The 227477-nt window shown below is 64.2% G+C and carries 220 protein-coding genes, 1 tRNA gene, 1 pseudogene and 1 other annotated feature (1 of these 223 running past the window's edge); of the genes and pseudogenes, 119 read left to right on the top strand and 103 right to left on the bottom strand.

Annotation, left to right across the window (positions count from 1 at the left end):
• The 3 genes in view from ASD04_RS06370 to ASD04_RS06380 are tightly spaced (at most 7 nt apart) and all read left to right on the top strand, a layout consistent with a single transcriptional unit that may run on beyond the window.
• Positions 1-449: the 3' portion of a glycerophosphoryl diester phosphodiesterase gene (locus tag ASD04_RS06370; RefSeq protein WP_056254210.1), read on the top strand. Its footprint begins 298 nt before the window's first position; 449 of the gene's 747 nt are visible here — the last part of the coding sequence; its start codon lies beyond the left edge, outside the window; its stop codon occupies positions 447-449.
• 7 nt (positions 450-456) lie between these two features.
• A complete protein-coding gene (locus ASD04_RS06375) occupies positions 457-1242 on the top strand; it encodes a DeoR/GlpR family DNA-binding transcription regulator (RefSeq protein ID WP_056254213.1) in 786 nt (261 codons plus the stop codon).
• Entirely contained in the window at positions 1239-2024 is a 786-nt protein-coding gene (locus ASD04_RS06380; RefSeq protein WP_056254216.1) for an HAD-IIB family hydrolase, read from the top strand. Before ASD04_RS06375 ends, ASD04_RS06380 begins: the two co-directional genes overlap by 4 nt.
• A gap of 7 nt (positions 2025-2031) precedes the next feature.
• Here ASD04_RS06380 and ASD04_RS06385 read toward each other — a convergent pair whose 3' ends face one another.
• From ASD04_RS06385 to ASD04_RS06405, 5 genes are all read right to left on the bottom strand, one after another.
• Complete coding sequence (locus ASD04_RS06385) at positions 2032-2409, bottom strand: DUF1850 domain-containing protein (protein WP_200940239.1); 378 nt, start codon at positions 2407-2409, stop codon at positions 2032-2034.
• Complete coding sequence (locus ASD04_RS06390; protein WP_056254218.1) at positions 2409-4517, bottom strand: TRAP transporter permease; 2109 nt, start codon at positions 4515-4517, stop codon at positions 2409-2411. Before ASD04_RS06390 ends, ASD04_RS06385 begins: the two co-directional genes overlap by 1 nt.
• Before the next feature lie 66 nt (positions 4518-4583).
• Positions 4584-5543, bottom strand: coding sequence for a TAXI family TRAP transporter solute-binding subunit (locus ASD04_RS06395; RefSeq protein ID WP_056254222.1), 960 nt, complete (start codon positions 5541-5543; stop codon positions 4584-4586).
• A 194-nt stretch (positions 5544-5737) separates the two neighbouring features.
• Positions 5738-7072 carry a sigma-54 dependent transcriptional regulator gene (locus tag ASD04_RS06400; protein WP_056254223.1) on the bottom strand — a complete coding sequence of 445 codons (1335 nt, stop codon included), beginning with the start codon at positions 7070-7072 and terminating at the stop codon, positions 5738-5740.
• Complete coding sequence (locus tag ASD04_RS06405) at positions 7069-8880, bottom strand: ATP-binding protein (RefSeq protein WP_056254224.1); 1812 nt, start codon at positions 8878-8880, stop codon at positions 7069-7071. The genes ASD04_RS06400 and ASD04_RS06405 overlap by 4 nt, the downstream gene beginning before the upstream one ends.
• Before the next feature lie 195 nt (positions 8881-9075).
• On the opposite strand from ASD04_RS06405, the gene pyrF reads away from it, so the two are divergent.
• From pyrF to ASD04_RS06425, 4 genes are all read left to right on the top strand, one after another.
• Positions 9076-9966: an orotidine-5'-phosphate decarboxylase gene (gene pyrF, locus ASD04_RS06410; protein WP_082531098.1), complete on the top strand. Its 891-nt coding sequence runs from the start codon at positions 9076-9078 to the stop codon at positions 9964-9966.
• Between the two features lie 422 nt (positions 9967-10388).
• A complete protein-coding gene (locus ASD04_RS06415; protein WP_056254229.1) occupies positions 10389-11405 on the top strand; it encodes a TRAP transporter substrate-binding protein in 1017 nt (338 codons plus the stop codon).
• Between the two features lie 54 nt (positions 11406-11459).
• Positions 11460-11966: a TRAP transporter small permease gene (locus ASD04_RS06420; RefSeq protein WP_056254232.1), complete on the top strand. Its 507-nt coding sequence runs from the start codon at positions 11460-11462 to the stop codon at positions 11964-11966.
• A 3-nt stretch (positions 11967-11969) separates the two neighbouring features.
• The gene (locus ASD04_RS06425) at positions 11970-13253 is read left to right on the top strand and encodes a TRAP transporter large permease (protein ID WP_056254234.1); all 1284 of its coding nucleotides are present in this window, start codon (positions 11970-11972) and stop codon (positions 13251-13253) included.
• Positions 13254-13323: 70 nt separating this feature from the next.
• Here the strand turns inward: ASD04_RS06425 and ASD04_RS06430 are convergent, their stop codons facing one another.
• From ASD04_RS06430 to ASD04_RS06455, 6 genes are all read right to left on the bottom strand, one after another.
• Positions 13324-14031, bottom strand: a complete 708-nt coding sequence (locus tag ASD04_RS06430; protein ID WP_244488266.1) for an orotate phosphoribosyltransferase — start codon at positions 14029-14031, stop codon at positions 13324-13326.
• Between the two features lie 104 nt (positions 14032-14135).
• Entirely contained in the window at positions 14136-15176 is a 1041-nt protein-coding gene (pyrC, locus tag ASD04_RS06435; RefSeq protein ID WP_056254237.1) for a dihydroorotase, read from the bottom strand.
• 1 nt (position 15177) lies between these two features.
• Positions 15178-16443, bottom strand: a complete 1266-nt coding sequence (locus tag ASD04_RS06440; RefSeq protein ID WP_056254240.1) for a hydantoinase/carbamoylase family amidase — start codon at positions 16441-16443, stop codon at positions 15178-15180.
• Positions 16440-17378 (bottom strand): dihydroorotate dehydrogenase, encoded by a 939-nt coding sequence (locus ASD04_RS06445; RefSeq protein WP_056254242.1) that lies wholly within the window; start codon positions 17376-17378, stop codon positions 16440-16442. Before ASD04_RS06445 ends, ASD04_RS06440 begins: the two co-directional genes overlap by 4 nt.
• A complete protein-coding gene (locus ASD04_RS06450) occupies positions 17372-18244 on the bottom strand; it encodes a dihydroorotate dehydrogenase electron transfer subunit (RefSeq protein ID WP_244488267.1) in 873 nt (290 codons plus the stop codon). The genes ASD04_RS06445 and ASD04_RS06450 overlap by 7 nt, the downstream gene beginning before the upstream one ends.
• A gap of 50 nt (positions 18245-18294) precedes the next feature.
• Positions 18295-19185 carry a helix-turn-helix transcriptional regulator gene (locus tag ASD04_RS06455; protein ID WP_056254247.1) on the bottom strand — a complete coding sequence of 297 codons (891 nt, stop codon included), beginning with the start codon at positions 19183-19185 and terminating at the stop codon, positions 18295-18297.
• Between the two features lie 45 nt (positions 19186-19230).
• Between ASD04_RS06455 and ASD04_RS06460 the strand changes: the two genes are divergently transcribed.
• The 6 genes from ASD04_RS06460 (at position 19231) to ASD04_RS06485 (ending at position 23845) form a co-directional block, all read left to right on the top strand.
• Positions 19231-19587, top strand: a complete 357-nt coding sequence (locus ASD04_RS06460; RefSeq protein ID WP_156461138.1) for a hypothetical protein — start codon at positions 19231-19233, stop codon at positions 19585-19587.
• A gap of 178 nt (positions 19588-19765) precedes the next feature.
• On the top strand, positions 19766-20512 hold the full coding sequence (locus ASD04_RS06465; RefSeq protein ID WP_056254251.1) for an ABC transporter ATP-binding protein: 747 nt from the start codon (positions 19766-19768) through the stop codon (positions 20510-20512).
• Complete coding sequence (locus ASD04_RS06470; RefSeq protein WP_082531034.1) at positions 20509-21258, top strand: ABC transporter permease; 750 nt, start codon at positions 20509-20511, stop codon at positions 21256-21258. The genes ASD04_RS06465 and ASD04_RS06470 overlap by 4 nt, the downstream gene beginning before the upstream one ends.
• On the top strand, positions 21249-22028 hold the full coding sequence (locus ASD04_RS06475) for a nucleoside phosphorylase (RefSeq protein WP_056254254.1): 780 nt from the start codon (positions 21249-21251) through the stop codon (positions 22026-22028). Before ASD04_RS06470 ends, ASD04_RS06475 begins: the two co-directional genes overlap by 10 nt.
• Positions 22029-22051: 23 nt before the next feature.
• Complete coding sequence (locus ASD04_RS06480) at positions 22052-23056, top strand: ABC transporter substrate-binding protein (RefSeq protein WP_056254256.1); 1005 nt, start codon at positions 22052-22054, stop codon at positions 23054-23056.
• A gap of 45 nt (positions 23057-23101) precedes the next feature.
• Positions 23102-23845, top strand: coding sequence for an ABC transporter permease (locus tag ASD04_RS06485; protein WP_056254259.1), 744 nt, complete (start codon positions 23102-23104; stop codon positions 23843-23845).
• 9 nt (positions 23846-23854) lie between these two features.
• On the opposite strand, the gene argE is transcribed toward ASD04_RS06485, so the two are convergent.
• From argE to eutB, 4 genes are read right to left on the bottom strand one after another with little or no spacing between them, the layout of a single operon-like run.
• Positions 23855-25027, bottom strand: coding sequence for an acetylornithine deacetylase (gene argE / locus ASD04_RS06490; RefSeq protein WP_211198451.1), 1173 nt, complete (start codon positions 25025-25027; stop codon positions 23855-23857).
• Positions 25028-25042: 15 nt separating this feature from the next.
• Positions 25043-26227 (bottom strand): M24 family metallopeptidase, encoded by a 1185-nt coding sequence (locus tag ASD04_RS06495; RefSeq protein ID WP_056254263.1) that lies wholly within the window; start codon positions 26225-26227, stop codon positions 25043-25045.
• A gap of 23 nt (positions 26228-26250) precedes the next feature.
• Entirely contained in the window at positions 26251-27243 is a 993-nt protein-coding gene (eutC, locus tag ASD04_RS06500; RefSeq protein ID WP_056254268.1) for an ectoine utilization protein EutC, read from the bottom strand.
• Complete coding sequence (gene eutB, locus ASD04_RS06505; RefSeq protein ID WP_056254271.1) at positions 27236-28252, bottom strand: hydroxyectoine utilization dehydratase EutB; 1017 nt, start codon at positions 28250-28252, stop codon at positions 27236-27238. Before eutB ends, eutC begins: the two co-directional genes overlap by 8 nt.
• 358 nt (positions 28253-28610) lie before the next feature.
• Between eutB and ehuB the strand changes: the two genes are divergently transcribed.
• From ehuB to ASD04_RS06540, 7 genes are all read left to right on the top strand, one after another.
• Positions 28611-29480 (top strand): ectoine/hydroxyectoine ABC transporter substrate-binding protein EhuB, encoded by an 870-nt coding sequence (gene ehuB / locus ASD04_RS06510; protein WP_056254273.1) that lies wholly within the window; start codon positions 28611-28613, stop codon positions 29478-29480.
• A gap of 211 nt (positions 29481-29691) precedes the next feature.
• A complete protein-coding gene (gene ehuC, locus ASD04_RS06515; RefSeq protein ID WP_056254278.1) occupies positions 29692-30363 on the top strand; it encodes an ectoine/hydroxyectoine ABC transporter permease subunit EhuC in 672 nt (223 codons plus the stop codon).
• Positions 30364-30365: 2 nt separating this feature from the next.
• The gene (gene ehuD / locus ASD04_RS06520) at positions 30366-31061 is read left to right on the top strand and encodes an ectoine/hydroxyectoine ABC transporter permease subunit EhuD (protein ID WP_056254283.1); all 696 of its coding nucleotides are present in this window, start codon (positions 30366-30368) and stop codon (positions 31059-31061) included.
• Entirely contained in the window at positions 31058-31831 is a 774-nt protein-coding gene (ehuA, locus tag ASD04_RS06525; RefSeq protein WP_056254285.1) for an ectoine/hydroxyectoine ABC transporter ATP-binding protein EhuA, read from the top strand. The genes ehuD and ehuA overlap by 4 nt, the downstream gene beginning before the upstream one ends.
• 108 nt (positions 31832-31939) lie before the next feature.
• A complete protein-coding gene (locus ASD04_RS06530; RefSeq protein WP_056254288.1) occupies positions 31940-32443 on the top strand; it encodes an Lrp/AsnC family transcriptional regulator in 504 nt (167 codons plus the stop codon).
• Between the two features lie 115 nt (positions 32444-32558).
• A complete protein-coding gene (locus ASD04_RS06535) occupies positions 32559-34046 on the top strand; it encodes an NAD-dependent succinate-semialdehyde dehydrogenase (RefSeq protein ID WP_056254292.1) in 1488 nt (495 codons plus the stop codon).
• 25 nt (positions 34047-34071) lie between these two features.
• The gene (locus ASD04_RS06540; RefSeq protein WP_056254294.1) at positions 34072-35442 is read left to right on the top strand and encodes an aspartate aminotransferase family protein; all 1371 of its coding nucleotides are present in this window, start codon (positions 34072-34074) and stop codon (positions 35440-35442) included.
• Between the two features lie 176 nt (positions 35443-35618).
• Here ASD04_RS06540 and ASD04_RS06545 read toward each other — a convergent pair.
• Positions 35619-35694 (bottom strand) — tRNA-Ile (locus ASD04_RS06545).
• Between the two features lie 152 nt (positions 35695-35846).
• Between ASD04_RS06545 and ASD04_RS06550 the strand changes: the two genes are divergently transcribed.
• From ASD04_RS06550 to phoB, 8 genes are all read left to right on the top strand, one after another.
• Positions 35847-36602 (top strand): IclR family transcriptional regulator C-terminal domain-containing protein, encoded by a 756-nt coding sequence (locus ASD04_RS06550; protein ID WP_056254298.1) that lies wholly within the window; start codon positions 35847-35849, stop codon positions 36600-36602.
• A 121-nt stretch (positions 36603-36723) separates the two neighbouring features.
• A complete protein-coding gene (locus ASD04_RS06555) occupies positions 36724-37539 on the top strand; it encodes an aldo/keto reductase (protein WP_056254300.1) in 816 nt (271 codons plus the stop codon).
• A 294-nt stretch (positions 37540-37833) separates the two neighbouring features.
• Positions 37834-38844: a substrate-binding domain-containing protein gene (locus tag ASD04_RS06560; RefSeq protein ID WP_056254302.1), complete on the top strand. Its 1011-nt coding sequence runs from the start codon at positions 37834-37836 to the stop codon at positions 38842-38844.
• 60 nt (positions 38845-38904) lie between these two features.
• Positions 38905-40281, top strand: a complete 1377-nt coding sequence (gene pstC, locus ASD04_RS06565) for a phosphate ABC transporter permease subunit PstC (protein ID WP_056254306.1) — start codon at positions 38905-38907, stop codon at positions 40279-40281.
• A gap of 2 nt (positions 40282-40283) precedes the next feature.
• Positions 40284-41648 (top strand): phosphate ABC transporter permease PstA, encoded by a 1365-nt coding sequence (gene pstA, locus ASD04_RS06570; protein WP_056254310.1) that lies wholly within the window; start codon positions 40284-40286, stop codon positions 41646-41648.
• A gap of 68 nt (positions 41649-41716) precedes the next feature.
• The gene (gene pstB / locus ASD04_RS06575) at positions 41717-42499 is read left to right on the top strand and encodes a phosphate ABC transporter ATP-binding protein PstB (protein ID WP_244488280.1); all 783 of its coding nucleotides are present in this window, start codon (positions 41717-41719) and stop codon (positions 42497-42499) included.
• Between the two features lie 11 nt (positions 42500-42510).
• Positions 42511-43221 (top strand): phosphate signaling complex protein PhoU, encoded by a 711-nt coding sequence (phoU, locus tag ASD04_RS06580; protein ID WP_056254315.1) that lies wholly within the window; start codon positions 42511-42513, stop codon positions 43219-43221.
• A 148-nt stretch (positions 43222-43369) separates the two neighbouring features.
• Positions 43370-44071, top strand: a complete 702-nt coding sequence (gene phoB / locus ASD04_RS06585) for a phosphate regulon transcriptional regulator PhoB (RefSeq protein WP_056255459.1) — start codon at positions 43370-43372, stop codon at positions 44069-44071.
• A 194-nt stretch (positions 44072-44265) separates the two neighbouring features.
• Here the strand turns inward: phoB and ASD04_RS06590 are convergent, their stop codons facing one another.
• Both ASD04_RS06590 and ASD04_RS06595 read right to left on the bottom strand, forming a co-directional pair.
• Positions 44266-44661: a VOC family protein gene (locus tag ASD04_RS06590; protein WP_056254318.1), complete on the bottom strand. Its 396-nt coding sequence runs from the start codon at positions 44659-44661 to the stop codon at positions 44266-44268.
• A 141-nt stretch (positions 44662-44802) separates the two neighbouring features.
• Positions 44803-46428, bottom strand: a complete 1626-nt coding sequence (locus ASD04_RS06595; protein ID WP_056254320.1) for an MFS transporter — start codon at positions 46426-46428, stop codon at positions 44803-44805.
• A gap of 183 nt (positions 46429-46611) precedes the next feature.
• Positions 46612-46667, top strand: a sequence feature (sul1 is cis-regulatory element that is thought to sense ions involved in sulfur or methionine metabolism; They are found in Alphaproteobacteria).
• Between the two features lie 67 nt (positions 46668-46734).
• Here ASD04_RS06595 and ASD04_RS06600 point away from each other — a divergent pair.
• Positions 46735-48219, top strand: a complete 1485-nt coding sequence (locus ASD04_RS06600; RefSeq protein ID WP_056254323.1) for a SulP family inorganic anion transporter — start codon at positions 46735-46737, stop codon at positions 48217-48219.
• A gap of 121 nt (positions 48220-48340) precedes the next feature.
• Here the strand turns inward: ASD04_RS06600 and ASD04_RS06605 are convergent, their stop codons facing one another.
• Together ASD04_RS06605 and ASD04_RS06610 are read right to left on the bottom strand one after the other, a co-directional pair.
• Positions 48341-49690 (bottom strand): PLP-dependent aminotransferase family protein, encoded by a 1350-nt coding sequence (locus ASD04_RS06605; RefSeq protein ID WP_162245111.1) that lies wholly within the window; start codon positions 49688-49690, stop codon positions 48341-48343.
• Positions 49691-49798: 108 nt separating this feature from the next.
• A complete protein-coding gene (locus ASD04_RS06610; protein WP_056254329.1) occupies positions 49799-50215 on the bottom strand; it encodes a rhodanese-like domain-containing protein in 417 nt (138 codons plus the stop codon).
• 252 nt (positions 50216-50467) lie between these two features.
• On the opposite strand from ASD04_RS06610, the gene ASD04_RS06615 reads away from it, so the two are divergent.
• Positions 50468-51667 carry a PLP-dependent aminotransferase family protein gene (locus ASD04_RS06615; protein ID WP_056254331.1) on the top strand — a complete coding sequence of 400 codons (1200 nt, stop codon included), beginning with the start codon at positions 50468-50470 and terminating at the stop codon, positions 51665-51667.
• Positions 51668-51845: 178 nt separating this feature from the next.
• Here the strand turns inward: ASD04_RS06615 and ASD04_RS06620 are convergent, their stop codons facing one another.
• Together ASD04_RS06620 and ASD04_RS06625 are read right to left on the bottom strand one after the other, a co-directional pair.
• Positions 51846-53285 carry an aldehyde dehydrogenase family protein gene (locus tag ASD04_RS06620; protein ID WP_056254334.1) on the bottom strand — a complete coding sequence of 480 codons (1440 nt, stop codon included), beginning with the start codon at positions 53283-53285 and terminating at the stop codon, positions 51846-51848.
• Between the two features lie 90 nt (positions 53286-53375).
• Positions 53376-54527 (bottom strand): fumarylacetoacetate hydrolase family protein, encoded by a 1152-nt coding sequence (locus ASD04_RS06625; protein WP_056254336.1) that lies wholly within the window; start codon positions 54525-54527, stop codon positions 53376-53378.
• A gap of 183 nt (positions 54528-54710) precedes the next feature.
• On the opposite strand from ASD04_RS06625, the gene ASD04_RS06630 reads away from it, so the two are divergent.
• On the top strand, positions 54711-55427 hold the full coding sequence (locus ASD04_RS06630) for an SIMPL domain-containing protein (RefSeq protein WP_056254339.1): 717 nt from the start codon (positions 54711-54713) through the stop codon (positions 55425-55427).
• Positions 55428-55551: 124 nt separating this feature from the next.
• On the opposite strand, the gene ASD04_RS06635 is transcribed toward ASD04_RS06630, so the two are convergent.
• Together ASD04_RS06635 and ASD04_RS06640 are read right to left on the bottom strand one after the other, a co-directional pair.
• Positions 55552-56382, bottom strand: coding sequence for a sulfite exporter TauE/SafE family protein (locus ASD04_RS06635; protein ID WP_056254343.1), 831 nt, complete (start codon positions 56380-56382; stop codon positions 55552-55554).
• On the bottom strand, positions 56382-56804 hold the full coding sequence (locus tag ASD04_RS06640; protein WP_056254348.1) for a secondary thiamine-phosphate synthase enzyme YjbQ: 423 nt from the start codon (positions 56802-56804) through the stop codon (positions 56382-56384). Before ASD04_RS06640 ends, ASD04_RS06635 begins: the two co-directional genes overlap by 1 nt.
• Positions 56805-57058: 254 nt before the next feature.
• On the opposite strand from ASD04_RS06640, the gene ASD04_RS06645 reads away from it, so the two are divergent.
• From ASD04_RS06645 to ASD04_RS06665, 5 genes are all read left to right on the top strand, one after another.
• A complete protein-coding gene (locus ASD04_RS06645; RefSeq protein WP_056254350.1) occupies positions 57059-59287 on the top strand; it encodes an OmpA family protein in 2229 nt (742 codons plus the stop codon).
• Between the two features lie 120 nt (positions 59288-59407).
• Positions 59408-59923, top strand: a complete 516-nt coding sequence (locus tag ASD04_RS06650; protein WP_056254353.1) for a TIGR00645 family protein — start codon at positions 59408-59410, stop codon at positions 59921-59923.
• A gap of 180 nt (positions 59924-60103) precedes the next feature.
• Entirely contained in the window at positions 60104-60505 is a 402-nt protein-coding gene (locus ASD04_RS19700) for a hypothetical protein (protein ID WP_056254358.1), read from the top strand.
• A 162-nt stretch (positions 60506-60667) separates the two neighbouring features.
• On the top strand, positions 60668-61366 hold the full coding sequence (locus tag ASD04_RS06660; RefSeq protein WP_244488268.1) for a tellurite resistance TerB family protein: 699 nt from the start codon (positions 60668-60670) through the stop codon (positions 61364-61366).
• A gap of 99 nt (positions 61367-61465) precedes the next feature.
• Positions 61466-62521, top strand: coding sequence for an Atu2307/SP_0267 family LLM class monooxygenase (locus tag ASD04_RS06665; RefSeq protein WP_056254361.1), 1056 nt, complete (start codon positions 61466-61468; stop codon positions 62519-62521).
• On the opposite strand, the gene ASD04_RS06670 is transcribed toward ASD04_RS06665, so the two are convergent.
• The 7 genes from ASD04_RS06670 to dnaG form a co-directional block, all read right to left on the bottom strand.
• Positions 62502-62723: a hypothetical protein gene (locus ASD04_RS06670; RefSeq protein WP_056254364.1), complete on the bottom strand. Its 222-nt coding sequence runs from the start codon at positions 62721-62723 to the stop codon at positions 62502-62504. The two genes, ASD04_RS06665 and ASD04_RS06670, sit on opposite strands and share 20 nt — an antisense overlap.
• A gap of 82 nt (positions 62724-62805) precedes the next feature.
• Positions 62806-63099 (bottom strand): HlyU family transcriptional regulator, encoded by a 294-nt coding sequence (locus tag ASD04_RS06675; protein WP_056254368.1) that lies wholly within the window; start codon positions 63097-63099, stop codon positions 62806-62808.
• A 12-nt stretch (positions 63100-63111) separates the two neighbouring features.
• On the bottom strand, positions 63112-63462 hold the full coding sequence (locus ASD04_RS19595) for a DUF2442 domain-containing protein (protein WP_280137670.1): 351 nt from the start codon (positions 63460-63462) through the stop codon (positions 63112-63114).
• Positions 63423-64571: a hypothetical protein gene (locus ASD04_RS06685; RefSeq protein ID WP_056254374.1), complete on the bottom strand. Its 1149-nt coding sequence runs from the start codon at positions 64569-64571 to the stop codon at positions 63423-63425. The genes ASD04_RS19595 and ASD04_RS06685 overlap by 40 nt, the downstream gene beginning before the upstream one ends.
• Positions 64568-65872: an ARMT1-like domain-containing protein gene (locus ASD04_RS06690; RefSeq protein WP_056254376.1), complete on the bottom strand. Its 1305-nt coding sequence runs from the start codon at positions 65870-65872 to the stop codon at positions 64568-64570. The genes ASD04_RS06685 and ASD04_RS06690 overlap by 4 nt, the downstream gene beginning before the upstream one ends.
• Positions 65872-67941 carry an RNA polymerase sigma factor RpoD gene (gene rpoD, locus ASD04_RS06695; protein WP_056254379.1) on the bottom strand — a complete coding sequence of 690 codons (2070 nt, stop codon included), beginning with the start codon at positions 67939-67941 and terminating at the stop codon, positions 65872-65874. The genes ASD04_RS06690 and rpoD overlap by 1 nt, the downstream gene beginning before the upstream one ends.
• A gap of 188 nt (positions 67942-68129) precedes the next feature.
• Complete coding sequence (gene dnaG, locus ASD04_RS06700; protein WP_056254383.1) at positions 68130-70064, bottom strand: DNA primase; 1935 nt, start codon at positions 70062-70064, stop codon at positions 68130-68132.
• Between the two features lie 107 nt (positions 70065-70171).
• Between dnaG and ASD04_RS06705 the strand changes: the two genes are divergently transcribed.
• Together ASD04_RS06705 and ASD04_RS06710 are read left to right on the top strand one after the other, a co-directional pair.
• Positions 70172-70465 (top strand): hypothetical protein, encoded by a 294-nt coding sequence (locus ASD04_RS06705; protein ID WP_056254386.1) that lies wholly within the window; start codon positions 70172-70174, stop codon positions 70463-70465.
• On the top strand, positions 70462-70671 hold the full coding sequence (locus ASD04_RS06710; RefSeq protein ID WP_056254389.1) for a hypothetical protein: 210 nt from the start codon (positions 70462-70464) through the stop codon (positions 70669-70671). Before ASD04_RS06705 ends, ASD04_RS06710 begins: the two co-directional genes overlap by 4 nt.
• Positions 70672-70696: 25 nt before the next feature.
• On the opposite strand, the gene ASD04_RS06715 is transcribed toward ASD04_RS06710, so the two are convergent.
• Positions 70697-71260, bottom strand: a complete 564-nt coding sequence (locus tag ASD04_RS06715; protein ID WP_056254392.1) for a DUF308 domain-containing protein — start codon at positions 71258-71260, stop codon at positions 70697-70699.
• Between the two features lie 242 nt (positions 71261-71502).
• On the opposite strand from ASD04_RS06715, the gene ASD04_RS06720 reads away from it, so the two are divergent.
• Positions 71503-72648, top strand: a complete 1146-nt coding sequence (locus ASD04_RS06720) for a GGDEF domain-containing protein (protein WP_056254396.1) — start codon at positions 71503-71505, stop codon at positions 72646-72648.
• On the opposite strand, the gene ASD04_RS06725 is transcribed toward ASD04_RS06720, so the two are convergent.
• Positions 72645-73097: a GatB/YqeY domain-containing protein gene (locus tag ASD04_RS06725; RefSeq protein ID WP_056254397.1), complete on the bottom strand. Its 453-nt coding sequence runs from the start codon at positions 73095-73097 to the stop codon at positions 72645-72647. The two genes, ASD04_RS06720 and ASD04_RS06725, sit on opposite strands and share 4 nt — an antisense overlap.
• 136 nt (positions 73098-73233) lie before the next feature.
• Between ASD04_RS06725 and carA the strand changes: the two genes are divergently transcribed.
• Entirely contained in the window at positions 73234-74439 is a 1206-nt protein-coding gene (gene carA, locus ASD04_RS06730) for a glutamine-hydrolyzing carbamoyl-phosphate synthase small subunit (protein WP_056254400.1), read from the top strand.
• Positions 74440-74477: 38 nt separating this feature from the next.
• On the opposite strand, the gene ASD04_RS06735 is transcribed toward carA, so the two are convergent.
• On the bottom strand, positions 74478-75410 hold the full coding sequence (locus tag ASD04_RS06735) for a neutral zinc metallopeptidase (protein WP_056254406.1): 933 nt from the start codon (positions 75408-75410) through the stop codon (positions 74478-74480).
• Positions 75411-76081: 671 nt separating this feature from the next.
• Here ASD04_RS06735 and ASD04_RS06740 point away from each other — a divergent pair.
• The 4 genes from ASD04_RS06740 (at position 76082) to ASD04_RS06755 (ending at position 81455) form a co-directional block, all read left to right on the top strand.
• On the top strand, positions 76082-78058 hold the full coding sequence (locus tag ASD04_RS06740) for a bifunctional 2',3'-cyclic-nucleotide 2'-phosphodiesterase/3'-nucleotidase (protein ID WP_056254410.1): 1977 nt from the start codon (positions 76082-76084) through the stop codon (positions 78056-78058).
• 65 nt (positions 78059-78123) lie between these two features.
• Complete coding sequence (locus tag ASD04_RS06745; RefSeq protein WP_056255461.1) at positions 78124-79101, top strand: hypothetical protein; 978 nt, start codon at positions 78124-78126, stop codon at positions 79099-79101.
• Positions 79102-79191: 90 nt separating this feature from the next.
• Positions 79192-79926 (top strand): ABC transporter ATP-binding protein, encoded by a 735-nt coding sequence (locus tag ASD04_RS06750; protein ID WP_056254413.1) that lies wholly within the window; start codon positions 79192-79194, stop codon positions 79924-79926.
• The gene (locus tag ASD04_RS06755; protein WP_056254416.1) at positions 79923-81455 is read left to right on the top strand and encodes a hypothetical protein; all 1533 of its coding nucleotides are present in this window, start codon (positions 79923-79925) and stop codon (positions 81453-81455) included. Before ASD04_RS06750 ends, ASD04_RS06755 begins: the two co-directional genes overlap by 4 nt.
• Here the strand turns inward: ASD04_RS06755 and ASD04_RS06760 are convergent.
• Positions 81452-82633: an MFS transporter gene (locus ASD04_RS06760; protein ID WP_056254418.1), complete on the bottom strand. Its 1182-nt coding sequence runs from the start codon at positions 82631-82633 to the stop codon at positions 81452-81454. The two genes, ASD04_RS06755 and ASD04_RS06760, sit on opposite strands and share 4 nt — an antisense overlap.
• Positions 82634-82746: 113 nt before the next feature.
• Between ASD04_RS06760 and ASD04_RS06765 the strand changes: the two genes are divergently transcribed.
• Complete coding sequence (locus tag ASD04_RS06765) at positions 82747-83109, top strand: helix-turn-helix transcriptional regulator (protein ID WP_056254421.1); 363 nt, start codon at positions 82747-82749, stop codon at positions 83107-83109.
• Between the two features lie 14 nt (positions 83110-83123).
• On the top strand, positions 83124-83591 hold the full coding sequence (locus ASD04_RS06770; RefSeq protein ID WP_056254425.1) for a GNAT family N-acetyltransferase: 468 nt from the start codon (positions 83124-83126) through the stop codon (positions 83589-83591).
• A 3-nt stretch (positions 83592-83594) separates the two neighbouring features.
• Here ASD04_RS06770 and ASD04_RS06775 read toward each other — a convergent pair whose 3' ends face one another.
• Positions 83595-84431 carry an aldo/keto reductase gene (locus tag ASD04_RS06775; RefSeq protein ID WP_056254429.1) on the bottom strand — a complete coding sequence of 279 codons (837 nt, stop codon included), beginning with the start codon at positions 84429-84431 and terminating at the stop codon, positions 83595-83597.
• Positions 84432-84461: 30 nt separating this feature from the next.
• The gene (locus ASD04_RS19100) at positions 84462-84635 is read right to left on the bottom strand and encodes a DUF1328 family protein (RefSeq protein ID WP_082531041.1); all 174 of its coding nucleotides are present in this window, start codon (positions 84633-84635) and stop codon (positions 84462-84464) included.
• Positions 84636-84728: 93 nt separating this feature from the next.
• Between ASD04_RS19100 and clpS the strand changes: the two genes are divergently transcribed.
• Positions 84729-85034 (top strand): ATP-dependent Clp protease adapter ClpS, encoded by a 306-nt coding sequence (clpS, locus tag ASD04_RS06780; protein ID WP_056254432.1) that lies wholly within the window; start codon positions 84729-84731, stop codon positions 85032-85034.
• A gap of 2 nt (positions 85035-85036) precedes the next feature.
• Here the strand turns inward: clpS and ASD04_RS06785 are convergent, their stop codons facing one another.
• The 3 genes from ASD04_RS06785 to ASD04_RS06795 form a co-directional block, all read right to left on the bottom strand.
• Positions 85037-85309 (bottom strand): DUF2277 domain-containing protein, encoded by a 273-nt coding sequence (locus ASD04_RS06785; protein WP_056235970.1) that lies wholly within the window; start codon positions 85307-85309, stop codon positions 85037-85039.
• A 62-nt stretch (positions 85310-85371) separates the two neighbouring features.
• Positions 85372-85983 carry a glutathione S-transferase family protein gene (locus tag ASD04_RS06790; RefSeq protein ID WP_056254436.1) on the bottom strand — a complete coding sequence of 204 codons (612 nt, stop codon included), beginning with the start codon at positions 85981-85983 and terminating at the stop codon, positions 85372-85374.
• Entirely contained in the window at positions 85983-86366 is a 384-nt protein-coding gene (locus ASD04_RS06795) for a YciI family protein (RefSeq protein ID WP_056254438.1), read from the bottom strand. Before ASD04_RS06795 ends, ASD04_RS06790 begins: the two co-directional genes overlap by 1 nt.
• Positions 86367-86503: 137 nt before the next feature.
• On the opposite strand from ASD04_RS06795, the gene ASD04_RS06800 reads away from it, so the two are divergent.
• From ASD04_RS06800 to ASD04_RS06835, 7 genes are all read left to right on the top strand, one after another.
• Positions 86504-87433, top strand: coding sequence for an aminotransferase class IV (locus ASD04_RS06800; RefSeq protein ID WP_056254441.1), 930 nt, complete (start codon positions 86504-86506; stop codon positions 87431-87433).
• Positions 87430-88152, top strand: coding sequence for an HAD family hydrolase (locus tag ASD04_RS06805; RefSeq protein WP_156461141.1), 723 nt, complete (start codon positions 87430-87432; stop codon positions 88150-88152). Before ASD04_RS06800 ends, ASD04_RS06805 begins: the two co-directional genes overlap by 4 nt.
• Before the next feature lie 99 nt (positions 88153-88251).
• On the top strand, positions 88252-89355 hold the full coding sequence (locus ASD04_RS06810) for an RNA methyltransferase (protein WP_056254445.1): 1104 nt from the start codon (positions 88252-88254) through the stop codon (positions 89353-89355).
• A gap of 422 nt (positions 89356-89777) precedes the next feature.
• Positions 89778-90119 (top strand): hypothetical protein, encoded by a 342-nt coding sequence (locus ASD04_RS06820; protein WP_056254451.1) that lies wholly within the window; start codon positions 89778-89780, stop codon positions 90117-90119.
• A 324-nt stretch (positions 90120-90443) separates the two neighbouring features.
• Positions 90444-93755: a carbamoyl-phosphate synthase large subunit gene (carB, locus tag ASD04_RS06825; RefSeq protein ID WP_056254454.1), complete on the top strand. Its 3312-nt coding sequence runs from the start codon at positions 90444-90446 to the stop codon at positions 93753-93755.
• Positions 93756-94071: 316 nt separating this feature from the next.
• Positions 94072-94869 (top strand): hypothetical protein, encoded by a 798-nt coding sequence (locus ASD04_RS06830; RefSeq protein WP_056255464.1) that lies wholly within the window; start codon positions 94072-94074, stop codon positions 94867-94869.
• 92 nt (positions 94870-94961) lie between these two features.
• The gene (locus ASD04_RS06835) at positions 94962-95480 is read left to right on the top strand and encodes a hypothetical protein (RefSeq protein ID WP_056254457.1); all 519 of its coding nucleotides are present in this window, start codon (positions 94962-94964) and stop codon (positions 95478-95480) included.
• Here ASD04_RS06835 and ltaE read toward each other — a convergent pair.
• Both ltaE and ASD04_RS06845 read right to left on the bottom strand, forming a co-directional pair.
• Positions 95477-96499 carry a low-specificity L-threonine aldolase gene (gene ltaE / locus ASD04_RS06840; protein ID WP_056254460.1) on the bottom strand — a complete coding sequence of 341 codons (1023 nt, stop codon included), beginning with the start codon at positions 96497-96499 and terminating at the stop codon, positions 95477-95479. The genes ASD04_RS06835 and ltaE overlap by 4 nt on opposite strands.
• A 137-nt stretch (positions 96500-96636) precedes the next feature.
• Positions 96637-97614, bottom strand: coding sequence for a methyltransferase (locus tag ASD04_RS06845; RefSeq protein ID WP_056254462.1), 978 nt, complete (start codon positions 97612-97614; stop codon positions 96637-96639).
• 529 nt (positions 97615-98143) lie between these two features.
• Here ASD04_RS06845 and ASD04_RS06850 point away from each other — a divergent pair.
• Both ASD04_RS06850 and ASD04_RS06855 read left to right on the top strand, forming a co-directional pair.
• Positions 98144-98353 carry a cold-shock protein gene (locus ASD04_RS06850; protein ID WP_046105238.1) on the top strand — a complete coding sequence of 70 codons (210 nt, stop codon included), beginning with the start codon at positions 98144-98146 and terminating at the stop codon, positions 98351-98353.
• A 175-nt stretch (positions 98354-98528) separates the two neighbouring features.
• Positions 98529-99029 carry a hypothetical protein gene (locus tag ASD04_RS06855; RefSeq protein ID WP_056254467.1) on the top strand — a complete coding sequence of 167 codons (501 nt, stop codon included), beginning with the start codon at positions 98529-98531 and terminating at the stop codon, positions 99027-99029.
• Here ASD04_RS06855 and proC read toward each other — a convergent pair.
• The 4 genes from proC to ASD04_RS06875 all read right to left on the bottom strand — a co-directional run bounded on the left by proC (position 99026) and on the right by ASD04_RS06875 (position 101550).
• On the bottom strand, positions 99026-99850 hold the full coding sequence (gene proC, locus ASD04_RS06860; protein ID WP_056254471.1) for a pyrroline-5-carboxylate reductase: 825 nt from the start codon (positions 99848-99850) through the stop codon (positions 99026-99028). The two genes, ASD04_RS06855 and proC, sit on opposite strands and share 4 nt — an antisense overlap.
• Positions 99847-100347: a YbjN domain-containing protein gene (locus tag ASD04_RS06865; RefSeq protein ID WP_056254475.1), complete on the bottom strand. Its 501-nt coding sequence runs from the start codon at positions 100345-100347 to the stop codon at positions 99847-99849. The genes proC and ASD04_RS06865 overlap by 4 nt, the downstream gene beginning before the upstream one ends.
• Before the next feature lie 217 nt (positions 100348-100564).
• The gene (locus ASD04_RS06870) at positions 100565-101293 is read right to left on the bottom strand and encodes a metallophosphoesterase family protein (protein WP_056254478.1); all 729 of its coding nucleotides are present in this window, start codon (positions 101291-101293) and stop codon (positions 100565-100567) included.
• Positions 101294-101295: 2 nt separating this feature from the next.
• Complete coding sequence (locus ASD04_RS06875) at positions 101296-101550, bottom strand: accessory factor UbiK family protein (protein ID WP_056254480.1); 255 nt, start codon at positions 101548-101550, stop codon at positions 101296-101298.
• A 104-nt stretch (positions 101551-101654) separates the two neighbouring features.
• On the opposite strand from ASD04_RS06875, the gene lgt reads away from it, so the two are divergent.
• The 12 genes from lgt to ychF all read left to right on the top strand — a co-directional run bounded on the left by lgt (position 101655) and on the right by ychF (position 111647).
• Entirely contained in the window at positions 101655-102488 is an 834-nt protein-coding gene (gene lgt / locus ASD04_RS06880) for a prolipoprotein diacylglyceryl transferase (protein WP_244488281.1), read from the top strand.
• Positions 102489-102527: 39 nt separating this feature from the next.
• Positions 102528-103607 (top strand): SAM-dependent methyltransferase, encoded by a 1080-nt coding sequence (locus ASD04_RS06885; RefSeq protein ID WP_056254485.1) that lies wholly within the window; start codon positions 102528-102530, stop codon positions 103605-103607.
• Positions 103604-104374: a peptidoglycan editing factor PgeF gene (gene pgeF, locus ASD04_RS06890; protein WP_056254488.1), complete on the top strand. Its 771-nt coding sequence runs from the start codon at positions 103604-103606 to the stop codon at positions 104372-104374. The genes ASD04_RS06885 and pgeF overlap by 4 nt, the downstream gene beginning before the upstream one ends.
• Positions 104375-104604: 230 nt before the next feature.
• On the top strand, positions 104605-105537 hold the full coding sequence (locus ASD04_RS06895) for a ribose-phosphate pyrophosphokinase (RefSeq protein ID WP_056254491.1): 933 nt from the start codon (positions 104605-104607) through the stop codon (positions 105535-105537).
• Between the two features lie 102 nt (positions 105538-105639).
• Positions 105640-105999, top strand: a complete 360-nt coding sequence (locus ASD04_RS06900; protein ID WP_056254494.1) for a YciI family protein — start codon at positions 105640-105642, stop codon at positions 105997-105999.
• A gap of 169 nt (positions 106000-106168) precedes the next feature.
• Positions 106169-106519, top strand: a complete 351-nt coding sequence (locus tag ASD04_RS06905; RefSeq protein ID WP_056254496.1) for a YciI family protein — start codon at positions 106169-106171, stop codon at positions 106517-106519.
• Positions 106520-106530: 11 nt separating this feature from the next.
• Positions 106531-106881, top strand: a complete 351-nt coding sequence (locus ASD04_RS06910; RefSeq protein ID WP_056254499.1) for a YciI family protein — start codon at positions 106531-106533, stop codon at positions 106879-106881.
• Positions 106881-108116, top strand: a complete 1236-nt coding sequence (locus ASD04_RS06915) for a DUF6596 domain-containing protein (protein ID WP_056254501.1) — start codon at positions 106881-106883, stop codon at positions 108114-108116. Before ASD04_RS06910 ends, ASD04_RS06915 begins: the two co-directional genes overlap by 1 nt.
• Positions 108117-108378: 262 nt before the next feature.
• Positions 108379-109014: a 50S ribosomal protein L25/general stress protein Ctc gene (locus tag ASD04_RS06920; RefSeq protein WP_056255466.1), complete on the top strand. Its 636-nt coding sequence runs from the start codon at positions 108379-108381 to the stop codon at positions 109012-109014.
• Positions 109015-109084: 70 nt separating this feature from the next.
• Complete coding sequence (gene pth / locus ASD04_RS06925) at positions 109085-109783, top strand: aminoacyl-tRNA hydrolase (protein ID WP_056254504.1); 699 nt, start codon at positions 109085-109087, stop codon at positions 109781-109783.
• 1 nt (position 109784) lies between these two features.
• Positions 109785-110300, top strand: coding sequence for a dihydrofolate reductase family protein (locus ASD04_RS06930; protein ID WP_056254507.1), 516 nt, complete (start codon positions 109785-109787; stop codon positions 110298-110300).
• Between the two features lie 249 nt (positions 110301-110549).
• A complete protein-coding gene (ychF, locus tag ASD04_RS06935) occupies positions 110550-111647 on the top strand; it encodes a redox-regulated ATPase YchF (protein ID WP_056255468.1) in 1098 nt (365 codons plus the stop codon).
• A 78-nt stretch (positions 111648-111725) separates the two neighbouring features.
• Here ychF and ASD04_RS06940 read toward each other — a convergent pair whose 3' ends face one another.
• Together ASD04_RS06940 and ASD04_RS06945 are read right to left on the bottom strand one after the other, a co-directional pair.
• Positions 111726-112844 carry a helix-turn-helix transcriptional regulator gene (locus ASD04_RS06940; RefSeq protein WP_056254510.1) on the bottom strand — a complete coding sequence of 373 codons (1119 nt, stop codon included), beginning with the start codon at positions 112842-112844 and terminating at the stop codon, positions 111726-111728.
• A 75-nt stretch (positions 112845-112919) separates the two neighbouring features.
• The gene (locus tag ASD04_RS06945; RefSeq protein WP_056254513.1) at positions 112920-113840 is read right to left on the bottom strand and encodes a helix-turn-helix domain-containing protein; all 921 of its coding nucleotides are present in this window, start codon (positions 113838-113840) and stop codon (positions 112920-112922) included.
• 161 nt (positions 113841-114001) lie between these two features.
• On the opposite strand from ASD04_RS06945, the gene ASD04_RS06950 reads away from it, so the two are divergent.
• From ASD04_RS06950 to ASD04_RS06970, 5 genes are all read left to right on the top strand, one after another.
• Positions 114002-116071 carry an ABC transporter substrate-binding protein gene (locus ASD04_RS06950; protein WP_056254516.1) on the top strand — a complete coding sequence of 690 codons (2070 nt, stop codon included), beginning with the start codon at positions 114002-114004 and terminating at the stop codon, positions 116069-116071.
• 212 nt (positions 116072-116283) lie between these two features.
• Positions 116284-117294: an ABC transporter permease gene (locus tag ASD04_RS06955; RefSeq protein WP_056254519.1), complete on the top strand. Its 1011-nt coding sequence runs from the start codon at positions 116284-116286 to the stop codon at positions 117292-117294.
• A gap of 56 nt (positions 117295-117350) precedes the next feature.
• Entirely contained in the window at positions 117351-118472 is a 1122-nt protein-coding gene (locus ASD04_RS06960; RefSeq protein WP_056255470.1) for an ABC transporter permease, read from the top strand.
• A gap of 10 nt (positions 118473-118482) precedes the next feature.
• Positions 118483-120150, top strand: a complete 1668-nt coding sequence (locus ASD04_RS06965) for an ABC transporter ATP-binding protein (protein WP_082531046.1) — start codon at positions 118483-118485, stop codon at positions 120148-120150.
• A 12-nt stretch (positions 120151-120162) separates the two neighbouring features.
• The gene (locus ASD04_RS06970) at positions 120163-121530 is read left to right on the top strand and encodes an alpha-glucosidase/alpha-galactosidase (RefSeq protein ID WP_056254521.1); all 1368 of its coding nucleotides are present in this window, start codon (positions 120163-120165) and stop codon (positions 121528-121530) included.
• 104 nt (positions 121531-121634) lie between these two features.
• On the opposite strand, the gene ASD04_RS06975 is transcribed toward ASD04_RS06970, so the two are convergent.
• The gene (locus tag ASD04_RS06975) at positions 121635-123089 is read right to left on the bottom strand and encodes an alpha-glucosidase/alpha-galactosidase (protein ID WP_056254524.1); all 1455 of its coding nucleotides are present in this window, start codon (positions 123087-123089) and stop codon (positions 121635-121637) included.
• Between the two features lie 104 nt (positions 123090-123193).
• Here ASD04_RS06975 and ASD04_RS06980 point away from each other — a divergent pair, with 104 nt between their 5' ends.
• From ASD04_RS06980 to ASD04_RS07010, 7 genes are all read left to right on the top strand, one after another.
• Complete coding sequence (locus ASD04_RS06980) at positions 123194-124066, top strand: AraC family transcriptional regulator (protein ID WP_056254526.1); 873 nt, start codon at positions 123194-123196, stop codon at positions 124064-124066.
• A gap of 97 nt (positions 124067-124163) precedes the next feature.
• Entirely contained in the window at positions 124164-124643 is a 480-nt protein-coding gene (locus ASD04_RS06985; RefSeq protein ID WP_056254530.1) for a MaoC family dehydratase, read from the top strand.
• Entirely contained in the window at positions 124640-125197 is a 558-nt protein-coding gene (locus tag ASD04_RS06990) for a MaoC family dehydratase (protein WP_056254532.1), read from the top strand. The genes ASD04_RS06985 and ASD04_RS06990 overlap by 4 nt, the downstream gene beginning before the upstream one ends.
• Before the next feature lie 32 nt (positions 125198-125229).
• Positions 125230-125574 (top strand): hypothetical protein, encoded by a 345-nt coding sequence (locus ASD04_RS06995; protein ID WP_056254535.1) that lies wholly within the window; start codon positions 125230-125232, stop codon positions 125572-125574.
• 272 nt (positions 125575-125846) lie between these two features.
• Entirely contained in the window at positions 125847-126866 is a 1020-nt protein-coding gene (locus ASD04_RS07000; protein ID WP_056254538.1) for a TerC family protein, read from the top strand.
• Positions 126867-127002: 136 nt separating this feature from the next.
• Positions 127003-127395 (top strand): VOC family protein, encoded by a 393-nt coding sequence (locus ASD04_RS07005; RefSeq protein ID WP_056254541.1) that lies wholly within the window; start codon positions 127003-127005, stop codon positions 127393-127395.
• Positions 127396-127471: 76 nt separating this feature from the next.
• Complete coding sequence (locus ASD04_RS07010) at positions 127472-127876, top strand: aldehyde-activating protein (protein ID WP_056254544.1); 405 nt, start codon at positions 127472-127474, stop codon at positions 127874-127876.
• Positions 127877-128037: 161 nt separating this feature from the next.
• Here ASD04_RS07010 and apt read toward each other — a convergent pair whose 3' ends face one another.
• The 5 genes from apt to petA form a co-directional block, all read right to left on the bottom strand.
• Complete coding sequence (gene apt / locus ASD04_RS07015; protein WP_056254547.1) at positions 128038-128571, bottom strand: adenine phosphoribosyltransferase; 534 nt, start codon at positions 128569-128571, stop codon at positions 128038-128040.
• 33 nt (positions 128572-128604) lie between these two features.
• Entirely contained in the window at positions 128605-128799 is a 195-nt protein-coding gene (locus tag ASD04_RS07020) for a hypothetical protein (protein WP_056254558.1), read from the bottom strand.
• 290 nt (positions 128800-129089) lie between these two features.
• A complete protein-coding gene (locus ASD04_RS07025; protein WP_056254561.1) occupies positions 129090-129935 on the bottom strand; it encodes a cytochrome c1 in 846 nt (281 codons plus the stop codon).
• A 17-nt stretch (positions 129936-129952) separates the two neighbouring features.
• Positions 129953-131203, bottom strand: a complete 1251-nt coding sequence (locus ASD04_RS07030; RefSeq protein WP_056254563.1) for a cytochrome b N-terminal domain-containing protein — start codon at positions 131201-131203, stop codon at positions 129953-129955.
• Between the two features lie 14 nt (positions 131204-131217).
• Positions 131218-131742, bottom strand: a complete 525-nt coding sequence (gene petA, locus ASD04_RS07035) for a ubiquinol-cytochrome c reductase iron-sulfur subunit (RefSeq protein ID WP_056254566.1) — start codon at positions 131740-131742, stop codon at positions 131218-131220.
• Positions 131743-131988: 246 nt separating this feature from the next.
• Here petA and ASD04_RS07040 point away from each other — a divergent pair, with 246 nt between their 5' ends.
• The 3 genes from ASD04_RS07040 (at position 131989) to ASD04_RS07050 (ending at position 133772) form a co-directional block, all read left to right on the top strand.
• Positions 131989-132459 (top strand): tRNA (cytidine(34)-2'-O)-methyltransferase, encoded by a 471-nt coding sequence (locus ASD04_RS07040; protein ID WP_056255473.1) that lies wholly within the window; start codon positions 131989-131991, stop codon positions 132457-132459.
• Positions 132460-132479: 20 nt separating this feature from the next.
• Positions 132480-133352, top strand: coding sequence for an oxygen-dependent coproporphyrinogen oxidase (hemF, locus tag ASD04_RS07045; RefSeq protein ID WP_200940241.1), 873 nt, complete (start codon positions 132480-132482; stop codon positions 133350-133352).
• A 216-nt stretch (positions 133353-133568) separates the two neighbouring features.
• Positions 133569-133772, top strand: a complete 204-nt coding sequence (locus ASD04_RS07050; protein ID WP_056254571.1) for a DUF1059 domain-containing protein — start codon at positions 133569-133571, stop codon at positions 133770-133772.
• 42 nt (positions 133773-133814) lie between these two features.
• Here the strand turns inward: ASD04_RS07050 and ASD04_RS07055 are convergent, their stop codons facing one another.
• From ASD04_RS07055 to ASD04_RS07065, 3 genes are all read right to left on the bottom strand, one after another.
• Positions 133815-134984 carry a CCA tRNA nucleotidyltransferase gene (locus ASD04_RS07055; RefSeq protein ID WP_082531048.1) on the bottom strand — a complete coding sequence of 390 codons (1170 nt, stop codon included), beginning with the start codon at positions 134982-134984 and terminating at the stop codon, positions 133815-133817.
• A complete protein-coding gene (locus tag ASD04_RS07060) occupies positions 134981-135667 on the bottom strand; it encodes a CoA pyrophosphatase (RefSeq protein ID WP_056254575.1) in 687 nt (228 codons plus the stop codon). The genes ASD04_RS07055 and ASD04_RS07060 overlap by 4 nt, the downstream gene beginning before the upstream one ends.
• 140 nt (positions 135668-135807) lie before the next feature.
• Positions 135808-136314, bottom strand: a complete 507-nt coding sequence (locus tag ASD04_RS07065) for an N-acetyltransferase (protein WP_056254577.1) — start codon at positions 136312-136314, stop codon at positions 135808-135810.
• Between the two features lie 350 nt (positions 136315-136664).
• Here ASD04_RS07065 and ASD04_RS07075 point away from each other — a divergent pair, with 350 nt between their 5' ends.
• Positions 136665-137624: a glutathione S-transferase family protein gene (locus tag ASD04_RS07075; RefSeq protein ID WP_056254583.1), complete on the top strand. Its 960-nt coding sequence runs from the start codon at positions 136665-136667 to the stop codon at positions 137622-137624.
• A gap of 31 nt (positions 137625-137655) precedes the next feature.
• Here the strand turns inward: ASD04_RS07075 and ASD04_RS07080 are convergent, their stop codons facing one another.
• Entirely contained in the window at positions 137656-138132 is a 477-nt protein-coding gene (locus ASD04_RS07080; RefSeq protein ID WP_056254586.1) for an NUDIX domain-containing protein, read from the bottom strand.
• A gap of 110 nt (positions 138133-138242) precedes the next feature.
• On the opposite strand from ASD04_RS07080, the gene ASD04_RS07085 reads away from it, so the two are divergent.
• On the top strand, positions 138243-139136 hold the full coding sequence (locus ASD04_RS07085) for a metallophosphoesterase (RefSeq protein WP_056254589.1): 894 nt from the start codon (positions 138243-138245) through the stop codon (positions 139134-139136).
• 5 nt (positions 139137-139141) lie between these two features.
• On the opposite strand, the gene ASD04_RS07090 is transcribed toward ASD04_RS07085, so the two are convergent.
• The 5 genes from ASD04_RS07090 to ASD04_RS07110 all read right to left on the bottom strand — a co-directional run bounded on the left by ASD04_RS07090 (position 139142) and on the right by ASD04_RS07110 (position 144273).
• A complete protein-coding gene (locus tag ASD04_RS07090) occupies positions 139142-140335 on the bottom strand; it encodes an MFS transporter (RefSeq protein ID WP_056254592.1) in 1194 nt (397 codons plus the stop codon).
• 34 nt (positions 140336-140369) lie between these two features.
• Positions 140370-141227, bottom strand: coding sequence for a fumarylacetoacetate hydrolase family protein (locus tag ASD04_RS07095; RefSeq protein ID WP_056254594.1), 858 nt, complete (start codon positions 141225-141227; stop codon positions 140370-140372).
• A gap of 62 nt (positions 141228-141289) precedes the next feature.
• Positions 141290-142795 (bottom strand): tripartite tricarboxylate transporter permease, encoded by a 1506-nt coding sequence (locus ASD04_RS07100; RefSeq protein ID WP_056254597.1) that lies wholly within the window; start codon positions 142793-142795, stop codon positions 141290-141292.
• 3 nt (positions 142796-142798) lie between these two features.
• On the bottom strand, positions 142799-143248 hold the full coding sequence (locus ASD04_RS07105; protein ID WP_056254600.1) for a tripartite tricarboxylate transporter TctB family protein: 450 nt from the start codon (positions 143246-143248) through the stop codon (positions 142799-142801).
• A 74-nt stretch (positions 143249-143322) separates the two neighbouring features.
• Complete coding sequence (locus ASD04_RS07110) at positions 143323-144273, bottom strand: tripartite tricarboxylate transporter substrate binding protein (protein WP_162245113.1); 951 nt, start codon at positions 144271-144273, stop codon at positions 143323-143325.
• A 242-nt stretch (positions 144274-144515) separates the two neighbouring features.
• On the opposite strand from ASD04_RS07110, the gene ASD04_RS07115 reads away from it, so the two are divergent.
• The 5 genes from ASD04_RS07115 (at position 144516) to ASD04_RS07135 (ending at position 150199) form a co-directional block, all read left to right on the top strand.
• Entirely contained in the window at positions 144516-145604 is a 1089-nt protein-coding gene (locus tag ASD04_RS07115; protein ID WP_162245114.1) for a LacI family DNA-binding transcriptional regulator, read from the top strand.
• A gap of 76 nt (positions 145605-145680) precedes the next feature.
• On the top strand, positions 145681-147807 hold the full coding sequence (locus tag ASD04_RS07120; protein ID WP_056254607.1) for an acetate--CoA ligase: 2127 nt from the start codon (positions 145681-145683) through the stop codon (positions 147805-147807).
• Between the two features lie 127 nt (positions 147808-147934).
• Entirely contained in the window at positions 147935-148975 is a 1041-nt protein-coding gene (locus tag ASD04_RS07125) for a thiolase family protein (RefSeq protein WP_156461143.1), read from the top strand.
• Positions 148968-149402, top strand: a complete 435-nt coding sequence (locus ASD04_RS19105; protein ID WP_162245115.1) for an OB-fold domain-containing protein — start codon at positions 148968-148970, stop codon at positions 149400-149402. Before ASD04_RS07125 ends, ASD04_RS19105 begins: the two co-directional genes overlap by 8 nt.
• A gap of 17 nt (positions 149403-149419) precedes the next feature.
• On the top strand, positions 149420-150199 hold the full coding sequence (locus ASD04_RS07135; RefSeq protein WP_056254617.1) for an enoyl-CoA hydratase-related protein: 780 nt from the start codon (positions 149420-149422) through the stop codon (positions 150197-150199).
• A 166-nt stretch (positions 150200-150365) separates the two neighbouring features.
• Here the strand turns inward: ASD04_RS07135 and ASD04_RS07140 are convergent, their stop codons facing one another.
• On the bottom strand, positions 150366-150785 hold the full coding sequence (locus ASD04_RS07140; protein WP_056254620.1) for a YciI family protein: 420 nt from the start codon (positions 150783-150785) through the stop codon (positions 150366-150368).
• Between the two features lie 145 nt (positions 150786-150930).
• On the opposite strand from ASD04_RS07140, the gene ASD04_RS07145 reads away from it, so the two are divergent.
• The 3 genes from ASD04_RS07145 to ASD04_RS07155 are packed head-to-tail and all read left to right on the top strand — an operon-like array spanning position 150931 to position 153882.
• Positions 150931-152262, top strand: a complete 1332-nt coding sequence (locus ASD04_RS07145) for an endonuclease domain-containing protein (RefSeq protein ID WP_156461144.1) — start codon at positions 150931-150933, stop codon at positions 152260-152262.
• The gene (gene murD, locus ASD04_RS07150; protein WP_056254627.1) at positions 152252-153553 is read left to right on the top strand and encodes a UDP-N-acetylmuramoyl-L-alanine--D-glutamate ligase; all 1302 of its coding nucleotides are present in this window, start codon (positions 152252-152254) and stop codon (positions 153551-153553) included. The genes ASD04_RS07145 and murD overlap by 11 nt, the downstream gene beginning before the upstream one ends.
• Positions 153550-153882, top strand: a complete 333-nt coding sequence (locus tag ASD04_RS07155) for an SMR family transporter (protein ID WP_056254630.1) — start codon at positions 153550-153552, stop codon at positions 153880-153882. Before murD ends, ASD04_RS07155 begins: the two co-directional genes overlap by 4 nt.
• On the opposite strand, the gene ASD04_RS07160 is transcribed toward ASD04_RS07155, so the two are convergent.
• Positions 153879-155609 carry a tetratricopeptide repeat protein gene (locus ASD04_RS07160; protein WP_056254632.1) on the bottom strand — a complete coding sequence of 577 codons (1731 nt, stop codon included), beginning with the start codon at positions 155607-155609 and terminating at the stop codon, positions 153879-153881. The genes ASD04_RS07155 and ASD04_RS07160 overlap by 4 nt on opposite strands.
• Positions 155610-155890: 281 nt before the next feature.
• On the opposite strand from ASD04_RS07160, the gene ASD04_RS07165 reads away from it, so the two are divergent.
• On the top strand, positions 155891-156337 hold the full coding sequence (locus ASD04_RS07165; protein ID WP_156461145.1) for a hypothetical protein: 447 nt from the start codon (positions 155891-155893) through the stop codon (positions 156335-156337).
• A gap of 252 nt (positions 156338-156589) precedes the next feature.
• Here ASD04_RS07165 and ASD04_RS07170 read toward each other — a convergent pair whose 3' ends face one another.
• The 3 genes from ASD04_RS07170 to ASD04_RS07180 all read right to left on the bottom strand — a co-directional run bounded on the left by ASD04_RS07170 (position 156590) and on the right by ASD04_RS07180 (position 159280).
• On the bottom strand, positions 156590-157102 hold the full coding sequence (locus ASD04_RS07170) for an MgtC/SapB family protein (RefSeq protein ID WP_056254638.1): 513 nt from the start codon (positions 157100-157102) through the stop codon (positions 156590-156592).
• A gap of 198 nt (positions 157103-157300) precedes the next feature.
• Positions 157301-158086 carry an SDR family oxidoreductase gene (locus tag ASD04_RS07175; protein ID WP_056254647.1) on the bottom strand — a complete coding sequence of 262 codons (786 nt, stop codon included), beginning with the start codon at positions 158084-158086 and terminating at the stop codon, positions 157301-157303.
• A gap of 147 nt (positions 158087-158233) precedes the next feature.
• The gene (locus ASD04_RS07180; protein WP_056254648.1) at positions 158234-159280 is read right to left on the bottom strand and encodes an NAD(P)-dependent alcohol dehydrogenase; all 1047 of its coding nucleotides are present in this window, start codon (positions 159278-159280) and stop codon (positions 158234-158236) included.
• A gap of 148 nt (positions 159281-159428) precedes the next feature.
• Here ASD04_RS07180 and ASD04_RS07185 point away from each other — a divergent pair, with 148 nt between their 5' ends.
• Positions 159429-161660, top strand: a complete 2232-nt coding sequence (locus tag ASD04_RS07185) for an EAL domain-containing protein (protein ID WP_056254651.1) — start codon at positions 159429-159431, stop codon at positions 161658-161660.
• A gap of 96 nt (positions 161661-161756) precedes the next feature.
• Positions 161757-163247: a diguanylate cyclase gene (locus ASD04_RS07190; RefSeq protein ID WP_082531053.1), complete on the top strand. Its 1491-nt coding sequence runs from the start codon at positions 161757-161759 to the stop codon at positions 163245-163247.
• A 36-nt stretch (positions 163248-163283) separates the two neighbouring features.
• Here the strand turns inward: ASD04_RS07190 and ASD04_RS07195 are convergent, their stop codons facing one another.
• Together ASD04_RS07195 and ASD04_RS19350 are read right to left on the bottom strand one after the other, a co-directional pair.
• Positions 163284-164279, bottom strand: a complete 996-nt coding sequence (locus ASD04_RS07195) for a DNA topoisomerase IB (protein WP_056254655.1) — start codon at positions 164277-164279, stop codon at positions 163284-163286.
• Positions 164279-164437: a hypothetical protein gene (locus ASD04_RS19350; RefSeq protein ID WP_156461146.1), complete on the bottom strand. Its 159-nt coding sequence runs from the start codon at positions 164435-164437 to the stop codon at positions 164279-164281. Before ASD04_RS19350 ends, ASD04_RS07195 begins: the two co-directional genes overlap by 1 nt.
• A gap of 120 nt (positions 164438-164557) precedes the next feature.
• Here ASD04_RS19350 and ade point away from each other — a divergent pair, with 120 nt between their 5' ends.
• On the top strand, positions 164558-166267 hold the full coding sequence (ade, locus tag ASD04_RS07200; RefSeq protein ID WP_056255476.1) for an adenine deaminase: 1710 nt from the start codon (positions 164558-164560) through the stop codon (positions 166265-166267).
• Positions 166268-166270: 3 nt separating this feature from the next.
• Positions 166271-167893: a CocE/NonD family hydrolase gene (locus ASD04_RS07205; RefSeq protein ID WP_156461147.1), complete on the top strand. Its 1623-nt coding sequence runs from the start codon at positions 166271-166273 to the stop codon at positions 167891-167893.
• Between the two features lie 129 nt (positions 167894-168022).
• On the opposite strand, the gene ASD04_RS07210 is transcribed toward ASD04_RS07205, so the two are convergent.
• From ASD04_RS07210 to uraH, 11 genes are all read right to left on the bottom strand, one after another.
• Complete coding sequence (locus ASD04_RS07210; protein WP_056254661.1) at positions 168023-170182, bottom strand: malate synthase G; 2160 nt, start codon at positions 170180-170182, stop codon at positions 168023-168025.
• A gap of 180 nt (positions 170183-170362) precedes the next feature.
• Positions 170363-171664: a guanine deaminase gene (guaD, locus tag ASD04_RS07215; RefSeq protein ID WP_056254665.1), complete on the bottom strand. Its 1302-nt coding sequence runs from the start codon at positions 171662-171664 to the stop codon at positions 170363-170365.
• The gene (locus ASD04_RS07220) at positions 171661-172887 is read right to left on the bottom strand and encodes a urate hydroxylase PuuD (RefSeq protein ID WP_056254669.1); all 1227 of its coding nucleotides are present in this window, start codon (positions 172885-172887) and stop codon (positions 171661-171663) included. The genes guaD and ASD04_RS07220 overlap by 4 nt, the downstream gene beginning before the upstream one ends.
• A 192-nt stretch (positions 172888-173079) precedes the next feature.
• Positions 173080-174165 (bottom strand): BMP family ABC transporter substrate-binding protein, encoded by a 1086-nt coding sequence (locus ASD04_RS07225; protein WP_056254672.1) that lies wholly within the window; start codon positions 174163-174165, stop codon positions 173080-173082.
• 55 nt (positions 174166-174220) lie between these two features.
• Positions 174221-175144 (bottom strand): ABC transporter permease, encoded by a 924-nt coding sequence (locus ASD04_RS07230; RefSeq protein WP_056254676.1) that lies wholly within the window; start codon positions 175142-175144, stop codon positions 174221-174223.
• The gene (locus tag ASD04_RS07235) at positions 175145-176227 is read right to left on the bottom strand and encodes an ABC transporter permease (RefSeq protein ID WP_082531054.1); all 1083 of its coding nucleotides are present in this window, start codon (positions 176225-176227) and stop codon (positions 175145-175147) included.
• On the bottom strand, positions 176211-177740 hold the full coding sequence (locus ASD04_RS07240) for an ABC transporter ATP-binding protein (protein ID WP_056254682.1): 1530 nt from the start codon (positions 177738-177740) through the stop codon (positions 176211-176213). Before ASD04_RS07240 ends, ASD04_RS07235 begins: the two co-directional genes overlap by 17 nt.
• A 1-nt stretch (position 177741) precedes the next feature.
• Positions 177742-178602, bottom strand: a complete 861-nt coding sequence (gene xdhC, locus ASD04_RS07245; protein ID WP_056254683.1) for a xanthine dehydrogenase accessory protein XdhC — start codon at positions 178600-178602, stop codon at positions 177742-177744.
• A 265-nt stretch (positions 178603-178867) separates the two neighbouring features.
• Positions 178868-181198 (bottom strand): xanthine dehydrogenase molybdopterin binding subunit, encoded by a 2331-nt coding sequence (gene xdhB / locus ASD04_RS07250; RefSeq protein WP_056254685.1) that lies wholly within the window; start codon positions 181196-181198, stop codon positions 178868-178870.
• Between the two features lie 196 nt (positions 181199-181394).
• On the bottom strand, positions 181395-182858 hold the full coding sequence (xdhA, locus tag ASD04_RS07255) for a xanthine dehydrogenase small subunit (RefSeq protein ID WP_056254689.1): 1464 nt from the start codon (positions 182856-182858) through the stop codon (positions 181395-181397).
• A 1-nt stretch (position 182859) separates the two neighbouring features.
• Positions 182860-183216 carry a hydroxyisourate hydrolase gene (gene uraH, locus ASD04_RS07260; protein ID WP_056254692.1) on the bottom strand — a complete coding sequence of 119 codons (357 nt, stop codon included), beginning with the start codon at positions 183214-183216 and terminating at the stop codon, positions 182860-182862.
• A 202-nt stretch (positions 183217-183418) separates the two neighbouring features.
• Here uraH and puuE point away from each other — a divergent pair, with 202 nt between their 5' ends.
• Positions 183419-184834 (top strand): allantoinase PuuE, encoded by a 1416-nt coding sequence (gene puuE, locus ASD04_RS07265; protein ID WP_056254695.1) that lies wholly within the window; start codon positions 183419-183421, stop codon positions 184832-184834.
• Positions 184835-184874: 40 nt separating this feature from the next.
• Here the strand turns inward: puuE and ASD04_RS19355 are convergent, their stop codons facing one another.
• Positions 184875-185021, bottom strand: a complete 147-nt coding sequence (locus tag ASD04_RS19355) for a hypothetical protein (RefSeq protein WP_156461148.1) — start codon at positions 185019-185021, stop codon at positions 184875-184877.
• Positions 185022-185075: 54 nt separating this feature from the next.
• Positions 185076-185540: an SRPBCC family protein gene (locus ASD04_RS07270; RefSeq protein ID WP_056254698.1), complete on the bottom strand. Its 465-nt coding sequence runs from the start codon at positions 185538-185540 to the stop codon at positions 185076-185078.
• A 50-nt stretch (positions 185541-185590) separates the two neighbouring features.
• On the opposite strand from ASD04_RS07270, the gene ASD04_RS07275 reads away from it, so the two are divergent.
• The 7 genes from ASD04_RS07275 (at position 185591) to ASD04_RS07305 (ending at position 191415) form a co-directional block, all read left to right on the top strand.
• Positions 185591-185926: a helix-turn-helix transcriptional regulator gene (locus ASD04_RS07275; RefSeq protein ID WP_056254701.1), complete on the top strand. Its 336-nt coding sequence runs from the start codon at positions 185591-185593 to the stop codon at positions 185924-185926.
• 50 nt (positions 185927-185976) lie between these two features.
• Positions 185977-186660, top strand: a complete 684-nt coding sequence (locus ASD04_RS07280; protein WP_056254703.1) for a glutathione S-transferase family protein — start codon at positions 185977-185979, stop codon at positions 186658-186660.
• Positions 186661-186675: 15 nt separating this feature from the next.
• Positions 186676-187497, top strand: coding sequence for a bifunctional allantoicase/(S)-ureidoglycine aminohydrolase (locus ASD04_RS07285; RefSeq protein WP_056254706.1), 822 nt, complete (start codon positions 186676-186678; stop codon positions 187495-187497).
• 2 nt (positions 187498-187499) lie between these two features.
• Positions 187500-187988, top strand: a complete 489-nt coding sequence (locus ASD04_RS07290) for an ureidoglycolate lyase (RefSeq protein WP_056254709.1) — start codon at positions 187500-187502, stop codon at positions 187986-187988.
• 87 nt (positions 187989-188075) lie between these two features.
• Complete coding sequence (locus ASD04_RS07295) at positions 188076-188852, top strand: META domain-containing protein (RefSeq protein WP_056254712.1); 777 nt, start codon at positions 188076-188078, stop codon at positions 188850-188852.
• 351 nt (positions 188853-189203) lie between these two features.
• Positions 189204-189980, top strand: coding sequence for a trehalose-phosphatase (gene otsB / locus ASD04_RS07300; protein WP_082531057.1), 777 nt, complete (start codon positions 189204-189206; stop codon positions 189978-189980).
• 22 nt (positions 189981-190002) lie between these two features.
• A complete protein-coding gene (locus ASD04_RS07305) occupies positions 190003-191415 on the top strand; it encodes a trehalose-6-phosphate synthase (RefSeq protein WP_056254713.1) in 1413 nt (470 codons plus the stop codon).
• A gap of 21 nt (positions 191416-191436) precedes the next feature.
• On the opposite strand, the gene ASD04_RS07310 is transcribed toward ASD04_RS07305, so the two are convergent.
• Together ASD04_RS07310 and ASD04_RS07315 are read right to left on the bottom strand one after the other, a co-directional pair.
• Positions 191437-192327, bottom strand: coding sequence for a 2-dehydropantoate 2-reductase (locus tag ASD04_RS07310; RefSeq protein ID WP_056254716.1), 891 nt, complete (start codon positions 192325-192327; stop codon positions 191437-191439).
• A gap of 167 nt (positions 192328-192494) precedes the next feature.
• Positions 192495-194033, bottom strand: a complete 1539-nt coding sequence (locus ASD04_RS07315; protein WP_244488269.1) for a DEAD/DEAH box helicase — start codon at positions 194031-194033, stop codon at positions 192495-192497.
• A 472-nt stretch (positions 194034-194505) separates the two neighbouring features.
• Here ASD04_RS07315 and ASD04_RS07320 point away from each other — a divergent pair, with 472 nt between their 5' ends.
• The gene (locus tag ASD04_RS07320; protein WP_056254719.1) at positions 194506-195456 is read left to right on the top strand and encodes an ABC transporter substrate-binding protein; all 951 of its coding nucleotides are present in this window, start codon (positions 194506-194508) and stop codon (positions 195454-195456) included.
• 134 nt (positions 195457-195590) lie between these two features.
• Here ASD04_RS07320 and ASD04_RS07325 read toward each other — a convergent pair whose 3' ends face one another.
• The 3 genes from ASD04_RS07325 to ASD04_RS07335 form a co-directional block, all read right to left on the bottom strand.
• Positions 195591-196379, bottom strand: a complete 789-nt coding sequence (locus ASD04_RS07325) for a molybdopterin-dependent oxidoreductase (protein WP_056254723.1) — start codon at positions 196377-196379, stop codon at positions 195591-195593.
• Positions 196376-197224, bottom strand: a complete 849-nt coding sequence (locus tag ASD04_RS07330) for a cytochrome b/b6 domain-containing protein (protein ID WP_056254729.1) — start codon at positions 197222-197224, stop codon at positions 196376-196378. The genes ASD04_RS07325 and ASD04_RS07330 overlap by 4 nt, the downstream gene beginning before the upstream one ends.
• Positions 197225-197310: 86 nt before the next feature.
• Positions 197311-197664, bottom strand: coding sequence for a hypothetical protein (locus tag ASD04_RS07335; protein ID WP_056254731.1), 354 nt, complete (start codon positions 197662-197664; stop codon positions 197311-197313).
• Positions 197665-197829: 165 nt separating this feature from the next.
• On the opposite strand from ASD04_RS07335, the gene ASD04_RS07340 reads away from it, so the two are divergent.
• Positions 197830-198381 (top strand): sigma-70 family RNA polymerase sigma factor, encoded by a 552-nt coding sequence (locus ASD04_RS07340; protein ID WP_244488270.1) that lies wholly within the window; start codon positions 197830-197832, stop codon positions 198379-198381.
• Positions 198378-199010, top strand: coding sequence for a DUF1109 domain-containing protein (locus tag ASD04_RS07345; RefSeq protein ID WP_056254733.1), 633 nt, complete (start codon positions 198378-198380; stop codon positions 199008-199010). Before ASD04_RS07340 ends, ASD04_RS07345 begins: the two co-directional genes overlap by 4 nt.
• 173 nt (positions 199011-199183) lie before the next feature.
• Here the strand turns inward: ASD04_RS07345 and ASD04_RS07350 are convergent, their stop codons facing one another.
• Entirely contained in the window at positions 199184-199831 is a 648-nt protein-coding gene (locus tag ASD04_RS07350; protein ID WP_056254737.1) for a ThuA domain-containing protein, read from the bottom strand.
• A gap of 65 nt (positions 199832-199896) precedes the next feature.
• Positions 199897-200358 carry a GtrA family protein gene (locus ASD04_RS07355; RefSeq protein WP_156461149.1) on the bottom strand — a complete coding sequence of 154 codons (462 nt, stop codon included), beginning with the start codon at positions 200356-200358 and terminating at the stop codon, positions 199897-199899.
• Positions 200359-200666: 308 nt separating this feature from the next.
• Between ASD04_RS07355 and ASD04_RS07360 the strand changes: the two genes are divergently transcribed.
• Positions 200667-202274 carry a bifunctional metallophosphatase/5'-nucleotidase gene (locus ASD04_RS07360; RefSeq protein ID WP_056254745.1) on the top strand — a complete coding sequence of 536 codons (1608 nt, stop codon included), beginning with the start codon at positions 200667-200669 and terminating at the stop codon, positions 202272-202274.
• Positions 202275-202481: 207 nt separating this feature from the next.
• Here the strand turns inward: ASD04_RS07360 and ASD04_RS07365 are convergent, their stop codons facing one another.
• Positions 202482-202733: a GlsB/YeaQ/YmgE family stress response membrane protein gene (locus ASD04_RS07365; RefSeq protein WP_056254747.1), complete on the bottom strand. Its 252-nt coding sequence runs from the start codon at positions 202731-202733 to the stop codon at positions 202482-202484.
• A 187-nt stretch (positions 202734-202920) separates the two neighbouring features.
• On the opposite strand from ASD04_RS07365, the gene ASD04_RS07370 reads away from it, so the two are divergent.
• Positions 202921-203418 (top strand): hypothetical protein, encoded by a 498-nt coding sequence (locus ASD04_RS07370; RefSeq protein WP_056254750.1) that lies wholly within the window; start codon positions 202921-202923, stop codon positions 203416-203418.
• Between the two features lie 63 nt (positions 203419-203481).
• Here ASD04_RS07370 and ASD04_RS07375 read toward each other — a convergent pair whose 3' ends face one another.
• The 6 genes from ASD04_RS07375 to ASD04_RS07400 form a co-directional block, all read right to left on the bottom strand.
• Positions 203482-204525: a Gfo/Idh/MocA family oxidoreductase gene (locus ASD04_RS07375; RefSeq protein ID WP_056254753.1), complete on the bottom strand. Its 1044-nt coding sequence runs from the start codon at positions 204523-204525 to the stop codon at positions 203482-203484.
• Between the two features lie 167 nt (positions 204526-204692).
• On the bottom strand, positions 204693-205475 hold the full coding sequence (locus tag ASD04_RS07380; RefSeq protein ID WP_056254755.1) for a ThuA domain-containing protein: 783 nt from the start codon (positions 205473-205475) through the stop codon (positions 204693-204695).
• A gap of 178 nt (positions 205476-205653) precedes the next feature.
• Positions 205654-206661 (bottom strand): ABC transporter ATP-binding protein, encoded by a 1008-nt coding sequence (locus ASD04_RS07385; RefSeq protein WP_056254758.1) that lies wholly within the window; start codon positions 206659-206661, stop codon positions 205654-205656.
• 12 nt (positions 206662-206673) lie between these two features.
• A complete protein-coding gene (locus ASD04_RS07390; RefSeq protein WP_056254761.1) occupies positions 206674-207519 on the bottom strand; it encodes a carbohydrate ABC transporter permease in 846 nt (281 codons plus the stop codon).
• Positions 207519-208499 (bottom strand): sugar ABC transporter permease, encoded by a 981-nt coding sequence (locus ASD04_RS07395; protein WP_056254764.1) that lies wholly within the window; start codon positions 208497-208499, stop codon positions 207519-207521. The genes ASD04_RS07390 and ASD04_RS07395 overlap by 1 nt, the downstream gene beginning before the upstream one ends.
• 86 nt (positions 208500-208585) lie before the next feature.
• Entirely contained in the window at positions 208586-209854 is a 1269-nt protein-coding gene (locus tag ASD04_RS07400; RefSeq protein WP_056254768.1) for an ABC transporter substrate-binding protein, read from the bottom strand.
• A 495-nt stretch (positions 209855-210349) separates the two neighbouring features.
• Here ASD04_RS07400 and ASD04_RS07405 point away from each other — a divergent pair, with 495 nt between their 5' ends.
• From ASD04_RS07405 to ASD04_RS19840, 3 genes and pseudogenes are all read left to right on the top strand, one after another.
• Positions 210350-211369: a substrate-binding domain-containing protein gene (locus ASD04_RS07405; RefSeq protein WP_056254771.1), complete on the top strand. Its 1020-nt coding sequence runs from the start codon at positions 210350-210352 to the stop codon at positions 211367-211369.
• 165 nt (positions 211370-211534) lie between these two features.
• Positions 211535-212983: an FAD-dependent monooxygenase gene (locus ASD04_RS07410; RefSeq protein ID WP_056254773.1), complete on the top strand. Its 1449-nt coding sequence runs from the start codon at positions 211535-211537 to the stop codon at positions 212981-212983.
• A gap of 146 nt (positions 212984-213129) precedes the next feature.
• Positions 213130-213279: pseudogene (locus ASD04_RS19840) on the top strand (LysR family transcriptional regulator); the annotation flags it as partial.
• A gap of 36 nt (positions 213280-213315) precedes the next feature.
• On the opposite strand, the gene ASD04_RS07420 reads toward ASD04_RS19840, so the two are convergent.
• From ASD04_RS07420 to ASD04_RS07435, 4 genes are all read right to left on the bottom strand, one after another.
• The gene (locus ASD04_RS07420) at positions 213316-214407 is read right to left on the bottom strand and encodes a DUF1513 domain-containing protein (protein WP_056254778.1); all 1092 of its coding nucleotides are present in this window, start codon (positions 214405-214407) and stop codon (positions 213316-213318) included.
• Positions 214408-214409: 2 nt separating this feature from the next.
• The gene (locus ASD04_RS07425) at positions 214410-215477 is read right to left on the bottom strand and encodes an imelysin family protein (RefSeq protein WP_056254782.1); all 1068 of its coding nucleotides are present in this window, start codon (positions 215475-215477) and stop codon (positions 214410-214412) included.
• On the bottom strand, positions 215477-216988 hold the full coding sequence (locus ASD04_RS07430) for a di-heme oxidoredictase family protein (protein ID WP_056255480.1): 1512 nt from the start codon (positions 216986-216988) through the stop codon (positions 215477-215479). Before ASD04_RS07430 ends, ASD04_RS07425 begins: the two co-directional genes overlap by 1 nt.
• 195 nt (positions 216989-217183) lie before the next feature.
• Positions 217184-218446, bottom strand: coding sequence for an imelysin family protein (locus tag ASD04_RS07435; protein ID WP_056254785.1), 1263 nt, complete (start codon positions 218444-218446; stop codon positions 217184-217186).
• 618 nt (positions 218447-219064) lie between these two features.
• Here ASD04_RS07435 and ASD04_RS07440 point away from each other — a divergent pair.
• The 5 genes from ASD04_RS07440 (at position 219065) to sseA (ending at position 224418) form a co-directional block, all read left to right on the top strand.
• On the top strand, positions 219065-220138 hold the full coding sequence (locus tag ASD04_RS07440) for an ABC transporter substrate-binding protein (protein ID WP_244488282.1): 1074 nt from the start codon (positions 219065-219067) through the stop codon (positions 220136-220138).
• Positions 220139-220513: 375 nt separating this feature from the next.
• Positions 220514-221383, top strand: coding sequence for an ABC transporter permease subunit (locus ASD04_RS07445; RefSeq protein WP_056254790.1), 870 nt, complete (start codon positions 220514-220516; stop codon positions 221381-221383).
• Positions 221380-222171 (top strand): ABC transporter permease subunit, encoded by a 792-nt coding sequence (locus ASD04_RS07450; RefSeq protein WP_056254792.1) that lies wholly within the window; start codon positions 221380-221382, stop codon positions 222169-222171. Before ASD04_RS07445 ends, ASD04_RS07450 begins: the two co-directional genes overlap by 4 nt.
• Positions 222172-222183: 12 nt before the next feature.
• Positions 222184-223239, top strand: coding sequence for an ABC transporter ATP-binding protein (locus tag ASD04_RS07455; protein ID WP_056255481.1), 1056 nt, complete (start codon positions 222184-222186; stop codon positions 223237-223239).
• Between the two features lie 345 nt (positions 223240-223584).
• Positions 223585-224418, top strand: coding sequence for a 3-mercaptopyruvate sulfurtransferase (sseA, locus tag ASD04_RS07460; protein WP_156461150.1), 834 nt, complete (start codon positions 223585-223587; stop codon positions 224416-224418).
• A 74-nt stretch (positions 224419-224492) separates the two neighbouring features.
• Here sseA and mmsB read toward each other — a convergent pair whose 3' ends face one another.
• Both mmsB and mmsA read right to left on the bottom strand, forming a co-directional pair.
• Positions 224493-225722: a multiple monosaccharide ABC transporter permease gene (mmsB, locus tag ASD04_RS07465; protein ID WP_244488283.1), complete on the bottom strand. Its 1230-nt coding sequence runs from the start codon at positions 225720-225722 to the stop codon at positions 224493-224495.
• A gap of 50 nt (positions 225723-225772) precedes the next feature.
• Positions 225773-227305, bottom strand: a complete 1533-nt coding sequence (gene mmsA, locus ASD04_RS07470) for a multiple monosaccharide ABC transporter ATP-binding protein (RefSeq protein ID WP_056254800.1) — start codon at positions 227303-227305, stop codon at positions 225773-225775.
• Between the last annotated feature and the right edge of the window lie 172 nt (positions 227306-227477).

Here is a 227477-nt window from a genome sequence, read left to right on the forward strand (position 1 = left end):
CCACCTTGGCGGAGACCATTGCCGCCTTGGGCGATTTGGGCATGGGCGCCAATATCGAGATCAAACAACACCCCCATCACAAGTCGCTGGACCAGTTGATACGGGCCGTCCAGCACGATCTGCGCCAGCGCAAACCGGGCATGCCGATCATGATCTCGAGCTTCGATCCCGAGGCGTTGCGGGCCATGCACCTGCTGGAGCCGGACCTCGAAATGGCGATGCTCTGGTCGGACCTGCCTGACGACTGGGAAGCCCGGCTGGCCGCCATTCCCGCCACCACCATCCATCTCAACTACAAGTCGCTGAGCATCGGCATGCTGGAGCGGGCGCGACAGCGCGGCATCAAGGTGCGTGCCTGGACCAGCAACGACCCGATCGAGCTCAAATCGTTCTGGCCTGCAGGGCTGACCGGTGTGATCACCGACAACCCGAAGGTCTATCTGGGGTAGCGAGGCAATGGGGCAGGACAGGCTTTCGAGCCGCCAACGCGACATTCTTGCTTTGATCGAGGCCGAGGGCGCTCAATATATCGAGCACCTGGCGGCCCGCTACGGCATGACGACGCAAACCCTGCGGCGCGACATCAACGCGCTTTGCGACCTTGGCTATACGCGGCGGTTTCACGGCGGCGTCGACCTGCCGGTCGAGGGCCGCAACATCTCGGTCAACGTCCGCGCCGCCTTGAACAGCGGTGCCAAGCAACGCATCGCCCGGCGCATCGCCGCCGTCATCGAGCCGAATTCGACCGTGTTCATGGGCATAGGCAGCACGGTCCAGTTCGTGGCGGCGGCATTGCGCGAACATGAAGGACTGCGTGTCGTCACCAACAATATCGATGTGGCGCTGACACTGTCGGAGGCCCCACAGGTGGAAGTTCATATGACGGGCGGCTTGCTGCGCCATAACGACCGTGACGTGGTGGGCGCCGATGCACTGCGCTTCTTCGAGAAATTCTATGCCTCCTACGCCGTGATCGGCGCGGGCGCGCTCGACCCGACCAAGGGCGTGCTCGATTTCAGCTACAGCGAAGCGCAGACCACCACGACGCTGATCGAGAATTCGCGCACCCAGTTGCTGGCCGCCGATGTCAGCAAATGGACGCGGGACGCTTCCGTGCGCGTCGTGCCCTTCAAAAGTATCGACACCTTCTTCACCGATCGTCTGCCCGAGGATGGCGCCGCCATGCAGGCTCTTGCGGATGCCGGAACCGAAGTCGTTCTCTGCGGCGAGGATCCGGCATGATTTTTCGTGGCCTGGCGCCCCTGCCCGAACAATTGCAGGGGGTCCGCTATCTCTTCACCGATATCGACGACACCCTGACCACCGGTGGCCGGTTGCTTCCCGAAACCTATCAGGCGCTTTGGGATCTTCATGCTGCCGGCATTGCCGTGATCCCGGTCACCGGCGGGTCGGCGGGATGGTGCGAGCACATCGTCCGCGCCTGGCCCGTTGCCGCCGCCATCGGTGAGAGCGGAGCCCTGGCAATGACCCTGGAAAACGGGCAGGTAGAAATGGACTTCTGGGACGGCGAGGCCGTGCAGGCAGAGCGACAGGCCCAGCACCTGCATATGGTCGAACCGCTGCTGCAAGATTTCGTGCTGGCGCGCGACCAGCGTTTCCGCCTCGCCGACCTGGCGATCGATATCACCGGACGGTCGCGGCACGACGTCGATGCCCTGGCCGACCGTATCCGCGCCCTGGGCGCCAGGGTCGCCATTAGCTCGATCCACATCAACTCCTGGATCGGCAACTACGACAAGCAGACCATGAGCGAGCGCCTGCTGCGCCGGCTCGATATCGCCCAGGATGAAATCGGGGAACGGACCGCCTTTGTCGGCGACTCGCGCAATGACGCCCCCATGTTCGGCTATTTCAGGAACGCCTTCGGCGTCGCCAATATCCTTCCGGTGCTCGATGACATCGCCACCAAGCCCCGATGGATATCCAGCCGTCCCGCCGGCCTCGGTTTCGTCGATATCGCCCGCACCATGATTGCCGCCAGAGGTGCGGCGCCGACTGCCTGATCCGTCGCTACTGCGACTGGTCACAATCCGCGCCGGCCCATAGGCGCACAGCCTCGCCCGCCCCGGCCCCCAGGGTCAGGCACTGTCCATCCGGGGGGCAAAGCGTCCAGGGGCTGGGCGTCATGCCCGAAGCGGCGAGGTTAAGGCTGGGTACCGGCCCCAATGCCGGCCGGTAGCTCCAGCGCCCATCGGCCCAGACGGCATCGGGGGGGACAGCGATGCCCGCCCCCGACCCTTCCACGCTGGCCTCCACCACCTGCAGCCTGTCGCCCTGGACCACCCAGCTTTCGCGCCACTGGGTGTGTTCCACCGAGTGGGTCCAGCTCAGGGTGAAGCTCGAAGCCACCAGGGCCGCGACAGTGCCTGCCGTGGCGATGCACAGCATCAGGCCGCCGCCCCCTGCTCGGGCCGCTTCCGCAGGCGCCACCAATGCTGGCCAATCAGCAGCACCGCCAGTGCAAAGCCGAACTCGTCGGTCAGAGGCAAAGCCAGCATCAGCAGGATCGCGGCGGCAAAGGTCGCGATCCGTTCCAGCACATTGGCCGGACCGAAGAGATAGCCGACCACCGACACGCCCAGCAGGCCGATCGCCAGCACGGTCTTGAACACGATATACGTCACCTCCACCGGATAGCCGAACTGGGCCGCGATCGCCCCGCCATCCTGCAACATCAGGGACGGTGTATAGACCGCCATGAACGGCACGATGAAGCCGGCCGCCGCCAGCTTGGTGGCCTGGATCGAGATTTTGAGGCCCGAGGTCTTGGCCATCGGCGCGGCTGCAAAGCAGGCCAGCGCCACTGGTGGCGTCAGGTCCGCCATGATGCCGAAGTAGAAGACGAACATGTGGCTGACCAGCAGCGGCACCCCCAGTTCAAGCAGAGCGGGCCCCGCCAGCGAGGAGGTGATGATGTAGTTGGGAATGGTCGGAATCCCCATGCCCAGCACCAGGCAGGTGAGCATGGTCAAGACCAGCGAGAGGAACAGGTTGTCCTCGCCGATGGCGATGACGGCGCCGATGAAGGTCGAGGCGATGCCGGTCAGCGTCAGCGTGCCGATCACGATGCCGACGATGGCGCAGGCGATGCCGACCGGCAGCGCGTTGCGGGCGCCCTCGGCCAGTGAATCGCGTACGATGGCCAGGGTTTCCCGCCCGCCATTGACGAAGATGCAGGCCAGCACCAACGCGCCGATGACGAGTATCAGCAGGTTGACGCCAAAGCGCAGGAAAGCCGCCGAGGCCAGTCCCAGCGCCAGCCAGAACACATAACGGAAGACCTTGGGCCCGATGGCGGCGGCAAGCGGCGTGCCCAGGATGAGCACGACGACCAGCGCCAGGCCCATCGTCCCGGCAAAGATCGGCGTATAGCCGGCAAACAGCAGATAGACCAGCGCCGCCAGCGGCAGCACCAGCGGCCAGTTTTCCTTCACCGCCGTCCACGGATTGGGCAGGTCGGCCTTGTCCATCCCGCGCAACCCGGCCTTGCCGGCCTCCAGATGCACGACCCAGAAGCAGGTGGCGAAATAGAGAATAGCCGGAATGATCGCGGCCAGGACGATGGAGCTGTAGGGAACATCGAGCGTCTCGGCCATGATGAAGGCCACGGCCCCCATGATCGGCGGCATGATCTGTCCGCCCATGGACGAGGTCGCTTCCACCCCGCCCGCAAAGGCCGAACGGAACCCGAAGCGCTTCATCAGCGGAATGGTGAACTGGCCGCTGGCCACCACATTGGCCACGCCGGAGCCGGAAATGGTGCCCATCAAGGCCGAGGACAGGGTGCAGACCTGTGCCGGTCCGCCGCGCCAGCCGCCGACCAGCCCGAGCGCGAAATCGTTGAACAGCCGGATCATGCCGGCCCGTTCGAGAAAGGCCGCGAAGACCACGAAGATGAAGATATAGGCCGAAGACACATAGATCGGCGTGCCGTAGATGCCTTCGGTGCCGAAGCCGAAATGCTCGACGATCTGCGCGAAGTCATAGCCCCGATGCACGAAGGCGCCGGGCAGGTATTGGCCGAAGAAGCAGTAGGCGAGGAAAATGCTGGCGATGATGGCCAGCGGCAGGCCCATCAGCCGCCGCGCCGCTTCGAATACCAGGACGATCATCACTGTACCGACCGTCATGTCGAACGGGTTGAGAAAGCTGCTGCGCTTCAGCAGGTCCGCATAAAAGACCCAGTTGTAGACGCCGGTCAGGAAGCCGAGCACCGCCAGCGTCCAGAGGAAAATCCGCCCCGCCATGGTCTTGGCGACAAGGTTGCCGACCAGGCCGAAGCCGAGCAGCAGCAGGAAGCCGACATGCATGGCGCGCACCACCTGGCTGGGCAGCGTGCCATAGGCCGCCGTCCACAGCTGGAACAGCGCAAAGGCAATGGCGATGCCGAAGGCGATGCGGCCCATCAGGCCCGTGCCGAAGCCGGGCGGCAGGCCCTCCACCGCCTCCTCGACGCTGGTAGTTTCAGGCGTAATCGCCGCTGATGCGGAAGTCATCGAGTTTCCTCCCCAGGACTCGCAGGAATGGACGTCCGGGAGCACCCGCTCCCGGACGCGGATGGATCAGAGCAGGCCCATTTCCCTGTAGTAGCGCTCGGCGCCCGGATGCAGCGGGATCGAGAGCCCCTCGGTAGCCTTGGCGGGATCGATGGCGCCGGCAGCCGAATGTGACGCCTTGAGCCGCTCGAGATTCTCGAACAGCAGTTTGGTCATCTGGTAGGCGGTCTCGTCGCTGACGCCAGCGCGCGTCACCAGGATATTGCCGATGGCGGCCGTGGGAACGTCCTCGTCCTGTCCGTCATAGGTGCCAGCCGGAATAACGGCGGGAATGTACGGCGCGCCGATTTTTTCCACGACATCGGCGGGGATGGCGACGATGTTGATGTCCATCGTGGCCGACAGATCCTTGATGAAGGCAACGCCGAGACCGGACGATTGCAGCGTCGAGTCGAGCTGGCGATTCTTCATCAATTCGGCCGATTCCGCATAGGGCAGGTATTCGAGCTTGCCCAGGTCGTCATAGCTCATGCCCGAGGCGGCAAAGATCGCCCGGGCATTGAGTTCGGTGCCGGAGGCCGGTGCGCCGACCGACATCGATTTGCCCTTGAGGTCGGCGAAGGACGTGATGCCGCTTTCGGCGCTGGACACCACCTGCACATAATTGGGGTAGATCGCTGCGATGGCGCGCAGATCGGTCAGCGGCTGCGGGAACCCGGCTTCTTCCACGCCATCCCAGCCTGCCTTGACCGAGTCGCCCAGCGCAAAGGCGAGTTCGCCCTTGCCCTGTTGCAGCAGGTTGAGGTTTTCGACCGACGCCTTGGTGGCCTGCACCTGGGTACGGGCACCCTCGATTTCCTCGGCATAGATTTCCGAGAGGGCCACCCCGAGCGGGTAGTACACACCGGACGTACCGCCGGTGAGGATGTTGATGAATTCCTGGGCGTTGACGGCAGCGCCGCCGCTTATGGCCAGGACGGCGCCGGCAACCAGGCCCGCTACGCGACGGACGGGAACGAAAGACATGCGATAATCCTCCCTACATGTTTTTGTTTATGCCCCGGCACCTCTAAGCGACGGGACCGCCCGCTTCCTTGCAACGGGCGTGCCAACCACACAACGCCCATAGAACGGGCCTTTTTTGACGATGGTACAGGCCAATTCGAGCGGCAATCCGCCAGGCTCGCCCCCGCCTTGGCGGAAATCCGCCAGCTTGGACGCTAGCGGCTGATCTCGGCCGGCACTCTCAGGCCATAGCGGGCGATCTTTTCGTTGAGCGTGCGGCGGGCCAGGCCAAGCCGCTCGGCAGCATCGGCCGTGGAGCCGCCGGCATCGCGCAGCGCCTGTTCGATGACGACAGCCTCGAAACGCGCGACCCGGTCGGCAAGGCTTTCGCCTGCCCCGCCTTCGCCGGGAACCACGCCGCGCTGCATCACGCCCAGCACGGTCCGCTCGGCCAGCGCCTTGAGTTCGCGCACATTGCCCGGCCATTCCGAAGATTCGAGCCCCGGCGGCACGCGATGGGTGCCCGTCTCGGGCAGGCGGAACCGCCGTTCCGCATTGGCGGCGAACAGGTTGAACAGCAGCGGCACGTCTTCGCGGCGCTGGCGCAGCGGCGGCACCGCCAGTTCCACCGTGGCGAGCCTGAAATAGAGGTCCGGCCGGAACCGGCCCGCCGCGCTCTCGGCCCTGAGGTCGGTCTTGCTGGCGGCAATGAAGCGCACATCGATGGGCCGTGACACATTGGTCCCCAGCGGCTCGACGCTCCGCTCCTGGATGGCGCGCAGCACCTTGGCCTGCAGCGCCAGCGGCATGGACTCGATCTCGTCGAGAAATACCGTGCCGCCCCTGGCATATTCGAGCTTGCCGACGCGCTCGCCCGCCGCCCCGGTAAAGGCCCCCCGGGCATGGCCGAACATCTCGCTCTCGAACACCGTCTCGGGAATGGCGGCGCAATTGATGGCCACGAACTGGCCCTGGGCCCGGCTGCCGAAATCGTGCAAAGCCCGGGCAATGACTTCCTTGCCGGTGCCGGTCTCTCCGGTCACCAGCACGTCCACGTCGATATCGGCCAGTTGCAGGATGGATTGGCGCAAAGTCGCCATGGCCGGCGCCAGGCCGACCAGCCGGTCCTCGAGTTCGGTGCCCCCTGCCACCCGGCGCAGCCGGGCGAGTTCGCGCCCGAGCCTCCGGCGCTCGGTAGCCCGATCGAGGATCGCCACCAGATGCTCGGCATCATAGGGCTTTTCGATGAAATCATGCGCGCCGCGACGCATCGCATCGACGGCCAGGGCCACATCGCCATGGCCGGTGAGCAGCACTACCGGCAGGTCCGGCGCCGCGGCGCGATAGTGGTTCAGCACTGCGATCCCATCCAGCCCCGGCATGCGGACATCGGTGACCACGCAGTCGACACCGGCCGGGTCCACCCGCTCCAGCGCCCGTTGCGCGGCGGTGTAGCTGGTGACGCTGAACCCCGAAACGCCCAGCCATTCCTCTGCTGCGGCACACAATTCGGCCTCGTCGTCGATGAATACGATGCTGCCCCTGCTCATGCCGATGCCAGCCTCTTATGCGCCGCTTCCGCCCGGTAGAGCGGCAGCACGACGCTGACCAGCGTGCCGCCCTCGGGCCGGACATCGAAACGCAGCGCCCCGCCGAATTCCTCGACTAGCGTGCGGGATATGGAGAGGCCCAGCCCCAGGCTTTCCCCGGTGCTCTTGGTGGTAAAGAACGGCTCGAACAGACGCTCCCGAACCGTCTGCGGAATGCCGGGCCCCGTATCGGCAATCTCCACCGACACGCCTCGTTCGTCGCTCAGGGCCGTGACCCGCACTTCCCGCTTATCGGCCTCGGCAGTCGCCTCGATGGCATTGAGCACGAGGTTGATGAACACCTGCTCCAGCCGCACCGCATTGCCCGCCACGCGCGGCAGGTCCGGCCCCACCGCCTTTTCCACGCGCACCGCCCCGTCCCGCGCCTGTGGCGCCACAATATCCAGCGCCGCGTCAAGCACCGTGGCGATATTGACCGCCTCGGGCGGCCCCGGATCGCGACGCGACGAGAAAGTGCGCAGATGCTTGACCGTGCGCTGCATGCGGCGCAGCAGGTTGCGGGCATTGCCGAGAGTGCGGTGGACTTCATCGGGAGCGTCGCGCTGGGCATGCAGGTCCGCCGCCGCCAGCGTGTTATCGAGCGCCGAGAGCGGCTGGCTCACTTCATGCACGATGGCAGCCGACATGCGGCCGAGCGCCGCCAGCTTGGCGGCATGGATGAGATTTTCCTGGGTCGCGCGAAGCTCGGCCTCGGTGCGCCGCCGCTCCTCCACCTCATGGGCCAGGGCCTGGGTGCGCTCGGCGACCCGCCGCTCCAGGATGACATTCTGCTCCAGCTTCAATCGGACGATCTGCCGGCGCTGGTTGGCAAAGACCAGCGCACCCAGCCCCAGTATGGCGATCAGTGCCGCAAGCCCGCCCATCAGCCGGGCCTCGCGCTCCACCGGCTCCAGCGGCAGTGCCGACAGCAATTGCCAGCCATCCGGCTCTATGGCGCGCCGGCCTAATAGATAAGTATCGTCGGGCAGATTGATGAGCAGGCTCCCCGCCACCGCGTCCTCAGGCGGGGCCAGCGGCGCCGCGGCAGCTATATCGACGCCGTCATAGCGCCGTTCCGCCTGCAGCAATTCGATCGTATCGCCCGTCAGCGCCTGCAATGGCCGGTAGTTCCAGCGCGGGTCGCCGGAGAGAAACACGATCCCGTCGCGATCGGCGACCGCGCTCATTTCGCCCGCGGCCGCCCAGGTCAGGGCCAGCGGTCCCATATCGACCTTGGCGACCACGACGCCAACGGGCTGCCCCTCGACATCGACCCGGCTGGACAGGAAATATCCCGGCTTGCCCGTCGTCACGCCCACTGCATAAAAGCGCCCGCTGCCCATCGCCATGGCATCGAGAAAATACGGCCGGAACGCATAATTGTGGCCCACGAAGCTGCCCGGCTCGTTCCAGTTGCTCGCCGCAATCGTCTCGCCGGACAGGTTGAGAACGTAAAGCTCGTCGGCCCCCGACATGTCCCTGACGGCCTGAAGATAGAGGTTGGCGGCCTCTGCCGGCGTCGTCGATCCCCGCTGCTGCAGTGTCGCCACCACGCGCCCGTCCTGTCCGATGACGCCCGGCAGGTAGCGGAAGCGTTCGATCTCGCTCTCGACCGATCGCAGGTTGATGGTCAGGCGGTCCTGCACCTGCCGTTCCACCTCGCCGAACTGCCGCAGATAGGCCAGCCGCCAGCAGCCCAGCGCGACGCCGAGGACCACGAAAACGGCCACCAGCCCCAGCCAGACGCGATGGCGTTGGATCGATTGCAATCCGGCACTTCCTCCCGGCCCGCCGGTTTGTCCGGCGATGCTCGCCCGCCAAGTTGAGCCCAGTTCTGCCCGCCATGCAATGGCAAGGGACGGTGCGGTCATATTCCTGAAAAACATTTCGCGGATAGACAGACCCTCCAACGCAGTATAATTTTTTGGACAAATGCCCGATTTGTTCCAATTTTGATCCTGGTCATGAACGAGACAAACGTAAGCGCTTCCGTTTCCTCTTCCTTATCCAGGCCGTTCTGGACGCGTTTCGCGGCGGCGGCGCGCGACCTGTCGCCCTTCTGCCTGGGTGTGGATCCGTCGCGCGAAGTGCTCGCCGACTGGGGTCTCGAGGCCGATATCGATGGGCTGCGCCGGTTCTGCGCCGGCGTCCTCGAATCCGCCAGTGAGCATGTTGCCGTCGTCAAGCCTCAGGTCGCCTTCTTCGAGGCGTTCGGCCCCGCCGGCATGGAAATCCTGCAGTCCTTCATGCGCGATGCGCGCGCCGCGGGCCTGCTGGTCATCGCCGATGCCAAGCGCGGCGATGTCGGCTCCACCATGGATGCCTATGGACAGGCCTGGCTCGGCGACGATGCCCCCTTTGCCTGCGACGCCGTCACCATCAGCCCCTATCTGGGCCTGGGCGCCTACAAGAACTTCCTCGAACGCGCCGCCGATACCGGCACCGGCGTCTTTGTCGTGGTGCGCTCCTCCAATCCTGAAGCGGCGGAGCTGCAGGACGCGCTGGTGAATGGCAAAACTATTGCCGACCATCTGGCCGATCAGATTTCCGCCTTCAACCAGGACCGGCTCGACCGCTTCGGCAATGGTCCGGTCGGTGCCGTGGTGGGGGCTACGCTTGGCGCTGCTGCCGCGCAGACCATCGCCGCTCTGCCGACCTCGCTCTTCCTCGTTCCCGGTCTGGGGGCGCAGGGTGCCACTTTCGCCGATGTCGCCAACCAGTTTGGTGACGCGGTCGATCGTGCTGTTCCGTCCGCCTCCCGTTCGGTTCTGTCGTTTGGCAGGAACCCGCAAGCCTTTCGCGGCGCACTGCAACGCCACGTCGAGGATGCACGCCGGATAATGCGGCTCGCCTGACCAGCCCGATCACACTCCGCACGCCACGGACGCCTGTCCAAAAATTGATACGGCACCGATATGGCCGTGGAGCGTGGTAGCCCAGGCCGACGAACACCGGTCAGTAGGCCGCTGAGAACCCGTCGGCGCCGTCAGCGGCAAGTCTCGATTAATACAGGCATCACCATGATTCTTCGGCCGGTTCCGGCCTCAAAATGCGCTTGCCCCCCGCGACCACGCGCATTTTGAGGCGTTCGTGCTAACGTCGTCGCAGCACGAATGCCTTTTTCGCGGGCGAACTGCTGCCCTGTCACGCGCTCAATCGCCTAAACCTTAGCCAGTTTTGCGTTCTGTCTATTTTTTTAGATTACTTCTTGACTCCATCCCGACAGGACACGTTTACTCGGCATCGGTTCGCATGAAGGTACCCCTCGGAGGAAGAGATGACTGTTAACAGACTTGCCCTGGCCATTTTTGGCGCTGCCATTGCCCTGGGCACGACGCCGCTTGCTGCCCAGGAATTTACCGCCCGCATCGGGCATCTGGAATCCGACCAGCAGCCGCGCCATGCCGGCCTCGTCATGGTCGCCGACCTGGTCAAGGAGCGCACCGGTGGGGCCGTGGAGTTCGAACTCTTCCCCGCCGGCCAGTTGGGTCAGGCCCGCGAAATGAACGAGGGCGTCCAGCTCGGCCTCATCGAAGGCACGGTCTCGCCTGCTGCATTCCTCGCCGGTTTCAACCCCGCCGTTTCCATTCTCGACGTTCCCTTCCTTTACCCATCGGATCGTGAAAAAGCCGCGGCCCTGCGCGGCGGCGCCTTTGGTGATGCCGTGTTGGCCAGCTTCGAGCCGCTCGGCTTCCACGCTGTGGCCCTCTGGCCCAACGGCCGCAAGGCCATGACCTCCAACAACGAGATCGCCAATGTCGAGGATTTCGCCGGACAGCGCTTCCGCGTCATGGACTCAGCAGTATTGATCGAGCAGTTCAACGCCGTGGGCGCCTCGGCCATTGCCCTGCCCTTCGGTGAACTCTACACCGCCCTGCAGACCGGCGTTGTCGATGGTCAGGAAAACGCCCTCGATACCATCGCCACCATGAAGTACCAGGAAGTGCAGCAGCACCTGCTCATTTCCGAGCACGGCGCCAATGAGGACGTGATCCTGTTCAACCCCGCCTGGTGGAATTCCCTGCCGGCCGAATACCAGACCATCATCGTCGACGCTTTTGCCGAGGTTCGCCCTCAGGTCGAACAGATCAAGGAGGCCGCGCAGGCCACCGCGCTCGAAACCATCAAGCAGAGCGGCATCGACATCGTCGAACTCGACGACGCGCAGCGTGCCGCCTTCCGCGAAGTCATGTATGGTCCGGCGCGTGATGCCTACCTTGCCGGTGCCGGCGACGCAGGCAAGACCATCGTGGACGTCTACGAAGCTCAATACGCCGAAATCGTCGGCCAGTAATCGCCTTCTGCCGGTGCCTTTCGCGAGGCACCGGCCCATCGGATTGGATTGTGAATGGCTGCCTTCCTGCGCTTCCTCCGCTCGCTTGAACATACGCTGCTGGCCAGTGTGATGTTGATCATGGTGCTGATGTATAGCGGGTCCATCGCCGTCCGCGAGCTGGTTCCGTCCTATGCGCGCTATGTCGTCTGGGTCGATGAAGCCACCCGCTATATGATGGTATGGCTGGTTTTCCTGGCCCTCGGCATAGCTCTGGAGCGCGGTCGGCAGATCGCCATGACCAGCTATCTCGAAATGATGCCACCGCGCGTCCAGTTCGCACTCCGCAAGATCATCGACCTGACAGGGCTGCTCTTCAGCCTTTACATTACCTGGGTGGGCGTCGAGATGACCATGGTCATCGCCGGGACCGGGCAACGCAGCCCGACGCTGGGCATTTCCACCGCCTATCTCTATCTGGCGCTGCCCGCCGGCTTCGCCCTTCTGGCGCTCCGCTATGGCCTGAGCCTCGCCGGCATCATCGACCGCTGGTCCAACAGCACTCACGAAGGGGCCGTCTGAGCCATGATCGTCATTGCTTTGTTTATCGGCGCTTTGGCGCTGCTCTTCCTCGGCTTCGAAATGCTGCTGGTGCTCGGCCTGCCCGGCATCCTGACCAAGGAAATCTTCTATTCGGCCGTGCCGGAAGTCCTCTACGGCCAGAAGCTGGTGGGGGGCATCAATCACTCCACGCTCATGGCCATTCCATTTTTTATCCTGGCCGCCGAGATCATGGCGCGTGGCCACATCGCCCGACAGCTGACCAATGTTGTCAGGGCCTTTCTCGGCCATCATTCCGGCGGCCTGGGCCTCAGCATGGTGGCAGCCTCCGCCGCCTTCGGCTCGGTCTCCGGCTCCGCGCCCGCCACCGTGGCCGCACTGGGCCGCATCCTCTACCCGGAGATGAAGGCGGAGGGCTACAGCGACAAGTTCTCGCTGGGCCTCCTCATCTCCTCGGCCGAAGTTGCCCTGCTCATTCCCCCATCCATCACGCTGATCATCTACGCCTGGTTGACCGGCACATCGGTAGCGGCTTTGTTCGCCGCGGGCCTAGTCATTGGGCTCTTCCTGTCGGCTGCCTTCGCCGTCTACGTGCTGATTTACGCCCGCCGCAACGGCCTCACGGGCACCGCGCCGCTGCCATTCATCGACCGCTGGCGCGCAGTGCGCAAGGGACTGTGGGCGCTTGGCCTGCCAGTCGTGCTGCTGGGCGGCATCTATTCGGGCATTTTCACGCCCACCGAGGCGGCCGCTGCCAGCGTCGTCTACGCCCTGTTGATCGAACTGCTGGTCTATCGCCAGTTGAAATTGCCGGACGTCTCCCGCATCGCCACCAGCGCGGCGATCACCACCGCGTCCATCTTCGTGCTGCTCGCCGTGGGGAGCCTCGTAGCCTACTTCATCACCCTGGCGCAGGTGCCCAGCATGGTGATCGGCTTCATGGAGAGCATCGAGGCCAACTGGATCGTCTTCCTGCTGATCGTCAACCTGCTGTTCCTGGTGGCCGGTATGTTCATCGATCCCAATTCGACCCTGCTGATCCTGGTGCCGGCGCTCTATCCGGTTGCCGTCAGCTTCGGCATCGATCCGATCCACTTTGGCATCATCGTCTGCCTCAATACCTGTATCGGCATGATCACCCCGCCCTTCGGCCTCGATATCTTCGTGGCGTCCTCGACGCTGAACGAGTCCGTCGCCAAGATCATCAGTGGCGTCGGCCCATTCATCGTGGTCAATCTGCTGACCCTGGCCGTGGTGACGTATGTGCCCAACCTGTCGATGTTCCTGCCGCGCCTGCTGGCGCCATAGCCGAAACGTTACAGCCGGACAAAAAAGAGGCGGCCGCTTGGCCGCCTCTTTTGCTTAACTGTACCGCGTCTCAGGAGGCGGCCGGCGCGAATTCGGCGATCCCGCCATGCGCCGAGGACCAGGCGGCCGGGTTGTTGAGGAAGCTCTCGACTTCATCGAGCGTCGTCTTGTCGAAGTGCTGCATCTCGCGCGCCACTTCCAGCACGTCCCACCAGGTCGCCAGATAATGCAGCTCGACGCCGAGCTCCTTCATCAGCTCGGCGCTGTTGGGGAAGATGTCGTAGTAGAACACCACGAAGCAGTGATCGACCTTGGCGCCGGCCCGCCGCAACGCATCGGCAAACATCACCTTGGAGCGGCCATCCGTCGCCAGGTCTTCCACCAGCAGCGTACGGGCATCGGCCACCACTTCGCCTTCGATCTGGGCATTGCGGCCGAAGCCCTTGGCCTTCTTGCGCACATACTGCATCGGCAGCATCAGCTTGTCGGCGATCCAGGCGGCGAAGGGAATGCCGGCCGTTTCACCGCCGGTGATCACGTCGATCGATTCAAAGCCGATTTCCGCCGTGATGGTCTGGGCCGCCATGTCCATCAGGGCCGACCGCAGCCGGGGGTAGGAAATCAGCTTGCGGCAGTCGACATAGACCGGGCTCGCCCAGCCGGAGGTGAAAACGAATGGCTGGCTCGCGTTGAAATGAACCGCGTTGATTTCCAGCATCATGCGGGCGGTCTGGCGCGCGATTGCCTTCTTCTCTCCGCTCAGGCGTAATGTGCTCACTGTAGGTTTCCTCATATGGGGGCCACAACAGGTCGCGCCAAATACCAGCCGTCGGACGCAAACGCCGCGGTGCAACTGGTTCGAGTTTGAGTGCAACCGCCTCGCTATAGCTGCTGCTGTAAAGTCCAGTCAACGGAAGTGCCCCCGAAGAGAGGGATTATTTCGTCGTTTTCGACAGCAATGGACGCTTCGACCATATGCGGCGCCTTGCGATACGTAACGCGCGCCTCGCTCGGGGCAAAACCATAGAAGGCCGGACCGTTGAGCGACGCGAAAGCCTCGAAGCGGTCAAGCGCCCCGTCTTCGTCGAACACCTTGAGATAGGCCTCCACCGCCACCGGCGCGCTGAACACGCCGGCGCAGCCGCAATCGGCCTCCTTCAGCCGCCGCACATGCGGCGCCGTATCCGTGCCGAGGAAATAATGCGACGATCCGCTGGTCGCCGCCGCTCGCAGCGCCTCCTGGTGGCGCGCCCGCTTGAGCACAGGCAGGCAATAGAGATGCGGCCGCAGCCCACCCTCGAACAGCGCATTGCGATTGTAGAGCAGATGCTGCGGCGTGATCGTGGCGGCGACATTCGCCCCCCTGCTGGCAACGAATTCGGCGCCTTCCTGGGTCGTGATATGCTCCATCACCACCCGCAGCTTCGGAAACCGCTCCAGCACCGGGATCAGCACCTGGTCGATGAACAGCTTCTCCCGGTCGAAGATATCCACATGCGGCCCCACAAGCTCGCCATGCGTCAGCAGCGGTATGCCATGCTCGCTCATCGCCGCGAACACCGGGTCGAGCCTGTCGATCGTGCTGACGCCATGCTGCGCATTGGTCGTGGCATGCGCCGGATAGAGCTTGGCCGCCGCGAAGATACCGTCCCGATGGCCCGCCACAAGGTCATTGGCATCGGTATGGTCTGTCAGGTAGCAGGTCATCATCGGCGTGAAGTCGAGCCCTTCGGGCACCGCGGCCAGAACGCGCTCGCGATAGTCGGACGCCATTTTCGCGCTGGTCACCGGCGGTACCAGGTTGGGCATGACGATGGCCCTGGCGAACTGCCGCGCCGTATAGGGCACCACCCGGCGCAAGACCGCTCCGTCGCGAAAATGCACATGCAGGTCGACGGGGCGGCGAAGAGTGATCGAGGTCATGTCAGTTTCCAGCGGTAACCACGCCATGCAGGATATCGACTCCCCTCAGGAAGTCGGCGATTTCCATGGCCTCGTCAGGATTATGCGATCCGTTGCGATTACGCACGAAAATCATGCCCGAGGGCACGCCGGCATTGGCGAAAACCGCTGCATCGTGGCCCGCCCCGCTGGGCAACACCTCCAGCGGCAGCCCGCAACGCTCGGTCATTTCGCTCAGCCGGGCGATGATCCCGTCATCCATGCGCGCCGGCTCGGCAACCACCCGCTCGTCAAATTCGAACCGCACGCCCCGCTGGGCCGCCACGGCGCGGCATTCGCTGCGGAACAGCTCGTAGAACGCCTCCAGCGTGTCCCGGCTCTGGCTGCGGATTTCGAAGCTAAAGCCGATCTCGCCCGGAATCCGGCTGATGGCATGGTCGGCGGCGTCGGTGCTGACCACCCCGCTGGTGACCACCAGATCCAGTCCGCGCTCCAACAGCGTGCGCCAGTGTTCGTCGAGCCGGCCGATCAGCTCGGCAAAGGCGAAGACCGGGTCCTTGCGCAGCCAGCGCGGAATGGCGCCCGAATGGCCGGCCTCGCCCCGGCATGTCACCTTGCGATGCCGTATATTGCCGCGAATCCCGCTCACGACGCTGGTGGGCAGATCTCGCGCCACCATCACCGGCCCCTGCTCGATATGCAGTTCGAGATAGCTCAGCGCCCGGCTTGTATCGAACAGCACGGCCCCCTCGCGGATCGGCGCCAGGTCGATGCCCGTGGCTTCCATCGCCTCGCCCAGCGTGCGTCCCTTGCCGCGCGACCGCGCCTCCAGATCCGCCGCATCGAGTATGCCGAACAGCACGCGCGAACCGATATTGGCCCGCCCGTAAAACGCGCTTTCCTCGCCGCGCAGCATGATGACGCGCACCGGATGGGTCAGTTTCCGGCCCGACTGCCGGATGCGCCCGAGGCACAGCAGCCCGGCAATGATCCCGGCCGCCCCGTCGAAATTGCCCCCCTGCGGCACCGAGTCGGCATGGCTGCCGATATAGTTTGCGGGCGCCGTGCCGTCATCCTCGGGCAGCCGCACGATCAGGTTGGCGACACTGTCCGCCTCGACCACCAGCCCCAGGGCCTCGGCCGCCTCCCGGAAGATGGCCAGCGCCGCATCCTCGCCTTCGCCATAACACTCGCGAGTGATGCCGACACCGTCGCCCGTGGCGTCCGCCAGTCGGTCGAAAAGTTGGGTAGCCAGCAATTCGCTGTCGAAAACCGGTGCCGCTGTCATGGCAGGACTTCTGTGTCGCCGAGCCGCAGCCCCGCATCGCTGACGGCGCCGGTCAGATCGGCCACCCGGCCGACGCCCTTGCGCGCGCAATAGGCTGCCAGGCCATCGATCACCTGCGTCATCGCATGCGGCTCTACGAAGGTCGCCGTGCCCACTTGCACGGCCGCCGCGCCCGCCAGCATGAATTCCACCGCGTCATTCGCGTCCGCAATCCCGCCGCAACCAATGACCGGAATCGCCACGGCGCGAGCGCATTGATAGGTCATGCGGACGATGATCGGCTTGACCGCCGGCCCCGACAATCCGCCCATGATATTGCCCAGCGTCGGGCGCCGCGTCTCGGTATCGATCGACATGGCCAGGATCGTATTGGCCACCACCAGCGCATCGGCCCCCGCATCCTCGGCGGCGCGCGCCACCGCGACCACGTCGCCGGTATTGGGTGTCAGCTTGGCCCAGAGCGGCAGGCTGCTCGCTGCGCGCAGCTTGCGCATCACCTGGCTGGTCGAAGCGGCCGACATGGCAAAGGCATGCCCGTCTTCCTCGATATTGGGGCAGGAGATATTGGCCTCGATCGCCGCTATGCCGGGCAATTGCAGCCGGCCCGCCAGCACGGCAAAAGCGTCTGCCGTCGGCGCCGAGATCGACACCACCAGCGGGCTGGCGAACTGCCGGTAGAAAGGCAGCGTCTCGCTGAGGAAATAGTCCAGGCCCTTGGAGGGAATGCCGATGGAATTGAGCAGCCCATTGCTGATCTCGGCGACGCGCGGCACCCTGTTGCCGCTGCGCAGTTCGGCGGTAATGGTCTTGGTGACCATCGCCCCCAGCCGATTGAAATCGACAACATCCGCCAGGCCTTCGGCAAAGGTGCCGGAGGCGGGCATGACCGGGTTGGCCAGTGCCAGCCCGCCGATCTTTACGCCCATATCTACCATGACGTGGCCTCGGCCAGCGGGAACACCGGCCCGTCCCAGCACACGCGGCGGCTCACGGTCTCGCCCCCCACCCGGAAGTCGCGGACGCAGCAATGGCACATGCCCAGGCCGCAGGCCATCTGCTGCTCCATCGCCACCTGCCCGGCAATGCCCAGCTCGTCGCCCAGGCGCTGCATCAGCAGCATCAGCCGGTTGGAACCGCAGGTGAAGAACGCGTCGGCATGACCCTCGGTGTGAATGCGCCGCAGCAGGCGCTCGACATGATCGACGCTGCTGCTGCCATCGCTGTCGAGCACGATCTCGATCCGGGCGCCGATAGCCGCGAAACGCGGCACCGACAATACCTGGTCCTGGTCGCGCGCGCTGATCACGGCGGTCACGCCGATATTGCGGGCAGCCGCCATTTCGGCCAGCGGCGCCAGCGTCGCCAGGCCCACGCCGCGCCCCAGCACCACAATGTGGCGCCAGTCCGGCTCCAGCGCGAAGCCAACGCCAAGCGGCCCCAGCATCGACAGATAATCCCCAGCCACCAGGCTGGCGAGACCACGCGTACCGGCCCCGCTGACCTTGTAGAGGAATTCCACCACGCCACTCTGCGGGTCGGCGCGATAGGTGCTCATCGGGCGGCGCAGGTAGGGCGCGTCCTCGCCCGTCGTCGGGCATTGCAGATGAAAGAATTGTCCGGCCACGGCATTGCGGGCCGGCCCAGGCGCTTCGACCACCAGCAGGTTGTAGCTATCGTTGACCCTCTCGTTGGAGAGGACCAGCGCCCGGACATCGTCCACGCCGCTGCCGGGAAGCCTCAGGGCATTTCCGGCAGTATTGGCGGCCATTGTTCTGGCCGCAGTCATCGCAATCTGTCTCATTTTTGAGACGATCCCAGAAGGCAAGACTTTTGTCAATAAGCCTGGCGTCGTCAGTCCGCTTCAACCGCGCTGTCCAGAATATTGCGCAGTATCTGCGCCCCATCCGCCCCCTTATGCGCGGTCTCCCACTGCCGCGTCAGGGTGTCCTTGAAATAGCTCACCGCCTCGGGTGCCGAGGTCACCAGCGCGATGCCCGAGGAGACATTGGGCTGGTCGCCCAGGCGATAGGGGCTGAGCGTGACCGCCGAGGTATCCTGCCGGTCATACACCTGGAAGGTCTGCGTCGGCGGCTGCCCGTCGACAATACCCACCTGCACCCCAATGGGCTGGCGCAGCATGGTCTGGTATAGCAGTTCCAGTTCCCGCCGGGCGGCTGCCCGCCGCTCCCGCTGCACCTCCGCCGGCAGGTTGAACCGCCCGATCAGCCCGAGCCGCAGGAATCGCTCCAGGTCCTGCGACCCCACAATGCTCACCACCGGCACGCCACGGCGCGTCGCGGTGGAGCGCCGCTCTTCCAGCAGGGCGATGATCTTGCCGACGAAATCCACCTGCTTGGCCCGGTCCGGCGCCGCATCCGGGATCGCTTCCACCAGCATGGTCCGCAGGTGTGCCATATAGTCCTCGGACAGCAGAAGCGACGACATGGGCGAAAAATTGCCCAGCAGCTGCACCGAGTTTTCCTCGAGTTGGCGCATGCGCTCGAAGAAGGCGAGGGCGTTATTGTAATATTCGACGCCCACCCCCAGCAGCGACGGCAACGACACCCCCAGCAGCGTCGACAGCGCCCCCAGGATTTGGATTTTGACAATCTCGCCCTTTTCCAGCCGGTACACCGCGGCGCGCGAAATACCCAGGCGCTCGGCCACATCCTCCGCGCTCAATTCCTTGCCCAGCCGGTAGGCCCGCAGGCGCTGACCGACCTCCTCATACTGAATGTTCATTCCGCCACCCTTGGAATTCCGTCTAATTTTTGATATTGTCGACCTTTGATCATCTTGCGTCCGTTGCTGACGAAGCAGGGAGAGTGGTTCATGGAGCAGTTGTGTTCCTGGCTTGAAGGCCAAAGCGGTGGGGTTCGAACCTATATCGAATTTCAGAAGAAATCTGCCCATCTGGCGCAGAAAGATCAGGCCAATGGCTCGCTCTACATCCTGTTGGGCATGGTCGCGCAGCGCTTCAGCAATCGCTATGACGGCGAACCGCTTCCGGTCGATACGGCCACGGCTGCACTCAAGGAATTTGCCGCTCTGCTGCGGCGCGCCAGCGACCTGGCCGATAAGGATGCCGAACTGCAGCTGCGTTTTCTCAATGAAATCGCCACGCTCGACCTGACGACAGCCTAGCCAGGCTTGCCTGGTTTTTCATGCTCGCTGCGGTCTCATGCCTGCAGCGTCGGCCAACACGTGCTCAAATTTCGAGCAGAAAACCAGCATGATTAGAAAATACACATCTAGCGCTTGACATTCACCCGGACGTTCGTCTCACTATTGAGACGGATTGTCCGCAGGAGGCGTCTGCGCCGTGTTGATCGAAGTTCAGGGCGTAACCAAGACATTCGTTTCGCGTGGGGGTGAACAGGTCGTCGCCCTCGCCGAAACCACGCTGGATGTGCAGCAGGGCGAGTTCCTCACCCTGATCGGCCCATCCGGCTGCGGCAAGTCCACCTTGCTGCGCATGCTCGCCGGCCTGGTCGAGCCGACCAGCGGCCGCATCGTCTGGCAGGGCACCGCGCCGGCGCGCGGCAGCGAGGTCGGCTTCGTCTTCCAGGAGCCGGTGCTGCTGCCCTGGCTCAGCGTGCTCGACAATGTGCGTTTCCCCCTCGATACCTTCGGCGTCGATCGCCGCGCCGGCGATGAAGCCGCCCGGCAGACGCTCGAACTGGTGGGCCTCAAGGATTTTGCCCGCGCCCTGCCCAAGGAATTGTCGGGCGGCATGAAGCAGCGCGCCGCCATCGCCCGCGCCCTGGTCTACAAGCCCCGCCTGGTGCTGATGGACGAGCCGTTCAGCGCTCTCGACCTGCTGACCCGCGACCGCATGAACGACGAATTGCTGGCCATCCGCGCCGAAGTCGGCGCCACTATCGTCTTCGTCACCCATTCCGTCGAAGAAGCGGCCTATCTGTCCGATCGAGTCGCCGTCATGTCGGCCCGGCCGGGACAAATCCGCACCATCCACACCATCGACCTGCCCGCCCCGCGCGGTGAGGCGGTCAAGGATTTGCCGGCCTTCCACGCCTGGCTGTCGCAACTGCGGCGGGACCTGCGATGAGCCTGCACCCCCGCGCCATCATGATGCTGGTGACCCCCGCCGTACTGATCGGGCTCTGGTGGCTCTATACGGTCGCCTTCGCCATTCCGCCCTATCTGCTGCCGCCGCCCCAGGCCGTGGCCACCGAACTTTGGCGCCTGTTCGCCGGCGGCAGCATCTGGCCCCATCTCGGGCATACTCTGGGCATCATCGCCGCCGGCTTCGTGCTGGGCTCGGCTGGCGGGCTGGCGCTGGGCTTCGTCCTTGCCAAGCTGCCGGCGGTCGAACGGCTGGTCGCGCCCTATCTGCTGTTCCTGCAAACGGCGCCCAAGATCGCCCTGGCGCCGCTTTTCATCCTCTGGTTCGGGCTGGGCCTGACCTCCAAGATCGTGCTGACCGTCTCGCTGGTCTTCTTTCCGGTGATGGTCGGCACCATTCTGGGCCTGCGCTCGCTGCCCCCGATGATGTCCGAGCTCTGCAGCATCCTGCGGCTCACCCCGGCCCAGCGCTTCTTCCGCGTCGAACTGCCTTCGGCCGTGCCGGAGATTTTCTCCGGTCTCAAGGTGGGAGCGGTGCAGGCCACCATCGGCGCCATCCTCTCCGAATGGCTCTCGGGCGGCACGGGGCTTGGCTATCTCATGGTCTTTGCCGGCACCACCTACAAGGCGCCATTGCTGTTCGCCATGGTCGTGGTCACCGCGCTCCTCGGCATTGCCGTCTATCAGGTGCTGGTGCTGTCAGAGAAGTGGTTGCTGTCATGGCGCTGACCGATCGCTCCGCCACCTGGCCCTGGCAGGGCGATACGCCCCCTCACCTGCCGCGCCCCGCCACCATGCCCCAGGGTTTCCTGCTGCCCGGCGATCCGGCGCGGGTCGATCTGGCCGCCTCGGTGCTCGACGCCTTCGAGATCGTCGGCCAGAACCGCGAATTCCGCATGGGCATCGGCTACTGGCAGGGCGTCGCCATCGGCGTCTGCTCCACCGGCATTGGCGGCGCCTCCACCGAAATCACGGTAGTCGAACTCGCTGCCTCGGGCGCCACCCACCTGGTCCGCACCGGCGGCATGGGCGCCATGGCGGCCGATCTGCGCCTGGGTGATTTCGTCATCGCCGAGGCCGCCATCGCCAACAGCGCCTGCGCCCGCCCTTATGCCCCCGGCCAAGCCAATGTGGCGGCCAGCGCACCACTGACCACCCATGCCAACGCCGCCCGCCTGGCGCTCGGCCTGCCCGGCCGGCGCGGCATCACCGCCACTGCCGATGGCTATTATCGCGCACAGGGACGCCCCGATCATCCCGAAGGTCCAGCCAATCCTGCGATCCTCGACGATTTCGCCGCCCGCGGCGCCGACGGCATGGAAATGGAAGCCGAAATCGTCTTCGCCGTCGGTGCGGCCCTCGGGCTGCATTGCGCGGCGGTATTGGCCGTCCATGCCCATCGCGGCATCGATGGCTGGCTCGAAGACTACGAAGAAACCCAGCGCAATGTCATCCGCATCGGCGCCGATGCCCTCCTGCGCGCCACTCGTTCGCCGTGACGTCAACCAAAGGAAACACACACATGTCCCTGTTGTCGAAAATCGCTACCGTAGCCGCCACGCTGGCGGCGCTCGCCCTGGGTGCCACCGGCTCGATGGCCCAGGATACCCAGAAGGTTACCATCCAGATCGATGGTGCCGCCGTACCCTATTACCTGCCGCTCTACGTGGCCGATAAATACGGCTACTTCGCCGATGAAGGCCTCGAGGTCGAATTCCTCTACGCCAACGCCGCCGATATCCTGAACAACATCGCCGCCGGCAATGTGCAATTCGGCTTCCCCAATGGCGACGGCGTCATCGCCGCCCGCGCCAATGGCCTGCCGGTCAAGGTGGTCCACACCACCTACCAGAACGGCATCGGCGCCACCCTGTTCAAGACCGCCAGCGGCATCACCTCGCCCGCCGATCTCGTCGGCAAGAAAGTCGCCGTCACCAGCTATGGCAGCCCCAACTACATCCAGTTGCAGGTGATGATGGCCCAGGTCGGCAAGTCCGTCGACGACGTCAATGTCGAAGTGGTCGGCACCGGCGCCATTCTCGACGCGCTCAAGGCCGATCAGGTCGACGCCATTGTCTTCTCCATGCTCCGCTATTACGCGCTGCAGGCCGAAGGCATCGATGTCGGCATGATCCGCTCCGATGACTACCTGCCCAGCAAGGGCAATGTGCTTGTCACCTCCGAGAGCTATCTCGCCGAAAACGGCCCCGCCGTTGCCGGCTTCATCGCCGCCCTCGACAAGGCCATCGAGCATATCGCCAATGGCAGCGTCGAGACCGAGGTCGCCATGGCCGTCGCCGACTACACGCCGACCTTCGCCGGCCAGGAAGCGCTGGTCTCCGAGATCATCTCCGAGGTCTTCCTCAAGTCGCTGTGGCAGAGCCCCGACACCGCTGCCCATGAGCTAGGTTACGGCAATATCGCGTCCTGGCAGACCACGATCGATACGGCCGCCGAATACCAGATCATCCCCCAGAGCTTCGATGCCGCCGACCTCGTGGTCGAGCTGCCGTCCTCGATCCAGTAGCGCCAACCGGGGCGGCTCCGGCCGCCCCGCCCTTGGGAGACACCGATGCGCCATATCTTCTTCCTCGCCGCCTTCCTGGTGCTGTGGTCGCTGGCTCTGGTTGTCTTCCAGGTCCCTGCCTATCTCGTCCCCTCGCCCCAGCAATTGCTGGCCAAGGCCTGGTTCCTGCTGACGCGGGCCGACCTGCTCACGCATACCGCCGTCACCCTGCTCGAAATCCTGCTCGGCTACGCCATCGGCTGTCTGGTCGGCATGGCCGCCGCCCTGCTGTTTCACCGCGCCCCTCTCGTTGAGGATATCCTCAGCCCGCTCATCGTCTTCATCCAGACCGCCCCCAAGATCGCCATCGCGCCGCTGCTGCTGCTCTGGCTGGGCCTCGACATGACGCCCAAGGTCGTCCTCGTCGCCATCGTGACCTTCTTTCCAGTCATGTCGGCCATGCTCAGCGCCCTGCGCTCCATGCCCGAGCATCTCGACGTTCTGGCGCGCACCCTGCGCATGTCGACGCTGCAGCGCATCTGGCGCATCGAACTGCCCCAGTCGCTGCCACTGCTGTTTTCCGGCCTCAAGGTCGGCGCTACCCTGGCGGTCACCGCCGCGGTCATCGGCGAGCTCATGGGCACCCGCGCCGGCCTCGGCTACCTGCTCGCTCTGGGCCAGGAAACGGCCGATACCCAGCTCGTGCTGGTCAGCGTCCTGGTCCTGTCGCTGCTGGGTTATCTGGTCTACCTCGCCATCCTCGCCCTGGAACGCCGCCTGCTGCGCTGGCACGACAGCGCCACGCCCTGACCCTCGGCGCTAGCCGGCCAATTGCCTGCCCAGCCGGTCCAGCATGCTCAGGCACGCATCCACCTGCGACAGCTCGATATACTCGTCCGGCTTGTGCGCGTGCGCGATGGACCCCGGACCGCAGATAACCGTCGAAATCCCGTGCTGCTGAAACAGCCCCGCCTCCGTCCCGAACGAGACGCAGGTGGCCGGATTGCGGTTACCGGTCAGGCTGCGCACCAGCGCATCGGCCTCCGATTGGCTCATCGGCTCCAGCCCCGCCACCTCGCCGATGATCTGCGTGATCACGCTGGCCTCGGGCGAGACACGCCGCATCCTGGGCAGCAGGTCAGTTTCCACATAGGCCTCGATCTGGCTGCGGGCATAGGCAAAGTCACTGGCCGAGACGGGGCGCAGTTCCCAATCCACCGAGCAGGCGCCGGCAATGACATTGCGCGCGATGCCGCCCGCCATCCGCCCGACCTGGATGGTCGACCAGGGCGGATCGAACCGCGACTGCGCCGGGGCGCGCGTCTTCAGCACCTCCCCGATCTCGAGCAGCCGGGTCACGAAGCGCACGGCATATTCGACGGCGTTGACGCCGAGGTCGGGCTGCGAGGCATGCCCTTCGGCGCCGGTAAAGCTGGTCGTATATTCGCAACACCCCTTGTGCCCCTCGATGATCTGCATGTCGGTGGGCTCCCCGACAATGCAGACCGCAGGCTTCCGCCCGGCGCTGGCCAACTGGTCGAGCATCACCTGCGCCCCCAGGCACCCCACCTCTTCGTCATAGGTGAAGGCCATGTGGATGGGCCGTTGCAGCCCGGCCTCGGCAAATAGCGGCCCAAAGGCCAGGGCGCAGGCCAGGAACCCCTTCATGTCGCAGGTGCCGCGGCCATAGATGCGGTCGCCGCGCCGGTCGGCCAGGAAGGGATCGCTGGTCCAGTCCTGCCCCTCGATAGGCACCACATCGGTATGTCCAGACAGCACGATGCCACCATCCATGTCGGGCGGGCCGAGCGTCGCGAACAGGTTGGCCTTGGTGCCGTCAGGGTCGAGCGTCAGCGTGGTGCGCGCGCCGATCTGGTCCAGCCGCTGGTTGATATAGGCAATCAGGTCGAGATTGCTGTCTTGCGACACGCTGCGAAAGGCGATCAGATTCGCCATGATCGCCAGCGTGTCGTCGAGCAGGGCATGGGCCAAGGCCGGACCTCCCGGTCAGCGTTTGATGACGAGTTCGCGCGAAACGTCGGCAAGGCATTCCGCATCTGCACCGGCGCGAATGCGGATCGTCTCCGAGGTCTCGAAGCCCCAGTCGTCGGTCCAGATGGCGGGCATGAAATGGAACGTCATATTCTCCTCGAGCACCGAGGGGTCGCCGGCCCGGATGGACATGGTCCGCTCGCCCCAATCGGGCGGATAGGAAATACCCACCGCGTAGCCGGCGCGCGAGGTCTTTTCCACGCCGTGCCGGCGCAGCACGCCAAAAAAGGCATCGGCAACCTGGCCGCAAGTATTGCCCGGCCGCGCGGCCGCCAGGCCCGCCGCCAGCCCTTCGAGCACCGCGTCCTGTGCCTTGCGCATCGCTGCCGGTGGCTCGCCCAGATAGAGCGTCCGCGACAGCGGCGCGTGATAGCGCCGGTAGCAGCCGGCAATCTCGAAATAGGTGCCCTCGCCGGTTTTCAGCACCCGGTCGTCCCAGGTCAGGTGCGCCGCCGCCGCATCCTTGCCCGAAGGCGTCAGCGGCACGATGGCGGCATAGTCGCCGCCGAATTCGGGGGTTCCGCGCAAACCGGCATCATAGATTTCCGCGATCAGGTCACATTTGCGCACGCCCGGCTCGGCGACGGCGCGAATGCGCTCATGCATGATTTCGACCAGCCGCGCCGCCCGGCGCATATAGCCCAGTTCGGCCTCCGACTTGACGGCGCGCTGCCAGTTCACCAGCGCGGTTGCGTCGCCGATTTTCGCATCGGGCAATTCGGCGCGCAGCGTTTCGAGGCATTTCGCCGAGAAATAGTAATTGTCCATCTCGACGCCCAGCCGCGCGGCGCCGTGCCCCTTGTCGCGCAGCACGCCGGCAAGCACCTGATAGGGGTGGATATCGGGATTTTGCACATAATGGTCGGGGTAGGAAAACATCGACCCCTTGTCGAGGAATGTCGTCAGGCGGGCTCCGGCCTGGTCCTGCGGCCGCCCGAACCATAGCGGCTCCCCCTCAGGCAGCACGATCACCGCCTGGTGCACATAAAACGACCAGCCGTCATAGCCGGTCAGCCAACCCATATTGGATGGGTCGGTGACGACAAGCACGTCGATGGCCGCTGCATCCATCGCGCGGCGCACCTTGGCGAGGCGCTGCGCATATTCCGTCGCGGCGAAGGCAGGCGAGGTCTCGGTCAATCACGATCTCCGAAAGCTGAAAGTCAGGTTGAAAATATCTGTCCGGCGCCGCTGGCCAGGGCCCGCTGGCGCGCCAGGGTGGCGATCGCGGTGTCCTGCACACCCATCCCGGTGAGGTCCGCCAGGGTGATCTCGTCCGCCCGCATCCGCCCGGGCGCCTGCCCCGCGACAACGGCGCCGAGTTCGGCAAACACCGCGGTTTCCGCCACCAGCCCGGCCGCGATCGCATGGCGCAATTCGCCCAGCACGCGGGTTTGCGCCAGCCGGTCGGGCACATAGCGGTCGACGCGCGCCAGCACAGCGGGGGCAATCTCGTTCTTGTGCTCGGCATCCGAGCCCATGGCGGTCAGGTGCTGGCCGGGCTCCAGCCACCCCGCTTCGATGATCGGGCTGGCCGATGGCGTGGTGGTAACGACGATATCGGCCCCCGCAATCGCGACTCGCGGGTCGGCCATCGCGGTCACCGCAAAGCCGAGTTCGGCCGAAAGGGTAGCGGCAAGCGCGCTGGCCTTGGCGCCGTCGCGCGCCCATATCCGCGCCTCGGCCATCGGCCGCACCAGCGCCAGCGCCCGCAATTGCAGCCGCGCCTGCACGCCCGCGCCGAAAATGGCGGCGCAGGATGCGTCCCGGCGCGCCAGGTGGTTTGCCGCCACAGCTCCGGCCGCCGCCGTGCGGATATCGGTCAGGTAGCCATTATCGAACAGGGCCGCTTCGAGCAGGCCGGTCCGCGCACTGAGCAGCACCATGAGCCCGTTGACCGAGGGCAGGCCGAGCATCGGATTGTTGAAGAATCCCGGACTGATCTTGATGGCGAAGCTGTCGAGGCCCGGAATATAGGCCGTCTTGATATCGACTTCGCCATTGGCCTCCACCATGTCCAGCCGCAGGATCGGCGGCATGACGACCGCCTTGGTGGCGAGCGCCATGAAGGCGTCCTCGATGCAGGCAACGGCCGCCGCGTCGAGCGGCACCAGCTTGCGCAGGTCGGCCTCGGTCAGGATGGTAACGTCAGCCATGGCCGGCTCCCAGATCCGGATTTTCGCCCATGACGATCCGCCGATGCAGGGCCATGTCGATATTCCTGCCGCTCAGCACGATCCCGACCGGGCCGCGCAGCGCGATCTTGCCGGCCGCCAATGCGGCAATGCCGACGGCCGCCGCCCCCTCGATGACCTCGCCAAGCTCCATATAGGCCGAGCGGATCGCCTCGGCGATGTCGCCCTCGCTGACCAGCACGACATCGTCGACCAGCCGCTGCACCATGGAGAAGGTGAACCGGTTGTCGAGACCGATGCCGCCACCCAGCGAGTCGGCCAGGCTGGGAACTTCCCGCACCTCCACCGGCCTGCCACTGGCGAGGCTCGCATGCATCGCCGCCCCCCGCTCCATCGTTACCCCGATCACCCGCACCGCCGGATTGAGCGCCTTGGCGGCCAACGCCACCCCGGCAAGCAGGCCCCCGCCCGATAGCGGCACCAGCAGGGTTTCGGTGTCCGGCGCGTCCTCGATCATTTCGAGCCCCAGCGTACCCTGCCCGGCAATGGTCCCGGCCATGTCGAATGGCGCGACATTGACCATGCCCTCCTCGCGCACCAGCCGATCGACCTCCACCTGGGCATCGTCCTGGCTCACGCCCACGATCCGCACATCGGCGCCAAGCGCCCTGACGGCATCGACCTTGTTGGCCGGCACGAGACTGGACATGCAGATGACCGCGTCTATGCCGGCTGCCTTGGCGGCATAGGCCAGCGCCCTGCCATGATTGCCCGTCGAGGCCGCAACCACCCCGGCCTCGCGCTGCTCCCCCGAAAGGCTCAGCACGGTATTGGTCGCACCCCGCGCCTTGAAACTGCCGGTGATCTGCTGATGTTCGCATTTGAGGCGCACCACAACGCCATGGCGGGCGCTCAGCGGCAGCGCCTCCATCATGGACGTGCGGCGCACATGGCCGGCAAGGCGCTGCCGCGCCGCCACCACGTCGACAATCCCGATATCAGTGTCTCGCGCGGCGTTTCGATCCGGCATGTCCGCCCCTTGCCGATTGTGCCGCTGATGCCGCCCAAATCGCTCAAATACTATGCCTACGTCCGAGATAGTCGATCCTTCCAATCTGATGGAGGCGTGCAGCCGATCCGACTGCAAACTTCCATCACAAATAGATGTATCCTCCCTCGACTCGGCCCCCCCTCTCCGCAACCCTGAATACCGCGATGCGACGTCTTGAGGGGGACACCAGCAAACTGCAGTTTTCGGGCCATTCATCGCTTCCGGTCCAGGTCCGACCGCCGCTAAAACCCACCCGGCCAACTGCCCCGCAATACCCCCGGCGACATCGAATGGGTTGCTTTCAGCATACCGACCACAGGGACACAGGAGTCACGATATGCGCAGTACTTTCAGCAAACACGCTACGCCGATCTTCGCCGCCATCACTGCCCTCGCACTGGCATCCACCGCGGCCAGCGCCGTCACGCTCGAGGAAATCAAGGAACGCGGCTATATCCGCATCGCCGTCGCCAACGAAATTCCCTACGGCTATCTCGATCCCAACGGCGACCCCAAGGGTGCGGGGCCCGACGTGGCCGTGCAGGTGGTCAAGGCCCTCGGCATGGAAGCCGAGGACATCCAGTGGGTGGTGACCAATTTCAGCTCGCTCATTCCGGGCCTGCAGGCCAACCGGTTCGATCTGACCGCCTCGGAAATGGCCATCCGCCCCGAACGCTGCCAGCAGGTCATCTATTCGGAGCCGAACACCTCCTATGGCGAAGGGCTGCTGGTCATGGCCGGTGACCCCAAGGGCATCAAGGAATATGCCGACTTCGTCGATTCCGACCTGAAGGTCGCGGTCATGGCTGGTGCCGACCAGCTCAATATGATGCAGGCGCTCGGCGTTCCCGAGGAAAACATCGTCATTATCGCGGCCAATGCCGATGCGATTTCGACCGTCGCCAATGGCCGAGCCGACGCCTATGCGGCCACCGGCCTCACCGCCAGCGATCTCGCCAGCAAGAGCGACAAGGTGGAACTGGCCCCCGATTTCATCGATCCGGTGATCGATGGCAATGTCGCCCGCAGCTGGGGCGGCTTCAACTTCAACAGTGACTCGGTGGCTCTGCGCGACGCGTTCAACGCCGAACTGGCCACCTTCAAGCAAACCGATGCCTGGGCGGAAATCCTCGCCAGCTACGGCTTTACCCCGGAAGATATTGCCGGCTCGACGGCAACCACCACCGAGGCCCTTTGCGCCGAATAGGCTCGTGACGCCATGGCCGGATGATCCGGCCATGGCTCCTTTCTGAGAGACTGTTTGAAAATTCGCTCTGGCGAGTCAGCTGGCGTGGTTTTCGAGAACCGGAGCGCAGCGTAGATAGGGTGCGTGAGCACCGGAAGCGCAGAAAGCCCCGCCAGATAACCGCCAGAGTAGAGTTTTCAAACAGTCTCTGAGCGCGAGAGGACCACCCGCCATGCCCTGGTTTGACTATCTCAAACCGCTTGCCGACGGCGCCTGGATCACCGTGCAGCTCACGGTGTTCTCGACTATTCTGGGCGCCCTGCTGTCCTTCATCTTCGGCATCGGAAAGCTCAGTGACAACTGGGCCATTCGCGCCATCTCGATTGCCTATATCGAGGTCTTCCGCGGCACCTCATTGCTGGTGCAGCTGTTCTGGCTCTACTTCGCCCTGCCCATTGCCGGCGACGCCATCGGGCTCGATCTGCGCCTGCCGCCCGTCGTGGCGGGCGTAGCGGCGCTGGGGCTCAATATCGGCGCCTACGGGGCCGAAGTCGTGCGAGGGGCCATCCAGGCCGTCACCCCGAGCCAGTATGAGGCGGCGACCGCCCTCAACTTCACCTCCCGCCAGACCCTGTGGAAGATCAGCCTGCCCCAGGCGATCCCCGAAATGATGCCGTCCTTCGGCAACCTGGCGGTGCAAAATCTCAAGGACACTGCCCTGGCCTCGCTGATCAGCCTCGGCGACCTGGCATTCCGGGCCGAGCAGCTGCGCAACTACACCCAGGACAGCACCACCATCTATACCATCGTCCTGCTGATGTATTTCGGCATGGCACTGGTGCTGACCGCCATGATGCGCGTGCTGGAGGCCTCGGTCGGCCGCTGGCGCGGGGCGAGGAGCTAGCCATGCTGTTCGGAATCACCTGGGATACCAGCAACGGCGACCTGGCCTTCGCACTGTCGATCCTGCCCATCCTGCTGCGCGGCATGCTGGTCACCATCCAGGCCACCATCGCCGGCTTTGCCATCGCCATGGTCCTCGGCCTGGTCTTCGCGGTGCTCAAGAGCGTGCCGCTCAAGATCGTCTCCTGGCCGGCAATCGTCATCACCGAATTCTTCCGCGATACGCCGCTCCTGGTGCAGCTGTTCTTCCTCTACTACGTGCTGGCCGACTACAATATCATCCTGCCCGCCTTCGCCACCGGCGCCCTGGCGCTGGGCGTCCAGTACAGCGCCTATATGGCCGAGGTCTATCGCGCCGGCATCGAGGCCGTCGCCAGGGGCCAGCGCGAGGCGGCCAGGGCGCTCGACCTGTCGGCCTCGCGCACCTTCACCCACATCATCCTGCCCCAGGCGGTGCCGCGGGTGGTCCCGGCGCTCGGCAATTACCTGGTGTCGATCATGAAGGACGTGCCGGTGCTTTCTGTGGTCACCGTGCTCGAAATGCTGGGTGTCGCCCGCATCATCGGCGACCAGACGTTCAACTACCTGGTGCCATTGTCCATGGTGGGCGGGCTCTACCTGATCATGACCCTTGTCGCCTCGGCGCTGGTGCGCTTCGTCGATGCCAAACTCCCCAAGAGAGGGCTGCCCTTCAAATGAGCGAGCCAATCATCAAGTTCGAGAAGGTCGTCAAGAGCTACGGCAATTACCGCGTGCTCAACGACCTCGATTTCGAGGTGGCGCGGGGTGAGAAAGTCACCATCATCGGCCCCTCCGGCTCAGGCAAGTCCACGGTGCTGCGCATCCTGATGACGCTGGAGAAGATCAATGGCGGCGTGGTGTCGGTCGGCAACGAGCCGCTGTGGCACGAAAAGGGGCCGAACGGCCTGATCCCGGCACGCGAAGCCCATCTGCGCAAGATGCGCAAGCAGCTCGGCATGGTGTTCCAGCAGTTCAACCTGTTCCCGCACATGACCGTGCTGCGCAATCTCACCGAAGCGCCGATGTCGGTGCTGGGCCTGTCGAAACAGGACGCCCGCGAGCGCGCCGAAGAACTGCTGCAGTTGGTCGGATTGTCCGATCAGGCGCAGAAATTTCCCAACCAGCTCTCGGGCGGCCAGCAGCAGCGCGTCGGCATCGCCCGCGCCCTGGCCATGCGCCCCAAGGTGATGCTGTTCGATGAGCCGACCTCGGCTCTCGATCCCGAACTGGTGGGCGAGGTGCTCAATGTCATCGCCAAGCTGGCCGAGGAGCATGACCTGACCATGCTGCTGGTCACCCATGAAATGCGTTTCGCCCGCGAAGTGTCCGACCGGGTATGCTTCTTCGACCAGGGCAATATCAAGGAACAGGGCACGCCCGACGAGCTGTTCACCAACCCCAGGGAAGAGCGCACGCGGGCCTTCCTCAAGGCCGTGCTCGAAGGATGATCCTGCCTGGCGCAATTCACGCAAGCGGTTGATATGACAGGAGCCATCTGGACGCCAACCACGGAACGGCATTATGCTTCGGCGGCATCAAATGGATACCGGCCTGGCGTGAACCCATCCAAGTCCGAAACACCGAGGCTGGATGACCGGGATATAAAAATCCTGAGCATTCTGCAGCGCGAAGGCAGAATTCCCAAGGCGGCCCTGGCCGAGCGCGTCAACCTGTCGGCAACGCCGTGCTGGGAACGCCTGCGCCGCCTCGAGGAAGCCGGCATTATCGAGAGCTATGGCGCCCGCGTGTCGCTCAAGGCTTTCGGCCCCACCACCATGGTCTTCGTCCAGGTCGAGCTCGAGAGCCACCGCGCCGAGGATTTCGCCCGCTTCGAGGCCAGGATCAAGACCCTGCCCGAGGTCATCGAATGCTGGGCGGTCGGCGGCGGCGTCGACTATTTCTGCAAGATCGTGGTTCGCCTGCTGAGCGACTATCAGGCCCTGATCGACAGCCTGCTGGCCCAGCAGATCGGCATCAAGCGCTACTACACCTATGTCGTCACCATGCCGGTCAAGAATGAGCCGGTTCCCGTCGAACTGCTGGCGCAACCGTCCCAATAGACGAAATGCCTCGCCGCCTCGCGGCAAACAGGTCAACCATCCTTTTTCCTCCTCCAGTTTGGCGAACGCCTCTGGCCCCGTCCCGATAGTGTCAGCGGGCAGGAGGCAATTGGCCATGTCCGTTATTTCACCCGTGAACACCGCCGACGGCCTTGCCGGCCTGGCCGATGCGGCCCTGTTCTGCCGCGCGGCCTATATCGATGGGCAAAGCGTCAGCACCGGCGCCAGTGGCCAGATCGCCGTGCTCAACCCGGCGGACGGCAGCGAGGTCGGCCGCGTTCCGGCGCTCGATTCGGCCCAGGCGCGGCAGGCCGTCGATGCCGCCAGCGCCGCCTTTCCCCTGTGGTCCGGCCTGCTGCCGCAGGAGCGCGCCGCTATCCTGCGCGCCTGGTTCGAAGCCATCAGGGGCGCCCGCGACGATTTGGCGCTGCTGATGACCCTGGAACAGGGCAAGCCGCTCTCCGAAGCCCGTGGGGAAATCGACTACGCCGCCTCCTTCGTCGAATTCTACGCCGAAGAGACCAAGCGTCCCAATATCGAGAGCGTCACCTCCCACCTCCCCGATGCCGAGGTCGAGGTATGGCGCGAGCCCGCCGGGGTCGCCGCCCTGATCACGCCGTGGAATTTCCCCAGCGCCATGCTGACGCGCAAGGCGGCGGCGGCTTTGGCCGCTGGCTGCACCTGTGTCGCCCATCCCTCATCGGAAACGCCGTTTTCGGCACTGGCGCTGGCGGTCCTGGCGGAACGCGCCGGCATGCCGCCGGGTGTCTTCAACATCGTCACCGGTCATGCCGCCGAAATCGTCGGCGCTTGGACGTCCGACAAGCGCATCCGCGTGCTGAGCTTCACCGGCTCCACCGAAATAGGACGCCTGCTGTTCCGCCAGAGCGCCGATACCATCAAGCATCTGGTTCTCGAACTGGGCGGCCATGCGCCTTTCATCGTCTTTGCCGATGCCGATCTCGACCAGGCGGTCGAGGAGGCCATCAAGGCCAAGTTCGCCACGTCGGGGCAGGATTGCCTGGGCGCCAACCGCTTCTTCATCGAGCGCCCGGTCTATGCCGAGTTCTGCAAGCGCTTCGCCGCCGCCACCGCTGCTTTGTCGATCGGCCCCGGCCTTGCCGATTGCGATCTGGGTCCGCTCGCCAACCAGAAGGCCATCGACAAGCAGGTCAGCCATGTCGGCGATGCCCTCGCCCGTGGCGCCCGCTGCCTCACCGGCGGCAAGATCCACCCCGCCGGCCCGCTCTTCTACGAGCCGACCGTCTTGGTCGACGTGCCGCCCGATGCCCTGATCATGCACGAGGAGACGTTCGGGCCGGTGGCCGCCATTGCGCCATTCGATGACGAGGCCACCGTGCTCGCTCTCGCCAACGACACCGATTACGGCCTGATCGCCTATCTCCACACCAACGATCCGCGCCGCATCTACCGCGCCAGCCGGGCCCTGCAGTTCGGCATGGTCGCCGTGAACCGCACCAAGGTCACCGGCGCGCCCATCCCCTTCGGCGGCATGAAGCAATCCGGCCTCGGCCGCGAGGGCGCACGCCTCGGCCTCGAGGTCTTCACCGAAGTCAAATACGTCTGCCGCGACTGGCGCTGATATAACCACCCGAAAGGACCCACCCATGCTCACCAATGACCAACTCGGCCAGTGGGATCGCGAAAGCTTCTTCCACCCCTCCACCCATCTGGGTCAGCATGCCCGCGGCGAAGCGCCGACGCGGATCGTCACCGGCGGCTCGGGGGTCTATATCGAGGATCGCGACGGCAACCGGCTGCTCGACGCCTTTGCCGGCCTCTACTGCGTCAATGTCGGCTACGGCCGCCAGGAAGTGGCCGACGCCATCGCCGAGCAGGCGCGCCAGCTCTCCTACTACCACGCCTATGTCGGGCACGGCACCGAGGCCTCGATTACGCTGGCCAAGATGGTGCTCGACCGGGCACCCAGGAACATGTCCAAGGTCTATTTCGGCCTGGGCGGCTCCGACGCCAACGAGACCAACATCAAGATGGTCTGGTACTACAACAACATCCTGGGCCGCCCGCAGAAAAAGAAGATCATCTCGCGCTGGCGCGGCTATCACGGCTCGGGCCTGATGACCGGCTCGCTGACCGGGCTGAGCGGCTTCCACAACAAGTTCGACCTTCCCCTGTCGCCGGTTCTGCACACCGAGGCGCCCTACTATTACCGCCGCGCCGACCTGGCCATGAACGAAGCTCAGTTCGTCGCCCATTGCGTCAGCGAGCTCGAAGCCATGATCGAGCGGGAAGGCGCCGATACCATCGCCGCTTTCATCGGCGAACCGGCGCTCGGCACCGGCGGACTGGTCCCGCCGCCCGAAGGCTACTGGCCGGCCATCCAGGCCGTGCTCGACAAGCACGATATCCTGTTGATCGTCGACGAGGTGGTGACCGCCTTCGGCCGGCTCGGCAGCATGTTCGGCTCCGACAAATATGGCCTCAAGCCCGACATCATCACCATCGCCAAGGGGTTGACCTCGGCCTATGCGCCGCTATCGGGCTCCATCTTCTCGCAGCGCATGTGGGATGTGCTGGTGCGCGGCACCGATGAAAACGGCGCCATCGGCCACGGCTGGACCTACTCGGCCCATCCCATCGGCGCTGCCGCCGGCGTTGCCAATCTCAAACTGGTGGATTCCCTGGGCCTGGTCGAAAATGCCGGCACGGTCGGCGCCTATTTCAAGGCGGCGATGATCGATGCGCTCGCCGCTCACCCCAATGTCGGTGATATCCGCGGCGTCGGCCTGCTCTGCGCCGTCGAATTCGTCAAGGACCGCGACAGCCGCACCTTCTTCGATGCCGGCGAGAAAGTGGGCCCGCGCCTGGCCGCGGCCCTGCTGGCCCGCGGCGTCATCGCCCGCGCCATGCCGCAGGGCGACATTATCGGCTTCGCCCCGCCACTTTGCCTGACCCGCGATGAAGCCGGCATCATCGTCGGCACCTTCGCCCAGGCCGTCAAGGACGTGCTCGGCTAAAGGCCTGCTCTTCCACCGGGTCATTCCCGCGAAAGCGGGAATCTCCCTTCTAGGCAGGCGGGATCAGCCCGACCCGCATATCCGGCTCAAAAGACTGTCAAGCCGGTGGAATCCCGGCTCGTAACCGTTTCAGGCCACCCGGAAGAATAGCCCCGGGCTGCACAGTGCAAGGGGTGTGGTGGGCCCACCAGGACTCGAACCTGGAACCAGACCGTTATGAGCGGTCGGCTCTAACCATTGAGCTATAGGCCCACGCCTGCCTCTTAGCATTGTCCTGCCTGCTGGCAAGGGGAAACCTGAAACCGCGCCCTTCGCGAGCGCCACCCTCCTTCGTGCGCCCAGCGATATTTGTTCGTTGCGCGCCCATCTGCTATCACCGGCTGTCACGGCATTGCGGAGCTTCCATGCGCGAAGGCGATATCATCAATGGCCTGGTCAAGGGCCTCTCGGTCATCGAGTGCTTCGACGAGGAGCATGCCAGCCAGTCGATCACCGATGTCGCCAATCGCACCGGCCTCGAACGCGCCACCGCGCGCCGGTGCCTGCTGACGCTCGTCCATCTCGGCTATGCCAGCTATGACGGCAAGTTCTTCCGGCTGACCCCGCGCGTGCTCAATCTGGGCCATTCCTATCTCGCCGCCACCCCGCTCCCCCGGCTGATCCAGCCTTTCCTCGAAGAACTGTCCGGCCAGATCAACGAAAGCTCCTCGGCCGCCGTGCTCGACAATACCGAAATCCTCTACATCGCCCGCGCCTCCTATCGCCGGGTCATGTCGATCAATCTCGGCGCCGGTGCGAGATTGCCTGCCTATTGCACGTCGATGGGCCGCATCCTGCTCGCCTCTCTCCCGCCTGCTGCCGCGCGCGAAGTGCTCAACCGCTCCGAACTCATCGCCTATACCGAAAAAACCAAGGCCGATCTGCCCTCGATCACCACCGAACTGGCTGTCATTGCCGCGCAGGGCTTTGCCGTCATCGACGAGGAACTGGAACTGGGCCTCTGCTCCATCGCCGTGCCCCTGTTCAATGCCCAGGGCCACACCGTCGCCGCCCTCAATATCGGCGCCCAGTCCGCCCGTGCCTCCACCTCGCATATGATCGCCAATTTCCTGCCCCTGATGCGGAAAGTCCAATCCGAAGTCCGCCCCCTGCTGCGCTGATCCCTTTTATTCCTCTCCAGTCGGGGAGAGGTGGCTCGCGCAAAGCGCGAATCGGTGAGGGGGTACCCTTGCCATTCATATTAACGCTAACCTACGATCACGCCGACTCGCGGAGAATCCAATGCAGAAGAACAACTACGGCATGCCATTGATGGGCCTGGGCACCTATGGCCGCCGCGGCGCCGAAGGCGTCGCCGCCATGCTGGCCGCCATCGAGATCGGCTATCGTCACCTCGATACCGCCCAGAGCTACGACACCGAGCGCGAATGCGGCGAGGCCTTGCGCCAATCCGGCCTGGCGCGGGCCGACATGTTCATCACCACCAAGATCGACATGCCCAATTTCGGCTCCGGAAAGCTCATCCCCTCGCTGCGCCGGAGTCTGGATACCATTGGCATCGACCAGGTCGACCTGACGCTGATCCACTGGCCGTCCCCCCATAACCAGGTGCCGCTCCCCGTCTATATCGAACAGCTCGCCGAGGCCCAGGCGCTCGGCCTCACCAAAACCATCGGCGTGTCAAATTTCACCATCGCGCTGCTGCAGCAGACGCAGGCGATCCTCGGCGCCGTCCCCATCGCCAACAACCAGGTCGAGTGCCACCCCTACCTGCAGAATCGCAAGCTGGTGGATTTCTGCGCCGCCGCCGGCATTCCGGTCACCGCCTACCAGCCCATCGCCAAGGGCACCCTTGTCGGCGATCCGGTGCTGGAGCCGCTGGCCGCCGGCAAGGGCTGCACCGTCGCCCAGCTCGCCATCGCCTATGCCTTTGCCCGCGGCCTCGCCGCCATCCCCACCTCCGGCAAGCGCGAACGCCTGGCCAGCAACTTCGCCGCCCAGGAGCTGTCGCTGACCCCGGCCGACATGGCCACCATCGCCTCCCTCGACCGCGGCACCCGCCGCATCAACCCTGCCAGTGCGCCCGCCTGGGATTGATACGACTGTCACATTGACGGCCTAGTTATTGCGTCATCGGCTTCAGGCCACCCCCGCCCACCGGAATCTCTGGCCACTGTCACATTCGGCCGTCACGGATTCCGCACAGCCGCGCAATGCTACAAAAATTCCATCGCATATTCATATACATAACCTGTCACAAACGCGTCACGCGACTGCAATAAAACCGTCGTGTGCCACCCATATGGTCCCCCTCGTCAAAGGGCGGCACCGGGAATGAACTGCCGGATCGGCCAGCCAGGTTTTGAACTGAATTCTGAAAGGGAACTCCCCATGAGAAACGCACTCTATGCCAGCGCTGCCGTGCTTGCGCTTGCCGCCTTCGGCACCCCAGCCGCTTTCGCCCAGTCGCGCGACACCATCCAGGTTGCCGGCTCCTCGACCGTCCTGCCCTTCGCCTCGATCGTGGCCGAGGAATTCGGCGCCGCCTTCCCCGAATTCAACACCCCCGTCGTCGGCTCGGGCGGCACCGGTGGCGGCTTCAGCCAGTTCTGCGCTGGCGTTGGCGACAACACCATCGACATCGCCAATGCCTCCCGCCCGATCAAGGACGGCGAGCGCGAAGCCTGCACCACTGCCGGCGTCACCGATATCCGTGAAGTCCAGTTCGGCTATGACGGCATCGTCTTCGCCTCTGCCGCTTCGGGCCCCGACTTCGCCCTGACCCCACTCCAGGTCTACAAGGCCATTGCCGCCAACGTCGTTGTCGATGGCGCCCTGGTTCCGAACCCCTACACCACCTGGGCCCAGGTTGACGCCGCCCTGCCTGATCAGCCGATCGCGCTGGCCGTCCCGGCCTCCAACCACGGCACTCGTGAAGTCTTCCAGGAACGTGTCGTGACCGCTGGTTGCGAAGAAGCCGGCCTGCCCGACGGCGCTCCGGAAGATGCCTGCACCGCCTTCCGTCAGGATGTCGTGGTCGAGATTTCGGGCGACTACACCGAAACCCTGGCCCGCCTCAATTCCGATCCCAACACGGTCGGCGTGTTCGGCCTCTCCTTCTACGAGCAGAACACCGACACCCTCAAGGTCGCGACCGTCAATGGCGTCGTCCCCTCCAAGGAATCGGTCGTTGCCGGTGAGTACCCGGTCAGCCGCCCGCTGTTCTTCTACGTCAAGGGCCAGCATATCGGCACCATCCCCGGCATCGAGGAATATGTTCAGTTCTTCCTCTCCGAGCAGATGGCCGGCGACGGTGGCATCCTCGAAGCTGCCGGCCTGATCCCGCAGACCCCCGAAAAGACCGCTGAAGTGCTCGCCGCTTTCGAAGCCGGCGCTCAGTAATCGATCCAGGGCCGCGCCACCAAGGCGCGGCCCACTTCATTCCGTCCGGGGAGCCGTCCCATGAATGCCTTGATCGTCGCCGGCCTGCTGCTGGTCCTGTTGGGCGTGGCCTACCAGTCCGGCTGGTCCCGCAGCCGGGGCCTCGTCACCGCAGATGGCGTCAAGATCCATTCCCGCCCGCAATATCACGGCTCTTTCGTCGCCATCTGGGCCATGGTGCCCACTCTCGTCATTCTCGGCCTCTGGGCCTGGTTCGGCGGCGGCATTACCCGCGACTACACCGTTTCGCTGATCCCGACCGACATCATGACGTCGCTCGATCAGGTCGGCCTCAATGCCGCCATCGCCCGCATCGGTGCCCTGGCCTCGGGCTACGGCGTCACCGGCGACAGCCCCGCCTGGGAACAGGCGGCCGGCGATGCCCTGCGCTCCTTCCAGATGCTGACCTTTGTCGGCGTGCTGGTCCTGGCCCTGGTGGCCGGCGGCGCGGCCCTCGTCTATGCCCGCAGCCGCATCGATGCCCGCCTGCGGGCCCGCAACGCCGTCGAGCGCGTCATCAATCTCGCACTGCTCGCCTGCTCCGCCGTTGCCATCCTGACCACATTGGGCATCGTCGCCTCGCTGATATCGGAAGCCTTCCGCTTCTTCACCTTCATCCACCCGTTCGATTTCTTCTTCGGCACGGTGTGGAACCCCAACAATGCCGGCTCCGCGGGCAATTGGGGCAGCTATGGCCTGCTGCCTTTGCTGTCGGGCACCCTGATGATCACCGCCATCGCCATGCTGGTGGCCGTGCCGGTCGGCCTCATGGCCGCGATCTATCTCAGCCAGTATGCCGCGCCCCGGCTACGCGCCGTCGCCAAGCCGATGATCGAAATTCTCGCCGGTATTCCCACCATCGTCTTCGGCTTCTTTGCTTTGGTCACCGTCGGCCCCTTCCTGCGCGACATGGGCAATCTGGTCGGCCTCACCATCAATGCCACCAGCGCCCTCACCGCCGGCATCGTCATGGGCATCATGATCATTCCTTTCGTGTCGTCCCTGTCAGACGACATTCTCAACCAGGTCCCGCGCACCCTGCGCGATGGCGCCTATGGCCTGGGCGCCACCCAGTCCGAAACCATCCGCAATGTGCTGCTGCCCGCTGCCCTGCCCGGCATTGTCGGCGCGTTCCTCCTCGCCGTCAGCCGCGCCATCGGCGAAACCATGATTGTGGTGCTCGCGGCCGGCAATGCGCCGGTCCTGCGCGGCAGTCCTTTCGAGTCGGTCGCCACCATTACCGTTTCCATCGTCAACCAGCTTACCGGCGATACCGATTTCACCGGGCCCCAATCGCTGGTCGGCTTCGCGCTGGGCCTCACGCTCTTCGTCATCACCCTCGGCCTCAATGTCGTCGCCCTCTACATCGTCCGCCGCTTCCGGGAGCAGTACGAATAATCATGACCGATACGCTCTCCACCACCCGCCAGGCTTCCATCGAACGTACGCAGCGCATCCGCTCCGGCCTGCGCCGCCGTCACATGGGCGAGGCCATTTTCCGCGGCCTCGGCCTTGCGGCTATCGTGCTGGCGCTCGGCTTCGTCGCCCTGCTCTTTGTCGATGTGGTGCGCAAGGGCGTGCCCGCCTTCACCCAGTCCAACCTGCATCTGGTGGTCAATTTCGACCCCGAACTGCTCAAGGTCGATCCGGCCCCGGCCCCTACCGCCTTCGCCTCGCAGGCCGAATACAATGCCGCCAGCCTCAAGTGGCAGCGCGACGTCGCCATGCTCAACTGGAACAAGGTGGTCGAGGCCAGCCTCCGTGCGGCGGCGCCTGCAGGCTTCGATATCGACAGCAAGCAGATCCTCACCATCGCCGAAACCGACGCCCGCCACGATATCCGCGAACTGTTCGTCGCCGATCCGTCCCTGCTTGGCCAGACGGTCGACGTCGATGTGCTTGCCTCGGCCAATGCCGCCAACTGGATCAAGGGCAATATCGACCGCTCGCTTGGGGATGCCCAGCAGCAGCTTTCGGCCCCGGCCCGCGCCCTCATTGACACCTTCGTTGAAAACGGCACCATTTCCAACGGCTTCGCCTGGTCCATCTTCACCAATGTCGATAGCCGCGCCGCGCCCGCTTCCGCGGGCCTGCTCGGCGCCTTTGTCGGTACGCTCTGGATGATGCTGATCGTCATCGTGCTGGCCGTGCCGATCGGGGTTGCGGCCGCCGTCTATCTCGAGGAATTCGCCCCCAAGTCGCGCTGGACCGATCTCATCGAGGTCAACATCAACAACCTCGCCGCGGTGCCCTCGATCGTTTTCGGCCTGCTCGGCGCCGCCGTATTCATCAACTACATGCACCTGCCGATTTCCGCCCCCATCGTCGGCGGCCTGGTGCTGACCCTGATGACCCTGCCCACCATCATCATCGCCACCCGTGGCGCCCTGCTCGGCGTCTCGCCGGCTCTGCGCCAGGCGGCGCTCGGCATGGGCGCCTCACGCACCCAGATGGTGTTCCACCATGTGCTGCCGGTCACCTTTCCCTCCATCCTCACCGCCACCATTCTTGGCATCGCCCATGCTTTGGGCGAAACCGCGCCGCTGCTGCTCATCGGCATGAAGGCCTTCGTCGCCTCGGTCCCCTTGACCCCGATCGATCAGGCCACTGCCCTGCCTGTCCAGATCTATCTCTGGCAGGGCAATGAAAACCGCAATTTCTTCGAACCGCGCACCGCTGCCGCCATCCTGGTCCTGCTCGCCGTGATGATCGTGCTCAACGGCGTCGCCATCTACCTGCGCTCGCGCCTCGAAAAGCGCGCTTAAGGAGTTTCAGCAAAATGGATATGGTCGCCGGCAAGGTTAAGATGACCCAGCAATCAGTGAAATCAGCCATGAACCCGACCGACATGCTCGAACGCCCGATCCGGCTCACCGCCCGCGACGTCACCGTCCACTACGGCGCCAAGCAGGCCCTGTACGGCATTTCGATCGACATTCCCGACCGCGCCGTCACCTCCTTCATCGGCCCCTCGGGCTGCGGCAAGTCCACCTTCCTGCGCTGCATCAACCGCATGAACGACACGATCGAGGGCGCCAAGGTCGGCGGCACGATTCTGCTCGACGGCGAGGATATCTACGATCCCGCCCTCGACGTGGTCGAGCTGCGCGCCCGTATCGGCATGGTATTCCAGAAGCCCAATCCGTTCCCCAAGTCGATCTACGAGAATGTCGCCTATGGCCCGCGCATCCATGGCCTGGCCCGCAACAAGACCGACATGGACGAGATCGTCATCTCCTCGCTGCGCAAGGCGGGCCTGTTCGAGGAGGTCAAGGACCGCCTCAACGAGCCCGGCACCGGCCTCTCCGGCGGCCAGCAGCAGCGCCTCTGCATCGCCCGCGCCATCGCCGTCGGCCCCGAAGTGATCCTGATGGACGAGCCCTGCTCGGCGCTGGACCCCATCGCCACCGCCATCATCGAGGAACTGATCGACGAGCTGCGCGAGAACTACACCATCGTCATCGTCACCCACTCGATGCAGCAGGCCGCCCGCGTCAGCCAGAAGACGGCCTTCTTCCACCTGGGCAACCTGATCGAGGAAGGCGTCACCGAAGACATCTTCACCAACCCGGTCAACAAGCAGACCCAGGACTACATCATGGGCCGCATCGGTTAGGAGCGCATATCATGGCCAATATTGGCAAAGACCACATCGTTTCCTCCTACAATGACGAGCTTGTCGCCCTCGCCCAGACCATTGCCGAAATGGGTGGCCAGGTCGAAGTCGCCATCGAGAACGGCACCAAGGCCCTGCTCAAGCTTGACCGCGAGCTGGCCGACCTCACCATCATCGCCGACCAGCGCATCGACGACATGCAGCGCAAGATCGACGACATGGCCGTCTCCATGATCGCCCGCCGCCAGCCCATGGCCTCCGATCTGCGCGCCATCATCACCGCCATCCATGTCGCCTCGGATCTGGAGCGCGTCGGCGACATGGCCAAGCAGCTGGCCCGCCGCTCGCTCAAGCTCGAAGGCATGAGCCTGCAGCCCACTTTCTACAACGGCGTCAAGAACATGACCGCGCTGGTGCTGCGCCAGATCAAGGACGCGCTGGATGCCTATTCAAGCCGCGACTCCGCCCGCGCCATCGCCGTCTGCAACCGCGACGACGAGGTCGATGCCATGCACACCTCGCTGTTCCGCGAACTCCTCACCTACATGATGGAAGACCCGCGCAACATCACCACCTGCACCCACCTGCTGTTCTGCTCCAAGAATCTCGAGCGCATCGGCGATCACGCCACCAACATCGCCGAGCGCGCCTATTACCTGCAGACCGGCAAGCAGCTCACCAGCGAAGTCCAGGAACTCCAGCGCACCCAGATCAAGGCCTGAATTCTGCTCGGGAGCGTCACCCGACCGAGCACGCGACATCCACACCACAGCGTCATTCCCGCGAAAGCGGGAATCTCCCTGCCGCGCAAAGGTAGATTCCCGCTTTCGCGGGAATGACGCCGGAACAAAACCAATGGGAGCCACCCCCATGCCTGCCACCATTCTCGTGGTCGAAGACGAAGGCGATATCGCCATCCTGCTGCGCTACAATCTCGAGGCCGAAGGCTTCCGCGTCGTCACCGCGGAATCCGGCGACGAGGCCCAGCATGCCATCCAGGACAAGCTGCCCGATCTGATCCTGCTCGATTGGATGCTGCCCGAAATATCAGGCATCGAACTCTGCCGTCGCCTGCGCGCCCGCGAGGAAACCGCCCGCGTCCCGATCATCATGCTCACCGCCCGCGGCGAGGAAGAGGAGCGCGTTCGGGGCCTCGCCACCGGCGCCGACGATTATGTCGTCAAGCCCTTCTCCGTCCCCGAACTGGTCGCCCGCATCCACGCTCTGCTGCGCCGCGCCAATCCCAATCTGGTCACCTCAGCCCTCAAGGTCGGTGACCTCGAACTCGACCGCACCACCCACCGCGTCCGCCGCGCCGCCCGCGACGTGCATCTCGGCCCCACCGAATATCGCCTGCTCGAATACCTGATGCGCCATCCCGGCCGCGTCTATTCCCGCGAACAACTGCTCGACGGTGTCTGGGGCAATGACGTCTATGTCGACGAGCGCACCGTCGATGTCCATATCGGCCGCCTCCGCCGCGCCATCAACCGCGGCCGCGAAACCGACCCCATCCGCACCGTCCGCGGCGCCGGCTATGCGTTTGACGAGAGATTCGCCCAGGTCGCTTAGGCACCCGCGCCTCACGGGTGCAATGGGCGGAAAGCCGCCTTGGTGATGGTCGCTGGACAATGTCAGCTCAGCGCCACCAGGTGCCATTGGGCGGGACCTTCCACCAGCGCGGCATGACGCAATGGCCTTCCTCCTCGCCGTCTGCTTATGGGATTCGTGCAGCCACCGAGACGACGAGCGCAGGGGGAGATGGGTCAGGCCACGTTGCGATTGTGGTCGTTGACCTCAACCCAATAGCCATCAGGGTCAGCAAGGTAGATCTGATGAAATCCGTCGGGTCGCCCCGTAACTTCGCCGATGCTTTCGGACCAGCTCCAGAACTTTACCCCCTTGGCCCGCAACTCGGCGATGAAGCCGTCGAAGTCGTCGACACAGATGGCAAAGTGCGTCTGCTTCTTGAGGCGCGTGTCACCGAAATCGTCCTCGGTGATGTGGAGTGCAGTGACGTCGCCTATTCCGAACCAGCGGATATTGGGCCTCTCGGTACCGTTATGGATCGGCACGAAGCCCAGCACCTCGGTATAGAATTTCGAGCTGGCTTCAAGGTTACGAACCAGCAGAGAGACGTGGTCGAGTGTCATGTTCGGCATGCAGTCCTCCGTTGCCAGAACGTGGCACGAATTTGCTGGGCGTGGAAGCAGTGGTCGCTTGGGCCAAAATTGGACATAACTTACTGGCCGCTGCGATGACTGCAATAGGGTCGGGCACCTGCCATTGAGTACTGCTCCCTCTTACACCTCCGGCCCCTCCCGCAGCGGCGTATCATCCCGCAGCGGCACGGTTTGCCGTTCGATCATCCGCCGCACCTTCGGCAGTCCCTCGCCCCGATGCAGCGCCCGGATCAGGTCGGTATTCTGCGAGTCCGCCTTGGTCCGCCGCAGATTGTGCCGCAGATAATCGATCCAGGTCGGCACATGGTAGCTCTCCGTCCAGGTCTGGGGATGTTCCAGATCCCGCAGTACCGCCCATTGCCGCGCCCCGTCGCGGATGCGGATATGGCGCCGTTCCGCCATCAGCGCCAGGAAGCGCGGAATGTCCTCCTGGTCGATCTGGTAGTCGATCATCACCATGATCGGCCCGCTGCGCGGCCGGAGATCGAGCCGCAGGATCGGTTCGTTGAACGTATCGAGTGGGTTGAGGTCGAGCGCATTGAATTGCGGCAGCGGCAGCCGGAACCCCATCAGCCCGCAGGCCAGCAACACCCAGCCGGCAATGGCCAGCGTCCAGTCCGGCCCCACCGCATCGGCCGAAAGACCCCAGATCCAGCTGCCCGCGGCCATGCCGCCGAAAGTCGCCGTCTGGTAGAGCGACAGCGCCCGTCCCACCACCCAGCGCGGCGACGACAGCTGGATCGATACATTGAACAGCGACAGCGCCAGCACCCAGCAGGCCCCGGCCGGCAAGAGCGCGAAATGGCTCAGCACCGGGTCGCGGCTGAACCCCAGCACCGCGCAGCTTACCGCAAAGCCCACGCAAGCCGCCCGCACGATCACCTCATTGCTGAGCCGCTCGCGCACCCGTCCATTGAGGAAGCCCCCGCCAATGGCGCCCAGCCCGAAACTGCCCAGCAGCGTGCCATAGACCAGCGCCCCGCCGCCCACATATTCGCTCGCCACCGATGGCAGCAGCGCCAGCACGGAAATGGCGCCGAACCCGAACAGGAAGCCCCGCGCCAGCACCGTGGTCAGGTTGGGCGACAGCGACACATAGCGGATGCCGGCCCACATGGCGCTGGCGAAATTCTCGCGCGGCAGCCGGTTGGCCACCCGCTCCGGCTTCCACCGCCCCAGCGCCACCAGCAGCGGCACATAGGACACCGCATTGACCATGAAGGCCGCCGCCGCCCCGGCCAGCGCCACGATCAGCCCGCCCACGGCCGGGCCGACGCTGCGCATCATGTTGAAGCCCATGGAATTTAGCGTCACCGCCGCGGCCAGGTCCTGCCGCGGTACGATATCGCCCATCGAGGCCTGCCAGGACGGATTGAACAAAGCCGTGCCGCAGCCGATGAGAAAGGTGAAACCGAGCAGCAGCCATGGGCTGAGCATGCCCATAAAGGCCAGCACCGCCAGCGCCACCGACACCACCATCATCCCGCCCTGCGCGATCAGCATGATGGTGCGCCGGTCGAAATTGTCGGCCAGCGCGCCCGAGGCCAGCGAGAACACCATGATGGGCAGCGTCGTCGACGCCTGCACCAGCGCGATCATGTTATGCGAGTCCGTCAGCGTGGTCATCATCCAGCCGGCGCCCACCGACTGCACCAGCCCGCCCAGGTTGGACACCAGCGTTGCCAGCCACAGCAGCCGGAAGGTCTCATACCGGAATGGCGCCAGCACCGACGCTCGTTCACCCATCACGCTTTCCTCTCGTCCACTCTGTCTAGGTGCCCACCCAAAACTTGGCAACCATCCACGGGGCAAATCGCACACTGGCTTGTGAGACTCGGTCCAGCAGCGGAGGTCACCCTCCCCAACGCGCCAAGCAGGACTTTGCCCTTGCCTGTCCTTCCTCGATCTGGCATCAGCACCACCATTCATCCTGGACCCGGTGCAATTCCGGGTGGCTCTTCCGGCCGCCGATCCGCCGGACACTCAAGCAAAGCTGAAATTGGTGTGTCCGGCTCGCCCTTGCGAACCGACCCGATGGCTCTGTGTGTGCCCATGTCTTTTGTTGAACGTCTTCGCCTCGACTGGCTCTCCAATATCCGCGCCGACATCCTGTCCGGCATTGTCGTGGCCCTTGCCCTGATCCCCGAGGCCATCGGTTTCTCGATTATTGCTGGGGTAGACCCCAAGGTCGGCCTCTATGCTTCGGTGGTCATTGCCATCGTCATTTCCTTCGCCGGCGGCCGCCCCGCCATGATTTCCGCCGCCACCGCCGCGACCGCCGTGCTGTTCGGCGCGCTCGTCCGCGAGCATGGCCTGCAATATCTCCTTGCCGCCACCATTCTGGCCGGAATCATCCAGATCGTCGCCGGCTGGCTGCGCGTGGGCTATCTCATGCGCTTCGTCTCCCGCTCGGTGATGACCGGCTTCGTCAATGCCTTGGCCATCCTGATTTTCATGGCCCAGTTGCCCGAACTCATCGACGTCACCTGGCAAACCTATGCGATGATCGCGGTCGGCCTCGCCATCATCTACCTCGTCCCGCGCCTCACCCGTCTCGTGCCCTCCCCCCTCGTCTGCATCCTGGTGCTGACCGCCATCGCCCTGGCCTTCGGTATCGATGTGCGCACCGTGGCCGACCTGGGCGAATTGCCCGATGCCCTGCCCGTCCTGCTCCTGCCCGATGTGCCGCTCAATCTCGATACGCTCTGGATCATCCTGCCCACCGCGATCGGCGTGGCGGCGGTCGGCCTGCTCGAAAGCCTGCTCACCGCCTCCATCGTCGACCAGATGACCGATACCCGCAGCGACAAGAACCGCGAGAGCATCGGCCAGGGCATCGCCAATATCGCCAGCGGCCTGTTTGGCGGCATGGCCGGCTGCGCCATGATCGGCCAGTCCGGCATCAATGTGAAATCAGGCGGCCGCACGCGGCTCTCCACCTTCACCGCCGGCGCGTTCCTGCTGTTCCTGCTGCTGGTGCTCGGCGACTGGGTGGGTTTCATTCCCATGCCGGCTCTGGTCGCCATCATGCTCATGGTGTCGATCGGCACCTTCAACTGGTCGTCCCTTATCGACCTCGCCCATCACCCCCGCCGCTCCAGCGTCGTCATGCTGGCCACCGTCCTCGTCGTCGTCGGCACGCATAATCTGGCGCTGGGCGTCGGTGTCGGCGTATTGCTTTCGGGCATTTTCTTCGCCTGGAAGGTCGCGCAGATTTTCCGCGTCACCTCCAGCCTCTCCGCCGATGGCAGGCAGCGCACCTACCGCGTCGAAGGCCAGCTTTTCTTCGCCTCCGCCGACAACTTCCTCGATGCCTTCGACCTGTCCGAGCCTCTCGATCGCATGCGCCTCGACCTCACCGCCGCCCATATCTGGGACCTCACCGGCGTCAATGCGGTGGACAAGGTCGTCCTCAAATTCCGCCGCGCCGGTGTCGAAGTGGACGTCCTCGGCCTCAACGACGCCAGCACCACCATCATGGACAAACTCGCCATGCACGACCGCCCCAACGCCATGGCAAAAGTCCTGGGCCACTAGGACCGCGCTGACGCCGTGCTGGGCCGCTTTTCTCCCCTCGTGGGAGAAGGTGCCCGAAGGGCGGATGAGGGGGCCAGAGCCATCATCTACACTGAAGCATGGATGGCGCCAGCCGTTCCCCTCACACCACCACGTCCTCGTCACTCCCCAAAATCCCCGCCAGCACCCCCAGCCCGCGCTCCAGCATCGCCCGCCCCGGCGGCGCCATGATGCAGAGCCGCACGCCGGCTACCGGCGCCGCGCCCACCTGTGCCGCCGAAGGCGGCGTGATCCGCACCCCGGCTTCGCTGGCCCGCCGCGCAAACTGTTCCGCCTTGAGCGGGTCCATCGCCAGCCACAGATGCGGCGCCCCGTCCGGCATCGGCACCGTGCCGATTCCCAATATCCGCCGCGCCAGTTCCACCCGCGCAAAGCTCTCTTCCCGCAGGGCCGCGGCCACCTCTTCGCCCATGCCGATTTCGAGCATCGCCGTCGCCAGTTCCGCCACATAGGGCGGCAGCCCCCAGCTCTCTGCCCGCAGCCGCTTGCGCATAGCCGCCATCAGCGCCGGCGGCGGCGCCACTATCCCCAGCCGCACCAGCGGCGTCAGGCTCTTGGAGAGGCTGGTGACATAGATCACCTGCCCCGGCAGCAATTCCCGATAGGTCAGCCTCCCCTTGGCCGCGTAGATCCCATAGATATCGTCCTCGACGATGACGGCCCCATGCGCCCCAGCCACGCGCGCGATCTCCCGCCGCCGCTGCGGCCCGGTCTCGAAGCCCAATGGGTTCTGGCACACCGGCGTCGCATAGATGATCCGCGCGCCCGTCGCCGTCAGCGCTGCGTCCAGCGCCTCGGGCAGCATGCCCTCCCCATCATGGCGCACCGGCATCATGGTCATGCCCAGATTGGCCGCCGCCGCCAGCGCACCGGGAAAGGTCGCGCTTTCCGTGAGGATCAGGTGCGACGTCTCGCGCAGGCTGGCAAAAGCCAGGTGCAGCCCCTGCTGCGCCCCATTGCACAGCATGATCTCGTCACCCCCCAGAGGCGTGCGCGTCGCGCTCAGCCAGCGCGCCACCACGCCGCGCTGCCTTTCCGTTCCACCAAGATCGACATAGCCGCCGTTGGCCAGCGCCAGCGCATGGCGATTGGCCAGCGCGCTCGCCTCCTCCATGCGCCGGAGCGCGATCAGCGGCGGCGGCGCATTGATGGTGAGGTCGATCACCCCGCCATCGTCGCCCGCCACAGCCCGCTCCAGCACGAAGGTTCCGCGCCCGATTTCGCCGCGCACCACGCCGCGCGCGCTCAGCGCGTCGATGGCCCGCGTGACGCTGCCGATGGAGACGGAAAACTGCTGCGCCAGTTGTCGATGCGTCGGCAGCTTCTCGCCGGGGCGATAGCGCCCCTCGGCAATGGCCGCCTCCACTGCATTCGCCAACCGCTCATGCAGCGGCTGGTCACCCTCGGCCAGGGCAAAGATTGTATTGGGCATTGTATCATTCATTGAGTCGATACTATTCCACCTTCACCAATGCCTTGTCCACGTTGACCGGATGTCACGCCTTTCGGCTCTCGCGTAACTCTAAATGCTAACAGTGTGCTAGCCAATTCGGGCCAGTTGCGGACCGGTTTCAAAGTCCAGCCCCTCGTCGGCCCAGCCGGCAATGCCGCCAATCATCAGCTTCACCTTGCGCCCCAGCCGCGCCAGTTTCAACGCCGCCTGGTCTGCCCCGTTGCAATGGGGTCCCGCGCAATAGACCACGAACAGCGCATCGTCGCGCCATTCCGCCATCCGCTCCGCCGTGATCTGCCGATGCGGCAGGTGGATCGCACCGGGCAAATGCCGCCGCGCATAGGCCTCAGGCGATCCGACCACATGCAGCAGCACGAAATCCACATCGCCTTCCCTGATGGACGCCGCCACGTCGGCGCAGTCGGTTTCCAGCGCCAGCCGCTGGCTGAAATGCGCCACTGCCACATCGGGCGGCGCCACCGCATAGTCGCTGACAAGGCTCATCGCATCCCTTCCTTCCCGGCGGCCCGATCGCGCCTTCTTTATCCCCAGGCCACCCCGACCGGCCCATAATCCCGCTCAAGCAGCCCGCATCCACGCGCCTGCCGGAAATTTCCGAAGAACTTATCCCCGGCGCGACATCCACCGCGCCATTGCCCGGCCCCTTATCCTGCACGTCCCGCCAACAAGGTCAATGCTATTGACATAACAATATAGCGGTGTTTGTATCAATCGTATTGTTGCATGGTGATACAAATGACGCTACCGGAATTCCACCTCTCGTCCCGTGCCCAGTCCATGAAGGCCTCCGAAATCCGCGAGCTGCTCAAGCTCGTCGGCAGGCCCTCGATGATCTCCTTTGCCGGCGGCATTCCCGATCCGGCCCTGCTCAGCGTCGGCCTGTTCCAGGAGGCATGGCGGCAGGTCTTTGCCGGCCCCTCCATCGCCCGCGAGGCGCTGCAATATTCCACCACCGAGGGCTATCTGCCGCTCCGCCAGTGGATCGTCGCGCATATGCGGCAGCGCGGTGTGCCGGCTGATGTAGACAACGTACTCATCACCTCCGGCTCCCAGCAGGCGCTTGATCTCATTGGCAAATTGCTGCTCGATCCGGGCAGCACCGTGCTGTCGGCCCGCCCCACCTATCTCGGCGCGCTGCAGTCATTCTCGGCCTGTGAGCCGCAGTTTTCCGGCCTGGACACACCCCAGCCCACCGGCTCGGGGGCGCCACGACTAATCTATCTGGTGCCCGATTTCGCCAATCCCGATGGCGCCACCATGAGCCGCGCCGCCCGCCACCAGGCGCTCGACCAGGCCCGCGCCCTCAATACCGTCATCGTCGAGGATGCCGCCTATTCCGCCCTGCGCTACGATGGCGAAGAGCTGCCGCCCATCGCCGCCCTCGACGCCGCCTCAGGCAGCATCGAATCGACCCGCACCCTTTATTGCGGCACCTTTTCCAAGACCCTGTCGCCGGGCCTGCGCGTCGGCTGGGTCTGCGGCCCTGCTGCACTGATCCGCAAGCTCACCCTGCTCAAGCAAGGTGCCGACCTGCATACCGCCACCATCAATCAGATGGTCATCCACCACGTCGCCAGCGCGGACTACGATGCCCAGGTCGCCCGCGCCCGCGCGCTCTATCGTGTCAGGCGCGACGCCATGCTGGCAGCGCTCGAGCACCATGCCCCAGCGGGCCTGCACTGGAAAAAGCCCGAAGGCGGCATGTTCGTCTGGCTCACCCTGCCAGACCATCTCGACGCCGGACTGCTGCTGCAACAGGCTATGCGCCAGGACATCGCCTTCGTCCCCGGCGCCGCCTTCCACTCGGACGGCTCCTGCCGCAACACCATGCGGCTCAGCTTCTCGCTCTGCGACGAAGCCCAGATCGAAGTGGGCATCTTCAAGCTCTGCAGCCTCATCGGCCAGCAGAGCATGGCGCGGGCGGTGGGGGTGTAGCTCTGACCTATCAGTCGGGTCACCCTCCCCCTTGCGGGGAGGGTAGCGTCGCTCGGCCCAACGGGCCGTAGCAGAGCTGGGGTGGGGGTGCGAGAGCCCTGATATCGGGGCTAAACGTCCCCCACCCTTGATCCCTCTCCGCAAGGGGGAGGGTATCGACTGCAACCGCTCCGGCCCCTTAACCCGCCGCCGTATAGGCCGTCTTCACCACCGTAAAGAACTCGGCCGCATATTTGCCCTGCTCGCGCGCACCATAGCTCGAGCCCTTGCGCCCGCCGAACGGCACGTGGAAATCCACCCCCGCCGTCGGCACGTTGACCATCACCATGCCGGCCTCGGCATTGCGCTTGAAATGCGTCGCATACTTGAGCGAGGTAGTGACGATACCGGCCGAAAGCCCGAATTCGGTGTCGTTCGCCGTCGCCAGCGCCTCGTCATAATCCTTGACCCGGATGACCGATGCCACCGGCCCGAAGATTTCCTCGCGCGAAATCCGCATCGAATTGGTCGCCTCGGTGAACAGCGTCGGCTGGAGGAAATAGCCTTCGGTCCCCGCCTTCACCAGTTCGCCGCCCGCCGCCAGCTTCGCCCCTTCGGCCTTGCCGATGGCGATATAGTCGGTGTCCTGCTTGAGCTGGCTCGGATCCACCACCGGCCCGATTTCGGTGTCCTTGGCCAGCGCATCGCCTACCCGCAAGTTGCGCGTCCGCTCGGCCAGCGCCTCGACGAAGCTGTCATGGATGCCTTCGGTCACGATCACCCGCGACGATGCCGTGCAACGCTGCCCGGTCGAGAAGAAGGCCGACTGCGCCACGCTTTCCACCGCGACCTTGAGGTCGGCATCATCAAGCACCACGGTCGGATTCTTGCCGCCCATTTCGAGCTGGAACTTGCGGTTATGCTCGATAGACGCCGCTGCCACGCGCTTGCCCGTTCCCACCGAGCCGGTGAACGAAATGGCGTTGACGTCCTTGCTGTCGAGCATGGTCTGCCCCACCACCGAGCCACGGCCCATCACCAGGTTCAGCACGCCCTTGGGCAGGCCATTGCGATGGAGGATATCGACGATGGCCCATGTCGAGCCCGGCACCAGGTCGGCCGGCTTGATGACGACCGTATTGCCATAGGCCAGGGCCGGCGCGATCTTCCAGGTCGGGATGGCGATGGGGAAATTCCACGGCGTGATGATGCCGACCACCCCGATCGGCTCACGGGTGATTTCGACACCCACGCCGGGCCGCACGGACGGCAGCACCTCACCGGCCAGCCGCAGCACTTCACCGGCAAAGAAATCGAAGATTTGCGCCGCGCGGGTCACTTCGCCAATGCCCTCGGGCAGCGTCTTGCCCTCTTCGCGGCTCAGCAGCTCGCCCAGCTCGGCCTTGCGCGCCAGGATTTCCTGGCTGGTCTTGGAGAGAATGGCATGGCGTTCAAGAATGCCCGAACGCGACCAGGCCGGGAAAGCCGCCTTGGCCGCCGCGATGGCCTGCTTGGTTTCTTCGGCAGTCGCGCGGGCGTAAACCCCCACGACCTCAGCGGTGTTGGACGGGTTGATATTCTCCGCCCCGTCCGAGCCAACCCATTCCCCGTTGATGAGGTTCTTGTGCAGTTCAGCCATTTTCTTTGCCTTTCGGGGTGTCTCAAGAAGGATGAGAGGTTCGGCTCGACTTCGTTTCGTTCACGACGTCATTCCCGCGAAAGCGGGAACCTAAAGAAGGTCGGCCTGGGCCAGGTCACGCAGCAACTGGCTGGCGCCATAGGTCCAGGGCGGACATTGGGTGGAGAGGTTCACCCTGTTAGATAGGGTACCCAGCTCGGATGTCGAGATCGCGACCACATCGCTCAGCTTGTGGGTAAAGCCCTTGCCGGCACCGCCGCGGTCCTGCACCGGCGCGAACATGGTGCCGAGATAGAGTACCAGGCCATCGGGGTATTGGTGATGCCCGCCGATCGTCGCCGCCACCAGCGATTCCGGCGTGCGTGAGATCTGGCTCATCGACGAATGGCCCTCCAGCACGAAGCCATCCTCGCCCTTCACCAGCAGCGAAAGTTCGGATTGCTTGACCGTCTCCAGCGTGAAATCGCCATCGAACAGGCGGAGGAACGGCCCCAGCGAGGCCGAGGCGTTGTTGTCCTTGGCCTTGCCCAGCAGCAAAGCCGAGCGGCCTTCGACGTCGCGCAGGTTGACGTCATTGCCCAGCGTCGCGCCGATAATGTCGCCCTTGCTGGTCACCAGCAGCGCCACTTCCGGCTCGGGATTGTTCCAGCTCGACACCGGATGCAGCCCTACTTCGGCGCCATAGCCCACCGAACTCATCGGCTGGCCCTTGGTGAAGATTTCCGCATCCGGGCCGATGCCGACTTCCAGATACTGGCTCCACACGCCACGCTCGATCAGCGCCGCCTTGACCTTCATCGCCGTGTCCGAGCCCGGCACCAATGCGCTGAGATCGGTCCCGATCAGCCCCAGAATTTCCCCGCGCAACGAATCCGCCCGAGACTTATCCCCACGGGCCTGTTCTTCGATTACCCTCTCCAGCAGCGAAACCACGAAAGTAACGCCCGAGGCCTTGATGGCCTGCAGATCGATGGGAGAAAGCAGGCTCGGCAGGTTGGCATCGCCCTGCCCGGCCACGGAATTGGCCAGGATTGTATCGGCGGTGCCGAGCGATTGTCCTGCAGCAGTCCGCACATGTTCAGCCGCGCGACCGCTCTCGGCAATATCGCGCACCGTGGCAAAGCCCCTGGCGGTGATGTCGACAAGCTCATCGTTACGCACCGTAACGATACGTGGATGCGAATGTCCCGGAACGCGGGCCCGCCCCAGCAGCGTGCCGTCGGGATAATGCCTGTCGCCCATGTCGTGCCCCTGAAATGTCAGCGCAGTCAGTACCGCACCGCGGCCCCGGCGTGCAACCGCAGAAAATCATACTTTTGTCGATGAACCGATCTCCACACCTCCGTTCAACTCCGGTTCAGCTATGCCGCAATACTGACGCAATGGATGGGGAGTAGTCCTCTCGATACCTTATTGGAGTGTCCCATGCGTCTTGCTGCCCTCGTTCCCTTCGCCCTGATCGCCGGTCTTTCGCTGCCGGCCTATGCCGGCACCATCACCATCGAGGGGCACGGCGAAGTCATGGCGGCGCCCGATATGGCGCAGATCAGTTCCGGCGTCACCACGCAGGGCGCCACCGCCCGCGAAGCGCTCGACGCCAACACCAGGGCCATGGCCGAGCTGATTGCCGAGCTCAAGGCAGACGGCATCGAGGCCCGCGATATCCAGACCTCCGGCTTCTCGGTCAATCCGAACTACGTCTATACCGACGAGCGCGATGCCAACGGCTATTCCCTGCCGCCCAAGATCAATGGCTACCAGGTCAGCAACACCGTGACCGTCACCGTGCGCCAGCTCGACAAGCTGGGCACCATTCTCGACAAGTCGGTGACCGTCGGCGCCAATACCATCAACGGCGTCAGCTTCTCGGTGGCCGATCCGTCCGAGCTCTACAACGAGGCGCGCAAGGCCGCCTTCGCCGATGCCCGCGCCAAGGCCGAGCTCTATGCCACCGCCGCCGGCGGCGCGCTGGACGAAATCGTGTCGATTTCCGAAACGCAGGGCTTCAACAATCCGCAGCCCTACCCCATGTATGCGCGGGCCGACATGGCCGCCAGTGCGCCCGTGCCGGTCGAGGCGGGCGAGCTGGCCTTCGCCATCAACGTCAACGTCCAGTGGGAGCTGGATGCCGGCGCCAAATAGGCGCCTGTCAATTCCCATACCCCTTTCGAGGGGGCTTGGGCGGTGGGGACGATCGGAAATACCGTAGTCACCCGTCCCCACCAACCTGATCCGGCAAGGCCCTCGCGCAAGCGGGGGCTTTGCTTTATCCCGTGATCACTTCCCACAGCATGTTGAGCCCCACCACGACCAAAAAGATCGCGAACACATATTTGAGCGTCTTCTGCTCCAGCCGGTGCGCCAAAGCCGCTCCGATCGGTGCACACACGGCGGCCAGCACCGCGACCAGCACCAGCGCCACCAGGTTGATATAGCCCAGGCTGAGCGGCGGCAGGCCCGCTGCGCCCCAGCCCGAAATGATGAAACCCAGTGTCCCGGACACCGCAATGGCCACGCCGATCCCCGCCGACGTGCCCACCGCCGCATGCATGGTGGCGCCGAACGCCACCAGCGTCGGCACGGTCAGCGAACCACCGCCAATGCCCATCAGCGACGAAATATAGCCCACCACGAAGGCCGAAGCCCGATGCGTCGGAGCCGAGCCGTTCAGATGCCCCATCAGCCTGGTCTGAAAGGCGAAGATAATGTTGGCCGCGATCACGAAGGCCATCACCGCGAAGACGATGCGCAGCACGTCGCCTGAGAACAGCCCCGCCATCAGCCCGCCGATAAACGTACCGGCGACGATGAAGGGGGCCCATAGCCGCAACACCTTGAGGTCCAGCGCACCGCGCTTGTAATGCGCCCGCGCGCTCATAATGCCGGTGGGAATGATGATGGCGAGCGAGGTGCCCACCGCCACATGCTGCACCACGTCGGTATCATAGCCCAGCAGCAGCAGCGCATTGCTCAGTGCCGGCACGATGATCGCCCCACCACCGATGCCCAGCAGGCCCGCGGCGACGCCAGATACCACCCCGGTCACCATCAGCCCAAGCACGAAGGGCCAGTAACCGGCCAGCGTCGCCCAATCCATCAACGGTCTCCAATCAGATGCAGCACCACGTCGCGCCGATGCGGGCGGCGACGATGCTCGAATAGATAAATTCCCTGCCAGGTGCCGAATACCGGCTCGCCCTCGAGCACCGGTATGCCGATGGTCGTTTGCGTCAGTGCCGCCTTGATATGGGCCGGCATGTCGTCCGGTCCTTCTGTGGTATGGACCAGCCAGTCCATGCCCTCCGGCACGAGGCGCGCAAAGAAACCGTCGAGGTCCGTCTTGACGTCGGCATCGGCGTTTTCCTGGATCAGCAGCGAGCAGGATGTGTGGCGCACATAGGCCGTCAGCAGCCCCGTAGCGATATCGGCCGCGGCAACGAACTGCCGCACGGCCGGGGTGAACTCGTAGAGGCCCTGCCCCTGCGTCGGAATTGTGAGCGTATCGACCGACTGCTGCATGGCCTCCGGCCTATCATGTTCCCTCCGTCCCGGCAAAGCGCATCGCGGCCCAATCCGTCCACTCCGCCGCAATGGCGCCACGTTCGGCCGGCCACGCTCCTCCCGCCCGCACCGGGAACCATCGCTCAACCCAGGCGTTGCGGGCCTTGCGGGGAGAAAGCATGGCCCAAACTGTCCGACGCTCCGTTCAGTTTGCGTTCAGACTGGCCTCGTGATGCTTGGCTCAAGCGTCAACCGACATAAAGGAAAGAACAATGCGCCTTAGAAATTGGCTCCTCACCGGCACCAGCATCGGTCTGATGGCCCTGTTGCCGCTGACCGTGCGCGCGCAGGACGGCGATCTCGTCGCTGCCTACCAGGCCTATGCAGCCGCTCAGGCATCCGGTGACGCCGCCGCGCTCGAGGCCGCACAGGCCAGCCTGACCGAACTGTGCATCGTGGCTGGCTATGCCAGCATCGACGAATGCATCGCCGCTATTTCCGCACCGGCTGCCGAGCCCGCACCCGCCGAAGAACCCGCACCCGAAGCCGCGCCGGCCGAGGAAGCGCCTGTTGCCGAGGAAGCGCCCGCCGAGCCCGCGCCTGTCGAGGCCGAACCGGCACCGGCTCCCGAGCCGGAAGTCGCCGTTGAACCCGAGCCGACGCCCGAACCGGAACCTGCCCCTGAGCCCGCTCCGGAGCCGACCCCGGTTGAAGAGCCTGCCCCTGCACCCGAGCAGCCTGCCGAACAGCCTGCTCCCGTGGCCGAAGAACCCGCCCCTGTCGCCGAAGAGCCCGCTCCGGCGGCCGAAGAAGCGCCTGTGGTCGAGGAGGCGCCGGTTGAAGAACCTGCCCCCGAGGCTCCGGCTGCCACGGTCGACATTTCTGCGGACCTGCAGGTCCAGATCGATCTCTACAACGCTGCCATCGCCGACCTGATGGCCGGTGGTGACGCCGCTGCGGCCCAGGCCCAGATGGCCGATGCCCAGGCCCAGATTGCCGCGCTTTGCGCTGGGGCCGGCTTTGCCGATATCGACTCCTGCCTTGCCCAGTATGGCTTGAGCTTGCCCGTGGTTCCCACGCTGCCTGCTGCGGCCGAACAGCCTGCTGCCGAGCAGCCGGCCGCTGAAGAGCCTATCACTGAAGAGCCGGCTCCGGCTGAGCCAGCCCCGGCCACCGATCCTGCGGCACCGGCCGACCCGGCTGCCATGCCCACCGAGCCCGTACCTGAAGGCACGGCCGGCGAAGCGGCACCTCTGACCGACTCGGGCAAGGAAGCCACGTCTGCCCAACCGGCCGCCACGGGCGAGGCCGCACCTGCCGCTGATGCAGAAGCCCCGGCCGAAATGGAAGCCGAGGTCGTCACGGTTGAAACGCTGCCCGAAAGCGATGCTGCGGCGCAGTCCGAGGCCATCGAGGCATTTGCGGCAGCACCGGCCGCCGCTGCCGAAGAAGGCACCGAGGTAACCGCCACTGAAAATACCACGGTTACCCAGACGGTCGTAAATAACTACATCAACAACATAACGAACAACACGACCAACAATACAACCAACACCACGGTCAACGGCGACGTCACGAACAACACTCAGACCAATATTGGCCAGCAGAACAACGTGACGGTCGTAGAGCAGTCGCCTGTAACGTCCGCCAGCACCGGCGACCTCATCACCCAGGTCATCCTGCAGGTCGGTACGCAGCTCGTGGTGAATTCGATCGGCCAGGACACCGATCGCTTCTACAATCCGCAGGAAGACGAGATCTTCTACGAGAACCTGAGCAATGGCCGCGTACGCGAGGTCATCACGCGCCCGGACGGTACCCGGATCGTGACCGTTCGCAATCGCAACGGTGACGTCCTTCGTCGTTCGCGCTTCACGCCCGACGGTCAGGAATACGTGCTCGCCAACTTCGACGAGCAGTATTACGACAATCTCATCGAATGGCGTGATCCGGGCCAGGATTTGCCGCCACTGCGTCTCGACATCCCGGTCCAGGACTATGTGCTGGATGCCCGGAATGCCGATCAGGACGAGCTGGAAATCTTCTTTGCCCAGCCGCCGGTCGAGCAGGTTGCCCGCCTCTACTCCATCGATGAGGTCAAGCGCTCTGCCCGTATTCGTGACAGCGTGCGTCGGCTGGAAGTCGGTGGCCTGACCTTCGATACCGGCGAAGCCACCATCGGCCGGGACCAGGTCGGCAATCTGTCGGCCGTCGCCAACGCCATGCTGGCCTTGCTGGAGCGTGACCCCCGCGAAACCTTCCTCATCGAAGGCCATACCGACGCCGTGGGTTCGGAAATCTCCAACCTCGGCCTGTCGGACCAGCGCGCCGCCACGGTGGCCCGCATCCTGACCGACTTCTATGGCGTCCCGCCGGAAAACCTGGCCACCCAGGGCTATGGCGAGCGCTACCTCAAGGTCCGCACCGAAGCGGCCGAACGTGAAAACCGTCGCGTCACTATCCGCCGCATCACGCCGCTGATCACCGTCGCGGCCCACTGATCGCTGCCAAACAGCACTTTGAAAGGCCGGGCCTAGCGCCCGGCCTTTTGCTTTTGCATCGGTGCCTTGCCAGATGGCCAGAAATTGCTATCTCAGCAGCACTGAGTGCTGGAGCATCCCATGAAGCGGCTGGAAATCTTCGTCGAGAGCGTCATCCTGGCGTCTCGCTGGCTGCTGGTGGCGTTCTATATCGGCCTGAGTCTGGCGCTTGCATTTTATGCCGTCAGCTTCGGTTTCAAGCTTTGGGATTTCGCCAGCCATATGATCGGCATGGACGAGACCGAGACTATCCTCAAGATCCTGGGCCTGATTGACGCAGCGCTGATCGCCAGCCTCGTCGTCATGGTCATCATCTCGGGCTACGAGAACTTCGTCTCGCGCTTTGACAATGAGGACGACGTGCATTGGCTCGGCCAGATCGATGCCGGTTCGCTCAAGATCAAGGTGGCATCGACCATCGTGGCCATCTCCTCGATCCACCTGCTGCAGATATTCCTCAACGTACCGCAATACACAGACAACCAGATCATGTGGTACACGATCCTGCACCTCACCTTCATCGTATCGGCGCTATTCCTGGCCCTGATCGACCGGATTTCGAAGAAGCCGGGCAAGGCAAAAAGGCCTGATATCTGAAATTTTTTGTCGCAGTGCCTGTTCAGCCCCTTCTGGAAGGCCGATTCCGGACTGACAATCCATTGAATCAAAAGCGCTATTTTCGCCGCAACAAACTGCGCATAGCGTGATCACGCTTTCGGGAACGAAAACAAAAAGCCTGCGTTTCTTTGCCATACGGTGAAACAAAGGAGCGAACTCATGGCTATCCCTGAACGCGATACCGTTTATACCAACGACGGCAACCGGACGGTCTATACCCGCGAAAGCAGCGGTACCGGCTGGTTCGTCGGCATCATCGTCGCCCTGGCCCTCCTGGCCATCGGCTACCTGGTGTTCTCCGCCAATTCGGGCCCGTCAACCACGGTTGACGTGAACGGCGCCCCCATGACGACCGAAGCCCCGGCCGATCCGGCTCTGGCTCCGGCTCCGATGACGGAAGCCCCCGCGGCTCCCGCGACTGACGCCGCCCCGATGACCGAGGCTCCGGCCGCTCCGGCGACTGATGCGGCCCCTGCGACTGACGCGGCTCCCGCTACGGAAGCCCCTGCTGTCGAGGCTCCGGCCACCGACGCTGCTCCGGCTGCCGAGCCTGCCGTCTAACAACGGCATCCAACCTACCTTCCGGATACCATCGGCCCTCCCTCCGACGGTATCAAAGGAGACCCCGGCTACCCCGCCGGGGTCTTGCTTTTCGGCGCGTCACTACGCCCTGCCCGGCTACCTTGCGCTGGCCCCTCTGCGTCCCCATGTGCGGAAACAACAATGAAGGGAGAACCCATGTTCAACATCGACCAGATCGTCAAAGCTCTCCAGACCGACCCCAATGCCCAGCGCACAGCCATGACCGGTGCGGCGGGCCTCGCTGCCGGCATGCTGCTAAGCGGGGGCGGCCTGGGCAAGCTTGCCGGCAATGCCGCCAAGCTCGGTGCCGTCGCTGCCGTGGGCGGCCTCGCCTATAATGCCTGGCAGAACTACCAGAAAAACCAGCAGGGCGCCCAGGCACCCGCGCAGGATGCGTTCATTCCGCCCGCCGGTGATGCCGAGGCACATGAGGAACTGGGTAAGACCCTCGTCCGCGCCATGATATCAGCCGCCAAGGCCGACGGCCGCATCGACGCCGACGAGAAGGAAGCCATCTTCAGCAAGCTCGAGACCATGAACCTTTCCTCCGAGGAAAAGGCCTGGGTGTTCGACGAACTGTCGAGTCCGCTCGATATCAATGCCGTGGCCGCCCGTGCCGATACACCCGAGCATGCCACCGAGATTTACGCCGCCTCGCTGGTGGCAATCACCGCCGACACCGCTTCCGAGCGCGCCTATCTCGACGCGCTGGCCTCCAAGCTCCGACTGGCCCCGGCCCTGGTTGCCGAGATCCACAAGGCGGCCGGTGAAAAGGCGCCCGAGCCCGCGGCAGCACCCGCCGCGCCCTTCGCCTACACCCCGTCCGCCAGCAACGTCTGATCGGGCAAGCCGCGCGCTTCGGCGCGCGGTTACATCCCTGTGCGTTCTTGATCGCATCTGCCGGTCGAGCCATCTGTGACCCAACCAGGAGTCACCCAGATGGAACTCGGACTTTATTCGTTCGCCGAAAACACCCCCGATCCGCTCAACGGCAACGCGCTGCAAGGCCCAGCCGAGCGGCTCAATGACCTGCTCGAGGAAATCGAGCTGGCCGACCAGCTCGGCCTGGCCTTCTATGGCCTGGGCGAACACCACCGGCCCGACTTCGTCGCCTCGGCGCCCGTGACCATACTCGCCGCTGCCGCCGCCCGCACGAAATCGATCCGCCTTTCCACGGCCGTTACCGTGCTGAGCTCGGAAGACCCGATCCGCGTTTGGCAGCAATTCTCGACCCTCGACCTGCTGAGCCATGGTCGCGCTGAAATCATGGCGGGCCGTGGCTCCTTCGTCGAAAGCTTTCCGCTCTTCGGGCTGGACCTCAACGACTATGACAGCCTCTTCGAGGAAAAGCTCGAACTGCTGCTCAAGATTCGTGAAGGCGGCAAGGTCGCCTGGCCGGGCAGCGCCCACACCGGGCCCATCCCCGGCATCGAGATTTACCCCAAGCCGGTGCAGGACCCGCTGCCCATCTGGATAGCCGTAGGCGGCACGCCCAATTCGGTGGCCCGCGCCGCCTATTACGGCCTGCCCCTGATGATCGCCATCATCGGCGGCCAGCCGCAGCAATTTGCGCCGCTAGTGCAGTTCTATCGCGACACGGCGGAAAAGGTGGGCCGCGATCCGCAAGCGCTGCCGGTCGGCATTTCTTCACACGGCTTCATCGCCGCCGACAGCCAGGATGCGCGCGACATCGCCTTTCCCGCTCACAGCGCCGCCATGAGCCGCATCGGCAAGGAACGCGGCTGGCCGCCCACCACGCGCGCGCAGTTCGACGCTGGCGCCACCCCGCAAGGCGCCTATTTCATGGGATCGCCGCAGGAGGTCATCGACAAGATCCTGATGCAGCACGAATGGTTCAGGCACGACCGCTTCGGCCTGCAACTGAGCGTCGGCACCCTGCCCCACGACAAGGTCATGAAGGCCATCGAGCTTTATGGAACGGTGGTGAAGCCGGCGGTGGACAAGGCGCTGAGCATTACTTTCCCGAACGCTTGATCGTCTTGATCGCCAGCGGCGGCAGGCCGGACTTTTCCGAAATGGCGCGATCCTGCTCCATGATGGCTTCGCGGGCCGGTTCGTCGCCATCGAGCCCCCCGAGCAGGCTCGCATCCACCTTGCGATTGGAACGCTGGCTGCCGTCCTCATAGATTATGTCGAACATCACGAATTCACTGCGTGCCGTGGGTTTCTTTGCCATTGGTACTCTCCTGTGCGGCAGCCCGGCTCGCAGGACGCATGGTCCGCGAGATCGGGCAAGTGCCAAAATCGGGTTGGTCGAGCTAGCGGAAGATGCCTTCGCCCTGCTCGTCGATGATCTGCCGCCCCTTGGCAAGCGCCAGGGCAACCAGGTCGTCGCGTGAACTCATGCGGTCGGCGCGAATGAAGCGGTAGGTCTTGAGCGCGCCGCCAACATCTTTCTCGATCGTCCCGGCCAGTTGCAGCTCGCTGCCGGCCTTCATCTCGATCGCCTTGATGAGGAAGCCCTTGTAGGCCTCCTCGCCCAGCGCCTTGTCGCCTACCGGCTCGGCACTCGACGAACCGCCACCACCGAACAAATTCTTCCAGAACGACATGGCCCGGTCTCCCTAGTTTTGTCCCGTTCCGCGCAGGCGGCGGACCGGCAGCGGCAATTGCAGTTCGCCGCGTTTTTCCATTTCCTCGCGCAGCCAATCCGGCGAGATGTCGAAGTGGTTCGGCCAGGTCGGCACGCCATTCTTCAATTCGACCGTGCCAAAGAACCGCCGATCCCGCAACGGCTCCGTACCCTCGCCCCGCTCCCCGATCATGCCAGCGGCATCGAACGTGCCGGACGATCCATCGGAAAACGTCACCACCAACCTGAACGGCACGATGGCGCGGATGGCGGTGAGCTTGAGGCGGGAAGCAATTCGTCCGGTTATTTGCCCACTCCCGCCTTGGACAGAACCTCCCGCCACCAATTTGCAAGCAAAAGCAGTATGGAGGCAAAAACGGCGATCCCAAAGAGCCAGGTATTATTGCTGTCCCAGGCTGCCTTCATGACAAAGCCCATCCCGCCTATCAGGGCCGGAATGGCAACGGCTGCTGCCGCGCTCAGCATCAACCGTTGATTTTCCTGGGTCGCGACAAAACTGGCTCCCAACAAATCGCGCCAGCCATGCTGCCAGCTGTAGGACCATCCCGTCATGGCCTTCAAAGCCTCTTCGGTCACTTGGCCATCACCCTGCGAAGCTATACGGGCGATCATCCGGTCGCCAACCTTGTCGTTGACTTGCAGGCCCAGAAATTCTGGGCTTGCCTTGGCAAATTCCTCCAAGCGATTTCCTTTGGCCACCGGCCCGAGCGACCGAAGCGCTGGCGTATCTCCGGCGTCAATGCCCGCTAACTGGCTGGCGTGTCTAATGCCATCAATGGAGCGTAACGACGAGCATTTCGACACGCCTACGAACATGATCTGGTCGGCACCAGAGAGAAAGTCGAGATTGCTCAAATTGGTTTCCGTGGCCTTGAACACGCGCAGCTTGGTGAGATTTCGCAGCGGAGCCATGTCCGGCAACTGCGAACAATACGAGAGATCGAGATATTCGAGATTGGTCAGCTTCGCTATTGCCTGGACTGCCTCGTCGTCCAAGCTTCCATTGCTGAGGTCGAGAAAACGAAGACTGCGCATGCCGGCAACGGTGCGGGCAATATTAGGTCGCGACCGCTTGGACATGGCTAGGTAGGATAAGCTGAGCACATTGATGCTCTCTTCAACTACTCCATCGCAGCCCGATATATCGAGAATATCGAGCGACCGCAGGCTGGCCAGCTCCGAAAGGCCCTCAGTGAGTTGCGGATTCTGGCTGATCTTCAACTCGACCAGCTTCGGAAATTTATCGATCCCTACGATAGAGTGGAGCATGCAGCGTCGCGCACTGATACGACGCAGCGTCGGCCGCAGCTTCTGCATGGCCCCGGTTGGCAGCGTGTCCAGCCCGAGGCCGGTTAGACGTAGCACTGCACCACCTGTCCTTACGGCCTCCGCAATACGTGACGCGACTTGCTCGGTAAGTTCGGCGTTCATCCGAAAACCCTCTGCGCCAGGTAGGCATACCCCTCTTTGGTCACGTTTCGCCGTCGCGGTAGCAGGTCGCGTAGCTCTTCTAGAGTGCGGGGCAGTGTATAACCCGGTACCCCGATCAAGCATTCGGACTTAATCGCGCGTAGACAGAAAACCTGCGAGGACCCGACAACGCTGGCTGGCAAAGGCTGTGAAGGGGTCCACAGCCTATCTCCCACCAGCTTGCGATAATTCAGGTCACCTTTGATGATGATGACCGAATTGGGCGCGAACAAATCCTGATGCGCGCTCATCTCCGGCAGGTGACCCACTAGCCTGATCGTGGTCGAAAAATCAAAAGGCATATCAAGAAAGGGCGAGCTACGCACGTTGAACCGTTGGTCGTGTAGCAGCATCGACAGGCTGCCAACGGCGTCATGTGCCTTGGTCATCACATCTCTGAGAGACAGCCAGTCAGAATAGGTCACATCCGAAACGAAAACAGGCAGGTTCTTGACCCAGACCGTGATCGTCTCAAAATGCCCGGCATCGTAGATGGCCTTGCAGAGTACTAGGTCATCCAGAAATTCGAGCGAGAAGTTGTCAGCCACGATGTTGATATGGCGCGGCGCCCCACCCAACAGGATTGAAACCAAATCGCGGGTGTGGTCAATCACCAGGGGACCCAACGAAACGTCTCCGGTGCCTTGACGGGATCGCGGCGAGACAGTCTGGCTGCTGTCCGTCCGGTTTTCGTATAGGCACATATCGACCGCGTGCGTGAGCATGGCACGCTTGTCTCGCTTCTCAGCGATCTGTTTCAGTCGTTTCTGGAGATGTCCCCAAGCCGCCGGCGCCTGCACCGGGCCAACTCGCTTTTCTTCGGAAAACGGATCGAGATCGGTCGGATAGCGCCAAGTCGAGCTGTCCACTTTCTCCAACTGAAAGAACAGCCCGGTACATTCGAGCACGCGAAGGTAGAAATAATACTCAAGTTCGAGAAAGGGCGCCGACCGCCAGTCGCCGACGCGCCGTGCCAACTCCTCCCAAATGCCCTTGGGAAAGAAAGGGTTTTGTTCCAGAGCGGAAACATGCCCGCGCGAGCTGAGCGAAAGTTGGAGATCCGACAGACGTGACCAACTCTTGGCGCCTGCGGCCCCGAGCATGACCCGCTCAATTAGCATCGGCAGGCGATCATCGAGTGTATATTCGGCGAATGGGGAGTTCGAAGGGGTCGCGAAAGGCGATACTGCGCCGGCCTGGAAATCCAGGACAGCCTTTGCAACGTCTGACAGACCAGCGCTACTCCCCCCGTTGACTGCCATCAATTATCCAGGAAGCTCCGCAGCTTGCGGCTCCGGCTCGGATGCTTGAGCTTGCGCAGGGCCTTGGCCTCGATCTGGCGGATGCGCTCGCGGGTGACCGAGAACTGCTGGCCGACTTCTTCGAGCGTATGATCGGTGTTCATGCCGATACCGAAGCGCATGCGCAGCACGCGCTCCTCGCGCGGCGTCAGCGACGCCAGCACGCGGGTCGTGGTCTCGCGCAGGTTGCTCTGGATCGCGGCGTCGATCGGCTGGATCGCGTTCACGTCCTGAATGAAATCGCCGAGGTTGGAATCTTCCTCGTCGCCGATCGGCGTTTCGAGGCTGATCGGCTCCTTGGCGATCTTGAGCACCTTGCGGACCTTGTCCAGCGGCATCTGCAGCTTTTCGCTGAGTTCCTCAGGGGTCGGTTCGCGGCCGATTTCATGCAGCATCTGGCGCGACGTGCGGACGATCTTGTTGATCGTCTCGATCATATGCACCGGAATACGGATGGTGCGGGCCTGGTCGGCGATCGAACGGGTAATCGCCTGGCGAATCCACCAGGTCGCATAGGTCGAGAACTTGTAGCCGCGGCGGTATTCGAACTTATCGACGGCCTTCATCAGGCCGATATTGCCTTCCTGGATCAGGTCCAGGAACTGCAACCCGCGGTTGGTGTACTTCTTGGCGATGGAGATCACGAGGCGCAGGTTGGCCTCGACCATTTCCTTCTTGGCGATCGCAGCTTCGCGCTCGCCCTTCTGCACCTTGTGCACGATACGGCGGTATTCGGCGATATTGAGGCCGGTTTCGGTCGCCAGCGTCGCCACGTCGCCGCGGATTTCGCGGATCGTGTCGGCTTCGCGGCGGGCAAATTCGCCCCAGCCCTTGCCGTCGAAATCGGCAAGACCCGCTTCCCAGGCCGGATTCACTTCCTGGCCATAGTAGCTTTCGAGGAACTTCTCGCGCTTGACGCCATAGCTTTCGGCCAGGCGCAGAAGGCGTCCTTCCAGCTTCACCAGGCGCTTGTTGATATCATAGAGTTGCTCGACCAGGCTTTCGATACGGCTGGCATTGAGCGACAGCGACTTGACGTCGGCAATGACTTCGCCGCGCAGCACATCGAGCTTCTTGGTGTCGGCATCTGACACCGAGGCCGAGCGGTCCTCCGCGTGCCGGTCCTGCATTTCGCGCATCTGGCCATAGGCGTTGGCGATGCGGTCGAAGGTTTCCACCACCTGCGGCTTGAGCTCGGCTTCCATGGCCGACAGCGACAGGGCGTTCTCGAACTCGTCGTCATCATCGTCAGGTGCCGGATCCTGCGGGGCCTGCGGCTCCTCGGGCACATAGTCGTCGTCTTCGTCGCCCGAGGCGCGCCGCGGGGCTGGGGCAGCCTTGGGCTTTTCGACGACCGTTTCCATCTTGGGAGCGGCGTTGAGGCTCACCAGGTCCGGCGCCGGAGCGGCCTGCTTGGCGTCCGGGCCGGCATATGTGGCTTCGAGGTCGATGATGTCGCGCAGCAGGATTTCACCCTGCGCGAGTTGCTCGCGCCAGATGATGATGGCCTGGAAGGTCAGCGGCGATTCGCAGAGGCCTTCGATCATGGTCTCGCGACCAGCCTCGATGCGCTTGGCGATGGCGATTTCGCCCTCGCGGCTCAGCAGTTCCACCGAGCCCATTTCGCGCAGATACATGCGCACCGGATCATCGGTACGGTCGGAGCCGGCTTTGGTATTGGACGTGGTCGAGACCGCGGTGCTGCTGGTCTGGGCCACTTCCTGGCCCTGGTCTTCCTCGTCCTTTTCGACTTCGGTCTCTTCGACCTCGTCTTCATCGACGACGTTGATTCCCATGTCCGAGAACATCGACATGAAATCTTCGATCTGCTCGGACGACACCTCGTCCGAAGGCATCACCGCGTTAAGTTCTTCATAGGTCACGTAGCCGCGCTTCTTGGCGACCTTGATGAGCTTCTTTACGGCGGCGTCGGAAATGTCGAGCAGCGGGGAGTCGTTCGTCGCCTCGGGGGCGCCGGCTTCCGGCTTCTCGGTATCCTTGGTGGTCTTGGGTGCTGCCTTGGTGGCCATCTGGTACTCCGTCGGAACCCGTGAGCGCCCGGGTCCGGGTAAGGCTTAAGTGGTGACACCTCAAGGCAAGGTAAAGGCTCGGTCACTGAGGCGTTAACGCCCTTGGTGCGACCGAAGTTCGCCTCGGATGACTTCACATATCGCCATATGCAAAATCGCGCGTACTCGCGGGCTTCCAGAGGCATCCTCTAAAAGCTGCGTGTCGCGCGTCCCGATAACGAACCAAATCCTTCGATCAATGCCTCTGTGCCATCGACAGTGGTAATCTGGTTCTTGATGTCCCGCAGCCTTTCAAAGGTTTCTTCGCTCGGGTCTTCGCCCAGCGCCGCTTCGGCTGCCTTGAGTTCTCTATTTAGCTGAACTTTCTTGTTATGCAAGGCCAGCGCGTGACTCAATCCGGTCTGAGCGTCGACCAGGGCGATCTCCGAGGCCGTCTGCCATACGCCCTGGCGGGCCAGCACATCGCTCATCTTGTCCAGTGCGGGCCCATGTCCGCGCACCCCCAGCGCCGCCTTGAGGTCATCGGCCGAGATGTCGTGGTGGCGCACTACGAGGCTCAGGATTTCGCTCATCACTTTTTGCGCGGTCGTCGTTTCGAAATCGAGCGCCGCCAGCGCCTCGAACTTGTCCTCGACCAGCGCCGGATGGTTGACGAGGCTCAATATGATCGCCGCCTCGCGCGGTGTCGCCTCGACCACCGAACCCGGCTTGAGCAGCCGCGAATTGCGCAGTGTGTCCGATACGACCAGCCGCGGCGTGCCGCCCTTCGGATAGCCGTAGGCGCCGCTCTGGCCATAGCGCTGCTGCCCGCTGCGCGGCTCGAAGCGGTTCTGCCGTATCGGCGCAAAGAAGGCCCGCAGCTTCTCGTCGAACGCCTGCGCATAGTGGAACCGCACCGAGCCGTCCTGGATGGAATTGGCTCGCTCGCGCAGCCGCGCCTGCAGGGCAGCGCGGGCCTCCGGCGTTTCTGGCACCAGCCCGCCCGTCTCCATGCTCCAGATCACGTCCGACAGCGAGCGCGCGCGGTCGAGCACATCGGCAAAGGCGCCCCGGCCCTGTGCCTTGATCAGGTCGTCGGGGTCCTGCCCCTCCGGCAGGGTGGCGATGCGCACGGTAAAGCCAGGCTTGAGATGGGGCATGACCAGGTCCGCCGCCCGCTCGGCCGCCTTGAGGCCTGCCTTGTCGCCGTCAAAGCACAGCACTGGGTCCGGGGTCATCTGCCACAGCATCTGCAGATGCTCCTCGGTCAGCGCCGTGCCCAGCGGCGCCACGGTGCCCTCAAAACCCGCCGTCACTGCCGCGATCACGTCGAGATAGCCTTCCACCACGACGACGGTGCTGCCTTCCCGAGCCGCCTGCCTTGCGGTCTGCCCATTATAGAGCGTCCGCCGCTTGCTGAAGAGCTCGGTCTCCGGCGAATTGAGATACTTGGCCGGCACATCGGCGGACATGGCCCGGCCGCCAAAGGCGATGACCCGCCCGCGAAAATCCATGATCGGAAACATCACGCGGTTGCGGAACCGGTCATAGGTCAGCGGATCGTCCTCGCGGGTCGCCACCAGCCCGGTATCGATCATATCCTGCGCCGAGACACCATTGCTCGCCAGATGCTCCTTGAGCCCATTGCGGCTATCCGGCGCAAAGCCGATGCGGAAACGGGTCTGGCTCTGAGCCGAAACGCCGCGCTCCAAGAGGTACCCGCGCGCCCGCGCTCCGATATTGTGGCTCAGCGCCGCCTCGAAATATTTCGTCGCCAGTTCCATGACGTCGATCAGGCTCTTGCGCTCGGCCTCGCGCTTCTCCTGGCGCTCGTCGCGCGCCGGCATCGGCACGCCCGCCATTCCGGCGAGCTTTTCCACCGCCTCGGGAAAACTCATCCCGGCCTTTTCGGTGAGGAACCGAAAGTGGTCGCCCGAAACGCCGCAGCCGAAGCAATGATAGATGCCGCGCCGGTCATCGGCATGAAAGCTCGGGCTTTTCTCGCCATGGAACGGGCAGCAGGCCCACATGTCGCCCTTGCCCGGCTGGCTCTTGCGCTTGTCCCAGATGACATGCTCGCCCACCACCTGCGTAATCGGCAGGCGCTGACGGATTTCGTCGAGGAACTGATCGGAAAAGCGCATGCCCCCTAAGTAAGCGCTGCCCGCCCCGGAGTCACCCTGCCGCCGCCGACTTATCCCCGTCCCCGAATATTGGTGGAGAACGAAGCGGGGTCAGAAGAACGGACGTGATGGGCGACTATGGCGCGGATGCGCTTTCCGGCGAGATGAAGCGGGCGATAGCGATCCTGCGGGCCGCGGCGATTGAAACCCGCCTGACCCTGGCCATGAACCGGCTTCGGTCTGCCCTCAAGGCGGGCTACGATCCCAATCAGCCGCGCGAGCCGGCGGGACGGCCGACGGGCGGGCAGTGGACACGCCTCGACGTCGCGCAAAGCGGGCAGCAAAGCCATCCAGGTTTCTACTATTTCGATCTAAGGGCAATCGAGTCGCGGCGGTCTCACGCCTGGACATGGGTGAGTTGATCGACAACGCTCTGCAATATCTGACAGACCCGATAGATCGCGCAACGCTGCACGATTTTCTTACCCTGGTGCTGGAAAGCGGCGCCAGCGACGACAAGCTGGCGGACCTTTGGAGCGGCCGCTCGCTCCTAGTCTACAACAAGGAAGCCTATCGCGGCCTGCTCACCCATACGCGCGACAGACTGGCCACCAGCCTCCTTCGATAGCGGCGGCAATAAACATGAACCGCTGCTAAGCCGCCTTGCTACGCTGATAGAGCCGCCAGGCCCAGCCGAACAGGCCGAAGGCAAAGATCACCAGCAGCACGCCACCGACGATGACGCCCAGCGAGGCGCTGAGCAGCGGGAAGAACAGGAAGACCAGCCCGAGCAGGATATAGGACACGCCCGACAGCACCACCGGCCAGATGCGGGCATAATGCTCGCGCTCCCGCGTGATCACCACGATCTGCATGATGCCGACAATCAAGGCCGCGATGCCCACCAGGCTCGCCATGAAGGTCACGGTGAGGATCGTCGCCAGCAGCGGGCTGATCAGGATCAGGATGCCCAGGATCAGCGACAGCGCGTTCGCCACCACGTCGAACCAGTAATTGCCACTCTTGCCGCCGCCGAAGGTCAGGCTCCACAGGCCCAGCGCCCCATCGATCACCAGCAGGATGCCACCGGCCAGCACCAGCACCGTCAGCGCCTGGGTCGGCCAGATGATGGCGTAGAGCCCCGCCAGCAGCATCAATGCGCCACGCAAGGCCGTCGCCAGAGCAAACCGCCTCTTCGTTTCAGCCGAAACCGTCATCCTCGCCTCCATTGCGGACTCGCCACCTTGTCCCTGCAACAGTTTAACGCAGCCAGCCACGGTGCCAAGCCGCATAGCGGCGCACCGCTTCTGCCATACCAGAAGCGGTCGAGTGACCCCGCCAAATGCTTGTCGAAACTAACGATTTGGTGACCAAGTCCGGTCTCTATGGCCACGCACCAATTTTTCTTTCTGTATGCCGCACCATATTGGCGGACAGCAAGCGCGCGCGGAACCCTTCGATGATCGACAACGCCACATTGATGATAGCCATCGCGTTCTCGAGCGGCGCGCTGATGCTGACATTGGTGCTGAGCTGGCTGAACGCCCGCCGCGATGGCTACCTCATCTCCTGGGCTATCGGCCTGGCCTTCGTCGTCTTTGCCCTGGCCGCGCTGGGGCTGCGCAATGGCCGCTATGATCTTTGGGTACAGCTTGGCCCGTTCGTGGCGCTGATTTCGGGCATGGCGCTCATCCATGTCGGCACCTGCCAGTTCCGCACCGGCAGCGTAAGCCGGTTGACGGCGGCCCTGCTCTGGGTGGCGACCATGCTGGCAACCAGCCTGCCCTTCCTGTTCGGCCTGTCCGGCATCGGCACGATTGCGCTCAATCTCTCCTGCGCGACCTATATGATCCTTGCGGGATACCAGTATTGGGCCGGCCGCGCCGAGGCGCCCCTGCCGCTGGTTTCGGGGGCGTTCCTGTTCGTGCTGACCGGCGTGTCGTTCCTCGCCTGCGCCGCGCTGCTGGCGGTCGAGGGCCGCCTGGTGCTGACCACGCCGCCGAACAACTGGGCCGAGCAGTTCAACTCCATCATGGCCATTGTCGGCCTGACCGGCATCGGCGCCCTGTCGCTGACGCTCAACCAGTCCCGCGCCACCAGGCGCCACCGGTTGGAGGCCCAAACCGACTCGCTGACCGGCCTGCTCAACCGCCGCGCCTTGTTCGACCGCTTCGGCAAGGCCGAACTGCCGGTCGGCACGGCCGTCCTGATGTTCGATATCGACCATTTCAAGCAGATCAACGACCGCCAGGGCCATGCGGCCGGCGACGCCGTGATCCAGCATTTTGCCCATATCCTGCGGCAGAACCTGCGGGACGACGATTGCATGGCCCGCATCGGCGGCGAGGAGTTCTGCGCAGTGCTGCAGCCCATGGCGGTGGACCGCGCAAAGGCCATCGCCGAGCGCATCCGCGCCGATTTCGAACAGGCCACGATACGGCTGGTTTCCGAGAGCGTCCGCGCCACCGTCAGCGTCGGCGTAGCAACCGGCGGTGTCGATGAATCCTTCTCGTCGGTTCTGAACCGCGCCGATGCCGCGCTCTACCGGGCCAAGGACAGCGGCCGCAACCGCGTTACCGCGGCCCCGCTGCGACTCATCGCCTAGCCGGCCAGCGCCGCCCGCACCTTGCCGCTCGCCTTGCCGAAGTCGATCCGGCCCGGATAGTCGAGCTTGAGCTGGGCGATCACCTTGCCCATGTCCTTGGCGCCTTCCGCCCCGGTCGCCACGATCGCCGCCTTGATGGCCGCCTCGACCTCGTCCTCGGTCAGCCCCTTGGGCAGGAACTCGTTGAGGATGTCGATCTCTTCCTTTTCCACCGTGGCGAGGTCGGCGCGGCCGGCCTGCGCAAAGATGGCAAAGCTCTCTTCGCGCTGCTTGACCATCTTCTGCACGATGGCGAGGATTTCCTCGTTGGTCGCCGGCCCGCGATTCTCGGTGCGGATGGCGATATCCTTGTCCTTGATCGCGGCGGTGATGGCCCGCAGCGTCGCCGTACGCCTGATGTCGCGGGCCTTGAGCGCCGTTTTGAGCCCCTCGCTGAACTGTTCGCGCATGGGTTTTCGTCCTCTTGGCTTTCCGATTTGTTGGCCCCATATAGGCACAATAAGGCGGCCGCGCCACTTGCGCTGCTGCTTGCGGGCTTCTAATACGAGGCCTCAACCGACATCGAGATGAACCTGGAGGCCCACCGTGACCGGCTGGCAGCAATCCCCCGCGACCGCCCTTCTGATCCTTGCAGATGGTACGCGCCTGGAAGGCCGCGGCATCGGAGCGGTCGGCCACGCGGCCGGCGAAGTGTGCTTCAACACCGCCATGACCGGCTATCAGGAGGTGCTCACCGACCCCTCCTATGCGGGCCAGATCGTCACCTTCACCTTCCCCCATATCGGCAATGTCGGCACCAATGACGAGGATATCGAGACGGTCAACATGGCCGCGCTTTCCGGTGTCCGGGGCGTCGTGCTCAAGGCCGACATCACCAATCCGTCCAACTATCGCGCCGCCGAAAAGCTCGATGCCTGGCTCAAGAAGCGCAACATCGTCGGCATTGCCGGCATCGATACCCGCGCCCTGACCGCCCAGATCCGCGAACATGGCATGCCCAACGGCGTGATCGCGCACGAACCAACCGGCCTGTTCGACGAAGCCTCGATCGCTGCCGAGCTCAAGGCCTTTCCGGGCCTTGAAGGCCTCGACCTCGCCAAGGAAGTCACCACCGCCCAGACCTATCACTGGGACCAGACCGGCTGGGAGTGGAACAAGGGCTATGGCAAGCTCGAGAATGCCGACTTTCACATTGTCGCCATCGACTATGGCGCCAAGCGCAATATCCTGCGCTGCCTCGCCGACCAGGGCGCCAAGGTAACGGTCGTGCCGGCAACGGCCACGGCCGCCGATGTGCTGTCGCACAATCCCGACGGTATTTTCCTCTCCAACGGCCCCGGCGATCCGGCCGCGACCGGCAAATATGCCGTGCCCACCATCCAGAAGCTGATGGAAACCGGCAAGCCGGTCTTCGGCATCTGCCTTGGCCACCAGTTGCTCGGCCTTGCCCTGGGCGGCACCACGTCCAAGATGCACCAGGGCCATCACGGCGCCAATCACCCGGTCAAGGACCTGACCACCGGCAAGGTGGAGATCACCTCGATGAACCATGGCTTTGCCGTGGACAAGGCGAGCCTGCCCGCCGGCGTCACCGAGACCCATATCTCGCTGTTCGACCAGTCCAATGCCGGTCTCAGCGTCGATGGCAAGCCGATCTTCTCGGTGCAGTATCACCCCGAGGCCAGCCCCGGCCCGCGCGACAGCCATTATCTGTTCACGCGATTCCTCAACCACGTCCGCAAGCAGAAGGGCATGGCAGAGCTGCCCGAACACCCCGTCGCCGCAGCATGAGCTCCCTTCGGGGGAGGTGAAGAGGGCCTGACCCAACCTCACACATTCCCCGAGAACGTGTCGCAATCGCCCGGATTGCCCGAGGTGTAGCCGCGCTCGAACCAGGTCTTGCGCTGCGCCGACGTGCCGTGGTTGAAGGTCTTGGGCACGGCGAAGCCCTGCATGCGCTTCTGCAGGGTGTCGTCGCCGATCTGGTTGGCGGCGTTCAGCGCTTCCTCGATATCGCCATTGTCGAGCAGGTCTTCCTGCCCGGCATAATTGGCCCAGACGCCGGCATAGCAATCGGCCTGCAGCTCGACCCGCACCGAATAGGCATTGGCCTGTTCCTGGCTCATCGACTGCCGGCGCTGGTTGAACTCGGGCAGCACGCCGGTAATGTTCTGGATGTGGTGGCCCACTTCATGCGCCAGCACATAGGCCTGGGCGAAATCGCCCGGCGCGCCGAACTGCTCACGCAACTGATCGTAAAAAGCGAGGTCGATATAGACCTTCTGATCGCCGGGACAATAGAACGGTCCGGTGCTGGAATCGGCGGCGCCGCAGGCGGTGTTCACCGAATTGGAGAACAGCACCACGGTCGGCTCGGGATAGTCCTGGTCGGAGGCCTGGAACACTTCGGTCCACAAATCCTCGGTTTCCTTGACCACCACGCCGACGAAATCGCGCAGCTCGGCCTGTTCGCCGCTGGTGGGAAGCTGGCTCGATGAACTCGCCGATGGACTGCTGCCGGTACTCGATCCGCCAGTGAGAATATCGATGGGGTTGGTGCCGGTAACGGCCCAGATGATGCCCAGCACCACCACAATGCCGATCAGGCCGCCAATGCCGCCGCGCGACCCGCCGCCCGAGGGAATACGGATGCCACCGCCGCCCCGGCCGAACGGGCTTCCGCCCAGCCCGCCCAGACCGCCACCGGTCTGACCGCGCCGATCCTCGATGTTGGAACTCTGCTCGCGCCCACGCCACTTCATGGTGATTTTCTCCGATGGATACCCCAGCCTAGCAACAAGCCGGGCCGATGCAATCGGTTCCGATAGCCATGCGAAAGCGCCGCCTGCGATGCGGTTGTCATGGATGGGCGGACCCCGAGACGGCTGACGCCCCTGAGTAATTTAAGAGTGAGACGGAAACCGTCTCGGGGTGCCGGTTTTTGGAGCAGTAGACGGTGATCGCGCGTCCCAAACGCTCGAAGGGAGCGGCCGCTACTCGAACCTGCGCGGCAGCGAAGCCGGTTCTGGCGAGGGGGATAAGATGGATAAGTTTGCGCTTGGTGAATACCCCGATCCACCTTGCGGCCATGGCGCGATCTCGAGATGGATCCCGGCTCAAGGCCGGGATGACACCGAGGGTGGGGTGGCGAGGTGCCACTTTCACCGATCGTCATCCCTGGGCCTGACCCGAAGATGACATCGGGGTGGGCGGGTTCATGCCCACTGACAACGAGTTGTCATCCAACTGTCATAAATTGACCACTCGGTCAAAATTCCATAGCTTCATACCGCCGCCGTCATTCCACCGTCACCTATCGGCGGCAAGAGCATGCGCGCGCTTTAGGCGCGTCACGCGGGGCCAGGGGCCCAATCTCCGGGAGCGCGGCGCCCCCGGGACCAGTTCAGCCAATGAACGCTTCAGGGAGACACACATGAATTTCCTGCCAAAGATTTCTCGACGGACTTTCCTCGCGGGCTCCGCGAGCGTGGGGGCCATGGCCGCCATGCACCCTTTCGCCGCGCTGGCCCAGGCCAACCAAGCGCATCTGCGCATCATGGAAACGACCGACCTGCACGTCGCCGTCTTCCCCTATGACTATTATGCCGACGCCCCCAACGAGACGATGGGTCTGGCGCGCACCGCCTCGATCATCGAAGCCATCCGCGCCGAGGCCGGCAATTCGATGCTGATCGACAATGGCGACATCATCCAGGGCAACCCGATGGGCGACTACATCGCCTATGAAAAGGGCCTGGAAGACAATATCCACCCCATCATCGCCGCCATGAATACGCTGGGCTACGAGGCCGCGACGCTGGGCAATCACGAATTCAACTATGGCCTCGATTATCTCGACACGGCGCTGTCAGGCGCCACCTTCCCCTTCGTTTCGGCCAACCTGGTGCGCGGCGAACTGGCGGCCGACCCGCTCAGCGACGACACCTATATCGAGCCCTACCTGATTGTCGAAAAGCAACTGGCGGATGGCTCGGGCGGAACCAGAACGATCAAGATCGGCCTGATCGGCTTCCTGCCACCGCAGATCATGACCTGGGACGCGACGCATCTCGTCGGCAAGGTCAACACCCGCGACATCGTCGAGACCGCCAAGGCCTATGTGCCGAAGATGAAGGAAGAAGGCGCCGAACTGATCGTCGCCCTCTCCCATTCCGGCATCGCCGCCGACCAGACCACGGGCGCCGAAAATGCCTCGCTGCAACTTGCGGCGGTGGAGGGCATTGACGTGGTCCTGACCGGCCACCTGCACCTGGTCTTCCCCGGCCCGGACTTCGAGGGCGTCGAAGGCGCCGATACCGCCGCCGGTACGCTGAGCGGCAAGCCTGCCGTGATGGCCGGTTTCTGGGGCTCGCATATGGGCCTCATCGACCTGCTGCTGGAGCAGGATGCCGACGGCAAGTGGACCGTGGTGTCGCATACATCCGAAGCCCGCCCGATCTTCGAGCGCGTCGACGGCAAGGTGAACGCCCTGGTCGGGAACGAGGCCGAAGTGGCCGAGGCTGCGCAGGCCGACCATGACGAGACGCTGGAATATGTGCGCCGCGCCGTGGGCGAAACCTCGGCCCCGCTGCATTCCTACTTCGCGCTCGTCGCCGACGATCCGTCGGTGCAGATCGTGAGCCAGGCGCAGACCTGGTACATCGCCCAGATGATGAAGGGCACCGAATGGGAAAGCCTGCCGATCCTCTCGGCGGCAGCGCCCTTCAAGGCCGGCGGTCGCGGCGGCCCGGACTATTATACCGATGTGCCGGTGGGCCCGGTCGCGATCAAGAACGTGGCCGATCTCTACCTCTACCCCAACACGATCCAGGCCCTGGTCGTGACCGGCGCCGAGGTCAAGGACTGGCTGGAGCGCTCGGCCGGCATCTTCAACCAGGTCGAGAAGGGCGCCCAGGATGCGCCGCTGATCAACCTGGACTTCCCGTCCTACAATTTCGACGTGATCGACGGGGTCACCTACAGAATAGACCTCACCCAGCCGTCGAAATATTCCAGCGATGGCAAGGAGACCATCAACCCGGACGCCAATCGCATCGTGGATCTGCAGTTCAACGGCGCCCCGATCGACCCGGCGGCCAAATTCGTCATCGCCTCCAACAACTACCGCGCCGGTGGCGGCGGTTCGTTCCCCGGCACCGGCGCCGACCACATCATCTTCAAGGGTCCCGACACCAATCGCGACCTGATCGTGCGGTTCATCGTCGAGAACGGCACCATCAACCCGTCGGCCGACAGCAACTGGTCGCTGGCTCCGATCGGCGATACCACGGTGATCTTTGCCACCGGCCCCAAGGCGGCCGAGCACGTGGCCGACGTGACCGCCGTCTCGATCGAAGCCACCGGCGAAACCGACGCCGACGGCTTCGGCCTCTATCGCATCACGCTCTGAGCGCAGTGCTGGCAATCTGGCGGGGGAGCCGTTACGGCTCCCCCGTTGCTTTTTGAGGGATGACCATGCGGCACATACTGGCGGGCCTCTTGCTGCTGATGCTGGCTCTGCCAGCGCGCGCCGAAGTGCCGCTCAGTGGCACCTTTACCGCTACTGCGGCCTGTCCCGCCTACCAGTCCATCAACCGCCAGACCAATCCGGGCGCGGTGACGACCGAGCCCGGCACGGGTTATGAACTCCTGGCGGGCAACAAGGTCGCGCCCAGCCATTACTGGATCACCATACCCGGCGCCGAGCCGGAGCGGCGCTGGGTCGCCGTCGATTGCGGCACCACCGATGGCCAAGACCGGATCGCCGCGCCGGCGGCTGCGCCGGCGCCTGCCTATCGGGGCACGCAATATATCCTCGCCGTCAACTGGCAGCCGGCCTTTTGCGAGACCGCGCCGGGCAAGCCGGAATGCCGCAACCAGCGATCCGACAGTTTCGAGGCGACCAACTTCACCCTGCATGGCCTGTGGCCGCAGCCGCGCGACAATGACTATTGCAACGTGCCGGCCCGCCAGCGCCTGGCCAGCGAGGACGGCGACTGGCACGACCTGCCGGAACTGCGCCTGAGCCCCGGCCTGCGGCGCGATCTCGACCAAGCCATGCCCGGCACGCAATCGGGGCTGGACCGGCACGAATGGACCAAGCACGGCACCTGCTACGGCACCCCGGCGGAGGAATATTATGCCGATGCGCTGGACCTGATGCTGGCGCTCAACACCTCTGATGTGGCCGAACTGTTTGCCGGCAATATCGGCCGCAGGATTACCCTGGCCCAGCTGCGGCAGGCCTTTGACGACGCCTTCGGACCGGGCGCGGGCGAGCGCGTGACGATGGACTGTGCCCCCGATGGCAACCGCACCATCATCACCGAACTGACGATCGGCCTCACCGGCGACATTACCGGCCCCGAGGATTTCGCCACCCTGATCGCCGCCGCCAGCCCGACCGCGGGCGGCTGCAAATCCGGCATGGTCGATCCGGCAGGGCTGCGCTGAAGGCGGAATGACCGAAATCTTAACGCTGCCGATTCACGGGCGGGAAAGGCCTGCGGCATAGGCTCACCCGGTTTCCGCCGGAGCGACGCCATGACCGTCCCTGCCCTCGCCATTGCCAGCCTGGCCAAGAGTTTCGACCGGCCGGTGGTGGCCGATTTCGATCTCACCATCAGGGCCGGCGAGTTCTACGCCCTGCTCGGCCCCAATGGCGCCGGCAAGACCACCATATTGCGCATGGTGGCGGGACTGTTGCAGCCCGATGCGGGCGACATCGCCATCTTCGGCATCGATGCGCGGCGCGACCCCGTCGCCGCCAAGCGCGTGACCGCCTGGGTATCGGATGAACCCATGGTCTATGACCGGCTGACGCCGCTGGAATATCTCGAATTCGTCGCCGGCCTCTGGCAGATCGACGCCTCCACGGCCGAGGCCAAGGCCAATGAACTGATCGACTGGCTGGGCCTCAGGCCGCATGCCAACGAGCTGTGCGGCGGCTTCTCCAAGGGCATGCTGCAGAAAGTGGCTTTGGCCGGCGCCCTGGTGCATGACCCACGCCTCATCATCCTCGACGAACCGCTGACCGGGCTCGACGCCGGCTCGGCACGGCAGGTCAAGGATGTGCTGCTGGGCAAGGTGCGCGATGGCGTCACGGTCATCATGACCACCCATATTCTCGAAGTCGCCGAGCGCATGGCCGAGCGCATCGGCGTCATCAACCAGGGGCGGCTGATCGCCGAGGGCACGCTGGCCGATTTGCGCACCCGCATGGGACGGGAATCCAGCCTCGAAGACATCTTCCTCGACCTGGTGGCAGACGCCGCATGAGCGCAGCGCCCGCCTCGCTGGCCTGGTTTGCCCGTCACGAGCTGACCCTGGCCTGGCGCGAATTCGCCGCCATGATGACCGCCGGCCGGCGTGCCCGTGGCATCGGGCTGGCCATCTTCCTCGCCGGGGTCGCGGCCCTGCTGCATCTGATGGCCTTCGGTCTCGTGGCGCCCTGGGTGGCGCATGGCATCGTGCCGGACAAGGCAACGCTGGTGCTGCTGAGCGGCAGCGGGTTGCTGTTCTGGACGGTGATGCTGTCGCAGGCGCTGGAATCGGTAACGCGGGTCTATTACGCCCGTTCCGATCTCGACCTGATCCTCTCCTCGCCCGCTTCGTCGCGCCGGCTATTCGCTATCCGCACCGGTGCGGTGGCCCTGTCGACCATGGCGCTGACGGGCCTGCTGGCCAGTCCGCTGATCAACATGCTGGCCATTGTCGACGGGCCGCAATGGCTCGCGGCTTATGGCGTCGTGGTGGCGCTCGGCGCCCTGTCCACAGCCATTGCGCTGACCATCACCATCGCACTGTTCCGTCTTGTCGGCCCCAAGCGCACGCGGCTGATCGCGCAGATCGTCGCCGGCATTGTCGGCGCCGGTTTCGTCATCGGCATCCAGGCGGCGGCGATCCTGCATTACGGCAACATGAACCGCTTTGCCCTGTTCCAGTCGGCCGACCTGGTGGCCGCCGCGCCCGATATCGGCAGCCTGCTCTGGCTGCCGGCCCGCGCCGTTATGGGCGACGGCATGGCTTCGGCGGCGATGCTCGCCATCGGTCTCGGCGCGCTGGCGCTGGCCATTGCCGTCTCAGCATCGAGCTATGGGCAGCTGGCTATCTCGGCAGCCGGGCTCAACCACATTGCCAGCCGGCGCCGGCCATCGGCCCGCGCCTTCCGCCCGGCCTCGCAGCGCCAGATGCTGCGGCTCAAGGAATGGCGGCTGCTGCAGCGCGATCCCTGGCTGCTGTCGCAGACGCTGATGCAGATGCTCTACCTGGTGCCGCCGGCTTTGCTGCTGTGGATGAATTTCGGCCACGATGCCGGGGCGTTCGTCGTGGTGGTGCCGGTGCTGGTGATGGCGTCTGGCCAGCTTGCCGGCGGCCTCGCCTGGCTGGCTATTTCGGGCGAGGACGCCCATGACCTGGTGGTCACCGCGCCAGTTTCACCGCGCACCGTGCTCATCGCCAAGATCGAGGCGGTGCTCACCGTTATCGCCGTCGTGCTGGCGCCGCTGCTGGTGCTGATGGCGATCTCGTCGCCGCGCATGGCGCTGATCACCGCCATCTGCGCCGCCCTGTCCGCCGGATCGGCAACCGCCATCCAGCTGTGGTTCCGCGTCGTCGCCAAGCGCTCGATGTTCCGCCGCCGCCAGGTGGCCTCGCGCGCCGCAACATTGAGCGAGGCCTTTGCCTCGATCATGTGGGCCGGCACCGGGGCCCTGCTGGCGGCCGGATCATGGCTGGCCATCGGGCCAGCCATGGTGGCGATCGTGGTGGTCGGACTGGCCCGGCTGATCAGCCCGCGCCACCGCTAGCCCATCCGGGCCATGCTCGGCTCCGGCTGGCGCAGCACGGCCGAGAGGCCGATGCCCAGCAGCGACAAGGCCGGGAACAATGCGCCGACCCAGCCGAGATCGCTGGGCGTACCATATTGCAGCACCAGCCCCGCGATCAGCGAGCCGCCCGCAATGCCGAGATAGAGAGCCGAGGCATTGAGCGACAGCACCAGCGGGGCGTTGCCCGGCGAAAGGCTCAGCAGATAGCTCGACTGGGCCGGCGGAAAGGCCCAGCCGGTGGCGCCCCACAGGACGATCAAGGCGAAGAAGCCGGGCGCCATGAGGCCTGCCGGCAAATGTGCCGCCAGCGAGATCGCCACCAGCATGATGCCATTGAGCACGATGGCGCCGATGACGGTGGAGCGCGCGCCGATGCGGTCGGCCAGTTGGCCACCCGCGGCATTGCCGAAGGCGGCGCCGATGCCGAAGGCCAGCAGCACTGCCGGCACCAGTTCGCGCGGCAGGCCGATGGACCCGGTTGTGACCACCGCCAGATAGATGATGACGGTGAAGGCCCCGGCCAGGTTGAGCAGCGTCGTCAGCAGCGCGCCGGGCACGCCCGGCAGAGCCACCGCCGCGATGCGCTGGCGCAGCGTCAGCGACGAGCCGCGCAGGCCCGACGGCAACATGATCCAGATCGACGCCGCGGCAATGACGCCGAAGCCGGCGACCATGAAATAGCTGCCGCGCCAGCTCACCAGCCCGGCCACCAATGCGCCCAGCGGCGCGCCGAAGGCCACGGCCATGGTGGTGCCGCCGACGATGACGGAGATGGCGCGGGCGCGATGATCGACCGAGGAAATGGCGACGCCGGTGGCCTGTGCGGTTGCCGTATAGAGGCCGGCCGAGAAGGCCATCAGGATTCGCGCAGCCATCAGGTCGGCATAGCCTTGCGAGAAGCCGGCCCAGACCGCGCCCGCGGCAAACAGCAGGGCGGTGATGGTCAGGATACGGCGCCGGTCGGCCGTGCCGGTAAGCGCGGCGAGAATCGGCGAACCGAAGGCATTGGCCAGCGCGAAGGCGATGACGAGATAGCCGGCCTGGGTGAGCGTGACGCCAGTCGAAGCGGCAATGTCAGGCAGCAGGCTCGAAATGGCGAAGCTTTCGACGCCGATGGCGAAAGTGCCCACCGCCAGCCAGAGGAGACGGATATCCATGGGAATGGTCCTTGTTCAAAATTCATTGAACAATTGAACCTCGCACGCGGATGTGTCAATGCGCTAGTCCAACACTTATTGAACTAACCGGCCAAAACGGCTAGATATCAGCCATGTCCCTGCCGCATCCCGACGCCGACCAGATCGCCCTGCCCAATGTGCTCGCCGCCCTTGGCGACGAAACGCGGCTGGCCATTATCGGCTGCCTGGCCCGATGCGATGCGATGAACGGGCTGGTCTGCGGCCAGTTGGGGGGCCTCACCTCCAAGACCAACCTTACCTATCATGTGGCCAAGCTCCGCGAAGCCGGCGTCGTCAATGTGCGACCCGAGGGCACCAAGCGCCGCGTCACCCTGCGCCGCGACGATCTGGACGCCCGCTTTCCCGGTTTTCTCGATACGGTGATCGCCAGCGCCATCGACCTGCCACTGGTTGACATCACACTCCGGCAATTGCACGAGGCCGTGCAGGCCTGACCAGGAGGCCGATCATGACGGAACTGACTTTCCGGGACGCGGTTCCCGCCGACATCGCCACGATTGTCGGTCTCAGCTACGCCGGCGATGCGCGCGGCAAGGATACGCCGCCGCTCGATCCGGCGACCCTGACCGACCCGCGCTACCGCGCAGCTTTCGACGAGATCGCCGCCGATCCCAACCATCGCCTCATCGTGGCCGAGCGCAATGGCGAGATTGTCGGTACTATCCAGATCAGCTTCATCCCCGGCATGCCCAATTTCGGCATGAAGCGGGGCCTGCTGGAAAACGTGCATATCCGTGCCGACCAGCGCGGCAGCGGCCTCGGCACCGAAATGGTGACCTGGGCCATCGAGCGCTGCCGCGAGGCCGGGTGCGGGCTGGTGCAACTGACGTCGAACAAGCTCCGCCTCGATGCGCATCGCTTCTACGAGAAGCTGGGCTTCACCAAGAGCCACGACGGCTTCAAGCTGCGGCTCTAGCGTTCACCACAGGCTGTTATTGGTCGCCGGATCGCTGCCCGTCTTGCCGTCGGGGCGGTCGAGACCGGCGATGGTGGCCATGTCATCGCCATCCAACTCGAAGCCGAAGACGTCAAGATTGGCCTTGATGCGATCGGCGTGGACGGATTTGGGGATGACGATCAGCCCCTGCTGCAAGTGCCAGCGAATGATGACCTGCGCCGGCATCTTGCCATGCTTGCTCGCAATTCTGGCAATGGTGTCGTTGTCGAGCACTGCGCCGCTGCCCAGCGGGCTGTAGCTCTCGATGGCAATGTCGTGTCGGGCATGGAATTCCCGCACGTCGCGCTGCTGGAATTCGGGGTGAACTTCGATCTGGTTGACGGCCGGCGGCACACCGCTGTCGCCGATGATGCGTTCGATATGCTCGGGCAGAAAATTGGAGACGCCGATGGAGCGGATGCGCCCATCTCGCTGCAACTGCACGAAAGCCTTCCAGGTATCCGAATACCGATCATGCGCCGGCACCGGCCAGTGGATGAGGAACAGGTCGAGATAATCGAGGCCCAGCCGCTCGAGCGAGCCCATGAAGGACTTGAGCGTCGCATCATAGCCCTGATCGCCCGTACGAAGCTTGGAGGTGATGAACAGGTCTTCGCGCGGCACCTCGCTGGCGGCAATGGCCTTGCCGACGCCCGCTTCATTGTCGTAGCCCTGCGCCGTGTCGATGGCCCGGTAACCAGCTTCGATGGCGGTCGCCACCACCTTTGTTACCTTGTCATTATCCACCTGCCACACGCCAAAGCCGAGCTGGGGAATGGTCTTGCCGTCATTGAGTGCAATGTCTGGAATAGTGGCCATCTCGATATCCTGTCAGGTGAAGGGCGGCAGCTAAACCAGTATGGCGATGCCCATGAAGGCGAGGATGAGGAGCAATGCGATGCCGATAAGCATGATGGCGAAAATGATCTTGGCCAGCGTGGCGGCACCAGCAGCGATGCCGGTAAAGCCCAGACCACCGGCCACCAGGGCGACGATTACGAGTATGATGAGCAGTTGAAGCATGACTTGACCCTGGCCGCGTGATTTTGCTTCCCTAACGCATGGCGGCATGGCCCGTTCCCGTCGCCGATTGATCCATTCGCCCCGGAGGCCGCAATGGCCGACACCAATATCAAGAACCGTACCGAAACCGTGCTGAAGCCAGCGCGACCGCCGCTGCACAAGGTTATCCTGCTCAATGACGACTTCACCCCGCGCGAATTCGTGGTGCGGTTGCTCAAGGCCGAATTCCGCGTGCCCGAGGCGCAGGCCGGCATCATCATGCTGACCGCACATACCAAGGGCGCCTGTGTCGTGGCGGTGTTCACCAGGGAGGTGGCCGAGGAAAAGGCCACGCGCGCCACCGACTCCGCCCGCCAGCACGGCTATCCGCTGCTGTTCAGCACCGAGCCGGAGGAATAGGCTCAGGCCGTGCCGAAGCGCAGCTTCGACCGCTCCCGGTGCTTGGCGGCTTCGACCTCCCGATCCTTGGGCGGCGCATTGGTTTCCATCGACTTGAGCAGCTTGCGCACGACCTTTTCGATATCCTCCACCGCCTCGTGAAACGCGGCTTCGTTGACCTTGGATGGCGCGCTGTAGCCGGAAATCTTGCGCACGAATTGCAAGGCCGCGTCGTGCATCTCGTTGCGCGTGGCGGGCGGCTCGAAATTGAACAATGGCTTGATGTTGCGGCACATGGGGCTTTACTCCGGACTTCGGCGGGAAAGCTACACCCGGTCGATGTTTCCCGCCAAGCCGGTCAGTCGATGCCGGCGAAAGGGTCGCGCCAAGCATCGATGGCATTGAGCCGGTCGTGCCACGCCACGATATTGCGATAGCCTTCCAGCGGGATGCGGCCCGGCTCGGCAAAGGGGAGCGCCGAGGCCACGCGGAAATCGGCATAGGTCAGGCGATTGCCAACCAGCCACGGGCGGCCGGCCAGCGTCTGGTCGAGAATGGCGGCGAAGCGGTGAAAGTCCTGCTCTATGCCTGCGACCACAACCGGGTCGGGCGGCCCCATCCAGGACAGGGCGGTGAAATTGTGCCAGACCAGGCCTGCCCCGGCGACAGTGAAGTGATGCGCGCTCCAGCTCACCCACATCTGGATGTCTTCGGCATGCGCGTCGGGCCAGAAATCGCCACCCGCCAGCCGTGACAGCCGCAGCGCGATGGAATCCGCCTCCCAGCGCGGCTTGCCGTCTTCCACCAGCAGCGGCGCCAGCGAATTGGGATTGAGCGCCAGGAAGGCGTCACGGTCAGCACCCATCGGCTCATAACGGATGAACTCGACCGGCGAAGCCAGATGCCGCGCCACGGCCACCGCGACGCGCGGGTTGATATTGTGCGTGTAGTAGAGCTTGCGGTCGACCATCACGACCTCCGCGCGAAAAAGGCCGAACGGTCGAGGCCGGTCCTGCTGTGCCGTTCATCGGCCAGAGGCCGGATTTCCAGCGTCACCAGGCCCTCCAGCGGGCCGGGTGCGGCGATGGCCACCGCCTCCTCGATGCTGCCGGCCTCGATGAGCATGAAGCCGGCGACGAATTCCTTGGTTTCGGCATAGGGGCCGTCGGTGCGGCCCGATGGCCGGATCACCACCGCGGTTTCAGGCCCCTGCAGCGGGCTGGCGGCGATGAGCTTGCCCGACGCAAACAGCGCGTGATCCTCTTCGATGCAGGCATCCTTGATGGCGATATGCTCGGCCTTGGTCAGCGTATCGGGGCCGGCGCCGGCATAGACGATGCAGAGATATTTCATTCGATTGTCCTCCATCTGATGCAGCTAGTCGGTGGCGGCGGCCCCGGATCGACATGATGGAATGAAATTTTCTGCCTGTCTTGCCCATCGCCTCGCGAACGCCGACACTGACACATCGAACTTGTGATGGTGCTGGAATGGCTTACGGCGTGCATGCCTATGCGGACGACCCCCGCAATGGGGATATCCTGATCGCGGTGAACGACACGCTGAAGCCACGCAAGGAGGCCGTGGTCTCGGTCTTCGATTCCGGTTTCGTATTGGGCGACGGCGTGTGGGAGGGCCTGCGGCTGCACAAAGGCGGCATCCCCTTCCTGTGGGCGCATCTGGAACGGCTCTATGAGGGCGCCAAGACGCTGGATTTTTCCGTTGGACTTACACCCGATGCGCTGGTCAAGCGCATCTTTGACTGTCTCGCCGCCAACGGCATGAGCGATGGCGTCCATATCCGCCTGATGGTGACGCGCGGCATCAAGGCCACGCCCTACCAGGACCCGCGGGCGACGATCGGGGACGCGACCATCGTCATCATCCCCGAATACAAGACGCCCTCGGACAAGCCCGACGGCATCAGCCTCTTCACCTCGACCATCCGCCGCACCGCGCCTGACATGCAGGACCAGAAGCTGAACAGCCATTCCAAGCTCAACTGCATCCAGGCCTGTATCCAGGCGGCCAAGGCCGGCGCCGACGAAGCGCTGATGCTCGATCCGCAGGGGTTCGTCGCCACCTGCAACTCGACGCACTTCTTCATCGTGCGGCGCGGCGAACTCTGGACCTCGACCGGCGACTACTGCCTGGGCGGCATTACGCGCGGGAACATTATCCGCGTGGCCGAGGAAGCCGGCATTACCGTGCGGCAGAAGAATTTTTCGCTGACCGATGTCTATGGCGCCGACGAGGCTTTCGTCACCGGCACCTTCGCCGGCCTGACATCCGTGCGGGAAGTCGATGGCCGCCGCATGGGCCATCCGCTGACCGGGCCGGGGCCGATACCGGGCGAGATGACGCTGCGGCTGCAGGCGCTCTATCGCGCGCTGATCGAACGGGAGACCTGGCGGCCATGACGCGCCGCATTGCCATGTGGTCGGGGCCGCGCAACCTCTCCACCGCCATGATGCGCGCTTTCTCGTCGCGGTCGGACTGTGCCGTGAGCGACGAGCCCTTCTATGCCGCCTATCTGGCGGCCACGGGCATCGTCCATCCGATGAATGACGAAGTGCTGGCGAGCCAGCCCCAGGATCCGCACCGCGTCGCTGCCGACATGCTGGGGCCAGTGCCCGGTGGCAAACCGGTCTGGTACCAGAAGCATATGGCGCACCACATGGTCGATGGCTTTCCGCTCGACTGGATGGACGGGGTGACCAATGTGTTCCTGCTGCGGCGGCCGGAACGGGTGCTCGCCTCCTATGCGCAGAAGCGCGAGGATGTGAGCCTGCGCGATATCGGCTTTGCCGAGCAGGCGGCGCTGTTCGATCGCGTGGCGGACCGGCTGGGCAAGGCGCCGCCGGTGGTGGATTCCGAGGATGTGCGGCGCGATCCGCGCGGGACGCTATCGGCTTTGTGCGCGGCAATCGATCTGCCGTTTGACGAGGCGATGTTGGCTTGGCCGAAAGGCCAGCACAAGGATGACGGCGTCTGGGCACCGCATTGGTATGGGGCGATCTTCGACAGTACAGGCTTCACGCCGCCGGATGAGAAGGTGGTGGAACTGCCGGGGCAGTTGCGTGATATCGCTGATGAGGCGCGGGTGTTTTATGAGCGGATGGCGGCGTTTAAGGGGTGAGCCTACCAGCGCCGGTCCCAAATTCGGCCTGACCCGAGGGTGATGGCCAGTGGACAACCAACCCTTCCCCACGCCCGCAAAACCTTCTACCTCTCGCCCATGAGCACCCCCTTCGAAATCTACCTCGTCGCCACGCCCGGCCTCGAAGCGCCACTTTGCGACGAGGCCCGCGCGGCCGGCTTTGATGCGCGCGTGACCGATGGCGGCGTGGCCTTCATGGGCAGCTGGCCCGATGTGTGGCGGGCCAATCTCGCCCTGCGCGGGGCGACGCGCGTGCTGGCGCGGGTGGCCAGCTTCCGCGCCATGCATCTGGCGCAGTTGGACAAACGCGCGCGCAAGGTGGAATGGGCCAGCCTGCTGCGGCCGGACGTGACGGTGACGGTGGAGGCCAGTTGCAAGCGCTCGCGCATCTATCATGCCGGGGCGGCCAGCCAGCGCGTGGCCAAGGCCATATCGGAGGAGTTGGGCGCGCCTGTCGCCGAGGATGCGGCTTTGCGCGTCATGGTGCGGATCGAAGATGACCTCGTCACCATCAGCCTCGATACAACTGGGGAATCGCTGCACAAGCGCGGCTTCAAGGAGGGCGTGGCCAAGGCGCCGATGCGCGAGACCATGGCGGCGATGTTCCTCCGCCAATGCGGCTATGACGGCACCCAGACGGTGCTCGATCCGATGTGCGGCTCGGGCACATTCGTCATCGAAGCCGCCGAAATCGCGCTGGGGCTCAAGCCCGGACGGTCGCGGGCTTTCGCCTTCGAACACCTGCCCAGCTTCAACCGCAAGGCGTGGGACGCGATGCGCGCCCCGGCCCCGCTGCGCGAAACCACCCTGCGCTTCTACGGCTCCGACCGCGACCCCGGCGCCATCCGCATGGCACGTGAGAATGCCGAGCGAGCCGGCGTGTCCCATGTGATGCAATTCGAGCAGCAGAGCATCGAAACCCTGTCACCCCCCAATGGCCCGGCCGGCCTCATCATCATCAACCCGCCCTATGGCACCCGCATCGGCAACAAGGCGCCGCTGCTGGGGCTGTATCGGACCATGGGTAGTGTGATCCGCGCGAAATTTGCCGGCTGGCATGTGGGGATCGTCACGACGGACAAAGATTTGGCGAAGGCCACGGGGCTGGGGCTGGAACTGGTGGAGCCGACCGTGCTGCATGGGGGGCTGCGGGTGGGGCTGTGGCGGAGAAAACAGCCATAAACTTATCCCCATGCTTTGCTGTTCGGCGAAAATGATCCTTCAACGCGGTGAGATCATGAAGCATGATACCAAAATACAATGAGCTCTTAGAGGCAAAGAGCACCTTACTTGACCTCAAGATGCACGTTATTGCAGCTCAGATACAATCTGTGCTGCGCAAATATCGACCGGGTCAGCCCAGGGTGCCGGCAGGACAACCCACAGGAGGTCAATGGACGGATGACATTTCTGCCGATGATCGTATCCACGTTGCCGGCAAATATGATCCCGCTAGAGCCGAAATATGCGACGCGCAGCTCCTGCTCGACGAGGAGCTTTGTAGGATGGCCAAGAGCGCTCTGTGCTGGTCGCTCTCAATGGACAGGCATGCTGCTTGTATGAAGAACAATTTCATCCCGAAGTTGCGATTTTGAGGTGACCTAATGATCGTAGCTCAGCGCATACTCATGCTTCGCCTCCAAGCAACGGAGATTGCCGTGCCGATTAGTCTGCACGCGCCCGTTGAAGGGGACCGCTGCTGGGAGTGCAGCTTTACCATTGGCTGGCCAGAAGGCGAGCGGGCCGCGATAGTGCGAGGCTTCGATGGCGTTCAGGCACTATATCTGGCGATGCAACGCATCTCCGTCGAGCTTTACGGCAGTGCCCACCATGCCGCCGGAAAACTGCGCTGGGGCAAGCCAGGGGATGGATATGGTTTCCCCATGGCAAAAGCCGGATACCAGGACCTTGTGGGTGAAGACCGGATTGCGCAGGTGCCGGACTGAGGGCACTGTGGCTTCACGCGCCCCCCCCCATCTTCCCGCGCAGGCGGGAATCCATTTTAAGTGCTTCGCCTGCCGCGGATGCGGAGATCTCATGATGGATCCCGGCCTGCGCCGGGATGACATCGGTGAAAGTGGACAGTCGGGCAGTCGCACCCATTTGGGGTTGGCATTCCCCCCCATCTCCGCTAGACAGCCCACCTAACCACCATGTCTGAACCTATCGCCGCGCCGCAGCGCTCAGTTGCCGCGTGGTTTGTCGCGGGACAGGTGCTGTCCGGGCGATTCTCCCTCGCCCCCTGCGTGAAAAACAGTTGAGCGAGCGCCATGCCAAAACGTACCGATATCAAGTCGATCCTCATCATCGGTGCGGGTCCGATCATTATCGGGCAGGCCTGTGAGTTCGACTATTCGGGAACCCAGGCCTGCAAGGCGCTGAAGGAAGAGGGCTACCGGATCATCCTGGTGAACTCCAATCCGGCGACGATCATGACCGATCCGGACCTGGCCGACGCCACCTATATGGAGCCGATCACCCCCGAGGTGGTCGCCAAGATCATCGAGAAGGAACGCCCCGATGCGCTGCTGCCGACCATGGGCGGACAGACGGCGCTGAACTGCGCGCTGAGCCTCAGGAAGATGGGCGTGCTCGACAAGTTCGGCGTGGAAATGATCGGCGCCACGGCCGAAGCCATCGACAAGGCGGAAGACCGCGAACTGTTCCGCGACGCCATGAAGAAGATCGGGCTGGAAACGCCCCGCTCCATGCTGGCGCATAACACCATCGAGGCCTTGCAGGCGCTCGAGGTGATCGGCCTGCCCTGCATCATCCGCCCCAGCTTCACGCTGGGCGGTACCGGCGGCGGCATTGCCTATAATCGCGAGGAATACCTCAATATCTGCGAGAGCGGCATCGACGCTTCGCCGACCAATGAAGTGCTGGTCGAGGAAAGCGTGCTCGGCTGGAAAGAGTATGAAATGGAGGTTGTCCGCGACAAGAAGGACAACTGCATCATCGTCTGCTCGATCGAAAATATCGACCCGATGGGCGTCCATACCGGCGACTCGATCACCGTCGCCCCGGCACTGACGCTGACCGACAAGGAATACCAGATCATGCGCGACGCCTCGCTGGCGGTGCTGCGCGAGATCGGCGTCGAGACCGGTGGATCGAACGTGCAGTTCGGCATCAACCCGGCGGATGGCCGCATGGTTGTCATCGAGATGAATCCGCGCGTAAGCCGGTCCTCGGCGCTGGCCTCCAAGGCCACGGGCTTCCCGATCGCCAAGGTCGCCGCGCGCCTGGCCGTGGGCTATACGCTGGACGAGCTGGACAATGACATTACCGGCGGCATGACCCCGGCTTCGTTCGAGCCGAGCATCGACTATGTCGTGGTGAAAATCCCGCGTTTCGCCTTCGAGAAATTCCCCGGCGCCGACAATCGGCTGACTACGTCGATGAAATCGGTGGGCGAGGCCATGGCCATCGGCCGCACCTTCCAGGAGAGCTTGCAGAAGGCCCTGCGCTCGCTCGAAACCGGGCTGACCGGGCTCAACGAGATCGGCATTCCGGGCCTGGGCGAAGGCGAGGACAAGAATGCCATCAAGGCCGCTTTGGGCACGCCGACGCCGAACCGGCTGCTGCATGTGGCCGAAGCCATGCGGCTGGGCATGAGCCTCGAGGACATCCACGAGGCCTGCAGAATAGACCCGTGGTTCCTTGAGCAGATGCAGGGGATCGTGGACAGCGAGAGCAAGGTCAAGCAATTCGGCCTGCCCCAGGATGCGCAAAACCTGCGTTCGCTCAAGGCCATGGGCTTTTCCGACGCGCGGCTGGCGCAACTGGCCAATGTGAAGCCATCGGATGTGCGCAAGCTCCGCCACTCGCTGGAAGTCCGGCCGGCCTATAAACGCATCGACACCTCGGCGGCCGAATTCGCTTCGCCGACCGCCTATATGTATTCGACCTATGAAGTGCCGTTCAACGGCAAGGTGGACGACGAGGCGCGCCCGAGCGACCGCAAGAAGGTGGTGATCCTGGGCGGCGGGCCGAACCGCATCGGCCAGGGCATCGAATTCGACTATTGCTGCTGCCATGCCGCGTTTGCATTGGCCGATGCCGGCTACGAGACCATCATGGTCAACTGCAACCCGGAAACCGTTTCGACCGACTACGACACCTCCGACCGGCTCTATTTCGAGCCGCTGACCGAAGAGGACGTGATCGAAATCCTGCTTACGGAAAAGCAGAACGGCACGCTGCATGGTGTGATCGTGCAGTTCGGCGGGCAGACGCCGCTCAACCTGGCCGAAGCGGTGCAGAAGGCCGGCGTGCCGATCCTGGGCACGCAGCCCGACGCCATCGACCTGGCCGAGGACCGCGATCTCTTCTCCAAGCTCCTCAACAAGCTCGAACTGACCCAGCCCAAGAACGGCATTGCCTATAGCCTGGAACAGGCGCGGCTCGTGGCCGAGCGGCTGGGTTATCCGCTGGTGATCCGCCCGAGCTACGTGCTGGGCGGCCGCGCCATGGCCATCGTCCATTCGGCCAGTGAATTCGAGCGCTATGTGCAGGATACGCTGACCGGGCTGGTGCCGCCCGATATCCTGCAGCGCTACCCCAATGACAAGACCGGGCAGATCAATTCGGTGCTGTCGGACAATCCGCTGCTGTTCGACGCCTATCTCAGCGGCGCCACCGAAATCGACGTCGATGCGCTTTGCGACGGCAAGGACGTATTCGTCGCCGGCATCATGGAGCATATCGAGGAGGCCGGCATCCATTCGGGCGACAGTGCCTGCTCGCTGCCATCGCGCAACCTCTCCCCCGAAGTGCTGGCCGAACTCAAGCGCCAGACGGCCGAGCTGGCCTTCGCGCTCAAGGTCGGCGGCCTGATGAATGTGCAATATGCGCTCAAGGACGGGGTAATCTACCTGCTCGAAGTCAATCCGCGCGCCAGCCGCACGGTGCCCTTCGTCGCCAAGGTGATCGGCCAGCCCATCGCCAAGATCGCCAGCCGCATCATGGCCGGGGAAAGCCTTGCCAGCTTCGGGCTGGTGGAACGCACGTTCAAGCATATCGCGGTCAAGGAAGCCGTGTTCCCGTTCAACCGCTTCCCCGGCGTCGATACCGTGCTGGGGCCGGAGATGAAATCGACCGGCGAAGTCATCGGCCTCGATACCGATTTCGCCATGGCGTTCGCCAAGTCGCAGATGGGCGCCGGCTCCAAGGTGCCGCAATCAGGCACGGCCTTCGTCTCGGTACGTGACGAGGACAAGCAGTATATCGTCGACATGGCCCGCCACCTGGTCGAGGGCGGCTTCACCATCCTCGCCACCGGCGGCACGCAGAAATACCTGGTCGAGAACGGCATTGCCGCCACCAAGATCAACAAGGTGCTCGAAGGGCGGCCGCATATCGTGGATTCGATGAAGAATGGCGGCGTGCAACTGGTGATCAACACCACCGACGGCATGAAGTCGATTTCGGACAGCCGCGATATAAGGCGGACGGCGTTGCTGTCGAAAATCCCCTACTACACCACCATCGACGGCGCGCTGGCGGCGGTGGAAGGGATCGTGGCCTTGCAGAAGGGGAGCCTCGTGGTGCGGTCATTGCAAAGCTATTTCGCGGCTTAGAGGCTCCTGACCTCTCCTACCCCTGGATCGTCACCCTTGGGCGTGACCCGATGGCTCTTCACTTGCGGAGCCATCGTTAAGTACAGCGCCCGCGGGTGACGGCTGGTGGTGACGGGAAAGCCGGTGATCGGTGCGAGGGGGGTGTTGGTTGACACTCGGCGCCCCTCCCCTATAGTCCCATCACCATGATGATGATCCAGTCTCACAAGTTCGCAGTGTTCCTCGGCGCCTGATGGCGCCCTGTTCGGGCACGAACTGAGCGGCAACCCGCTCGATCCGGCCGCAATTGCGGCCTTGCGAACTCATGGACTTTTCAATGCCTGATACTTCTCACGCGCTCTCGGCAGCGCAGCTTGACGCCTTCATTACCGACGGCTTCGTCCGCATCGACAATGCCTTCTCCACCGAACTGGCCGGGCAGGGCCGCGCCATCCTGTGGCGCGATACCGGCTGCGATCCCGACGATCCCGCGACCTGGACCAAGCCGGTCATCCGGTTGGGCGGTTATTCGGACCAGCCGTTCCGCGAGGCGGCCAATACGCCAACCCTGCTCGCGGCCTATGACCAGTTGGTCGGCAAGGACCGGTGGGTGCCGCCGCAGGGGCTGGGCACCTTCCCGGTGCGCTTTCCGTCGAAAGCCGAACCCGGCGACGATGGTTGGCATATCGACGGGAGCTTTGCCGGCGACGACTTCAAGGACTTCCTCGATATCAGGGCCAATGTCGTCTCCAAGGGACGCGCCCTGCTGATGCTGTTCTTGTTCTCCGATGTCGGGGAAGACGACGCGCCGACGCGCATTCGGGTGGGCTCGCATCTCGATGTCGCCCGCTATCTCGCCCCGGCCGGCGACGATGGCCGCTCGCTGCGCGACATGATCGCCGACCGGCCGGACTGGTTCGATACCGGCAAGGAAGCCCTGACGACCGGGCCGGCCGGTACAGTCTATCTCTGCCATCCGTTCCTGGTGCATGCCGCCCAGAAGCATCGTGGCAGCCGGGTCAAGTTCATGGCCCAGCCGCCACTGATGCCCAGGGGGCTGCTCGAACTCGACCGCGCCGATGGCGATTATTCGCCGGTGGAGCAGGCGATCCGGGCAGCGCTGGACGGTCAATAGGATGCCAGGCGGGCGGGGCTTGCCCCGCCCGCTTGACCCTGACCGGCGCAAGGCCGAATACTCGGCAGGCGGCGGCAATCCGGAGACGCATCATGCGCCTGGTTCTGACTATGCCTTTTCTCGCGCTGTCCATGGCAGGGCCGTGCTTCGCGCAGAGCGATGACTTCAACCCCTATCAGGCCGTACTCGATGCGATGCCGTTGAGCCAGGCTCAGCCGCTGATCGAAGCAGCCCTTGGCCCGGTCGAGGACACGACCGGCCGACTCCACAAGGATTTCGTCGGCCCGGGGGTTAAAATACTTTCCGTCCGGGATGCGAGCGACAACCTTTCCATCTTCCTCTTCTGCGACGACAGGCTGGCGGCCGTGTCCGCCGTCGTCACCACGACGGTCGCGGCTGGGGTACTGGCGCCGTTGAGCCTGCCCAGCGGTCCCGCGCTCGTGGTCAATCCCAGCGAGCAGGGCGTCATGATCTCGGCCGAGGAGCCGGACGTCAACTTCGCCTATTGGGGCGTGGGCACCGAGACCAGCTATGTCTCGCTCAGCTACCCATGGACGGTGTTCGTCAACATGGATTTCGAGGGCCGCTGCCAGGACGTCGCTCCCGACTAGCGCGCACGGAAGAACGCCGCCACTTCGGCCAGTGCGCCATCGACCATCTCGTCATCCACATCGAGATGGGTCACCCAGCGCTGCTGGCCGTAGCGGCCGGTAATGCCGACGCCGCGTGACTGGAGAAACTCGGTCAGGCGATCCCCGATGCGCTCCTCAACATCGACGAAGATGATATTGGTATCGGGCATGGTGACGTGGAGCGAGGGGAAGGCGGCGAGACCATCGGCCAGCCTTTTGGCGCGGCGATGATCGTCGGCCAGCCGGGCCACATTATTGTCGAGCGCATAGAGGCCGGCCGCCGCCAATATGCCGGACTGGCGCAGCCCGCCACCCAGCATCTTGCGATTGCGGCGTGCCGTGTCGATCAGGTCCTGCCTTCCGACAAGTACCGAGCCGACCGGGGCCCCCAGCCCCTTGGAAAGGCAGATTGAAACGCTGTCGAAGGGCGCCGTGAAGCTCTTGATGTCCGTGCCCAGCGCCACGACGGCATTGAAGGCGCGGGCCCCGTCGAGGTGCAGACCCAGGCCGTGGCGGGTGGCGATCTCGGCCACTTGCGCCATGTAACTCACCGGCAGCACCTTGCCGCCAAAGGTGTTTTCGAGCGCGATGACCCGCGTGGTGGCGAAATGGCTGTCGCCGGCCTTGATCGCGCCTTCGATCTCGCCGAGATCCATGGTGCCGTCGGGCCGATGAGCAATGGGCTGCGGCTGGATCGAGCCAAGGACCGCGGCGCCGCCCGCCTCGTATTTGTAGCAATGGGCATTCTGTCCGGCGATGAATTCGTCGCCGCGCCCGCAATGGCTCATCAGGGCCAGCAGGTTCGATTGCGTGCCGGACGAGACGAAGAGCGCCGCATCCTTGCCGAGCATGGCGGCCATCCGCTGTTCGAGCAGGTTGACTGTCGGATCGTCGCCGAACACATCATCGCCCACCTCGGCCGCCGCCATGGCAGCCCGCATTGCGGCGGAAGGTTTCGTCACGGTGTCGGAGCGGAAGTCGTAACGGATGGTGTTCATGGCGGACTCGGCTGTTGCTCGGTGATGCCTATCACGTTTTGTCGTGTTGGCATGTCCTTGGCAATCACAAGGGCTTCGGCATGCGCCGGATCACCTCGCCCCTGAGGGGAGAGGGAGCCATGGCCCGTGATATGGCTTCAGGCGGCGACGTCCCCGCCATCCTGGCCGTCATTGGCGGCGCTCAGGTCCAGCGGCGGGCGGCGGGCCACGATGAGGATGCCCGATATCGGGGCACCCCGGTCGAACCGCAGCACTGCCATCTCGAACCGAAGCACTTCGAGCCCCGCCACCACCAGCGCATCCCGCGTGGCATCCACGCCATGGGCGTAGCGCAGCGACGGCCGCAGGAACAGCGGCTCGGGCCCGTCATGGGCTTCGAGGGAAAAGGCGACGAGCCCGCCCGGACGCAGGGCCGGCGCCAGCGCGGCCAGGACCGGTGGCAGGGCCCCGCAATAGATGAACACGTCGGCGGCGGTGATCAGGTCGGCGTCGGCGCGGCGGGCAATAAGCGCCGCCACCAGTTCGGCCTTCTGCAGGCTGTCATAGATGCCCTTGCGGGCCGTCTCGGCGATCATGGCCGCCGAGACGTCGATGCCTTCGAGGAAAGCGGCCTTGGCCCGCAAACGCTGCCCCATGAGCCCGGTGCCGCACCCAAGGTCCAGCGCCCGCGCGAAGCTGTCTATGCCCAGCCGGGCCATTTCAGCATTGACCAGGTCGTCGAGCATTTCGGGCACGCGATAGCCAAGCTTGTCCATCAGCGAGCGCTCGAACTGAGGCGCATACTGGTCGAACAGCGCCTCGACATAGCTCACCGCCGTACCGTCGGCGGCCTGGCTGGCGCCATGCGCGGCGAGCTTGAGGCCGGCGCCGAACACGCCCTCGTCGTCCAGCGCCTCAAGATGCCGCCAGGCCGAGATGGCGCCCGAAACATCGCCAGCCTTTTCGCAATAGAGACCGAGCATATCCCAGCCCGCCGCCCAGTCGGGAACGATATCGAGCGCCTGAACCAGCAGGTCGGCGGCGGCGGCATGGTCGCCCCCGTCGGCCAGCATCCTCGCATAGCCGGCACGGCGATCGGCGATGACATCGCCGGAAGAATGAAACGCCTTGGTCAAGACGAAGTGATCTCTGGAGGTTACCGCGCTCACTGGCCCGGCGCGCGGGGGTTTGACGCAAATCCGGCCGGAAAGCAAGCGGCACCGCGCGGTGCAAAAACCGGCTGCGACGATAGTGCCGGTTTGCATCAGTGCTTTTTGGAGTATTGTGGCCCTGTCCGGTACGACGCTTTGGCGCCGTATCGCGACACGACGCCACCGACACCGAGATGCTTTGCCTGTCTCGCCTGCCGGTTCCGCGTCAGCGCCGGGCTTTTGTAGTCCGGGGCAAATACTTGACGAAACTACGTTTTGCCCTGGCAGGAAGCACTTTCCCGCCGGGCGATTTGTCATGTGTAAACAGATATTGAACAGCCGTTTTTTTCAGGCTACGCTCCCCCGATCGAATATTGCGGCCGACCGATCTGATCCTGCGAATTCCATTCGCCGCCTGCTGACGTCACTTTCCGATATTTCGATATCACTCCGTCCATGGCCAATAGTGGCCACGGACCGCCTACAGCAGCGACTGCACGAGGGAACGCGCATCATGGCAACTGGCACCGTAAAGTGGTTTAACGGCCAAAAGGGCTACGGCTTCATTCAGCCCGACGAAGGCGGGGCGGACGTGTTCGTCCACATCTCCGCCGTTCAGCGTTCGGGCCTGAATGGTCTCGATGAGGGCCAGAAGGTTACCTACGAGATCGTCAAGGACAAGCGGACCGGCAAGTCGGCCGCCGACAACCTGACTGCCGCCTGAGCCATCAGGCATAACAGACCGAAGGGGCGCGTCCGACTTGGAGGGACACGCCCCTTTTTTTGTTTTGCTGGTGCATGAGGGGACGCAATTGCTTGTTGCCGAGCCCATCCGGGTTTAATAATAGCCATCCGCTCGCGGCGGGCGGACAAAACCCGAGGCATCGTTCGTGAATGCAATGATCGAAGCACGATCCGCGGATGAGAGCGTGCTGGCGACGCTGTCGCGCGCCAAGGCCCTGATCGAAGGTCACGACTTCGACTCTGCCGTGCAGGTCTATTCCCAACTGCTGAAAGCCGAACTCGTTGCGCCTTTGCGCGGGGAAGTAATGACCAATCTGGGCGCGGCTTTGTGTCTGCTGGCCCGCCGCGAAACCGGCCCGCGGGCGCAGGCCCGGCTCGACCAGGCACATCACCTGCTGGTCAGCGCCCTCGCCTTTCGCTCGCGTACCACGGCGCCGGCGGCATGGGCGACCACCCGCGCCAACCTGGCCATGGTGCATCTGGCCCGCTACCAGGCCGGCGGCGACCGCGACGAATTGCTGTCGGGACACCTGGCGCTGGACGGTATCGAGCAGGCATTGCGCCATACCGACGAAACGGCATTGCGCGATTGGGTCGCCGCTATTCGCGACCAGTTGATCGACTTGCGCGAGCGCCGCCACCGCAAGCGCGGTTAGCTGCGCCCCAGTTCCTCGCTGCGCCGCCTGGCGGCGTCCACGGTGCGGGCTATGAGATCAGTCAGCCCGTTGTCGGCCATCAGCACCGCAAGGCCCGCGGCCGTCGTGCCGTTGGGCGAGGTCACGTTCTGCCGCAGCACCGACGGCGCGGCGGGATCGGCTTCGAGCAGGGCCGCCGAGCCGATGACGGTCTGGCGCGCCAGTTGCCCGGCCACGGCATCGGGCAGGCCCTGGCGCCGCCCCGCTTCGGCCAAAGCCTCCACCAGATGGAACACATAGGCCGGGCCGGAGCCTGAAACGGCAGTCACCGCATCAAGCTGGGCCTCATCATCGAACCAGACCACGGGACCGGCCGCCCGCAGCAGCGCCTCGGCAACCTCGCGATCCTCGTCGCCCACGGCGGGACCGGCCACCGCGCCGGTAATGCCCTTGCCGATCTGCGCCGGCGTATTGGGCATGGTGCGGATGACGCGGCCCATGTCGAGCCCGCGCGACAACCTGTTGATATCGATGCCCGCGGCGATGGAAATGGCCAGCGTATGCGGCCCGATAATGGGCTGCAGCGATTCCATGACCTTGTCGATGATCTGCGGCTTGATGGCCAGCACCAGCACATTGGGCAGGAGCCCGCTGGCATCGGAATTGAGCACCAGGCCGTAGTCCTCGGCCAGTTGTTTTGCCTCGGGGCCGGGACTGGGGTCGACCAGCACGAGATGGTTTGGCCTCAGGCCGGCATCGAGCCAGCCGCGGGCCAGCGCCAGACCCATCTTGCCGGCGCCCACCAGCATGACCGGGCCGAGATGGCTGAGCGAGACGCTCATGCTTCGCCTACCGTTTCAAACATGACGTGGCTCAGGGCATCGGCGGCGGTCTTGCCGGCCCAGACGACGAACTGGAAGGCCTGGTAGTAGAGATCGCAGCTGTCGGTGGCCGAGCGCAGCAAAGCCTCGCATTGCTGTGGCGACACATCGGCGCCGCCGGTCAGCAGGTGCGAATTGCGGAACAGCACCACGCCTTCCTTGTTCCAGATATCGAAATGGCCGATCCAGAGCTGCTCATTAATCAATGAAATCAACTGCTTGATCTCGCTGCGCCTTCCTTCGGGCACCTTGAGGTCGAAGGCGCAGGCGATATGCAGGCTTTCGAGGTCTTCCATCCAGTTGAAGGAGACGTGGTAATCCGACCAGCCGCCGCGCACGGAAATGGAGATTTCGTCGGCATCCTGCCGCTCGAAGGTCCAGTCGTTGATCGAGGCGATATGCTCGATAATGTCCACCGGGTGGACATTGCGATCGGGCTCGACTTGCAGCAGTGACATCGACGGTTCCGTCCATTAACCGGCAGGTTTTGGATATTCAGAAACTGGGCCGCACGCACGAGGCTTACGAATCGTCCTGATGAAATGACCCTACACGCCCCTACTGATTCAGGGGACGGAACGCGGGCCTTGGACGGCATTCTCTTGTGGATGACGATGGGCGGCCTAAGGTTAACGGACTGTTAACGTTGAGGGCGCGTTCACAGGCAATTGCGCGTCAGAACAGACCGCTCGCATCGGCCCAACCCGTTGCCAGCGCTTGCTTCCAGGGAAGAAATCCATTGTCGACGGCCTGCTGCGCCGCGGCGTGATGATCGTATTGGACGACGCGCAGGCTCGTGCACCATTTGGCGTTCCGCCGCTCAATCACAGCATAGCGCGCATCGGGCGAGCCGTGGACAAGCTGCAGCCCCACCGCACCCGGATTGACGATCATCCGCCCGTCGCGCAGGCGCACCGAACGGGCGGCATGGGTATGGCCGCACAGCATGACGGGATAGTCGAGCCCTTCAGCGGCGGCGGTCACGGCGGCTTCGGACGGCAGCGTGGTCTTGCGGTCGTGATACCAGCCATCGAGCCAGGGCGCGTTGTCACTGGCCGGCGTGCCGTGGCAGAGGAAGACTTCGCCGTTGAAGACCGACGTGGCCGGCATGGCGGCGAGCCAGGCCCGGTGCGTATCGGTCATATGCGAGAGCGCAAAACGGTCGACGCTGTCGAGCTCACGGCCATCCCTCTGGCCGTCTGCCAGCCAGCGATCGTGATTGCCGCGGATCACCGGGCCATCGAGCGCCATGAGCCGATCGGCCGACCCGGCCGGATCGATGGGGCCGCTGACATGGTCGCCCAGGCATAAGGTGGCATCGACGCCCTGGCCGGCGATATCGGCCAAGACGGCATCGAGCGCCATGGCATTGCCATGCACGTCGGAAATGACGGCGATCTTCAAAATCAGCTGGCTTTGGATTTGGCGCCCTTGAGCGCGGCGAGCTCCTTGCGCAGGGCGTCGATCTCCTCGCCCTGCACCTGCACCAGCTCGCGCAAAGCGTCGAAATCCTCGCGCTTGACCAGGTCCATGTCGACGACGAGGCGCTGGGCCTGGCCCTTAACCACGGTCTCGACTTCGCGGCGAACGCCATCGGCCACACCGGCCGCCTCGTTCATCAATCGGCCCAGATCGTCGAAGATCCTGTTGTTCTGGCTCATCGCATACCTATTTGGTTCGGCCCCTTATCGTATTACTTAGGGCACACCCGCCGACTTGACCAGAGAGGCCGAAGCGGCAATGGTCCGGCCGATTGCCGCAGGAGCTGCTTTTGCCCTTCCCCAATATCGATCCCATCGCCTTTGCCATCGGGCCTTTCGCCGTGCGCTGGTATGCGCTTGGCTATCTGTTCGGCGTGGGGTTGGGGGCCGGTTATGGCTATCTGCTGCTGGCCAATACGCGGCTCTGGCACAAGGGCGAGCCGCCCTTCGCTGCCAAGGATATCTGGGATTTCGCCTTCTGGACCATGCTGGCCATCGTGGTCGGCGGGCGCGTGGGCTATGTGCTGTTCTATAACCTGCCCTATTACCTGGCCAACCCGGCCGAGATCATCAACACGCTCGATGGCGGCATGAGCTATCATGGCGGCATGCTGGGGCTGATGCTGGCGGTGATCCTGTTCACCTGGCGCAAGGGCAATGGCAACTGGCTGAGCGGCCTCGACCTGATCGCCTCCGTGGCCACCATCGGCATTTTTCTCGTCCGCATCGCCAATTTCATCAATGCCGAGCTCTATGGCGCCCCGACCAGCCTGCCCTGGGGCGTGGTGTTTCCCACCGACCCCGAGCAATTGCCGCGCCATCCCAGCCAGCTTTATGAAGCGGCGCTGGAGGGGCTGCTGCTATTCCTCGTCATCCGCATCTTCACCCATGTCTTCTACAGCCTGCGCCGGCCGGGCATGGTCGCCGGCATATTCGGCATCGGCTATGGGCTGAGCCGGATTGCCGTCGAATTCGTGCGCCTGCCGGATGTACAGATCGGCTATCTCTATGGCGGGTGGCTGACCATGGGCATGGTGCTGAGCATGCCGCTGGTGGTGGCCGGGCTGGCGCTGGTGGTGTGGGCAGCGACGCGGCGGGAGAGTTTGGTTCGTGGGTAAGTGTGCTGTACCACCACGGCTGGATTGCGAGCATACAAAATGACCACCGCCCCCACCCTGCCCGAGCTGATCGACATGCAGATCCGCAGCAGCGGGCCGATGTCTGTCGCCTCCTATATGGGCCTGTGCCTCACCCATCCGTCCAAGGGCTATTACAAGGGGGCCGATCCGCTGGGAGCCAAGGGCGATTTCGTCACGGCGCCGGAGATCAGCCAGATGTTCGGCGAGCTGATCGGCTTCTTTTTCGTCAACCTGTGGCAGCAGATGGGGAGCCCCAAGGCCTTCACCCTGCTCGAACTCGGACCTGGCCGCGGCACGCTGATGGCCGACATGCTGCGCGTCGCCTGCCGCGCCGAGGGGTTTCGCGACGCGCTCGACCTGCGCCTGTTCGAGACCAATCCGGCGTTGATAGCGGAACAGAATGCCCGGCTCGAAGCCTATGAGCCCAAATGGATCGATGCCTTCGAAAAGGTCGGCGAGGGTCCGCTGCTTGTCGTGGCCAACGAATTTTTCGACGCGCTGCCCATTCGCCAGTTCGTGCGCATGGACGATGGCTGGCACGAGCGCATGGTGGGGCTGAGCGATGGCCAGCGCAGCTTCGGGCTCAACCCCACGCCGATCCCGGCCAGCGCCATGCCCGAGGCGGTAGCGGCGGCCGAAACCAACAGCGTCTTGGAGGTGGGCCTCGCCAATGGCGAGGTGATGAAACGGCTGGCCGGCATTGTCTCCACACAAGGGGGCGCCATCCTGGTCGTGGATTATGGCTATGCGCGCACCCAGACCGGCGAGACCCTGCAGGGCGTGCGCCGGCATCACTATGCCGACGTGCTCGATGCACCGGGCGAGACCGACCTGTCGGCCCATGTCGATTTCGAGGCCCTGGGCAATGTGGCCGCCAATGCCGGATTGACCGTGCAGCCGCTGGCGACACAGGGCCAGTTCCTGGCCCGGCTGGGCATCAATGAACGCGCCAGGGCGCTCAGCGCCGCCAACCCGGCTTCGGCCGGCGATATCGCGGCGGCCAAGGCGCGGCTGGTGGCCCCCGAGCAGATGGGCAACCTGTTCAAGGCCTTCTGCGCCGCCAGCCCGGGCCTCTCACCGGCAGGATTTGAACCATGACCGTCCATTACGAGCAAAGCGCCGCCCTGGCCGGCCTCGGCCCCGTCAGGCATGGCTTCTTCGGCCGCAAGGGCGGCGCGTCACTGGGTGATTTCGCCGAAAACAACATGTCTGTCGTGGTCGGTGACGAACCGCGCGCCGTCGATATCAACCGCAGCGCCGCCGCCGAAGCACTGGGCTTTTTCCGTCCGTCGCTTTACCTGCTCAAACAGGTCCATTCCAACCGGGTGCGGACCATCACGCAAAAACCCGACAATGACGAGCCCCACGAAGCCGATGCCATGGTGACCAACCAACCCGGCATCGCCATGGGCATCCTCACCGCCGACTGCACGCCGATCCTGCTGGCCGACGACGAGGCACGCGTTATCGGCGCAGCCCATGCCGGCTGGCGCGGCGCGGTGGACGGGATCGTCGGCAATACAGTTGAGGCCATGGTGGCGCTGGGGGCGAATCCGGCCCACATCGTCGCCGCCATCGGGCCGACGATTTCAGGCGAGAATTATGAAGTGGGTCCCCATTTCATGGACGATTTCGTCAAGCTGCGGCCCGATGGCTGGCGGCATTTTTCGACGCATAACAGCGCGCGGGCGCATTTCGACCTGCCCGGCTTCGTGGCCGCTGAACTGGCGCGGGCCGGCGTGACGCAGGTGGAACGGGTCGGGGACTGCACCTATGGCCAGCCCGACCGCTATTTCTCGCACCGCTACGCCACCCACCAGGGCGGCAGGACGGGACGGCAGATCGCGATCATCGGGCTGGTTTAGAGAGCGCCGTCCGACCCTTTATTGTCAGCCCATTCGCGGTGTCATCCCGGCGCAGGCCGGGGTGACACCGTGAAGGGGGGCGACATCAAGCATCGTCACAGGCTTCGTTTACCCAAAATGCCCTGTCATCCATTTGTCTCGTTGCGCCGCTGGGAACGACTCGCTAAAGGTGCCCACGAAACTGGATGGTGCCCGGATATCGGGGACCGGTTGAGACAGGATCGCGCCCCATGAAGCTGGTGACCGGCAACTCCAACCGCGCCCTCGCCCAGGCCGTCGCCAGTTATCTCGAACTTCCCCTCACAGATTGTACGGTCAAGCGCTTCGCAGACAAGGAAGTCTATGTCGAGGTGCATGAGAATGTGCGCGGCGAAGATGTCTTCATCCTGCAATCGACCAGCTTTCCGGCCAATGACAACCTGATGGAACTGCTGATCCTGACCGACGCGCTGCGGCGCTCGTCGGCCCGGCGGATCACCGCCGTCCTGCCCTATTTCGGCTATGCGCGGCAGGACCGAAAATCGGCCTCGCGCACGCCCATCTCGGCCAAGCTGGTGGCGAACCTGATTACCGAAGCCGGCGTCAATCGCGTCATCACGCTCGATCTGCATGCCGCCCAGATCCAGGGCTTCTTCGATATCCCGACGGACAATCTCTATTCCGCGCCGGTCATGACGCGCGACATCAAGGACAATTACGACAACGCCAAGGTGATGATCGTTTCGCCCGACGTCGGGGGTGTCGCCCGCGCGCGCGCCATTGCCCAGCGCATCGGCGCCGATCTGGCCATTGTCGACAAGCGCCGCCCCAAGGCCGGCGTTTCCGAAGTGATGAACATCATCGGCGACGTCTCCGGCCAGCACTGCATCCTGATCGACGACATCGTCGACAGCGGCGGCACGCTGGTCAATGCCGCCGAGGCCCTGCTCAATGCCGGCGCCCTGGAAGTCTCGGCCTATATCACCCACGGCGTGCTCTCCAACAGCGCCGCCGAAAAGATCGCCGCCTCCAAGCTCAAGGAACTGGTGATCACCGACTCGATCGAGGAAACCGATCTGGTCCAGACCGCCTCCAATATCCGCCGCATCTCCATCGCTCCCCTGATCGGCGAAGCCATCGCGCGCACCGCGAGCGAGCAAAGCGTCTCGAGCCTGCTGGACTGAGCTGCCACGCCCTCGGGGCACTATTTCTCACCACCTGTCGAAATCGCCGCTCCTCGCGCGACATTGCCCTGAAGGGCTATGGTGCCCGCAAGGAGAGATGCGATGAAATATCTGCTGATGCTCTATGCCGACGAAAAGGCCGGCGCCACGATTCCGCCCGAACAGATGGCCGGCTTCATGGACCAGATGGCCACCTATCAGCAAACCCTGGAAAAGGCCGGCGCCTTCGTCGATACCGCCGCGCTGCAGATGACCGGCGCCGCGAAAACCATTTCCAGCCCGGATGGCCAGTTGCAGGTGCATGACGGCCCCTATGCCGACACGCGCGAACAATTCGGCGGCTATTTCATCATCGAGGCGCCTGACATGGACGAGGCCATCCGACTGGCCGCGCTGTGCCCGGCTGCGACCTGGGGAAAGATCGAAATCCGCCCCTATCACCCCGGATATGCACCGGGCTGAAGATTTTTTCGCGCCATTCGGGCGTAGCCCTTATGGCCTTCTCGCCTAAAATCGCTCCACCGGAGCGATTTTCTGAAGAAAGTCGGCTCGAAGAGTCGAAAGCTGTCTGCCACCATCGACATTGTTGCATCGGAGCCTTCGCTTCGACGCAACAATTGGGAGACCAGAGATGAAATTCATGCTGCTGATATATGGCGACGAAGCCGCCGCGACCGCCGCCACGCCGGCCGATACACGGGTCATGAGCCCGGACTACACCGCCTATAACGAGGCGCTGATCAAGGCCGGCGCCCTGCTGGCGGGAAACCGGCTGCGCCCCACCGCCGACGCCACCAGCGTTCGCGTGCGCAACGGCAAGACCGAGCTGCTCGACGGCCCCTATGCCGAGACCAAGGAGCAGTTTGGCGGCTATTACCTGATCGAGGCGCCGGACCTGGACACGGCCCGGGACTGGGCCAGCAAATGCCCGTCGGCGAAAACCGGCACCGTGGAAGTGCGGCCCGTCTGGCAGCTCGATTAAGGAGAATACCCATGCGCTACATGATGATCATCCACCACGACGCCGAAGCCATGGCCAAGGCGCCCCAGCAGGAATTGTGGGCCGAATATGCCGCCTTCAACCAGGCGCTGAACAAGGCCGGCGAAGGCTTTTCCGGCGGCCTGCGGCTGAGCCCGGGCAAGCAGGGCACCGTGGTTCGCAGCAGCGGCGGCAAGACCGACGTGCTCGACGGCCCCTATGCCGACACCCGCGAACAGCTGGCCGGCTATTTCTTCATCGACGTGCCCGATATCGAGCAGGCAGTGGAATGGGCCAATCGCTGCCCGAGCTCGAAATACGGCGCCATCGAAATCCGCCCCATCGTCGAGCAGACCGCATCCTGATGGATGACCTGGCGCGCCGGACGGCAGAGCGGGCGGCGCGCGACAGCTACGGGCGCCTGCTGGCCTTTCTCGCCGCCCGCACGCGGGACGTGGCGGGGGCAGAGGACGCGCTGGCGGAAGCCTTTGCCAGCGCGCTCAAATCCTGGCCGGAACAGGGTGTTCCTGCCAATCCCGATGCGTGGCTGCTGACCGTCGCCCGCCGCCGCCAGACCGACGCTGTCCGGCGGCGGCAGACCCGCATGGCCGGGGAGGTTCATATCCAGCTCATGACCGAGGAACTCGAAGAGGCGGCCGCCAATCCGCAGACCATCCCCGACCGGCGCCTGGCGCTGATGTTTGCCTGCGCCCATCCCGAGATCGAAGCCGGCATGCGGGCGCCGCTGATCCTGCAGACCATATTGGGGCTGACGGCCATCGACATCGCCGCCGCCTTCCTCATTCCGCCCGCCACGATGGGCCAGCGCCTGGTGCGGGCCAAGGCGCGCATCCGGGAACTCGGCGTGCCCTTCGCCATCCCCGAGCGCGAGGAGCTGGCGGCCCGGCTCGATGCCGTGCTCGACGCCATCTATGCCGCCTATGCCAAGGGCTGGACCGAAATCGGCGACACGGCCGCCGAGCGGCTGGCCGACGAGGCCATCTGGCTGGGCCGGCTGGTGGTGAGCCTCCTGCCGGACGAACCGGAAGCCAAGGGCATGCTGGCCCTGATGCTCTATGCCGAAGCCCGAAGGGGCGCGCGGCGGGACGGCGCCGGCGCCTATGTGCCGCTGGAACGGCAGGACATCGAATTGTGGGACGAGCAGCAGATCATGGCTGCCGAAGCGCTGCTGCGCCAGGCCAACCAGGCCGGCCCCACCGGCCGCTACCAGATCGAAGCCGCCATCCAGTCGGCCCATGTGGCGCGGCGCGTGACGGGCCGGCCCAACTGGGACGCGGTGGTGGCGCTCTACGATGTGCTGCTGGGCCTGACCCAGTCGCCCGTCGCCCTGCTCAACCGCGCCGCCGCTTTGGCTGAAATCGAGGGCGCGGAAGCGGCGTTGACGAGCCTCGACGCCATTGCCGGCGACAGACGCATGGCCGACTATCAGCCCTATTGGGCCGCCCGCGGGCACCTCTGCGCCCGCGCCGGGCGCAAGGAAGAAGCCTATGAGGCGCTGACCCTGGCCATCGGCCTATCCATCGACGAAGCCGTGCGGCACTATCTCATCGGGCAGCGGACAGCGCTGCAGGACGGGTGATATTCCTTTCGCACCAGCCGTCACCCTCGGGCTTGACCCGAGGGCTCTGCACTTTCGGAGCGTGGAGCAAGTAAAGTGTCCTCGGGTCAAGCCCGAGGGATGACGATCGGGTTTGAGATACGGCTCTAATCGCCCCGCAACCTCCCTTGCTCCCCGCCCCCCTTTCGGCTATAGCCCGCGCCATGAAGCGCTCGTCACCCCTGGAGGACGGGCGCGTATGCTGTTGTAGTGACGCATACACCAACCCAGAATGGATTTTTCCATGGCTGCGACTGCAAAGGTGCTCAAGGCACAGGCGCGTGAGGGAGTGGGCAAGGGGGCCGCTCGCGAACTGCGTCGTCAGGGACTCGTTCCCGCTGTTATCTACGGTGACAAGAAGACCCCCATCACCATCGCCATCCCCTACAAGGACGCGCACAAGTACATCTATGCCGGCGGCTTTCTCAGCCACATCATCGAACTCGATGTGGATGGCACCAAGCACCGCGTGATCCCGCGCGACTACCAGCTCGACCCGGTCAAGGACTTCCCGATCCACGTGGATTTCCTGCGCGTCGGCAAGGGCACCAAGCTCAATGTCCAGGTGCATGTGCACTTCATCAACGAAGAAGCCAGCCCTGGCCTGAAGCGCGGTGGTACGCTCAATATCGTGCACCACACGCTGGACCTGACCGTCTCCGCCGACAATATCCCCGAGGAAGTGACCGTCGACCTGACCGGTCTCGATATCGGCGACACCATCCACATTTCTTCGATCAAGCTGCCGGCCGGCGTTACCGACCACAGCCATGAAGAAGACGTGACCATTGCCACCATCGTTGCTCCGTCGGCTCTCAAGTCGGCCGGCGACACCGATGATGCGGCTGAAGGCGAAGCAGCCGAGCCCAAGGCCGAGTAATCGACCGCGGATTTCTGCTATAAGTTCGAGGCGGCCTTCGGGTCGCCTCTTTCGTTTCTGGAGTGCGTTGATGAAACTGCTTGTCGGCCTGGGCAATCCGGGCGGCCAATATGAGGGCAATCGCCACAATATCGGCTTCATGGCGCTCGACGCCATTGCCCGCGCCAATTCCATCACCCAGTTCCGCGCCAAGCATGGCGGCCTGATCGCCGAAGGCAATATCGGCGGCGAGAAGGTGCTCCTGCTCAAGCCGCAGACCTTCATGAACCGCTCGGGCGACAGCGTGCAGCAGGTGGCCCAGTTCTACAAGATCGCGCCATCGGACATCATCGTCTTCTACGACGAACTGGACCTGGCGGCCGGCAAGGTGCGCGTCAAGGTCGGCGGCGGCAATGGCGGGCACAACGGCCTGCGCTCCATCGATCCGCAGATCGGGCTCGGCTACAAGCGCGTGCGCCTCGGCATCGGCCATCCGGGCAAGGAATTCGTCACCCACCATGTGCTGGGCGACTTCGCCAAGGCGGATCGCGACTGGGTCGAGCCGCTGCTCGACGCCGTTGGCAAGTATGCCGGCATGCTGATCGCCGGCGATGACAATGGCTTCATGAACAAGCTGGCCCTGGCCACGCGGCCGGCCGAAGAACCCGAAGCCAGGCCGGCGCCCAGGGCGCAGAGCCATATAAGACAGGCAAGGCCGGCCAAGCCGCAGGTAGAGCTGCCCAAGGCCGGGCCGATGGCCGAAATGCTGAGGAAATTGCGGGGAGAGTGAAATGACAGAGGTCGTGTTCTTCCAGGCGCTGAGCCAGGATGGTTTCGTTACCGACGCTGCCGGCTCGGCGGCCTGGCAAGGCCCCTACTTCATCCCCGAACTGGGCTTTCATGACTTCATCGCCGGGGTGACCGCAGTCATCATCGCCCGTGCCACCTATGACAAGATCGCCGCAGGTGGAAAATGGCCCTATGGCGCCATTCCCGGCATTGTTCCCTCGGATGCGCCGCTCGCCGATATCGGCGTGCCGGTGACGGCGGTGGGGGATGACCCGACGGCTATGGTCGCGGCAGCCAAGGCCAAAGGCGATGGCACGGCATGGGTGCAGGGCGATACCGACCTGGCCATGCGGCTGATCGCGGAAGGGCTGGTGGACCGGCTGGACCTTTTCGTCATGCCGGCGACGCTGGGGCACGGCACCGAGCATATCGACCGCCACCACCTGCCCGGCTTCGTGGTGGCCAGCAGCACCAATTTCGCCAATGGGGTGACGCGACTGCGATATGTGCGGGGGTGAACTGCAATCCGCCACATCCACTGCGCGGCTCCTCCCCCTTGACGGGGGAGGTTGGGAGGGGGTGTTGAGAGCCACGATATCGGGGCCAAACATCCCCCCACCCTTGATCCCTCCCCGCAAGGGGGAGGGAGTCGACTGAGAATTCATGCCGATCAGGGGGCCGCCCCCCCCAAGGGAGAGGTGAAGCCCCGCATTGACATCCGCGCCGATCCGAACCAAGTGGAGGCCAACAGTTTCCGGAGCTTCCCCATGGGTTTCAAGATGGGCATTGTCGGCCTGCCCAATGTCGGCAAGTCGACCCTTTTCAACGCGCTGACGCGCACCGCCGCCGCCCAGGCCGCCAACTTCCCCTTCTGCACCATCGAGCCCAATGTCGGCGAGGTGTCGGTGCCCGACCCACGGCTGGACAAGCTGGCCGCCATCGGCAAGTCGATCAATGTGCTGCCCGCGCGCATGAGCTTCGTGGACATTGCCGGCCTGGTGAAGGGCGCCTCGCAGGGCGAAGGGCTGGGCAACCAGTTCCTGGCCAATATCCGCGAATGCGACGCCATCGCCTATGTGCTGCGGTGCTTCGAGGACAACAACATCATCCACGTCGCCAACAAGGTCGATCCGCTGGCCGATGCCGAGGTGGTCGAGACCGAGCTGATGCTGGCCGATCTCGAAAGCCTCGAAAAGCGCCGCGCCGGCGTCGAGAAGAAGGCCAAGGGCGGCGACAAGGATGCCAAGCTGACGCTCGACCTGATCGATCGCGCGCTGGTGCTGCTGCGCGACGGCAAGTCGGCCCGCTTCGTCAAGCGCGACGCCGAGGAGGAAAGGGCCTTCGGGGAATTGCAGCTGCTGACATCAAAGCCGGCTCTCTATGTCTGCAATGTCGATGAAGGCTCGGCCGAAAGCGGCAATGCCATGAGCAGACAAGTCGAGGACTATGCCAAGGGGCACGACGCGGGCGTCGTCATCATCTCCGCCGAGATCGAAAGCCAGCTCGCCCAATTGCCCGACGAGGAGCAGGCCGAATATCTGGAATCGCTGGGCCTGCACGAAGCCGGCCTCAACCGGCTGATCCGCGAAGCCTACGCGCTGCTGGGCCTGCAGACCTATTTCACCGTCGGCCCCAAGGAAACCCGCGCCTGGACCATCCACAAGGGCGACAAGGCTCCGGCCGCGGCGGGCGTCATCCACTCCGATTTCGAGCGCGGCTTCATCCGCGCCCAGACCATCGGCTACGAGGATTTCGTGACCCTGGGCGGTGAAGTGCCCGCCAAGGAAGCCGGCAAGGCCCGCGACGAAGGCAAGGAATATGTCGTCAAGGACGGCGACGTCATGCTGTTCAAGTTTAATACCTAGGACCGGCCGCTTCGGAACGGCACGCAGCTGCCCCGTGTGCCGTCTCCCCTTCCCCCTGGCGGGAGAGGGAGATCGGCCCTACCCCCGCGGCATGTGATCCGTCAGTTGCCGCACCAGCAGCACCAGTTCCACCTGGCGCGAGCAGCCGGTCTTGGCCATGGCGGTCTTGAGCTGGTTGCGCACGGTTTCGACGCTCCGGCTGGTCTGCCGGGCAATCTCGGCGACGGTCTGGCCGGCCACGATGGCCTGCACCACGCCGATCTCGGCCGGCGTAAGATCGAACAGGGACTGCACCATGGTCGCACCGGCCAGGCCGGCCTTGGGCTCGCTGAGCACGACGATGGCCACCGTGCTGCCGAATATGTCATGCGCCGCCCGCCGGATCGGCACCACCTGGATGACCGAGGTGATGGCGCCACCCACCTCCGCCCGCACCGGGATCGAGCGAGGGCTGCGCGCCAGCTTGAGCGCTTCGAGCGCGCCCGACAGCATGGTGTCGGCCACGCGGTCATGCAGGCCCAATCGGTCGCTGCCGCGCGTCGTCCACACATGGCTCGCCTGGTTGAAGTCGTCATTGGCGAGCACCACCCGGCCACTGGGCGTCAGCGCCGCGGCGGGAAGCCCGAGCGCCGTCAGCGTTTCGATGGCGGTGCGAACCCGTTCGAAATCCGCCCTGGCGCTGAGCATGGCGGCCCGCGCCAGATGCGGATAGAGGCTGTCGAGCCGGGCCAGGTCGTCGCCGCGGATGGGACCACGTTCGTAATATTGCTCGATATTCATCACGATCATATCGCCATGCGGCAACTGCACCATGAAACCGGCGGCCCAGCCAAAACCTTCCTCGCGGAACAGGTCGCGGACCATGGGATCGGCATCGGCATCGGCAGGACTGTCGAAATAATCGTCTTCATTGACGAAGCGGGGAAGCCCGACCAGCCCCTTGGCCATCACACCGCCGACGCGGCTGTTCCGGGTCATCCAGCCTTCATCGAGAAATCGCTGCGCGGCCTTTTCGAGGGCAGGTGCCCGCGCCAGGTGCATGCCGCGCTCGTTGATCGACAACAGTGCGCCGCCGGCGCTGTTGCTGATCGTACCAAGCCGGGTCAGCAGGTCCGGCCAAAGCTCGGGCACGATCGCGGCTTCATAGGCGGCCTCCTCGACCGCGGCATAGTCGTCGTCCGACAGCCCCCCTGCCATGCCTCCCCCTCCCGGCGATAACCGGTTCCCGACAGCAGGATAGTACAGGGCCTTCCTCTTGACCACATCCGGCAGCTAGCCCTCGATCGTGTCCTTGCGCATCTGGCTGGGGGTCATGCCATAGGCCTTGCGGAAGTGTTCGTAGAACTGGGTCTGGCTGACGAAGCCGGCCTGGAAGGCGACATTGGCGATGGAAAGGCTGCCATCGAACAGCAATGAGCGGGCGCGGATCAGGCGCATGCGGGTGACGAATTTCTGCACCGAGATATGCATGACCTTGGTGAAGAGGTTGGTGGCGTAATTGGGGTGCAGGCCCACCACCCTGGCGATATCCTCGGCGCTGAGCGTATCGGTGATGTTCTCCACGATATGGCGCACCATGCGCACCACATAGCGCACCGGCGAGCCGGTGCGGGTCCGGGTGCCCGATCGTTCGACCCAGGCCGGCAGCAGCGTATCCCAGCCGGTAATGGCGGCGCGGCGGAACATGGTGCCGATTTCCGAGCGCACGATGTCGGTCCGCAGGGCATTGCCGCTGCGATAGTCCTGGTGCCAGCGATCCAGCGTTTCGAGCCCGATGCAATCGGGACCGAGCTGGATGACGCCGCCGCCCATCAGCGTCTCGGTGAGCCGCCCGAGCTGGGGCATTTCAAGGAAGGCGTCCATCGGCAGGTAGATGTTGAGCTGGCGCCCGTCCCCGATGCCGTCGAGCCCGATGGTTTGGTGCGGAATGCCGGCCCAGAAGGCCACGAGCCGGTCCGAGCCGACGGTCACCGGGCCGCCGTCGAAGGCATAGTCCATGGTGCCGCGCGTGAGCCAGTTGAACTCGATATGCCCGTGGCTATGGGGCTGCGGCATGATCTGGGGCGCAAAGGAGCGAATACCGAAGCGGCCGAAGGCCTTGCCCGAGGAATAAAAGCTCCGATCCGGACGAGGCGTCGGCCGGGGAGCCTTGTCGCGCGCGCGGCGCGGCGGAGCGGGGCTCTCAACAATCATACTTATCCGTCCGTTTCTTTGAAAACCGGAACAAGTCTCTACCATTCCGGATTGTTTCGGCGATGGCAAGGCGTAGGCTTTTATCCGTCAGCACGGAACATGCCGGAAGGGAGTGTCCGGCCAGCGGCCAATGCGCCACTCCGTTGCAAATGGGAGGTTCTATGAAAAAGCATGCTTATGCCCTTGGCGGGGCAGGATTGATGCTGGGCGTTTCACTGCTTGCAGTGCAGGCCCAGGACTTGACGGGCGAGCTGCCCGATCCCCCGGAATTCTCGGCACAGAGCGAGCCGACCTTTGTCAGCGTCTCCGATATCCAGGAATACAAGGCGCTGCCCGAATATCACGAGCCCGACTGGGTCACCGCGAAATATGTCGATGCCGGCACGCTGCCGCCCGTCGCCGAGCGCCTGCCCAAGGAGCCGCTGGTGTTCAAGACCGGCAACATGCCCGACGGTATCGGCGTCTATGGCGATACCATGCGCCATGTCATCGGCGGCCGGCCCGAGGGCTGGAACTATACCGCCGGCCAGAACCAGGGTTGGGGCGGCATCGATATCGGCCTCTCCGAATGCCTGACGCGCACCGGCCCGCTCTTCGAGGTCAAGGCCGACGAACTCGAGCCGCTGCCCAACCTGGCCAAGAGCTGGGAATGGTCCGAAGACGGGCACGAATTGACCATGCACCTGATCGAAGGCGCCAAATGGTCCGACGGCGACCCCTTCGACGCCGATGACGTGATGTTCTACTGGAACGACGCCATCATGGATTCCAACGTGTCCCCGCTCAACGGCGGCACGCCCGAGACCTTCGGCGTCGGCACGACGCTCGAAGCGCTCGATCCCTACACGATCAAGTGGACCTTCAAGGAAGTCCGGCCCACCCAATATCTCTATGCCATGGCCTATGGCACGTTCTGCCCCGGCCCGAGCCATATCCTCAAGCCCCAGCACCCCAAATATTCCGACAACACCTACGAGCAGTTCAAGAACGCCTTCCCGCCGGAATATATGAATATGCCGGTGATGGGCGCCTGGGTGCCGGTGGAATACCGGCCGGACGACATCGTGGTGATGCGCCGCAACCCCTATTACTGGAAGGTCGACGAGAACGGCAACCAGCTCCCCTATCTCAACGAAATGCACTACCGCCTCAGCACCTGGGCCGATCGCGACGTGCAGGCCGTTGCCGGTTCGGGCGATTTCTCCAACCTCGAACAGGCCGAAAGCTATGTCGAGGCGCTGAAGCGCTCGGCGGAAGACAGCGCCCCGGCCCGCCTGCAATTCGGCGCCCGCACCATCGGCTATGCGCTCGAATTCAACCTCTCGGCCAATGGCTGGGGCGAACCCGATACCCGCGGCCAGGCCATCCATGAACTGAACCGCAACCTCGATTTCCGCAAGGCCGTCTCGATCGCCATCGATCGCCAGCGCCTGGGCGACTCGCTGGTCCGCGGTCCGTTCACCGCTATCTATCCGGGCGGCCTTTATGCCGGCACGGCCTTCTACGACAAGGCGTCGACGGTCTACTATCCATACAATCTCGACGCAGCCAACGCCCTGCTCGACGGCATCGGCCTGCTCGATACCGACGGCAATGGCGTGCGCAACCTGCCCGATGGCGGCGCGGACGTGGAAATCACCCTGCTCGCCAATACCGACTATGCGACCGACACCAACCTGGCCGAAGGCGTCATCGCCATGATGGAGCCGCTCGGCCTGCGCGTCATCGCCAATTTCCAGGCGGGAACGTCGCGTGACGACATGCAGCAGGCCGGCCAGTTCGACTGGCATGTCCGCCGCCAGGGCGCCGAAATGGTCTCGGTGGTGCAGGGTACGACCTTCCTCGCCCCCACGGGTCCGCAGACCAGCTACTTCCACCGCGCCGGCACCGATGGAACGGTGGATATCCTGCCCTTCGAGCAGGAACTGGTCGATACGGTGAATACCTTTGTCGCCACCAGCGACAATGCCGAACGCGCCGAGTTGATGAAGACCTTCCAGCACGTCTTCACCGAGAACGTCTATTCCGTCGGTCTGACGCAATATCCCGGTGCGCTGATCATCAACAAGCGCTTCGCCAATATCCCGGCCGGCGCCCCGATCTTCATGTTCAACTGGGCGGAAGACAACATCATCCGCGAACGCATCTACGTCCCTGCCGACCAGCAGGGCGACTACGAACTGCACCCCGAAACGCTTCCGGGCGCTCCGGGCGGCGCGGGTCCGGTGTGACGCCGGCGTTTGAACTCCTGCCTCCCTCCCCCTTGTGGGGAGGGAGAGCGAGATAGGACTTAGCCCTTCGCTAAGTCCGTGATCGAGCAGGGTGGGGGTATGGTTCCGCAAACGCGGTGCGCGTGGCCACCCCCACCCTTGATCCCTCCCCACAAGGGGGAGGGAGACGACTGAGACCCCGGTGCAACAGCCGGACAGGTTAAGAGGCCGCCATGCTTCGATTTCTGACCATACGCATCCTGGGCGCGATCCCGCTGCTGTTCCTGCTCAGCGTGGTGACCTTCGCCATCATCCAGGCGCCTCCGGGCGACTATGGCGATACCATCCGCGCCATGCTCATCAACCAGGGCGGCGCGGCCCCCACCGTGGCCGAAGCGCAGGCCGAACTGTACCGGGAGGCCCATGGCCTCAACGATCCCATCATCGTGCAGTATTTCCGCTGGATCGGCGGCATCGTGACCCGCTTCGATTTCGGGCACTCCTTCTTCTACAACAAGGATGTCGGCCAGGTCGTGGCCGAGCGGCTGCCTCCCACTATCGCCCTGGCGCTGGTCTGCCACCTGCTGGCCTCGCTGCTGGGCATCGGCCTGGGCATCCTGGCGGCTACAAGGCAATATTCCTGGGTCGATACCGGACTGGGCATCATCTCTTTTCTCGGCATGACCATCCCCCGGTTCCTGCTGGCCATCATCATCCTCTATTTCCTGGTCTTCCGGCTCAATGTCAGCGAAGTCGGCATGTTTTTCTCGGCCCGCTATGGCGGCGCACCGTGGAGCTGGGACAAGTTCGTCAACCTGATGACCCATATCTGGCCGGTCATCTTCATCGCCACCTTCGGCGGCCTCGCCTACAATATGCGGGTGATGCGGGCCAACCTGCTCGACGTGCTCAACAGCCAGTATGTCGAGACCGCGCGGGCCAAGGGCCTGCCGGAAGGCGCGGTAATCATGAAGCATGCCGTGCCCAATGCGCTCCATCCCCTGGTCGCTTACCAGGGCGTGGTGCTGCCCTATATGCTGACCGGCGAAATCGAAGTCGCCATCGTCTTCGGCCTCGCCACCGTCGGCCCGGCCATTGTCGGCTCGATGGGCGTCGGCGACGTCTATGTCACCGCCACCTTCATGCTCGTGCTGGCCGCCACGCTGATCGTCGGCAACATCATCTCCGATATGCTGCTGGTGGCGCTTGATCCCCGCATCCGTCTCGGCGGAGGCAGCGAATGACCGATCTCGATACCCGCTCCGCCATCCCCCTGCCATCAGACGCAGCCGGCGGCCCCATGCCGACTGGCGCCGAGGAGCCGGCGCCCGCGGTCACCCGCTTCGGCAGCGGCAACGAAGGCTATGCGACGTTGGTGTGGCGGCGCTTCCGCCGCTCGACCATGGGCATGATCGGGCTGGTGCTCGTGGTCCTGCTGCTGGTCGTCTCGGTCTTTGCCGATTTTTTCGCGCCGATGGACCCCAAGGCCGCCAACCTGCCTTTCGCCCCGCCCGATGTCATCGCCTTCGAGGATCCCGACGGCAATTTCAGTCTCATCCCCTATGTCTATCCCATTGGCGATACCGGCGAATTCGATCCCATCACCTTCCGGCCGCTGACCGGTCTCATCAAGGACAACCCGACCCCGACAGGCTTCTTCGTCCGCGGCTACAGCTATCACCTGCTGTGGCTCATCCCGTCCAATATCCACTTCTTCGGCTCCACCGACGGACGGCCGATCCAGTTGCTGGGCACAGACAAGTTCGGCCGCGACATCCTTTCGCGCGGCATTATCGGCTCGCGCATCTCCCTGATGGTCGCTCTGGCCGTGGTGACCATGACCACCATTGTCGGCACGCTGGTCGGCATTACCTCCGGCTATATCGGTGGGCGGCTCGATGCCTGGGTGCAGCGCTTCGTCGAATTCGTGCTCGCCTTCCCGCAATTGCCGCTCTACCTGGCGCTGACCTCGCTGATCCCGGTGACGGCACCATCCAACGTGTTCCTCACCTTCGTCATCTTCGTCATGGCCGTGCTGGGCTGGGCGCAACTGAGCCGCGAGGTCCGCTCCAAGACGCTGGCGCTGGCTCGCATCGACTATGTGCGTGCCGCCATCGCCGTGGGCGCCACCGATAGTCGCATCATTGTCAGGCATATCCTGCCCAACGTGCTCAGCCACGTCATCGTGGCGGTCACCCTGGCCGTGCCAACTGTGGTCCTGCTCGAGAGCTTCCTCGGCTTCCTCGGCTTCGCGGTGAAGCCGCCGCTGATCTCATGGGGCCTGATGCTGCAGGATACCGGCACCTTTTCGGTGATCGGCTCCTATCCGTGGATTCTCAGCCCCGTTATCTTCGTGCTGATTACCGTCTGCGCCTTCAATGCGCTGGGCGATGGCCTGCGCGATGCCGTCGACCCCTATTGAGGAACAGGCCATGAGCACGACCGACACGCCTGTTTCCGGCACCCGCCACGACCTGGGGCGCCACGACCGCGAACTGATCCTCGATGCGCGCAATGTCGGGGTGAATTTCAAGGTCGAGGGTGGCGTGGTCAACGCCGTGCGTGACGTCTCCTTCCAGCTTCACAAGGGCGAAACCATTGCCCTGGTGGGCGAGAGCGGATCGGGTAAATCCGTGACCGCCCGCACGCTGATGAAACTCCTGACCAAGCGGGCGACCATCATGCCGGAGACCAGGATCACCCTGTCGGGCAAGGACATCGTGGCCATGGGCGACCGCGACATGCGCAAGCTGCGCGGCAACGACATCGCCATGATCTTCCAGGAGCCGATGAGTTCGCTGAACCCGGTCTACACCATCGGCCAGCAGCTCTGCGAAGTGCTGCACCTGCACAATCGCATGAACCGCAGGCAGGCGATGGACAAGGCTGAGGCTCTCCTGGCCGACGTGCAGATTCCGGAGCCGCGGGCACGGCTCAACAACTATCCGCACCAGCTTTCGGGCGGGCAGCGCCAGCGCGTCATGATCGCCATGGCTTTGGCGAACCGGCCCGATGTGCTGATTGCCGACGAGCCGACCACCGCGCTCGACGTCACCGTGCAGGCGCAGATCCTCAACCTGATCAAGGACCTCAAGGACAAATACGGCATGGCGGTGATCCTGATCACCCATGACCTGACCATCGTCCGGCAGTTTTCCGATTATGTCTATGTGATGCAGAACGGGCGCGTGCAGGAGCATAATGCCACCGAGGCCCTGTTCGCCAACCCCCAGCATGCCTATACGCGACACCTGCTGGCCTCCGAGCCTAAGGGGACCGCTCTGCCGCTGGACGACGGCGCCCATGAGACAGTGCTCGAGGGCAAGGAGGTCAAGGTCAGCTTCACCCTCAAGCGCGGCGGCTTCTTCAATCCCGATTTCTTCGAGCTCAAGGCCGTGGACAATCTCGATATCAAGCTGATGCGCCACGAAACCCTTGGCATCGTGGGGGAATCCGGCTCGGGCAAGACCACGTTCGGGCAGGCGCTGATCCGGCTGATCGGTAACCAAGGCGGACAAATCTGGTTCGATGGCGAGCGCATCGACACCAAGGACCGCGCCGCCATGCGGCCGCTACGGAGCCGGATGCAAATCGTGTTCCAGGACCCGTTTGCGAGCCTCAATCCGCGCATGTCGATCCGCCAGATCATCGAGGAAGGGCTGATCGTCAACACTATCGGCGCCAATGGCCGCGAGCGCGTCGAGCGGGTGCGGCAAGCGCTGGAAGATGCGGGCATGCCCGGCAATATCTTGCAGCGCTTTCCGCACGAATTCTCCGGCGGCCAGCGCCAGCGCATCGCCATTGCCCGTGCCATCGCCCTCGAGCCCGAATTCATCCTGCTCGACGAGCCGACCTCGGCGCTCGACCTTTCCGTACAGGCCCAGATCATCGACCTGCTGCGCAAGCTGCAGGACGAAAAGGGCCTCAGCTACCTCTTCATCAGCCACGACCTCAAGGTCGTGCGCGCCCTCTGCCATCGTGTCATGGTCATGCAGCATGGCAAGATCGTCGAGCAGGGGCCGGTGGCCGATGTCCTCACCAATCCACAGACCGAATACACGGCAAGGCTGGTCCGCGCCGCGTTCGAAATAGCCGCCTAGGAGCAACTACGAATGGCAAACCCCAAGATCACTTTCATCGGCGCCGGCTCGGCGGTGTTCATGAAGAACATCGTCGGCGACATCCTGCAGCGCCCTGCCCTGTCAGGGGCCACGATACGGCTGATGGACATCAATCCGGTGCGGCTGGAAGAAAGCGAGGTCATCGCCAGAAAGCTGATCGCCACGCTCGGCGTGCCGGCGACGGTCGAAACCTATCTCGACCAGAAAAAGGCCTTGGACGGCACTAATTTCGTCGTCGTCTGCTTCCAGATCGGCGGCTATGAGCCCTCGACGGTCATCGATTTCGACGTGCCCAAGAAATACAACCTGCGCCAGACCATTGCCGATACGCTCGGCGTCGGCGGCATCATGCGCGGGCTGCGTACCGTGCCGCATCTGTGGAGCATCTGCGAGGACATGCTCGAAGTCGCCCCCGAGGCGATCATGCTGCAATACGTCAATCCGATGGCCATCAATACCTGGGCCATCGCCGAGAAATATCCCACCATCAAGCAGGTGGGCCTCTGCCATTCCGTGCAGGGCACGGCCATGGAGCTGGCCAACGATCTGGGCATTCCCTACGAGGAAATCCGCTACCGCTCGGCCGGCATCAACCACATGGCCTTCTATCTCAAATTCGAGCATCGCCAGGCTGACGGCTCCTATCGCGATCTCTATCCCGACCTCGTCCGCGCCTATCGCGAGGGCCGCGCCCCCAAGCCGACCTGGAATCCGCGCTGCCCCAACAAGGTGCGCTACGAAATGCTGACGAGACTCGGTTACTTCGTCACCGAGAGTTCGGAACATTTCGCCGAATATACGCCCTATTTCATCAAGGAGGGGCGCGAGGACCTGATCGAGAAATTCGGTATTCCACTGGACGAGTACCCCAAGCGCTGCGTCGAGCAGATCGCCCGCTGGAAACAGACGTCCGAAGACTACCGCAAGGCCGACCGCATCGAGGTCAAACAATCCAAGGAATATGCCTCGTCCATCGTCAACTCGGTGTGGACCGGCGAGCCTTCGGTGATCTACGGCAACCTGCGCAATAACGGCGTCATCACCAACCTGCCGCACAACGCGGCGGTGGAAGTGCCGTGCCTCGTCGACGATAACGGGTTGCAACCGACCTATATCGGCGAACTGCCGCCACAATTGACGGCTCTGATCCGCACCAACATCAACGTGCAGGAACTGACTGTGCGGGCGCTGATGGAGGAGAACCGCGAGCACATCTACCACGCCGCCATGATGGACCCCCATACGTCAGCCGAGCTGGATCTGGAGCAGATCTGGAACCTGATAGACGACCTCACCGAAGCCCATGGCAGCATGCTGCCCGAATGGGCCCGTGGCTCCCGGAAGCAGCGCGTAGCGTAATTCGCGGCGCAATGTCCTCCCTGCTTCCAAGGACGGCCCCGGCGCGCAAGCGTCGGGGCCGTTTGGGTTTGTGAGGCGGCCGTACGGGAGGGAGAGCGAACGTGCTAGTGATGCCCGCCCACCACCTCGCGCAATTCCTCGACCGAACGCACCTTCTTGCGGGCGGCGCCGTCCCAGTCGCGGGTCTTGACGGTGGATTTGGCGATGCGCTCCCTGGCGGCCGGCACGGCGTGGGCATATTGGGGCAGCCATTGGGCCTGGGCGACCACCATTTCGTCGACCATGGCCCAGACTTCGTCCGGCGTGCAGATGGCGCCGACCAGCGGGTCATGCAGCACGGCGAGCTTGAGCGTGTCGATATTGCCCGTCATCGCCGCCTCGACCGACAGGCGCTGCACCGATACCGAGACCGAGCAGGTGGCAGCGCAGGCGGTGGGCAGCGTGATGCCCTCGATCATGTTGATGCCGAAACGATCGACATAGCCGGGACTTTCGATGATCGCATCGTCGGGCAGGTTGGTGATGATGCCATTGTTGCGGCGGTTGAAATGGCCGCGATAGACCCGCCCGGTCTCCATCGCCTCGATGATGTGGCTGGCATGTTCGCTGGTCCGCTTGTGCTCGGAAAGCGGCTTGTTGGCCTGTTCCTTGAACATGGGGAAGTCAGTCTCGAACCAGTTGCGGCGCTCGGTCGAGTAGCGCAGGTAGCCGCCGGTTTCGCCATGGATCCAGTCGCTCATGTCGATCCAGCGGCCGATCTCCTCGGGACGCTTGCGATACCAGGGCAGGTACTCGGAAAGGTGCCCATTGCTCTCGGTGGAATAGACGCCGAAGCGCTTGAGTACGTCGATGCGCACTTTCTCGGTCCTGGAATAGACCGGATGCGCCTCGAAGCCGGCCAGCAGTTCGTCGGCCCCGATTTTCCGGCCCTTGGCGCGGATGTCGATATACCAGGTCTGGTGGTTGATGCCCGAGCAGACATAGTCGAGCTCGCTGTCGTCGACGCCCAGCACATTGGCGATCTGGTGCGCACCATGCTGCACGCCGTGGCAGAGGCCGACCACGTTGACCCCGCCATACAGGTCGGCCGCCCAGGTGTTCATCGCCATGGGGTTGGCGTAGTTGAGGAACAGCGCGCCCGGCTCGGCTACCTCCCTGATATCCTTGCAGAAATCGAGGATGACCGGAATGTTGCGCTGCCCATACAGGATGCCGCCGGCGCAGATGGTGTCGCCCACGCACTGATCGACGCCGTATTTGAGCGGGATGGAAATATCGCTCGAGAAGGCTTCGAGCCCGCCGACGCGGACGCAGCTCATGATGTAGCGCGCGCCTGATATGGCGGCGCGGCGATCGGTGGTGGCGGTGACCCTGGCGGGGAGCTTGTTGACCGAGACGATGGTCTCGATCACCTGCCGGACCATGTCCAGATTGTGCGGATTGATGTCGGTCAGCGCGAATTCGCAGTCGACGAATTCCGGCACCTTGAGCAGGTCGGAAATCAGCGTCCTGGTGAAGCCGATCGAGCCGGCGCCGATGACCGTGACTTTGAATGACATATGTTCCTCCGCAGGATTCACCGATGGGGCGAATTGGTTAGCACACTGCTAGCGTTGACAGGCCCGGCCTGCTAGAGAAAGCTTGTGCCATTGCGGGTAATTTTGTGCTCAACCAACTCATCGACCACGGCCATGACCTGCGCGTGCTGGCGCTGCCGCGCAGCGCCGCGCCGCTCCATTGCATGGCCATCAGCGCCGGCTATGAGCAGCGGCTCAACGAGGTCTATTCCTGGGACGGATTGCAGCGGGGCAGCGTGCCGTTCATCGTCATCCAGCATACGCTGGTCGGCGAAGGCCGGCTCGATTTTGCCGGTACGCACTACCGGCTGACGCCGGGGCAGACCATGGTGCTGAGCCTGCCCCATGCCCATCGCTACTGGCTAGAGCGTGGCGGGCGGTGGGAATATTTCTGGATGGTGCTCAACGGCCGCGAGGCCTTGCGGCTGGCGCGGGAGATCATCGATGCGGCCGGGCCGGTGGTGAGCCTGCCGGCTTCGGTTGTGGATCGCATGGCGGGCGCCTGCGACACGCTGATCGCCAAGGCCGATATCACCCCCGGCGAGACGTCGAGCGCCGCCTATGCCGCCATGACGGCCTTGCACGATGGCGTATTCGGGGCCGACGCCGTGCCCGAACGCATGCTGCCGGCGGCCATCACCCGCGTCGTCGCCCATATCGAGGCCAATCTGGCCCGGCCCCTGCAGGTGGAGCGGCTGGCCGCCATCGCCGACATGAGCCGCGGCCATTTCGTCCGCCAGTTCGGCGCCGCGACCGGCATGCCGCCCTCGGACTTCGTGCTGGAACGGCGGATGGAACGGATCGAGCGGCTGCTGCTGGCCACGGATATGAGCGTGGTGGCGATTGCAAGGGCGACAGGCTTTGCCGATGCGAATTACCTGGCCAAGGCGTTCCGGCGGAAGCGCGGGCTGGCGCCGCTGGAATTTCGCGCGCAGGGCCGGCTGGCGGCGGGGGCCTAGCCATACCCCATCCACCCGCCATCCCGTGGTGTTGCCAAACCCTTGCCACCACCCCGGTTCCCATGCCAAAACCATGGTTGACGTATAGGGCAACCAAATGACCAATCCTGTCACCAAAGATCGGCGGCATTTCGAGGATCTAGCTATCGGCGAGGTCATCGATCTGGGCCATACCAGCGTGAGCAGGGAGATGATCGTCACCTTTGCCCGCGAATTCGATCCGTTCCCCTTCCATCTCGATGAAGCCGCCGCCAAGGCGAGCCTGCTGGGGGGCCTGGCATCGAGCGGCTGGCAGACCGGGGCGCTGAGCCTGCGCATGCTGGTCAACAGCTTTCTCAACACGGTCGCCTCGGCCGGCGGGCTGGGCTTTACCGATCTCAAGTGGAAGAACCCGGTCATGGTGGGCGACACGATTGGCGGCACCGTGACCATTGCCGACCTGCGCCGCTCCGAAAGCCATCCGCAATGGGGCATCATGACCCTGGACTTCGATATGCGGAACCAGAAGGAGCAGCCGGTGCTGACCATGCGGCTGGCCAACCTGATCGATACGCGCGAGCCGGGGGCGCCCACATGACCCGCTGGTTCGAGGATATCGTCGTCGACGAAGTGTTCCCGCTCGGCAGCCATACATTCAGCGCCGACGAAATCATCCGCTTCGCCTCGCTCTACGATCCGCAATATTTCCATGTCGACGCCGCGGCGGCCCAGAGCAGCCATTTCGGCGGGCTGGTGGCCAGCGGCTGGCACACGGTGAGCGTCGGCCACCGCAAGATGGTGGATGCCCTGTTTGCCGAGGAGGAGCGCCTACGCGGCCTGGGCAAGGAGCCCGGCGTCTCCGGCCCCTCCCCCGGCGTCAATTCCATGGATTTCAAGGTGCCGGTGCGTCCCGGCGATACGGTAAGCTACGAGCTGGTGGTGACCGGCAAGCGCGAATCGAACTCCATTCCCGGCTGGGGCCTGCTGTTCAACAAGCTGACGGCGGTCAACCAGCGCGGCGAGCTGGTCTATCGCGCCGACCTCGTGGGCTTTTCCAAGCTGCGCGACTACACCATGCCGGCCCGGCTCAAACTGTTGCTTGGCCTCACCAGGCTGCCGCTCATCGGGGGGCTGTTCAAGCGCGGCTCTTGAAAGCGGGCGAGCGCACCTGCACTCTCTCCGCCATGCGCCGAATCGCCCTCATAGCCGTCGTCACCGCCCTCACCGCCTCGCCGGCTTTTGCCCAGAATTTCACGGGCAACTGGGCCTGTCGCGATGCCACCACCGCCAAGGCCGGGATCCTGACCATCTATGGACTGGTCTATGGTTTCGCCTCGACCGTGGTAGGGGACCCGAGCTCGGGCACCGGGACCATTACCGCTTATCAGGACGGTGTGAGCTTCGACGACGGCAACCTGCGCGCGGCCCGGGCCATCCAGGCCGGGCGGATTATCCCCGACCCGACCTATGGCACTGCGATCCAACTGGAGACAGCCGACGCCATCGTGATGCTGTGTACGCCACGATAGGCTGAACACCCAGCGCCCCATTGTCATTCCCACGAAAGCGGGAATCTCCTTCGTGTTGAAGGGGGATCCCCACTTTCGCGGGGGTGACGCGGTGGACCTGGCCGGCACGCATTCCTGTCCCATGCCCCCATAAGCGACATTCCGCCGCTCCCCGCTTGAACTTTTCTGCCGATCGGGCATTTTGGCTGTGCGGCGCCGGGCCCCTCTGGCGAGGACGATCCATGTCCTCGTGATGTCGGAGCTGCTCCAACTTCATGGAGAAAGGTCCGGCGATGGAATCGCTTCTTGGCGCCCTTATGGGCGATTTTCTGGGTACTCCCGTCTATTTCTGGGTCGCGTTCGTCGCGATCGTCATTGGCCTCCTGGTCTTCGACCTCGGCATCCTGCACCGGGATGAGCACGAGATCGGGGCACGCGAAAGCCTCACGCTTTATGGCTTTTATGTCGCCATTGCCCTGGCTTTCGGCGGTTTTGTATGGTGGCAGCGCGGCAGCGAGGCCGGGCTCGAATTCTTCACCGGCTACCTGATCGAGCAGAGCCTGGCGATGGACAACATGTTCGTCATCGCCACCATTTTCGGCTTCCTCGCCATTCCCCGCATCTACCAGCACCGCGTGCTGTTCTGGGGCATCCTCGGGGTGATCGCCTTCCGCGCCATCCTGATCGGGCTGGGCGCGGCCCTGGTCAACGAGTTCAACTGGATCCTCTTCGGCTTCGGCGCCTTCCTGGTCTTTACCGGCTTCCGCATGTTCAGCCACAAGGACGAGGCGCCCGATATCGCCAGCAATCCGGTGTTCAAGTTCCTGACCACGCGCTTCCGCGTGACCAAGGCGCTGCATGGCCGCAATTTCACGGTGAAACAGCCCGATGCCAAAACCGGCAAGCTCGTCACCTGGCTGACCCCGCTGGCGGTGGCACTGATCATGGTGGAGGCGGTCGACCTGATCTTCGCGGTGGATTCGGTGCCGGCCGTGTTCGCGGTGACGCAGGACACGTTCATCGTCTACACCTCGAACATCTTCGCCATTCTCGGCCTGCGGGCGCTCTACTTCGCGCTGGCCGCGGCGATGAACCGCTTCCGCTACCTGCAAACCTCGCTGGCCATCATCCTGGTATTGGTGGGCATCAAGATTTTCCTCGTGCCGCTGCATATCCATATCGACACGCTGCTGAGCCTCATCGTGACGCTGTCGATCCTGGCGGGCGGGGTGATTTTCTCGCTCTGGAAAACCCGCAACGAGCCCGATATCGGGGCCGAACAGGCTCCGCAAACAGGGCGGCTAGAACCCTGACCGAGGAGGCATGGCGGGCCGGCGGTTGACGCCGGCCCAAGGTCTGACTTTACCCATGCGGCTCCCTCCACTGCCTTGCACCAGTCTTGCCGCATTTGCGGTCTAGCCAAAGGGCAAGGACAAGAAGGAGACGACGATGGGCAAGATCCACGAGATCGTGTTCGACTGTGACAAACCCTCCAGGCTCGCCGCTTTCTGGGTGAGCCTGCTCGAAGGCTATGCCATCCGCCCCTATGACGAAGCCGAGATCGCCCGGCTCGCCGCTCTGGGCCTGACGCCCGAGACCGACCCGACCGTGATGGTCGATGGCCCCGGCCCCTCCGTCTGCTTCCAGAATGTGGAAGGCCGGCGCCATGACAATAACCGCGTGCATTTCGATATCGAGGTCGGCGATCGCGCCGCTACGGTCGATCGGCTGCGCGAGGCCGGCGCCGAAACCGTGCGCGTATTGCCCACCTATACGGTGATGCGCGACCCCGAAGGCAACCAGTTCTGCCTGGTCGATATCAGCGAGGCGATGGCCGCCTGATATTCCGATCGCATGCTGACAGGCGCTGTCAGCACGGCTGCGCGATGGTTTGGCCACACCAGAACGGAGCCTTCGCATGTCCCTTATCGCCTCCTGCCATTGCGGCGCCACCAAGATCGAGCTGCCCCATCCGCCGCTCCACGCCAAGGAGTGCAATTGCAGCTATTGCGCTCGCACCGGCGCGGTCTGGGGCTATTACGGCCAGGGCGAGATGACCTTCATCTCGCAGGAGGGCGACAAGACCTATTCGGCCAGCGACGGCATGAACCAGCACCATTTCTGCGGCAATTGCGGCATGCAGACCTGGGGCGATTCACCCGACTGGGCTTCGATGTACAACAATGACGGCACGACCAAGGACGGGTTTACGCCCGGCAGCCTGCCCACCGCCCGCAGCTATGCGGTCAACCTGCGGCTGGTGGACGACCTCGACTGGTCGGGGATTGCGGTGGAGAAGGTGGACGGGCGGAATAGTTGGTAGGGGTGCCAGTGCGCCTGGTTTTCAATCACGGTGTCATTCCGGCGCAGGCCGGAATCCATCTTGAGATAGCTCAGCTCTCGCTAGGCGCGGATAGACCTCAGGATGGATCCCGGCCTGCGCCGGGATGACATCGCGTAGGCAAATGCTTCTGAGGCATGCCCTCAGTGCCCCTCGAACTCGATCAGCGCCGTCACAGCAACGCCTTCGGCCTTGAGCTTGTCGGCGCCGCCCAGGTCGGGCAGGTCGATGACGAAGGCGGCGTTTTCCACACTGGCGCCGGTGCGGCGCAGCAGGCCGACGGCGGCGATGGCGGTGCCGCCGGTGGCGATGAGGTCATCGACCAGCAGCACCTTGTCGTTGCCATCCAGCACATCGGCATGAATCTCGATCGTGTCGACGCCGTATTCCAGCGCGTAGTTCTGCCCGATGGTCTCGCCGGGCAGCTTGCCCTTCTTGCGGATCGGGATGAAGCCGACACCCAGCGCGATGGCGACGCCCGCCCCGAAGATGAAGCCGCGCGCCTCGATGCCGGCGACATGGGTGACGCCCCGGCCGCGATACTGGCTGGCGATACGCTCGATGCTTTCCTTGAAGCCTTCAGGGTGCTCGATCAGCGTCGTGATATCCCGGAACAGGATGCCCTTCTTGGGATAGTCCGGAATCGTGCGCACGAGGGCCTTGAGGTCGAGCGGCATGGCAAACCTGTCAGAGGATGGAATAGGAAAAGTTCAGCTCGAGCGGCGGCCGACGATATGGCGGGCGATGACCCCCGCATTGTAGGCGGCATTGCGGGTGACGCTGATGGCGGTTTCGCGCGCCTTGGGATTGGCGGCGACGGCATTGATGCCGGCACGCACGGCCGGATGGCGGCTCATGGCGATGGCCGTGCTGACGACAGTGACGGCAATGCGAATGGCGGACATGTCGGCTCCCTCGGCAACGCGGATCGCTAAGCTGGAATATTGCGGTCCGCCGGCTGATTGGCAAGGGGGTGAAGCGGGTGTGATTGCAACGGCTCTTCCTTCTCCCCTTGAGGGAGAAGGTGCCCCACGGGTCGCGTCGCGCCCGAGGGCAGGCTCCGGGCGGATGAGGGGTCCTGCGCCATCCTTTGGCATCGAAGCATGGGATAACGCAGGACCCCTCACCCGGTTCTTCCGCTGGACGCGGAAGAACCACCCTCTCCCTCAAGGGGAGAGGGTGGGCTCCACTCAGTTTAGTGCTCGATGCCCTGCCAGATGCGGCGCTTGGTGGCGTACATCAGGCCGGCGAACAGCACGAGGAACAGCAGTACGACGAAACCGGTCTGCTTGCGGCCAGCCAGGTGCGGCTCGCCCAGCCACATCATGAAGGCAGCCACGTCGGTCGAATATTGCTGCAGGGTCAGCGGCACTTCGGCCTCGCCCTCGGCAACCTCGTAGCTCACCAGGCCATCGGCCAGCGGCGGGCCCATGCCGATGGCATGGCCGGGGAAGTAGTCGTTGTAATACTTGCCTTCGGCCAGTTCGAACCCTTCGGGCGCTTCCTCGTGATAGCCGTTGAGCAGCGCGTGGATATAGTCCGGGCCGCCTTCCGAATAGCCGGTGAAGTAGTTGAGGATCCACCAGAGCCCCTCTTCCTTCACGCCCCGAGCCTTGGCCAGCACCGAGAAATCGGGCGGCAGTGCGCCGCCATTGGCGTCACGGGCATCCTGTTCGGTGGCGAAAGGCGAGGGCCAGAAATCGGCGGGCACGCCCTTGCGGACGCCGCCATCGGCGGTGGGGTCGGCGATTTCGTATTCGGCGGCGAGCGCCTTGACCTGCTCCTCCGAGAAGCCGGGGCCGCCTTCTTCCGCCAGGGTGCGGAAGGCGATCAACCGGGCACTGTGGCAGTTGGAACAGACTTCGCGGAACACCTGGAAGCCGCGCTGCAGCTGGTTCTGGTCATAGGTGCCGAAGATGCCGGCAAACGACCAGCTCTGCTTTTCGATATGCGGGGTCGCGTGCCCTTCCTGGGCCACGGCAGGGAGAGCAAGGCTGGCGACAAGCGCCACGGCGGCAAGGATAGTCTTGGTGTTGAACATGGTTCCTATCCCTTCCGTCAATGTGCCTTGCCCAGGACGCTCTCGGAGATGCTGGTCGGCAAGGGCCGGGGCGTCTCGATGCGGCCAAGGACTGGCAGGATGACGATGAAGTGGATGAAGTAGTAGGCGGTGCAAATCTTGGACAGAACCACGTAGATGCCATCCGCCGGCTGCGCACCCAGATAGGTGAGCGCCACGAAGTTCACCACGAACAGCCAGTAGAACCATTTGAACATCGGGCGGAAATTGCCCGAGCGAACCTTGGACGTATCCAGCCAGGGCAGGAAGAACAGGATCAGGATCGAGCCGCCGAAGAAGATGACGCCGAGCAGCTTGCTGTCGATGAACAGCAGGTTGAAGTCGATGGCGCGCAGGATGGCGTAGAATGGCAGGAAGTACCATTCGGGCACGATATGGGCCGGCGTCACCTGGCTGTTGAACTGGATGTAATTGTCCGGGTGACCCAGGATATCGGGGGCGAAGAACGCGAACCAGGCAAACGGGATCAGGAACAGCACCATGCCGAACGCGTCCTTCATCGTGTAGTACGGATGGAAGGGCAGCGTGTCGCGCTGCTTGTCCTTCACGTCGACCCCGATGGGATTGTTATTGCCCGGCACATGCAGCGCCCAGATATGGAGGGCGACCACGGCGGCAATGACGAAGGGCAGCAGGTAATGCAGCGAGAAGAAGCGGTTGAGCGTGGGATTGCCCACCGAGAAGCCGCCGCGCAGCAATTCCAGGATCGGCGTACCGACGATCGGGATGGCAGCGAAGATATTGGTGATCACGGTGGCCGCCCAGCCGGACATCTGGCCCCAGGGCAGAACATAGCCCATGAAGGCGGTCGCCATCATCAGCAGGAAGATCAGCACGCCCAGGATCCACAGGATCTCGCGGGGCGCCTTGTAGGAGCCGAAATACATGCCGCGGAAGATGTGGATATAGACCGCCGCGAAGAACATCGAGGCGCCAACGGCGTGGAACGACTGGATCATGCGGCCGCCATTCACGTCGCGGCGGATATGCTCCACCGAGTCGAAGGCCATGCCGATATTGGGCGTGTAGTGCATCGCCAGGATGACGCCGGTGACGATCTGGATACCCAGGCACATCACCAGGATCGCGCCGAACGTCCACCAGTAGTTGAGGTTCTTCGGCGTGGGGAAATCCATCAGGTGCTCTTTGGAGAACCGGATGATCGGCAGGCGTTCATCGAGCCACTTCTCGATGCCGGAGCCGGGCGTGTAAGTCGAATGTTCTGACATCGGAAAAGCCCCCACTAACCGATCTGGACCAGCGTATCGCTGATGAATTCATAGGGCGGAACGACCAGGTTGGTTGGTGCGGGACCCTTGCGGATGCGGCCGGCAGTATCGAACTGGCTGCCGTGGCAGGGGCAGGCCCAGCCATCGAACTCGCCTGATTCGCCGACCGGGATGCAGCCCAGATGGGTGCAGTTGGCAATCATGATCAGCCACTGTTCGTGGCCTTCCTTGGTGCGGGACTCGTCGGTCGCCGGATCCTTGAGGTCAGCAAGCGGAACCGCCTTGGCCTCGTCGATCTCGGCCTGGGTGCGATGCCGCACGAAAACCGGCAGGCCGCGCCACAGGATGGTCACCGACTGACCTTCCTCGATGGCGCCGAGGTCGAACTCGATGCTGGCCAGCGCCAGTGTCGAAGCATCGGGGTTCATCTGGTTGATCAGAGGCCAGGCCGTGGCGGCGGCACCGACAGCGGCAACAGCACCGGTTGCGACGAAGATGAAATCCCGCCGTGATGTTGAATGATGAGCTTGCGTGGCCAAGGTCCCGTATCCCCGTACAATCACTTCAGACGCGGCCGGCGAAGCATACCTTTCCGCGCATAGGCGGAATCAGCAGTCGTCCGCCCTCAAGCGGCCCGTCAGTTGCGGTTCTTTTTGCACTGTCACAGGAACTTGTCCAGTGCGCCCAAGGGTGACACCGAAGAAGTGCGACACTATACCCAACCCGGCACGGTCCCGACCCGCCCCGACCGGCGCCAGATGCCCTGAAAACCGATGGAATCCGCCATGCCGGTCGATCTCGCCCTCTATCAGCCCGACATCGCCAACAATACCGGCACGCTGATCCGGCTGGGGGCATGCCTGGGCGTGACCATCCATCTCATCCACCCCACCGGCTTTGCTTTTTCACCCAAGGCGCTGGCCAGGGCGGGGCTGGATTATGTGGACCATGCGACGGTGCGGGAGCATGTGAGCTGGACCGCGTTCGACGCCTGGCGGCATGCACAGCACCGGCGGCTGGTGCTGCTGACGACCAAGGCGGAAACCTCGGCCTATGCGGTGGATTACCGGAACGACGACATATTGATGGTGGGACGCGAAAGCGCCGGCGTGCCCGAGGCCGTGGCCGACGCCTGCGACCTGGGTATTCGCATTCCGATGCGCGAGGGTTTGCGTTCGATCAATGTGGCGCTGGCGGCAACGCTTATCCTGGGGGAAGCAAAAAGGCAGACCGACGGCTTTACAGGGCTCAGATGACGGTTCATTTCACTGACACTATGACACTTCCAGACGACATCGCGGCCAAGCAGGCCAAAGCCCAGACCTGGTTCCGCGCGCTGCGCGACCGCATTTTCGCATCGTTCGAAGCCATCGAGGCCGATGTAGAGGGGCCGAACGCGCACCTGCCGCCGGGCAGGTTCGAGGTGACCCCATGGGACCGCGCCGCTGGCGGCGGCGGCGAAATGGGCATGCTGCATGGGAGGGTGTTCGAGAAGGCGGGCGTTCATATCTCGACCGTGCATGGCGAATTCTCCGCCGATTTCGCCAAGCAGATGCCGGGCACGGAGGAAGGCGCCAGATTCTGGAGTTCGGGCATTTCGCTGATCGTGCATCCGTGGAACCCCCATGTCCCGGCGGTCCACATGAACACGCGCATGATCGTGACCGGCAAGCAATGGTTCGGCGGCGGCGCCGACCTGACGCCGGTGCTGGATCGCCGGCGCTTGCAGGACGATCGCGATACGGTGGACTTCCACGCCGCCATGAAGGCCGCCTGCGAGGGCCGGCCGGGCGTCGACTACCAGCGCTACAAGGACTGGTGCGACGAATATTTCTTCCTGCCGCACCGCAACGAGCATCGCGGCACCGGCGGAATTTTCTACGACCACCACAATACGGGCGACTGGGACGCCGACTTCGCCTTCACCAAAGGCGTGGGCGAGGCATTCCTGGGGATTTATCCCGAGCTGGTGCGCCGCAATTTCGAGACGGCGTGGACCGAGGTAGACCGGCACGAACAACTGGTGCGCCGCGGGCGCTATGTGGAATTCAACCTGCTCTATGACCGCGGCACCATGTTCGGGCTCAAGACCGGGGGTAATGTGAACTCGATCTTGTCGTCGATGCCGCCGGAAGTGCGCTGGCCGTGAGCGTCTTCTTCCCTTCTCCCCTTGAGGGAGAAGGTGCCCGAAGGGCGGATGAGGGGTTGCCGCGCTACCCGCCAGCATTGAAGCATGGGAGAACGCAGCACCCCTCACCCTGTTCTTCCGCTGAACGCGGAAGAACCGCCCTCTCCCTCAAGGGGAGAGGGGAAGGAACCTCCACCCTCCCCGGGCGTTGTGCCTTGGCACAAAGGAGGGAACGACATGAAACGATTTGAATCCGGCTCGCTGATTCCCGGCGCCACCTGGCATGCCGAGGCTGAAAGCGAAGCGGAGGTGGTTCGCCGCGCGGTCGAGAACCTCAAGACCTATCACGGCGAAACCGAAGTGCGGCCCGACATGATCGAGCGCATCAAGGAGCGTATCATCGATGTCGATAGCGGCAAGGCGACGAAGACGAAGCACTGACCGGTCTTTCTTACCTCTCCCCCGAAGGGAGAGGTAAGAAGACTAGCGCTCGATAAGCGCCAGCAACTCGCCTTTGCCGAGAGCGAAGCCGCTCTCGATCCAGGCCCGTTCGAGACGGGCCAGTTCCTGACCAAGGGCCGGTCCCGGCGCCATGCCGAGGCCGGCGAGATCGTGTCCCGACAGCGGAAACGGCGGCACGACAGTTGCGCCCAGCACGCGGGCGGCCTCGGACAGGCGCGCCAATCCCCAATGATCCAGCGATGCCGCCGCAGCCAGCCCTTCGACGGCGGCTTCGCCATGCCGGTAGGCGGCTTCGCCGATCTTGTCGTCGGCCAAGAGCGCGGCGGCGTGGACAATGGCCCGGGCGGCACTGACCGTATCGTTTGACAGGCGCCAGGACGCTTGCAGCACTTGGAGGTCGTCGCCGGCAAGCAGCGCCAGGCGGGTGGTGGCGGACTGCCCACCCAGGCTCTCATAGGCCAGCAGCGCCCGCAGCGCGGCATCACGCAGCGGCAGCAGCCCGATTTCGGACATGACGGCGAAGGTCAGCGCGACTTTGGGCAAAGCCAGCATGCGCATGATCTCGCTGCCGACGCGCTCGCGCGACAGGTGATCGAGCCTGCCGACGGAGGCGGCGCAGGCGGTGAGCCCATCCGGATCGAGCCGTTCATCGCCATGGCTGGCCGAAAGGCGGAAGAAGCGATAGACGCGCAGCCCATCCTCGGCGATGCGCCGGCCGGCGTCGCCGAGGAAGCGGATGACGCCGTTGCGGGCATCCTCGACGCCGCCAAGCGGATCGTAAAGCGTGCCATCGGCGGCGCAATAAAGGGCGTTGAGGGTGAAGTCGCGGCGGCTTGCATCCTCGACCCAGTCGGTGCCGAAGGCGACGACGGCGTGGCGGCCATCGGTTTCGACGTCACGGCGCAAGGTGGTGACTTCGGCCAGTGTATCGCCGAGCTTGAGCGTCACCGTGCCATGGGCGATGCCGGTGGGATAGCAGGCGATGCCGGCAGCAGTAGCGCGGGCAATGATCTCGTCGGGCAGCAATTCCGTCGCCATGTCGATATCGCCGCCATGGGCGCGGCCCATGATGGTGTCGCGCACCACCCCGCCCACGGCGCGGGTCCGGCGCCTGGCGCCGTCCAGCGCGGCAAGGATCGCCTGCGTCTCGCGGCGCGTCAGCCATTCGGCGCTGGCCAGCGGATCGCTCACGGCACCGCCTCGCTCATCGCCAGGTCACGGAAACGGCGGGTGAGATTGGCGGTGATGCCCCAGATGCGATGGCCGTCATGGTCGATCTGCCAGGTGCGGTGTTCCTCGCCATTCCGCTTGATGCGGAACTGGCCATAGGCCTCGTTGGCAAGGATACGCTGCAGCGGCACCTCGAACACCGAATGCACCTCGCCCGGATTGGGCACGAAGGGGCCGCTGGGCTCGACCGTCGCGACGACAGGGGTGATGAGATAGTTGGTGCCGGTGAAATAGGTCGGCATGTAGCCGATCACCGTCGCATCCGCGCTCTCCATGCCCACTTCCTCGAAGGCCTCGCGCAGGGCGGCAGCGGCCACGTCGGCATCACCGGCATCCACCTTGCCGCCCGGAAAGGCCACCTGGCCGGAATGGGCCCGCAGGTCGGGCGAACGCTCGGTGTAGAGCACGGTGTGACCCTCGGGCCGCCGAATCAGCGCGATCAGCACCGCCGCCGGCACCGGCGGGCGGGCGAAGGGCTGGTCGGGCGCCCAGTCCGGCACCAGCGCCTCAACCGCCGGCAAGGGCGGCGGCACGGTCAGCAGGCGCGCGGCGAGGCGGGTAATGATGGTGTCGTCGGACGACAAGGAGGCACCGGAGAGTGTTTCGGGAGCGAGAGGATAGGCGAGGATGTGCAGGAATGGCACCCCTTACCTCTCCCTTGGGGGAGAGGTCGACTTGCAAAGCAAGGCGGGTGAGGGGGCCTTCCCCACGCACCTCACCCGGTAAAGGCCCCCTCACCCGGCGCTGCGCGCCGACCTCTCCCCCAAGGGAGAGGTGGAGACGCTCACCCCTGCATCCACGCCTCGATTGGGCCGCTCAGCGTCGCCGCGAGGCTCTTGTCCTCGGCGAACATGGTCGGCTCCCAGCCCAGCGGGCAGTAATAGTCGCGGTCGCCCACCAGCATGACGAACTGGCCATCGCCGCGCTCCAGCGCGCGCCGGGTGACTTCGCGGGCCAGCAGCTTGCCCGCGCCCAGCTTGCGGAAATTGGGGTGGGTGGCGAGCGGGCCGAGCATCCAGCCATTGAGGCCGCCGATGGAAATCGGGGTCATCCACACCGAGCCGCAGGCCGTGCCGTCGACGTCGGCGACCAGGCTGAGGCTGGTATCGATGGGGAAGCGCTCGCGAATGCGATAAGCGGTCTTGGAAAAGCGGCCGGGGCCGAAGGCAATGGCCTGCAATTCCTCGATGAACGCATCATCGGCGGACGTCGCCGGGCGAACGGTGGGGACGCGCAGCGGAGAAGCGGAGACAGCAACAGTTGCAGCCGAAGGCGCGGAAACGAGGGTCATGACGATGATCCAGGATGGAATGCGTAGGACAAACCCGGCGCCCCAACGAGCGCCGCTTCGAAAGACCGCTTACGGTCGTCGTGTCACCAGCAGAACCTTCACCATCCTGGGCGCCTCCACGCCTGAAATTCGCATTAGCACCATGGGGGCCTCGCGTAAAACGAAAATCATGGATCACCGGCCAAAATACAAGATGGACGGGTCCGCTGTGTCCGAAATGCACAACACTTCGTTACGGTGGAACCGCCTTATCGCTCGCGCTGCCCAGCGCTATGTGAGAGGCATCATCGACCGATATGGGGGAGTTGATCCCCACAACGAGTCGACAACATGACGGAAAGGGTTCGATCTTGGGACAATTGATCGACGGCAAATGGTCCACCCAATGGTACGACACCAAGAAGACCGGTGGCGAATTCAAGCGGGCGCAGGCCGGCTTCCGCAACTGGGTCACCGCTGACGGCAGCGCCGGCCCCTCGGGATCAGGCGGCTTCAAGGCCGAGGCCGGGCGCTATCACCTCTATGTGTCGCTGGCCTGCCCCTGGGCGCATCGCACCCTGATCTTCCGCAAGCTCAAGGAGCTGGAGAGCCTGATCCCGGTATCGGTGGTTTCGCCCAAGATGCCGGACGAAACCGGCTGGAGCTTCGACACGGAAACCGGCTCGACCGGCGACGACCTGCTCGGCAAGGACTATCTGTGGCAGGTCTACGCGCAGGCAGTGCCCGACTATACCGGCCGCGTCACCGTGCCGGTGCTGTGGGACAAGCAAACCGGGCAGATCGTTTCCAACGAAAGCTCGGAAATCATCCGCATGTTCAACTCGGCCTTCGACGAGCTGACCGGCAATAGCGAGGATTACTACCCGGAGGCCCTGCGTGCCGAGATCGATACGATCAACGCCCGCGTCTATGACGACATCAACAACGGCGTCTACAAGGCCGGCTTTGCCACCACGCAGGCGGCCTATGACGGCGCGGTGGCAAAGCTGTTCGCGGCGCTGGACTGGGTCGAGGATCTGTTGGGCCAGACACCCTACCTCACCGGCGACAGCATAACCGAGGCCGACTGGCGGCTGTTCACGACGCTGGTGCGGTTCGACGCGGTCTATGTCGGGCACTTCAAATGCAACCGGCAGCGCATCGCCGACTACAAGAACATCAGCCACTATCTCAAGGCGCTGTACGAGGTACCGGGCGTGAAGGAAACGGTCGATCTCGACCATATCCGCACGCATTATTACTGGAGCCACGTCACCATCAACCCGACGCGGATTATTCCTGTCGGGCCGGAATTGCCGTTCTTGAAGTAGGCCTTTACCCCACGGCGCCTGGAAGCGTGCCTCAATACCCCCACACGTCGCGCTTCGGCACAGAATCGAAATATTCGTCGATCCGCTGGCTGGTGGCGGGCGTCACCTTTTCGGGCAAAGCGCGGCGGTCGAACCAGCCCACTTCGGCGATCTCGTGGTCTGCCTTGCGCTCGAAGACCTTCTCGAAGCTCTTGGCCACGTAGAAGGCGACATGGTCGCGGTCGGTCACCGGGCTGGAATTGTGGTAGATGCCGAACAGCTCCATGGGGCCCACGACGCGATAGCCGGTCTCTTCCAGCGTTTCGCGCGCACCGGCAAATTCGAGCGTTTCTCCCGGGCTGACGCCGCCGCCGGGAAACTGCCAGCCCGGAACATAGGTGTGCCGGATCAGCAGCACCTTGTCCCCATCGACCACCATGACGCGCGAGCCCAGCGTCATGCGGTGCCATAGGCCCTTGAAGGTCAGGAACACCTTGGCGGTCAGCCGCTGCCTGCGATTCATCTGCATCGAAACACTCCTTGCACCGTTACCGGTAGCAGAGACTTGATGGCGACAAAATTGACCCTGGCCCCGATTGACCGTTTTCTTGCGCCTCCCCTTCTGGCATTACGCCCCCGATGATCACCCTCGCCCACATCTCCGACATCCACCTGTCGCCCATGCCGGAGGTCGGTTGGCGCGATCTCCTGGGTAAGCGCCTTACCGGCTATCTCAACTGGAAACTGCGCCGCCACGACGAGCTCAACAGCGAGACGCTGGCGAGCCTGGTCGCCCACTTGCAGGCGCAGAAGGCCGATTTCACCGCCGTTACCGGCGACCTGGTGAACCTGGCCTTGCCCTTCGAAATCGACCGCGCCGGCAAATGGCTCAAGGCGCTGGGCACCTCCGACAAGGTCGCGGCCTGCCCCGGCAATCACGATGCCTATGTGCCGGGCGCGCTGGAATCCGCGCAGAAGATGTGGGGCGAATACCTGCAGGGCGAAACGCTGGACGATGCCGCCTTCCCCTTCGTGCGCCGCGTGGGAGAACTGGCCGTCATCTCCTGCTCGAGCGCGGTGCCGACGCGGCCATTCCTGGCCATCGGGCGCTTCGATGAGAAGCAGGCCGAGCGGCTGGGACGCATTCTCAAGCTCATGGGCGAGGCGGGCTATTTCCGCACCGTGCTGATCCACCACCCGCCCAATCCGGAATTGCAGCACCCCTCTTTCGGGCTCAAGGGGCACAAGCTGTTCCGCCAGGTCATTGCCGAACACGGCGCCGAACTGATCCTGCACGGGCACACGCACCGCTCCTCGATCCATTCCATTCCCAGCAAGGACAAGGAAGTGCCCGTGGTGGGCGTAGCCGCCGCCAGCGCCGCCCAGGGCGGCACGCTGGACGATCCGGCGCGCTATAACCTGTTCCGCATCGAACGATCAGGCGATGGCAGTTGGAGCTGCACCATGCGGGAATACGGCTTCCAGCGGCTGGGCAGCGACATCGTCATGCGGCTGCAGATGCGGATCTGCTGAGAGCCCTAATCTTCTGCACCCGGGCGCAGGGCCCTGTAGCTCGAATAGGCAGAACCGTACAACCCCGCGGCAAGGAACAGGAAGACCGACGACACGCCCGCGCCGGCTGCAACGACACCCACCGACATCGGCAACAGGAACTGCGCCAGCCGATTGCCGGTAAGGCGCAAGGACAACACCAATCCCCGGCTCGTCGGAGGGACGACACTGGTGACCCACGACATCGATATGGGCGCAGCCAGCCCGATACCAATGCCGATCGCTATCATCGCCAGGCCAAGCACCCATTCCGGCACCGGTACACCCAGCACGGTCAGCCCCAGGCCAGTCGCCAGCAGCGAACCCGCCAACATGATCCGGCGGCCGAGCCGGGCAAGCAGCCAGCTGAAGCATAGGCGCGACAGCAAGGAAGCCAGCGCCCGCACCATCAACAGGGTGGCAATGGCGCTGGCCGGTATCAGTGCCTGGGCCCCAAGTACCGGCAGGTAGATCACCAGCAGGTCGACGGCGCAAATAACCCCGACCCCGGCCAGGATGGCCGGGACCACCCCCTTTTGCCGGAGCAGGTGCCGGATCGGCAGTTGAGCCGCCGATTTGCAGTCACCCACCGACCTGGCGGGATGGCGCATGAAGAGCACGCAGCCGAGGCTGACAAGGCCCGCAACCGTCGCGGCGACGAACAGGCGCCCCGTATCGGGCATGGTTCCCGACCCGGCAAAAAGGGCGACGACCAGGGGCGCCAATATCTGTGCGAAGGAAATAAAGGCGGTGTAGTGACCGAACGTCCGCTCGCGGGCGGCATCGGTCGGTTGATCGGCTGCCGTTGCATGCTGCGACAGCAAGCAGAGCAGATGGCCCATCCCCAGAAGGCCGGTCCAGCCCAAAAGGGCAATGACCGAATTTCCGGTGACCAGTAGCCCGAAAGCCGATAGCAGGACGCTGCCTGTACCCACGAGGAACGCGCCCCGCGCACCCTTCCTGTCAATCCTGGCACCGACCTGCGTTGCGAAGAACAATGGCAGCAGCGAGAAGGTGGCCCCCACCGCGCCGATCCAGATGTCCGAGAGCCCCATCTCGACGGCCCGATAGGACGTCGTCACCCGCGCAACGACGATCACCACCTGATGCAGCAGGACGTGGAGCACAAAGGCGCTGGCAGCGAGGTCGAGGGCCGGCAACCGGAAAGTCAGCTTCCGCATCTGTGTGGCTCCCCGACGCGGCCGTAAGCAGGCATCACCCCACCTGCGCCCCGGCCGTCGCGACGCGATTGACGAGGCACCCCACCGCGCCGATATCGACCTCCACCAGATCGCCATCCTGCAGGTAGACCTGCGGCTCCCGCCGATCACCGACGCCGCCGGGCGTGCCGGTGACGATGACGTCCCCAGGCGAGAGGGGGGTGAAGGCGGAGCAATAAGCAATCAGCTTTTCGAGCGGAAAGATGAGGTCGGAAAGGCTCGCATTCTGCATGACCTGGCCATTGAGGCGGAGCTGGATCGGCAGGCTGCGGTAGTCGCCGACTTCGTCGGGTGTCACCAGCGCCGGACCAAAGCTGCCGCTTGCCGGAAAGTTCTTGCCCGGCGTGAACTGGCTCGTATGCCGCTGCCAGTCGCGGACCGAGCCATCATTGAAGCAGGCATAGCCAGCCACATAGTCCAGGGCGTGTGCCTCCTCGATGTTGCGACCCGGCTTGCCGATCACCACGGCAAGTTCGGCTTCGTAGTCGAGGCGGTCGGACGCGCGGGGCTTGAGAAGGGGCTGGCCGTGGCCGACCTGCGCATCGGCAAAGCGGGTGAAAATGGTCGGATAGTCTGAATTCGGCCGCCTGGTCTCGTTGCGATGATCCTCGTAGTTGAGCCCGACGCAGAGGATCTTGGCCGCATCCGGGATCACCGGAAGCAGCCGGACCTGATCGAGGGGAATACCATCCGAGGCCGTCCAATCGGCAGCCCCAGCAAGCAGGTTGGCGGCGAGCGCCTGCTTCAGGGTGACGACGCCGGGCGACAACCTGCCAGTCAGGTCGACGACCTTTTCGCCGCGCAGCAGGCCGAAACCTTGCCGGCCCTGGCGATCAAAACTCACGAACCTCATTCCGTGCTCCTGGGGCCTGCCGGGGCAGGCGATAAAGTGAATGTTCAAGGACGTCAGGGCCCTTACGCTTCTTCCTCGAAGGCGACCTTTCGGCCCTTGCGGATTTGCGGCAGCAGGATGACCAGGCACATGGCGGCAGCGATGGAGAGCATCGCGACCGAGAGCGGGCTGTGCCAGAAGATGGACAAATCGCCTCGCGAAAGCAGGAGCGACCTGCGGAAATGCTCCTCCATCAATGGCCCCAGGATGAAGCCCAGCAACAGGGGAGCGGCCTCGGCACGCATGCGCCAGAACAGGCAGCCCAGGACGGTGAAGCCCGCGGCGAAATAGATCGGCACCACATTGTTGTTGATGCTGAACAGGCCAACGCAACAGACCACCAGGATGATCGGGAACAGCACCCAGTAATTAACCTGGATCAGCCGGACCCAGAGCGGAATGAGCGGCAGGTTGAGCACGACCAGCATGGCATTGCCGATCCACATCGATGCGATCAGCCCCCAGAATATCTCGGGATTCGAGACCATGACGAAGGGGCCCGGCGCGATGTTGTGAACCATCAGCGCGCCAATCATCAATGCCATCACGCCATTGCTGGGAATGCCCAGGGTCAGCATGGGGATGAACGAAGTCTGTGCGCCCGCATTGTTGGCCGCCTCGGGGCCGGCCAGGCCCGCGATGGCACCCTGGCCGAACTCCTCGGGGTGCTTCGACACACGCTTTTCGACTGCATAGGAGGCGAAGGACGAAATCATCGCGCCCCCGCCCGGCAGCAGGCCCAGCAGCGACCCTATCGCCGTGCCCCGGATCACCGGGAAAACGGCCTGCCTGAATTCCTTTGCCGACATCATGAGGTTACGAAGCGATGGCGATGTCACCTCACGCGACTGATTGCTTCGGATATTGGAGACGATGTCGGTGAAGGCGAACAGCCCCATGGCCACGGCGACGAATTCGATGCCCTCGGTCAGCGAGAAGGATCCGAAGGTGAACCGGTAGGTCCCGCTGTTCACATCCGCCCCGACGAGGCCGAGGATCAGGCCGGTCAGGACCATGGCAACGCCCTTGATGAAGGAGCCGTGCGCCAGAAGCGTCGCCGCGGTCAGGCCCAGGACCATCATGGCAAAATATTCGACGGGGCCGAAGAGGAACGCCACTTCCGCCAGGACCGGCGAGAAGGCGGCGATCAGCAGGGTAGCGACCGTTCCGGCGAAGAACGACCCCAATGCGGCAATCGCCAGCGCCGCGCCCGCGCGCCCCTTCCGCGCCATTTGGTGGCCATCAAGACAGGACACGACCGAGGAGGATTCACCGGGCAGATTGACGAGAATGGCAGTCGTCGAACCACCATATTGCGCGCCGTAATAGATGCCGGCGATCATGATGAGACCCGATACGGGCTCCAATGCGTAGGTGAGCGGCAGCAGCATCGCAATTGTCGCCAGCGGCCCGAGGCCGGGCAGCATGCCGATCGCGGTCCCGACAAGGACGCCGATGAAGCAGAAGGTCAGATTGTGCAGCGACAGCGCCGCCTGGAAACCGATATCCAGATTGGTCAGCAAGTCCATGGATCACACCGCCAGAAGCGGCACCGAAATGCCCAGGAAGTAAACGAAGACGACATAGCAGAAGGCAAGCAGGCCCAGACTCAACGCCACGGCGCGCCTCCAGGAAAAATGCTCGGAGGCCCAAAGCGCGATGAAGACCTGCGCCACGATCGCTGCCGCCAGCCCAACGCGGACGAGGAGCACGGCGAAAGCCAGTATCGACAGCGAAATGAGGATGATCGGCACCAGCGGCAGCGAACGCGATTCCTCGCCCATGCCGCTCAGGCCCGACAGCAGCATCACAAGTCCCAGGATCGCCAGGATGGTGCCCAGCATGAAGGGAAACATGCCCGGCCCCATCATGGCGATCGTGCCCAGGGGATACTGCAGAGACAGGACCGCCGTGAGAACACCAAATCCGGTGAAGAACAGGCCGGCTTCGAGATCCGCGCGGCCGCTCGATTTTGAGAACACTTGAATACCCCCGGATTGCGGTTCAGACAGTGCCTGTCGCCCGGACCCCAGCCCGGGCGACAGGCGGCAGAATTTTACTCAGGCTGCAGCCCAAGTGTCCCAATGATCGACCGGCTGGTTGACATTTCACGAGACAGATAGGCCTTGGCCTCTTCGGCAGTACTCGCAATGCCCTGAATGTTCTGGCTGGCCAGCCGATCCTTGACCTCCTGCTCGGAGAAGATCGCGGTCAGCCCCTCATTCAGCTTGTCGGTGATATTTTCCGGTGTGCCCGGCGGCGCGATGAGCGCCAGCCAGTTCTGATATTCGAAACCGGGCAGCGTGTCGGCGATCGGCGGTATCTGCTCCTCACCCAGCGGCACGGTCCCGCTCTGGGCGAAGAATTTCATCTTCCCGCTTTCCACGAAAGGCCGCACCGTCTCATATCCGGAGAAGACGACATCGACGAACCCACCCGCCACGGCGTTCAGACTTTCGCCGGCCCCCTTGAAGGGAATGTCACGGATGTCAATGCCGGCCCTCTCGTTCAGCAGGCGGAGAACGAGCTGAGCGCCCGCGCCCCGACCTGGCGTGCCTGCCGTGAGCACGCCGGGATTGGCCTTGGCGTAGTCGATCAGTTCCTGCATGTTGTTGAACGGTAGATCGCTCCGCACAGCCAGAACATAGGGGTAGGTCGTCAGGATGGATACCGGCACCAATTCTTCGGTATCGAAAGGCAGGTTTGCGTAGAGATACGGATTGTTGGCTATGGCGCCGGTCACCACCATGAGCGTCTGGCCATCAGGCGCCGCCTCCGCCAACAGCGCGGTGCCGATGACCGCGTTGCTGCCAGGATGGTTTTCCTTGATGATCGGCTGCCCCAGAATCTGGCCCAGCTTGTCGGAAAATACAGCGGCCGCCGCGTCCGTACCGCCGCCTGGCGCATATGGGATGATGAGCTTGATCGGCCCGGTGGGATAATCCTGCGCCGCGGCTGCAGCGATGGATGCGGCCGAAATAGTGATGAGTGTCGTCGCCAGCGCCAATGCGCGGTGTAGGCCTTTCATATGGTCCTCCCGTTGGATGCCTGCCGGATCCGCAATGCTGCGTTTGATCCGCTGGCAGTTCGAAACGCTCCCTGTCCCTGCCTGCCGAGGATGGACTCTAGCGAAGCAAGATAACGTTGTCTATACTGTTTCGAGACGGTTAAATCGTGCATGGTTCAAGCCGCCGCCCGGCCGAGTGCGTGGGCATGACGGCATCAGCAATGAAGTGGACGACCTTACAGGTGGCTAGAGACAAGAGAGCGAAGAACCCGACCCTCAACGACGTGGCGCAGAGCGCCGGCGTATCGCTGGCCACGGCGGCCCGCGTGCTGCGCAAATCGAACTATCCGGTCGACGAAACGCTCAAAAACAAGGTCGAAGCCGCAGCGAAACTGCTGGGCTATGTGCCGAATATGGTGGCGAGGCGCCTGCGGGGCGGAAAGCAGGGCGTGGTCGGGCTGATCGTCGGGGACATGATGGACGCCCATTATGGCATTATTGCCGAGGCGGTGACCGAGCGCGCCGAAAGCGCGCATGGCAATTTCGCCATCGTCTGCAACATGCAGCGCGACCCGCTCCTCGAGATAAAATACCTGCACAGACTGCTGGAATATCGCGTCGACGGCATCATCCTGGCCGGCGGCGGATTCGATCAATGGACGCACCATCAGGCGCTGACAGAAGCCATCGAAGAGCTCAAGCGCACCGGAACGGCGGTCGCCTCGCTGATGCCAAGGGGCCTCGAAGTCCCTGTATTCTCTGCGGATAATGAAGCAATAGGCATAACGATAGCCAAGTTCATCGTCGAGAACGGACATTCCAAGATCGGCATCCTGCTCGGGCCCGCGCGCAACGAAATGACCAAGCTGCGCATGCAGGCCATGACGAGCCACCTTTCCGGATGCGCGGTGGACTACGCGATCGCCAACATCGATTCGACGGCGGAGGCGGGCGCGATCGGCGCCGCGGAAATGCTGGCGCGCAACCCCGATTTCAGCGCCTTGATCTGCGGATCGGACGCCATCGCCTTTGGCGCCGCAAACTATCTCCGCGCCGAGGGAATCGATATTCCCGGACGCATATCCGTAATGGGCCTGGGCAATACCCGCCTGGCTACGCTGTGCTCGCCCCGCCTGACGACGGTCGAGATGAATTTCGCCCAGGCGGGCAATGCGGCTTTGGACTTCATCCTGTCGCAGGACCCGGCATCGATGCAGTCACCCGGCGAAATCATCCCGCATTCCCTGGTTATCGGCGACTCTTTCGCCCGCATCGAGACGCCTGCCGCACTCCGCCCCGAGCTCGCCGAACCGTCGCGGCTCACCGACTGAGAGCCGGGCACGACTTGACACCCGACGCGCCGCACAATAAATGCCAGACAACGTTGTCTAAGACCTCAGAAGCGCCATGACCCACGCACGATCCGCCGGCCCCGCACTGCCAACACCCAAAGCCATTGCGGTGGTGGGGGCATCCGACATTGCCGGCGGCAACTATTATGGCGCACGCATTCTCGCCAACCTGGTGGAAGGTAGAACCAGCGCCCGGGTCTTTCCGGTAAATCCCCGGCTTGCCGGGACGCAATTATATGATCGGCCGGTATTCGGATCTCTCGGCGCCCTCCCCGAGGTGCCCGATCTCGTCTTCATCGTCACGCCAGCCAAATTCGTCCTCGATACGCTGGAAGAAGCGGCCATGCTCGGCGTCGCCAGTTGCGTGGTCGTCACGGCGGAATCCGGCAGCGACGAGGAGCGCCGGTTGTTCCGCGACCGGATCGCCCAGCTTGCCAGCTCATCGGGCATGCGGATCATCGGACCCAATTCGATGGGGCTGATGAACGGGCAATTGAGCCTCAACGGAAGCTTCGCCTCGGGCACGGCCAGCGGCACGGTGCCGGCGGGCACCATTGCCTGCCTGTCGCAAAGCGGGGCCACTTTGTCGGCCATGCTCCAGTGGTTCGGCGACTCGTCCGTTGGCTTTTCGTGGCTGATCAGCACGGGCGACGAAAGCGCCACCAGGATCGAAGATCTCCTTCAGGCCATGGCGGACGATCCGGACGTGCAGTCCATCATGCTGTTTCTCGAAGGTGTTGCCGACGGGGTCGCCTTCAGAAAAGCGGCCCTGAACGCGCGGCTTGCCGGAAAGCCGGTGACCATGCTCCAGGTCGGAAAGTCCGACAAGGGCCGGGAAGCCGTCGCCTCCCATACCGGGCGCGTTGCGGGGACACGCGAGGTCTTCACCGGCGTCGCGCGGGAGACCGGCATCATCGAGACAGAGAGCTTCGTGGAATTCTTCGGCACGGCCAAGGCCCTGTCGCAACGCCCGCACAGGCGCGGCGGCCTCGCTCGCGGCCGGCGGGCGGCCATGCTGACCGTGTCGGGCGGCGCCGCATCGCTGGGCGCCGACCAGATCTATTCAATGGGCTGGGAGTTGCCGGAATTCTCGCCGTCCGGCCTGGAGGCGCTTGCGGCGGCAACCGGGCAGCATGGGCTGCGCAACCCGGCCGATATCGGCGGCGTCTGGCGCGATCCGGAGAAAATCTCCCGCGCCATGTCTGCCCTGGCACAGGAAAGCGATATCGACACGCTGTTCATTTCCCTGGGCGCGGGGGGCGTGTTCGGCGAGGCCGTTGCGCGGTCCATCGTGGCAGCGGCCGCCGGAATTACGCAGGATGTCTTCGTCGCCTGGGTTGGCATGTCGGACAGCGTTGCCGCTATCCTCGACCAAGGCGGCGTGCCGGCATTCGCCGACCTGCCGCTTGCGGTGCGGGCGGCCGAGGCCTGCGCACAGTTCAGCATGGATCAGGAACGGGCGCAGGAAGCGGCGGACCTGACCGCCGCGCTGTCCCGGCCCCTGCCCAAGATCCGTCGGAGCGGCGCGACCGGCCTCTGGACCGTCGCCGAAACGCTGGGGGACCTGCGGCAGGCCGGCCTGCCCTGCGCGGATTTCGCGGTCGTCAAAGGCCTCGACGCCAAACAGGTTGCCACACACGCTGCCGAAATCGGTTATCCGATCGTGCTCAAGCTCAGTTCGACCGACCTGAACCACAAGTCGGACGATGGCGGCGTCGCGGTGGGGTTGCGGGACGCGGCGGCCGTCGAAGCGGCCGTTGCCACGTTCTCGGAGATCGCCAATCGCAAACGGCTCCGCGATGTCTCGATCCTGATCCAGCGCATGGAGCGTGGGGCGGAAATCCTGGTGGGAATCAAGCGCGATCCCTCGTTCGGCCCTGTGCTGGTGGTCGGGTTGGGCGGAACCCTGGCGGAACTCCATGGCGAGGTCGCGGCAACGGCATTGCCCACGACTCCCACGGTGCTGAACGCGCTGCTTGATCGGAACGATCGGCTGAAGATGGTTCTCGCCGGCTATCGCGGTCAACCGGCGGCGGACCGCGCGGCCCTGGTGTCGTTCCTGGCGAAATTTTCCGATTGGGCGCTCGGCCATGGTCCCGGGCTGCAGGAGGTCGACCTGAACCCGGTCATGATATCGGGCAGCCATATCTCGATCGTCGATGCCCGCGCCATCTGGAACTGAAGATCGTAGAACAAGGAGGAGCACTGTGCTCGGTGGAAGCCATACGGCCTCGATAACAGGGGTCGGCAACACGAAATACAGCAAGAAGGCGGATCGATCGGCGGGATTGCTTGCCATCGACGCCGTTATGAGCGCGGCCAGAGATGCCGGCATCGAACCGCAGGAGATCGACGGCCTGATCCCCTATCCGGGCCATATCGGCGACGATATCCTGCAGGCCGAACTCGATCTCAAGCCGCGGTTCAGAACCACCGTGGACATGGGCGGGTGCAGCGCCGTTTCGGCCCTGCGGATCGCTTCGCTCGCCGTGGCGAGCGGAGCGGCCAAGCACGTCTTGCTCTTCCGCGGCCTCAAGGGGAGTTCCGGCCTGCGGAAAGCGGATCGCCCCTCATTCCTGCCCGGACAGCCGTTCCGGCGTCATCTCGAGCATGTGCACGGGTTGAACACGCCCGCCCAGCGCTACGCCCTGCTCTGCCAGCGCTACAAGCACGAATACGGCCTGGACCGCCGCACGCTGGGCGAGATCGCGCTGGCCGCCCGTGCCCACGCCAATCTCAATCCGGATGCCCAGATGTATGGGCGGGATCTGACCATGGACGAGTATCTGGCCGGACGGCTTATCTCGGACCCCTATACCTTGTTCGACTGTTGCCTCGAGACGGATGGCGCGAGCGCGGTCATCGTCTCCAAGCGCAATGATGCGCGCGACATCCGCATCCTGTCGGTCGCCGAGGCGCAGGGCGTATCGCCCGACGATATCTCCAACCGGGAGCCCTTTCTCGATATCGGTCTCACCCAGGCCGCCAACGATGTCTGGAACGAGCTGGGCGTCGGCCCCAACGATGTCGACGCGGCGATGATCTACGACTGCTTCACCTTCGAAGTGCTGCATCAGCTCGAGGAAGCCGGTTTCGCCGGCCACGGCAAGGCCGCTGCCCTGATCGCGGATGGCGGAATTCGCCTGGGCGGCAAGCTGCCCGTCAATACCCATGGCGGCATGCTGTCCGAGGGCCATCAGGCCGGGCTCAATCACGTGATCGAAGCCGTTCGTCAGCTGAGGCAGGAATGCGGGCAGCGGCAGGTCGAGGATGCAAGGCTGGTAGCCGTTTCGGGATGGGGACAATTGGGCGATGGCAGTTTCGCCGTTCTTGGAGGGCAGAATGTTTGAACCGGAACTGATCCCGCTACCGGACCTGTCGGACCCGAACTTCGTTCCGTTCTGGGAAGGCACCAAAGAGCACCAGCTCAGAATCCAGCAATGCGAGGACTGCGGCACGCACCGCTGGCCGCCGCGGAGCACCTGTCGTCACTGCCGGTCAACCGCGGTGACATGGGTGCCTGTCGAGCCCCGGGGCCGCGTTTATTCCTACACCATCGTCGGGCGGCCGACGACGAAGGGATATGCCAACACGCCCTATGCCGTCGCCATCGTGGCGCTCGATGCACCGTCCAATATCCGGATCATCGGCTCGGTTGTCGGCATCGAGCCATCGCAACTGGCGATCGGCATGGCGCTGGAGGGCAGGTTCACCCCGATCGGGCCGAACGGAGAAGCAACACTGATGCAATGGGCGCCAGCAGGCGCCCAGGCCTAGGCTACGGGGAGGAACAGATGGACGGACTGGTCTACAGCAAGGTCGAGGATCGCGGGCATATCCGGATTGTGACCATCAACCGGCCCGAGGTCGTCAATGCGCTCAACCGCGAGGCCAGCCACGAGCTTGAGGCGGTCTGGAACGACTTCGCCGCCAATGACGATCTATGGGTGGGCATTATCACCGGTGCGGGTGACCGTGCATTTTCTGCCGGCAACGATCTCAAGGCTCAGGCGGCAGGCAAACGCGGACCGCGGCCCCATACCGGGTTCGGCGGACTGGCGATGCGGTTCGACCTGACCAAGCCCGTCATCGCCGCGGTCAACGGACTGGCGCTGGGAGGCGGGTTCGAACTGGCGCTGGCCTGCGACCTCATCATCGCCTCCGAGAACGCCTATTTCGGCCTGCCCGAAGGCAAGGTCGGGATGATCGCCTCGGGTGGCGGGGTGCAGCGGCTGCCGCGCATCATCCCGCAGAAGGAGGCCCTGGGCATCATTCTCACCGGCCGCCGCGTCACGGCCGAAGAGGGACGGCGGCTGGGCTTCGTCAACGAGGTCGTGCCGGTATCCAAAGCGCTCGACGCGGCACTGGCCTGGGCCGACCAGATACTTGAGCAGGCGCCGATCGCCGTTCGCGCCGCCAAGGAGGCCGTCTACGCCTCGATGGACAAGCCCACGCTGGAGGATGCGATCCGGGCGAGCTATCCCATCCATTCGACACTGCCCGACACCGAAGACTTCATCGAAGGCCCCCGCGCCTTTGCGGAAAAGCGCAAGCCGATCTGGAAGAACCGCTGATTGGGCACTTCCCTTCTCCCCTTGAGGGAGAAGGTGCCCGAAGGGCGGATGAGGGGTTGGTTCCACAAGCATTGAAGCATGGGAAAGCGCAGAACCCCTCACCCGGTTTTCCGCTGAACGCGGAAAACCACCCTCTCCCTCAAGGGGAGAGGGGAGGTCCGGTGGGCTATCCCGCTGTCTTGTCCCGCACGCGGTTGTGGATTTCTTCGGCTTCCGGGCTCATTTCGTTGGCGAAGTCGCTCATTTCGAAGACCGGGCGAATCTCGATTTCGCTCTTGCCCATCATCGGATTGGGGCAGCGTTTGACCCAGGCGACGGCTTCGTCCATGTCACGCACTTCCCAGATCCAGTAGCCAGAGACCAGTTCCTTGGTTTCGGCGAAAGGTCCGTCCACCACCATGCGGCTGGCGCCGTCGAAGGCGACGCGCTTGGCCGCGGATGACGGCTTGAGGCCATCGCCGCTCAGCATGATGCCGGCATCGACCAGTTCCTCATTGTACTTGCCCATCTGCTCCAGCAGTTCGGTCGACGGCATGATGCTCGCCTCGCTGTCGGCTGTGGCTTTTACGAAAACGATCACGCGCATGGTCTGCTCCTGTGTTGGCGGCCCGATGGGCCCTATGATACCGCGACGAACGAGACTGGCCGATTTCGACACGAAAAACTGCCCCACTCCCGCCACGGCAGCAAATCACCTATATGGTCAGCTAACGCCGCGAGTGATCCAAGCCTTGACCGAACAATTTTTCATCGAGCGCCCGACTTTCGACCCGGCGACGGGACAGGCCAGCTTTGGCTATAGAATGGCGGGCCTGCATTTCGTCGAAACCCTTGGCCTGCCTGATGGCGCCGATGCGGGCGCGGCCGCGAGCCCCGCCTTTGCCAAGCTGCTGGACCTGACCGCGATCGTGCTGGGCGTCAGCTATTTCAAGCTGCGGGCACCCTTCGAGATCGTGGCGCCAGCTATTCCGCTGACCGAGGCCGAGCGGATTTTCGCCATCGACGTCTATGAGAACGGGCTGGGCGAATTCTATGCCCGCAACAACCTGATGCGCTTCGGCAAGCTGACCATCAGCGCGGCAGAAGACACCGATCCAGCCAAGCCCGCCCCCAGCTTGCCCAACCGCACGCTGCTGCCCATTGGCGGCGGCAAGGATTCGCTGGTCAGCGTCGACCTGCTTGACCATGCCGGGGTGGAATTCACCCCCTTCGCGGTCAACCCCAAGGGACCGATCCTGACCTCGGTGGACAAGATCGGCACCGCGCCGGTCTATGTGACCAGAACGCTCGATGCCGAGATGATCCGGCTGGGCAAGGAGAAGGGCTATTACAACGGCCACGTGCCCTCGACCGCCATCAATTCGATGATCGCCGCGCTCTGCGCCCTGCTCTACGGCTATAACCAGATCGTGCTCAGCAATGAGCGCTCGGCCAGCGAGGGCAATGTCACCTTCGACGGGCGCGAGACCAATCACCAATATTCCAAGTCGCTCGGCTTCGAACTGCTGATCGCCTCGATCCTGAGCGACGCCACCGGCGGGGCGCTCAAATATTTCTCGCTGCTGCGGCCCTATTCGGAAGCGCGCATCGCCTCGCTCTTCACCCATGACGACAAGTTCGACCACGTCTTTTCGAGCTGCAACCGCAATTTCCGGCTTGACGGCAATGATGGCCCGCTCTGGTGCGGCGAATGTCCCAAATGCCACTTCGTCTTTTTGATTTTCGCGCCCTTCATGGCCAAGGACCGGCTGCTTTCCATCTTCGGCAAGGACCTGCTGAACGAGCCCGCCAATGAGAGCTCGTTCCGCGAGCTGGCGGGGCTGGCCGGGCAGAAGCCATGGGAATGCGTGGGCGAAATCCTGGAAGCGGCCGCCTGCCTCTATACGCTCACCCGCCATGCCGACTGGCACGAGGCGGCTGTGGTCAAGGCAGTGAAGGCGGACCTTTTGGCCCAGTATGGCGAGCCCAAGCTGCAACTGGCCATGGCTGAGTGCCTGACCGACAGCCACGACCACCACATTCCGCCAGCGCTGGCCGCAAAGGTTGCCGCCTATGCGGTTTGAGGAGCCGGTCCTGCTCTATGGCGCCGGCCGCGAGGCGATCTCGACCCGCGCTTTCCTCATGGCCCGCCAGCCGGACCTCAAGGTGTTCGTCACCGTCGATAGCGGCGCGGCCGATATTGCCGAAACCGAAATCATCGCCCCGGCCGACCTGCCCGCCGCCATCCACGCGCATCGTTTCGGGCTGATCGTCAAGAGTCCGGGCGTGTCCCGCTACAAGGATATCTTCGGCATTGCCCGCGATGCCGGTATTCCGGTGACCTCCAATATCAACCTGTGGGGCGCTGCCTATCGCACCGGCCGCACGGTGATTGCCATTACCGGCACCAAGGGCAAGTCGACAACGGCGACGCTGGTTCACCTGATGCTGTCGAGGTCGGGCATCGATGCCGGTCTCGCCGGCAATGTGGGCCTGGCCCCGCTCGATATCGCCGACCGCCACGGGACTGTGATCTTCGAACTCTCCAGCTACCAGACATCGGACATGAACTTCCTGCCCGATATCGCTGGCGTGACCAATCTCTATCCCGAGCATGTCGATTGGCACGGCTCGGTGGAGCGCTACTACCAGGACAAGCTGCACCTGATCGATCGCGATGGCGGCTTTCCCGTGGCTCTGGGTGCCGCGGCCAAAGGCAATGGCCTGGTGGCGCAGGCAGTGCGCGACCACCGCAGGCTGATCCGCGACCTGACGCGGGACGAATCCGCTGCCGTCGACAAGGCCGTGGCCACCTCGCGGCTCAAGGGCGCGCATAATCTCGACAATGCGCGCCTCGCGGCACAGATCGCGCTGGCAGCGGGCGGCACGCTTGAGGGCGTGGTGCGCGGCATTGCCGGTTTCGTACCCCTGCCCCATCGGCTCGAAGAGCACCGCTTCGGCGGCATGCTCTTCGTCAACGACTCCATCTCGACCACGCCGGAAGCCACCAAGGCGGCTTTGGCCGCCTATGCCGGCCAGCGGCTGGCGCTGATTGCAGGAGGGCATGAGCGCCAGCAGGACTATGCCGAACTGGCGGAGCTGCTGGCGGGCTATGGCGTGACCACGCTGGCCTGCCTGCCGGTGACCGGGGCCCGGCTGGCTTCGGCCACCCGCATCGCCGCGCCGCAACTGACCGTGCTCGAAGCAGCCGATCTCGAAACGGCCATGCAGGCTTTGCATCGGCATCGCCGGGCTTTTGACGCCGTGATCCTGTCGCCCGGCGCGCCGAGCTACAACCAGTTCAAGAATTTCGAAGAACGCGGCCGCCGCTTCGTCGAACTGGCCAAGGCCAACTTTGTCCCGGAGGCACCATGAACGGCGCTGCCTATCTGGCCATCGCCATTGTCGGCGAGGTGATCGCCACCTCGTTCCTGCGCGCCTCGGCGGGGTTTACGCAACTGATCCCCTCCGTCGTCGTCGTGGTGGGCTATTGCGTCACTTTCTATTTCTTCTCGCTGGCCTTGCAGACCATTCCCGTAGGCATCGGCTATGCCATCTGGTCGGGCGTCGGCATCATCCTGGTCTCAATCATCGCCTATTTCGCCTATGGCCAGACGCTGGACCTGCCGGCGCTCATCGGCATCGGCCTGATCCTGACCGGCGTGCTGGTGATCAACCTGTTCTCGCAATCGTCAGCGCACTAGAACGAACGGATCAGCGCGGTTGGCGGCACGCCGGCCTGCACCAGGGCATTGCGGATGGAATCCATCAGCCCATCGTCGCCGATCCGCTCGCGCAGCCGGGGCAGTACACCCTTGGCGCGGAACGCGGCGACATCGAGCACCTGCGGCAGGTAGCGGTTGACCACATCGCTCTCGCCCGAGCGCTGCGCCGCCATGATGGCCAGGATCGGCCCCAGTTCACGGTCGGCCTGGGCATAGAGTTCGGCATAGCCGATGGCCCTGGCGAAATCGCCGTCGCGCAAGGCCAGCAGGGCCGGCACGCCCTCATACCAGGCCGGCGGATTGGGAGAACCCCTGGCCGCGTCGAGCGCCATGGCCTCCGCCTCGGCCAGGTTGCCGCCAAAGGCCAGGAGCCGCGCATAGGCAGCCAGCGCATCGACGCTGGCGGGATTGAGCTGCACGGACGAGCTGAAATCGGCGCGGGCCAGCGCCGGCTGGCCCTCGGCCTCGTGCAGCCGGGCCTGCTGTTCCCAGACGAAGCCGCTGATCGGATCGAGCCCGATGGCGCGTTCGAGATTGGCCGATGCCATGCGGAACCGGCCGGCAGGTACATCGCTGCCGCCTTCGACACTGCCCTGTTCGGCCAGCAGGCTCGCCGTAGCGGCCAATACCGCGGCGCTGTCCCTGTCGGTCTCGGGCAGCGCCCGATAGCAGGCGTCGGCCCGCGCGGCTTCGCTGGCGCTGCCGGTTTCGCGATAGAGATCGAACAACACCCGGCAGAGATAAAGATTGATCTGTCCATCGAGCGGCGCCGAAGAGGCCAGGAGCTGCCGCGCCGCGACATGCAGCGGGCCGCGCGGACTGCCCAGCACCAGGCTCAGTGATTTCGACACCTTGTCGAGCACATCCGGCCCCGCCGCCTCGCTGGTCGGCACGGCAATGGTATGGTTCCAGACCACCGCGCCGGAGACGCTGTCGGTCAGGATAGCGCTATATTGCACCACCGGGCCGTCGGGCCGGACGATGCCGGTCAGCACGAAATCGCTGGTCGGCAGGCCGGCCACCGCGACATTGGCCTCCCCGCCGCCGCCATAGCGCACGCCGATGCTGCCGAACTGCTCGAGATCGGTGACCAGCTCGATGGCGAGGCCCGCCACCTGGGGCGTCATGGCCGTGGCCAGGTTCTGGAACTCGACAATGGTGATGGTGGGCCGCTGCAAGGCGCCAGTCTGGCTGAGCCCGTTGGGCCGCCAGGCGGTCATCGCATAAGCCGCCATGGCCAGCCCCAGGGCAATCATTGCCAGCGCGAACCAAGACGCGCTGAAGCTCCAGGCGCCCGGCCAAGCCGGTTTCCTGGCCCGCGTATCCTGCTCGACCTCGACACCGGCCTCGACCTCGCCGGGCTCGGGGACTGCGGCAAATTCGGGAACATAGCGGCCGACGGGCAAGTGAATCTGCATCGCCTCGCCCATGCCCGGTCCGCGGTAATACTCATCCAGCAGGCCGCGTAACCTGCGCGCCTGCACCCGCACGATGGGATCGGCCTGGGGATCGAAATCGGCCGTGCGGCCGAACACGTCCACGGCGATGGAATAGGCCTTGATCGATTGCTCGCTGCCTTCGAGCGTGCGCTGCACGATATAGCCGAGAAAGCGGCCAAGCTGGGGAGAGCGCGAGATTTCGGGCCACGCGAGCAGTCGCTCGAGTGCAGTCAGGATCGCCTCACGCTGCGGCGCAGGATCGGTCAACCGCACCTCCCAAACCGGCTCGATTGTGACGATTTACATGTAAAACACAAGGGCGTGTTACATCGACTTTACCTGACTTTGCCTATTCCGAAGGCAGCGATTGGATCATACGCCGGTTGTCGATGTTCAATACGCGACATTTTTTCGGCTCGGTTAGGCCCCGACCGAAGCTCTTGACCACCTAGTTTCGAACAGTAAACGCCCGCCGCCCGTAGCGGTGTGCAGGCGAGTGTTTTCTTATTTGGCTTGTTCCGCCCCTGGCGGAACAACGAGGTGTGCATTTGAACGATTATGTGGAAAACATGCCATTCATGGCGCTTGTCGACGACGACCAGCACTCGGCGCATCTGCTGACGCGCATGCTGCTCGCCCACGGCTCGCCCGATATCCAGTGGTATGGCGGCGCGGCCAAAGGAAGGCTGATGCTGGCCAATGTGCTGGCCAATCCGACCGCCAACTGGCCCGGCCTGCTGATCGTAGACCTAAAGGCCCATAGCGGCGCCAATCTCGAATTCGTAGCCTCCATCCAGTCGCTTGCCCGCCAGAAAGGCGTGCCGGTGGTGGTGATGGCCCAGCCGCTCGACCGCGAGGGCCGCGATGCCCTGCACGAGGCGGGCGCGTCCGCCGTGTTTTTCCGCCATGCCGAACTCGACGCCTACAGGCGCGAAGCGGCGGGCATCGTCAGTTTCTGGGCGCGCAGTCAGCGCCTCGATGCGGTTGGCATGTAGCTCCTGCGTCCACAGGTTGCATGCCTCGGCCGGGAGGGGCGCTGCATGACGGTTTGCGGACCGCTCCTGCATTCCCAAGCGTCCCTCCGGCCACTCCATCCCTCCCTGGCTCGCTTGCACCGCGGCTGAGGAGGGCGTCCGCCCTACTCCAAGGGGGCGGCGCATGGGCGCGGTCGCGACACCTCCCGGTCGCGTCCGCACGGGGGGAGAAGCAGATCGGTCGCGCGCTCGTCCCTCAGCGCAGACCGACGACTATTGCTTCTCCCCGCGGCCCACTTCCTTCTCGTCAGCGTCTTCGCCACGAATGACATGGTGCGCCAGCGCCCGCAGCGCGGCCAATACGATCACCGCCAGCAGCGCCACGCCAAATGCGATGAGATAATAGCCGAGCGATGTGGCGACGCCGACGGCCCCGGCCAGCCACATGCCGGCCCCCGTGGTTATGCCCTGCACATTGCCCCCACTCTTGAAGATCGCCCCGGCGCCGAGAAAGGCGATGCCCGCCGTCACCGCTTCAACGGCGCGGATCGGGTCGGCCTTGGCGCCGTCGGGACCGAGCGTGTGGAATATCTCGAAGGCGAGAATGGTGAACAGGGCCGCCGCCACCGAAACCAGGATATGGGTGCGCAACCCGGCCTCGGCCGTGTGCCACTCGCGCTCGAAGCCGATCATCGCCCCAAGCATGGCGGCGATCAGCAGGCGGATGCCGATGATATGCTGGGGCAGATAGGTCTGGACGAAGCCGAATTCGTTGCCGACATCCATGGAGAGGGTCCGGGGCTGGTGACGCTGCCGTCACAACTCGGACGATGGTGCTTGGTTCCGGTGACACCTCTCCCTCGGGGGAGAGGTCGACTTGCGAAGCAAGGCGGGTGAGGGGGCCTTCCCCTCGCGCCGAGCCAAGAAAAGGCCCCCTCACCCGGCCTGCGGCCGACCTCTCCCCCAAGGGAGAGGTGAAGAAGCTCACACCGTCTTCAGCCAGCCGCCGTCGACGAAATAGGTGCTGCCGGTGGAATAGCTCGCTCTGTCCGAGCACATGAAGACGAAGAAATTCGCCAGCTCCGCGGGCGTGGCAAAGCGTTTCATGCCCCCGGCCTCGTCGGCGACGCCCTGGAGATGGGCCTGCCAGCCGTCTTCGCCGGCGATCTCCCTGGCGGTCTTGATCCAGTCGGGCGTCAGCACCAGGCCGGGATTGATGGTGTTGACGCGGATATTGTCGCCCAGCACCTCATTGGCCAGCGTCTTGGAAAACATCATCAGCGCCGCCTTGGTGGTGTTGTAGATCGGCTCGTACCACAGCGGCTGCACCGCGCAGATGGAAGCATTGTGCAGCACCACGCCGCCGCCGCGCTTTTTCATCGCCGGCACCAGCCCGCGCGCCAGCCGCACCGCCGCCATCACATGCAGGTCCCAGTAATATTGCCACTTGGCGTCGTCGGCCTCGGCAATGGTCTCGTTGGAACCGGTGCCCGCATTGTTGATGAGGATATCGACGCCGCCAAAGGCCATGGTGATGCCGCTGATGACGGTATCGCAACCTGCGGCCGTAGCCACATCGGCGGCGATGGCCGTGGCGATGATGCCGTGCTTCTCGGCCAGGCGCGCCGCTTCGTCATCGCCGCGCTGCCTGTCGCGTCCGACCAGCACGAGATTGGCGCCCTCGGCCGCCAGCCCCTCGGCCACCGCCAGCCCGATGCCCACCGTGCCGCCGGTGATGACGGCGACCTTGTCGCGCAGATTCAAATCCATGCCTGGTCTCCTGTGCCACGCCCTCGTGGTTCGAGGCTCGCAAAGAGCTCGCACCTCACCATGAGGACTACTTGGAAATCGAGCTCCCAGTAGCCCTCATGGTGAGGCGGGAGCGCAGCGACCCTCGAACCACGAGGGCGTGGCAGCCTACTCCGCCACCCTGATCTGCAATTTCACATCCGTCGGCCTTGCTTCCACCGCGCGGTCGAACGCCTTCCTGGAATCCTCGAAGGCGAAAGTCTCCGAGATCAGCGGTTTCAGATCCACCTTGCCCGAGGCGATCAGCGCGATGGCGCGATCATACTGGTGGGCATAGCGGAACACGCTCTCGATGCGCAGTTCCTTGACCGACAGGCCGGCAATGTCGAGCGTCGTCGGCTCGACCGGCAGGCCGACAATGACGATGGCGCCGCCTGGCCGCGGCAGGTCGGTAATGGTCTTCCAGGCATGGGGAGAGCCGGAACATTCGAACACGATGTCGACGCCCCAGCCCTCGGTGAGGCGCCCGACTTCCTCGACGATATTCTTCTCGCGGATATTGACCGGGATGACTCCCTGATATTGCGCGGCGATGTCGAGCTTGGGCTGCGCCAGGTCGGCCACGATGACCCGAGCACAGCCGCCGGCCAGCGCGGCCAGCGCGACCATGGTGCCGATGGGGCCGGCGCCGAGCACCAGCGCGGTATCGCCGGGCACGATTTTCGCCTTGCTCGCCGCCTGCATGCCGACGGCGAAGGGCTCCACCATGGCGCCTTCGGCAAAGCTCACATTGTCGGGCAGCTTGAATGTGTAATTGGCCGGATGCACCACTTCGGGCGTCAAAACGCCATGCACCGGCGGCGTGGCCCAGAAACTGACGGCCGGATCAACATTATACATGCCCAGCCGGCTGGCCCGCGAATTGGGATCGGGAATACCCGGCTCCATGCAGACACGGTCGCCCACCTTGAGGTGGGTCACCCCCTCGCCGACCTGCGTGACCGTACCCGCCGCCTCGTGCCCCAGCACCATGGGCGCATTGACCACGAATGGCCCGATCCGGCCATGGGTATAGTAGTGCACGTCCGAACCGCACACGCCCACGGTGTGAATGGCGATCTTGACCATGCCCGGCCCCACTTCGAGCGGCAGGTCGATGTCCCGCAGGGCCAGCTCATGCTGGCGTTCGAGAACGAGGGCGCGGACTTTGGTCATGGCGATTTCCGTGGGCTGAAAGCAGGTGCCGGCAGGCACCGGGACAAGCTAGCGCACTACGCCGCCGCAATCCACGGCTTGCTTGGTAACCAGTCCGCAATTTCACATACGCTATGGTCGGCTTCCGCAAGCTCAAACCGGTCGCCTGATGCAGCCCAAGACCTCGACACTCGAACGCTGGCAATTCTCCGCCGCCGTTCTGCTGCCTGTCGTTCTGGCGCTGGTCATCACGGCGGCGGCGGTGCTGGGCTTTGTCTTCTGGTCCACTGCCAATATCGACGAACGTGCGCTCGAGCGGCAAAGCGCCATGTTCGAGCAGGTCATCGAGGCCCGCCGCATCCGGCTGGAGCACGAACTGGCCAGCGTCGCCGTGCGCGACGATACCGTGGTCAACACCAGGCTGATGTTCAACGTCAACTGGGTCGACCGCAACCTGGGCAAGTGGATGTACGAATTCTTCGGCCACAACCGCATCGTGGTGCTCGATGCGCTCGCCCAGCCGCTCTACATGATGGAAGACGGCGTTTCGGTAGAGCCGCGGACCTATCGTCACATTGCCAGCCCGGTGCAGCAACTGGTCAATCGCGTGCGCGCCACCGTGCCTCCCTCGATCGTTCCCGGCGGCCCGCCCAAGCCGGTTTCAGTCTCCGACTTTGCCGTGGTCGAAGGCCTGCCCGCCATTATCAGCGTCATGACCATCGTCTCCGACACCGGCGCCGTCGTGCAGCCGTCCGGGACCGAGCCGCTGATCGTTGCCGTGCAGTTCCTCAACGACGACACCGCCTCCCAGTTCAACAACGAATACCTGTTCGAGGACGGCCATTTCAGCCTTGTCCGCAGCACCGGTCCCGATAGGGCCACCCACCCCATTCTCAACGCCGCCGGCCGCTTCGTCGCCTTCTTCGACTGGGAGCGCGACCGCCCCGGCCTGATGATGCTGCGCCAGACCGGGCCGGCTCTGGCCGCGGCCTTCGGGGTCGCCGCCATCCTGGTTTTCCTGCTGCTGCGCCAGTTGCGCCGCTCCTCGGCCGCGCTCGAAGCGGGCCGCCGCCATGCCGAACACCAGGCCGCCCACGATCGGCTGACCGGCCTGCCCAACCGCATGAGCTTTGACGTCCATCTGGCGCGGGTACTTACCGACCGCCAGGGCATGGGCATGGGCATGCAATTGTCGCTGCTGATGCTCGATCTCGACCGTTTCAAGCAGGTCAACGACACGCTTGGCCATCAGGCGGGCGACGAGCTGATCTGCGCCGTCGGCCAGCGCATCCGCGCCGTGGTCGGCCCCGGCGTGATGATCGCCCGCCTCGGCGGCGACGAATTCGCCATCCTCGCCGTGTCGCGGGATGGCCGCCAGGACGTGGCGGCCATGGCTTCGGCAATCATCGATGCCATCGGCCGCTCGTTCGACCTCAACCATTTCAAGGCCCATGTCGGCGTCAGCATCGGCATCGTCAACGCGTCGGGCGGCAATGCCGAACCGCGCGAGCTGGTGCGCAAGGCCGACATCGCGCTTTACGAGGCCAAGGCCGGTGGCCGCAACCGCGCCGTGGTCTACGAAGAGCATATGAACGAGCTGCTGCAGCTCCAGCACACGATCGAGGGCGAGCTGCGCGAGGCACTGCTGCGCGACGACCAGCTTTCGGTGGCCTTCCAGCCGCTGATCGACCAGCGCAGCCGCAAGGTCATCGGCGCCGAGGCGCTGGCGCGCTGGCATCACCCCAAATACGGGCAAATCTCGCCGGCCCGCTTCATCCCGGTGGCCGAGAATACCGGGCTGATCGAGGCGCTGGGCGAATTCGTGCTGCGCCGGGCCTGCGAGCTGGGCGCCCGGGCCCCCGGCCGCACCATCGCCGTCAATATTTCGCCCACCCAGCTCCGCAATCCGCGCTTTTCGGTGCAGGTCTTCGATATCCTGCACCAGACCGGCATGCGCCCGGTGGATCTGGAACTCGAAATCACCGAATCCATCCTGCTCGACGACGAGCATGTCTCGGCGCAGAACCTGCGGACGTTTCGGGCGGCGGGCATCCACATTGCGCTCGACGATTTCGGCACCGGCTATTCCTCGCTCAGCTATCTCAAGCGCTATCCGGTGGACCGCATCAAGATCGACCGCTCCTTCGTCAGCCAGCTGAGTGAAGGCCATGTCTCGGTCGCCATTACCCAGGCCATCGTCACCCTGGCCCATGCCATGGAAATCGAAGTCACGGCCGAGGGCGTCGAAAGCGAAGAGCAGGCGGTCATCCTGGGCCGGCTCGGCTGCAACACGCTGCAAGGTTTCCTGTTCTCGGGCGGCGTCGTCGCCGAGCGGATCACCGCTATCTTCGCCGACAAGGCCAACAGCCTCCATCGCCGCCGCCGCACCAAGGCGGCGTGAAAGCCCCATTAACCGCAATCGCCGGTTTTTCGGGCGATTCACCAGCCGCTAAGCGGCCGGACCGACACTCCTGCCGCAAACGGTCGGGGGACGTTCATGTCACAGTCAAACACATCGAATTGGCAGTTTTCCCGCAAGGTGATGGTGCCCATCGTCATCGCCATCCTGGTGACCATCGGCACGGTCGCCGGGTTTGTGACCTGGTCGATCGGACGCACCGACGAACATGCCTTGGCGCGGCAGACAACGCTGCTGCAGCAGGCTCTGGCCGACAAGGTCGCGGCCATTCCGGTGGGTCAGATGGACCTCGCCGTCTGGGACGAAGCGCTCACCGCCATCGAGGACCGCGACCTGCAATGGCTCAACGAGAATATCGGCGGCAGCGCCTTCGACAGCTATGGCCAGGGCCGGGTCTACCTGCTCGACGCCAATGGCAAGCCCATCTATGCCATGCGCGACGGCGGCCAGGTTCCGGCCAAGGCCTTCGAGACGGTGCGTGAAGCCATCACCCCGCTGATCGAAGAACTCCACTCGCTCGACAACCTCGCGGCCATCGACGCCTATAACAACTTCATCGGCGATGCACCGCCCGCCACCACGGATATGGTCCTGCTCGAAGACCGCCCGGCCATCGTCAGCGTCATGCCGATGCTGCACAATGTCAGCACCGACTTTGCGCCGGTGGGCGAAGAGCCGGTCTATGTGGCCGTGCTGATGCTCGATGGCGGCATGGCCGGCGCGCTCCAGAACCAGTTCCTCTTCGAAAAGGCCCGCTTCGATACCAATCCCGATATTGCCGGCAGCGAGGCGCGTTTTCCCATCAGCAACAAGGGCGGTGAGACCATTGCCTGGTTCAAATGGCAGCCGGACCGCCCCGGCGCACGCATTCTCAACGATACGTTGCCCGCCCTGCTGGGCGCCCTGTTTGTTGCGGGCGCGATCATCGTCGTGCTGATGCGCAACCTGCAGCGCGCCTCCTCCCAGCTGCAGGCCGAGCGCGCAGACGCCCAGCACCGCGCCATGCACGACCCGCTGACAGGCCTGGGCAATCGCGCGCTGTTCCGCGATCGGCTCGACAGCGCCCTGCGCACCCTGCCGCGCGGCGAACCGCGGTTGGCCTTGCTGGCACTCGACCTCGACCGCTTCAAGCAGGTCAACGATACGCTGGGCCACGAGGCGGGGGACGAATTGCTGCGCCAGGTTGCTGCGCGCATCACCAGCATATTGCGGCCGTCAGATACCCTGGTGCGGCTGGGTGGCGACGAATTCGCGGTGCTGCAGACCGGGATCGCCACCCATGGCGACGCCGCAGGCCTGGCCCAGCGCATCATCGACTCGCTGCAGGCACCATTCCACCTTGCCGGCAAAGTGGCCGAGATCGGCGTCAGCATCGGCATCGCCACCGTGCCCGACCTGGCCCAGACCGACGGCGAGCTGGTGACCCGCGCCGATGACGCGCTCTACCACGCCAAGTCCGGCGGCCGCAATCGCTACTGCTTCCACGCCAATGCCGAATTGCTGGCGGGCCATCCCACGCAACTGGAGCAGCAGGTGCGGCAGGCCTTCGCGGAGCGCGGTGCAGCTTAGGCGCCTGCACCTCTCCCCTTGGGTAAAGAAAGAGCCCTACCCCGCTGCCGCCAGCACCACACCCAGCCGTTTCTCGCGGGCCAGCAATCCCGTGCGGCCTTTGCCGGCCGCTTCCCACATCGGCTTGAGCTTGCCGGCGTCGAACAGTGCGAACAGGCAAGGCGCGATATAGGATTTGCGGCAGATCACCGGCGTATTGCGCAGCACGTCGGAAACTTGCCTCGCCACCTGCGCCATCTGGCGGCGCCGCGCCGTCTCCGAACTGCCCACCTCTATCTGCGCCAAGGCTTCTCCGGCTATGGCGCTGGCATGCAGGGTGCGGAAATCCTTGGCGGCGATGTCGGTGCCGGCCAGTTCGCGCAGCCAGGCGTTGATTGTCCCGGTCTTGATCGGACGAACCTTGCCCATGTCGTCGCGCCAGACCAGCAGGCGCTTGCCCTTCAGCGCCTTGATGCGGCGGACTGCATCGGCAAGCCTCGTGTCGGTGAGGCAATATTCCGCGCGCTTGCCGCCCTTGGCGTCGAACGCCATGCAGACCTCGTCGCCATTGACCCACACATCGCGCGCATAGAGCGTGCCGGCGCCGCGCGTGCCGCTGCTTTCGAGATATTTCTCCCGCCCGACCCGCATGGCGGTCTTGTCGATCAGCGCCACGGCGATGGCCAAAGCCAGCTCGCGGCTGCCCGCTTCTGCATTCAGCGCCTTGGCGATTTTTCGCCGCAGGCGCGGCAGGACCGCAGTCAGCGATGCCAGCCGGCGCTGCTTCCGACCGTCGCGGCGCAATGCCCAATCGGGATGATAGATATATTGGTCGCGCCCGGCTTCATCGACGCCGAGCGCCTGGATATGGGCCTTGGGGCTGGGGGCAATGCGCACGTCGCGCCAGGCGGGCGGAATGCCCAGCGCCTTGATCCGCGCCCGGGTCGCCGCATCGCCGACCAGCTTGCCCGCTTCATCGCGATAGCAGAAACCCTTGCCGCGCCGCTGACGGGTCAGCGTCAGTTCGTCCCGCCCAATCCTGACCAGCCGCATCAGCTGGGATTGGACTGGGTGAGCGTATAGACAAGATAGATGACGGCAAACAGCACCACGATGCCGATCAGCGACATTACCAGCACCCGCATATTCATCCTGCGCGGGCTGGCCTGGCGCACCTCTGTCGTACTCTTGTGCGGGTCATAGGTTTCCATGACGCTCTCCTGTGGTTGTCGGAGTGCAACGGCGAGCCTCGTCCGTGGTTCCGCAGCAGCCCTTGACGCGGCCATCGCTGGAGCCGACCTTCGGCCATGACTGATACCAAGGACCACCCCATGACCGACGCCGCCGCCCTCACACGCATGATCATGGCCGGACAGGGAAAGGCGCCGGCCGACCTGGTGATCCGCGATGTGCAATTGCTCGACGTCATCACCGGGGCGGTGACCAGGACCGACATCGCCATTGTCGGCGACCGGATCGTGGGCACCCATGCCAGCTATGAGGGCAAGGTGGTCATCGACGGCACCGGACGCTTCGCCGTTCCCGGCTTCATCGATACCCATCTCCACATCGAATCCTCGCTGGTCACCCCATTCGAATTCGACCGTTGCGTGCTGCCGCATGGCGTGACCACGGTCATCTGCGACCCCCATGAAATCGCCAATGTGCTGGGAGCCGAGGGGATCAGATACTTCCTCGACTGCGCCGAGCGGACGGTGATGGATATAAGGGTGAACCTGTCCTCCTGCGTGCCGGCCACCGGCTTCGAGACCTCGGGTGCGCAGCTCGAAATCGCCGACCTGGAGCCGTTCCGCGCCCATCCCAAGGTCATCGGCCTGGCCGAGATGATGAATTTCCCCGGTGTGCTCAATGCCGACCCCAGCATCATCGCCAAGCTGGTGGCGTTTCAGGGCGGCCATATCGATGGCCACGCGCCCTTGTTGCTGGGCACCGCGCTCAACGGCTATCTCGCCGCCGCCATCCGCACCGACCATGAGGCCACATCGGCCGCCGAAGCGCGCGAGAAGCTGGCCAAGGGCATGGCCATCCTGATCCGAGAAGGCTCCGTCTCCAAGGATCTCAAGGCCCTGGCCGAGGTGCTCGACGAGAACACGTCCTCCTTCGTCGCCCTCTGCACTGACGACCGCAATCCGCTCGATATCGCCGAGGAGGGGCATCTCGATAGCTCCATCCGCCGGCTGATCGCCATGGGGCGGCCATTGCACCATGTCTATCGCGCCGCCAGCCACTCGGCCGCCCGCATTTTCGGCCTGCGCGACCGTGGCCTCGTTGCCCCCGGCTGGCGCGCCGATATCGTGCTGCTCGACAGTCTCGAGAATTGCCGCGTCAGCGACGTGATAACCGGCGGAAGGCTGGTTGGCCCGGAGCTGTTCGCAGCGCGGGAGCGGGTCGAAACCGTGGGTCTCGGCTCCATGAAGGCCAGGCCGGTATCGCCGGCCGATTTCATCGCGCAGCCCAGGCCCGGCCGCAACAGCACGCCCGTCATCGGCGTGAAGCCGGGGCTGATCCTGACCTTCCGCGACGAGGCCACCCTGGCGGTGACGGAATACGGCCTGCAGCCAGACCTCGATGCCGATGTGCTCAAGGTCGCGGTCATCGAGCGACATGGCAAGAACGGCAATATCGGCCGCGGCTTCGTGCGCGGCTTCGGGCTGAAACGCGGCGCCATCGCCTCGTCCGTCGGCCATGACAGCCACAATATCACGGTCATCGGCGCTACCGACGAGGACATGGCGGTAGCGGTCAACCGGCTGATCGCGCTGCGGGGCGGGTTCGTGGTGGCCGATGGCGGCAGGGTGACGGCCGAGCTGGCTTTGCCCATTGCGGGGCTGATGAGTCCCAAGTCCTTCGAGGACGTGACGCATGACCTGCAGGCTTTGCGGCTGGCAGCCTACGCGCTTGACTGCGTTTTGCCTGAGCCTTTCCTGCAGGTTGCCTTCCTGGCGCTGCCGGTTATCCCGCATCTCAAGATGACCGATCGCGGCCTGTTCGACGTCGACAAATTCGGCTTCGTGGAGTAACGCGTGAGCCTCTCCTCACTTTACCTGGCCTGGGTCGAAGACCTGCCACCACGGCTCAACGGCGTGAGGAGAACACGCGGCATTGCGCTGACCATGCCCGATGGCGTCACGCTCAAGACCGACCATTACGCCCCTGACGCCGCCGGTTCCCACCCCACCATATTGATGCGCCTGCCCTATGGGCGACGCGGTTTCGCACCCATCGCCGAAGCCTATGCCGAGCGCGGCTTTCACGTCGTCATCCAGGCCTGCCGGGGCACGGAGAAGTCGGGGGGCGAATTCGACCCCTTCACCAATGAGCGGAGCGATGGCCTCGCCACGCTGGAATGGATCAAGGCCCAGCCCTGGTTCGACGGGCGGATCGGCCTCACCGGCCCCAGCTATCTGGGCTATGCGCAATGGGCCATCAGCGATGCCCTGCCCCCGGTCGCCGCCATGGCAACCAAGGTGACCACCACCAATTTCCGCCCGGTCGTCTTTCCGTCGGGCGCCTTCCACCTCAATCTGTGGCTCTCCTGGGTGCAGGTGATCGAGGGGCTGCGCGACCGGCCGCTGGCCACTGCCGCCCGCATGTTTTCCGGCGATATCGAGCGCCGGACCGATCGCGCCGCCGCCATATTGCCGCTGGTCGAGGCCGACACGGCGGCGGTGGGCCACAGAATACCGTTCTGGCGCTACTGGTTCGAACACGCCATCGGCAATGACGCCTTCTGGGCCGCGCTCGACCACAGCCACCGCCTGAGCGAAACCACCCCGCCGGTGCATTTCATTTCCGGCTGGTACGACTTCATGCTCGATCCCCTGCTGGCCGATTACCAGCGCCTGGTCGAGCTGGGTCACCAGCCCTATCTCACCGTGGGCACCTGGTTTCATATTGCCGAGGAACTACAGCGCGACAACCTGCGGGAAACCCTGCTCTGGATGCGAGCAAAACTCTTGGGCGACGACACCGGCCTGCGCCGCCGCCCGGTGCGCATCCATATTTCGGGCCTCGGGGAATGGCACGAATTCGACCGCTACCCCCCTGGCCCGCCAAGCCCGGTGACCTGGAATATCGGCCCCGGTTCGACGCTGGCCAAGGCCCGATCAGGCGCGGGCAGCGAGTTCTATCGCTACGATCCCGCCGAGCCGACACCCAATCTGGGCGGGGCCATTTTCGCCTTTGTCGGCGCCGGCGCGGTCGATAATGCGCCGCTCGAAATGCGTAACGATGTGCTTGTCTATACCGGGCCGGTGCTCACCAGCCCGGTCACCGTTATCGGCCAGTGCCGGGTGACGCTGCATGCCCGCGCCAGCCTTGATCACACCGACTTCTTCGTGCGGCTCAACGATGTCGATCCGGATGGAAGGTCGATCAATATCTGCGACGGGCTGGTGCGCGTGACCCCCGAAACGCCCAGGGAGCCGGACGGCAGCTGGCAGCTATCCTTTCCGCTCCATGCCACGGCCCACAGCTTCCGCCCCGGCCACCGACTGCGCCTGCTCATCGCCTCGGGGGCTCATCCAAGATACGCGCGGAACCTGGGGACGGATGAGAAGGTAGGGTCGGCCACGGCGATGGTGGCCAACGACGTGGAGGTGTTCCGCGAGGGGACGGGGGTGACGCTGCCGGGGTACGATATCTAGCCACGCCCTCGTGGTTCGAGGCGCTGAAGAAGCGCACCTCACCATGAGGCTACTGGAACATCGAGCTAAAAGTAGCCCTCATGGTGAGGCGGGAGCGTAGCGACCCTCGAACCACGAGGGCGTGGCACCCTACTGCCCATCCCGCGCCTTCACCTTCCGCCTTGCTGCGTGCAGCAGCGGTTCGGTGTAGCCGCTCGGCTGGTCCGCGCCATGCAAAGCCAGGTCCAGCGCCGCCTGGAAGGCTACCGACTGGAAATTCTCGGCCATGGGGCGGTAGAGCGGATCGTCGGCATTCTGTTCGTCCACCACTGAGGCCATGCGCTCGAAGGTGGAGCTCACCTCGTCGCGGCTGACCAGCCCATGGCGCAGCCAGTTGGCTACCGCCTGCGAAGAAATGCGGCAGGTGGCGCGATCTTCCATCAGGCCGACATTGTTGATGTCGGGCACCTTGGAACAGCCCACGCCCTGCTGTACCCAGCGCACCACATAGCCCAGGATGCCCTGCGCGTTGTTTTCCAGCTCGCGGGTGATCTCCTCGCGGCTCAATGAGAACGGCGCCTGCACCGGCATGGAGAAGAGGTCCGCCAGCGGCGGCACGGACTGGTTATGCCGGCGCTTCTGCGCCTCGAACACATCGACCTGGTGATAATGCAGCGCGTGCAAAGTCGCCGCGGTCGGCGATGGCACCCAGGCGGTATTGGCGCCGGCATTGGGATGGCCGGCCTTGCTGGCCATCATCGCCGCCATGTCGTCGGGCCGCGCCCACATGCCCTTGCCGATCTGTGCCTTGCCCAAGAGGCCACAGGCCAGCCCGATCAGCACGTTGCGATCCTCGTAGGAGGCAATCCATTTCTCGGACTTGATCTCGTCCTTGCGCAGCACCGGACCGGCTTCCATCGAGGTGTGGATTTCATCGCCCGTACGGTCAAGGAAGCCGGTATTGATGAAGAATACCCGCTGGCGGGCTTCGTAGATCGCCGCCTTGAGATTGGCCGAGGTGCGGCGCTCCTCGTCCATGATGCCGATCTTGATCGTATTGGGCTTGAGCCCCAGCATGGTCTCGACCGAGGCGAAGATGGCGCAGGCAAAGGCCACTTCCTCGGGCCCGTGCATCTTGGGCTTGACGATATAGATGGCGCCGGTGGTGCTGTTGACCTTGTCCTGCATGGCGCAGAGCACGGTCACAACAGCATCCATCAGGCCTTCGCCGATGGGCTTGCCGTCGAGCAGCACCGCGTCCGTCGTCATCAGGTGGCCGACATTGCGCACCAGCAGCAGCGAGCGGCCCTTGAGCACCAACGGCGCGCCGTTGACGTCCTTGTAGGTCCGGTCCGCCTTGAGCTTGCGGGTGACGGTGCGGCCGCCCTTTTCGAACGTGTCCTGCAGCGTGCCATTCATCAGGCCGAGCCAGTTGCGGTAGACCCCGACCTTGTCCTCGGCATCGACCGCGGCGACTGAATCCTCGCAGTCCTGGATCGTGGTCAGCGCCGCTTCGACGATGATATCGCTGAGCCCCGCTTTATGCGTGCCGCCAATGACGCTGCCCGGCTCGATGACCAGGATCACATGGATGCCGTGGTGCCGCAGCACGATCTCGCCGCTGGCTTCGGTGCCGCCATAGCCGACAAAGGCGGACGGGTCCTTGAGGCCGGTACGGCCATTGGCAGTGTCCACTTCGAGATGGCGGGTCTCGCCATCCTTGATGACATGGTAGCCGGTCACGTCACGATGGCTGCCCGAGGCCAGCGGGAAGGTCTCGTCGAGAAAGGCGGCGGCCTTGTCGACGACCGCCGCGCCGCGCGCCGCGTTATAGCCCTTGCCCGGCGCCAGCTCGCCATCGCGGGCGATGATATCGGTGCCGTAATAGGCGTCGTAGAGGCTGCCCCAACGCGCATTGGCGGCGTTGAGGGCGTAACGGGCATTGGAGACCGGCACGACAAGCTGCGGCCCGCAGAGCGTGGTGATTTCAGGGTCGAGGCCGGACGTTTCGATGGTGAAATCGGCAGGCTCTGGCGCCAGATAGCCGATATCCCTCAGGAAGAATTCGTAGCCCTGGGCGTTGTTGGCGACCGGGCCATATTTGCGATGCCAGTCGTCGATCCTGGACTGCAGCTCATCGCGCCGGGCCAGCAGCCGCGCGTTTATAGGCGCGTGCTCGGCCACCAGCGCGGCAAAGCCGCTCCAGAACTGCTCCTCCGTGACGGCCAGCCCCGGCAGCGCTTCCTTCTCGACGAAATCGACCAGCAGGGGATGAACCGAAAGGCCGGATTTCGTCTGGTAGGTGGTCATGTATCAACTTTCTTCTCTTCACCTCTCCCTTCGGGGGAGAGGTCGACCCGTATTCGGGTCGGGTGAGGGGGCCTCCCCCAAGCACGCACCCAGTAAAGGCCCCCTCACCCGGCGCTACGCGCCGACCTCTCCCCCGAAGGGAGAGGTAAGAAAGCCCGTGGGTAACGTAGGACACCGGCCCTACGCTGCCAAGCCGCCTAAAGTCGACTTCGCTTTGGCCCCGGCGACATAGACTTCGGCAATGGCCCGGTCGTCGCCCAGCGTCTGCAGCAGGAACAGTTCCTCGGCCAGGGTTTCCACCGTCGCCATGCGCAGGGCCATGGCCGGCGTGGCGGCCGCATCGAGCACCACGAGGTCCGCCGCGTTGCCCGGCGCGATGGCCCCGATCGTGCCTTCGAGCGACAGCGCCCGGGCATTGCCCAGCGTCATCATGTAGAACGAGTTGAACGGGGTCAGCCGCTGGCCGCGCAATTGCAGCACCTTGTAGCCCTCGGCCATGGTTTCGAGCATGCCATAGCTGGTGCCTCCGCCGATATCGGTGGCCACCCCAATGCGCACCCCGCATTTGCTCAACCGCTCGCGGTCGAACAGGCCCGAGCCGAGGAAGAGATTGGACGTGGGGCAGAACACCGCCACCGCGCCGGTTTCGGCCAAAACCATGGTCTCGCGGTGGTTGAGATGGATGCAATGGCCGAGCAGGGTTTTCGGGCCGAGCAGCCCATAATCCTCATAGATGCCGGTATAGTCCGGCGAATCCGGATAGAGTTCCATGGAATAGGTGATCTCGGCGTCGTTCTCGCTGAGATGGGTCTGCACGTAGCAATCGGGATGTTCCTGCACCAGCGCGCGGGACGCCTCGAGCTGGGCCGGCGTCGACGTGATGGCAAAGCGCGGGGAGATGGCGTAGAGGCCCCTGCCCTTGCCGTGCCAGCGTTCGATCAGCATCTTGCTGTCGTCATAGCCCGATTGCGCGGTGTCGCACAGCGCCTCGGGCGCATTGCGGTCCATCATCACCTTGCCACCCACCATCAGCATGTTGCGCTTCTCGGCCTCGCCGAAAAACGCATCGACGCTGCGCGGATGGCTGGAGCAATAGGCGACGGCAGTGGTGGTGCCGTTGCGGATCAGCTCGTCATAAAAGGCCGCCGAAATCGCCCCGGCATGGCCCTGCTGGCTGAATTTCTGTTCCTCGACGAAGGTGTAGGTATTGAGCCATTCGAGCAGCGAACCGGCATAGGAGGCGACGATCTGGCTCTGCACGTAATGCAGATGCGTGTCGATGAAGCCCGGCAGGATCAGGTGCGGCCGATGGTCGATCACCTCGGCGCCGGCCTCGGGCGCGAAATCGCCCACGGCGACGATCTTGCCGCCTTCGATGATGATACCCCCATCCTCGATATAACGATAGCTCGACGTGTCATCCATGCCCTGCGGCTCGCTGACGAAGCTCAGCACCCGGCCGCGCAATATGGTCCGGCTCATTGCCCCGAGCCCTCGCGGAACCAGGCGACGATCAGCGCCCGTTCGTCGTCGGTCATCTCGCTGACATTGCCGGGCGGCATGGCATGGGCATAGCCGGCCTGCATGGCAACATCCTTGGCATGGTTGGCGATGGCGATGTCATTGTCGAGGATCACGTTCTTGGGCGGCTCGTAGATGCCGGGCCAGGCCGGCTCGGCGGTGTGGCACATGGCGCAGCGGGTCTGCACGGTCAGGCTTGCTTGGGCAAAATGCTCCGCACTGAGAAAGGGTTCGGCCGCACGGGACGCCACCTCCTCCCCCGCCGAGCCGGCGATCTTGGGCCCGGTGGACAGCCAGGCGATGATGATGAAGAGGATGACGGCCACCGCCCAGGTCCAGTGCGGATTGCCCTTACGCGCATGGCGCGTGTTGAAATAGTGCCGGATGGCGACGCCGACGAGGAAGATCAGCGAAGCGATGATCCAGTTCCACTGCGTGGCGAAGGCCAGCGGATAGTGGCTCGACAGCATGAAGAAGATGACGGGCAGCGTCAGGTAGTTGTTATGCAGGCTCCGCTGCTTGGCGATCTTGCCGTATTTGGCGTCTGGCACCTTGCCGGCCTTGAGGTCGGCGACAACGATCTTCTGGTTGGGGATGATGATCATGGCCACATTGGCCGCCATGATGGTCGCTGTGAAGGCGCCCATATGCAGCATGGCAGCTCGGCCGGTGAAGAGCTGCGTATAGCCCCAGCTCATCGCCACCAGGATGGCGAACAGCATCAGCATCAGGCCCGTGGTGGAATTGCCGATGGGCGACTTGCAGAGGCCGTCATACAACACCCAGCCGAGCACGATGGAGCCCAGCGACAGCAGGATCGCCTGCCATTGCACGAGGTCGAGCACGCTGCGGTCGATCAGGTAGATATCGGCCCCGACATAATAGATCAGCGCCATCAGCATGACGCCTGATAGCCAGGTCCAGTAGCTTTCCCATTTGAACCAGGTCAGGTGCTCGGGCAGGAATTCGGGCGCCACCAGGTATTTCTGGATGTGGTAGAAGCCCCCGCCATGCACCTGCCATTCCTCGCCATGCGCCAGCGGCGGCAGGCTCGGCGTCTTGCGCAGGCCCAGGTCGAGCGCGATGAAATAGAAGGACGAGCCGATCCAGGCAATGGCCGTGATGACATGCAGCCAGCGCACGGCAAACATCAGCCATTCATAGGCAATTGCGTAATCGGGCATCGTCGTCTCCTTCTTCCCCTCTCCCCTTGAGGGAGAGGGCCGATCATCCTGCGTTCAGCAGGATGATCGGGGTGAGGGGTTCTGCGCCATCCCATTGCCTCGCGGCATATGGCAGGCGCAGAACCCCTCATCCGCCCTTCGGGCACCTTCTCCCTCAAGGGGAGAAGGCCATCTCCTTAGCTCCCATCATGCTTACGCCGGCTGTTCGACGCCTTCGACATACCAGTCCATGCTGAGCAGCTCTGCATCGGTCATGGTGACGCCGGCGGCGACACGCTCGACGCCGGTATTGTCGTTGATCGGGCCGGTGAAGATGTGGAACGAGCCGTCGATCTGGCCATTCTTGACCGCGTCGGCGGCGGCGCGCACGTCTTCCGGCACCTTGGCGCCATAGGGGCCCATCTGCACCACGTCTTCCTTGAGGCCTTCCCAGGTGTTGCCCGGCGTCCATGTGCCGGCCAGCACGGCCTCGGCCGAGGCCAGGTAATGGGGGCCCCAATGGTCGATGATGGCGGTGAGCTGCGTCTCGGGGGCAAAGGCGCTCATGTCGGCGCCCTGGCCGAAGCCACCCACGATGCCGCGTTCGGCGGCCACCTGCAGGGCGGCCGGACCGTCTGTATGCTGGGCGATCACGTCGATGCCCTGGTCAATCATGGCGCGGGCCGCGTCGGCTTCCTTGGCCGGGTCGTTCCAGGTCGAGATATAGACCGGCTTGATCGTGGCTTCGGGATTGACCTTGCGGGCAGCCAGCACGAAGGCATTGATGCCCATCACCACTTCGGGGATCGGGAACGAGCCGATATAGCCATACTTGCCGGTCTCGGACATGTGGCCGGCAATGGTGCCGCAGACGGCACGGCCTTCGTAGAACCGGGCGTTGTAAAGGCCGATATTGGGGCCGCTCATATAGCCGGTGGCATGCTCAAAGGCGACATCGGGGAACTGGGGAGCAACCTTGACCACCGAGTCGCCGAAGCCGAAGCTGGTGGCGAAGATCAACTGGCAGCCCTGCTGGGCCAGCTCGCGCAGCACCCGCTCGCAATCGGGACCCTCAGGCACGTTCTCGACATAGATGGTTTCCACCTTGTCGCCCAGATGCTCCTCGACATAGAGGCGGCCCTGATTGTGGGCGTAGTTATAGCCATTGTCGTTGATCGTGCCGACATAGATGAAGCCGACCTTGACCTTTTCGAGCTGGGCGAAAGCGCTCGTCCCCAGCAGCGGCAGGGCCATGGCGGCACCACCGACCTTTACGAAGTTACGACGCGAAAGTGTCATTGTTGTTTCTCCTGGATGACATCAGTTGACTTGAGACGATCATTGCTGCGCCGTCTCAATTGGTGGGCAAGAACGGCTTGCCGAGGCAGGCCGGAGCATTGGTGGACGCATCGCGCCGGAGCGAAATCAGCACCAGCACGACGATGGTTGCGAGATAGGGCAGAGCGGCCCAAAGTTCGGACGGGATGACGCTCAACACGCCCCCGCCCGCCTTGGCGTAGAGCTCCATGGTCATCACCAGCCCGAAGAGATAGGCGCCCGCCAGAAGGCGGAACGGCTTCCAGCTGGCGAACACCACCAGCGCCACCGCGATCCAGCCGCGCCCCGCCGTCATCCGCTCGGCCCATTGCGGGGTGAGCAGCAGCGGGAAACAGGCGCCGGCAATACCGGCCATGGCGCCGCCGAACATGACGGCGAGATAGCGCACCCCGATCACCGAATAGCCGATGGAATGGGCCGACTGGTCGTTCTCGCCCACGGCCCGCAGGATCAACCCGGCGCGCGTCTTGTGCAGGAAATACCAGATGACCACCACCATGGCGAAGGCGAAGTAGATCGGGAAGGAATAGCCGAACAGCACCTTGCCGATCGGATGAGCGGCGATTTCCACCGGCAGAAAAGGCTGCATCAGCGTTACCGGCCGGGCCGAATAGGACGAGCCGGCCAAGGCCGAAAAACCGGTGCCGAAAATGGTCAGCGCCAGGCCCGTCGCCGTCTGGTTGGCCGAGAGCGACAGGGTGAGAAAGCCGAAGATCAGCGAGGCAGCCGTGCCGGCGGCAGCGCCCGACAGCAAGGCCAGGTAGGGATTGCCGGTGTGGAACTGCACGACAAAGCCGGCAATGGCACCGATCAGCATCATGCCTTCGACACCCAGATTGAGCACGCCGGAACGCTCCACCACCAGTTCTCCCAGGGCGGCGATGAGGATGGGCGTGGAAGCGCCGACAACGGTGACGATTATGGCAAGCGTCAGGTCCATCTATGCCGCCCCCGCCTGCGGCTGCGGCACCACGCGCCGCACCCGGTATTTGATGAGGATATCCCCCGCCAAGAGGAAGAACAGCATCATCGCCTGGAAAATGCCGGTCGCCGCATTGGGCAGCCCGATCGTGGTCTGCGCCACCTCCCCGCCCACGAAGGTTATCGCCAGCACTATGCCGGCGATGATGACCCCGAGCGGATTGAGCCTGCCGAGAAAGGCCACGATGATGGCGGTGAAGCCGTAGTTGGTGGGAAAGCCCGGCACCATGCGCTGGAATGGCCCGGCCACCTCAAGCACACCCGCGAGCCCGGCCAGTGCGCCGCTGACCAGCAGCGCCAGCCAGATGGTCTTGTGCTCGGAAAAGCCGCCATAGCGCGCGGCATGGGGCGCCGCGCCGACCACGCGCATGCGATAGCCGAAGACCGACTTGGTCATGATGAACCAGGCGACCAGCCCGACCACGATGGCGATGGGCACGCCCAGATGAACGATGGTGCCCGGAATGATGGTGGGCAGCCGCGCCGCTTCGGAAAACAGCCGCGTCTGCGGAAAGCCCATGCCCATCGGGTCCTTCCAGGGGGCGCGGATGAGATAGTAGATCAGCTGCACCGACGCATAGGTCAGCATCAGGCTGGTGAGGATTTCGTTGACGTTGAGGCGCGTCTTCAGCAGAGCCGGGATGGCCGCATAGGCCATGCCGCCCAAGACGCCCGCCAGCACCATCAGCGGCAGCACCCACCAGCCGGTCATGCCATAGGTGAGAAGCGCGATGCCGGTTCCGGCGAGCCCCCCCATGATATACTGGCCCTCGGCGCCGATATTCCACACATTGGCGCGATAGGCGATGGAGAGGCCCACCCCGATGATGATCAGCGGCGCCGCCTTCACCCCCAGGTCCTGCCATTTATAGGCATTGGTCAGCGGCGTGAGGAAGATTTCACGCACCGCACCAAGCCCGTCATAGCCGATCAGCGAGAAGATGATGGCGCCCACGATCATCGTCAGGGCCACCGCCGCGACAGGCGTCGCATAGAGCATGAATTGCGAGGGCTCGCGCCGTTTCTCAAGCCGGAATTGCATCATGCACCTCCGTTGCCCCGTGGACCCCGCCCATCAGCAAGCCGATTTCCTCCACGCTCACCTCTTTCGTTGGCCGAGCCGGCGACAGGCGGCCCATATTGATGACCGCCAGCGTGTCGCACAGTGCCCTCAGCTCATCGAGGTCCTGGCTGATGACCACGATGGCCGAGCCGGCCGCCGCCAGGTCGACCAGCGCCTGATGGATGGCCGCCGCCGCGCCGGCATCGACGCCCCAGGTCGGCTGGCTCACCACAAGCACGCTGGGCTTTTGCAGGATTTCTCGACCCATGATGTATTTCTGGAGATTCCCGCCCGACAGCGACCCCGCCGTCGAGGCCGGCCCCAGTGCCTTGACGGCGAAATCGGCGATCACCTTGCCGGTATAGGTCTTGGCGGCGCCCGAATTGATCAGCCCCATCACCACCATGCCCAGCCGATCCCGGGCGGTCAGCACCGAATTGTCGCTGAGAGAGAAATCGCCCACCGCGGCATGGCCGTTGCGCTCCTCGGGCACGGCGCAGAGGCCGCGCTTGCGCCGCCCGGTCGTGTCGAGCATGCCCAGGCCTTGTCCGTCGATGCTGATGGCATCCTTGTCGCTGCGGATTTCGCCGGAAAGCGCATCGAGCAGCGCATTCTGCCCATTGCCCGCCACCCCGGCCACGCCGAAGATTTCCCCGGTCCGCACCGTAAAGCTCACATCATCGACAGGCACATCGAAATGCCCGGCCTTCTGCGTCGACAGATGCGACACCACCAGCTTGGCCTGACCGATGGAGCGCCCTTCGGCGCGGGTAATATCCCTGAGGCCGGCACCGATCATCTTCTCGGCCAGCGAGCGGCTGGTTTCCTGCCTGGGGTCGCAGGTATCGACCAGCTTGCCGCCGCGCAGGATGGTCGCCGTGTCGCACAGCGCCTTGATCTCATGCAGCTTGTGGGAAATGTAGAGGATGGAGCAGCCCTGCGCCGCCAGCTTGCGCAGCACCTCGAACAATTGCTCGACCTCCTGCGGCGTCAGCACCGAAGTCGGCTCGTCCATGATGAGGAGCTTGGGGTCGAGCAGCAAGGCCCGCACGATCTCGATACGCTGGCGCTCGCCCACCGACAGGGTCGCCACTGTTCTGTGCGGATCGAGCAGCAGCCCGTATTGCGTCATGACTTCGCGGATACGTGCTTCGAGCTCGCGCGCCGGAATTTTGGCATCCATGCCCAGCGCGATATTTTCGAGTACGGTCAGGGCCTCGAACAGCGAAAAATGCTGGAACACCATGCCGATGCCCAGTCTGCGGGCCGCCTTGGGGTTGGACACCGTGACCGGCTGCCCGTCCCAGCGGATTTCGCCGGCATCGGGCTGCATGATGCCATAGATCATCTTGACCAGGGTGGATTTGCCCGCCCCGTTCTCGCCCAGCAAAGCGTGGATTTCGCCCGGCTTGACGGCAAAGGTGACATTGTCATTGGCGAGCACGCCGGGGAAACGTTTGGTAATACCGGTCAATTCAAGCCGATATGGCATACTAGCGTCCAATCATCGCCCCCTTCGATCTGGGGGCGCGTGCCCGCGCAATCTCAGCTTCCCACTGCCCAATGTGGACCATAATTTCCGCCGCCGCCAGTGCCGCGATCACCTCGGGGCGCTTATCCCCAAGCCCCTGCTGGCCGATAGGCAGCACCAGCCGCTCCAGCGCCCTGGCCTCGCCGCCCTCGCCCTGGAACCAGCTCGAAAATTTCGCCCTTTTGGTCCGGCTGCCCACCATGCCGATATAGGGCGCGTCGGTGCGGGCCAGCGCTTCCTGCGCGATGAGGAAGTCCAGCGCATGGTCATGCGTCAGGATCACGTATGAGCTGCCCTGCGGCGCCGAGCGCACCATCGCCTCGGGCATGGCCACGGCATGGGCCGTGATGCCCTCGGGCAACAGGGCCAGCTCTTCCTGCCGTGTATCGATGACCTGCAATTGCACCGGCAGCAAAGCCAGCATCTGCGCCAGCGCCCGCCCGACATGGCCGGCGCCGAAGACATAGACATGCGGCAGGGCTGCTTCTTCTGCCGCGACCCGAGCCGCTAGCCGCTCCCGAATGGCCGCATCGGCATAGCGCAGCCCGACCGCGACCCGCCCGCCGCAGCACTGGCCGATTTCCGGCCCCAAGGGCACATCCATCGCCGCCTCGGCCTGCCCGTTGGCGATCAACCGCCGCGCATGCCCGATGACCATATATTCGAGGGCGCCGCCGCCTATGGTGCCAAACAGGTCGTGAGCGCCCACCAGCATGAAGGTGCCCTGCTCACGCGGGGACGAGCCGCGGACTGAGGTCAGTTCGCAAAGAATGGCGTCGGCATTGGAGGCGAGGAAGGTGGTGAGGGTGGCGGAACGGGTCATGGCGGGAACACCCCCCGATCATGACCAATCCACCCATTAGTCCCACCGCACGTGGGCTCCCTCTCCCCTGAGGGGAGAGGGTGGGGTGAGGGGTTCAGTGCTGGTGAAGGGCACCGTGCCTGACGTGGCGGTGAACCCCTCACCCGCCCCTTCGGGGCGACCTCCCCCCTCAGGAGAGAGGTGACCTTTGCTCCACTCCACAGGCTTCCCTCCCCCTTGTGGGGAGGGAATGAGGGTGGGGGTGATGTCGAGACGACCACCGCTCTCACCCCCGCGCCTCCCGTTTCATCCGCTCACACCCCATTAGCACCCGCTCGGGCGTCACCGGCGTATCGAGCCTTGGCGCAATCCGATACTCCGCCACCGATGCCACCGCCATGCTCAGCGCCTCGACCACGCTCATCGCCAGCATCAGCGGCGGCTCGCCCACCGCCTTGGAGCGGCCGATGGTCGGCTCCTTGTTCACCGACCATTCGGCAATCTTGACGTTGAAGACCGGCGGAACGTCGCTCGCCAGCGGGATCTTGTAGGTAGACGGCGCCTTGGTGCGCAGCTGCCCCTTGTCGTCCCACACCAGTTCTTCCGTCGTCAGCCAGCCCATGCCCTGGATGAACCCGCCCTCGATCTGCCCGATATCCACCGCCGGATTGAGCGAGTGGCCCACGTCGTGGAGGATATCCACCCGGTCCACCGCATATTCGCCGGTCAGCGTATCGATGGTCACCTCGCTGACCGAAGCGCCATAGGCGAAATAGTAGAACGGATGCCCGCGCCCTGTCGCCCGATCCCAGTGGATTTTAGGCGTCTCATAGAAGCCCGCAGCCGAGAGCTGCACCCGGTTGAGATAGGCCGATGCGACCAGCTCGGCGAAGGGTACGAATTTCGGCCCCGCCTGGATGCCGCCCTGCACCCATTCCACTTCGGCCTCGCCGACCTGATGCAGCCTGGCCGCGTGCCTCGCCAGCCGCTCCTTGATCTGCCGCGCCGCGTCCCAGGCCGCCATGCCGTTGAGATCGGAGCCGGACGACGCGGCGGTAGCCGATGTATTGGGCACCTTGCCGGTGCTCGTCGCCATGATCTTGACCACGTCGAGCCCGACGCCGAAGGCATCGGCCAAAACCTGCGCCACCTTGATATGCAGCCCCTGCCCCATCTCGGTGCCGCCATGGCTGAGATGGATGGAACCGTCCTTGTAGACATGCACCAGCGCCCCGGCCTGGTTGTACCAGGTGGCGGTGAAGGAGATGCCGAACTTGACCGGCGTCAGCGCAATGCCCTTCTTGAGGACAGCGCTGCCCGCATTGTATTTGAGAATAGCTGCGCGCCGCGCCTGATAGTCCGACGACGCCTCCAGCTCGTCCACCACGCGATGGATGATATTGTCCTCCACCACCTGATGGTACGGCGTCACATTGTCGGTGTCGGTGCCGTAGAAATTGGCCTTGCGGACATCGAGCGGGTCCTTGCCCAGGGCATAGGCAATGTCTTCCACCCAGCGCTCGGCCGCCATCATGCCCTGCGGGCCACCAAAGCCGCGGAAGGCGGTGTTGGAGACCGTATTGGTATAGAGCGGTTCGCTCCGCACTCGCACGGCCGGGTACCAGTAGGCATTGTCGGCATGAAACAACGCCCGGTCGGTCACCGGACCTGACAGGTCCGACGAAAAACCGGCGCGGGCGCCATAGACGGCGTCCACCGCCTGGATTTTCCCGACATCGTCATAGCCGACCTCGTAATCGACCACGAAATCGTGGCGCTTGCCGGTGGCCGTCATGTCGTCGTCGCGGTCGGGCCTGATCTTGCAGGCGCGGTTCCATTTCTTGGCCGCCAGCGCCGCCACCGCCGCGAACAGGCTGCCCTGCGTTTCCTTGCCGCCGAAGCCGCCGCCCATGCGCCGCACATTGACCGTCACCGCGTGATGCCGGATGCCCAGCACGGCCGCCACCATCAACTGCACCTCGCTCGGATGCTGCGTCGAGGCGAAGACGGTGACATCCTCGTCCTCGCCCGGCACCGCCATGGCGATCTGGCCTTCGAGATAGAAGTGGTCCTGTCCGCCAATGGCGATGCTGCCCTTGACCCGGTGTTTCGCTTCGGCCAGCCCGGCGGCCACGTCGCCGCGTTCGAGCTTGAGCGGTTCGGTGACCAGCGCGCCGCCCGCAGCCTGCGCTGCGCGCACATCGAGGGCATGCGGCAGGTCGCGATATTCGATCCTGGCCAGATGCGCCGCCCGCCGCGCCTGGTCGCGCGTTTCGGCCACCACCGCGAATAGCGGCTGGCCCCAGAACTGCACCTTGCCCTCGGCAAAGACCGGCTCGTCATGCTTGTGGCTGGGCGACACATCGTTTTCGCCCGGAATGTCCTCTGATGTGAGCACGCCGATCACCCCCGGCGCCGCCTTGGTCGCCGCAAGGTCTACCGACACGATCTCGGCATGCGCCCGCGTGGACAGCGCCAGATAGGCATGAACCGTGCCTTCGGGCTCGATCATGTCGTCGATATATTCGGCCGTGCCGCTCACATGCTTCGGCCCGCTGTCGTGCCGGGTCGCCGTGTGGAGTGATGACAGGACGATGGGGGCTTCGTGCTTGTTCATGAGCACACCTCACCCACCGGACTTCCCCTCGCCCCTTGAGGGAGAGGGTGGTTTTCCGCGTTCAGCGGAAAACCGGGTGAGGGGTTCTGCGCTATCCCATGCTTCAATGCTGGTGGATAGCTCGGCGCCCCCTCATCCGCCCTTCGGGCACCTTCTCCCACGAGGGGAGAAGGGAAGTTCGGCGTATAACCCACCATCACGCCACCTCCCGCCGGAGTCTTTGCCCCTGGCCGGTGGTTTCATAGAAAAACCGCCATAGCAGGTTCTGCGCCGTCAGCAGGCGATAGTCGGCACTGGCGCGCATGTCGGAAATCGGCTGGTAATCCTCGGCGAATTCCGCAATCGCGGCCTCAACGGTTTCCGCTGTCCACGGCTTACCCACCAGGGCCGCCTCCACGGCCTTCGCCCGCTTGGGCGTCGCGGCCATGCCGCCAAAGGCGATGCGAACCGTACTCACCACGCCGTCCGTGATGGACACCCGGAACGCCCCGCACAGTGCCGAAATGTCTTCCTCACGCCGCTTGGAAATCTTGTAGACGGCGAATTTCTCACCATCCGGCAGCAGCGGAATGGTCACGCTCTCGACGAACTCGCCCGGCTGCCGGTCCTGCTTGCCATAGGCGAGGAAATAGTCCTCCAGCTTGATCTCGCGCCGCTGCGCGCCCTTGCGTAGCTGCAGCTTTGCCCCCAGCGCAATGAACGGCGGCGGCGTGTCGCCGATGGGCGAGCCATTGGCGATATTGCCGCCGATCGTGCCCATATTGCGGATCTGCTCGCCGGCAATGCGGTGCCACAACTCGCCCATGTCAGGGAAATTGGCCGCTACGACCGGAAGCGCTTCCGAATAGCTCACCCCGGCATGGAAGCGCACTTCACTGCCGGTTTCCGTTATGCGCTTCAGCTCTTCGAGGTGATTGATGAAGATCACCGGCCCGATGGACCGCATGAACTTGGTGACCCACAGGCCCACATCGGTCGAGCCGTTGACAATGGTGGCCGTGGGGTTGGCCTCGTAGACCGCAGCGAAATCGTCGAGGCTACCGGGCACGATGATGCGGTCGGCACCCTCACCCAGCTCGACCCGCCTGCCATCATTGATCGCCCTGATCTTGCCCTTGAGCGCAATGCGCTCGGCCCAGAGCGGATCGGCCTCGGGCCGGCCATAGCTGGAAATCGCCTTGCCGGCGCGAATGATCGGCGCATAGCCGGTGCAGCGGCAGAGATTGCCCTGCAGGGCCTTTTCGATGGCCGCCTGGCTCGGATCGGGGTCGCGCATCCACAAGCCATAAAGGCTCATCACGAAGCCCGGCGTGCAGAAACCGCACTGGCTGCCATGATGATCCACCATGGCCTGCTGCACCGGGTGCAGCACCCCGTCCTTGCCCCGCAGATGCTCCACCGTCACGACATGCGTGCCGTGGAGGCTCCCCACGAAGCGGATGCAGGATGTGACCGAGTCGTAGATGATCTCGTCATCCATCAGCCGCCCGACCAGCACCGTGCAGGCGCCGCAATCGCCCTCGGCGCAGCCTTCCTTGCTGCCCCGCAGCCGGCGCTCCAGCCGCAGCCAGTCGAGCAAGGTCGTGTCCGGCTTTATGTCGGTGAGGGTGATGTCCTCGTCATTGAGGATGAAACGGATGGCATCGGCGACCTCGACCATCTCAGCTCCCCCGATAGGTCGAATAGGCAAACGGGCTCACCAGCAGGGGCACATGATAGTGCTTGTCCTCGGAAATGGTGAAGCGGATCGGCACCACGTCGAGGAACGGCGTTTCGAGCTCGACGCCCAGCCGCTCGAAATACTGCCCGACATGGAAATGGATTTCGAATTCGCCGTGCTGGAACCGCTCTTCATCCAGCAGCGGCTGATCCACCCGCCCGTCCTCATTGGTATAGCTATCGGCAATGTGATGGTTGTGATCGCCATGCACGAACAGCAATTCGATCCGCATGCCGCGCGCCGGCTTGCCGTGCATCGTGTCCAGCACATGCGTCGTGAGGCGTCCGCTCCCCGCCATTTGCTGCTCCTTCGACATGCCGCCCGAAAGTGGAACCCGGTTTCGGGAGAACGGCATGTCCAAAATACGTCCCCGGAGAATGAGACTATCGCATCAGGCCCGATGCGCAATGCTCATTTTTTACCAACTGGTCCATTTTTGTGCATCTTGTTCCACGCGGCCAGACTCGTACTATTGCCGCCCCACCGAGTGAGAGAGACCCATGCGCTACCCCCGTGACCTCAATGGCTACGGCCCCAACCCGCCCCAGGCCAACTGGCCCGGCGGCGCCCATGTGGCGGTGCAGTTCGTGCTTAATTACGAAGAGGGTGGGGAAAACAACATCCTCCATGGTGACGCCGCGTCCGAGGCCTTCCTTGCCGATGTGGTGGGCGCCGCGCCCTGGCCGGGCCAGCGCCACTGGAACATCGAGTCCATGTATGAATATGGCGCCCGCGCCGGCTTCTGGCGGCTGCACCGCCTGTTCACAGAAGCCGATTTGCCCGTCACCATCTACGGCGTCGCCACCGCTTTGATGCGTGCCCCGGCCCAGCTTGCCGCCATGCAGCAGGCCGGTTGGGAAATTGCCAGCCACGGCTATAAATGGGTCGAGCACAAGGACATGCCGCCCGAGGTCGAACGCGAGCAGATCGCCGAAGCCATCCGCCTCCACACGATCGCCACAGGTGAACGTCCGCGGGGCTGGTACACCGGACGGTGTTCGCTCAACACGGTAGACCTGGTTTCCGAGGCGGGCGGCTTTGCCTATATTTCCGACACCTATGATGACGACCTGCCCTATTGGCGCGTGCATCAGGGCAGGCCGCAACTCATCATTCCCTATACGCTCAGCGCCAACGACATGCGCTTCGTCACCGCCTCGGGCTTCGCCAATGGCGAGGACTATTTTCAGTTTCTCAAGGACAGTTTCGACTGCCTCTATGCCGAGGGCCAGGCCGGCGCACCCAAGATGATGTCCATTGGCCTCCATTGCCGGCTGGTCGGCCAGCCCGGCCGCTATCAGGGGCTGAAAAAGTTCATCGACTACATCAAGAGTTTCGACAGGGTCTGGGTCCCCACCCGCCTCGCTATCGCCGAGCACTGGACGAAAACCCACCCCTATGTAGCGCCCGAGGTCATTCCCTCCCAGCTCGACAGGGCCGAGTTCGTCGCCCGCTACGGCTCGATCTTCGAGCATTCCCCCTGGATCGCCGAGCGCGCCTGGGCGGGCGAACTGGCGCCGGCCAATGACACGGCCATCGGCCTTCACTTCACGCTCCGCAGCCAGTTCCGCATGGCAACGCCCGAGGAGCGCCTCGCCGTGCTGCGCGCCCACCCCGATCTCGCTGGCAAGCTCGCCGCTGCCAAGCGGCTCACCGAAGCCTCGACCTCAGAACAGGCCTCGGCCGGCCTCGACGCCTTGACCGACGCCGAGCGCGAGCGCTTCACCGCGCTCAATGCCGCCTATGTCGAAAAGTTCGGCTTCCCCTTCATCATCGCCGTGCGCGACAACACCAAGGCGTCGATCCTGGCGGCGTTCGAGAGGCGCATCGCCAATAGCGCCGAGGCGGAGTTCGAGACGGCCTGCAAGCAGGTGGAGCGGATTGCCTTGCTGCGGTTGCAGGCGGTGCTGGGCTAGGCGCTTCCTCACTTCTCCCTTGGGGGGAGAGGTGAGGCCCCTACCCGTTCAGATCGTCCGGATCGAAGCCGATTTCGGGGTCGTCGCGGAACAGGTTCAGCACCAGCGCCAGCAGGCTCAGCCACGGCATATGGTGCTGCAGCCAGGTCCCGGGCGCGCTCCCGCTATGGGCGTTGAACTGGTTCATCCGACCAGCATCGCGCCAAAGCTTGAAGAATTAGTAACCCTAACAGGCCGTTAGCTACTTGTAGAACCCGTCGCGCAGGTTGATGCCATGCTCGATATAGACCTTGAGCGCACACAGCATGCCGGTCCACCCCTCGCAATTGCCGAAGGCCGCCTTCTGCGCGGCGGCACTGTCGCGCCACCCGGACTCGCCGATAGTGACCAGCGTGCGACCGTCTTCCAGGCCGGCAAAAGTCATGGTCACCGTGGTCTCATAGGCGCCCCCCTCGTCGGGTGTCCCGTCCGCTGCGCCCCAATGCAGCACGATCTTCTCGTCAGGCACGACCTCGACGACATGCACCGGAAACGCCCCCGGAAAATCCGCGAAATCCCAGGTCACCGTCGCGCCGGTTTCCAGCCGTCCCTTGGCCCCGCCGGTGGTGAAATACCCGCTCAACTTGCCGGGATCGACCACCGCCTCGAACACCTCATGCACCGGCTTGCTGATCCGGCCCGACACTTTGAATTCCGGCGCCTGCATTGCTCAACTCCTCGCTTGACTGCCCCTACCGTATGTTATAAAAATATAACATGTCAACCGAAGACGAAAACGACCTGATTTTCAAGGCTTTGAGCCACCGCACCCGACGGCAGATTTGCGATCTGCTGAAGGGTGAGCCGCGCACCACCGGCATGCTGTGTGCATTGCTACCGGAGCTGGACCGCTGCACTGTCATGCAGCATCTGGGCGTGCTCGAAGAGGCCGGGCTCGTCATCGCCGAGCGGCGCGGCCGCGAGCGCTGGAACCACCTCGACGCCCTGCCCATCCATGCCATCCATGAGCGCTGGATCGGCCGCTACGCCGCCTATGCCGCCTCCATGCTGAGCAAGCTCAGAAACCGGGCGGAGACTGCAAGCCCCGCCTGACTTGCGGCGCGCCGAGGGAGACGCTATGGCCGAGACATTGGAGGGCTCCCATGTACACACTCTATGTCGCCAACAAGAATTACTCGTCCTGGTCGCTGCGCCCCTGGGTGCTGATGCGCGAGTTGGACATTGCCTTCGATGAGCAGGTCCGTCCCTTCACCGATGGGCCGGCTCTGGCCTTTGGCGATGTCTCGCCCAGCGGCCGCTTTCCCTGCCTGGTCGATGGAGACACTGTGGTCTGGGATTCCCTGGCCATTACCGAATATCTCGCCGAGACCCATCCCCAGGTCTGGCCGGCGGACAGACAGGCCCGCGCCTTTGCGCGTTCGGCCGCGTCGGAAATGCATTCCGGCTTCCAGAGCCTGCGCAATATCTGCGGCATGAATGTCGGCATCCGCGTGGAACTCAAGGAAATCCCCGCCGGCCTCGCCACCGACATCGCCCGGCTTGACGCGCTCTGGACCGAAGGTCTCACGCGCTTCAGCGGTCCCTTCCTTGCCGGCTCCGCCTTCACCGCTGCTGATGCCTTCTTCTGCCCCGTCGCCTTCCGCATACAGGTCTACGATCTCAAGCTCAGCGCGCCGGCCGCCGCCTATGCAGAACGGTTGCTGGCTTTGCCCGCGATGCAGGATTGGTACCAGGCCGCCCTCAAGGAAACCTGGCGCAAGCAGGCCTATGAGAACGAGGCCCTTGCCGCCGGCCGCATCGTCGCTGATTATCGCCAGACTGCCTGACCGTCCGGGATCACCATGGCCGACACACCCTACGCCACGCCGTCAGCCGGCCTGCCCCCGCAGGCCGCGCTCCATACTGGCCGCGCCGTCTTCACCGAGGCCTATGCGGTCATTCCGCACGGCGTGATGCGCGACATCGTCACCAGCTATCTGCCCCATTGGGACAAGACCCGGCTCTGGATCATCGCCCGACCGATGACCGGCTTTTCCGAGACCTTCTCGCAATACATCATGGAAGTCGCACCAGGTGGCGGCAGCACGCGGCCCGAGCCCAATCCTGAAGCCGAGGGCGTGCTATTCGTGGTCGAGGGTGAAGCCAATGTGACCATCGAGGGTAAGCTGCATGCGCTGCGGCCCGGTGGCTACGCCTTCCTGCCGCCAGGCTGCAACTGGTCTTTCTCGAACACCAGCGACGCCCCGGTCCGCTTCCACTGGATCCGCAAGCGCTACGAGCCCGTCGAGGGCATCGCGGTGCCCGCCGCCTTCGTCACCAACGAGCGGGACGAACCCATCCGCTGGATGCCCGACACCAAGGACACCTGGGGCACCACGCGCTTCGTCGAGCCCAGCGACCTGCGCCACGACATGCATGTCAACATCGTGACCCTCCAGCCGGGCGCCGTCATTCCCTTCGAGGAAACCCATGTCATGGAGCATGGCCTCTACGTACTCGAAGGCAAGGCCGTCTATCGCCTCAACCGCGACTGGGTCGAGGTCGAGGCCGGCGATTTCATGTGGCTGCGCGCTTTCTGCCCGCAGGCCTGCTATGCCGGCCCCGGCCGCTTCCGCTACCTGCTCTACAAGGACGTCAACCGCCACGCCAAACTGGGCCTCTAGCCATGGGCACGATCGTCATCGAACCCCTCACCGCCGCCGCTTTCGCCCCGTTCGGGCAGGTGATCGAAACTGATGGCGCGCATCACTACCCTATCAACAATGGCATGACCGAGCGCTACCACGACCTGGCGCGGGTCGAACTGGGGGGCGTTCATCCCCGCCCGCTCATCTCGCTGTTCCGCGGCCAGCCCTATGCACTGCCGCTCAGCCTCAAGCTGGTCGAGCGCCACCCGCTCGGCAGCCAGGCCTTCTATCCGCTGTCGCCCAACCCCTGGCTGGTCATAACAGCCGAGGACGAAAGCGGCGCCCCGGTGCGCCTGCGCGCCTTCGCCCCCGCCCCCGGCCAAGGCGTCAACATCGCCATGAACACCTGGCACGGCGTGCTGACCCCGCTCGAAGCCGAAAGCGATTTCCTGGTGGTGGACCGCGGGGGCGAGGGGAACAATCTGGAGGAACACCATTTCGACGCGCCGTGGACGGTGACGCGGTAAGATCGGTACCAGACACCGGCCCACCATCATCACCTCGCAACCGACACGACCCTGCGCTAGTTTAGCTGCCAGACGATGGAGGTTGCCATGCTGCCCGTAAGGCTCGTTCGCTTTGTCCTGGCCCTGCTTGCTTTACTCTCTGTGGGCCCCGCCCTGGCCGCGGACGTCACCTTCACTGGCCTCGTGACCTATCGCGAGCGCATGGCCCTGCCCCCCGGCGCCTCGCTGACCATCACCCTCGTCGCCCTGCCCGGCCAGCAGCGCATCACCGGCGCCCATGCCAGCCTCGGCGGCAAGGCTGGATCGCCCATCCAGTTCACCCTCAACGTGCGCAGCGACGTCCTTGCCGATGGTGGCAGCTTCGGCCTCGTCGCCGAAATCTGGAGCAACGGCTACGTCATCTTCCGCAACGGACAACCGGTGGTCGTCGATCCGCGCGAACCCGCCGGCAACGTCATCGCGGTCGAATTCTCCCCGCCCCCGCCACATGATCCGCCCCAACAGATCCTGCCGCCGGTCGAAACACCCAATCCGCTGCTCGATGTCGTCTGGGCCGTGACCAGTATCGGCGGCGAGCCGGTGCTGCCGCAAACCGCGCTGACCTTCTCCATCGCCGCCGATCACCGCGTCGGCGGCAATGGCGGCTGCAACAACTATTTCGCCGAAGCCAGCTTCGAGGCCCCGCCCCTGACCTTCGGGCCCATAGCGGGCACTCGCATGGCCTGCGGGCCGGCCGTCATGGCGCAGGAAGCGCGCTTCTTCGCCGCGCTCGGCGCCACTGCCGGCTATGACCTCCTGGGCGACACGCTCAAGCTGGTCGATGCCGCCGGCGTGCCACTGGCCGGCTTGGTCCGCCGGCCCTGAACAGTTCCCCCGGAGCCGCCATGGACAACGCCGATCTCTCGGCGCCGCCGGCTATTGCTGCGTTTCAACCACCAGCACTTCGCTGCGTGGTACGCCAGCAAACGAGGCGGCGAAGGTCAGGAAGCTGAGGGCAAGCGCGAAAAGGGTAGTGATGACGAGCTGGGACATCTTTTTTGATCCAGGCATGGCGTTGACGCTGCAGCTCCTCTAGCCAACCAGGTTTGAACGCCGGACCAATGCCTCATTTATCTGCCATTCAGAATATGGCCTGCCGCATGCCAGCCATGCCGGTCGAACCAAACCGGCATCTGCGCGTTGCATCTGGGTAATTTTCCGCGGAAGGTCCCCCCGATGGCGCAGATCGATGCCGTTGCCCCCAATGCCATTCCCCACCTGGCCATCTTCACCGATTTCGACGGCACGCTGGTCGAGATTGCCGATACCCCCGATGCCGTCGAGGTTCCTGAAGCACTGGCCCAGCAGCTTGGGCGGGCCGCGCGCGAGCTCGACAGCGCCTTTGCCGTGCTGACCGGCCGTGAGATCGCCGATATCGACAGGTTCCTGGCGCCGCTGCACCTGCCCGTGGCCGGCGCCCATGGCACCCAGCGCCGCCGCGCCGATGGCGTGGTGGAAACCGTCGATCCCGCCGCTATCATCGGCGCCGAGGAGATCGCCCACGCCATCTCGCCCCTGGTCGCGGCCAATCCGACTCTTCTGCTGGAAATCAAGGAGGGCGCCGTCGCCCTCCATTATCGCCAGGCGCCCGAGCTCGAAACCGCCGTGCGAATCGCCATGGAAGAGGCGGTTCACAGCGTCACCGACTTCACGCTCGTTGCCGGCAAGATGGTGCTCGAAGCCCGCCCTCGCGCTGCCAGCAAGGGCCAGGCCCTGCGCGCCTTCATGCGCGAAGAGCCTTTTCTCGGCCGCACGCCGATCTTCATCGGCGACGACACCACGGACGAGGATGCCTTCATCGCCGCCCAGGATCTCGGCGGCGTCGGCATCAAGCTCGGAGAAGGCGATACCGCCGCCCGCATGCGCATTGCCAATGTCGCCTCGGTCCATGCCCTGATCCAGGGCCTCGGCGATATCGCCGCGCGCGATCGCGACACGGCATTGACGCATTGACGGACCGACCGGGGGCATTTGCATGAGCCGCATCATCGTCGTTTCCAACCGAACGCCGGGCAAGGGCCCGGCGGCCGGCGGCCTGGCCGTCGCCCTGCGCAAGACGCTGGCCGAACGCGAGGGCTTCTGGTTCGGCTGGTCGGGCAGGCTGGTGGATGCGCCCTCGCCCGAGGCCCGCTTCGAGGATATCGATGGCTTGTCGGTGGCGCAGATCGATCTCACGCGCGAGGATCACCACGCCTATTATGCCGGCTTCTCCAATTCCATCCTGTGGCCCAGCTTCCACCTGCGGCTCGACCTCGCCACCATCGAGGCCCACTGGTACGAGGGCTATCGCCGCGTCAACACCCAGTTCGCCCGTGCTCTGCTGCCGCTGCTCAAGCCCGACGACATCATCTGGGTACATGACTATCACCTGATCCCGCTGGCCAGCGAATTGCGCAATCTGGGCGCCCGCAACCGTATCGGCTTCTACCTGCATATCCCGTTCCCGACGGTCGACGCGCTCTACGCCATCCCGCATCACCAGGAACTGATGCGCGACCTGTCGCGCTATGACCTCGTCGGCATGCAGGCCAACCGGGACGTCGTCGCCTTCACCGAATTCGCCGAGCACCAGGCGCCCTCGACCCTGGCCGGCTCGCCCCTCAAGTCGGTGGATTTCGGCCGTACCGAAGTCGCCGCCTTCCCCATCGGCTCGGACCCCGATGCCTTTGCCAGGCTCGCGACCAGCCCCGCCGCCATCAAGATGATCAGGCGCATGGAGCGCGCCCTCAACGACCAGCAGCTGATCCTGGGGGTCGATCGGCTCGACTATTCCAAGGGCCTGCCGCAGCGGGTGGAAGCCTATGAAAAGCTGCTGCTCAACGACAGCCGCTTTCGCCGGACGGTCCATCTGCTGCAGGTGGCACCGCCCTCGCGCGACACGATCAAGGAATACCAGCAGACCAGCGACGAACTCGACGCCATTTGCGGCCGTGTCATGGGCCGCTTTGCCGAACCCGACTGGCAGCCGCTGACCTATGTGAAGCGCGCCTATGGCCAGCCGAGCCTGGCCGGCCTCTACCGCCTCGCCCGCGTTGGCCTCGTGACGCCTCTGCGCGACGGCATGAACCTGGTCGCCCACGAATATATCGGCGCCCAGGACCCCGCCGACCCCGGCGTGCTCATTCTCTCGCGCTTTGCCGGCGCCGCCGAGATTTTCGAGGATGCCATCCTGGTCAATCCTTTCGATACCGACGAAACCGCCGAAGCCCTGCGCATGGCCCTCGACATGGACCTTGAGGAACGCCAGCGCCGCTGGCAGACGCTGATGACCGCCGCCCGCAAGCACAATGTGGAAGACTGGGCGATCAGCTTCCTCGACCGGCTGGCCCCGGCCTCGACGGCGGGTACGGGGACAAGGGATATCCTCTATCTGGCGTCGGTGGCCTGAGGGGCAACAAGGATACCCCTCCTAGCGCTCGACCCAAGGGCTCCCCGCCCCCGCCAGCAGCGTCACCAGCACGCGGTTCATCGGCGTGGCAATCCCGTGCTTCTCGCCCAGCCGCACGATTACCCCATTGCGCGCATCCACTTCCATCTTGTGACCCGCCAGCCGATCGGCATGGATGGAGCCGGCAATCGAACCCTCGCGGGAATTGCGCGCAATCTCGACCGTACTATCGATCACCGATTGCGGAACGATCGCCCCCTCAGCCCGCCCGACCGCCGCGCATTCCTCCGCCAGCCCGCGCACGATGGCCTCCATGTCCTTGCTCCACACCGGCCCTGTAGCCCGCAATGTCAGCGACGGCACGATGGCCGCGCAATTGCCGCACAGCTTGACCCAGACCTGCGACAGGAAATCGTCATGTGCCGCCGCCTCGATTTCCGCCTGCACGAACAGATCGGCGAAATCCGCACCATTGCGCCCCGCCGGCACCGCGATGATACCGTGCCCGCGCTGCACGATCCGCCCCGGCGCATTGCGCACCGCCGGCAGGTTGATCATCACGGGCACCAGCCGCTCGGCCGGCACCAGATGCTCGAACAGCCGCACATGTTCCACCCCGTTCTGGATGATGGCCACGCGCGTCCCGGCACCCACCAGCCGGTTCAGCCAGGCCCTGGTCGATTCCACGTCATAGGTCTTGGTCGCCACCAGCACCCAGTCGACCGCCCGTGCCTTGCCCGGATCGGTCAGCACCTCCGGTCTTGCCGTGATCACACCTTGCGGCGTCTCCACCCGCAGGTCGTCGAGCGGCGTCCGGGCGCAGACGATGACCGTGAAAGCCGGGTCCTGCGCCAGCCAGACGGCGACAGTACCCCCGATTGCACCCGGCCCGATAACCGCAATTGTCGTCATGAAAAGCTCCAAACAAAAAGGGCGGCCACTGGGGCCCCCCTTTTCATAGCTGATTTGCCGGCGCTTACAGCATGTCTCCCAAAAGTGGCCGCGGCTTTGGGACAAAGACATGCGAAAAAACAAAGGCGTAAAGCGCGTCTCGCGAAGCGGATTGAACGCGGCGCGCTTTACGCGCCTACAACGCGACCGCGCTGGCGATCGGCATTGGAGCGGCCGCCATTGCGCACCGCGTCCTTCTGCGACTTGCCCCAGCGCTGCTTGTTGGCGGCGGGTTTGGCGCCGGCCGGCTTGGCCGCCATCGGCTTGCCGGTTTCCATGTCGCGACGCACGCCACGGCTCGGCTGAGCGCCTTCGGCCTGGCGGCTGCGCGGCGTGTCCGACGGCTGGTGATGCGGCTGGCTCTTGCCACCGATCTCCTTGGCGAACTCGGCGAAGGGGCGACGTTCGGACGGCGAGCGGCGGTCGGTCTGGTCCTTGCGCGGATTCTTGGCCGAACGCGGGCCGGGGCGGCCGCCATTCGGCTTCTTGTAGGCCGAACGCGGCGCCTCGACGACGCCGGTGTCGTTGCCGGTATGCAGGTCCCCCGTATAGGGCAAGGTCCGGCGGATCAGCCGTTCCACGTCGCGCAGCTTGCCGCGCTCGGTGCCATCGCACAGGGTGATGGCGGTGCCCGAAGCGCCGTTGCGGCCGGTGCGCCCGATACGGTGGACATAATTCTCCGGATCGTCGGGCAGCTCGTAGTTCACCACATGAGTAATGCCGGGCACATCGATGCCGCGCGCCGCGATATCGGTGGCGACCAGGATACGCACCTCGCCGGTGGCAAAGCCCTTGAGGGCCGCCTGGCGGGCGTTCTGGCTCTTGTTGCCATGGATGGCCGCGGCCTTGTGGCCGTCGATCTCCAGGTTCTTGGCGACACGGTCGGCGCCATGCTTGGTACGCGAAAAGATGATCACGCGCTCCATATTCTCGGTCTCGCTGAGCAGCAGCTCGTTGAGCACGCCGCGCTTGGCCTTGGCGCCGGAAAGGATCACGCGCTGGTCGATCTTGACCACGGTGGAGCCGGCCACCGAGGCATCGACCCGTACCGGATCCTGCAGCAGGGTCTTGGCCAGGTCGGCGACTTCAGGGGCCATGGTGGCCGAGAACATCATGGTGTGGCGCTTGATGCCGATCGCCTTGACGATGTGGCGCACCGGGGCAATGAAGCCCATGTCGAGCATCCGGTCGGCTTCGTCGAGCACCAGCCAGCGGGTTTCGTTGAGGCGGATCTTGCCGTCGTCCATCAGGTCCTTGAGGCGGCCCGGCGTGGCGACGGTGATATCGACGCCGCGCTCCAGGCGCTTGACCTGATGGTAGCGCGACACGCCACCCAGCAGCAGCACGGTATCGAGCTTCATCTTGGAGCCGGCAAACTTGCGGATGGCTTCGTCGATCTGCACGGCCAGTTCGCGCGTCGGCGCCAGGATGAGGGCGCGCGTGGTCAGCGGCCGCGGGCGGCCATTGAGGGTCAGCAGGCCCGCCAGGATCGGCAGGCCGAAGGCTGCCGTCTTGCCCGAACCGGTCTGGGCAATGCCCATCATGTCCTTGCCCTCGAGGAGCTTGGGAATGGCCTGGAGCTGGATTTTAGTAGGCTCGGTAAAGCCGCCGGCAGTCAGGCTGTCGGTCAGGATGGTCGGCAGGCCGAGGGAAATGAAGTCGTTCAAGTGAACACGTCTTTCTGCGCCGATATGGCGCTTGCAGGCGCGCAGACAATGCAGCGCGCATGTCGCCGGACGCACATGCGCCGGCGGGTAAAACATTTGCAATCGGGCGATAAAGGGAGCTATCGCGCGGGTGCTGGCTCGAACCCGGACAAAAGAGTTTCCGGGCTGACTTCGCCGCTCACCGCTTGGGATAAGAAGAGAAGTCCGTCACCAGATTTATGGCGCCAGCGGATCCAGTGAAGGTCCATGCGCCGGTGACGATAGCGCTCATATGCGGCAAGGCGCCTGAAATAGCAAGGAAATTCGGGCTCGCGCCACGCATGGCGGGTGTGCGCGCCATGTTATCCGACCCCGATGTCGTCCCGGCGCAGGCCGGGATCCATCCTGAAATGACCGAACCTTCACGGCAGGCCGATGGACCTGGGGATGGATTCCGGCCTGCGCCCGGATGACATTCGTGATAGGAGGAACCATGTTCAAAAGCTTGGCTTTCCTCATCCTCGCCCTCCTCGTCGCCCCCGCGCTGGCCGCCGAATGGACCTATACCGACGGCGCCGGCAAGACCGTCACCCTGCCCGACCGGCCAAGCCGCATCATCGCCCATATCAACGCCGCCGCCGCATTGATCCCGCTCGGCATCCGCCCCATCGGCGTTTTCCTCGATGGCCCGCCCTCGCTCGACCGCGCCGCCGAAGGCCTCGATCTTGCCGGCATCGAGATAGTCGGCCGCGGCTGGTATGAGCTCGATGCCGAAGCCGTCCTCGCCCTCGATCCCGATCTGATCCTCACCGAATACTGGCCGCGCGAAGGCTTTTACGGCGGCGCCGTGGGCGATGCCGCCATCATCGACCGGATCGAGGCCATCGCCCCCATCGTCGGTCCGGCCCAGGGCAGCTCCGCACTCGCCATGATCGAGGATTTCGCGGCGCTCGCCGAAAGCCTCGGCGCCGATCTCGGCGCGCCGGCCGTGCTGGCCGACAGGCAGGTCTTCGACGCCGCCCTCGCCCGCTTCAAGGCCACAATCGCAGCCCATCCGGGCCTCACGGTCATGGTCGCCTCGCCCTCATCGAGCGGCATCTCCGTCGCCGCTCCATCGGAATTCGGCGAACTGGCCGACTTTGCCGCCTGGGGCCTCGATCTCGTCGTGCCCGCCACCGATCCCGGCAGCAGCTATCAGACCCTGAGTTGGGAAAACGCCAATCTTTACCCCGCCGACATCATCCTGCTCGACGACCGCTGGGGCGCCCGCACTGCCGAAAGCCTCGCCGCCCAGCCCCTGGCCCAGCGCCTCCCCGCTGTCGTCGCCGGGCAGATCGGCGACTGGCCGGCCGGCTGGATCAGGAGCTACCGCGTATATGCCGAGCAGTTGGATGCGCTGACGACGCTGATCGAGCGGAGCAAACCTCTTCCCTTCTCCCCTTGAGGGAGAAGGTGCCCGAAGGGCGGATGAGGGGTCTCTTTCTTCACGTCTGGCATACCTGAGCGCAGCACCCCTCACCCTGACCTTCCGCTGAACGCGTCAGGTCGTCCCTCTCCCTCAAGGGGAGAGGGGAAGGGTCAAATCCCCCCATACCAGTCATAGCCATTATCCGGCCAATAGCCGCCCTTGCCTCGCCCGAACGGGCTGAGGTCATCCACCAGCTCGATCGTATGCAGGTACTTCGGCTGCTTGTAGCCCAGCGCCCGCTCGATCCGCAGCCGGATCGGCGCCCCATTGGCCACCGGCAGCACCTGGTCGTTGAGCCCGTAGCTCAAAATCGTCTGCGGGTGATAGGCATCCACCAGATCGGAACTCTCATAGTAGAGAATATCGCCGGTCAGCGTGCGCTGGATATTGTCGTAGCAGTGATAGACGCAGAACCGCGCCTGCGGTTTCACCCCGGCCATGTCGAGGATCGGTCCCAGCGGCGTGCCGGTCCATTTGGCGATGCAGCTCCAGCCCTCGACGCAGTCGTGCCGGGTGATCTGGCTGCGCGAAGGCATGTTGCGCAATTCGGCGAGCGAGAAGCTCACCTCGCGCTCCACCATGCCCTTGACGGTCAGCCGGTACGGCTCGAAATTCTGCATCTGCAGGAACATATATTCCGGCGTCGACGGTTCGGTGGAGCCGTTGGGGCGCTGGCCCTGGCGGATTTCGCTGGCCGAATATTCGCGCGCCAGGGTCTGGTCGCCGATCAGGGTACGCTGCACATTGTAGGTCAGCACATTGGCCTGCTCCATGGCGTGACGCACCGGGTTTTCCCGCGAGCCGAGAAAATCGAACTGGTCGCAGCCGGCCAGGACCAGCCCCGAGCCGGCCAGTGCCGAACTGCGCAGGAAATTGCGGCGTGTGATCAGTCCGCTCATGGTCGGTCTCCTTCGGCTTCCGGCGTGCCGGGGCTGGCGCGGTACCAGCCTGTTATCATCGAGCGCAACTCGTTGACCGGTCCGGCCGCCAGCACCATCACGATATGGACGATGAAGAAGGCCACCAGCAGCGCCATGGTGATGAAATGGATAGTCCGCGCCGTCTGCCGCCCGCCGAACAGGTCGAGCAGCCACGGCCAGGCCGCATCCATGCCGGGGCTCATGGTCAGTCCCGTGGCGACGATCAGCGGGAAGAGGATGAAGAACACGCCAAAATAGGCCAGCTTCTGCAGCGGCCCATAATGCCGCCCATGCTTGAAGCGCAAGGTCGCGTGGTCCACCAAGTCCCTGGGCACTCCGGCAATATCGGCCGGCTTCGGCACGATATCGCGGCGGATATGGCCATTGATGAAGCTGGCCACGAACCAGATGAAGATCGTCGCGACGAAAATCCACCCGAAGAAGAAATGCACCACCCGTCCGGTGCCGAGATCGCGATAGGACGGAATGGTCACCGCACCCGGAAAGCCGGTAAAGGCGGGCCGCTCGGCCGTGCCACTCATTCCCAGCCCCAGCGCCGTCGTGTCGAAGCTGTTGCCGAAGATCGTCGTCCGCCCGCGCGGGCCGTCCGGCGTATTGACCGCGCCGATCTCGAGAATGGCATTGTCGAATTCGAAGCCCGATTGCTGGCCGATGTAGAGCGCCGGATGCGCATTGAAGATTTGCAGCCCGGTCAGCAGCAGAAAGAACAGGCAGATCGCCCACACCCAATGGGTCACCCGCGTCCAGATCGACTGGCGATAGATCAGCGGTCCCTTGCCGGCCGCGTCGTTGGCTTCGCTCATCTGCTCCCCCTGATGGCATCGAGGCCATTTGCCCCGCGCGAGCAGTAACGGAGCCGCGCGGGACAAATGATGCATAGCATGGAAATTTATTTGGTGGCGGGCGCCATCGCGTCGGTGGCCATGGCATCCCCACCCATCGCGTCACTGCCTACGCCCATGGCCTTCATGGCGCCCATCACGTCCATGCCCATATGCAGGCCATGGCAGGCCGCGGCTGCCGCCTGCATGGCGGCGGGGAAGGTGATGCCGCCCGCCTGCTCCATGCACAGCGCATAGTCTGCGTCGCTGATCGGCGGCATTGTCGGTTCACCCGCCATCATGGCGCCGGCAGGCGCCATGGCGTCTTGTGCGGGTGCCATCGCATCCTGGGCCATGGTGGCCGGAACGAGGGCAAGTGAAATCGCGGCGGCAAGCGCAATGCCGCGCATTCTGTTGGTCATGATGGTCTCCCTGGATCGATCCCGCCGATAGGCGGATCATGCCCCGCTATTCGCCGGCCTGGTCCAGGGCGTTACGCGATCACGCCGACGTGATCGACACTTGCTTATTCCCTCGTCCCCCGCGTGCATGTAACCATGCCGCCAGCGGGAGCGAATGAATGCACAATGCAGACTGATCCGACCGAGACGCGACTGCGAGGGCTGATGCTCGCCTCGCTCGATGGCGATGCGGCGGCCTATCGCGCGCTGCTATCGGAACTCGGTCGTCACCTGCGCTCGTATTTCACCCGGCGGCTCACCCCCGCCTTTGCATCGCACGCGGAGGACCTCGTGCAGGAAACCCTCCTCGCCATTCATGTCAGGCGCATGACCTACGACCGCAGCCGGCCCTTCACCGCCTGGCTGCATGCGGTGGCGCACCACAAATTCGTCGATCACGTCCGCCGCCAGTCCATCCGGCTGACCGTGCCGCTGGAGGATGACGCCCCCATTTTCGCCCATGACGACAGCGCCGACGCATTGGCCCGGCGCGACCTCGATGTAGTCCTCGATGCTATCCCCGCCCGCACCGGCGATCTCATTCGCCGCACCCGGATCGAGGGCGCCTCGGTTGCCGAGGCCGCCGCGGCGCATGGCATGTCCGAAACGGCCGCCAAGGTGTCCATTCATCGCGGGCTCAAGTCGCTCGCGGCGCGCTTCGCGGGAGGGCCGAAATGACCGACGACCTGATCGCCCGCCTTTCCGCCGATCTCAAGCCGGTGCGCCGCACCGCCATGCCGCGCCTGCTCATCGGCGCCCTGCTGGTCAGCGGGGTCGTCGCCGCCATCGCCATGCTGACCCTGCTCGGCATGCGGCCCGACATGGAAGTGGCCACCACCACCATGATGTACTGGACCAAGTTCGGCTACACCCTGGCCATGGCGCTGCTCGGCCTTGCCGCGACTCTGGTGCTGGCCCGCCCCGACGGGCGCGCCCGCTGGCCCTGGCTGGCCGCCTTCGGCCTGCTCGATGTGCTGCTGGTCATTGCCGTAGTCCAGCTCGCCCGCGCCGATGACATGATGCCCCTTATCATGGGTTCATCCATCCTGCGTGCCCTGACCTATATCCCGGTCTTCGCCCTGCCGGTCCTGCTCGCCGCCCTGCTTGCCTTGCGCCGCATGGCCCCCGCCAATCCCACCCTGGCCGGCTTCGCCGCCGGCATCATGGCCGGCGGCACCGGCGCCTGGATTTACGCTTTCGCCTGCGCCGAGACCGGCATGATGTTCCTGGCGCTCTGGTACACGCTGGCAATTGTCATCGTGGCGGCCTTGGGCGCAGTGCTGGGACGATATCTGCTGCGGTGGTAAAGGTCGCGGCCTTCAGTCGTCACCCCTCGCCCCTTGAGGGAGAGGGTGGAAATCCGCGTCCAGCGGATTTCCGGGGTGCTGCGCTCTCCCATGCTTCAATGTCCGGGATGGCGCAGAACCCCTCATCCGCCCTTCGGGCACCTTCTCCCTCAAGGGGAGAAGGAAGATTGCGTCTATTCCTCTCTTGCCGCCCAGTTCATGCCCCGCCGCATGATCGTCGCCATTTCCAGCACCTCGAATTCCTTGGCCTGATGCCCCAGCGTCGAGTGGAACACCCTGCCCTTGCCGTGCATCCGCTTCCACGCCACCGGCATTTTCACGCCCTTGATCCAGGGCGCATGCTCGCCGCTGAATGTCGTCGTCGCCAGCACATGGTTGGAGGGGTCGACATGCATGTAATATTGCTCGGACGTATAGGGAAACGCCTTGATCCCCGCCATGATCGGATCGAGCGGGTCGGCTACGTCCACCGTATAGTCGATGATCCCGCCCGGATGGGCCACCCACTGCCCGCCCACCATGAACTGATAGTCCACCGCCTCGCGGAAGGCGTCGCTCATGCCGCCGTGATGGCCGGCCAGCCCGACCCCGCCTTCGACCGCCCTGGTCAGGTTCTCCACCTCTTCCTTGGCAATCTTGCTCATGGTGAAGATGGGGATGATCAGGCTCAGGTCGTGGATGGCCGGATCGGCAAAGGCGCTAGTCTCGGTGGCGGTGCGCACCGAAAAGCCATCCTCATGCAGCCATCGGCGATAGATGGCGGCACATTCCTCCGGGTCATGCCCGGACCAGCCGCCATAGACGATCAATGCACTTTTCATGCCGCAGACTCCGCAAATCAACGGCGCGGAGAATACCCGACTGGTTCAGTATTGAAACCCCGGCGTCACGCCGGAACGGTCTGGCCCCACTGCGCGCGGGCAAAGGCCCAGCTACGCAGCACCATGAAATTCACCCCCGAGGTCAGGGCGATCACCAGCATCGATGCGGGCAGGGTGGGCATGGCCAACAGGCCATGCGCGAGGAACGAAAACAGCGCTGCCAGCACCAGCGCCATGGCTTGCACCGCCATATAGCGCGGCAGCGCTTGGCCGTGCGGCGCATCGGACTCGAACGAATAGCGCCGATGCAGCAGATAGACCGGCAGGATCAGGCTGGCATAGCAGGCAGTGTTGACCATCCAGTCGGCAAAGCCGGTATCGAGCCAGATCATTGCCGTCGACAATACAACGAATGCCGCCGCGCCCGACGCCCCGATGCCGATAAAGGCAATGAGCCCGCCGAATAGCCGCGCTTCGGGCCGCGTCGGCGGCACCTCGCGCATCAGGCTCTCCAGGGCTGCGCTCATGGGCGTTCAATCCTCAGGCAGGTCGGGTTGGCTGCACTATGGACGGGGCGCCTTGCCCGCCGGTTTACGCTATGCCGGCGCGCGGCACTGTTTTGCGCCATGGTTGATTTAGCTTGAACCCCCGTTTGCGCATGGCCTTCATGAAACCACTCATCAAGGCCGAAACTTGACCAAAAGGTCCACTTTTCTCTGTCACAAAAGACTGGTTAACTCAGCGCTATCGCCGTGGCCGGACGGAGGGCTTCGTTTGGCATCGCCCGAGCTGCGGGAACTGGTCTGAAGTCAAAGCAATCAAAAAGGATACAGGGATGAAAAGTTTACTTCTTGGCGCCACGGCGCTCACCCTCTGCGCCGGATTTTCCGGCGCCGCCTATGCAGATTTCACGCTCAACATCCTGCATATCAACGACTTCCACTCCCGCTTCGATCCCATCACCGGCACCGATTCCAACTGCGACGCCGAAACCGACGCCAAGGGCGAATGCTTCGGCGGCATTGCCCGTCTCAAGACCATCATCGACGACACCCGCGCCAGCCATGCCGATGGCAACACGCTGCTGCTCTCGGCCGGCGACAATTTCCAGGGCTCGCTCTATTACACGACCTACAAGTCCAAGGTCGTGTCCGACTTCTTCAACCAGATGGGCTTCGACGTGGTCGCCACCGGCAACCACGAATTCGATGATGGCCCCGAAGAATTCATGAAATTCATCGAGACGGCCGAATTCCCCATCATCGGCGGCAATTTCGACGTGACCCGCGATGAGAACCTGCGCGGCAAGATCAAGGGTTCCATCGTCATCGAAGTGGGTGGCGAGAAGATCGGCATTATCGGCGCCACCACCGAGGATACGCCGGAAATCGCCTCGCCCGGCCCCAATGTCGAATTCACTGACGTCATCCAGTATGTGCGCGGCGCCTCCGAAGCGCTCGACGCAGCCGGCGTCAACAAGATCATCCTCCTCAGCCATATCGGCTACACGGTCGACATGGACGTGGCGGCGGCCCTGCCGCTGGTCGACGTCATCGTCGGTGGCCACAGCCACACCCTGCTCTCCAACACCGCCGAAGGCGCCGCTGGCCCCTATCCGACCATGGTGACCAACCCGGACGGCGTCGAAGTGCCGGTGGTGCAGGCCAACCAGTATGGCAAGTATCTGGGCGATATCGCCATCACCTGGGACGATAACGGCGTCGTCACAAAGGCCGAAGGCGAACCCTTCCTGATCGACGCCTCGGTCAAGGGCAACGAGGAATTTGCGGGCCAGCTGGCCGAACTCGCCGGCCCCATCCAGGAAGCCATGGGCGTGGTGATCGGCACCACCACCGAAGCCATCGAAGGCTCCCGCGAAGTCTGCCGCGCCATGGAATGTTCCATGGGCAACCTGCTCGCCGATGCCATTCTTGATCGCGTCGCCGACCAGGGCGCCACCATCGCCTTTCAGAATGGTGGCGGTATCCGCGCCTCCATCGATGCGGGCGAAATCACCAAGGGCGACGTGATTACTGTGCTGCCCTTCTCCAACACGCTGGCCACCGTGGAAATCAGCGGCGCTGACGTCATCGAGGCGCTCGAAAACGGCGTCAGCGATGTCGAGAACGGCGCCGGACGCTTTGCCCAGGTCGCGGGCCTCAAATACAGCTTCAACCTCAGCCAGCCCGCCGGCAGCCGCGTCAGCGACGTGCTGGTCAAGGGCGAGGGCGATGCCTGGGTGCCGATCGACGAAGCCGCCAACTACATCATCGTCACCAATAACTATGTGCGTGGCGGCGGCGACGGCTACGGCACCTTCGCCGAAGGCGACAACCCTTACGACTTCGGCCCGCCGCTCGAAGAAGTGGTGGCCGACTATATCGCCAAGCAGGGCGGCACCTACACGCCTTATACAGACGGCCGCATCACCGAGATCAAGTGATCCCGCTGGGCACGAAAATACGAAGGGCGCCCACCGGGCGCCCTTTTTATTCCTTCTCCCCTTGAGGGAGAAGGTGCCCGAAGGGCGGATGAGGGGTGGTGCGCTATCCGCGAATGTCGAAGCATGGGATGGTGCAGCACCCCTCACCCTGACCTTCCGCTGAACGCGTCAGGTCGTCCCTCTCCCTCAAGGGGAGAGGGAAAGGCCCTAGGCCCTTCTTGCGATCTGCCCCCAGGCCAGCAGGATAATCACCGCCCCGACGATGGCCCCGATGAAATTGGCGCCGTCGCCCGGCCCGTACCAGCCGATGGCCTGGCCCAGCCAGGTGGCCAGCACCGCGCCGACAATGCCCAGAACGGTCGTAAGAATGAACCCGCTCGGCTTCCTGTCGCCCGGCGTGATCCACTTGGCGATCAGCCCCGCCAGGAATCCGATGATAATGGCCCAGATAATACCCATTATGGCGCTCCATTGTGATGGTCACCGGATAAGTCGGTAGCGCCTCATCCGGTTGCAAGACTGCACCACTCGCGGAGCTGTGAGGGATTAAATTCTGATTGTGATCAGATTAGGCGCAACTCCTCGCCGCCCCAGCCGTTGGGTGCCTGTTCATGTGGGGAGCACAACCCACCAAGGAGTTTGAAAAATGAAAAAGACCTTTGCTGTTACCGCCATTGCCGCCCTTCTGGCCGCCACCGCCCTGCCTGCCCTGGCGCAGGATGCCGGTGCCGGCGTGGGTGCGGGCGTTACCGTCGACACCCCGGCCGTCGATGCCAAGGTTGGCGCTGATGCTAACGCCAATGCAAATGCCAATGCCGGCGGCATGTCGGACAACACCTATGGTTCGGTGGTTTCGTCAGTCGCTGGTTCGGCCGATGTGGATCTGTCCACGGTAACCGACGAAGCCAAGGTGACCATAGTCCTGCTGTCGTCGCTGCAGGGCGATGCCGCCACCGAAGCGGCTGCGCTCGATGAGGCCCTCTCGGCCAATGCCGATGGCATGACAACGCTGCACACCAATATTGACGGCAATGACGCCATCAAGGCCAAGCTCGAAGCCGAAGGCTATGCCTCCAGCGACGTCGTCGCGGTCAAGAGCAATGCCGATGGCTCGCTCGTCGTCTATGTGGACGACCGCGCCTGAGATCTGACGCAAAAGAGAACCCCGGCCGAACGGCCGGGGTTTTTCTGTCTGTGCTGAGCGCCTTCAGACCTTGTGTTCCATCCGGTCCCGGTCCGTCACCGTAGCCAGGTCCAGCACTTTCTGGATATTGGTGGCGTGGCGGAAGCTCGGCTCCAGCGTCTTGCCCGCCTTCACCGCATCGGCAAAGCGCATGTAGTTGGTCGGCACCGCATCCACCGCCACTTCCGTCCAGGTGCCCGTTTCGGCGTCGTCGCCCAGGCAGGTGAACAGCTTGCTCCAGTCATGCCGATGCTGCACCTCGATCGAACCCAGCTCGCCATAGACGCGCAACCGCAATTCGTTGAAATGCCCGGTCGCCCAGCGCGTGGCATGGATCACGCCCAGCGCGCCATTCTCCAGCTGCGCCGTCATGGCAAAGCTGTCATTGGCGTCGAGATCATATTCGCCGATCTGGTTGTTCTCGGCCTTTTCGAAAGTTTCCAGCCGGCAGAACACCTTGGAGAAGTCGCTGCCCGCGCCATAGGTCGCGAAGTCCAGAATATGCACCCCGATATCGCCCAGCACGCCATTGGAGCCGTGCTTCTTGGAAAGCCGCCACAGCCACTGGCTCTCCGTGCGCCAGTCGCCCCAGGCCTTGGAAACCAGCCAGGACTGCAAATAGCTCGCCTCGAAATGCTTGACCTTGCCCACCGCGCCCGACTGCACGATGTCGCGCGCCTTCTGCAGCTGGCTCACATTGCGGTAGGTGAGGTTGACCATGTTGACCAGGCCGAGCCGTTCGGCCGTCTCGGTCATTTCCATGGCCTTGGCATGGTCGGTGGCCAGCGGCTTTTCACAGAACACATGCTTGCCCGCCGCCAGCGCCGCCATGGTCGTGGGGTAGTGCACGCTGTCGGGCGTCACATTGGCCACCGCGTCGAACTCGCCCCAGGCGAGCGCCGCGTCCAGCGACCCGAAGCCCCGCTCGATAGTATGCGTCGTGCAGAACGCCTCGACCCGCGCCGGATCGACGTCCACGCCACCCGCCAGGGTCACGCCCTCGATCGCTGCAAAATGCTTGGCATGCTGATTGGCCATGCCGCCGGTTCCCAGAATGAGGATCCGCATATTCGTACTTCCCTGTGCGACACTATTGGCCACAATGTTTCAACAAATTCGATGTCATCCCCGCCATGAGCCGGGATCCATCCTGAGATCTTGTCGCGCCCGCGCATCTCGGGATGGGCCCCGGCTCGAGGCCGGGGTGACACCGAGCGCGCGGGGCGCCGTGTGCGTTACTTGAACCCTTCTTCCCGGCCATGATGCAGCTTGGGCCCGCGTTCCACGATCTTTTCGATCGCCTCGTCCACCGGCGTATTGGGCGCATCGAGCAATTCGGGATGCTGATTGGCGTTGTACGCCCAGCTGACCGCGTTGCGCAGCACCAGCCCGACCGTGTCGTCGTGATAGGTCGGATAGGTTTCGTGACCGGGGCGGAAATAGAAGATATTGCCGGCGCCGCGCCGATAGGTCAGGCCGCTGCGGAACACTTCCCCGCCCTGGAACCAGCTGACAAACACCGTTTCCAGCGGCTCGGGCACGCTGAAGGGCTCGCCATACATCTCTTCCATTTCGAGCTCGAAGTAGGCCGGCAGGCCCTTGGCGATGGGATGGCCCGGATTGGTCACCCACAGCCGCTCACGCTCGCCCGCCTCGCGCCAGTGCAGAGCGCAGGGCGACCCCATCAGCCGTTTGAAAATCTTGGAAAAATGCCCCGAATGGAGCACGATCAGCCCCATGCCTTCCCAGACGCGCTTGGCGATGCGCTCGACGATCTCGTCCTGCACCTCGCCATGGGCGGCATGGCCCCACCACACCAGCACGTCGGTATTGGCCAGCGCCTCGACCGTGCAGCCATGCTCGGGCTCCTGCAGCGTCGTGGTCTTGGTCACGATATTGCCGTCGCTGCTCAACAGCTTGGCGATCTGGTTGTGCATGCCGGTGGGGTAGTTGTCGGCAACGATCTTGTTTTTCTGTTCGTGGACGTTCTCGCCCCAGATCAGGGTACGGATCGGCATGGGTAGTCTCCTAAATTGGCTGGTCCGGTGGGGAGGCACCGGCCATTCCGTGGTTCTCCGTGTCGCGCCCACGAAAACGGGAACCCCAGTCGCGACAACGGAGGTTCCCGCTGGCGCGGGAATGACACGGTGGATGATGTCGGCGGCGGTCATGTGGCCGCCACGCTGAATTGACCGCCTAGCGGATCGGTTTGCCGGCTCCGTCGAAGCGGTGAATCTTGTCTTCCATCGGGGCGATATGCACCACATCGCCACTCTTGTAGTCATTGGCCCCATCGAGGCGAACAACCACCGGCTCTTCCGTGCCCATCTCCAGATAGACGTAGGAATCGGCGCCCAGGTTTTCGGTATGGATCACAGTGCCGCTCCAGGTGCCGTTATCGGGCACGATGGTAATGTGCTCGCCGCGGATACCCACAGTCTCGGCATTGAAGGCAGCGGCCTTTTCGCCCGAGATGAAGTTCATCTTCGGCGAACCGATAAAGCCGGCCACGAATACCGAATTGGGGTGCTCGTAAAGCTCCATGGGCGTACCCACCTGTTCCACCAGCCCGTCGCGCAGCACGCAGATGCGGTCGGCCAGCGTCATGGCCTCCACCTGGTCATGCGTCACATAGATCATGGTCACATGGTCCATGCTTTCATGCAGCTTGGCGATCTCGATACGGGTCGCCACGCGCAGGGCAGCATCGAGGTTGCTCAACGGCTCGTCGAACAGGAACACCTTGGGATCGCGGGTAATGGCGCGGCCGATAGCGACGCGCTGGCGCTGCCCGCCCGACAGCTGCTTGGGCAGCCGGTCGAGATACTGGCGGATTTGCAGCATGTCGGCAGCCCGTTCCACGCGCTGCTGGATTTCGTCCTTGCTGTGGCCCTTTTCGAGCGTCAGCCCGAAGGCCATGTTCTCGTAGACCGTCATATGCGGATAGAGCGCGTAGCTCTGGAACACCATGGCGATGCCGCGCTTGGATGGGGCCAGGGCGTTGACCACCTTGCCATCGAACAGCATTTCGCCCGAGGTGATGTCTTCCAGCCCCGAGATCAGCCGCAGCAGGGTGGACTTGCCGCAGCCTGACGGGCCGACAAACACCATGAACTCGCCCTTGCGGACCTCCAGGTCCACGCCCTTGATGACTTCGACCGCGCCAAAGGCCTTGCGAATGTTGCGAAGCTCGATACTTGCCATTTGTTAGCCCTCTTAACCCTTGACGCCGCCGGCGGTGAGACCGCTGACGATCTTGCGCTGGAAGATCAGCACCAGTGCCACCAGCGGAACGGTCACGATGACCGAGGCCGCCATGATGATGCCCCACGGAATTTCATACTGCGAACCGCCCGACAGCAGCGCGATGGCGACAGGCACCGTGCGCGTGTCGTTCGACGAGGTGAAGGTCAGCGCGAACAGGAACTCGTTCCACGCCCCGATGAAGGCCAGCAGGCCCGTGGTCACCAGGGCCGGCCACATCAGCGGCATGAAGACCTTGGTGATGATCACCCAGGGCGACGCCCCGTCCACGATCGCCGCCTCTTCGATTTCGATCGGCAGGTCGCGCATGAAGGTGGTCAGCACCCACACGGTGAAGGGCAGCGTGAAGATGGTGTAGGAGAAGATCAGCGCCCAGGGCGTGTTGTAGATGTTCAACGCCCTGATCAGCTCGAACAGCCCCGACAGCACCGCGATCTGCGGAAACATCGAGACGCCCAGGATAACCATCAGCAGGAAGCCACGGCCGCGGAACCGCACGCGGCTGAGCGCGAAGGCTGCCGTCACTGCCAGGAACAGCGCCAGGATCACCGTTACCGACGCCACGAAGATGGAGTTCAGCAGATTGCGCGGGAAGCTGCCCTGGCTGAGCACCGACTGGTAGTTTTCGAGACTGAACGACACCGGCCAGTAGGTGATGCGGAAGATGTCGGTGCCCTGTTTGAAGCTGGTCAGGATAGCGTAGTAGAACGGGAAGACCGACACTACGACGATGACCACAACCAGCGCATAGAACAGCGTGGTCTTGGTGATTTTCCAGAGATCGAATGTCGCGCCCATCAGCGGTCTCCTCCGTCAAACCGAACCTTGCCCAGCCAGATATAGACGATGGTCAGGATGGCGATGATGAGGAACAGCAGGGTCGACATGGCCGAGCCATAGGCGAACTTGTCGAAGTCGAAGAGGTTTTCGCGCGCCAGCACGCTCATGGTCTTGGTTGCCGAGCTGTTGGGCGTCAGCACATAGATCAAATCGAAGATGCGCAGCGCGTCGAGCAGCCGGAAGATGATCGCCACCATCAGGGCGGGCCTGACCAGCGGCAGCGTGATGCGGAAGAATTGCTTGATCGGGTGCACGCCGTCGATTTCGGCCGCCTCATAGATATCCTTGGGCACCATCTGCAGGCCGGCCAGGATGAGCAAGGCCATGAACGGCGTGGTCTTCCAGATATCGACGACCAGCACCGCCTGCATGGCGGTTTCGGCCGTGGCGGTCCACGCCACCTTCTGGCTCAGCAGGCCAAGCCGCATACCCAGGTCGTTGAGAATGCCGAACTGGTCGTTCAGCATCCAGCTCCACATCTTGGCCGAGACGATCGTGGGAATGGCCCAGGGGATCAGGATGGCCGCGCGGACGATGCCGCGGCCCTTGAATTCGGCGTTCAGCACCAGCGCCACCACCATGCCCAGCACGGCCTCGAAAAATACTGAGGTCGCCGCGAAGCGCAAGGTATTCCACACCGCATTCCACCAGTCCGCATCGACCAGCAGGCCACGATAGCGCACGGCTCCGCTGGCCAGCTGCTGCACGCGGAAATAATTGCCGAAACCGATCCACTCGGCACCGTCGATATTGTTGAGCGAAGCGTCGGTGAATGAGAAATAGATCGAGCGGAGAAGCGGCCAGCCTGCCACCACGGCAAGCGCGATAAGCATGGGCAGCAGGAACCACCGTGCGGCGCGCACGCGCTGCTGCATCAGCTCCGATTTGATCTTGCCGCCAGTCGCCGCGACGGGCGTAGCCATCACATCCGTAGCCATTTCGACCTCCCCGTTTTTAACCATCATTACGCAAAGCGGGCGACGGGGCTAGCCCGCCGTCCGCTCTGGTTGGGCGCTGGGAGGACTTACCAGGCGTCGCCCTTGAGATCGGCCAGGTCGGCTTCGAGACCTTCAAGGTTCTCGGCAGCAGTACCATTGCCCGACAGCGTGCTGTGCACCGCACTCCAGAACAGCGAAGAAACTTCGTTGTACTTGATCTTGGTGGGAGCGGACGGACGCGGCACGGCCTGCTCGAAGATGGCCTTCCAGTTGGCCATGAACGGGGAGGCAGCCAGCACGTCGGCGTCTTCATACAGCGACGGGATCGTCGGCAGGTTCGACTGGTTGATGGCGCGTTCCTTCTGCACTTCCGGCGAGCTCAGGAACAGAGCGAGCTTGATCGCCTCTTCCGGATCGGGGGAGTATTTGGAAACGGCGACGTTCCAGCCGCCCAGCGTAGCGGCAGAGCCGGCGCCTTCACCCTCGCCCGCGGGAAGCGGAGCCACGTCGAACAGGCCCTTCACGGGCGAGTCGTCGCTGTTGCCGAGCGCGTAGGCATAAGGCCAGTTGCGCATGAACACCGAGTTGCCCAGCTGCCAGACGCCACGGCTTTCTTCTTCCTGGTAGGCCAGGTTGCCTTCCGGCGAGATGGTGCCGATCCAGGTTGCAGCCATGTCGATGGCAGCGGCAGCCTGCGGGTTGTTGATCGAGATGGTGCCGTCGGCTTCCACGATCTGGCCGCCGCCGAAGGACTTCACCCATTCCAGGGCATTGCAGGTCAGGCCTTCATAGGCATTGCCCTGGAACACGAAGCCGTACATTTCCGGGTTACCGGCAGCACGCTCGCCATCCATGATTTCCTGGGCGGTCGCGGTCATTTCGGCCCAGGTGGTCGGCACTTCCTTGTTGTACTTTTCCAGCAGGTCCTTGCGGTAGAACAGGGCCGGCGCGTCGGTGAAGGCCGGCAGTGCAACCAGCTTGCCGTCAACCGTCTGCGACTCGATGATCGAGGGGAAGTGGTTGCCCACGACATCCTTGGCGGCATCGGTCAGGTCGAGGAACTGGTCGGCGAGCTGGGGCGCCCAGATCACGTCGGTCTGGTACACGTCGATATCGGCATTGCCGGCAGCGAGCCAGAGCTTGTACTGGCCGAACTGGTCGGACGTCGAGGACGGCATCGGCACAACGGTCACGGTGTTGCCGGTATCGGCCTCGAACTTGTCGAGCTGGCTGCGCAGGAAGGCGAGGCCATTGCCGGTGTCACCCGACACGATCGACAGCTCGGCTGCCTGGGCGGCGCCCGCAACCAGCGTCACGCTCATCATGAGACCGACGAGCAGCTTGTTGATTTTCATTAGATATCCTCCCGAATGAACCAAACGTCGGGAAGGCGCGCCTGTCCGGACCTGCGCTGTCAGCGCCGATCCCGACAAAGGTTGTCCTCCCCACAAAAGCGCCCGTGTCGGCGGCTGTTCCGCCTCCATTTCCAAAGCGCTTTGAATGAAAAAGAACCAGAGCGCGGAATTTCTGTCAAGCGCCTCGTCGCCGCAATTTTAACGAATTTGCCGGCCACGGTCAAATATCATATATAGATCAATGGATTACATGCGCACCAATCCAACATCGGTAAACAGCCCTGCCATTTCTACTGAGGTACGCACCTCATGGAAATGCCGCCGATTTCGCTACTTGCATCAAAATTTGAAATCGCTTTGAATGATGCGAGGAGGAGGAAGCAGGAACCGCTGTTCAAGGCGGCCTGTGTGCCCTATGGCAGGCGGACCGGGCGCGCGCGCTGCAGCGCGCTGCCCACGAGCGTTGGTCATGCCGTGCCTGGGGCGAATGCAGCCATGAGACTGAAGGATCTGGCCGAGCATCTCGGCCTGTCGCAAACCACTGTCAGCCGCGCGCTCAATGGCTATCCCGAAGTCAACGAGGCGACTCGCCTGCGCGTGGCCGAAACCGCGGCGCGGCTGGGCTATCGACCCAATGCCAGCGCCCTGCGCCTCGCCACGGGCCGCTCCGGCGCCGTCGGCCTCGTGCTGCGCGGCGCCGATGAACTGGGCCCGCATATGAGCGAATTCCTCGCCGGCATGGGCGGCCGCATGGGCACCGAGGAAGTCGATATCATCGTCACCACAGTCGATTCCTATGCCGAGGAGGTGGCGGCTTATCGCCGGATCGCCGCCAGCCAGAAGGTCGACGCCATCGTGCTCCATTCGCCCGCTTTGCGCGACGAGCGGGCCGAAATGCTGCTCGACCTCAAAATTCCCTTCGTGCTGCATGGCCGCACCAATATCGGCAAGCCGGTCGCCTGGCTCGATATCGACAATACCGGCGCCGTCGAGCGCGCCACCAGCCATCTGCTCGATCTCGGCCATCGCCGCATCGTGCTGCTCAATGGCCTCAAGGGCCGCACCTTTGCCGAGCATCGCGAGATCGGCTATCTCGCCGCGCTCTCGGCCCGCGGCGTGCCCTTCGATCCGGCGCTGATGGGCAATTCGGTCTTTACCGACGAAGTCGCCTTCCGCCTGGCCCAGGCCATGCTCGAGCTGCGCCCCCGCCCCACGGCCTTCCTCGCCGGCTCGATGATGACGGCGCTCGGCGTGTTCCGCGCCATCCGCCAGGCCGGGCTGGAGCTGGGTCGCGACGTGTCGATGATCGCGCACGACGACGTCTTCCCCTATCTCAATGCCGACAACATGTACCCCACCATGTCGACCACGCGATCCTCGATCCGCCAGGCCGGCATGCGTATCGGTGAACTGATCCTGCAACTGCTCGCCGGCAAGCCCGCCGCCGATATCCACGAGCTCTGGCCGGTGGAACTGGTGCTGCGCGAAAGCTCGGGCCCGGCATCCGAGCGCTGAAGCATGTCCGCCGAAAGTGAGCGCCGGTTTCGGGACAAAGACATAAGGAAGCAAACGCCGCGCCGCCACTTCTTATCTGGTGCGAAAACAGTTCACTTCAAGAATTGGCAATCGCCAGTTTCGGGGTAATTTCTGCCCTCTGCCGGAAGAGGCGAGGATAACGCGATGACCCAGCATGCCGTAGTCATTGCCGGGGGCGGTCCGACCGGATTGATGCTGGCCGGCGAGCTGAAACTGGCGGGGGTAGACGTCGCCATCGTCGAGCGGCGGCCGGGCCATGACTTCCCCGGCACCAGAGCCCGGGGCCTGCACGCCCGCACCATCGAAGTGCTGGATCAGCGCGGCATAGCCGGCCGCTTTCTCGCCGAGGGCCGCACGGCGCAGGTCGCCGGTTTCGGTGGCACATCGCTCGATATCAGCGATTTCCCCACCCGCCACAATTACGGGCTGGCCCTGTTGCAGCAGCATTTCGAGCGCATCCTCGGCGGCTGGATCGATGAACTGGGTGTCACCATCTATCGCGGCTGCGAAGTCGCCGGCTTCGTCCAGCACGACCAATCCGTCGATATCACGCTTGCCGATGGCCGCGCGCTCGCCGCCGGCTACCTCATCGGCTGCGATGGCGGACGCAGCCTGGTCCGCAAGCTGGCTGGCATCGATTTTCCCGGCTCGGATCCGACAGTCAGCAACCTCATCGCCGAAGTGGAGCTGAGCGGGGAACCCGAATGGGGCCTGCGCACCAACGATGTCGGCGTCGAAGGTTTCAGCAGGATCGATGCCGGGCTGGTGGGCATCATCCTCACCGAACGGTTTGCCGGCCAATCCAGCGAACCGAGCCTCGACGATCTCAAGGCAACCCTCTTCGCCCATTACGGCACCGACTACGGCGCGGCCAATCCCCGCTGGATTTCGCGCTTCACCGACATGACGCGGCAGGCCAGTACCTATCGCAACGGCCGCATATTGCTGGCCGGCGACGCCGCGCATATCCATTACCCTGCCGGCGGCCAGGGCCTCAATATGGGCGTGCTGGATGCGGTGAATCTCGGTTGGAAGCTGGCCCAGGTGGTCAAGCACATATCGCCCGCCAGCCTGCTCGATACCTACGAGGCCGAGCGCCATCCCCCGGTCGCCCGCGCCCTGCGCTACACCATGGCCCAGGTCGCCCTCGGCCGTGGCGACGACCGCACCAAAGCGCTGAAGCAGACTTTGTCCGAGCTTCTGGGCATGGACGAACCGCGCAAACGCATGGCTGCCGAAATGTCGGGCCTCGGCATTCACTACGACTTCGGCGCCGGCCATCCCCTGCTCGGCCGCCGCATGCCCGACCTCGATCTGCAGACCGCCGGCGGTCCAGTCCGGGTCTATACCCTGCTGCATGCGGCAAGGCCCATCCTGCTCAACTTCGGCGCTCCCGGCAGCATCGACCTGTCCGCCTGGTCCGATCGGGTGCAACTGGTCGAGGCCGACTATGCCGGCATCTGGGAATTGCCGGTCCTCGGCGCGGTCAGCGGACCCGGCGCCGTATTGGTCAGGCCTGACGGCCATGTCGCCTGGACCGGCGACCAGAGCCGCAACGGGCTGGATCGGGCCCTATCCGCCTGGTTCGGCTAAGGTTCAGCGGTCGATACGGGCTGCATGCTGGGAAGAATAGCGCTCCCCCTGCACCGCAATTCCGGCGGTCGCCGCTTCGATATCGGCCAGGTCCCGAGTCGTCAGCGCCACATCGACCGCTCCGATATTCTCCTCGACGCGATGCAGTTTGGCCCCATCTGGACAGCGGCGGCCTGGTCGAAGCGCTGACCGAATATTGCCCCACCTTCGTCAGCTACCACCTCTATTATCCCAGCCGCCGCCAGTCCTCGCCCGCCTTCACCGCCCTCCTCGACGCCCTGCGCTATCGGGGATAGTCGGCTAGCGGAGTCCATCGCCAGGCCCCGCTGCCTTCACCCCATCCGCAACACATGGTTGTCGAACAGAAACCCGAACGTCCGCCGCTCGCGCTCGGCCCCGGCAATGCCGATCATGGCGCCGTCCCCGCTGGTCGCCACGAAGCCGGCGCCGTCAGCCGCGAGCCCGCAGCCATTGCGCAGCGTTTCCACCAGCACCGGACGCTTGCCCTCGGTGTCGATGGCCACCAGCAGGTCGCCCTCGGGCGACGAGACCGCCACCATGCTCCCGTCGGCCGAAGCCGCGACCGAGCCCACATAATTGCGCAGGTCGGCCAGCGTTCCCGGCGGCAGGTCCACCAGCCTGATCTCGCCATCCATCGTTGCATAGCCCACCAGTTGCGGGCTTTCCCCCGGCGCACCCTTGTACTGGCAGCCGAACCACACCCGGCTTCGCGCATCGATCGCCATGTGGCGGATCGATAGCTGATGCAGCCCCGCCTCCAGCCGCAACTGCCCCACCAGCCTGCCGTCGCGGCGGTCGATGAACACGACCGAAGGGTCCATGGTCTCGATATTGAGTTCGGTCCGTCCGAAATCGGGATGCGTCTCGATCCCGCCATTGGCGACGACGAAGGTCACCCCGTCAGGCATCAGCAGCATTTCGTGCGGGCCGGTGCCGTAGGTGGGGAATTCCCCGATCCGCCGGTAACCGTCGGTGGCGTCATAAATGCCGACCACGCCCCGCGCCGCCTCGAAATCGCTTTCCGTGGCATAGAGCAGCCGCCCATCCGGCGAGAACACGCCATGCCCGTAAAAGTGTCGTCCCTCCACGCTGGTCAGCGTCACCGGCGCTTCCTTCCCCGCCGGATCGAACACCACGGCAAAAGTGCCGGGCTGCCGCGCAAAGACCACGCCGCGACCCGCCTCGCGGCTGATGGTGATGTCGTGCCCACGATCCGGCAGGTCGATGGATGCGATCAGGTCGCCCCGCTCGCCCAGCAGCACCGCGCCATAGCCCCCGCCGGTCGTCTGTACCGAGCTGGCAAAGACCAGCTCGTTCCGTTCCAGCGCCAGCACCTGTCGCGGCACGAGGCTCGCCGCAAAGCTCGCGCCCGCCGCCTTGAGGAATGCCCGCCGCTGCCACATGGTCAGTCTCCGTCGAGGGAAGAAAAGCCGACGCTGAGCCCCAGTGCCGCCGAAAGCTGCTCGCCGATCAGCGCCTGCAACGAGCCGGTGACGATCACCAGATAGTTCAGCGCCGCCACCTGCTTGTCGTCGGCCACCGCCTCGGCCACCGGTGAGGTCACCAGGTCCAGCGCCCGCACGGCATTGCCGAATTCGAAGTCGATGGAATTGTCGAGCCCGGCATCCTTCTGCGCCACGGCCCGCGCTATGCCCGAGACTCCCAGCAGCCGCCGCATCCCGTCCACATTGGCGCGGAGCATTTCCAGCGTCAGCCCCGAGCGCCAGAACAGCGCCTCCTTCGGCCGCGCCGCGCGCTCGGCCGTGGCCAGGAACGGGTTGAGGCGCGTGTCGCGTGTCGCTTCGATGCCATGCGACAACAGCCCCACCAACTCCTCCAGCGCCTCGTTCTCGCTGCGATAGTCGGCAAATGCCGCCTGCGGCACCGTCAGATGGTCGGCAATGCCACCGGGCGCGAACCACCCCGCTGCGAGCTCCCCGGCAATCTGGGCGATATTGGCCGCTACGGCCCGTCCATAGGCGCAGCGAAACGCCCCCTCGGGCTGCAACAATGTCTCCGCCCCGGTGCCATAGAGCACGAATTCCAGCGCCCCGAAGCCCTGCGCCGCCACGCTCTTGCCGCGCAATGTGTCAAGGCTCGCCGCCGTCTCGTCCGCCGTGGCCAGGATAGCCTGCACCTGCTTGAGCCCGATGCCCTTGCGATCCGGCCAGAACAGCAGCCGGTCGACCCGGTTGTCCTCCATCAGCGGCCCGATGCGCAGGAACTCGATCCGCCCATAGGCCAGCCCCGCCTGCCGGAACTGCCCCCTGGCAATGGCCATCGTGCCTTCCGAGGGCACCGTGCACAGGGCATTCATGGCGATGCGCAGCCCGCTGGCCCGCGCCTTGAATTCCAGCATGCCCGGCCGGATCACCTGGGTCACCGCCGTCTGCAGCACTTGCGATACCGGCGTGGTCTGCGCCGCCGCCGGGGCAATCGCAAGCAGCATCAGGACAATGAGCACAAGCCGCATCAGAGCGATTCCAGGAAGGCGACGAGATCGTCGCGCGTGGTTCGGGACATCGCAGCGAACGCATCGCGCGCGGCCTGCGCCTCCCCGCCATGCCACAGAATGGCTTCGGGGAGATCGCGAGCCCGCCCATCATGCAGGAAAAATGTGTGGCCGGAAACGATTTCCGTCAATCCGATCCCCCAGAGCGGCGGCGTGCGCCACTCAAATCCGTCCGCCTGCCCCTCCGGCCGGTGATCGGCCAGCCCCTCGCCCATGTCATGCAGCAGGAAATCGGCATAGGGCCAGATCAGCTGGAACCGGTGCGCCGGGTTCTCGGCATTGCGGCTGGTGACGAATTTGGGCACATGGCAACTCGCGCAGCCCGCGCCATAGAAAGCCTGCTTGCCGCGCAATACCGCCGGGTCGTCCACGTTCCGCCGCTCCGGCACGCCCAGCGTCTGCGCGTAAAACGTCACCAGGTCCAGCACCGGGTCAGGCGCCTCCGACACGCCCAGCCGCGCCTGCTCGCCGGTGGGCATGGCAAGGCATTCCGGCTGGTTCTCTGTGCAATCGCCAAACGGCAGGTTCACCAGCGGCGTCGCGATCCCGATATCGCCCGCAAACGCCGCCGCCGACTGGCTGCGAATGCTGGCCATTCCCGCCTTCCAGCCAAACCGCCCCAGCATCACGGTCTGGCTCACCGGCTCGATGGTCCAGTTCGGCCGCCCCGAAATCCCGTCGCCGTCAAGATCATCCGCATCGGCCAGCGCCAATATGTCCTCGGCCGGGATTTGCTCCACCAGCCCCAGCCCGATCATCGGATTGGCCAGCCGCGGCGACAGCATCACCGTGTCCGCCAGCGGCCCATAGGCCAGATCCGCCACCGAATAGGTCGGCGCCCGCAGGGTCACCACCGTCCCGTCGCCCAGCGTCACCTTCAGGTCGGCATAGTCGATCACCATCCGCCCCTCGGCCTTGAGCCCCGGCACGGCGAAATCCTGCAATTGCGTGCCATAGATGGGGTCGCCCACTTCGCCCGCGATCACCCCGTCCATGGCCAGCCGCGTATCATGTGGCCCCGGCGGCACCGACAGCCGCAGGAACATCGACACATTCTCCGCCTGCCCCTCGAAGGGCGGATGCCCGCGCCCATCCTTGATGTGGCAGCTCTGGCAGCCCCGCGCATTGAACAGCGGCCCCAGCCCGTCCGACGCCTGCGTCGAACTCGGCGAACTCACCCATATCTTGCGGAACAGCGCATTGCCGAGCTTGAATTGCTCTTCCTGCTCGAAACTCAGATTGTCGAGAAAGTGGGAAAACGAGTCGGCATTGGCATCGAACGTCGTCGTCCCCTTGCCCGCCGGTTTGCCCTCGAAATTCTCCGCCTTGGAGAAATCGGTAGCTGGCGCCGTCACGGCCCGCACCCGCGCCAGGTCCTCCGCCGTCAGATCCCCGCGCACCGCCTGGTCCTGCGCAAAGGCCAGCCCGCCGACGAGCAACGCAACAAAAGCGATGGTGAGGTGAGTTTTCATGGCGCGGACATACCGGCTCTTGCGCAAATTTTCAAACACCCCCGATGTCATCCCGGCCTTGAGCCGGGATCCATCCTGAGATGAAAGGTCTGGCCACCAGGCGGTTCAACAAACCATCTTGCGGCCGTGATGCGATCTCGGGATGGACCCCGGCTCAAGGCCGGGGTGACACCGCGTTTGCGGCATGGCCAGCGCTTATTCGAACACCGCATCCGGGTTCGACAAGCTGTCGCTGTCCTCGATCGTCACGTCATCCAGTTCCAGCAACGCCACGGCCCGCTCGATGCCGCGCGTCTGGGCGATCAGCCCGTCGATTGCCGCCTGCACCACGGCATTGCCCTCGGTATTGCCCTCGGCGATCTGCTGGTCATAGGCCTCGCCGCCCTCGGCCCTGTCAGCCATGACATGCATCCTGGCCACGGTATCGTCGAGCAGGGCCTTGATCTCGGTATCGAGCGCCGCGTCCTTGCCCGCGATCACCTGCGACAGCGACGGCCCTTCGACCACTGTGCCATCCACCCGCACATATTTGCCCAGATAGACATTCTGCACGCCGATGGCGTCGTTGAGGTGGGAAACATGCGTATTGTCCGAGAAGCAGTCGTGCTCTTCTTCCGGATCGTGCAGCAGCAGGCCCAGCTTCATGCGCTCGCCTGCCACTTCGCCGAAGCTCAGCGAGCCCATGCCGGTGAGGATCGCCGAGATCCCCAGCTCCGGCAGCGCCGCGCGGGCCGCGCCGTCAGCGGCCCAATTGCCAACCATCTCCTCAAGATCGCTCACCAGCAGGCTCGACGCCGCCTTGAGATAGGCCGCGCGGCGGTCGGCATGCTCGGCCGTCGAATAGTCGGTATAGGCCCGCGCCCCGGCGCCCGGCCCGGTGCCGTTGAGGTCCTGGCCCCACAGCAGGAACTCAATGGCATGATAGCCCGTCGCCACATTGGATTCGACGCCCGCCGCTTCCTGCAGATTGTCCTGCAGCAATGCCGGCGTGATGTTGGTGGCGTCCAGTTCCACGCCATCGATCATCAGCTTGGGATTGGCGATGACATTAGCCACATAGAGCGCATTGCTGTCGCTTTCGCTGCCATAGCTGGCATCGACATAGTCGATCAGCCCCTCATCCAGCGGCCAGGCATTCACCCGCCCTTCCCATTCATCGACGATCGGATTGCCGAAACGGAAGGCTTCGGTCTGCTGGTAGGGGATGCGCGCCGCCTTCCAGGCATCCCTTGCCGCCTGCAACGTCGCTTCGCTCGGCTCGGCAATCAGCGCATCCACCGCCGTATCCAGCGCCTTGGCCGTGCTCAACGCATCCTCGTAACCCGCCAGCGCGATATCGGCATAGGTAGCCAGCACGGCGGCGTCGTCGGGCGCCTGCGCAAAGGCGGCCATCGGCGCCACCGACAGAGTGAGAGCAATGGCGAAGCTGCGCAAATTGCGCTTGCCGAGCGAGATCATGGGCGATCCTCCAGGATGATTTCAAAACCGGACTACGCCACTCATCTTAGGAAATCAAATGGAAAATCAGTAGTTTGGAAAGGGTCTAAAGTGGAGCCAACGAGTGGAGCCCACCCTCGCCCCTTGAGGGAGAGGGTGGATTTCTGCGTTCAGCAGAAATCCGGGTGAGGGGTGCTGCGCTCGCCCATGCTTTTGATGCTTGTGGAACCAACCCCTCATCCGCCCTTCGGGCACCTTCTCCCACAAGGGGAGAAGGGGAACTCCGTGTTTGTGGCACGACAGAGCCAAGCCCACCGCACCCACCCTCCCCTTGTGGGGAGGGTGGGCAGACTGAGACATCCCCCAATTTTTTGACCATCTGGACTAAACTGTCACAAAGGGGCACTGTCACATTCGCAACTGGGAGGATGCGGCTTGGGTGGAGGATGGTGCGCAAACGGTTGAACAGCGGGCATTCCCGGCCGTCATGCGCCGGCCGACCCGCCGTCATCGCGCTGTCACACCACCACACTACTTGCCTCCTAAGTTCGCCGGATCGCCCCCAGACGGGCGTTCACGAACGACTTTTCAGGGAGACTGAACATGTCCATCAAGACCGTCCTCGGCGCATCCGTCTCGATGCTTGCCGTGCTCGCCGTTTCTGCGCCCGCCTTCGCCCAGGCCGACCTCGACGCGCTTTACGAAGCCGCCAAGGCCGAAGGCCAGCTCACCACCATCGCCCTGCCCCATTCCTGGTGCAATTATGGCGGGGTGATCGAGGCCTTCAAGGCCAAGTATCCGGGCATCACCGTCAACGAGCTCAACCCCGATGCCGGCTCCGCCGACGAGCTCGAAGCCGTCCGCGCCAATATCGGCAATACCGGCCCGCAGGCGCCCGACGTACTCGATGTCGGCCTGGCCTTTGGCCCCCAGGCCAAGGAAGAAGGCCTGCTGCAGGCCTACAAGGTCTCCACCTGGGACGACATTCCCGCCGACGCCAAGGATGCCGACGGCTTCTGGTATGGCGACTATTACGGCGTGCTCGCGTTCGGCATCAACAAGGACATCATCACCGGCGACAACCCGGCCTCCTGGGCCGATCTGATGAAGGACGACTTCGCCAATTCGGTCGCCCTGGCCGGTGATCCGCGCACCGCCAACAATGCCATCCTGTCGGTCTATGCCGCCGGTCTCTCCACCGGCGCCGATGCCGCCACCGGCGCCCAGGCGGGCCTCGAATATTTCAAGGCCCTCAACGACAAGGGCAATTTCGTCCCCGTCGATGCCGAAGCCGCCGCCATCGCCCAGGGCACCACGCCCATCGCCATCAACTGGGACTACAACCTGCTGGCCGCCCGCGACAACCTCAACGGCAACCCGCCGATCGACGTCGTCGTGCCGTCCGATGGCGTCGTGGCCGGCGTCTATGTCCAGGCCATCTCGGCCCATGCCCCGCATCCCAACGCCGCCAAGCTCTGGATGGAATATCTCTATTCCGACGAAGGCCAGCTCGGCTGGCTGGCCGGCTATTGCCATCCGATCCGCTTCAGCGCCATGGCCGATGCTGGCGTCCTTCCCGACGACCTGATGGCCAAGCTCCCCGCCGCCGACAACTACGCCAAGGCGGTATTCCCGAGCATCGACGAGCAGAACGCCAACAAGGCCACCATCACCTCAGGCTGGGACACCACGGTCGGCGCCAGCGTGCAGTGATCGCGACGCGCAGAACTCGGTTCTGCCCACCCTCCCCCTTGAGGGGCTTCGAACCGGCCCGCAGGGCAAGATCGCTCCGGTGGAGCCATCTTAGGTGAGAAGGCCATGAGAGCTACGCTCGAATGGCTGGTAGCGACGCTAGGCCCCGCGGGCCGTAGCAAAGCTAGGGAGGGGGTGTCGACTTTCAGCGCACGCTGATAGCACAACACCCCCACCCTGCTCGATCACGGACTTAGCTGACGCTAAGTCCTATCTCGCTTCCCTCCCCACAAGGGGGAGGGTGAACTCCACTCGGTGGCCATATCGAGCCACAACACCCACAGCGCGGATTCCTCCCCTATCAGGGGGAGGCCAGGAGGGGGCATCCAACTAAAAATGACCACCGCATCCCCACCACCTCGCCGCATCCCCTGGGACGCCCTCGCCGTCGCCCCCTTCATCCTCTTCGCGGTGATGTTCCTCTTCCTGCCCACGCTCGGCATCGTCGGCGCCGCCTTTACCGATCGCGCGGGCAATTTCACCCTCGACAATATCTTCGGCCTCTTCACCGACCAGATTCTCGCCGCCTACTGGATTTCCATCCGCATCTCCGGCGCCTCGGCCATTCTGGGCGCGCTGATCGGCCTGGCCATCATTCTCGCCATCATCAGGGGCCGCCTGCCCGCACCCTTGCGCTCCGCCGTCATGACCTTTTCCGGCGTCGCATCCAATTTTGCCGGCGTGCCGCTGGCCTTCGCCTTCATCGCCACGCTCGGGCGCCTGGGCCTCGTCACCATCATCCTGCGCACCGTCTTCGGCTTCGACATGTATCGCTCGGGCTTCAACCTCCTGAGCTTCTGGGGCCTCACCCTCACCTATCTCTATTTCCAGATTCCGCTGATGATGCTGACCATCGCCCCGGCGGTGGATGGCCTCAAGAAGGAGTGGAACGAGGCCGCACAGATGCTCGGCGCCAGCCAATGGCAGTTCTGGCGCTATATCGGCCTGCCCATCCTGTGGCCCAGCTTCCTGGGCACGCTGAGCCTGCTCTTCGCCAATGCCTTCGGCGCCATCGCCACCGCCTGGGCCCTCACCGGCTCCAACCTCAACATCGTCACCGTCCTGCTCTACAACCAGATCAGGGGCGATGCCCTGCAAAATCCCGGCCTCGGCGCCGCCCTGGCGCTCGGCATGATCGTCATCACCTCGCTGGCCAATGTCATCTATCTCGTCGTCGCCGCCCGCGCCGAGAGGTGGATGAAATGAAGGCCAACAAGTTCTGGGCCTGGCTCACCTTCGCCCTCGGCGCCGCCTATTTCATCGTGCCGCTGCTCGCCACTTTCGAATTCTCGCTGCGCATGCGCCGCGGCGAATACAGCTTCGATGCCTATGCCTCGGTCTTTGCCGATCCCTATTTCGCCAGCAGCTTTTCCTATTCCGTCGTCATCGGCCTCATGACCATCGTCGTCGGGATTCTGGTGGTCGTGCCGGCGGTCTATTTCGTCCGCCTGCGCATGCCCTGGCTGCGCCCCCTCATGGAATTCATCACCCTGCTGCCGCTGGTCATCCCGGCCCTGGTGCTGGTCTACGGCTATATCCGGCTCTACAATTCTTCTTCCATCATCCCCTTCACCGGCAGCGCCCTCGGCACCGATATCCTGCTCACCTGCGCCTATGTCACCCTGGCCCTGCCCTATATGTATCGCGCCGTCGACAACGGCATGCGCACCATCGATATCGGCACGCTGACCGAGGCGGCGCAGATCATGGGCGCCAATCAGGCCCAGATCATCGGCCGCATCATCCTGCCCAATATCCTCGTCGCCATCCTCTCCGGCGCCTTTTTGACCTTCGCCATCGTCATCGGCGAATTCACCATTGCGAGCCTGCTCAACCGCCCGGCCTTCGGCCCCTACCTCGTCGGCATCGGCACCAACCGCGCCTATGAGCCGGCCGCCCTCGCCATCATTTCCTTCATCATCACCTGGGGCGCCATGGGCATGATCAACGTGCTGGGCCGCTTTGCCCCCCGCACCTCCGCCAGAACTGACTGAGGCCGATTGACCATGGCATTTCTCGACGTCCAGAACCTCACCAAGACCTTCGGCCAGACCACCGTGGTCAAGGGTGTGAGCTTCGCCTTCGACAAGGGCGAGTTCATCTCCCTGCTCGGCCCCTCCGGCTGCGGCAAGACCACCATCCTGCGCATGATCGCCGGCTTCGAAAAACCCACATCCGGCAGCATCGAGGTCGATGGTCAGGACATCACCCATCTCAAGCCCAACCAGCGTCAGCTCGGCATGGTGTTCCAGGCCTATGCCCTCTTCCCCAATCTCAATGTCGGCGACAATATCGGCTTCGGCCTCAAGATCGCGGGCATGGCCACCGAGGAGCGCCGCGCCCGCATCGACGAAATGCTGAGGCTCATCGGCCTCTCCGGCTTCGACAAGCGCTACCCCTACGAGTTGAGCGGCGGCCAGCAGCAGCGCGTCGCCCTGGCCCGCGCCATCGCCCCGCGCCCCCGCATGCTGCTGCTCGACGAACCGCTCTCGGCGCTGGACGCCAAGATCCGCGTTTCCCTGCGCGAGGAAATCCGCGCCATCCAGCTCGACCTCGGCATCACCACCGTCTTCGTCACCCACGATCAGGAGGAGGCCCTGTCCATTTCCGACCGCATCGTGGTGATGAATGCGGGCAATATCGAACAGCTCGGCGCGCCGCACGAAATTTACAACAAACCGGCCACCCGTTTCGTCGCCACCTTCGTCGGCCAGCTGAACAGTCTCGACGCCACCGTTCTCGATCCGGCAACAAAGACCGTCTCCATCGATGGCCAGTCGGTCGTGGTTCCCCAATTGCCCGCCGATGCGGCGGCAAATGCCAGCAGCGTGCTGACATTGCGGCCCGAAATGATCACCATCGGCGCCCGCGACGGCAACGATATCACGCTGTCGGGCACCATTGCCGATGTCACCTTCCTGGGCTCCGTCATCCGCCTGCGCGTCGCCCTCGGCCGCAATACCGTCAGCCTCGACACCTTCAACGACCAGCGCATCGCCCCACCCGCCCGCGGCGAAAAAGTAACCATCAGCCTCGCCAGCAAGGACCTGCTGGTATTGTAGCTGGCGCCAGGCGATGGACGCACGAATGCGCCGCCCGGCCCGGAGGCGTCGCGGATACGAGTGATGGGCGGCCTTTGGACCAAGAACTGTCGACATAGAACGGACCAAGGGCCGCCCATCACGGGTCTGGAGTTTCCTCACCGGGTCCGGACACAGGTGCCAAACGGGCGCCCCCGTCTCCAGCCTCCCCGCCCGGCCCTGCGTCGGGGCCGCGTGATTGGCGGGGATGGGCACAGTATGCACCAGCTTTTTCGAACGGGGATAAGTTTATGCTGACGCCGGGATTCACCGCTGGACCGCCACAATTCTGGCAGTCATTGTGGTGGCATTATCGAGGAGTGCGCCGTGGATAACCCCTTCGTCTCCACCGACTGGCTGGCCGCCCATCTGAGCGACCCTGATCTCGTCGTGCTCGACGGCTCTTGGCACATGCCCAATGCCAGCAGAAACGCCCAGGCCGAATATCTCGCCGGCCACATCCCCGGCGCGATCTTCTTCGATATCGACGGCATCGCCGATACCACCACCGACCTGCCCCATATGCTGCCCGCCCCCAACGATTTCGCCCATATGGTCGGCGCCTTGGGCATTTCCGACGGCATGACCATCGTGGTCTATGACGAACTTGGGCTGTTCTCCGCCCCCCGCGTCTGGTGGACCTTCCGCACCATGGGCGCGGCCGATGTCCGCATCCTCAGCGGCGGCGGCCCCAAATGGCGTGCCGAGCGCCGCGCGACGGAAACCGGGCTCGTCACGAGACCCCGTCAGGTCTTCCATACCGATTTCGATCCGGCCCGCATCTCCACCTTCGAAACCGTGCGCGACCGCAGCCGCGACGGCGCCGCCCAGATCGCCGATGCCCGCCCCGCCGCCCGCTTCCATGCCGAAGCCCCCGAGCCCCGCGCCGGCCTGCGCGGCGGCCATATTCCCAACAGCCTCAGCATCCCGGTGAGCCTGCTGACCGACGCCGGCCAGATGAAATCCCCGGCCGAACTCACCCGGCTTTTCGCCGATCGCGGCCTGGTGCTAGACAAGCCCATCATCACCTCCTGCGGCTCCGGCATCACCGCCTCGACCCTGGCGCTCGCCTTGCAGGTTGCCGGCGCCGATAACGTCGCCGTCTATGACGGCTCCTGGGCCGAATGGGGCGCCCGCAAGGACGTCGAGGTGGAGCCCTGAAGTTTGCCACGAACCCCAACAAAAAAAGCCGCCGGGGTCGCCCCCGACGGCTTCATCACTTCCGGCTCAAACCCTCAGGCCGAGCGGTTCTTGTTGTAGAGATCGAAGAACACTGCCGCGAGCAGCACCACGCCCTTGATCATCTGCTGCCAATCGATATTGACGCCCATGATCGACATGCCATTGTTCATCACGCCCATGATGAAGGCGCCTATGACGGCGCCGGCCACCTGGCCCACGCCGCCCAGCGCCGAAGCGCCGCCGATGAACACGGCCGCGATCACGTCGAGCTCCAGCCCCTGCCCGGCCTTGGGCGTCGCCGAATTGAGCCGCGCCGCATAGATCATGCCGGCCAAAGCCGCCAGCGCGCCCATGATGGCGAAGACGTAGAAGGTCATCCGCTCGGTCTTGATGCCCGACAGGGCAGCTGCCTTCAGATTGCCGCCCAGCGCATAGATGCGGCGGCCGAAAGTCATGCGCTTGGTGACGAAGACGAACAGCGCGATCAGCAGCGCCATCACCACCAGTACATTGGGCAGGCCCTTATACGAGGCCAGCATATAGGCGAAGAACAGCACCAGGGCCGCGATCACCAGGTTCTTGACCACGAACAGCCCGAACGGCTCGCTTTCATAGCCGCGCGCCTTGCGGCGGGCCCGGCCGCGAATGGCAAAGAACACCATGCCGACGATGGCCACGATGGCGATCACCATGGTCGTCGTGTGCAGCGCCAGCCCCTGCACGCCCTCGCTGGCCGGGACCAGCGTGGTCGGCCCGATGATATCGGGGATGAAACCCGCCGACAGCAGCTGGAATTCGGCTGGGAACGGCCCCACCGACTTGCCCGAAAGAATGGCCAGCGACAGGCCCTTGAAGATCAGCATGCCGGCCAGCGTCACGATGAAGCTGGGAATCCTGTGATAGGCGATGAGATAGCCCTGCGCCGCCCCGATCACCGCTCCGACCACGAGGCAGATGGCGCCGGCCACGAACGGATTGGCGAGGAAGGCCAGCTCGGGCGGGAAATCCCAGCCGATCATCAACATCGCCGCCAGCGCGCCGATGAAACCGGAAACCGACCCCACGCTGAGGTCGATATGGCCGGCCACGATGACCAGCAGCATGCCCAGCGCCATCACGATGATATAGCTGTTCTGCAGGATGATATTGGTCAGGTTCACCGGCTTGAACAGCACGCCATTGGTGAAATACTGGAAGAACAGCATGATCAGGATCAGCGCCAGCAGCAGGCCGTAGTCGCGCATATTGGCCTGCAGCGCGCCCCAGATGCTGAGTTCCTGCATCTTGGCCGGTTCGCCGGTCGCGGAGATGCCCGGCTGGGCGGTTTCTGTGGTCATGATGCCTTCCCTTCGGCGCGCACGATCGAGCGCATGATCTGTTCCTGGCTGGCTTCGCTTGTGGCCATTTCGCCCACGATGCGGCCTTCGTTCATTACATAGAGGCGGTCGGTAATGCCGAGCAGTTCGGGCATCTCCGAGGAGATGACGAGGATGGCTTTGCCCTGCGCCGCCAGCTGGTTGATGATGGTGTAGATTTCATACTTGGCGCCGACATCGATGCCGCGCGTCGGCTCGTCCAGGATCAGCACATCCGGATTGGCGAACAGCCACTTGGAAAGCACCACCTTCTGCTGGTTGCCGCCGCTGAGATTGCCGGTGACCTGGTAGACGCTGGACGAGCGGATATTGGTCTTTTTGCGATATTCGTTGGCGACGTCCATTTCGCTGAGGTCGTCGATCACCCCGACCCTGGAAATGCCCGCCAGGTTGGCAATCGTGGTGTTGTGCTTGATATGGTCGATCAGGTTCAGCCCGTAGGTCTTGCGGTCCTCGGTGGCATAGGCGATGCCATGCGCCACCGCCTTTTCCACCGTGGACGTGTCGACCTTCCTGCCATGCAGGTAGACCTCGCCGGTGATCTTCTGGCCATAGGATTTGCCGAATACGCTCATGGCAAATTCGGTGCGGCCCGAGCCCATCAGCCCGGCAATGCCGACCACTTCGCCCTTGCGGATGGTGAGACCGATATTCTTGATCACCTGCCGGTCGCGGTGCTGCTGGTGATAGACGCTCCAGTCCTTCACCTCGAACACCACGTCGCCGATATCCGGTACGCGGGCCGGGTAACGGTCATCCAGCGAGCGGCCTACCATCAGGGTGATGATGCGGTCTTCGCTGATATCCTCCTTGTTCAGCGTCTCGATGCTGCGCCCGTCGCGGATCACCGTGATGCGGTCGGCCACCTTGCTCACTTCGTTGAGCTTGTGGCTGATCAGGATCGAGGTAATGCCCTGATTGCGGAATTCCATCAGCAGGTCGAGCAGGGCCGCGCTGTCCTTTTCCGACAACGATGCGGTGGGCTCGTCGAGAATGAGCAACTGCACCGACTTGCTCAGTGCCTTGGCGATTTCCACCAGTTGCTGCTTACCGACGCCGATATTGGTCACCAGCGTATCGGGGTCTTCGGTGAGGCCCACCATGCCGAGCAGCTTGCGGGCGCCGTCGCGTGTCTCGTCCCAGTCGATCACGCCGGCCCTGGCCTGCTCGTTGCCCAGGAAGATGTTCTCGGCAATCGACAGCAGCGGCACCAGCGCCAGCTCCTGGTGGATGATCACGATCCCCTTGTGCTCGCTGTCGCTGATCGATTTGAAATGCTGCTCTTCGCCCTTGTAGATGATCTGGCCATCATAGCTGCCGGAGGGATAGACCCCGCTCAGCACCTTCATCAGGGTGGATTTGCCGGCCCCGTTCTCGCCCACGATGGCGTGGATTTCGGCCTCGCGGACGTCGAGATTCACATCCGACAGCGCCTTGACGCCGGGGAAGGTCTTGGTGATGCCGCGCATCTCCAGAATCGTATTGGTCATTGAGTGCTTTCTCACACTGGCCGCCGCATCCTAGCGCTTTTCCATAGTCGTTGGAATTGCCGGCTCCACTGAGCGCGGGCTCCCTCTCCCCTCAGGGGAGAGGGTGGGGTGAGGGGTTCAGTGCCGGTGAAAGGCTTGGCGCCCGACGCGGCCCTGAACCCCTCACCCGGCG

This window comes from Devosia sp. Root436, from assembly GCF_001426345.1.
GTDB lineage: Bacteria > Pseudomonadota > Alphaproteobacteria > Rhizobiales > Devosiaceae > Devosia.

Coding starts and splice junctions, on each gene's coding strand:
- ASD04_RS06375 (WP_056254213.1), top strand. CDS start 457: ATGGGGCAGGACAGGCTTTCGAGCCGCCAACGCGACATTCTTGCTTTG.
- ASD04_RS06380 (WP_056254216.1), top strand. CDS start 1,239: ATGATTTTTCGTGGCCTGGCGCCCCTGCCCGAACAATTGCAGGGGGTC.
- ASD04_RS06385 (WP_200940239.1), bottom strand. CDS start 2,409: ATGCTGTGCATCGCCACGGCAGGCACTGTCGCGGCCCTGGTGGCTTCG.
- ASD04_RS06390 (WP_056254218.1), bottom strand. CDS start 4,517: ATGACTTCCGCATCAGCGGCGATTACGCCTGAAACTACCAGCGTCGAG.
- ASD04_RS06395 (WP_056254222.1), bottom strand. CDS start 5,543: ATGTCTTTCGTTCCCGTCCGTCGCGTAGCGGGCCTGGTTGCCGGCGCC.
- ASD04_RS06400 (WP_056254223.1), bottom strand. CDS start 7,072: ATGAGCAGGGGCAGCATCGTATTCATCGACGACGAGGCCGAATTGTGT.
- pyrF (WP_082531098.1), top strand. CDS start 9,076: ATGAACGAGACAAACGTAAGCGCTTCCGTTTCCTCTTCCTTATCCAGG.
- ASD04_RS06415 (WP_056254229.1), top strand. CDS start 10,389: ATGACTGTTAACAGACTTGCCCTGGCCATTTTTGGCGCTGCCATTGCC.
- ASD04_RS06420 (WP_056254232.1), top strand. CDS start 11,460: ATGGCTGCCTTCCTGCGCTTCCTCCGCTCGCTTGAACATACGCTGCTG.
- ASD04_RS06425 (WP_056254234.1), top strand. CDS start 11,970: ATGATCGTCATTGCTTTGTTTATCGGCGCTTTGGCGCTGCTCTTCCTC.
- pyrC (WP_056254237.1), bottom strand. CDS start 15,176: ATGACCTCGATCACTCTTCGCCGCCCCGTCGACCTGCATGTGCATTTT.
- ASD04_RS06440 (WP_056254240.1), bottom strand. CDS start 16,443: ATGACAGCGGCACCGGTTTTCGACAGCGAATTGCTGGCTACCCAACTT.
- ASD04_RS06445 (WP_056254242.1), bottom strand. CDS start 17,378: ATGGTAGATATGGGCGTAAAGATCGGCGGGCTGGCACTGGCCAACCCG.
- ASD04_RS06450 (WP_244488267.1), bottom strand. CDS start 18,244: ATGAGACAGATTGCGATGACTGCGGCCAGAACAATGGCCGCCAATACT.
- ASD04_RS06455 (WP_056254247.1), bottom strand. CDS start 19,185: ATGAACATTCAGTATGAGGAGGTCGGTCAGCGCCTGCGGGCCTACCGG.
- ASD04_RS06470 (WP_082531034.1), top strand. CDS start 20,509: ATGAGCCTGCACCCCCGCGCCATCATGATGCTGGTGACCCCCGCCGTA.
- ASD04_RS06475 (WP_056254254.1), top strand. CDS start 21,249: ATGGCGCTGACCGATCGCTCCGCCACCTGGCCCTGGCAGGGCGATACG.
- ASD04_RS06480 (WP_056254256.1), top strand. CDS start 22,052: ATGTCCCTGTTGTCGAAAATCGCTACCGTAGCCGCCACGCTGGCGGCG.
- ASD04_RS06485 (WP_056254259.1), top strand. CDS start 23,102: ATGCGCCATATCTTCTTCCTCGCCGCCTTCCTGGTGCTGTGGTCGCTG.
- eutC (WP_056254268.1), bottom strand. CDS start 27,243: ATGGCTGACGTTACCATCCTGACCGAGGCCGACCTGCGCAAGCTGGTG.
- eutB (WP_056254271.1), bottom strand. CDS start 28,252: ATGCCGGATCGAAACGCCGCGCGAGACACTGATATCGGGATTGTCGAC.
- ehuB (WP_056254273.1), top strand. CDS start 28,611: ATGCGCAGTACTTTCAGCAAACACGCTACGCCGATCTTCGCCGCCATC.
- ehuC (WP_056254278.1), top strand. CDS start 29,692: ATGCCCTGGTTTGACTATCTCAAACCGCTTGCCGACGGCGCCTGGATC.
- ehuD (WP_056254283.1), top strand. CDS start 30,366: ATGCTGTTCGGAATCACCTGGGATACCAGCAACGGCGACCTGGCCTTC.
- ehuA (WP_056254285.1), top strand. CDS start 31,058: ATGAGCGAGCCAATCATCAAGTTCGAGAAGGTCGTCAAGAGCTACGGC.
- ASD04_RS06535 (WP_056254292.1), top strand. CDS start 32,559: ATGTCCGTTATTTCACCCGTGAACACCGCCGACGGCCTTGCCGGCCTG.
- ASD04_RS06540 (WP_056254294.1), top strand. CDS start 34,072: ATGCTCACCAATGACCAACTCGGCCAGTGGGATCGCGAAAGCTTCTTC.
- ASD04_RS06550 (WP_056254298.1), top strand. CDS start 35,847: ATGCGCGAAGGCGATATCATCAATGGCCTGGTCAAGGGCCTCTCGGTC.
- ASD04_RS06555 (WP_056254300.1), top strand. CDS start 36,724: ATGCAGAAGAACAACTACGGCATGCCATTGATGGGCCTGGGCACCTAT.
- ASD04_RS06560 (WP_056254302.1), top strand. CDS start 37,834: ATGAGAAACGCACTCTATGCCAGCGCTGCCGTGCTTGCGCTTGCCGCC.
- pstC (WP_056254306.1), top strand. CDS start 38,905: ATGAATGCCTTGATCGTCGCCGGCCTGCTGCTGGTCCTGTTGGGCGTG.
- pstA (WP_056254310.1), top strand. CDS start 40,284: ATGACCGATACGCTCTCCACCACCCGCCAGGCTTCCATCGAACGTACG.
- pstB (WP_244488280.1), top strand. CDS start 41,717: ATGAACCCGACCGACATGCTCGAACGCCCGATCCGGCTCACCGCCCGC.
- phoU (WP_056254315.1), top strand. CDS start 42,511: ATGGCCAATATTGGCAAAGACCACATCGTTTCCTCCTACAATGACGAG.
- phoB (WP_056255459.1), top strand. CDS start 43,370: ATGCCTGCCACCATTCTCGTGGTCGAAGACGAAGGCGATATCGCCATC.
- ASD04_RS06590 (WP_056254318.1), bottom strand. CDS start 44,661: ATGCCGAACATGACACTCGACCACGTCTCTCTGCTGGTTCGTAACCTT.
- ASD04_RS06595 (WP_056254320.1), bottom strand. CDS start 46,428: ATGGGTGAACGAGCGTCGGTGCTGGCGCCATTCCGGTATGAGACCTTC.
- ASD04_RS06600 (WP_056254323.1), top strand. CDS start 46,735: ATGTCTTTTGTTGAACGTCTTCGCCTCGACTGGCTCTCCAATATCCGC.
- ASD04_RS06605 (WP_162245111.1), bottom strand. CDS start 49,690: ATGCCCAATACAATCTTTGCCCTGGCCGAGGGTGACCAGCCGCTGCAT.
- ASD04_RS06610 (WP_056254329.1), bottom strand. CDS start 50,215: ATGAGCCTTGTCAGCGACTATGCGGTGGCGCCGCCCGATGTGGCAGTG.
- ASD04_RS06615 (WP_056254331.1), top strand. CDS start 50,468: ATGACGCTACCGGAATTCCACCTCTCGTCCCGTGCCCAGTCCATGAAG.
- ASD04_RS06620 (WP_056254334.1), bottom strand. CDS start 53,285: ATGGCTGAACTGCACAAGAACCTCATCAACGGGGAATGGGTTGGCTCG.
- ASD04_RS06625 (WP_056254336.1), bottom strand. CDS start 54,527: ATGGGCGACAGGCATTATCCCGACGGCACGCTGCTGGGGCGGGCCCGC.
- ASD04_RS06630 (WP_056254339.1), top strand. CDS start 54,711: ATGCGTCTTGCTGCCCTCGTTCCCTTCGCCCTGATCGCCGGTCTTTCG.
- ASD04_RS06635 (WP_056254343.1), bottom strand. CDS start 56,382: ATGGATTGGGCGACGCTGGCCGGTTACTGGCCCTTCGTGCTTGGGCTG.
- ASD04_RS06640 (WP_056254348.1), bottom strand. CDS start 56,804: ATGCAGCAGTCGGTCGATACGCTCACAATTCCGACGCAGGGGCAGGGC.
- ASD04_RS06645 (WP_056254350.1), top strand. CDS start 57,059: ATGCGCCTTAGAAATTGGCTCCTCACCGGCACCAGCATCGGTCTGATG.
- ASD04_RS06650 (WP_056254353.1), top strand. CDS start 59,408: ATGAAGCGGCTGGAAATCTTCGTCGAGAGCGTCATCCTGGCGTCTCGC.
- ASD04_RS19700 (WP_056254358.1), top strand. CDS start 60,104: ATGGCTATCCCTGAACGCGATACCGTTTATACCAACGACGGCAACCGG.
- ASD04_RS06660 (WP_244488268.1), top strand. CDS start 60,668: ATGAAGGGAGAACCCATGTTCAACATCGACCAGATCGTCAAAGCTCTC.
- ASD04_RS06665 (WP_056254361.1), top strand. CDS start 61,466: ATGGAACTCGGACTTTATTCGTTCGCCGAAAACACCCCCGATCCGCTC.
- ASD04_RS06670 (WP_056254364.1), bottom strand. CDS start 62,723: ATGGCAAAGAAACCCACGGCACGCAGTGAATTCGTGATGTTCGACATA.
- ASD04_RS06675 (WP_056254368.1), bottom strand. CDS start 63,099: ATGTCGTTCTGGAAGAATTTGTTCGGTGGTGGCGGTTCGTCGAGTGCC.
- ASD04_RS06685 (WP_056254374.1), bottom strand. CDS start 64,571: ATGAACGCCGAACTTACCGAGCAAGTCGCGTCACGTATTGCGGAGGCC.
- ASD04_RS06690 (WP_056254376.1), bottom strand. CDS start 65,872: ATGGCAGTCAACGGGGGGAGTAGCGCTGGTCTGTCAGACGTTGCAAAG.
- rpoD (WP_056254379.1), bottom strand. CDS start 67,941: ATGGCCACCAAGGCAGCACCCAAGACCACCAAGGATACCGAGAAGCCG.
- dnaG (WP_056254383.1), bottom strand. CDS start 70,064: ATGCGCTTTTCCGATCAGTTCCTCGACGAAATCCGTCAGCGCCTGCCG.
- ASD04_RS06705 (WP_056254386.1), top strand. CDS start 70,172: ATGGGCGACTATGGCGCGGATGCGCTTTCCGGCGAGATGAAGCGGGCG.
- ASD04_RS06715 (WP_056254392.1), bottom strand. CDS start 71,260: ATGACGGTTTCGGCTGAAACGAAGAGGCGGTTTGCTCTGGCGACGGCC.
- ASD04_RS06720 (WP_056254396.1), top strand. CDS start 71,503: ATGATCGACAACGCCACATTGATGATAGCCATCGCGTTCTCGAGCGGC.
- ASD04_RS06725 (WP_056254397.1), bottom strand. CDS start 73,097: ATGCGCGAACAGTTCAGCGAGGGGCTCAAAACGGCGCTCAAGGCCCGC.
- ASD04_RS06735 (WP_056254406.1), bottom strand. CDS start 75,410: ATGAAGTGGCGTGGGCGCGAGCAGAGTTCCAACATCGAGGATCGGCGC.
- ASD04_RS06740 (WP_056254410.1), top strand. CDS start 76,082: ATGAATTTCCTGCCAAAGATTTCTCGACGGACTTTCCTCGCGGGCTCC.
- ASD04_RS06745 (WP_056255461.1), top strand. CDS start 78,124: ATGCGGCACATACTGGCGGGCCTCTTGCTGCTGATGCTGGCTCTGCCA.
- ASD04_RS06750 (WP_056254413.1), top strand. CDS start 79,192: ATGACCGTCCCTGCCCTCGCCATTGCCAGCCTGGCCAAGAGTTTCGAC.
- ASD04_RS06755 (WP_056254416.1), top strand. CDS start 79,923: ATGAGCGCAGCGCCCGCCTCGCTGGCCTGGTTTGCCCGTCACGAGCTG.
- ASD04_RS06760 (WP_056254418.1), bottom strand. CDS start 82,633: ATGGATATCCGTCTCCTCTGGCTGGCGGTGGGCACTTTCGCCATCGGC.
- ASD04_RS06765 (WP_056254421.1), top strand. CDS start 82,747: ATGTCCCTGCCGCATCCCGACGCCGACCAGATCGCCCTGCCCAATGTG.
- ASD04_RS06770 (WP_056254425.1), top strand. CDS start 83,124: ATGACGGAACTGACTTTCCGGGACGCGGTTCCCGCCGACATCGCCACG.
- ASD04_RS06775 (WP_056254429.1), bottom strand. CDS start 84,431: ATGGCCACTATTCCAGACATTGCACTCAATGACGGCAAGACCATTCCC.
- ASD04_RS19100 (WP_082531041.1), bottom strand. CDS start 84,635: ATGCTTCAACTGCTCATCATACTCGTAATCGTCGCCCTGGTGGCCGGT.
- clpS (WP_056254432.1), top strand. CDS start 84,729: ATGGCCGACACCAATATCAAGAACCGTACCGAAACCGTGCTGAAGCCA.
- ASD04_RS06785 (WP_056235970.1), bottom strand. CDS start 85,309: ATGTGCCGCAACATCAAGCCATTGTTCAATTTCGAGCCGCCCGCCACG.
- ASD04_RS06790 (WP_056254436.1), bottom strand. CDS start 85,983: ATGGTCGACCGCAAGCTCTACTACACGCACAATATCAACCCGCGCGTC.
- ASD04_RS06795 (WP_056254438.1), bottom strand. CDS start 86,366: ATGAAATATCTCTGCATCGTCTATGCCGGCGCCGGCCCCGATACGCTG.
- ASD04_RS06800 (WP_056254441.1), top strand. CDS start 86,504: ATGGCTTACGGCGTGCATGCCTATGCGGACGACCCCCGCAATGGGGAT.
- ASD04_RS06805 (WP_156461141.1), top strand. CDS start 87,430: ATGACGCGCCGCATTGCCATGTGGTCGGGGCCGCGCAACCTCTCCACC.
- ASD04_RS06810 (WP_056254445.1), top strand. CDS start 88,252: ATGAGCACCCCCTTCGAAATCTACCTCGTCGCCACGCCCGGCCTCGAA.
- ASD04_RS06820 (WP_056254451.1), top strand. CDS start 89,778: ATGATCGTAGCTCAGCGCATACTCATGCTTCGCCTCCAAGCAACGGAG.
- carB (WP_056254454.1), top strand. CDS start 90,444: ATGCCAAAACGTACCGATATCAAGTCGATCCTCATCATCGGTGCGGGT.
- ASD04_RS06830 (WP_056255464.1), top strand. CDS start 94,072: ATGCCTGATACTTCTCACGCGCTCTCGGCAGCGCAGCTTGACGCCTTC.
- ASD04_RS06835 (WP_056254457.1), top strand. CDS start 94,962: ATGCGCCTGGTTCTGACTATGCCTTTTCTCGCGCTGTCCATGGCAGGG.
- ltaE (WP_056254460.1), bottom strand. CDS start 96,499: ATGAACACCATCCGTTACGACTTCCGCTCCGACACCGTGACGAAACCT.
- ASD04_RS06850 (WP_046105238.1), top strand. CDS start 98,144: ATGGCAACTGGCACCGTAAAGTGGTTTAACGGCCAAAAGGGCTACGGC.
- ASD04_RS06855 (WP_056254467.1), top strand. CDS start 98,529: ATGATCGAAGCACGATCCGCGGATGAGAGCGTGCTGGCGACGCTGTCG.
- proC (WP_056254471.1), bottom strand. CDS start 99,850: ATGAGCGTCTCGCTCAGCCATCTCGGCCCGGTCATGCTGGTGGGCGCC.
- ASD04_RS06865 (WP_056254475.1), bottom strand. CDS start 100,347: ATGTCACTGCTGCAAGTCGAGCCCGATCGCAATGTCCACCCGGTGGAC.
- ASD04_RS06875 (WP_056254480.1), bottom strand. CDS start 101,550: ATGAGCCAGAACAACAGGATCTTCGACGATCTGGGCCGATTGATGAAC.
- ASD04_RS06885 (WP_056254485.1), top strand. CDS start 102,528: ATGACCACCGCCCCCACCCTGCCCGAGCTGATCGACATGCAGATCCGC.
- pgeF (WP_056254488.1), top strand. CDS start 103,604: ATGACCGTCCATTACGAGCAAAGCGCCGCCCTGGCCGGCCTCGGCCCC.
- ASD04_RS06895 (WP_056254491.1), top strand. CDS start 104,605: ATGAAGCTGGTGACCGGCAACTCCAACCGCGCCCTCGCCCAGGCCGTC.
- ASD04_RS06900 (WP_056254494.1), top strand. CDS start 105,640: ATGAAATATCTGCTGATGCTCTATGCCGACGAAAAGGCCGGCGCCACG.
- ASD04_RS06905 (WP_056254496.1), top strand. CDS start 106,169: ATGAAATTCATGCTGCTGATATATGGCGACGAAGCCGCCGCGACCGCC.
- ASD04_RS06910 (WP_056254499.1), top strand. CDS start 106,531: ATGCGCTACATGATGATCATCCACCACGACGCCGAAGCCATGGCCAAG.
- ASD04_RS06915 (WP_056254501.1), top strand. CDS start 106,881: ATGGATGACCTGGCGCGCCGGACGGCAGAGCGGGCGGCGCGCGACAGC.
- ASD04_RS06920 (WP_056255466.1), top strand. CDS start 108,379: ATGGCTGCGACTGCAAAGGTGCTCAAGGCACAGGCGCGTGAGGGAGTG.
- pth (WP_056254504.1), top strand. CDS start 109,085: ATGAAACTGCTTGTCGGCCTGGGCAATCCGGGCGGCCAATATGAGGGC.
- ASD04_RS06930 (WP_056254507.1), top strand. CDS start 109,785: ATGACAGAGGTCGTGTTCTTCCAGGCGCTGAGCCAGGATGGTTTCGTT.
- ychF (WP_056255468.1), top strand. CDS start 110,550: ATGGGTTTCAAGATGGGCATTGTCGGCCTGCCCAATGTCGGCAAGTCG.
- ASD04_RS06940 (WP_056254510.1), bottom strand. CDS start 112,844: ATGGCAGGGGGGCTGTCGGACGACGACTATGCCGCGGTCGAGGAGGCC.
- ASD04_RS06945 (WP_056254513.1), bottom strand. CDS start 113,840: ATGATTGTTGAGAGCCCCGCTCCGCCGCGCCGCGCGCGCGACAAGGCT.
- ASD04_RS06950 (WP_056254516.1), top strand. CDS start 114,002: ATGAAAAAGCATGCTTATGCCCTTGGCGGGGCAGGATTGATGCTGGGC.
- ASD04_RS06955 (WP_056254519.1), top strand. CDS start 116,284: ATGCTTCGATTTCTGACCATACGCATCCTGGGCGCGATCCCGCTGCTG.
- ASD04_RS06960 (WP_056255470.1), top strand. CDS start 117,351: ATGCCGACTGGCGCCGAGGAGCCGGCGCCCGCGGTCACCCGCTTCGGC.
- ASD04_RS06965 (WP_082531046.1), top strand. CDS start 118,483: ATGAGCACGACCGACACGCCTGTTTCCGGCACCCGCCACGACCTGGGG.
- ASD04_RS06970 (WP_056254521.1), top strand. CDS start 120,163: ATGGCAAACCCCAAGATCACTTTCATCGGCGCCGGCTCGGCGGTGTTC.
- ASD04_RS06975 (WP_056254524.1), bottom strand. CDS start 123,089: ATGTCATTCAAAGTCACGGTCATCGGCGCCGGCTCGATCGGCTTCACC.
- ASD04_RS06985 (WP_056254530.1), top strand. CDS start 124,164: ATGACCAATCCTGTCACCAAAGATCGGCGGCATTTCGAGGATCTAGCT.
- ASD04_RS06990 (WP_056254532.1), top strand. CDS start 124,640: ATGACCCGCTGGTTCGAGGATATCGTCGTCGACGAAGTGTTCCCGCTC.
- ASD04_RS06995 (WP_056254535.1), top strand. CDS start 125,230: ATGCGCCGAATCGCCCTCATAGCCGTCGTCACCGCCCTCACCGCCTCG.
- ASD04_RS07000 (WP_056254538.1), top strand. CDS start 125,847: ATGGAATCGCTTCTTGGCGCCCTTATGGGCGATTTTCTGGGTACTCCC.
- ASD04_RS07005 (WP_056254541.1), top strand. CDS start 127,003: ATGGGCAAGATCCACGAGATCGTGTTCGACTGTGACAAACCCTCCAGG.
- ASD04_RS07010 (WP_056254544.1), top strand. CDS start 127,472: ATGTCCCTTATCGCCTCCTGCCATTGCGGCGCCACCAAGATCGAGCTG.
- apt (WP_056254547.1), bottom strand. CDS start 128,571: ATGCCGCTCGACCTCAAGGCCCTCGTGCGCACGATTCCGGACTATCCC.
- ASD04_RS07020 (WP_056254558.1), bottom strand. CDS start 128,799: ATGTCCGCCATTCGCATTGCCGTCACTGTCGTCAGCACGGCCATCGCC.
- ASD04_RS07025 (WP_056254561.1), bottom strand. CDS start 129,935: ATGTTCAACACCAAGACTATCCTTGCCGCCGTGGCGCTTGTCGCCAGC.
- ASD04_RS07030 (WP_056254563.1), bottom strand. CDS start 131,203: ATGTCAGAACATTCGACTTACACGCCCGGCTCCGGCATCGAGAAGTGG.
- ASD04_RS07040 (WP_056255473.1), top strand. CDS start 131,989: ATGCCGGTCGATCTCGCCCTCTATCAGCCCGACATCGCCAACAATACC.
- hemF (WP_200940241.1), top strand. CDS start 132,480: ATGACACTTCCAGACGACATCGCGGCCAAGCAGGCCAAAGCCCAGACC.
- ASD04_RS07050 (WP_056254571.1), top strand. CDS start 133,569: ATGAAACGATTTGAATCCGGCTCGCTGATTCCCGGCGCCACCTGGCAT.
- ASD04_RS07065 (WP_056254577.1), bottom strand. CDS start 136,314: ATGACCCTCGTTTCCGCGCCTTCGGCTGCAACTGTTGCTGTCTCCGCT.
- ASD04_RS07080 (WP_056254586.1), bottom strand. CDS start 138,132: ATGCAGATGAATCGCAGGCAGCGGCTGACCGCCAAGGTGTTCCTGACC.
- ASD04_RS07085 (WP_056254589.1), top strand. CDS start 138,243: ATGATCACCCTCGCCCACATCTCCGACATCCACCTGTCGCCCATGCCG.
- ASD04_RS07090 (WP_056254592.1), bottom strand. CDS start 140,335: ATGCGGAAGCTGACTTTCCGGTTGCCGGCCCTCGACCTCGCTGCCAGC.
- ASD04_RS07095 (WP_056254594.1), bottom strand. CDS start 141,227: ATGAGGTTCGTGAGTTTTGATCGCCAGGGCCGGCAAGGTTTCGGCCTG.
- ASD04_RS07100 (WP_056254597.1), bottom strand. CDS start 142,795: ATGGACTTGCTGACCAATCTGGATATCGGTTTCCAGGCGGCGCTGTCG.
- ASD04_RS07120 (WP_056254607.1), top strand. CDS start 145,681: ATGACCCACGCACGATCCGCCGGCCCCGCACTGCCAACACCCAAAGCC.
- ASD04_RS07125 (WP_156461143.1), top strand. CDS start 147,935: ATGAGCGCGGCCAGAGATGCCGGCATCGAACCGCAGGAGATCGACGGC.
- ASD04_RS19105 (WP_162245115.1), top strand. CDS start 148,968: ATGTTTGAACCGGAACTGATCCCGCTACCGGACCTGTCGGACCCGAAC.
- ASD04_RS07135 (WP_056254617.1), top strand. CDS start 149,420: ATGGACGGACTGGTCTACAGCAAGGTCGAGGATCGCGGGCATATCCGG.
- ASD04_RS07140 (WP_056254620.1), bottom strand. CDS start 150,785: ATGCGCGTGATCGTTTTCGTAAAAGCCACAGCCGACAGCGAGGCGAGC.
- murD (WP_056254627.1), top strand. CDS start 152,252: ATGCGGTTTGAGGAGCCGGTCCTGCTCTATGGCGCCGGCCGCGAGGCG.
- ASD04_RS07155 (WP_056254630.1), top strand. CDS start 153,550: ATGAACGGCGCTGCCTATCTGGCCATCGCCATTGTCGGCGAGGTGATC.
- ASD04_RS07170 (WP_056254638.1), bottom strand. CDS start 157,102: ATGGATGTCGGCAACGAATTCGGCTTCGTCCAGACCTATCTGCCCCAG.
- ASD04_RS07175 (WP_056254647.1), bottom strand. CDS start 158,086: ATGGATTTGAATCTGCGCGACAAGGTCGCCGTCATCACCGGCGGCACG.
- ASD04_RS07180 (WP_056254648.1), bottom strand. CDS start 159,280: ATGACCAAAGTCCGCGCCCTCGTTCTCGAACGCCAGCATGAGCTGGCC.
- ASD04_RS07185 (WP_056254651.1), top strand. CDS start 159,429: ATGCAGCCCAAGACCTCGACACTCGAACGCTGGCAATTCTCCGCCGCC.
- ASD04_RS07190 (WP_082531053.1), top strand. CDS start 161,757: ATGTCACAGTCAAACACATCGAATTGGCAGTTTTCCCGCAAGGTGATG.
- ASD04_RS07195 (WP_056254655.1), bottom strand. CDS start 164,279: ATGCGGCTGGTCAGGATTGGGCGGGACGAACTGACGCTGACCCGTCAG.
- ASD04_RS19350 (WP_156461146.1), bottom strand. CDS start 164,437: ATGGAAACCTATGACCCGCACAAGAGTACGACAGAGGTGCGCCAGGCC.
- ade (WP_056255476.1), top strand. CDS start 164,558: ATGACCGACGCCGCCGCCCTCACACGCATGATCATGGCCGGACAGGGA.
- ASD04_RS07210 (WP_056254661.1), bottom strand. CDS start 170,182: ATGACCACCTACCAGACGAAATCCGGCCTTTCGGTTCATCCCCTGCTG.
- guaD (WP_056254665.1), bottom strand. CDS start 171,664: ATGAGCCGGACCATATTGCGCGGCCGGGTGCTGAGCTTCGTCAGCGAG.
- ASD04_RS07220 (WP_056254669.1), bottom strand. CDS start 172,887: ATGCCCGATTACGCAATTGCCTATGAATGGCTGATGTTTGCCGTGCGC.
- ASD04_RS07225 (WP_056254672.1), bottom strand. CDS start 174,165: ATGACACTTTCGCGTCGTAACTTCGTAAAGGTCGGTGGTGCCGCCATG.
- ASD04_RS07230 (WP_056254676.1), bottom strand. CDS start 175,144: ATGGACCTGACGCTTGCCATAATCGTCACCGTTGTCGGCGCTTCCACG.
- ASD04_RS07235 (WP_082531054.1), bottom strand. CDS start 176,227: ATGCAATTCCGGCTTGAGAAACGGCGCGAGCCCTCGCAATTCATGCTC.
- ASD04_RS07240 (WP_056254682.1), bottom strand. CDS start 177,740: ATGCCATATCGGCTTGAATTGACCGGTATTACCAAACGTTTCCCCGGC.
- xdhC (WP_056254683.1), bottom strand. CDS start 178,602: ATGACCCGTTCCGCCACCCTCACCACCTTCCTCGCCTCCAATGCCGAC.
- xdhB (WP_056254685.1), bottom strand. CDS start 181,198: ATGAACAAGCACGAAGCCCCCATCGTCCTGTCATCACTCCACACGGCG.
- xdhA (WP_056254689.1), bottom strand. CDS start 182,858: ATGGTCGAGGTCGCCGATGCCATCCGTTTCATCCTCAATGACGAGGAC.
- uraH (WP_056254692.1), bottom strand. CDS start 183,216: ATGGCGGGGAGCGGACGCCTCACGACGCATGTGCTGGACACGATGCAC.
- puuE (WP_056254695.1), top strand. CDS start 183,419: ATGCGCTACCCCCGTGACCTCAATGGCTACGGCCCCAACCCGCCCCAG.
- ASD04_RS19355 (WP_156461148.1), bottom strand. CDS start 185,021: ATGAACCAGTTCAACGCCCATAGCGGGAGCGCGCCCGGGACCTGGCTG.
- ASD04_RS07270 (WP_056254698.1), bottom strand. CDS start 185,540: ATGCAGGCGCCGGAATTCAAAGTGTCGGGCCGGATCAGCAAGCCGGTG.
- ASD04_RS07275 (WP_056254701.1), top strand. CDS start 185,591: ATGTCAACCGAAGACGAAAACGACCTGATTTTCAAGGCTTTGAGCCAC.
- ASD04_RS07280 (WP_056254703.1), top strand. CDS start 185,977: ATGTACACACTCTATGTCGCCAACAAGAATTACTCGTCCTGGTCGCTG.
- ASD04_RS07285 (WP_056254706.1), top strand. CDS start 186,676: ATGGCCGACACACCCTACGCCACGCCGTCAGCCGGCCTGCCCCCGCAG.
- ASD04_RS07290 (WP_056254709.1), top strand. CDS start 187,500: ATGGGCACGATCGTCATCGAACCCCTCACCGCCGCCGCTTTCGCCCCG.
- ASD04_RS07295 (WP_056254712.1), top strand. CDS start 188,076: ATGCTGCCCGTAAGGCTCGTTCGCTTTGTCCTGGCCCTGCTTGCTTTA.
- otsB (WP_082531057.1), top strand. CDS start 189,204: ATGGCGCAGATCGATGCCGTTGCCCCCAATGCCATTCCCCACCTGGCC.
- ASD04_RS07305 (WP_056254713.1), top strand. CDS start 190,003: ATGAGCCGCATCATCGTCGTTTCCAACCGAACGCCGGGCAAGGGCCCG.
- ASD04_RS07310 (WP_056254716.1), bottom strand. CDS start 192,327: ATGACGACAATTGCGGTTATCGGGCCGGGTGCAATCGGGGGTACTGTC.
- ASD04_RS07320 (WP_056254719.1), top strand. CDS start 194,506: ATGTTCAAAAGCTTGGCTTTCCTCATCCTCGCCCTCCTCGTCGCCCCC.
- ASD04_RS07325 (WP_056254723.1), bottom strand. CDS start 196,379: ATGAGCGGACTGATCACACGCCGCAATTTCCTGCGCAGTTCGGCACTG.
- ASD04_RS07330 (WP_056254729.1), bottom strand. CDS start 197,224: ATGAGCGAAGCCAACGACGCGGCCGGCAAGGGACCGCTGATCTATCGC.
- ASD04_RS07335 (WP_056254731.1), bottom strand. CDS start 197,664: ATGACCAACAGAATGCGCGGCATTGCGCTTGCCGCCGCGATTTCACTT.
- ASD04_RS07340 (WP_244488270.1), top strand. CDS start 197,830: ATGCAGACTGATCCGACCGAGACGCGACTGCGAGGGCTGATGCTCGCC.
- ASD04_RS07345 (WP_056254733.1), top strand. CDS start 198,378: ATGACCGACGACCTGATCGCCCGCCTTTCCGCCGATCTCAAGCCGGTG.
- ASD04_RS07350 (WP_056254737.1), bottom strand. CDS start 199,831: ATGAAAAGTGCATTGATCGTCTATGGCGGCTGGTCCGGGCATGACCCG.
- ASD04_RS07355 (WP_156461149.1), bottom strand. CDS start 200,358: ATGAGCGCAGCCCTGGAGAGCCTGATGCGCGAGGTGCCGCCGACGCGG.
- ASD04_RS07360 (WP_056254745.1), top strand. CDS start 200,667: ATGAAAAGTTTACTTCTTGGCGCCACGGCGCTCACCCTCTGCGCCGGA.
- ASD04_RS07365 (WP_056254747.1), bottom strand. CDS start 202,733: ATGGGTATTATCTGGGCCATTATCATCGGATTCCTGGCGGGGCTGATC.
- ASD04_RS07370 (WP_056254750.1), top strand. CDS start 202,921: ATGAAAAAGACCTTTGCTGTTACCGCCATTGCCGCCCTTCTGGCCGCC.
- ASD04_RS07375 (WP_056254753.1), bottom strand. CDS start 204,525: ATGCGGATCCTCATTCTGGGAACCGGCGGCATGGCCAATCAGCATGCC.
- ASD04_RS07380 (WP_056254755.1), bottom strand. CDS start 205,475: ATGCCGATCCGTACCCTGATCTGGGGCGAGAACGTCCACGAACAGAAA.
- ASD04_RS07385 (WP_056254758.1), bottom strand. CDS start 206,661: ATGGCAAGTATCGAGCTTCGCAACATTCGCAAGGCCTTTGGCGCGGTC.
- ASD04_RS07390 (WP_056254761.1), bottom strand. CDS start 207,519: ATGGGCGCGACATTCGATCTCTGGAAAATCACCAAGACCACGCTGTTC.
- ASD04_RS07395 (WP_056254764.1), bottom strand. CDS start 208,499: ATGGCTACGGATGTGATGGCTACGCCCGTCGCGGCGACTGGCGGCAAG.
- ASD04_RS07400 (WP_056254768.1), bottom strand. CDS start 209,854: ATGAAAATCAACAAGCTGCTCGTCGGTCTCATGATGAGCGTGACGCTG.
- ASD04_RS07405 (WP_056254771.1), top strand. CDS start 210,350: ATGAGACTGAAGGATCTGGCCGAGCATCTCGGCCTGTCGCAAACCACT.
- ASD04_RS07410 (WP_056254773.1), top strand. CDS start 211,535: ATGACCCAGCATGCCGTAGTCATTGCCGGGGGCGGTCCGACCGGATTG.
- ASD04_RS07420 (WP_056254778.1), bottom strand. CDS start 214,407: ATGTGGCAGCGGCGGGCATTCCTCAAGGCGGCGGGCGCGAGCTTTGCG.
- ASD04_RS07425 (WP_056254782.1), bottom strand. CDS start 215,477: ATGCGGCTTGTGCTCATTGTCCTGATGCTGCTTGCGATTGCCCCGGCG.
- ASD04_RS07430 (WP_056255480.1), bottom strand. CDS start 216,988: ATGAAAACTCACCTCACCATCGCTTTTGTTGCGTTGCTCGTCGGCGGG.
- ASD04_RS07435 (WP_056254785.1), bottom strand. CDS start 218,446: ATGATCTCGCTCGGCAAGCGCAATTTGCGCAGCTTCGCCATTGCTCTC.
- ASD04_RS07440 (WP_244488282.1), top strand. CDS start 219,065: ATGCTTGCCGTGCTCGCCGTTTCTGCGCCCGCCTTCGCCCAGGCCGAC.
- ASD04_RS07445 (WP_056254790.1), top strand. CDS start 220,514: ATGACCACCGCATCCCCACCACCTCGCCGCATCCCCTGGGACGCCCTC.
- ASD04_RS07450 (WP_056254792.1), top strand. CDS start 221,380: ATGAAGGCCAACAAGTTCTGGGCCTGGCTCACCTTCGCCCTCGGCGCC.
- ASD04_RS07455 (WP_056255481.1), top strand. CDS start 222,184: ATGGCATTTCTCGACGTCCAGAACCTCACCAAGACCTTCGGCCAGACC.
- mmsB (WP_244488283.1), bottom strand. CDS start 225,722: ATGCAGGAACTCAGCATCTGGGGCGCGCTGCAGGCCAATATGCGCGAC.
- mmsA (WP_056254800.1), bottom strand. CDS start 227,305: ATGACCAATACGATTCTGGAGATGCGCGGCATCACCAAGACCTTCCCC.